The organism is Amycolatopsis sp. PSD-21 (assembly GCF_055561455.1).
The window spans coordinates 4,921,883-5,146,912 of record NZ_CM145712.1 but is presented as its reverse complement, the minus strand read 5'-3'; the positions used below and the strand labels follow the sequence as shown (position 1 = coordinate 5,146,912).

The 225,030-nt window shown below is 69.1% G+C and carries 208 protein-coding genes and 3 pseudogenes (2 of these 211 only partly in view); 115 read left to right on the top strand and 96 right to left on the bottom strand.

The features are described from left to right. Positions 1-1,049, top strand: partial view of a glyoxylate carboligase gene (gene gcl, locus ACZ1DY_RS24295; RefSeq protein ID WP_257486275.1) — the 3' portion only. The gene continues 646 nt to the left of window position 1, outside the view; 1,049 of the gene's 1,695 nt are visible here — the last part of the coding sequence; its start codon lies off the left edge, out of view; it ends in the stop codon at positions 1,047-1,049. Between the two features lie 44 nt (positions 1,050-1,093). Here the strand turns inward: gcl and ACZ1DY_RS24290 are convergent, their stop codons facing one another. Together ACZ1DY_RS24290 and ACZ1DY_RS24285 are read right to left on the bottom strand one after the other, a co-directional pair. After that, a complete protein-coding gene (locus ACZ1DY_RS24290) occupies positions 1,094-1,522 on the bottom strand; it encodes a pyridoxamine 5'-phosphate oxidase family protein (protein ID WP_126734573.1) in 429 nt (142 codons plus the stop codon). A 128-nt stretch (positions 1,523-1,650) separates the two neighbouring features. Further along, positions 1,651-2,844: a lytic transglycosylase domain-containing protein gene (locus ACZ1DY_RS24285; RefSeq protein ID WP_257486277.1), complete on the bottom strand. Its 1,194-nt coding sequence runs from the start codon at positions 2,842-2,844 to the stop codon at positions 1,651-1,653. Positions 2,845-3,094: 250 nt separating this feature from the next. Here ACZ1DY_RS24285 and ACZ1DY_RS24280 point away from each other — a divergent pair, with 250 nt between their 5' ends. From ACZ1DY_RS24280 to ACZ1DY_RS24270, 3 genes are all read left to right on the top strand, one after another. Beyond that, a complete protein-coding gene (locus ACZ1DY_RS24280; RefSeq protein WP_465480944.1) occupies positions 3,095-3,673 on the top strand; it encodes an ArsR/SmtB family transcription factor in 579 nt (192 codons plus the stop codon). A gap of 97 nt (positions 3,674-3,770) precedes the next feature. Beyond that, entirely contained in the window at positions 3,771-6,092 is a 2,322-nt protein-coding gene (locus ACZ1DY_RS24275) for a penicillin acylase family protein (protein ID WP_465480943.1), read from the top strand. Next, entirely contained in the window at positions 6,089-7,414 is a 1,326-nt protein-coding gene (locus ACZ1DY_RS24270; protein ID WP_257486279.1) for an alpha/beta hydrolase family protein, read from the top strand. The genes ACZ1DY_RS24275 and ACZ1DY_RS24270 overlap by 4 nt, the downstream gene beginning before the upstream one ends. A 106-nt stretch (positions 7,415-7,520) precedes the next feature. On the opposite strand, the gene ACZ1DY_RS24265 is transcribed toward ACZ1DY_RS24270, so the two are convergent. Further along, positions 7,521-8,321: a carbon-nitrogen hydrolase family protein gene (locus ACZ1DY_RS24265; protein ID WP_034307677.1), complete on the bottom strand. Its 801-nt coding sequence runs from the start codon at positions 8,319-8,321 to the stop codon at positions 7,521-7,523. 103 nt (positions 8,322-8,424) lie between these two features. Between ACZ1DY_RS24265 and ACZ1DY_RS24260 the strand changes: the two genes are divergently transcribed. Beyond that, positions 8,425-9,084, top strand: a complete 660-nt coding sequence (locus ACZ1DY_RS24260; protein ID WP_185927406.1) for a GntR family transcriptional regulator — start codon at positions 8,425-8,427, stop codon at positions 9,082-9,084. 5 nt (positions 9,085-9,089) lie between these two features. Further along, a complete protein-coding gene (locus ACZ1DY_RS24255; RefSeq protein ID WP_126737328.1) occupies positions 9,090-9,425 on the top strand; it encodes a sporulation protein in 336 nt (111 codons plus the stop codon). On the opposite strand, the gene ACZ1DY_RS24250 is transcribed toward ACZ1DY_RS24255, so the two are convergent. After that, positions 9,364-10,044, bottom strand: a complete 681-nt coding sequence (locus ACZ1DY_RS24250) for a TetR/AcrR family transcriptional regulator (RefSeq protein ID WP_465480942.1) — start codon at positions 10,042-10,044, stop codon at positions 9,364-9,366. The two genes, ACZ1DY_RS24255 and ACZ1DY_RS24250, sit on opposite strands and share 62 nt — an antisense overlap. 74 nt (positions 10,045-10,118) lie before the next feature. On the opposite strand from ACZ1DY_RS24250, the gene ligD reads away from it, so the two are divergent. Then, positions 10,119-11,057, top strand: coding sequence for a non-homologous end-joining DNA ligase (gene ligD / locus ACZ1DY_RS24245; protein ID WP_465480941.1), 939 nt, complete (start codon positions 10,119-10,121; stop codon positions 11,055-11,057). Between the two features lie 278 nt (positions 11,058-11,335). On the opposite strand, the gene ACZ1DY_RS24240 is transcribed toward ligD, so the two are convergent. After that, a complete protein-coding gene (locus ACZ1DY_RS24240) occupies positions 11,336-13,720 on the bottom strand; it encodes an excinuclease ABC subunit UvrA (protein WP_257486282.1) in 2,385 nt (794 codons plus the stop codon). A gap of 146 nt (positions 13,721-13,866) precedes the next feature. Next, positions 13,867-14,370: an Lrp/AsnC family transcriptional regulator gene (locus tag ACZ1DY_RS24235; protein WP_465480940.1), complete on the bottom strand. Its 504-nt coding sequence runs from the start codon at positions 14,368-14,370 to the stop codon at positions 13,867-13,869. A 93-nt stretch (positions 14,371-14,463) separates the two neighbouring features. Here ACZ1DY_RS24235 and ACZ1DY_RS24230 point away from each other — a divergent pair, with 93 nt between their 5' ends. The 7 genes from ACZ1DY_RS24230 (at position 14,464) to pspAB (ending at position 19,892) form a co-directional block, all read left to right on the top strand. Further along, a complete protein-coding gene (locus tag ACZ1DY_RS24230; protein ID WP_465480939.1) occupies positions 14,464-15,648 on the top strand; it encodes an MFS transporter in 1,185 nt (394 codons plus the stop codon). Between the two features lie 138 nt (positions 15,649-15,786). After that, positions 15,787-15,975 carry a hypothetical protein gene (locus tag ACZ1DY_RS24225; RefSeq protein WP_125683248.1) on the top strand — a complete coding sequence of 63 codons (189 nt, stop codon included), beginning with the start codon at positions 15,787-15,789 and terminating at the stop codon, positions 15,973-15,975. Positions 15,976-16,019: 44 nt separating this feature from the next. Next, entirely contained in the window at positions 16,020-17,162 is a 1,143-nt protein-coding gene (locus ACZ1DY_RS24220; protein ID WP_465480938.1) for a type III PLP-dependent enzyme, read from the top strand. After that, complete coding sequence (gene speD, locus ACZ1DY_RS24215) at positions 17,152-17,523, top strand: adenosylmethionine decarboxylase (RefSeq protein WP_465480937.1); 372 nt, start codon at positions 17,152-17,154, stop codon at positions 17,521-17,523. Before ACZ1DY_RS24220 ends, speD begins: the two co-directional genes overlap by 11 nt. Further along, entirely contained in the window at positions 17,523-18,383 is an 861-nt protein-coding gene (locus ACZ1DY_RS24210; protein ID WP_465480936.1) for a spermidine synthase, read from the top strand. The genes speD and ACZ1DY_RS24210 overlap by 1 nt, the downstream gene beginning before the upstream one ends. A 116-nt stretch (positions 18,384-18,499) precedes the next feature. After that, positions 18,500-19,186: a GAF and ANTAR domain-containing protein gene (locus ACZ1DY_RS24205; protein ID WP_465480935.1), complete on the top strand. Its 687-nt coding sequence runs from the start codon at positions 18,500-18,502 to the stop codon at positions 19,184-19,186. Positions 19,187-19,334: 148 nt separating this feature from the next. Then, positions 19,335-19,892: a PspA-associated protein PspAB gene (gene pspAB / locus ACZ1DY_RS24200; protein ID WP_465480934.1), complete on the top strand. Its 558-nt coding sequence runs from the start codon at positions 19,335-19,337 to the stop codon at positions 19,890-19,892. A gap of 14 nt (positions 19,893-19,906) precedes the next feature. Here the strand turns inward: pspAB and ACZ1DY_RS24195 are convergent, their stop codons facing one another. Further along, entirely contained in the window at positions 19,907-20,176 is a 270-nt protein-coding gene (locus ACZ1DY_RS24195) for a hypothetical protein (protein ID WP_465480933.1), read from the bottom strand. Between the two features lie 260 nt (positions 20,177-20,436). Between ACZ1DY_RS24195 and ACZ1DY_RS24190 the strand changes: the two genes are divergently transcribed. Genes ACZ1DY_RS24190 through ACZ1DY_RS24180 form a run of 3 tightly spaced genes read left to right on the top strand, consistent with a single transcriptional unit; the run spans position 20,437 to position 26,738 of the window. Beyond that, on the top strand, positions 20,437-21,111 hold the full coding sequence (locus tag ACZ1DY_RS24190; protein WP_257486291.1) for a response regulator: 675 nt from the start codon (positions 20,437-20,439) through the stop codon (positions 21,109-21,111). Positions 21,112-21,143: 32 nt separating this feature from the next. Continuing rightward, entirely contained in the window at positions 21,144-22,214 is a 1,071-nt protein-coding gene (locus ACZ1DY_RS24185; protein WP_371878845.1) for a PAS domain-containing sensor histidine kinase, read from the top strand. Between the two features lie 21 nt (positions 22,215-22,235). Next, positions 22,236-26,738: a HAMP domain-containing protein gene (locus tag ACZ1DY_RS24180; protein WP_465480932.1), complete on the top strand. Its 4,503-nt coding sequence runs from the start codon at positions 22,236-22,238 to the stop codon at positions 26,736-26,738. 8 nt (positions 26,739-26,746) lie between these two features. On the opposite strand, the gene ACZ1DY_RS24175 is transcribed toward ACZ1DY_RS24180, so the two are convergent. Both ACZ1DY_RS24175 and ACZ1DY_RS24170 read right to left on the bottom strand, forming a co-directional pair. Beyond that, a complete protein-coding gene (locus tag ACZ1DY_RS24175) occupies positions 26,747-27,151 on the bottom strand; it encodes a response regulator (RefSeq protein WP_257486294.1) in 405 nt (134 codons plus the stop codon). A gap of 71 nt (positions 27,152-27,222) precedes the next feature. Next, complete coding sequence (locus ACZ1DY_RS24170; protein WP_126737337.1) at positions 27,223-27,528, bottom strand: ANTAR domain-containing protein; 306 nt, start codon at positions 27,526-27,528, stop codon at positions 27,223-27,225. A gap of 189 nt (positions 27,529-27,717) precedes the next feature. On the opposite strand from ACZ1DY_RS24170, the gene ACZ1DY_RS24165 reads away from it, so the two are divergent. Further along, the gene (locus ACZ1DY_RS24165) at positions 27,718-28,350 is read left to right on the top strand and encodes a response regulator transcription factor (protein WP_185927409.1); all 633 of its coding nucleotides are present in this window, start codon (positions 27,718-27,720) and stop codon (positions 28,348-28,350) included. A 194-nt stretch (positions 28,351-28,544) separates the two neighbouring features. On the opposite strand, the gene ACZ1DY_RS24160 is transcribed toward ACZ1DY_RS24165, so the two are convergent. Beyond that, entirely contained in the window at positions 28,545-29,492 is a 948-nt protein-coding gene (locus ACZ1DY_RS24160) for an Acg family FMN-binding oxidoreductase (protein ID WP_465480931.1), read from the bottom strand. Positions 29,493-29,652: 160 nt separating this feature from the next. On the opposite strand from ACZ1DY_RS24160, the gene ACZ1DY_RS24155 reads away from it, so the two are divergent. Continuing rightward, positions 29,653-31,395, top strand: coding sequence for a sensor histidine kinase (locus ACZ1DY_RS24155; protein ID WP_465480930.1), 1,743 nt, complete (start codon positions 29,653-29,655; stop codon positions 31,393-31,395). A 6-nt stretch (positions 31,396-31,401) separates the two neighbouring features. Here ACZ1DY_RS24155 and ACZ1DY_RS24150 read toward each other — a convergent pair whose 3' ends face one another. Next, positions 31,402-31,698 (bottom strand): dsRBD fold-containing protein, encoded by a 297-nt coding sequence (locus ACZ1DY_RS24150; protein ID WP_192742150.1) that lies wholly within the window; start codon positions 31,696-31,698, stop codon positions 31,402-31,404. A 159-nt stretch (positions 31,699-31,857) separates the two neighbouring features. Here ACZ1DY_RS24150 and ACZ1DY_RS24145 point away from each other — a divergent pair, with 159 nt between their 5' ends. Continuing rightward, the gene (locus ACZ1DY_RS24145) at positions 31,858-32,814 is read left to right on the top strand and encodes an Acg family FMN-binding oxidoreductase (RefSeq protein WP_465480929.1); all 957 of its coding nucleotides are present in this window, start codon (positions 31,858-31,860) and stop codon (positions 32,812-32,814) included. A 78-nt stretch (positions 32,815-32,892) separates the two neighbouring features. After that, on the top strand, positions 32,893-33,852 hold the full coding sequence (locus tag ACZ1DY_RS24140) for a DUF6528 family protein (protein ID WP_465480928.1): 960 nt from the start codon (positions 32,893-32,895) through the stop codon (positions 33,850-33,852). 167 nt (positions 33,853-34,019) lie between these two features. Here ACZ1DY_RS24140 and ACZ1DY_RS24135 read toward each other — a convergent pair whose 3' ends face one another. Both ACZ1DY_RS24135 and ACZ1DY_RS24130 read right to left on the bottom strand, forming a co-directional pair. Beyond that, positions 34,020-35,009 (bottom strand): alpha/beta fold hydrolase, encoded by a 990-nt coding sequence (locus ACZ1DY_RS24135; protein ID WP_465480927.1) that lies wholly within the window; start codon positions 35,007-35,009, stop codon positions 34,020-34,022. A gap of 78 nt (positions 35,010-35,087) precedes the next feature. Then, positions 35,088-36,065 (bottom strand): GlxA family transcriptional regulator, encoded by a 978-nt coding sequence (locus tag ACZ1DY_RS24130; RefSeq protein WP_257486301.1) that lies wholly within the window; start codon positions 36,063-36,065, stop codon positions 35,088-35,090. Between the two features lie 150 nt (positions 36,066-36,215). Between ACZ1DY_RS24130 and ACZ1DY_RS24125 the strand changes: the two genes are divergently transcribed. Beyond that, positions 36,216-36,815, top strand: a complete 600-nt coding sequence (locus tag ACZ1DY_RS24125) for a hypothetical protein (RefSeq protein ID WP_465480926.1) — start codon at positions 36,216-36,218, stop codon at positions 36,813-36,815. Position 36,816: 1 nt separating this feature from the next. On the opposite strand, the gene ACZ1DY_RS24120 is transcribed toward ACZ1DY_RS24125, so the two are convergent. Beyond that, a complete protein-coding gene (locus ACZ1DY_RS24120) occupies positions 36,817-37,632 on the bottom strand; it encodes a helix-turn-helix transcriptional regulator (protein ID WP_465480925.1) in 816 nt (271 codons plus the stop codon). A 109-nt stretch (positions 37,633-37,741) separates the two neighbouring features. Between ACZ1DY_RS24120 and ACZ1DY_RS24115 the strand changes: the two genes are divergently transcribed. Next, positions 37,742-39,391, top strand: a complete 1,650-nt coding sequence (locus tag ACZ1DY_RS24115) for an AMP-binding protein (RefSeq protein WP_465480924.1) — start codon at positions 37,742-37,744, stop codon at positions 39,389-39,391. Here the strand turns inward: ACZ1DY_RS24115 and ACZ1DY_RS24110 are convergent. Then, positions 39,348-41,417, bottom strand: coding sequence for an AMP-binding protein (locus ACZ1DY_RS24110; RefSeq protein WP_257486305.1), 2,070 nt, complete (start codon positions 41,415-41,417; stop codon positions 39,348-39,350). The two genes, ACZ1DY_RS24115 and ACZ1DY_RS24110, sit on opposite strands and share 44 nt — an antisense overlap. A 255-nt stretch (positions 41,418-41,672) precedes the next feature. Here ACZ1DY_RS24110 and ACZ1DY_RS24105 point away from each other — a divergent pair, with 255 nt between their 5' ends. Continuing rightward, a complete protein-coding gene (locus ACZ1DY_RS24105) occupies positions 41,673-42,395 on the top strand; it encodes a flavin reductase family protein (RefSeq protein WP_465480923.1) in 723 nt (240 codons plus the stop codon). Here ACZ1DY_RS24105 and ACZ1DY_RS24100 read toward each other — a convergent pair. Continuing rightward, positions 42,326-44,881: a P-loop NTPase fold protein gene (locus tag ACZ1DY_RS24100; RefSeq protein ID WP_465480922.1), complete on the bottom strand. Its 2,556-nt coding sequence runs from the start codon at positions 44,879-44,881 to the stop codon at positions 42,326-42,328. The genes ACZ1DY_RS24105 and ACZ1DY_RS24100 overlap by 70 nt on opposite strands. Before the next feature lie 106 nt (positions 44,882-44,987). On the opposite strand from ACZ1DY_RS24100, the gene ACZ1DY_RS24095 reads away from it, so the two are divergent. Continuing rightward, entirely contained in the window at positions 44,988-46,226 is a 1,239-nt protein-coding gene (locus ACZ1DY_RS24095) for an MFS transporter (protein WP_465480921.1), read from the top strand. Here ACZ1DY_RS24095 and folE read toward each other — a convergent pair. Next, entirely contained in the window at positions 46,216-46,812 is a 597-nt protein-coding gene (folE, locus tag ACZ1DY_RS24090; RefSeq protein WP_257486309.1) for a GTP cyclohydrolase I FolE, read from the bottom strand. The two genes, ACZ1DY_RS24095 and folE, sit on opposite strands and share 11 nt — an antisense overlap. A 134-nt stretch (positions 46,813-46,946) precedes the next feature. On the opposite strand from folE, the gene ACZ1DY_RS24085 reads away from it, so the two are divergent. After that, positions 46,947-47,672 carry a helix-turn-helix transcriptional regulator gene (locus ACZ1DY_RS24085; protein ID WP_465485705.1) on the top strand — a complete coding sequence of 242 codons (726 nt, stop codon included), beginning with the start codon at positions 46,947-46,949 and terminating at the stop codon, positions 47,670-47,672. 5 nt (positions 47,673-47,677) lie between these two features. Here ACZ1DY_RS24085 and ACZ1DY_RS24080 read toward each other — a convergent pair whose 3' ends face one another. Further along, positions 47,678-48,130: a carboxymuconolactone decarboxylase family protein gene (locus ACZ1DY_RS24080; protein ID WP_465480920.1), complete on the bottom strand. Its 453-nt coding sequence runs from the start codon at positions 48,128-48,130 to the stop codon at positions 47,678-47,680. Between the two features lie 82 nt (positions 48,131-48,212). Next, positions 48,213-49,595, bottom strand: a complete 1,383-nt coding sequence (locus tag ACZ1DY_RS24075; protein ID WP_465480919.1) for a cytochrome P450 — start codon at positions 49,593-49,595, stop codon at positions 48,213-48,215. Positions 49,596-49,694: 99 nt separating this feature from the next. On the opposite strand from ACZ1DY_RS24075, the gene ACZ1DY_RS24070 reads away from it, so the two are divergent. Beyond that, positions 49,695-50,291, top strand: coding sequence for a TetR/AcrR family transcriptional regulator (locus ACZ1DY_RS24070; protein WP_465480918.1), 597 nt, complete (start codon positions 49,695-49,697; stop codon positions 50,289-50,291). Here the strand turns inward: ACZ1DY_RS24070 and ACZ1DY_RS24065 are convergent. Together ACZ1DY_RS24065 and ACZ1DY_RS24060 are read right to left on the bottom strand one after the other, a co-directional pair. Beyond that, entirely contained in the window at positions 50,209-51,003 is a 795-nt protein-coding gene (locus ACZ1DY_RS24065; RefSeq protein ID WP_465480917.1) for a glycosyltransferase family 2 protein, read from the bottom strand. The two genes, ACZ1DY_RS24070 and ACZ1DY_RS24065, sit on opposite strands and share 83 nt — an antisense overlap. 2 nt (positions 51,004-51,005) lie before the next feature. Next, entirely contained in the window at positions 51,006-51,635 is a 630-nt protein-coding gene (locus ACZ1DY_RS24060) for a class I SAM-dependent DNA methyltransferase (protein ID WP_126737357.1), read from the bottom strand. Positions 51,636-51,759: 124 nt separating this feature from the next. On the opposite strand from ACZ1DY_RS24060, the gene ACZ1DY_RS24055 reads away from it, so the two are divergent. Further along, positions 51,760-52,104 (top strand): MmcQ/YjbR family DNA-binding protein, encoded by a 345-nt coding sequence (locus ACZ1DY_RS24055; RefSeq protein WP_257486314.1) that lies wholly within the window; start codon positions 51,760-51,762, stop codon positions 52,102-52,104. Positions 52,105-53,314: 1,210 nt separating this feature from the next. Here the strand turns inward: ACZ1DY_RS24055 and ACZ1DY_RS24050 are convergent. The 6 genes from ACZ1DY_RS24050 to ACZ1DY_RS24025 all read right to left on the bottom strand — a co-directional run bounded on the left by ACZ1DY_RS24050 (position 53,315) and on the right by ACZ1DY_RS24025 (position 61,359). Then, on the bottom strand, positions 53,315-54,568 hold the full coding sequence (locus ACZ1DY_RS24050; RefSeq protein WP_465480916.1) for an HNH endonuclease signature motif containing protein: 1,254 nt from the start codon (positions 54,566-54,568) through the stop codon (positions 53,315-53,317). A 347-nt stretch (positions 54,569-54,915) separates the two neighbouring features. Beyond that, positions 54,916-56,535, bottom strand: a complete 1,620-nt coding sequence (gene abc-f, locus ACZ1DY_RS24045; RefSeq protein ID WP_465480915.1) for a ribosomal protection-like ABC-F family protein — start codon at positions 56,533-56,535, stop codon at positions 54,916-54,918. Between the two features lie 278 nt (positions 56,536-56,813). Beyond that, entirely contained in the window at positions 56,814-58,217 is a 1,404-nt protein-coding gene (locus ACZ1DY_RS24040) for a GH1 family beta-glucosidase (RefSeq protein WP_465485704.1), read from the bottom strand. A 2-nt stretch (positions 58,218-58,219) separates the two neighbouring features. Then, the gene (locus tag ACZ1DY_RS24035) at positions 58,220-59,077 is read right to left on the bottom strand and encodes a carbohydrate ABC transporter permease (protein ID WP_034323760.1); all 858 of its coding nucleotides are present in this window, start codon (positions 59,075-59,077) and stop codon (positions 58,220-58,222) included. Next, positions 59,074-60,054: a carbohydrate ABC transporter permease gene (locus ACZ1DY_RS24030; protein ID WP_465480914.1), complete on the bottom strand. Its 981-nt coding sequence runs from the start codon at positions 60,052-60,054 to the stop codon at positions 59,074-59,076. Before ACZ1DY_RS24030 ends, ACZ1DY_RS24035 begins: the two co-directional genes overlap by 4 nt. Before the next feature lie 3 nt (positions 60,055-60,057). Next, positions 60,058-61,359 carry an ABC transporter substrate-binding protein gene (locus ACZ1DY_RS24025; RefSeq protein WP_465480913.1) on the bottom strand — a complete coding sequence of 434 codons (1,302 nt, stop codon included), beginning with the start codon at positions 61,357-61,359 and terminating at the stop codon, positions 60,058-60,060. A gap of 226 nt (positions 61,360-61,585) precedes the next feature. Here ACZ1DY_RS24025 and ACZ1DY_RS24020 point away from each other — a divergent pair, with 226 nt between their 5' ends. The 16 genes from ACZ1DY_RS24020 to ACZ1DY_RS23945 all read left to right on the top strand — a co-directional run bounded on the left by ACZ1DY_RS24020 (position 61,586) and on the right by ACZ1DY_RS23945 (position 84,808). Further along, entirely contained in the window at positions 61,586-62,632 is a 1,047-nt protein-coding gene (locus tag ACZ1DY_RS24020; protein WP_192742171.1) for a LacI family DNA-binding transcriptional regulator, read from the top strand. Between the two features lie 233 nt (positions 62,633-62,865). After that, positions 62,866-63,879, top strand: coding sequence for a LacI family DNA-binding transcriptional regulator (locus tag ACZ1DY_RS24015; RefSeq protein ID WP_257486320.1), 1,014 nt, complete (start codon positions 62,866-62,868; stop codon positions 63,877-63,879). 78 nt (positions 63,880-63,957) lie between these two features. Beyond that, the gene (locus ACZ1DY_RS24010; protein ID WP_321183659.1) at positions 63,958-64,929 is read left to right on the top strand and encodes an ABC transporter substrate-binding protein; all 972 of its coding nucleotides are present in this window, start codon (positions 63,958-63,960) and stop codon (positions 64,927-64,929) included. A 36-nt stretch (positions 64,930-64,965) separates the two neighbouring features. Next, complete coding sequence (locus ACZ1DY_RS24005; protein WP_465480912.1) at positions 64,966-66,486, top strand: sugar ABC transporter ATP-binding protein; 1,521 nt, start codon at positions 64,966-64,968, stop codon at positions 66,484-66,486. Beyond that, on the top strand, positions 66,483-67,520 hold the full coding sequence (locus ACZ1DY_RS24000) for an ABC transporter permease (protein WP_257486322.1): 1,038 nt from the start codon (positions 66,483-66,485) through the stop codon (positions 67,518-67,520). Before ACZ1DY_RS24005 ends, ACZ1DY_RS24000 begins: the two co-directional genes overlap by 4 nt. Beyond that, positions 67,517-68,500 (top strand): galactofuranose ABC transporter, permease protein YjfF, encoded by a 984-nt coding sequence (gene yjfF / locus ACZ1DY_RS23995; protein WP_465480911.1) that lies wholly within the window; start codon positions 67,517-67,519, stop codon positions 68,498-68,500. The genes ACZ1DY_RS24000 and yjfF overlap by 4 nt, the downstream gene beginning before the upstream one ends. Positions 68,501-68,651: 151 nt before the next feature. Beyond that, positions 68,652-70,325, top strand: coding sequence for a ribulokinase (gene araB, locus ACZ1DY_RS23990; RefSeq protein ID WP_465480910.1), 1,674 nt, complete (start codon positions 68,652-68,654; stop codon positions 70,323-70,325). Next, positions 70,322-71,008, top strand: a complete 687-nt coding sequence (locus ACZ1DY_RS23985; protein WP_126735004.1) for an L-ribulose-5-phosphate 4-epimerase — start codon at positions 70,322-70,324, stop codon at positions 71,006-71,008. Before araB ends, ACZ1DY_RS23985 begins: the two co-directional genes overlap by 4 nt. Further along, positions 71,005-72,510: an L-arabinose isomerase gene (gene araA, locus ACZ1DY_RS23980; RefSeq protein WP_465480909.1), complete on the top strand. Its 1,506-nt coding sequence runs from the start codon at positions 71,005-71,007 to the stop codon at positions 72,508-72,510. The genes ACZ1DY_RS23985 and araA overlap by 4 nt, the downstream gene beginning before the upstream one ends. A 26-nt stretch (positions 72,511-72,536) precedes the next feature. Then, a complete protein-coding gene (chvE, locus tag ACZ1DY_RS23975) occupies positions 72,537-73,664 on the top strand; it encodes a multiple monosaccharide ABC transporter substrate-binding protein (protein ID WP_126735006.1) in 1,128 nt (375 codons plus the stop codon). A gap of 4 nt (positions 73,665-73,668) precedes the next feature. Continuing rightward, positions 73,669-75,192, top strand: coding sequence for a multiple monosaccharide ABC transporter ATP-binding protein (gene mmsA, locus ACZ1DY_RS23970; RefSeq protein WP_465480908.1), 1,524 nt, complete (start codon positions 73,669-73,671; stop codon positions 75,190-75,192). Positions 75,193-75,195: 3 nt separating this feature from the next. Continuing rightward, entirely contained in the window at positions 75,196-76,443 is a 1,248-nt protein-coding gene (mmsB, locus tag ACZ1DY_RS23965; protein ID WP_465480907.1) for a multiple monosaccharide ABC transporter permease, read from the top strand. A gap of 103 nt (positions 76,444-76,546) precedes the next feature. Next, complete coding sequence (locus ACZ1DY_RS23960; protein WP_465480906.1) at positions 76,547-79,081, top strand: alpha-L-arabinofuranosidase C-terminal domain-containing protein; 2,535 nt, start codon at positions 76,547-76,549, stop codon at positions 79,079-79,081. 2 nt (positions 79,082-79,083) lie between these two features. After that, complete coding sequence (locus tag ACZ1DY_RS23955; RefSeq protein ID WP_465480905.1) at positions 79,084-80,541, top strand: family 43 glycosylhydrolase; 1,458 nt, start codon at positions 79,084-79,086, stop codon at positions 80,539-80,541. A gap of 22 nt (positions 80,542-80,563) precedes the next feature. Further along, complete coding sequence (locus ACZ1DY_RS23950; protein WP_465480904.1) at positions 80,564-84,298, top strand: glycoside hydrolase family 2 TIM barrel-domain containing protein; 3,735 nt, start codon at positions 80,564-80,566, stop codon at positions 84,296-84,298. Positions 84,299-84,403: 105 nt separating this feature from the next. Then, entirely contained in the window at positions 84,404-84,808 is a 405-nt protein-coding gene (locus ACZ1DY_RS23945) for a hypothetical protein (protein ID WP_126735010.1), read from the top strand. Here the strand turns inward: ACZ1DY_RS23945 and ACZ1DY_RS23940 are convergent. Further along, positions 84,786-85,340: a hypothetical protein gene (locus tag ACZ1DY_RS23940; RefSeq protein WP_465480903.1), complete on the bottom strand. Its 555-nt coding sequence runs from the start codon at positions 85,338-85,340 to the stop codon at positions 84,786-84,788. The genes ACZ1DY_RS23945 and ACZ1DY_RS23940 overlap by 23 nt on opposite strands. Before the next feature lie 39 nt (positions 85,341-85,379). Between ACZ1DY_RS23940 and ACZ1DY_RS23935 the strand changes: the two genes are divergently transcribed. Together ACZ1DY_RS23935 and ACZ1DY_RS23930 are read left to right on the top strand one after the other, a co-directional pair. Further along, positions 85,380-86,726: an MFS transporter gene (locus ACZ1DY_RS23935; RefSeq protein ID WP_465480902.1), complete on the top strand. Its 1,347-nt coding sequence runs from the start codon at positions 85,380-85,382 to the stop codon at positions 86,724-86,726. 405 nt (positions 86,727-87,131) lie between these two features. Continuing rightward, positions 87,132-88,385, top strand: a complete 1,254-nt coding sequence (locus ACZ1DY_RS23930; protein ID WP_465480901.1) for an HNH endonuclease signature motif containing protein — start codon at positions 87,132-87,134, stop codon at positions 88,383-88,385. Positions 88,386-88,583: 198 nt separating this feature from the next. On the opposite strand, the gene ACZ1DY_RS23925 is transcribed toward ACZ1DY_RS23930, so the two are convergent. From ACZ1DY_RS23925 to ACZ1DY_RS23895, 7 genes are read right to left on the bottom strand one after another with little or no spacing between them, the layout of a single operon-like run. Beyond that, positions 88,584-89,522: a squalene cyclase gene (locus ACZ1DY_RS23925; protein WP_465480900.1), complete on the bottom strand. Its 939-nt coding sequence runs from the start codon at positions 89,520-89,522 to the stop codon at positions 88,584-88,586. 9 nt (positions 89,523-89,531) lie between these two features. Beyond that, complete coding sequence (locus tag ACZ1DY_RS23920; protein ID WP_465480899.1) at positions 89,532-90,299, bottom strand: HpcH/HpaI aldolase family protein; 768 nt, start codon at positions 90,297-90,299, stop codon at positions 89,532-89,534. Then, positions 90,284-91,069, bottom strand: coding sequence for a 2-oxo-hept-4-ene-1,7-dioate hydratase (gene hpaH / locus ACZ1DY_RS23915; protein WP_465480898.1), 786 nt, complete (start codon positions 91,067-91,069; stop codon positions 90,284-90,286). Before hpaH ends, ACZ1DY_RS23920 begins: the two co-directional genes overlap by 16 nt. 9 nt (positions 91,070-91,078) lie before the next feature. Beyond that, a complete protein-coding gene (hpaD, locus tag ACZ1DY_RS23910) occupies positions 91,079-92,173 on the bottom strand; it encodes a 3,4-dihydroxyphenylacetate 2,3-dioxygenase (RefSeq protein WP_465480897.1) in 1,095 nt (364 codons plus the stop codon). Positions 92,174-92,203: 30 nt separating this feature from the next. Further along, positions 92,204-93,709 carry a 5-carboxymethyl-2-hydroxymuconate semialdehyde dehydrogenase gene (hpaE, locus tag ACZ1DY_RS23905; RefSeq protein ID WP_465480896.1) on the bottom strand — a complete coding sequence of 502 codons (1,506 nt, stop codon included), beginning with the start codon at positions 93,707-93,709 and terminating at the stop codon, positions 92,204-92,206. 16 nt (positions 93,710-93,725) lie between these two features. Beyond that, the gene (locus ACZ1DY_RS23900) at positions 93,726-94,397 is read right to left on the bottom strand and encodes a GntR family transcriptional regulator (protein WP_257486337.1); all 672 of its coding nucleotides are present in this window, start codon (positions 94,395-94,397) and stop codon (positions 93,726-93,728) included. Then, positions 94,379-95,860 (bottom strand): fumarylacetoacetate hydrolase family protein, encoded by a 1,482-nt coding sequence (locus ACZ1DY_RS23895; RefSeq protein ID WP_465480895.1) that lies wholly within the window; start codon positions 95,858-95,860, stop codon positions 94,379-94,381. The genes ACZ1DY_RS23900 and ACZ1DY_RS23895 overlap by 19 nt, the downstream gene beginning before the upstream one ends. A gap of 148 nt (positions 95,861-96,008) precedes the next feature. On the opposite strand from ACZ1DY_RS23895, the gene ACZ1DY_RS23890 reads away from it, so the two are divergent. After that, the gene (locus tag ACZ1DY_RS23890; protein ID WP_257486339.1) at positions 96,009-97,382 is read left to right on the top strand and encodes an MFS transporter; all 1,374 of its coding nucleotides are present in this window, start codon (positions 96,009-96,011) and stop codon (positions 97,380-97,382) included. Between the two features lie 18 nt (positions 97,383-97,400). Here the strand turns inward: ACZ1DY_RS23890 and ACZ1DY_RS23885 are convergent, their stop codons facing one another. Further along, a complete protein-coding gene (locus ACZ1DY_RS23885; RefSeq protein WP_219151565.1) occupies positions 97,401-98,090 on the bottom strand; it encodes an IclR family transcriptional regulator in 690 nt (229 codons plus the stop codon). A 67-nt stretch (positions 98,091-98,157) separates the two neighbouring features. Between ACZ1DY_RS23885 and ACZ1DY_RS23880 the strand changes: the two genes are divergently transcribed. The 4 genes from ACZ1DY_RS23880 (at position 98,158) to katG (ending at position 103,118) form a co-directional block, all read left to right on the top strand. Beyond that, on the top strand, positions 98,158-98,691 hold the full coding sequence (locus tag ACZ1DY_RS23880) for a flavin reductase family protein (protein ID WP_465480894.1): 534 nt from the start codon (positions 98,158-98,160) through the stop codon (positions 98,689-98,691). A gap of 30 nt (positions 98,692-98,721) precedes the next feature. Next, complete coding sequence (hpaB, locus tag ACZ1DY_RS23875; RefSeq protein WP_465480893.1) at positions 98,722-100,179, top strand: 4-hydroxyphenylacetate 3-monooxygenase, oxygenase component; 1,458 nt, start codon at positions 98,722-98,724, stop codon at positions 100,177-100,179. Positions 100,180-100,419: 240 nt separating this feature from the next. Further along, positions 100,420-100,851, top strand: a complete 432-nt coding sequence (locus tag ACZ1DY_RS23870) for a Fur family transcriptional regulator (protein WP_185927239.1) — start codon at positions 100,420-100,422, stop codon at positions 100,849-100,851. A gap of 32 nt (positions 100,852-100,883) precedes the next feature. Continuing rightward, a complete protein-coding gene (gene katG, locus ACZ1DY_RS23865) occupies positions 100,884-103,118 on the top strand; it encodes a catalase/peroxidase HPI (protein WP_465480892.1) in 2,235 nt (744 codons plus the stop codon). Positions 103,119-103,169: 51 nt separating this feature from the next. Here the strand turns inward: katG and ACZ1DY_RS23860 are convergent, their stop codons facing one another. Genes ACZ1DY_RS23860 through ACZ1DY_RS23845 form a run of 4 tightly spaced genes read right to left on the bottom strand, consistent with a single transcriptional unit; the run spans position 103,170 to position 106,080 of the window. Continuing rightward, on the bottom strand, positions 103,170-103,658 hold the full coding sequence (locus ACZ1DY_RS23860) for a DUF4383 domain-containing protein (RefSeq protein WP_465480891.1): 489 nt from the start codon (positions 103,656-103,658) through the stop codon (positions 103,170-103,172). A gap of 50 nt (positions 103,659-103,708) precedes the next feature. Further along, positions 103,709-104,164 (bottom strand): ester cyclase, encoded by a 456-nt coding sequence (locus tag ACZ1DY_RS23855; protein WP_034318989.1) that lies wholly within the window; start codon positions 104,162-104,164, stop codon positions 103,709-103,711. Continuing rightward, positions 104,161-105,057 (bottom strand): hypothetical protein, encoded by an 897-nt coding sequence (locus ACZ1DY_RS23850; protein ID WP_465480890.1) that lies wholly within the window; start codon positions 105,055-105,057, stop codon positions 104,161-104,163. The genes ACZ1DY_RS23855 and ACZ1DY_RS23850 overlap by 4 nt, the downstream gene beginning before the upstream one ends. A 12-nt stretch (positions 105,058-105,069) precedes the next feature. After that, positions 105,070-106,080 (bottom strand): SdiA-regulated/phytase-like domain-containing protein, encoded by a 1,011-nt coding sequence (locus ACZ1DY_RS23845; RefSeq protein WP_465480889.1) that lies wholly within the window; start codon positions 106,078-106,080, stop codon positions 105,070-105,072. Positions 106,081-106,273: 193 nt separating this feature from the next. On the opposite strand from ACZ1DY_RS23845, the gene ACZ1DY_RS23840 reads away from it, so the two are divergent. The 5 genes from ACZ1DY_RS23840 to ACZ1DY_RS23820 all read left to right on the top strand — a co-directional run bounded on the left by ACZ1DY_RS23840 (position 106,274) and on the right by ACZ1DY_RS23820 (position 110,125). Beyond that, positions 106,274-107,674 (top strand): fatty acid desaturase, encoded by a 1,401-nt coding sequence (locus tag ACZ1DY_RS23840; RefSeq protein ID WP_465480888.1) that lies wholly within the window; start codon positions 106,274-106,276, stop codon positions 107,672-107,674. After that, on the top strand, positions 107,671-107,865 hold the full coding sequence (locus ACZ1DY_RS23835; protein WP_126735032.1) for a ferredoxin: 195 nt from the start codon (positions 107,671-107,673) through the stop codon (positions 107,863-107,865). Before ACZ1DY_RS23840 ends, ACZ1DY_RS23835 begins: the two co-directional genes overlap by 4 nt. Positions 107,866-107,867: 2 nt before the next feature. Continuing rightward, positions 107,868-109,076: an NAD(P)/FAD-dependent oxidoreductase gene (locus ACZ1DY_RS23830; protein ID WP_465480887.1), complete on the top strand. Its 1,209-nt coding sequence runs from the start codon at positions 107,868-107,870 to the stop codon at positions 109,074-109,076. A gap of 1 nt (position 109,077) precedes the next feature. Beyond that, positions 109,078-109,704: a TetR/AcrR family transcriptional regulator gene (locus ACZ1DY_RS23825; protein ID WP_126735034.1), complete on the top strand. Its 627-nt coding sequence runs from the start codon at positions 109,078-109,080 to the stop codon at positions 109,702-109,704. Between the two features lie 118 nt (positions 109,705-109,822). After that, a complete protein-coding gene (locus ACZ1DY_RS23820; protein ID WP_219151582.1) occupies positions 109,823-110,125 on the top strand; it encodes a DUF1905 domain-containing protein in 303 nt (100 codons plus the stop codon). 3 nt (positions 110,126-110,128) lie between these two features. Here the strand turns inward: ACZ1DY_RS23820 and ACZ1DY_RS23815 are convergent, their stop codons facing one another. Then, the gene (locus tag ACZ1DY_RS23815) at positions 110,129-111,109 is read right to left on the bottom strand and encodes an ArsR/SmtB family transcription factor (protein WP_257486349.1); all 981 of its coding nucleotides are present in this window, start codon (positions 111,107-111,109) and stop codon (positions 110,129-110,131) included. Positions 111,110-111,175: 66 nt separating this feature from the next. Between ACZ1DY_RS23815 and ACZ1DY_RS23810 the strand changes: the two genes are divergently transcribed. Continuing rightward, positions 111,176-112,366 carry an MFS transporter gene (locus ACZ1DY_RS23810; RefSeq protein WP_465480886.1) on the top strand — a complete coding sequence of 397 codons (1,191 nt, stop codon included), beginning with the start codon at positions 111,176-111,178 and terminating at the stop codon, positions 112,364-112,366. Here ACZ1DY_RS23810 and ACZ1DY_RS23805 read toward each other — a convergent pair. From ACZ1DY_RS23805 to ACZ1DY_RS23795, 3 genes and pseudogenes are all read right to left on the bottom strand, one after another. Continuing rightward, complete coding sequence (locus tag ACZ1DY_RS23805; RefSeq protein WP_465480885.1) at positions 112,353-112,574, bottom strand: hypothetical protein; 222 nt, start codon at positions 112,572-112,574, stop codon at positions 112,353-112,355. The genes ACZ1DY_RS23810 and ACZ1DY_RS23805 overlap by 14 nt on opposite strands. A 9-nt stretch (positions 112,575-112,583) precedes the next feature. Next, positions 112,584-113,652, bottom strand: a pseudogene (locus ACZ1DY_RS23800) (NAD(P)/FAD-dependent oxidoreductase). 47 nt (positions 113,653-113,699) lie between these two features. After that, complete coding sequence (locus ACZ1DY_RS23795; RefSeq protein WP_465480884.1) at positions 113,700-115,730, bottom strand: MMPL family transporter; 2,031 nt, start codon at positions 115,728-115,730, stop codon at positions 113,700-113,702. Between the two features lie 106 nt (positions 115,731-115,836). Between ACZ1DY_RS23795 and ACZ1DY_RS23790 the strand changes: the two genes are divergently transcribed. Beyond that, complete coding sequence (locus ACZ1DY_RS23790) at positions 115,837-116,310, top strand: MarR family winged helix-turn-helix transcriptional regulator (RefSeq protein WP_192742210.1); 474 nt, start codon at positions 115,837-115,839, stop codon at positions 116,308-116,310. A 12-nt stretch (positions 116,311-116,322) separates the two neighbouring features. Continuing rightward, on the top strand, positions 116,323-117,783 hold the full coding sequence (locus tag ACZ1DY_RS23785) for an SDR family oxidoreductase (RefSeq protein WP_465480883.1): 1,461 nt from the start codon (positions 116,323-116,325) through the stop codon (positions 117,781-117,783). Positions 117,784-117,831: 48 nt separating this feature from the next. Here the strand turns inward: ACZ1DY_RS23785 and ACZ1DY_RS23780 are convergent, their stop codons facing one another. Continuing rightward, positions 117,832-119,562, bottom strand: coding sequence for a glycoside hydrolase family 6 protein (locus tag ACZ1DY_RS23780; protein WP_465480882.1), 1,731 nt, complete (start codon positions 119,560-119,562; stop codon positions 117,832-117,834). 235 nt (positions 119,563-119,797) lie between these two features. On the opposite strand from ACZ1DY_RS23780, the gene ACZ1DY_RS23775 reads away from it, so the two are divergent. The 3 genes and pseudogenes from ACZ1DY_RS23775 to ACZ1DY_RS23765 all read left to right on the top strand — a co-directional run. Then, on the top strand, positions 119,798-120,475 hold the full coding sequence (locus ACZ1DY_RS23775) for a response regulator transcription factor (protein ID WP_465480881.1): 678 nt from the start codon (positions 119,798-119,800) through the stop codon (positions 120,473-120,475). Continuing rightward, positions 120,468-121,862: a sensor histidine kinase gene (locus tag ACZ1DY_RS23770; protein ID WP_465480880.1), complete on the top strand. Its 1,395-nt coding sequence runs from the start codon at positions 120,468-120,470 to the stop codon at positions 121,860-121,862. Before ACZ1DY_RS23775 ends, ACZ1DY_RS23770 begins: the two co-directional genes overlap by 8 nt. Before the next feature lie 57 nt (positions 121,863-121,919). Then, positions 121,920-122,885, top strand: a pseudogene (locus ACZ1DY_RS23765) (acyltransferase family protein); the annotation flags it as partial. Positions 122,886-123,050: 165 nt separating this feature from the next. Here the strand turns inward: ACZ1DY_RS23765 and ACZ1DY_RS23760 are convergent. Continuing rightward, entirely contained in the window at positions 123,051-124,499 is a 1,449-nt protein-coding gene (locus ACZ1DY_RS23760) for a DHA2 family efflux MFS transporter permease subunit (RefSeq protein ID WP_465480879.1), read from the bottom strand. A gap of 221 nt (positions 124,500-124,720) precedes the next feature. Between ACZ1DY_RS23760 and ACZ1DY_RS23755 the strand changes: the two genes are divergently transcribed. Further along, positions 124,721-125,572, top strand: a complete 852-nt coding sequence (locus ACZ1DY_RS23755) for a maleylpyruvate isomerase N-terminal domain-containing protein (protein ID WP_465480878.1) — start codon at positions 124,721-124,723, stop codon at positions 125,570-125,572. Positions 125,573-125,771: 199 nt separating this feature from the next. Here ACZ1DY_RS23755 and ACZ1DY_RS23750 read toward each other — a convergent pair whose 3' ends face one another. Then, entirely contained in the window at positions 125,772-126,161 is a 390-nt protein-coding gene (locus ACZ1DY_RS23750; RefSeq protein ID WP_126735044.1) for a winged helix-turn-helix transcriptional regulator, read from the bottom strand. Positions 126,162-126,255: 94 nt separating this feature from the next. On the opposite strand from ACZ1DY_RS23750, the gene ACZ1DY_RS23745 reads away from it, so the two are divergent. Continuing rightward, the gene (locus ACZ1DY_RS23745) at positions 126,256-126,663 is read left to right on the top strand and encodes a RidA family protein (protein WP_126735045.1); all 408 of its coding nucleotides are present in this window, start codon (positions 126,256-126,258) and stop codon (positions 126,661-126,663) included. A 4-nt stretch (positions 126,664-126,667) separates the two neighbouring features. Here the strand turns inward: ACZ1DY_RS23745 and ACZ1DY_RS23740 are convergent, their stop codons facing one another. Further along, positions 126,668-127,147: a cupin domain-containing protein gene (locus ACZ1DY_RS23740; RefSeq protein ID WP_465480877.1), complete on the bottom strand. Its 480-nt coding sequence runs from the start codon at positions 127,145-127,147 to the stop codon at positions 126,668-126,670. 308 nt (positions 127,148-127,455) lie between these two features. Continuing rightward, positions 127,456-127,887, bottom strand: coding sequence for a VOC family protein (locus ACZ1DY_RS23735; protein ID WP_465480876.1), 432 nt, complete (start codon positions 127,885-127,887; stop codon positions 127,456-127,458). A 101-nt stretch (positions 127,888-127,988) separates the two neighbouring features. Here ACZ1DY_RS23735 and ACZ1DY_RS23730 point away from each other — a divergent pair, with 101 nt between their 5' ends. From ACZ1DY_RS23730 to ACZ1DY_RS23675, 12 genes are all read left to right on the top strand, one after another. Beyond that, positions 127,989-128,645 carry a GntR family transcriptional regulator gene (locus ACZ1DY_RS23730; RefSeq protein ID WP_257486362.1) on the top strand — a complete coding sequence of 219 codons (657 nt, stop codon included), beginning with the start codon at positions 127,989-127,991 and terminating at the stop codon, positions 128,643-128,645. Between the two features lie 132 nt (positions 128,646-128,777). Continuing rightward, the gene (locus ACZ1DY_RS23725; protein ID WP_465480875.1) at positions 128,778-130,091 is read left to right on the top strand and encodes an ABC transporter substrate-binding protein; all 1,314 of its coding nucleotides are present in this window, start codon (positions 128,778-128,780) and stop codon (positions 130,089-130,091) included. Then, entirely contained in the window at positions 130,091-131,047 is a 957-nt protein-coding gene (locus tag ACZ1DY_RS23720) for a carbohydrate ABC transporter permease (RefSeq protein WP_465480874.1), read from the top strand. Before ACZ1DY_RS23725 ends, ACZ1DY_RS23720 begins: the two co-directional genes overlap by 1 nt. After that, the gene (locus tag ACZ1DY_RS23715; RefSeq protein ID WP_465480873.1) at positions 131,040-131,879 is read left to right on the top strand and encodes a carbohydrate ABC transporter permease; all 840 of its coding nucleotides are present in this window, start codon (positions 131,040-131,042) and stop codon (positions 131,877-131,879) included. Before ACZ1DY_RS23720 ends, ACZ1DY_RS23715 begins: the two co-directional genes overlap by 8 nt. A 32-nt stretch (positions 131,880-131,911) precedes the next feature. Continuing rightward, positions 131,912-133,243, top strand: a complete 1,332-nt coding sequence (locus ACZ1DY_RS23710; protein WP_465480872.1) for a GH1 family beta-glucosidase — start codon at positions 131,912-131,914, stop codon at positions 133,241-133,243. A 321-nt stretch (positions 133,244-133,564) separates the two neighbouring features. Further along, complete coding sequence (locus ACZ1DY_RS23705) at positions 133,565-135,040, top strand: amidohydrolase family protein (RefSeq protein WP_465480871.1); 1,476 nt, start codon at positions 133,565-133,567, stop codon at positions 135,038-135,040. Further along, positions 135,037-136,179: a M20 family metallopeptidase gene (locus ACZ1DY_RS23700; protein ID WP_465480870.1), complete on the top strand. Its 1,143-nt coding sequence runs from the start codon at positions 135,037-135,039 to the stop codon at positions 136,177-136,179. The genes ACZ1DY_RS23705 and ACZ1DY_RS23700 overlap by 4 nt, the downstream gene beginning before the upstream one ends. A gap of 31 nt (positions 136,180-136,210) precedes the next feature. Next, positions 136,211-137,095 carry a GNAT family N-acetyltransferase gene (locus ACZ1DY_RS23695; protein ID WP_465480869.1) on the top strand — a complete coding sequence of 295 codons (885 nt, stop codon included), beginning with the start codon at positions 136,211-136,213 and terminating at the stop codon, positions 137,093-137,095. Beyond that, on the top strand, positions 137,092-138,198 hold the full coding sequence (gene menC, locus ACZ1DY_RS23690) for an o-succinylbenzoate synthase (RefSeq protein ID WP_465480868.1): 1,107 nt from the start codon (positions 137,092-137,094) through the stop codon (positions 138,196-138,198). The genes ACZ1DY_RS23695 and menC overlap by 4 nt, the downstream gene beginning before the upstream one ends. 76 nt (positions 138,199-138,274) lie before the next feature. Further along, complete coding sequence (locus tag ACZ1DY_RS23685; protein WP_257486371.1) at positions 138,275-139,945, top strand: PucR family transcriptional regulator; 1,671 nt, start codon at positions 138,275-138,277, stop codon at positions 139,943-139,945. Positions 139,946-140,086: 141 nt separating this feature from the next. Next, complete coding sequence (locus tag ACZ1DY_RS23680; protein ID WP_257486372.1) at positions 140,087-141,355, top strand: MFS transporter; 1,269 nt, start codon at positions 140,087-140,089, stop codon at positions 141,353-141,355. A gap of 227 nt (positions 141,356-141,582) precedes the next feature. Beyond that, a complete protein-coding gene (locus tag ACZ1DY_RS23675) occupies positions 141,583-142,497 on the top strand; it encodes a serine hydrolase (protein WP_465480867.1) in 915 nt (304 codons plus the stop codon). Here the strand turns inward: ACZ1DY_RS23675 and ACZ1DY_RS23670 are convergent. Further along, positions 142,466-142,660: a hypothetical protein gene (locus ACZ1DY_RS23670; protein ID WP_126735059.1), complete on the bottom strand. Its 195-nt coding sequence runs from the start codon at positions 142,658-142,660 to the stop codon at positions 142,466-142,468. The genes ACZ1DY_RS23675 and ACZ1DY_RS23670 overlap by 32 nt on opposite strands. Positions 142,661-142,767: 107 nt before the next feature. Here ACZ1DY_RS23670 and ACZ1DY_RS23665 point away from each other — a divergent pair, with 107 nt between their 5' ends. After that, positions 142,768-143,214, top strand: coding sequence for a VOC family protein (locus tag ACZ1DY_RS23665; RefSeq protein ID WP_465480866.1), 447 nt, complete (start codon positions 142,768-142,770; stop codon positions 143,212-143,214). Between the two features lie 2 nt (positions 143,215-143,216). On the opposite strand, the gene ACZ1DY_RS23660 is transcribed toward ACZ1DY_RS23665, so the two are convergent. Both ACZ1DY_RS23660 and ACZ1DY_RS23655 read right to left on the bottom strand, forming a co-directional pair. Next, positions 143,217-143,864 (bottom strand): response regulator transcription factor, encoded by a 648-nt coding sequence (locus tag ACZ1DY_RS23660; protein WP_257486375.1) that lies wholly within the window; start codon positions 143,862-143,864, stop codon positions 143,217-143,219. Continuing rightward, positions 143,852-145,051: a sensor histidine kinase gene (locus tag ACZ1DY_RS23655; protein WP_465480865.1), complete on the bottom strand. Its 1,200-nt coding sequence runs from the start codon at positions 145,049-145,051 to the stop codon at positions 143,852-143,854. Before ACZ1DY_RS23655 ends, ACZ1DY_RS23660 begins: the two co-directional genes overlap by 13 nt. A 65-nt stretch (positions 145,052-145,116) precedes the next feature. Between ACZ1DY_RS23655 and ACZ1DY_RS23650 the strand changes: the two genes are divergently transcribed. After that, positions 145,117-145,443 carry a putative quinol monooxygenase gene (locus tag ACZ1DY_RS23650; RefSeq protein ID WP_126735062.1) on the top strand — a complete coding sequence of 109 codons (327 nt, stop codon included), beginning with the start codon at positions 145,117-145,119 and terminating at the stop codon, positions 145,441-145,443. On the opposite strand, the gene ACZ1DY_RS23645 is transcribed toward ACZ1DY_RS23650, so the two are convergent. Further along, complete coding sequence (locus ACZ1DY_RS23645) at positions 145,427-146,290, bottom strand: alpha/beta fold hydrolase (RefSeq protein WP_465480864.1); 864 nt, start codon at positions 146,288-146,290, stop codon at positions 145,427-145,429. The genes ACZ1DY_RS23650 and ACZ1DY_RS23645 overlap by 17 nt on opposite strands. A gap of 110 nt (positions 146,291-146,400) precedes the next feature. Between ACZ1DY_RS23645 and ACZ1DY_RS23640 the strand changes: the two genes are divergently transcribed. Both ACZ1DY_RS23640 and ACZ1DY_RS23635 read left to right on the top strand, forming a co-directional pair. Beyond that, the gene (locus ACZ1DY_RS23640) at positions 146,401-147,318 is read left to right on the top strand and encodes an AurF N-oxygenase family protein (protein WP_257486379.1); all 918 of its coding nucleotides are present in this window, start codon (positions 146,401-146,403) and stop codon (positions 147,316-147,318) included. A 1-nt stretch (position 147,319) separates the two neighbouring features. Beyond that, complete coding sequence (locus ACZ1DY_RS23635) at positions 147,320-148,825, top strand: FAD-dependent oxidoreductase (RefSeq protein ID WP_465480863.1); 1,506 nt, start codon at positions 147,320-147,322, stop codon at positions 148,823-148,825. Positions 148,826-148,919: 94 nt separating this feature from the next. On the opposite strand, the gene ACZ1DY_RS23630 is transcribed toward ACZ1DY_RS23635, so the two are convergent. The 7 genes from ACZ1DY_RS23630 to ACZ1DY_RS23600 all read right to left on the bottom strand — a co-directional run bounded on the left by ACZ1DY_RS23630 (position 148,920) and on the right by ACZ1DY_RS23600 (position 155,287). Next, a complete protein-coding gene (locus tag ACZ1DY_RS23630; RefSeq protein WP_465480862.1) occupies positions 148,920-150,143 on the bottom strand; it encodes a cytochrome P450 family protein in 1,224 nt (407 codons plus the stop codon). Positions 150,144-150,235: 92 nt separating this feature from the next. Then, complete coding sequence (locus tag ACZ1DY_RS23625) at positions 150,236-151,189, bottom strand: PDR/VanB family oxidoreductase (RefSeq protein ID WP_465480861.1); 954 nt, start codon at positions 151,187-151,189, stop codon at positions 150,236-150,238. Positions 151,190-151,204: 15 nt separating this feature from the next. Next, positions 151,205-151,954 (bottom strand): SDR family NAD(P)-dependent oxidoreductase, encoded by a 750-nt coding sequence (locus tag ACZ1DY_RS23620; protein WP_257486383.1) that lies wholly within the window; start codon positions 151,952-151,954, stop codon positions 151,205-151,207. Next, entirely contained in the window at positions 151,951-152,445 is a 495-nt protein-coding gene (locus ACZ1DY_RS23615) for an aromatic-ring-hydroxylating dioxygenase subunit beta (RefSeq protein WP_257486384.1), read from the bottom strand. The genes ACZ1DY_RS23620 and ACZ1DY_RS23615 overlap by 4 nt, the downstream gene beginning before the upstream one ends. Continuing rightward, positions 152,438-153,736 carry an aromatic ring-hydroxylating oxygenase subunit alpha gene (locus ACZ1DY_RS23610; protein ID WP_465480860.1) on the bottom strand — a complete coding sequence of 433 codons (1,299 nt, stop codon included), beginning with the start codon at positions 153,734-153,736 and terminating at the stop codon, positions 152,438-152,440. The genes ACZ1DY_RS23615 and ACZ1DY_RS23610 overlap by 8 nt, the downstream gene beginning before the upstream one ends. Before the next feature lie 5 nt (positions 153,737-153,741). Further along, the gene (locus ACZ1DY_RS23605) at positions 153,742-154,113 is read right to left on the bottom strand and encodes a hypothetical protein (RefSeq protein ID WP_219151620.1); all 372 of its coding nucleotides are present in this window, start codon (positions 154,111-154,113) and stop codon (positions 153,742-153,744) included. Between the two features lie 34 nt (positions 154,114-154,147). Further along, on the bottom strand, positions 154,148-155,287 hold the full coding sequence (locus ACZ1DY_RS23600) for an acyl-CoA dehydrogenase family protein (RefSeq protein ID WP_465480859.1): 1,140 nt from the start codon (positions 155,285-155,287) through the stop codon (positions 154,148-154,150). Between the two features lie 159 nt (positions 155,288-155,446). Between ACZ1DY_RS23600 and ACZ1DY_RS23595 the strand changes: the two genes are divergently transcribed. From ACZ1DY_RS23595 to ACZ1DY_RS23575, 5 genes are all read left to right on the top strand, one after another. Next, positions 155,447-156,934, top strand: a complete 1,488-nt coding sequence (locus ACZ1DY_RS23595; RefSeq protein WP_465480858.1) for a PAS domain-containing sensor histidine kinase — start codon at positions 155,447-155,449, stop codon at positions 156,932-156,934. A gap of 70 nt (positions 156,935-157,004) precedes the next feature. Then, positions 157,005-157,505, top strand: coding sequence for a flavin reductase (locus tag ACZ1DY_RS23590; protein WP_465480857.1), 501 nt, complete (start codon positions 157,005-157,007; stop codon positions 157,503-157,505). Continuing rightward, complete coding sequence (locus ACZ1DY_RS23585; RefSeq protein ID WP_257486389.1) at positions 157,502-157,762, top strand: hypothetical protein; 261 nt, start codon at positions 157,502-157,504, stop codon at positions 157,760-157,762. The genes ACZ1DY_RS23590 and ACZ1DY_RS23585 overlap by 4 nt, the downstream gene beginning before the upstream one ends. Beyond that, positions 157,759-158,997 (top strand): amidase, encoded by a 1,239-nt coding sequence (locus ACZ1DY_RS23580; protein ID WP_465480856.1) that lies wholly within the window; start codon positions 157,759-157,761, stop codon positions 158,995-158,997. The genes ACZ1DY_RS23585 and ACZ1DY_RS23580 overlap by 4 nt, the downstream gene beginning before the upstream one ends. 139 nt (positions 158,998-159,136) lie before the next feature. Continuing rightward, complete coding sequence (locus tag ACZ1DY_RS23575) at positions 159,137-159,778, top strand: response regulator transcription factor (protein WP_465480855.1); 642 nt, start codon at positions 159,137-159,139, stop codon at positions 159,776-159,778. 324 nt (positions 159,779-160,102) lie between these two features. On the opposite strand, the gene ACZ1DY_RS23570 is transcribed toward ACZ1DY_RS23575, so the two are convergent. Both ACZ1DY_RS23570 and ACZ1DY_RS23565 read right to left on the bottom strand, forming a co-directional pair. Then, on the bottom strand, positions 160,103-160,666 hold the full coding sequence (locus ACZ1DY_RS23570) for a nuclear transport factor 2 family protein (RefSeq protein WP_257486391.1): 564 nt from the start codon (positions 160,664-160,666) through the stop codon (positions 160,103-160,105). Then, the gene (locus ACZ1DY_RS23565) at positions 160,663-161,985 is read right to left on the bottom strand and encodes an MFS transporter (protein ID WP_465480854.1); all 1,323 of its coding nucleotides are present in this window, start codon (positions 161,983-161,985) and stop codon (positions 160,663-160,665) included. The genes ACZ1DY_RS23570 and ACZ1DY_RS23565 overlap by 4 nt, the downstream gene beginning before the upstream one ends. Positions 161,986-162,144: 159 nt before the next feature. Here ACZ1DY_RS23565 and ACZ1DY_RS23560 point away from each other — a divergent pair, with 159 nt between their 5' ends. The 3 genes from ACZ1DY_RS23560 to ACZ1DY_RS23550 all read left to right on the top strand — a co-directional run bounded on the left by ACZ1DY_RS23560 (position 162,145) and on the right by ACZ1DY_RS23550 (position 166,982). Further along, positions 162,145-163,551, top strand: coding sequence for an amidase (locus tag ACZ1DY_RS23560; RefSeq protein ID WP_257486392.1), 1,407 nt, complete (start codon positions 162,145-162,147; stop codon positions 163,549-163,551). 115 nt (positions 163,552-163,666) lie between these two features. After that, the gene (locus ACZ1DY_RS23555; protein WP_465480853.1) at positions 163,667-164,407 is read left to right on the top strand and encodes an ABC transporter ATP-binding protein; all 741 of its coding nucleotides are present in this window, start codon (positions 163,667-163,669) and stop codon (positions 164,405-164,407) included. Positions 164,408-164,411: 4 nt separating this feature from the next. After that, on the top strand, positions 164,412-166,982 hold the full coding sequence (locus ACZ1DY_RS23550; protein WP_465480852.1) for an FtsX-like permease family protein: 2,571 nt from the start codon (positions 164,412-164,414) through the stop codon (positions 166,980-166,982). Positions 166,983-167,000: 18 nt separating this feature from the next. Here ACZ1DY_RS23550 and ACZ1DY_RS23545 read toward each other — a convergent pair whose 3' ends face one another. The 4 genes from ACZ1DY_RS23545 to ACZ1DY_RS23530 all read right to left on the bottom strand — a co-directional run bounded on the left by ACZ1DY_RS23545 (position 167,001) and on the right by ACZ1DY_RS23530 (position 171,566). Then, positions 167,001-168,350 (bottom strand): DUF2252 domain-containing protein, encoded by a 1,350-nt coding sequence (locus tag ACZ1DY_RS23545; RefSeq protein ID WP_257486395.1) that lies wholly within the window; start codon positions 168,348-168,350, stop codon positions 167,001-167,003. Between the two features lie 51 nt (positions 168,351-168,401). Further along, positions 168,402-169,169, bottom strand: a complete 768-nt coding sequence (locus ACZ1DY_RS23540; RefSeq protein ID WP_465480851.1) for a DUF1206 domain-containing protein — start codon at positions 169,167-169,169, stop codon at positions 168,402-168,404. Positions 169,170-169,230: 61 nt separating this feature from the next. After that, a complete protein-coding gene (locus tag ACZ1DY_RS23535; RefSeq protein ID WP_465480850.1) occupies positions 169,231-170,808 on the bottom strand; it encodes a hypothetical protein in 1,578 nt (525 codons plus the stop codon). Next, positions 170,793-171,566 carry an ABC transporter ATP-binding protein gene (locus ACZ1DY_RS23530; RefSeq protein WP_257486398.1) on the bottom strand — a complete coding sequence of 258 codons (774 nt, stop codon included), beginning with the start codon at positions 171,564-171,566 and terminating at the stop codon, positions 170,793-170,795. The genes ACZ1DY_RS23535 and ACZ1DY_RS23530 overlap by 16 nt, the downstream gene beginning before the upstream one ends. Positions 171,567-171,686: 120 nt before the next feature. On the opposite strand from ACZ1DY_RS23530, the gene ACZ1DY_RS23525 reads away from it, so the two are divergent. From ACZ1DY_RS23525 to ACZ1DY_RS23515, 3 genes are read left to right on the top strand one after another with little or no spacing between them, the layout of a single operon-like run. Continuing rightward, a complete protein-coding gene (locus ACZ1DY_RS23525) occupies positions 171,687-172,937 on the top strand; it encodes a sensor histidine kinase (RefSeq protein ID WP_465480849.1) in 1,251 nt (416 codons plus the stop codon). Beyond that, the gene (locus tag ACZ1DY_RS23520; protein ID WP_465480848.1) at positions 172,934-173,584 is read left to right on the top strand and encodes a response regulator; all 651 of its coding nucleotides are present in this window, start codon (positions 172,934-172,936) and stop codon (positions 173,582-173,584) included. The genes ACZ1DY_RS23525 and ACZ1DY_RS23520 overlap by 4 nt, the downstream gene beginning before the upstream one ends. A gap of 58 nt (positions 173,585-173,642) precedes the next feature. Then, a complete protein-coding gene (locus ACZ1DY_RS23515) occupies positions 173,643-174,002 on the top strand; it encodes an antibiotic biosynthesis monooxygenase family protein (protein ID WP_126735085.1) in 360 nt (119 codons plus the stop codon). Here the strand turns inward: ACZ1DY_RS23515 and ACZ1DY_RS23510 are convergent. The 5 genes from ACZ1DY_RS23510 to ACZ1DY_RS23490 all read right to left on the bottom strand — a co-directional run bounded on the left by ACZ1DY_RS23510 (position 173,938) and on the right by ACZ1DY_RS23490 (position 178,806). Next, positions 173,938-175,305: a DJ-1/PfpI family protein gene (locus tag ACZ1DY_RS23510; protein WP_465480847.1), complete on the bottom strand. Its 1,368-nt coding sequence runs from the start codon at positions 175,303-175,305 to the stop codon at positions 173,938-173,940. The genes ACZ1DY_RS23515 and ACZ1DY_RS23510 overlap by 65 nt on opposite strands. Before the next feature lie 2 nt (positions 175,306-175,307). After that, positions 175,308-175,706 (bottom strand): hypothetical protein, encoded by a 399-nt coding sequence (locus tag ACZ1DY_RS23505; RefSeq protein ID WP_257486402.1) that lies wholly within the window; start codon positions 175,704-175,706, stop codon positions 175,308-175,310. 165 nt (positions 175,707-175,871) lie between these two features. Continuing rightward, complete coding sequence (locus tag ACZ1DY_RS23500; RefSeq protein WP_457954112.1) at positions 175,872-176,513, bottom strand: response regulator; 642 nt, start codon at positions 176,511-176,513, stop codon at positions 175,872-175,874. After that, positions 176,510-177,613: a sensor histidine kinase gene (locus ACZ1DY_RS23495; protein ID WP_465480846.1), complete on the bottom strand. Its 1,104-nt coding sequence runs from the start codon at positions 177,611-177,613 to the stop codon at positions 176,510-176,512. The genes ACZ1DY_RS23500 and ACZ1DY_RS23495 overlap by 4 nt, the downstream gene beginning before the upstream one ends. 194 nt (positions 177,614-177,807) lie before the next feature. Then, on the bottom strand, positions 177,808-178,806 hold the full coding sequence (locus ACZ1DY_RS23490; RefSeq protein ID WP_034318806.1) for a LacI family DNA-binding transcriptional regulator: 999 nt from the start codon (positions 178,804-178,806) through the stop codon (positions 177,808-177,810). Between the two features lie 161 nt (positions 178,807-178,967). On the opposite strand from ACZ1DY_RS23490, the gene ACZ1DY_RS23485 reads away from it, so the two are divergent. The 6 genes from ACZ1DY_RS23485 to ACZ1DY_RS23460 all read left to right on the top strand — a co-directional run bounded on the left by ACZ1DY_RS23485 (position 178,968) and on the right by ACZ1DY_RS23460 (position 187,234). Further along, positions 178,968-180,035, top strand: a complete 1,068-nt coding sequence (locus ACZ1DY_RS23485) for an ABC transporter substrate-binding protein (protein WP_126735091.1) — start codon at positions 178,968-178,970, stop codon at positions 180,033-180,035. Positions 180,036-180,037: 2 nt separating this feature from the next. Beyond that, the gene (locus tag ACZ1DY_RS23480; protein WP_257486405.1) at positions 180,038-181,513 is read left to right on the top strand and encodes a sugar ABC transporter ATP-binding protein; all 1,476 of its coding nucleotides are present in this window, start codon (positions 180,038-180,040) and stop codon (positions 181,511-181,513) included. 200 nt (positions 181,514-181,713) lie between these two features. Further along, complete coding sequence (locus tag ACZ1DY_RS23475; RefSeq protein ID WP_465480845.1) at positions 181,714-182,670, top strand: ABC transporter permease; 957 nt, start codon at positions 181,714-181,716, stop codon at positions 182,668-182,670. After that, entirely contained in the window at positions 182,667-183,659 is a 993-nt protein-coding gene (locus ACZ1DY_RS23470; RefSeq protein WP_191252469.1) for an ABC transporter permease, read from the top strand. The genes ACZ1DY_RS23475 and ACZ1DY_RS23470 overlap by 4 nt, the downstream gene beginning before the upstream one ends. A 9-nt stretch (positions 183,660-183,668) precedes the next feature. After that, the gene (locus tag ACZ1DY_RS23465) at positions 183,669-186,392 is read left to right on the top strand and encodes an AbfB domain-containing protein (protein WP_465480844.1); all 2,724 of its coding nucleotides are present in this window, start codon (positions 183,669-183,671) and stop codon (positions 186,390-186,392) included. An 89-nt stretch (positions 186,393-186,481) separates the two neighbouring features. After that, entirely contained in the window at positions 186,482-187,234 is a 753-nt protein-coding gene (locus ACZ1DY_RS23460; protein WP_257486407.1) for a LysR family transcriptional regulator substrate-binding protein, read from the top strand. A 115-nt stretch (positions 187,235-187,349) separates the two neighbouring features. On the opposite strand, the gene ACZ1DY_RS23455 is transcribed toward ACZ1DY_RS23460, so the two are convergent. From ACZ1DY_RS23455 to ACZ1DY_RS23440, 4 genes are all read right to left on the bottom strand, one after another. Next, positions 187,350-187,700 (bottom strand): DUF5997 family protein, encoded by a 351-nt coding sequence (locus tag ACZ1DY_RS23455; protein WP_257489969.1) that lies wholly within the window; start codon positions 187,698-187,700, stop codon positions 187,350-187,352. Between the two features lie 75 nt (positions 187,701-187,775). Then, a complete protein-coding gene (locus tag ACZ1DY_RS23450) occupies positions 187,776-188,045 on the bottom strand; it encodes a PASTA domain-containing protein (RefSeq protein ID WP_257486408.1) in 270 nt (89 codons plus the stop codon). Positions 188,046-188,072: 27 nt separating this feature from the next. Further along, positions 188,073-189,098 (bottom strand): DUF1648 domain-containing protein, encoded by a 1,026-nt coding sequence (locus tag ACZ1DY_RS23445; RefSeq protein ID WP_465480843.1) that lies wholly within the window; start codon positions 189,096-189,098, stop codon positions 188,073-188,075. After that, positions 189,095-189,490, bottom strand: coding sequence for a GntR family transcriptional regulator (locus ACZ1DY_RS23440; protein ID WP_126735097.1), 396 nt, complete (start codon positions 189,488-189,490; stop codon positions 189,095-189,097). The genes ACZ1DY_RS23445 and ACZ1DY_RS23440 overlap by 4 nt, the downstream gene beginning before the upstream one ends. A gap of 70 nt (positions 189,491-189,560) precedes the next feature. On the opposite strand from ACZ1DY_RS23440, the gene ACZ1DY_RS23435 reads away from it, so the two are divergent. Further along, positions 189,561-189,923 carry a hypothetical protein gene (locus ACZ1DY_RS23435; protein WP_465485703.1) on the top strand — a complete coding sequence of 121 codons (363 nt, stop codon included), beginning with the start codon at positions 189,561-189,563 and terminating at the stop codon, positions 189,921-189,923. On the opposite strand, the gene ACZ1DY_RS23430 is transcribed toward ACZ1DY_RS23435, so the two are convergent. Then, a complete protein-coding gene (locus ACZ1DY_RS23430) occupies positions 189,920-190,414 on the bottom strand; it encodes a hypothetical protein (protein WP_465480842.1) in 495 nt (164 codons plus the stop codon). The two genes, ACZ1DY_RS23435 and ACZ1DY_RS23430, sit on opposite strands and share 4 nt — an antisense overlap. A 213-nt stretch (positions 190,415-190,627) precedes the next feature. On the opposite strand from ACZ1DY_RS23430, the pseudogene ACZ1DY_RS23425 reads away from it, so the two are divergent. Then, positions 190,628-191,763, top strand: a pseudogene (locus ACZ1DY_RS23425) (serine hydrolase domain-containing protein). A gap of 74 nt (positions 191,764-191,837) precedes the next feature. Here ACZ1DY_RS23425 and ACZ1DY_RS23420 read toward each other — a convergent pair. Genes ACZ1DY_RS23420 through ACZ1DY_RS23410 form a run of 3 tightly spaced genes read right to left on the bottom strand, consistent with a single transcriptional unit; the run spans position 191,838 to position 193,920 of the window. Then, on the bottom strand, positions 191,838-192,581 hold the full coding sequence (locus ACZ1DY_RS23420) for an isocitrate lyase/PEP mutase family protein (protein ID WP_465480841.1): 744 nt from the start codon (positions 192,579-192,581) through the stop codon (positions 191,838-191,840). Further along, the gene (locus tag ACZ1DY_RS23415) at positions 192,578-192,886 is read right to left on the bottom strand and encodes a hypothetical protein (RefSeq protein WP_257486413.1); all 309 of its coding nucleotides are present in this window, start codon (positions 192,884-192,886) and stop codon (positions 192,578-192,580) included. Before ACZ1DY_RS23415 ends, ACZ1DY_RS23420 begins: the two co-directional genes overlap by 4 nt. A gap of 14 nt (positions 192,887-192,900) precedes the next feature. After that, entirely contained in the window at positions 192,901-193,920 is a 1,020-nt protein-coding gene (locus ACZ1DY_RS23410) for a sigma-70 family RNA polymerase sigma factor (protein ID WP_465480840.1), read from the bottom strand. A gap of 392 nt (positions 193,921-194,312) precedes the next feature. Between ACZ1DY_RS23410 and fusA the strand changes: the two genes are divergently transcribed. Continuing rightward, the gene (fusA, locus tag ACZ1DY_RS23405; RefSeq protein ID WP_465480839.1) at positions 194,313-196,349 is read left to right on the top strand and encodes an elongation factor G; all 2,037 of its coding nucleotides are present in this window, start codon (positions 194,313-194,315) and stop codon (positions 196,347-196,349) included. A 96-nt stretch (positions 196,350-196,445) separates the two neighbouring features. On the opposite strand, the gene ACZ1DY_RS23400 is transcribed toward fusA, so the two are convergent. From ACZ1DY_RS23400 to pdhA, 6 genes are all read right to left on the bottom strand, one after another. Beyond that, positions 196,446-197,213, bottom strand: coding sequence for a PE-PPE domain-containing protein (locus ACZ1DY_RS23400; protein WP_465480838.1), 768 nt, complete (start codon positions 197,211-197,213; stop codon positions 196,446-196,448). Between the two features lie 74 nt (positions 197,214-197,287). Then, complete coding sequence (locus tag ACZ1DY_RS23395) at positions 197,288-197,638, bottom strand: VOC family protein (protein ID WP_185927244.1); 351 nt, start codon at positions 197,636-197,638, stop codon at positions 197,288-197,290. Further along, the gene (locus ACZ1DY_RS23390; RefSeq protein WP_465480837.1) at positions 197,592-198,860 is read right to left on the bottom strand and encodes an MFS transporter; all 1,269 of its coding nucleotides are present in this window, start codon (positions 198,858-198,860) and stop codon (positions 197,592-197,594) included. The genes ACZ1DY_RS23395 and ACZ1DY_RS23390 overlap by 47 nt, the downstream gene beginning before the upstream one ends. Before the next feature lie 81 nt (positions 198,861-198,941). Further along, positions 198,942-200,135: a dihydrolipoamide acetyltransferase family protein gene (locus ACZ1DY_RS23385; RefSeq protein ID WP_465480836.1), complete on the bottom strand. Its 1,194-nt coding sequence runs from the start codon at positions 200,133-200,135 to the stop codon at positions 198,942-198,944. Further along, positions 200,128-201,126, bottom strand: a complete 999-nt coding sequence (locus ACZ1DY_RS23380; RefSeq protein WP_126735107.1) for an alpha-ketoacid dehydrogenase subunit beta — start codon at positions 201,124-201,126, stop codon at positions 200,128-200,130. Before ACZ1DY_RS23380 ends, ACZ1DY_RS23385 begins: the two co-directional genes overlap by 8 nt. After that, a complete protein-coding gene (gene pdhA, locus ACZ1DY_RS23375; protein ID WP_465480835.1) occupies positions 201,126-202,214 on the bottom strand; it encodes a pyruvate dehydrogenase (acetyl-transferring) E1 component subunit alpha in 1,089 nt (362 codons plus the stop codon). The genes ACZ1DY_RS23380 and pdhA overlap by 1 nt, the downstream gene beginning before the upstream one ends. A 135-nt stretch (positions 202,215-202,349) precedes the next feature. Between pdhA and ACZ1DY_RS23370 the strand changes: the two genes are divergently transcribed. Further along, positions 202,350-202,832 (top strand): Lrp/AsnC family transcriptional regulator, encoded by a 483-nt coding sequence (locus tag ACZ1DY_RS23370; protein ID WP_257486421.1) that lies wholly within the window; start codon positions 202,350-202,352, stop codon positions 202,830-202,832. Positions 202,833-202,857: 25 nt separating this feature from the next. Here the strand turns inward: ACZ1DY_RS23370 and ACZ1DY_RS23365 are convergent, their stop codons facing one another. Next, the gene (locus ACZ1DY_RS23365; RefSeq protein WP_465480834.1) at positions 202,858-203,316 is read right to left on the bottom strand and encodes an Lrp/AsnC family transcriptional regulator; all 459 of its coding nucleotides are present in this window, start codon (positions 203,314-203,316) and stop codon (positions 202,858-202,860) included. 81 nt (positions 203,317-203,397) lie between these two features. On the opposite strand from ACZ1DY_RS23365, the gene ACZ1DY_RS23360 reads away from it, so the two are divergent. From ACZ1DY_RS23360 to ACZ1DY_RS23350, 3 genes are all read left to right on the top strand, one after another. Then, positions 203,398-204,009, top strand: a complete 612-nt coding sequence (locus ACZ1DY_RS23360) for a LysE family translocator (RefSeq protein WP_465480833.1) — start codon at positions 203,398-203,400, stop codon at positions 204,007-204,009. A 115-nt stretch (positions 204,010-204,124) separates the two neighbouring features. Next, positions 204,125-204,454 carry a hypothetical protein gene (locus ACZ1DY_RS23355; protein WP_465480832.1) on the top strand — a complete coding sequence of 110 codons (330 nt, stop codon included), beginning with the start codon at positions 204,125-204,127 and terminating at the stop codon, positions 204,452-204,454. A 103-nt stretch (positions 204,455-204,557) separates the two neighbouring features. After that, entirely contained in the window at positions 204,558-205,019 is a 462-nt protein-coding gene (locus tag ACZ1DY_RS23350; RefSeq protein ID WP_257486425.1) for a hypothetical protein, read from the top strand. Here the strand turns inward: ACZ1DY_RS23350 and ACZ1DY_RS23345 are convergent. Then, the gene (locus tag ACZ1DY_RS23345; RefSeq protein WP_465480831.1) at positions 204,976-206,151 is read right to left on the bottom strand and encodes an ROK family transcriptional regulator; all 1,176 of its coding nucleotides are present in this window, start codon (positions 206,149-206,151) and stop codon (positions 204,976-204,978) included. The two genes, ACZ1DY_RS23350 and ACZ1DY_RS23345, sit on opposite strands and share 44 nt — an antisense overlap. A 93-nt stretch (positions 206,152-206,244) precedes the next feature. Between ACZ1DY_RS23345 and xylA the strand changes: the two genes are divergently transcribed. Further along, positions 206,245-207,414, top strand: coding sequence for a xylose isomerase (gene xylA, locus ACZ1DY_RS23340; RefSeq protein WP_192742287.1), 1,170 nt, complete (start codon positions 206,245-206,247; stop codon positions 207,412-207,414). Here the strand turns inward: xylA and ACZ1DY_RS23335 are convergent. Continuing rightward, positions 207,411-208,427 carry an alpha/beta fold hydrolase gene (locus ACZ1DY_RS23335; RefSeq protein ID WP_465480830.1) on the bottom strand — a complete coding sequence of 339 codons (1,017 nt, stop codon included), beginning with the start codon at positions 208,425-208,427 and terminating at the stop codon, positions 207,411-207,413. The two genes, xylA and ACZ1DY_RS23335, sit on opposite strands and share 4 nt — an antisense overlap. A 94-nt stretch (positions 208,428-208,521) precedes the next feature. After that, positions 208,522-209,277: a thioesterase II family protein gene (locus ACZ1DY_RS23330; RefSeq protein WP_126735116.1), complete on the bottom strand. Its 756-nt coding sequence runs from the start codon at positions 209,275-209,277 to the stop codon at positions 208,522-208,524. A gap of 162 nt (positions 209,278-209,439) precedes the next feature. Between ACZ1DY_RS23330 and ACZ1DY_RS23325 the strand changes: the two genes are divergently transcribed. Continuing rightward, entirely contained in the window at positions 209,440-209,817 is a 378-nt protein-coding gene (locus ACZ1DY_RS23325; protein WP_465480829.1) for a hypothetical protein, read from the top strand. Here ACZ1DY_RS23325 and ACZ1DY_RS23320 read toward each other — a convergent pair. After that, positions 209,814-210,677: an alpha/beta fold hydrolase gene (locus ACZ1DY_RS23320; RefSeq protein WP_465480828.1), complete on the bottom strand. Its 864-nt coding sequence runs from the start codon at positions 210,675-210,677 to the stop codon at positions 209,814-209,816. The two genes, ACZ1DY_RS23325 and ACZ1DY_RS23320, sit on opposite strands and share 4 nt — an antisense overlap. Before the next feature lie 57 nt (positions 210,678-210,734). On the opposite strand from ACZ1DY_RS23320, the gene ACZ1DY_RS23315 reads away from it, so the two are divergent. Together ACZ1DY_RS23315 and ACZ1DY_RS23310 are read left to right on the top strand one after the other, a co-directional pair. Continuing rightward, the gene (locus tag ACZ1DY_RS23315; protein ID WP_465480827.1) at positions 210,735-211,553 is read left to right on the top strand and encodes a helix-turn-helix domain-containing protein; all 819 of its coding nucleotides are present in this window, start codon (positions 210,735-210,737) and stop codon (positions 211,551-211,553) included. 88 nt (positions 211,554-211,641) lie between these two features. Next, entirely contained in the window at positions 211,642-212,490 is an 849-nt protein-coding gene (locus tag ACZ1DY_RS23310; RefSeq protein WP_126735120.1) for a fructosamine kinase family protein, read from the top strand. A 1-nt stretch (position 212,491) separates the two neighbouring features. Here ACZ1DY_RS23310 and ACZ1DY_RS23305 read toward each other — a convergent pair whose 3' ends face one another. Further along, positions 212,492-213,184, bottom strand: a complete 693-nt coding sequence (locus ACZ1DY_RS23305; RefSeq protein WP_465480826.1) for a TetR/AcrR family transcriptional regulator — start codon at positions 213,182-213,184, stop codon at positions 212,492-212,494. 93 nt (positions 213,185-213,277) lie between these two features. Here ACZ1DY_RS23305 and ACZ1DY_RS23300 point away from each other — a divergent pair, with 93 nt between their 5' ends. Continuing rightward, positions 213,278-214,003: an SDR family oxidoreductase gene (locus tag ACZ1DY_RS23300; protein ID WP_465480825.1), complete on the top strand. Its 726-nt coding sequence runs from the start codon at positions 213,278-213,280 to the stop codon at positions 214,001-214,003. A 143-nt stretch (positions 214,004-214,146) separates the two neighbouring features. Here ACZ1DY_RS23300 and ACZ1DY_RS23295 read toward each other — a convergent pair whose 3' ends face one another. The 3 genes from ACZ1DY_RS23295 to ACZ1DY_RS23285 form a co-directional block, all read right to left on the bottom strand. After that, entirely contained in the window at positions 214,147-214,410 is a 264-nt protein-coding gene (locus ACZ1DY_RS23295) for an amphi-Trp domain-containing protein (RefSeq protein WP_125677397.1), read from the bottom strand. A gap of 81 nt (positions 214,411-214,491) precedes the next feature. Then, entirely contained in the window at positions 214,492-215,088 is a 597-nt protein-coding gene (locus ACZ1DY_RS23290) for a formylglycine-generating enzyme family protein (RefSeq protein WP_465480824.1), read from the bottom strand. Between the two features lie 61 nt (positions 215,089-215,149). Then, on the bottom strand, positions 215,150-216,286 hold the full coding sequence (locus ACZ1DY_RS23285) for a Cmx/CmrA family chloramphenicol efflux MFS transporter (protein WP_465480823.1): 1,137 nt from the start codon (positions 216,284-216,286) through the stop codon (positions 215,150-215,152). Between the two features lie 353 nt (positions 216,287-216,639). Between ACZ1DY_RS23285 and ACZ1DY_RS23280 the strand changes: the two genes are divergently transcribed. Both ACZ1DY_RS23280 and ACZ1DY_RS23275 read left to right on the top strand, forming a co-directional pair. Beyond that, positions 216,640-217,719, top strand: coding sequence for an NAD(P)H-dependent amine dehydrogenase family protein (locus tag ACZ1DY_RS23280; protein ID WP_465480822.1), 1,080 nt, complete (start codon positions 216,640-216,642; stop codon positions 217,717-217,719). After that, positions 217,716-218,195 carry a carboxymuconolactone decarboxylase family protein gene (locus ACZ1DY_RS23275; RefSeq protein WP_257486436.1) on the top strand — a complete coding sequence of 160 codons (480 nt, stop codon included), beginning with the start codon at positions 217,716-217,718 and terminating at the stop codon, positions 218,193-218,195. Before ACZ1DY_RS23280 ends, ACZ1DY_RS23275 begins: the two co-directional genes overlap by 4 nt. Before the next feature lie 42 nt (positions 218,196-218,237). On the opposite strand, the gene ACZ1DY_RS23270 is transcribed toward ACZ1DY_RS23275, so the two are convergent. Further along, on the bottom strand, positions 218,238-219,779 hold the full coding sequence (locus ACZ1DY_RS23270) for a GMC oxidoreductase (RefSeq protein ID WP_465480821.1): 1,542 nt from the start codon (positions 219,777-219,779) through the stop codon (positions 218,238-218,240). A 173-nt stretch (positions 219,780-219,952) separates the two neighbouring features. Here ACZ1DY_RS23270 and ACZ1DY_RS23265 point away from each other — a divergent pair, with 173 nt between their 5' ends. After that, the gene (locus ACZ1DY_RS23265; protein WP_034318646.1) at positions 219,953-220,318 is read left to right on the top strand and encodes an RNA-binding S4 domain-containing protein; all 366 of its coding nucleotides are present in this window, start codon (positions 219,953-219,955) and stop codon (positions 220,316-220,318) included. On the opposite strand, the gene ACZ1DY_RS23260 is transcribed toward ACZ1DY_RS23265, so the two are convergent. After that, positions 220,304-221,293: an ArsR/SmtB family transcription factor gene (locus tag ACZ1DY_RS23260; RefSeq protein WP_465480820.1), complete on the bottom strand. Its 990-nt coding sequence runs from the start codon at positions 221,291-221,293 to the stop codon at positions 220,304-220,306. The genes ACZ1DY_RS23265 and ACZ1DY_RS23260 overlap by 15 nt on opposite strands. Before the next feature lie 48 nt (positions 221,294-221,341). On the opposite strand from ACZ1DY_RS23260, the gene ACZ1DY_RS23255 reads away from it, so the two are divergent. The 3 genes from ACZ1DY_RS23255 to ACZ1DY_RS23245 form a co-directional block, all read left to right on the top strand. Further along, on the top strand, positions 221,342-222,529 hold the full coding sequence (locus tag ACZ1DY_RS23255; RefSeq protein WP_465480819.1) for an MFS transporter: 1,188 nt from the start codon (positions 221,342-221,344) through the stop codon (positions 222,527-222,529). Positions 222,530-222,628: 99 nt separating this feature from the next. After that, the gene (locus ACZ1DY_RS23250; protein ID WP_465480818.1) at positions 222,629-224,938 is read left to right on the top strand and encodes a cellulose binding domain-containing protein; all 2,310 of its coding nucleotides are present in this window, start codon (positions 222,629-222,631) and stop codon (positions 224,936-224,938) included. Next, positions 224,935-225,030 carry the 5' portion of a cellulose binding domain-containing protein gene (locus tag ACZ1DY_RS23245; protein ID WP_465480817.1) on the top strand. 1,350 nt of this gene lie beyond the right edge of the window, so the window shows 96 of its 1,446 coding nt (coding positions 1-96); the start codon lies at positions 224,935-224,937; its stop codon lies beyond the right edge, outside the window. The genes ACZ1DY_RS23250 and ACZ1DY_RS23245 overlap by 4 nt, the downstream gene beginning before the upstream one ends.

The window sequence follows — 225,030 nt, the reverse complement described above, 5'->3', positions numbered from 1 at the left end:
ACGCGAGCGACCGGCTGCGCACCGCTGCCGAACTGCTCGGTGTCCCGGTCGGCGTGACGTTGATGGGCAAGGGGACCTTCCCCGAGGACCACGAACTGTTCGCCGGCATGGCGGGGATCCAGACCTCGCAGCGCTGGGCGAACGCGGCGTTCCTCGAAGCGGATCTGGTGCTGGCGCTGGGCGCGCGGTTCGGCGACCGGCACACCGGTGACCTCGACGTCTACCGCGGGAACCGGAAGTTCATCCACGTCGACATCGAGCCGACGCAACTGGGCAAGGTGTTCGGGCCGGATCTCGGCATCGTCTCGGACACGGGCGCCTTCCTGGACGCGCTGATCGAGGCGGCGTCGAAGCGTTCCCCGGCGCGGGATCGGGCGTGGCCGCGGCGGATCGGCGAGCTCAAGGAGAGCCTGCCGCGACGTGAGGACTTCGAGGACACGCCGATCAAGGCGCCCCGGGTCTTCAAGGAGATCAACGAGTTCTACGGCGAGGACGCCTACTTCGTCACCGCGATCGGGCTGTATCAGATCTGGTCCGGGCAGTTCCAGCGCGCGCACAAGCCGCGGCACTATCAGGTGTGCGGCCAGGCCGGACCGCTCGGCTGGGAGATCCCGGCGGCGATCGGGGTCAAGAAGGCGAAACCGGAGGCCGAGGTCGTCGGCGTCGTCGGGGACTACTCGTTCCAGTTCCTGGTCGAGGAGCTGGCGGTCGCCGCGCAGTACGACGTCGGGTTCGTGCTGATCATGCTGAACAACGAGTACCTCGGGCTCATCCGGCAGGCCGAGACCGGCTACGAGATGAACTTCGAGGTCGACATCCACTACGACAAGATCGGCACGGACAACGTGAAGGTCATGGAGGCCTACGGCTGCTCCGGCACCCGCGTCACCGAACCGGGCGAGATCCGGACGTCACTGGAGTGGGCGCGCAAGGAGGCCGAGCGGACGTCGCGGCCGGTGCTGGTGGAGATCATGATCGAACGCGAAGGGAACGCCGCGATGGGCAAGGCGCTCGACAGCGTCGTCGAGTTCGAACCGATCGCGGGCTGATGACGGTGTCCCGGCGGGCCGCCCGCCGGGACACCGTCATGCGGTCAGGCCTTGCTCTGGTCGTTGCTCAGCCATTTCTCCGGCCGGACGCGGACCAGCACGGAGTTGTCGCTGAGCGCGCCGTCGACGTACTTCGTGCCCTCTTCGCCGGGCAGGTAGCGGTGCGCGATCTTCAGCGCCTGCTCCCTGGTCGGCGGCGCGTCGTTGGCGACGACCGGACCCTCGGCCGTCACATATTTGTAGGGGAAGGTCTCCGTCTGCGCGACCAGGCTGAGCCTGCCCGCCTTCTTGATCGCCTTGTCCTTGACCGAACCGCCGTCCATCCAGATCAGGAGTTCGCCGCCGGGCTCGTAGTCGTACCAGACCGGCACGGCCAGCGGGGCCCGGCCTTCTCGCTCCACGGCCAAGACCCCGATGTGGACCTCGCTCAGGAAGGCTTCCCGTTCTTCGGCGGTCATGACGAAAGACGACATCCGTGTCTCGCTTCTCTCGGTTGGTGAGCTACGAGAAGCGATAACGCGGCCGGTCCTCGGGGCATTCCGGGCGCTCGGCCTCGTGAGTGGTAAGGACGGTTCTAACCGTCCTTACCACTCACGAGGCGTTACGGGGTCGGGGAAGCGGTCGTGCTGGTCGGGCTCGTCTCACCGGTGTTCTCGGCCGGGGTCGAGGCCGGCGGCGCGGAAGACGTGCTGGACGGAGGAGGCGTGGTCGAGGGCGGAGGCGTGCTCGAAGGCGGTGTCGACGAGGGAGGCGTCGACGAAGGCGGGGTGCTGGTCGGCTTCGAGGGCGATGTGCTGCTCGGCGGTGTGGTGCTGCTCGGCGGGAGCGACGTGCCGGGCTGGGAGGTCGGCGGCGGCGTGGTCGTGCCGGGCGGGGGAGCGCCGGGCAGGGTCGGCACCGGGACCTCGCCGCCGGGCGTGCCGGCGGCGACGTCCGGCGAGTCGGGAGCGCCGACGGGCACCTGGCTGTCCGGCGTGGTCGCGACGCCGCCGCGGTAGGCGACCGCCCATCGGATCACGGTGTCCACATAGGACAGTGAGTGGTTGTAGCGGTACACGGCGACGCGCTGCGTCTGCTCGGACGTCAGGTCGACGCCGCCGGAGCAGAGGTACCGGCCCGAGGCGAGCGTCGCGTCGTAGATGTTGTTCGGGTTGGACTCGCCGTCGCCGTTGCCGTCGGAGGCGTAGCCCTTCCACGTCGACGGGATGAACTGCGTCGGGCCGACGGCGCGGTCCCACACCGTGTCGCCGTCGTACTTGCCGCCGTCGGTGTCGGAGATGGCGGCGAACGGCCCGGCGCCGTTGAGCTGCGGGCCGAGGATCGGTTCGAGGGTGTCGCCCTTCGCGTCGACGTAACCGCCGCGTGCGTGATTGGACTCGATGCGGCCGATGCTCGCGATCAAAGCCCAGTCGATGTGGCAGCCGGGCAGTTCCTTCGCGAGGATGTCTGCCGCGTTCTTGTACGCCTTCATCATGCTGGCGGGGATGCCGAGCGCGCCCGACGGCGCGAACGCGCCGCCGACGTTGCCGCTGTGGCCGGGGACGGTCAGCGGGTCCGGCGTGGGCGGCTGGGGGAGGCTGCCGTCGACGGCGATCTCCGGGACCGTGCCCGCGGGCGGCTGCCAGGCCGCGGCCTGGTTCTGCGGTGCGGCCGGTTTCGGCGCGGCGACCGGGGCGTCCGGGCCCGCCGACGCGGTGACCGCGGGCAGGACGGCGAGCGCGCCACCGGCGAGCGCGAAGGCCGTCCGGTGCCGGGCGGACAACTTGTCCGTCTGTCGAGGGCGGTGCTTCGGCATGTTCTCTCCCGCTAGGTCGACTCCGGGCAAAACTATCCGATACAACCGAATTTCGGGGACGACGCAACGAAAAACCCGCGAACCTGTCGAGTTTTCGTCCGCCCGGCACAAGACCTTCGTAGTGAAGTTGTCAATTTCACGCTGAGTTCACCGAAACGTCAGCAGAATCCTCGACCGCTCCGCGGGGGTGGTCTGAACCGTGTGCAAAGAGACCTTTGCACAATCTCCTTTGCACGGCTACCTTGGTGCCATGACCGGTCCGCCGCCGCCCGAAGAGATCGCCGACGCCGCCGTGCTCAAGGCGGTGATGCACCCGTTGCGCCGCCGGATCATGGAGGCGCTGGGCCGCGGGCCCGCGACGGCGACGAAGCTGGCCAAAGAACTGGGGGAGAGTTCGGGCGCGACCAGCTACCACCTGCGGGAACTGGCGAAGTACGACTTCGTCGACGAGGCACCGGAGCTCGCGCACGGCAAGGAGCGCTGGTGGCGCGCCCGGCCACGCGACATCCGCTGGCCCCGGCACAGCGAGCAGAACGACGAGATGCGCGCCGTGTTCGACGAGGCGCAGCGCGCCGCGTTCACCGAAGACCTCGAACAGCTGGCGCGTTTCCTCGAGCGGCGCGGTGAGCTGGGCGAATGGGGTGACGCGCTGGTGTTCTCCCGCGGCTCGGTCTATCTGAACCTCGAAGAGCTGAAGGAGTTCTTCGACGAGTACCTGGACCTGTTGCGCCGCTACTGGCGGCCGGAACCCGGGCCGGACGCGCGGAAGGTGCTCGTGCGCTGGACGGCGTTCCCGGACGCCGACGGGGAGGTGAGGGAACGGAAGTGAGAAACCGGTGGGAGAGCGGCCACTCGACCACCGGTAACGCGTCACCACGCCGGACGGCGTGTCTTCACGAACGACTCCACAGACAAGGGGGAGCAGCATGCTGCTCTGGAAGAGGATCGCGGCCGTCTGCGCCGCGGCGGGCCTGCTCGCGGCGGGGACCGCGACGGCCGCGCAACCGCCGGACGGGGTATCCCGGCCGGACGCCACCATCCGCTACACCGAATTCGGCATCCCGCATATCGTCGCGAACGACTGGGCGGACCTGGGCTTCGGGCAGGGGTTCGCCGCGGCCAAGGACAACATCTGCGCGATCGCGGACGTCGCGGTCACGACGCGGGCCGAGCGTTCCCGCTGGCTGGGGCCCGACGCGCCGCCGACGAGCGGGGTGAGCCAGGCGAGCACGAACCTCGCGAGCGACCTGTATTTCCAAGGCCTGAACGACAGCGGGGTGATCGAGCGGCTCCTTTCGGCGCCCGCGCCGCGCGGGCCGTACCGGGAGGTCCGCGAACTGATCCGCGGGTACGTCGAGGGGGTCAACAAGTACCTGCGCACCGGTGAGATCACCGATCCGGCCTGCCGGGGCGCCGGCTGGCTGAAGCCGATCACCGAACTCGACGTCCACCGGCACGCCCACGCGGTCGGCATGATCTTCGGACAGGGCGGTGTCGCGGACTCGATCACCGCGTCACTGCCGGGTGCCCCGCCGTCGGGCGGCGGTACCGAACAGATGCTCGGGGAGACCGGGATCGGCAGCAACGCGATCGCGATCGGTTCGGCCGCGTCGGCGAACGGACGTGGTGTCTCGCTGGCCAACCCGCACCTGCCGTGGCAGCTGAGCGGGACCAGGCTGTGGCAGTCGCAGATGACGCTGCCCGGCAAGCTGAACGTCAGTGGCGCCGGTATCCCCGGTATTCCGCTCATGTGGCTGGGACACAACGAAACCGCCGCCTGGAGCGGGACCGCGACCGACACCACGCGTACGTACACGCTGTTCGAGCTGAAGCTCGTGCCCGGTTCGCCGACGACGTATCTGGTCGACGGGAAGCCCGAGCGGATGCGCCGCCACGACGTGAGTGTCCTGTCGCGCAAGGCGGACGGCACTCTGGAACGGATCGTGCGTCCACAGTGGACTACTCGGTACGGGCCGGTGACGACCAGGCTCGGGCAGCGGGAACTGCCGTGGACGGCGTCGGCCGCGTACGCCATCGCGGACGCCAACGCCACGAACCTCGGGATGACGAACTCGATGTTCGCGATCGCCCGCGGCCGGACGGCGGGGGAGATGATCGGCGCGGTCCGCGAGACACAGGGGCTGCCGTGGATGAACATCCTCGCCACCGACGACCGCGGCCGGGTGGAGTTCAGCCAGATCCACGGGGTCCCGCACGTCACCGACGAGAAGGCGGCGCGCTGCAACACCCCGCTGGGTAAGGAACTGTTCGATGCCGACGGGGTCGCGGTGCTCGACGGCTCGAAGACGGCCTGCGCGTGGGGCCGGGATCGCGATGCGCTGCGGCCGGGCGTCTTCGGCCCGTCCAGCCTGCCGAGCCTGAGCCGCACCGACTACGTGGCGAACTCGAACGACAGCTACTGGCTGCCGAATCCCGCGGCGCCGAAGGCCGGTTTCCCCCGGATCGTGGGACCGGTCCGCTACGAACAGAACATGCGGACGCGGGGCGGCTTCGTCGAGATCGCCGATCAGCTGAAGAAGGGCGGCTTCACCGGGCAAGCGGTGCGGGACCTGATGTTCTCGCACCGGGACCACGCCGCCGAACTCGTCCGGGCCGACGTCGTCGCGATGTGCCGCACGATGCCGGGAACGGAGGCCGCGTGCGCCGCGCTGGCGGCTTGGGACGGCCGTTCGGACGCGGACAGCCGGGGCGCGCTGCTGTTCGACCGGTTCTGGGCCGCTGCTGATCGGATGGGGCCGTCGATCTGGAAGATCCCGTTCGACGCCAAGGATCCGGTCCACACGCCGAACACCCTCGACACGGGGAACGCGGCGATCCGCAAGGCGCTTTCCGATGCCGTCGCGGAGCTGCGAGCGGCGAAGATCCCGCTCGACGCGCCGTACGGCGACAACCACTACGTCGTCCGTGACGGCCGGAAGATCCCGCTGGGCGGCGGAACCGCCGGGCGTGGTGTCTACGACTCCCTGGGCGGCCTTTGGGATCCGGCCCATGGCTACACCGAGTTCACGCACGGCGGGACGTATCTGCACGTCGTGGCGTTCAACGGGACCGGCTGCCCGGACACGACGACGCTGATGACCTACTCGCAGTCCGCGAACCCGGAGTCCGCGCACCACAGCGACCAGACGGAGCTGTACTCGCGGAAGCGATGGGTCACCGAACGGTACTGCGAGAAGGACATCCTCTCGTCGCCGTCGCTGGAGGTCGTCCGGGTGAGCAGGCGATGATCGCCGCCTTGCTCGCGGCCGTCGTGGCGGTCTCGTCACCGCTGCCCGCCGCGGCTCCGGACGGCGAAGTCTCGTTCACCAGTCACGGGGTCACCTTGCGGGGAACTGTGGTCGCGCCGGCGGGCGGCGGTCCGGCTCCAGGCATCGTCATGGTGCACGGATCCGGCGAACACGACCGGGACGACTATCGCGCCGAGGCGGAATCCTTCGCCAAGGCGGGGATCGCGACCCTGATCTACGACAAGCGGACCGAGGGCTATTCGCTGTTCGAACGGGACTACTCGGTCTTGGCCGACGACGCTCTCGCCGCCGTCCAGGCGCTGCGTTCACATCCCGGAGTGGATCCGGCCCGGGTCGGCGTGTGGGGTTTGAGCGAGGGAGGCTGGGTCGCGCCGCTGGCGGCGTCGAAGTCGAAGGACGTCGGATTCGTGGTCACGGTCGGCGCCAACGGCGTTTCACCCGATCGTCAGCAGTCGTGGGCCTTCGAGACCTATCTGCGCCGCGGCGGGGTCACCGGTTCGATGGTGGACATGGTGTCGTCGACGAACATGCGCACCCTCGCGGGCGCGGGCGTGTTCCCCGAGGCCGGATACGACCCGGTCCCGGTGCTGGAGAAGGTGCGTCAGCCGGTGCTCGGCCTCTGGGGTGAACTGGATCGGCTCACCCCGCCCGGCGAGGCCGTCCGGATCTTCCGGGAGACGCTGGACCGGGCCGGAAACCGGCAGTACACGCTGAAGGTGTTCCCACAGGCCCAGCACGGGCTCCGGCGGACGACCGATGGTTTCGACAAGCTCGACGGGTTCGCTCCCGGCTACCTCGATCTCGTCGCGAACTGGGTGAACGGGGCGAAAGAAGGGCCGTCGGCCGACCCGCCGCCGGTCCAGGCGAGCCAGAGCTCCGCGCTGGCACCGCTCGCCTGGTACGAGGCGCCGTGGCTGCAGATCGGGGTCTGGGCGCTGGCGTTGCTGGCGTTCGCGGCCTACCCGGTGACAGCGCTGTTCCGCCGTCGTAAGGAGGTTCCGCTCGCCAGGCCCGCACGCTGGCTGGCGTCGGCCGGCCTGCTCGGGACGGTGGGATTCCTCGTCTACTACGTCGTGCTGACGACGGGGGCGGCGATGGCGCCGGGTCCGGTCCTTTTGGGACGGACGTTGCCGTGGCTCGCGCTGCAGCTGGTCGCGGCCGGAGTCGTCGCCGCCGCGGCGGCGACCGCGGTTTCGTGGTGGCGGAAGAAGGAACGCGGGGGAGTCCGGGTCGGCCTGCTGCTGGCAGGGACCGTGCTGTTCGTCCCGTGGGCCGTCCACTGGGGACTGCTGGTGCCGTGAAACGAGCCTGGGTGCCGGGCGGCCACCCGGCACCCAGGCGAACGGAAGCCGCGTCACCACGCCCGAGGGCGTGTCTTCACGAACGGACCTCCGGGTCAGAAGATACTCAGGACTTCGGGGTGACGGCGAACCGGCGCAGCTGCAGCGCCGGGTTCTTGGCGCGTACCTCGGAGATCCGCTCGGCGGAGACCTCGCCGGTCGCGGTGCCCGTCCGCTCGCCGAGCGAGGCGACGACGACGCCCATCGGGTCGACGATCATGCTGTGCCCCGAACCCGCCGGCGCGGCCTGCCCCGCCGCGACGAGGTAGATCGTGTTCTCGATCGCCCTGGCCCGGACCAGGGTGGTCCAGTGGTCCTCCTTGAGCGGGCCGGGCATCCACTCCGCGGGCAGCAGCACCGCGTCCGCGCCCGCGTCGACCAGGCGGCGGGTGACCTCCGGGAACCTCAGGTCGTAGCAGGTCTGGAGACCGAAGGTGATCCCGTCGACCTCGAACGTCTCCGGCGCTTCGATGTCGCCGGGCCGGACCAGTTCCGATTCGCGGAAACCGAAGGCGTCGTACAGGTGCAGCTTGCGGTACAGCGCGGCGATCGCGCCGTCGGGGCCGGCCGCGACCAGCGTGTTCGAGATCCGCTCGCCGCCGGGGAGCGCTTCGTTGATGCCCGCGACGACGGTGATCTGCCGGTCCTTCGCGAGGCCGCGCAACTCCGTGACGAACGGCCCGTCGAGTTCTTCGGCCGAGGTCACGAATTCCCGGCTCATCGTCGGTACGGTGAACAGCGAGTACTCGGGCAGGGCGACCACCCGCGCACCGCGGTCGGCCGCTTCGCCGACGAGGGAGGCGACTCGGGCGAGGTTGGCCTCTTTGTCGTTGCCGGGCGCGAACTGCGCCACCGCGACGTGCACCATGGGACCCCTTCCAATCAGTGGAACTCTTGTATACATGATGGATACTTGACTGGTCCAGGTGTAGGCTCTGTCGCGGAAAGTGACGGAATAGAGGGGGAACGAGATGACTGTGACCGCCGAAGGGGGCGGCCCGGCGCGCGAGCGGGTCTACACGTGGCTGCGCGACGGAATCATCTCGGGCGAGCTGGAAGGCGGCCGCTTCCTCGACGAGATGTGGGTTTCCGGTGTCGTCGGGGTGTCCAGGACACCGGTGCGCGAGGCGTTCCACCGCCTGGCCGCCGAGCGGTTCATCAGCCTCCTGCCCCGCAAGGGCGCCCAGGTGCGCACGGTGACCTCCAGGGAACTGGAAGAGGTCTACCAGAGCAGGCGGCTGATCGAAGGGCACGCCATCGCCACGCTCTGCGCGAACCGGGCGGGCGCTCCCGCCGAACTGCCGGAACTCATCGACGCGATGGTGAGCTCCGGCGCCGAACGCGACTGGTTCGCGGTCTCGGGGTTCGACCGCCGGTTCCACCGCGCCATCGTGAACGCCGCGGGCAACACCGTCTTGACCGAGCTGTACGACACGCTCCGGTCACGGCAGCAGCGGGTCACTGTCCGCGCGCTGGAAGCGCGCCCGGAGCGGCTGACGGTGATCAACGAGGAACACCGGGCGCTGGTCGCCGCCCTGGACGCCCATGACGTCAAAGAGGCGTCGCGGCTGCTGGAGGAGCATCTGCGCCCGGTGTCCGAAGTGATGTCGGCGCTGCCTCAGGAAGGCTGACCTCGATGGGACTCGAAAAGGTCGTCGGCGTCATGCGTGACAACCTCACCGTCCGGCGCGTCTACGGCGAGCCCGTCGAGAAGGACGGCGTCGTGGTCATCCCGGCCGCGAGCGTGATCGGCGGCGGAGGTGGCGGCCACGGCGCCGAGCAGGACAAGGAAGGCGAGGGTGGCGGTTTCATCCTCGCCGCGCGGCCTGTCGGCGCGTACGTCCTCAAAGGCGGCGAGGTGCGCTGGGTCCCGGCCGTGGACTTGACCTTCCTCGGCGCGGTGTTCGCGGTCATGGTCGCCGCGATCCACCGGCGCCGGTCATCCCGGCGAGGATCAGCTCGATCCCGGTGAGGAACTGCGCCCGGTCGTCGTGCTCGCGGGCCTCGGCGGCGACGGCCCGGAGGAAGGGGAACTCGCCGGGATCGAGCTCTTCCCAGGCGTTCGCCGCCGCGTCGAGGAATTCGGCGCGGTCCACCCCGGACCCGGCCACCTGGGAGTTCGCCGCGTTCTGGCCTGCGGCGCCGAAGATGTAGTGCACCAGTGCCGAGGTCGCCGTGAACCAGGTGGTTTCGGGGATGCCCAGCGCGCTGACCCGCTGTCCGATGCCTTCGAAGATGCGCGGGGTCACCGAGCCACGAGGGCTACGGGAAAGCTGGAGGGCGAGCTGCGGGGAAAGCCACGGGTGCCGCTCGATCGCTTCGAACAGACCGAGCCCGATGGCCCGGATCTCGTCCTCCGGTGAGCCGCCTGCCCCGACGCTCAGCGCGGTGGCGATGACGGACCCGGTCGCGGCGTCCAGCAGCGCGCCCTTGTTCGGCACGTGCCAGTAGATCGCGCCGGGGCCGGTGGCGAGGCGTTCGGTCAGCGTCTTGAAGGTCAGCCCGCGCTCGCCCGCCGCGTCGAGTATTTCGACGGCGGCCTCGACGATGCGCTCGCGGGACAGTGCCTCCGCGCGTGTCCGTGGTGCCATGCCGGTCATCCTGGCAGAGCGAGGATCGCCGTCGAGCGGACGCGGACCGGCGGCTTTCGGGCTAGTTTCCCTGTATGGCGAAAAGCTCGGCGGTGGAGATCGAGGTCGGCGACCGGACGGTGCGCGTCTCGAACCCGGATCGCGTCTACTTCCCGGCACGGGGCGAGACCAAGCTCGACCTCGTGCGGTACTACCTCGCCGTCGGCGACGGGATCGTGCGGGCGCTGCGGGAACGGCCGTGCATGCTGCACCGGTTCCCGTCCGGGGTTTCGGGGGAGAAGGTCCATCAGAAGCGGGTGCCGAACGGCGCTCCCGACTGGTTGCAGACCGTCCGCGTCGACTTCCCCTCCGGTAGGCACGCCTACGAACTGTGCGTCACCCATCCCGCGGACGTGATCTGGGCGGTGCAGATGTCGACCGTCGAGTTCCACCCGTGGAACTCCCGCCGCGCCGACACCGAACGCCCCGACGAATGGCGGATCGACCTCGACCCGATGCCCGACTGCCCGTTCTCCACCGTGCGGAAGGTCGCCCACACGGTCCACGAGATCCTCGACGAGCTCGGGATCACCGGCTGGCCGAAGACCTCCGGCGGGCATGGCCTGCACGTCTACGTCCGGATCGAGCCACGCTGGGGTTTCCAGGAGGTCCGCCGGGCGGCGCTGGCCTTCGCGCACGAGGTCGAGCGCCGGATGCCCGACGAGGTCACCACCACCTGGTGGCGCAAGGACCGCGACCCATCGAAGCTGTTCGTGGACTACAACCAGAACGCCCGCGACCACACCATCGCGAGCGCGTACTCGGTTCGGGGCGTGCCCGAAGCCGTCGTTTCGACGCCGATCCGGTGGGACGAGATCGACGACGTCGAACCGCGTGAGTTCACCATCGCCACCGTGCCCGCACGCTTCGCCGAACTCGGGGACCTGCACGCGGGCATCGACGACACCGCTTACTCGCTCGACACCCTGCTCGAGTGGGCGGACCGCGAAGGCCTCGACACCGACGGCGAGTGACCTCCCCGGAGGCGGCACCGCGAAGGGCGAACGAGTAAGCGACCCGCATTCAGAGGACTAAAATGCGGTTCGGGTGGGGCCAGTGAGGGGTTGCGAAAGCCACTTTCGCAACGTGCCCTGCCGCCGCCTCCCGTGGAGCCCGCCCCCTCCTCGGCGCCGGCTTCGGCTGTCGCGAAAGCCACTTTCGGGACACCAGATGTCCCGAAAGTGGCTTTCGCGACGCGTGCGAACCCGCGCCCTCTCCGCATTCAGAGGACTAAAGGCGGAGAGGGGGAGGGTCACTTGCCGACGTAGGCCGCCAGGTGTTCGCCGGTGAGCGTCGAAGCGCTCGCGACGAGGTCGGACGGCGTGCCCTCGAAGACGATCTTGCCGCCGTCGTGGCCGGCGCCGGGGCCGAGGTCGATGATCCAGTCGGCGTGCGCCATGACCGCCTGGTGGTGCTCGATCACGATCACGGACTTGCCCGCGTCGACGAGCCGGTCCAGCAGGCCCAGCAGGTTCTCGACGTCGGCGAGGTGCAGACCGGTGGTCGGCTCGTCGAGGACGTAGACGCCGCCCTTGTCACCCATATGCGTCGCGAGCTTCAGCCGCTGCCGTTCACCACCGGAAAGCGTGGTGAGCGGCTGGCCGAGGCTGAGGTAGCCGAGCCCGACGTCGTCGAGCCTGCTGAGGATGGCGTGCGCGGCCGGGATACGCCCGTCGCCCTCGCCGAAGAACTTCACGGCCTCCGACACCGGCATTTCGAGCGCTTCGCTGATGTTCTTGCCGCCGAAGGTGTACTCCAGCACCGACGCCTGGAACCGCTTGCCGTCGCATTCCTCGCAGGTCGTCGCGGTACCCGCCATGATGCCGAGGTCGGTGTAGATGACGCCCGCGCCGTTGCAGTTCGGGCAGGCGCCCTCCGAGTTGGCGCTGAACAGCGCAGGCTTCACCCCGTTGGCCTTGGCGAAGGCCTTGCGGATCGGTTCGAGCAGCCCGGTGTAGGTCGCCGGGTTGCTCCGCCGCGAGCCGCGGATGGGGGTCTGGTCGACCGAGACCACGCCCTCGGAGGCGGGGATCGAACCGTGGATCAGCGAACTCTTGCCGGAACCGGCGACACCGGTGACCACGCAGAGGACGCCGAGCGGAACGTCGACGTCCACGTTCCGGAGGTTGTGACGGTCCGCGCCGCGGATCTCCAGTTTGCCGGTCGGCGTGCGGACGCTGTCCTTGAGCGACGCCCGGTCGTCGAGGTGCCTGCCGGTGATGGTGTCGCTGGCACGCAGACCTTCGACGGTGCCCTCGAAGCAGATCGTCCCGCCCGCGGTACCCGCGCCGGGCCCGAGGTCGACGACGTGGTCGGCGATGGCGATGGTCTCCGGCTTGTGCTCGACGACCAGCACCGTGTTGCCCTTGTCCCGCAACTGCTGGAGCAGGTTGTTCATCCGCTGGATGTCGTGCGGGTGCAGCCCGATGGTGGGCTCGTCGAAGACGTAGGTGACGTCGGTGAGCGAAGAGCCCAGGTGCCGGATCATCTTCGTGCGCTGCGCCTCGCCGCCCGAAAGCGTGCCGGACGGCCGGTCGAGGGAGAGGTAGCCGAGACCGATGTCGACGAAGGAGTCGAGCGTGTGCTGGAGCTTCTCGAGCAGCGGCGCGACCGACGGCTCCTTGAGCCCGCGGACCCAGTCGGCGAGGTCGCTGATCTGCATCTTGCAGGCATCGGCGATGTTGATCCGCTTGATCTTCGACGAACGCGCGAGCTCGCTGAGCCTGCTCCCGTCGCATTCGGGGCAGGTGGCGAAGGTGACCGCCCGGTCGACGAACGCGCGGATATGCGGCTGCATCGCCTCGCGGTCCTTGGACAGGAACGACTTCTGGATCGTGGGGATCAATCCCGAGTAGGTCAGGTTGATGCCCTCGATCTTGAGCTTGACCGGCTCCTTGTAGAGCAGGTCGTTCAGCTGCCGCTTGGTGTACTTCTTGATCGGCTTGTCGGGGTCGAAGAAGCCGCAGCCGCGCAGGATGCGGCCGTACCAGCCGTCCATGGAGAAGCCGGGGATCGTCAGCGCGTGCTCGTTGAGGGACTTGGTGTCGTCGTACAGCGCGGTGAGGTCGATGTCGTTGACCTGCCCCCGGCCTTCGCAACGGGCGCACATACCGCCGGTGATGCTGAACTCGCGCCGTTCCTTCGTGGTCCGCCCGCCCTTCTCGACGGTCACCGCGCCCGCGCCGGAGATCGACGCGACGTTGAAGGAAAAGGCCTGCGGCGAGCCGATATGGGGCTTGCCGAGCCGGCTGAAGAGGATGCGCAGCATGGCGTGGGCGTCGGTGGCGGTGCCGACCGTGGAGCGCGGGTCGGAGCCCATCCGCTGCTGGTCGACGATGATCGCCGTGGTCAGGCCGTCGAGCACGTCGACCTCCGGCCGGGCCAGCGTCGGCATGAAGCCCTGGACGAAGGTGCTGTACGTCTCGTTGATCAGCCGCTGCGACTCGGCCGCGATCGTGTCGAAGACCAGGGAGCTCTTGCCCGAACCGGAAACCCCGGTGAACACTGTCAGCCGTCGCTTCGGCAGCTCGACGGCGACGTTCTTGAGGTTGTTCTCGCTCGCGCCCAGCACGCGGATCAGGTCGTGGCTGTCGGCGGGGTGCTGCTCGGGCGGCTGCGGCCGGGTGGTCTTGCGCATCTTCTCTCCATCCTCAGGGGGCCGCGTGCACTGTCCGTCAGCCTCACCGGGCTCGATCTAACCAGGTTCGAGCCGTTCGTCCTCGTCGATGGTCACGCTAGGTGAGTTCGGGGGCCGCCCGCTTCTCGATTCCTGATCGGTGACGTTCAGACGCTCCAGCCCTCGCTCTTCGTCGCCTTCAGGTAGTCCTCGACCGGCGGGCCGACCGGCCTGCCCTCGTACTGCGTCGACAGCACCACCGACGACCGGATCTCGCCGTGTTTGCCCAGCCGTTCGAAGAGCCCTTCGAGGTGTTCGAGCGACACGGCCCGCACCTTCAGCATGGTGCAGCGGTCGCCGCTGAGCCGGTGCAGCTCGACGACCTCGGGATAGTCCTCGGACTTGCTGGTGCGCAGCAGGCAGCTGCCGAGCGAGCAGCGCATCTCGACGAACGCCTGCAGGCCGTACCCGGCGCGGTTGGCGTCGACCTGGGCGCGATACCCGGTGATGACCCCCGCCTCCTCCAGCCGCCGGACCCGTTCGGCGACGGCGGGGGCGGAGAGGTTCACGCGGCGGCCGAGTTCCTTGAACGAGAGCCGCCCGTCGCCCTGGAGCGTTTCGAGGAGCCGCCAGTCGAGGTCGTCCAGCGCCCTTTCCGATCGTAAGGTCATACCGCCCGGATTCCTTCCATCATGCGCCTCGCACCCCCGCGAGGCCTTCGACAGCCTATTCGCCGCGGCGCCCGGAATCCTTAGGTTTGAAGCATGAAACCGATGTTGGCGCTCTTCATGGGCGTCGCCTGTCTCAGCACCGCGGTCGTCGGCCTGTCCACCACGGCGGCGCTGATCGTGGTCGAACACGCCGGCGCGGCGTGGAGCGGGCTGCCGAACGCCGTGCTGGTACTCGGTTCCGCGGCGGGTTCGCTGTGGTCGGGGGCACTGGCCGCCCGCTACGGCAGGCGGCTCGTCCTGGTGCTGATGTACGGCGCCGCGGTGCTGGGCGCGCTGATCTCGTTCGCCGGCGTACTCGGCGGATCCATGCTCGCGCTGGTGGCGGGGATGCCCTTGATCGGCTTCGGCAACAGCGGCGCGCAGCTGTCCCGGTACACCGCCGCCGACCTGTCGCCCGAGCACCGCAAGGGATTCGCACTGTCCACAATGGTCTGGGCGGGGACCGTCGGCGCGATCGCGGGGCCCGCACTGATCGCGCCTGCCGCGGCGAAGGCGGAAGCCGCGGATCTGCCCGCCCTGTCCGGCCCGATCGTGGCGGGCGCGATCGTCGTGGCCATCGCCGTGGTCGCCGTCGCCACCCTTCCGCGAGGGCTCGCCGCCCCGGCGGAGGGGGTGCCGAGGCGGGAGCGGATGTCCGTGCGGAACCCGGCGATCCTCGGGCCGCTCGTGGCGATGGTCGGCGCGCAGCTGGCCATGGTGGCGGTGATGACGATGACGCCGGTCCAGTTGCACCAGCACGGTCAGGGGCTCGACGTCGTCGGCTGGGTGCTGAGCGCCCATCTGGCCGGGATGTTCGCGCTGGCGCCGTTGTCCGGCTGGATCGCCGACCGCTGGGGCGGCCGCGCGACCATCTTCGGCGGGATCGGCACGCTCGCCGTCGCGGCGGTGACCGTCATCGCCGCTCCCGCTTCGCATCACGTGGGAATCCCGGTCGCGCTGTTCCTGCTGGGCTACGGCTGGAACCTGGTGTTCGTCGGCGGCAGCAGCCTGCTCAGCCGCGATCTCCCGCCCGCTCAGCGGACGAGGGCGCAGGGCACCGTCGACGCCTTCGTCTGGGGGACTTCGGCCGCCGCGAGCCTGCTCGCCGGGCAGCTCTTCGGCCTGGGCGGATACGTTCTGGTCGCGGTCGCGGGCGGGCTGTGCGCCCTCGCCCCGCTCGCGGTGATCGGCCGCCGGGCGCCCGCGCCGGAACCCGCCGAAAAAGCCGGGCTCCGCTGATCTGCGAAACCCGGGGCCTGCCGTCATACTGCTTCACTCCGACACGAACGAACCCGTGATGACGCAGATCACGTGGGTGACCGATTCGGAGGGTCCTAGGGTGAAAGCAGACAAGGTGCGGGAGATCGGGGGTGCACGATGAGCGAGTTCGCGGTGAATCTGCGGGACCGGGTACGGCAGGCGAGGGAAGACGTCCAGATCGCCAAACAGGCCTCGGACGAGGACAGGGCTTCGGCCGTCGGCGCCGATCTGGCCAACCTGGAGCGACTGGCCGCCGAACACGGTGTGGAACTGCCGGAGCAATCCTCTGGTGACGTCCGGGCGTGACCCCGGGTTTCGAGCCGGTGATCGGCCTTTGACACCCTGGGCTGGTGACCGCAAGCCTGAACCGGATCCGCGCCTTCCTGGCGGACCGTGAGCCGCCGACACCGTGCCTGGTCGTCGACACCGACCTGGTCGCGGAGCGTGCGGCCGCGGTCTCGGCGGCGTTCCCGGACGCGCTGATCCGTTACGCGGTCAAGGCCAATCCGGCTCCCGAGGTCCTCGACGCGGTCGCGTCGACCGGCGCCGGCTTCGACGTGGCGGGCACGGCGGAGATCGAGCTGTGCCTGTCCCGTGGCGCGCGGGCGGCGGACCTGGCCTACGGCAACACGATCAAGAAACCGGCGGACATCGCCTTCGCCTACGCACGCGGGGTCCGTGAATTCACCACGGATTCCGCTGGTGATCTGGCGAACCTGGCCCGGCAGGCGCCCGGTTCGCTGGTCTCGATCCGTCTCCTGACCGGCGGCCCGGACTCGGTCACGCCGTTCGGTCACAAGTTCGGCTGCGAGCCCGCGGTTGCCGCCGACCTGCTCCGCCAGGTCGTGGAAGCCGGCCTGCGGCCGGGAATCGCGTTCCACGTCGGCTCGCAGCAGCCGGATCCGGCCGCCTGGGAGATCGGGATCGCGACCGCGGCCAAGGTCGCCGCCGACGCCGGAGTCGCGCTGGAGCGGCTCAACATCGGCGGCGGGTTCGCCACCGAACACCGGGAGCCCGTGCCGTCGCTGACGGACTACGCCGCGGTGATCCACGAAGCCCGCCGCGAGCATCTGCCGGGGCCGGAGTTGCTGCTGGAGCCCGGTCGCGTGATCGCCGGCGACGCCGGGCTCATCAGGACCGAGGTCGTCCTGGTCACGACCCGCGCCGCCGCCGACGAACGCCGCTGGGTCTATCTCGACGTCGGCAGGTACAACGGAATGGCGGAGTGCGAGAACGAAGCCGTCGCGTATCGGCTGGAGGCCGTCGGCGTCAAGGGACCGCAAGGACCTGTGGTCCTCGCCGGGCCGACCTGCGATGGTGACGACGTGCTCTACCAGCGGACGCCGTGCGCCCTGCCGCTGTCGTTGAAGGCGGGTGACCGGCTGGACATCCCGGGCACCGGTGCGTACACCGCCAGCTATTCGTCCGTCGCGTTCAACGGAATCGAGCCGTTGCGTACTTATTGTGTGGGGAGGTTCGCCGATGCCGGGTGAAGTACCACTCGTCGGCCGGTTCGCCGGCCGCCACGTACTCGCGGAGTTCGAGGGGATCGAGCCGTCGTTGCTCGACGACGCCCTGCTCCTCAAGAAGACACTCGCCGAAGCGGTGACCGAGGCGGGGGCGACGGTCTGCGAGGTCGTGTCGCATTCCTTCGCCCCGCAAGGGGTCACCGTGCTCGCGCTGCTGGCGGAATCGCACGCGTCGGTGCACACCTATCCGGAGATCGGCTCGGTGTTCGTGGACGTGTTCACCTGCGGGGACCGGGCGGATCCGGAACGCGCGGTCGCACTGCTGGCGAAGCTGCTCGGCGCCGGGACCGTCCGGATGTCCACCGTGGAACGAGGAGAGAAGTGATGGCGCAGCGAGTGATCGTCGAGCCGATGGGCGCGGGGCTCACCCGGAACTGGGACGTCGAGGAGGTCCTGTTCGAGGGCCGCACCGCGTTCCAGAACGTCCTCATCGGACGGACCGCGCAGGGGATCTCCCTGTTCTGCGACGACGAACGGCAGAGCACCGAGCTGAGCCAGCTCGTCTACCACGAGGCGCTGATGGTCCCGTCGCTGCTGCTCGCCGAGCGCGTCGAGCGAGTGCTGATCATCGGCTCCAGCGAAGGGGTCGCTTCCGAGCTCGCGGTCGCCGCGGGCGCCGAGGTGGTCGACCACGTCGACATCGACGCCGAAGCGGTGCGGGCGTGCGCCGAGCACCTTCCCTACGGCTACACGCTCGACGATCTGGCCCGGGCCGAGCGCGGAGACGGGAAGATCCGGATCCATTACCGCGACGGCTGGGAATTCCTCGCCGAGGCGCGTGAACGCGGGGGCTCCTACGACGTGGTCGTGATCGACCTGCCGGACGAGAACGACGATCCGGAGGCGCAGCACAACCGGTTGTACGGTACCGATTTCCTGGCCCGGTGCACGGAACTGCTCACCGACGGTGGAGTGGTCGGGTGTCAGGCAGGCTGCCCGACGCTTTGGCGCAACCAGACGCTGATCTCGTCGTGGCGCCGGTTCACCGAGTCGTTCGGGACCGTTCTCTACTACGGTTCGGACGAGCACGAGTGGGCGTTCCTGACCGGCAGGGTGGACGCTCTCGAAGATCCCGGCTCGTTCGTCGCAAAAAGGATCGGCAAGGCGGGAATCGGGGAGTCCACAATGGACGAGGACGCGTTGAGGGCGAACACCGTCCCGCCGTTTTCGTTGCGGCGGAACTGAGAACCTTCGCCGTTATCCCGCCGAGATCAACGGCCGTCGCCGTGCGTGACACCGTCGGTACAGGATCCTCCATCTGGTCGTTGCCGCTGGTCGCGGTGGGGGCCAGAATCGCTCGGGTGAGCAGCTGGCGAGCGGACCGGGAACCCGCGGTCTGTGCCGCCTTCGCGAGTTTGACCGCGAGTGTCGCGGAAGACCTCGGGCCGGATCGGGTGGTGGACACCTTGTCCAGCGAATGTGTCCGGCTGCTTCCGATCGCTTCCACGGAGATCTTCCTGCCGGGCCTGGAGCTCGGACGTCATCCCGCGGTGGTGGAGGAAGGGCCCGCGCGCGAGTCGTTCGAAACCGGGAACGACATCGCCGTCCACGACCTCTCCGCGGAGGTTTCGCGCTGGCCGGGTTATGCCGCCAAAATGGCGAGAAAGGGTTATGCCGCGGTTTCCGCGCTGCCGTTGCGCACGGTGGACGAAACCGTCGGTGCGATCGCCTTCTTCAGTGCCGAAACCGTGGTGCTGAGCGTCGAAGACCGCCGTCTTGGCCGGGCACTCGCCGACGTCGCGACGTCGTGTCTCCTGCAGCAGCGGGAACTGCGGCACTATCGGAAGCTGTCGGAGCAGTTGCAGACCGCGCTCCACAGCCGGGTCGTCATCGAACAGGCGAAAGGCATGCTCGCCGAACGCGGCGGTGTCGACGTCGGCACCGCCTTCCAACGCTTGCGTTCCGTCGCCCGCGGCACGAACAGGAAGCTGTCGGAGCTCGCGCGCGGCGTCGTCGACGGCACGCTGGACGCCGGGGAACTTGGGTGAGGACTGCCGGGAACGGCGGCCGAAACGCTGGTAGGGCCGTTGGTCACCGGAACCGGGGACTTGTCCCGGGCGACGCGCGACCCTGCGGCCCTAGGGGGCGAGGCCGGCATCGGAGAGGCTTCACGCATCGGAAGGGTGCGGTGAGGTCATGGCGTTGCTGGGAAGTCTGCGCGGGCGGGGCCGGTCGGTGCGGCCGAGCCTGCTTCCGTTGCTGGAGCTGAGGTCCGCGGCGTTGGCGCTGCGGTCCGGGTACGGGCTGGCGCCCACCGGATCGGGGACGGTCTGCTTCGTCGCGGAAGGCCGTCCGGGCCGGGGGACGGATGCGGAGATCGTCGCCGGGCTCGCCGGGGATTCCGTCCGCCGCAACGTGGTCGATCACGACGCGCTCGGGCGGACGATCGTGCGCTGCTGGCGGGAGAACGGGGATCTCGGCTGGCTGCTCGACGATCTCGCCGACGTCAACGAGCGGTTGGCGCAGGCCGGGTTCGCGTCCTGGTTGCTGCACACGACGGTGGACTTCGCCGAGCTGGGGGACATGCGTCATCCGAAGCTGACCATGGTCTATCGCCGGGAGCGCGGCACCTTCTACCCGTACGCGCGCCGCGGACCCCGTGGCCGGGACAGGGCGCTGGAACTGAAGATCCGCTCGTCGCTGACGCGGATCGTGCCGATGGAGTCCGACATCGGCCGGTGGCGCCCGGTGTGACCGTCGCCCGCCGGTCAGCCAGGGGCGCCGCTGAGCCAGCCGCGCAGTCGCTGGACACGGCGGTCTCGCGGGCTCCATCCCGGCAGACGTCGCCGCGACCGCGTGGCCAGTGCCGCGCCGTCGAAATGCCGGATGGCGGTGAGGACGTCGTCGAGCAGCGAAGCGTGCGTCTCGGGTTTCGCCACGACCCTCGGCGGCCGCCCGGGTTCGGCGGCGACCCGCGCTAGGCGTCTGGCGGCGTGGGTGCCGGAACGGCGGTGGGTCTCGCAGATTCTCGTGGTCACGTCACCGCCGCCCTTCCCCGCGCTCTCGTCACGTACGACGATGGGCCACGGAGGGCCGTTCCGGTCAGCGCCGAAGGTTGTGCCATCGAGGGCACAAAGACCCCACTCGGTCGCCAGGCGGGTACGGCGGGTCACGGGTTGGCCTCGAAACCGCGGCAGGGCCGGAGCCGGTGGGACAATGCGCCGGTCGCCGGCGGGATCGATTTCCGGGAATCCGCCGGACAATGGTCCGGCGAGACGACGATCGACGGAGAAGGTGCATGCCGAACCCGAACTCCCCGCGGCCCGTGCCCCCGGCCCCGATCCGGGTGCTGCTCGTCGAGGACCACAAGATGGTGGCCGAAGCGCTGGGCGCGGCCTTCGAGGAATTCCCGGAGATCGACCTGGTGGCGTCGGTGGAGTCCTTGGCGCACGGGATGTCCGCGGCCGCGGAGCAGCTGCCCGACATCGTGCTGCTCGACCGGCGGCTGCCGGACGGCGACGGGATCGAGGCGATCGCCGGGTTCCGCGCGATCTCGCCGTCGAGCAGGGTGCTGGTGCTGACCGGCGACGCGAACAGCGCCATCGCCGCCAGGATCCTGGAGGTCGGCGGGGCCGGGCTGCTGCTGAAATCCGGTCTCCTCGACGAACTGGTCACGGCGATCCGGACCATCGCGGCTGGCGACGTGGTCATCGACCCCGAACTGCTCAGCGGTGCGCTGGCCATGCTGGCAGGCAGCCCTGGCAGGCTCGGGCCGGTACTGACCCTGAGGGAACGGCAGGTGCTCGGCCTGATCGCCGAAGGCGCGGGAACCGACCGGATAGCCGAAGAGCTGCGGCTGGCGCGGAATACCGTGCGGAATCATGTGCAGCGGATCCTGGTGAAGACCGGGACCCATTCGAAACTCGAAGCCGTGGCGCACGCGCGCAAGAATGGCCTCCTCGAACGGCCGTAGCGGGGAGCCGTATCCGAGTGCCAAGCTGCACTATGGCCATGCTGCCATCGGAACAGCCGTCCGATCACCGCAGCGCTGTGCTCTTCGAGTTGTTCATGCACAGCGTCGTCGACTACGCCATTTACCTGCTGGACGTCGAGGGCCGGGTGATCAGCTGGAATCCGGGGGCGGAGCGGATCAAGGGCTATTCCGAGGAGGAGATCCTCGGCCGTCATTTTTCCGTCTTCTACACCGAGAACGACGTCGCCGCCGGCAAACCCGCCGCGGAACTGCTGGTCGCGGCCGAGATGGGAAGTCACGAGGACGAGGGCTGGCGCGTCCGGCGCGGCGGCGAACGGTTCTGGGCCAACACCGTGATCACCGCCTTGCGGGACGAACAAGGCGACCTCGTCGGTTTCGGCAAAGTCACCCGTGATCTCACCGAACGCCGGAGAACACTGGAGGAAAGGACCGAACGCCGCCAGGCGTTCGCGCATTTGGTCCGGGCGCAGGAAACCGAACGTCGCCGTATCGCGTGGGATGTTCACGACGATTCCATTCAGTCGATGATCGCGGTGAGCATGCGGTTGCAGATGCTCGCCGCGCAACGTCGGGATCCCGCGCTGAAGCAACTCGACGAAGCGATTCAAGGGGCGATCCGGCGATTGCGGATCCTCGTCGCCCAATTGCGGCCGCCCGCGTTGAACGACGAGGATCTGATCGCTTCCGTCCGCGACTATCTCGACGAGGTCGTCGCGGGCTGGGGCCTCGAATGCACGCTGCGGCACGACCTCGCGGTCCGGCCGCCGCCCGATCTCGTCGTCACCGCCTTCCGGATCCTGCAGGAGGCGTTGGTGAACGTGCGCAAACACGCGAACGCCACCTCCGTCGTGGTCTCGCTGACCGGGCAGGACGGCGGCCTGCTGGTGACGGTCGCCGACGACGGCGACGGGATGAAACCGGACGGCGAGAGCGGGCACGAAACGTTGTCGGGCGAGCACATCGGCATGGCGTCGATGCGTGAACGTGCCGAAGCGGCGCAAGGCTGGTTCCGGATCTCCAGCAGACCCGGCGAAGGTACGTCGGTGACCTTCTGGATTCCGCTGGGCCCTCCCCGCGAGTAGCAGAACGAAGGAGGCATCCCGATGCCGGAACCGGGAAGCAAGCGTGGATCGAGAGAGACGGCCCGGGTCGGCGGGGCGATCGACGACCAGGGCCTGCAGCGCCTGCTGGAGGGGCTGAAAGCCGTCCGCGACGGTGACTTCAGCACCCGGCTGCCCCAGGTGGACGACGTCCTGATGGACGAGATGGCGCTCGTCTTCAACGGGATGGTCGATCAGCTGGCGCTGTTCACGTCCGAGGTCACGCGGGTCGCGCGCGAGGTGGGGACCGACGGGAAGCTCGGCGGCCAGGCGGCGGTGCCCTCGGTTTCGGGGACCTGGAAGGACCTCACCGATTCGGTGAACGCGATGGCGGGCAACCTCACCGGCCAGGTCCGCGACATCGCCGAGGTCGCGACGGCGGTGGCACAGGGTGATCTGTCCCAGAAGATCACCGTCGACGTCAAGGGCGAGATGCTCGAGTTGAAGAACACGATCAACACGATGGTGGATCAGTTGTCGTCGTTCGCGGACGAGGTCACGCGGGTGGCGCGTGAGGTCGGCAGCGAAGGGCGGCTCGGCGGGCAGGCCGAAGTCCCCGGGGTGGCGGGGACCTGGCGGGATCTGACGACGTCGGTGAATTTCATGGCGGGCAACCTGACCGATCAGGTGCGGTCGATCGCCGAGGTCACGACGGCGGTGGCGAAAGGCGATCTGTCGCAGAAGATCACCGTGGACGCCCGCGGCGAGATCCTGGAGTTGAAGAACACGATCAACACGATGGTGGATCAGTTGTCGTCGTTCGCGGACGAGGTCACGCGGGTGGCGCGTGAGGTCGGCACCGAGGGAGCGCTCGGCGGGCAGGCCCAGGTTCCCGGCGTCGCCGGCACTTGGCGGGATCTGACGACGTCGGTGAACTTCATGGCGGGCAACCTCACCGCGCAGGTCCGCTCCATCGCCCAGGTGGCCACGGCGGTGGCGAAGGGTGACCTGTCGCAGAAGATCACCGTGGACGCCCGCGGCGAGATCCTGGAGTTGAAGAACACGATCAACACGATGGTGGATCAGTTGTCGTCGTTCGCGGACGAGGTCACGCGGGTGGCGCGTGAGGTCGGTACCGAGGGGCGGCTGGGTGGTCAGGCGGACGTCAAGGGTGTGTCGGGGACGTGGAAGGGCCTGACCGAGTCGGTGAACGTCATGGCCGACAACCTGACCGATCAGGTGCGGTCGATCGCCGAGGTCACCACGGCGGTCGCGAAAGGCGACCTGTCGCAGAAGATCCGCGTCGACGCCCGCGGCGAGATCCTGGAACTCAAGGACACCATCAACACGATGGTCGGTCAGTTGTCGTCGTTCGCCGACGAGGTCACGCGGGTCGCCCGCGAAGTCGGCACGGAAGGCCGGCTGGGTGGTCAGGCGGACGTCAAGGGTGTGTCGGGGACATGGAAGGGCCTGACCGAGTCGGTCAATGTCATGGCCGACAACCTGACCGATCAGGTGCGGTCCATCGCCCAGGTCGCGACCGCGGTCGCCAGGGGCGATCTGTCGCAGAAGATCACCGTCGAGGCCAAGGGCGAGGTCGCCGCCCTCGCGCAGACGATCAACACCATGGTCGACACGCTGTCGGCATTCGCGGACGAGGTCACGCGGGTGGCGCGCGAGGTCGGCACCGAGGGCATCCTCGGCGGGCAGGCCAGGGTGCCGAACGTCGCCGGGACCTGGAAGGACCTCACCGACAACGTCAACTCGATGGCGAACAACCTCACCGGCCAGGTCCGCAACATCGCGCAGGTGACCACCGCGGTCGCGCAGGGCGACCTGTCCCGCAAGATCGACGTCGACGCGAGGGGCGAGATCCTGGAACTCAAGACCACCATCAACACGATGGTCGACCAGCTTTCGGCGTTCGCCGCGGAGGTCACCCGCGTCGCGCGAGAGGTCGGCAGTGAGGGGCGGCTGGGCGGCCAGGCCGAGGTCGAAGGCGTTTCTGGCACCTGGAAACGGCTGACGGAGAACGTCAACGAGCTGGCCGGGAACCTGACCCGGCAGGTCCGGGCGATCGCCGAGGTCACCAGCGCGGTGGCCACCGGCGACCTCACCCGGTCGATCTCCGTCGAGGCGCAGGGCGAGGTCGCGGAGCTGAAGGACAACATCAACGCGATGGTCCAGTCGCTGCGCGAGACCACGCGGGCGAACGAGGAACAGGACTGGCTCAACACCAACCTGGCGCGGATCTCCGGCCTGATGCAGGGGCACCGGGACCTGCGGGTGGTGGCCACGCTCATCATGAACGAGCTGACCCCGCTCGTCGGCGCCCAGCACGGGACGCTGTTCCTCACCGAATCCGGTGAACACGGCACCCGGCTGCGGCTGATCACCAGCTACGGGCACAGCGAGGATCCGGACACGCCCGCGGATTTCGCGATGGGGCAGTCGCTGATCGGCCAGGCCGCGCAGACCAAGAAACCGATCGTGGTCGACCGGACGCCGCCGGGTTTCGTGAAGATCTCGTCGAGCCTCGGCTCCGCCCCGCCGGTCACCCTGATCGTGTTGCCGATCGTCTTCGAGGACCAGGTGCTCGGCGTCATCGAACTGGCCTCGTTCGGCGAATTCACCGCCGTCCGCAAGGATTTCCTCGAACAACTGATGGAGACCATCGGGGTCAACGTCAACACGATCATCGCCAACGCGCGGACCGACTCCCTGCTGGAGGAGTCCCAGCGGCTCGCCGAGGAACTGCAGGCCCGCTCCGAGGAGCTTCAGGCGCAGCAGGCGAAGCTCCAGGTGTCCAACGCGGAACTGGAGGAGAAGGCCGAACTCCTCGCGCGGCAGAACCGCGACATCGAGGTGAAGAACTTCGAAATCGAGCAGGCACGTCAGGAAATCGAAGAACGCGCGCAGCAGCTCGCGCTGGCCTCGAAGTACAAGTCGGAGTTCCTGGCGAACATGTCGCACGAACTCCGCACCCCGTTGACCAGCCTGCTGATCCTCGCCGGGGTCCTCTCGCAGAACTCGACCCAGAACCTGACGCCCAAACAGGTCGAATTCGCCAAGGTGATCCAGTCCGCGGGCACCGACCTGCTGCAGCTGATCAACGACATCCTCGACCTGTCGAAGGTCGAGGCGGGCAAGATGGACATCCACCACGAGCCGTTCCCGCTGCGGCAGCTGCTCGACTACGTCGGCACGACGTTCCGGCCGCTGACCGCGGAGAAGGGGCTCGACTTCCAGGTCACCGTCGAACCCAACGTGCCGGAACTGCTCTTCACCGACGAACAGCGGCTCCGGCAGGTCCTGCGGAACCTGCTGTCGAACGCGGTCAAGTTCACCGAACGCGGCAGCGTCGAACTGCGGGTCAAACTGGTCGACACCGTCGTTTCGCCGTCGGGCGCGCTCCCGCACGAAGCGCTGGTGGCGTTCAGCGTCATCGACACCGGGATCGGGATCGCCGAGGAGAACCTCGAATCGATCTTCGGGGCCTTCCAGCAGGCCGACGGCACAACCAGCCGCAAATACGGCGGCACCGGGCTCGGCCTGTCGATCAGCCGAGAGGTCGCGTACCTGCTCGGCGGGGAGATCCGCGCGGACAGCGTGCTGGGGACGGGCAGCACGTTCACCCTCTACCTGCCGGTGGCCAGGTTCGCCACGCCCGCGAGCCTCGACGAGTCCACTGTGGACAACGCTGGCGCGGAACGGCGGGTGCTGGTCGTGGAGGGCGAGCAGAACAGCCTGCTGACCTTGCTCGCCCGCGGTGTCGCGGCCGACGTCGCGGACAGCCACGGCTCGGTCCAGGTCCGGGCGGTGGCCGATCCGGCGGAAGCGTTCGAGGAAGTGAAGCGGGAGAGCTACCGCTGCGTCGTCCTCGACACCAGCATCCCCGGGACGAGCGCGTTGAGCTTCCTCAAACGGCTCGCCGAGGGGCCGGACCCCGTCGAGGTCCCGGTGCTGGCGCACGCGACCCGCAAACTCAGCGCGGCGCAGGAGCGATTGCTGCACGGACACGCGAAAGTGCATCCGGTCGAGCTGCTGCCGTCGCTGGACATGCTGCGGGAACGCATCATGCTGCACATCTCGGCCAGCGAGCTCGAAGGCATCCTTCCGTTGATGCAGCAGCCCGAGGAGACGGTGCCGTCGTCGGACCGGCCGTCCGGCCTGCCCGCCGGACGGCCGCGGCTGCAGGGCCGCAAGGTGCTGCTCGTCGACGACGATCCCCGCAACGTGTACGCGATCTCGGGGATGCTCGAACTGCACGGACTGTCGGTCGTGCACGCGCCCAACGGCCGTAAGGGCATCGAGGAACTGCTGGCCGACGACGGCATCGACCTGATCCTGATGGACGTGATGATGCCCGAGATGGACGGCCACGCGACGACCGCCGCGATCCGCGCGATGCCGAAATTCGCCGGCCTGCCGATCATCACGGTGACCGCGAAGGCGATGGAGGGGGACCGGGAGAAGAGTCTCGCCGCCGGGGCGAGCGACTACGTCACCAAACCCGTGAACGCGGAGGAACTGCTGGCGTGCATGGAACGCTGGCTCGCGGATTGAGCGGCGGGCTACTCGGTCCCGTTGGCGCCGCTCGCGCAGACGCGGCGGATGGCCGCGACGATCTCCGTGTTGGGGCTGCCCTTCACGAGGTACTCGGTGACACCCGCGGACGCCATCTGGGCGATGGACCGGGTGTCGCTGTGCGCGGAGAACGCCATCAGCCGCGTATGGGGCACCCGCCGCCGGATCTCCCGCGCCATCCACGCGCCGCCTCCGCCGGGGATCCGCACGTCCAGCAGCGCGACCTCCGGGACCAGCAGCTCCGCGAGCGCGACCGCTTCACCGGCGTCGACCGCGACGGCGACCACCTCGATGTCCGGTTCGGAATCCAGGAGGGCCCGCAGGGCGTCCCCGATGACCGGGTTGTCGTCCGCGACGAGCACCCGGAGTCTGGGGGGCGGCGTTCGGTTCATCACCCGGTCCGAGCCCGCGCGGTCTGCGGCGCCGGTGGTGGTCGCGGGCCCCCCGCCGAACTTGGCGTGACTCAGCAGGAGATCCGGCGGTCGCCCTCGCTGGGCTGCTCGATGAGCGTCCTGGCGACGTCGTGGATCTTCATGTTGTTGTTGCGGCAGAACGAGCGCAGCAGTTCGAACGCCGCGTCGACGTCGATCTGGTACCGCTCGGCGAGGATCCCCTTCGCCTGTTCGATGGGAAGCCGGTGGTCGAGCGCGTACTGGAGCTGCTCGGCGCGGGCCCGGTAGAAGCGGATGCGGTCGCGCATGGCCACGAGGTCGTCGGCCGGGTCGGGAGATCCGGCCGATGGGGCCGTCGAAAGCGTGGTCTCGGACATGAGGTCGATCGTCGCAGCGGCCGGACTGCTCCGGAAGAAGAGAACGTCCTGACTCGAATGATGCAAATGGACCTGGTCCGGCCGGTGGCGGCCACTCGAACGGGCGCCGAACAGGGCCCTTTGGCCTGTCGCAGTGACCGGCCGTGCGCCGTACGCTCATATCCGAGGAGGGAAACCGTGGAGGTCGGAATGCTCCGGGTGTTTCTGGTCGACGATCACGAGGTGGTCCGTCGCGGGGTCGCGGACATGCTCGAGGAGGACGGCGACCTGTGCGTCGTCGGCCAGGCCGCCACGTTTTCCCAAGCGCTGGCGAGGATTCCGGCGTTGCGGCCGGATGTCGCCGTACTCGACGTGCGGCTGCCGGACGGCAACGGCGTCGAGCTCGCCCGCGAACTGCGCTCCAAGATGCCCGAGCTGAAATGCCTGATGCTCACGTCCTACACCGACGAGCAGGCGATGCTGGACGCGATCATGGCGGGCGCGAGCGGGTACGTCATCAAGGACATCCGGGGGATGGACCTGGTGGCGGCGGTCAAGGAGGTCGGCCTCGGCCGGTCGTTGCTGGACACGCGGGCCGCCGCGACGCTGATGGCGAAGTTCCGCGACGACGCGGTCAAGAAGGGGCCGCTCGCCGGGCTTTCCGACCAGGAACGCACCCTGCTGGAACTGATCGGCGAGGGACTGACCAACCGGCAGATCGCCGAGCGGATGTTCCTCGCGGAGAAGACCGTGAAGAACTACGTGTCCCGGCTGCTGACGAAACTGGGAATGCAGCGGCGGACCCAGGCGGCCGTGCTGGCCACGGAACTTCGGCGGCAGTAAGCCCACGTGCTCGGATGGACGACACGCGTGATTGAACGGACGACACGCGTGCTTGGCCGGACGACACAGCGCCCGGCCGGAGCCGGCCTCGTGCCGTCCGGCTGGACACACGTGTCGTCCGTCTGATCACGCGTGTCGTCCGTTCAAGCACGCGAGATCGCCGTTCGCGCGAGGTTGATGGCCGTGACCCTGACTCACGCGGAGATGAGCGTGTCGAGCAGCATGTCCTCCAGCGGGCGCCGCGGCGTCCACGGCAGCGGCGACCCGTAGCCGACCCGCAGCAGCACCTGCGGCCACACCCCGCAGCCGAGGAGCCGCCGGAGTTCGGCGCGTGCCCCGCGGACCATGATCGGCGGCGAGATGAACGACGCGTCCAGCCCCGCTGAGGTCGCGGTCAGCAGAACCCGTTGCAGCGCCTGGCCGGCTTGCAGCCGGTCGAGCCGTTCGTCGGTCAGCGATCCGATCACCACCACGAGCGGAAGTGGCGGCGTGCCGCTGTGGTCTTCGCCGAATTCGTCGAGGAGCCAGCTTTCGTCGACGGGGGAGCCCTCGGTGGCGTAAGACGGCACTCCGTCGCGAGTGCTCGCGGCCAGCCCGGTCCAGCGGCCGAGTTCGGCGAGGAACGCCGGGTCGGAGAGCTGCTCGCGCCGGGCGCGGGAGGTGAGGTCGTGCAGCAGACGGCACTGGTCCGCGTCGAGGCTCGACATCCACGCGTGTTCGAGCTCGGTCGCGTGGCGGAGCGCGGTGAGCGTGGGTTCCGGGACGGCGTTGGACAGGAAGGGCCGCCGGTTGGTCCGCCGTCGGGGGATCGCACGCGCGAGCCGGACGACCTTCGGATCCGGCGTGCGCTCGGCGAGCGGGCGGACGACGGCCAGCAGATCGGGATCGGCGCGGCTCGGCATCAGCGTCGTCGCCGGATGGAAGCCCAGTGCGTGAATCGCCGTCCGGAGGGTGAAGAGGGCCGCGCCGCACGAGAGAACGATTTCCCGGCCGTCGGGATCGGTGGCGGGCAGGAGCCGGCGCGGATCCGCGTGGACTTCGATTCCGGTGCCGGTGCACCGGAAGAGCCATGGCTGGGTGTTGTGCGTCGACGGGGCCAGCGTGGCCGACCGGAGCACGGAATTCACCTGTTCGGAGTTCAAGCGTCCGACCCTGGTGACTTGTATGGTCATGGTTTCCCCCGCCGCCGCGCCACGGGCAATAAGGTTGTCTCGTGAAACGGTCCCCGCCCGCGGTGCGGGGCCGAAAGAGGAGAAAGTCACCACGGCAGCGAGTCGTCCCGATCTTCGGAGGCGCGGCAGGATGTCGGCTCATGACCGGCTGGGCGGAAACGACGACCGGATCACCGGTGCCCTTTCCCAGCTGCGGATTCGTGAGGTGCTGCGGGATCTCCATGACCGCATCGAGCGGCTCGTCGGCACCCGCGACAAGATGGACGGCCTGCTCGAAGCGGTGCTCGCGGTCGCCTCGGGGCTGGAGCTGGACGCGACGCTGCGCCGGATCGTGCAGGCGGCCATCGATCTCGGCGAAGCCACTTATGGCGCGCTGGGAGTGATAGCGGACGACGGTTCCCTCGCCGAATTCGTCTATCTCGGTATCGACGGCGAGACGAAGGAACAGATCGGGCATCTCCCGAAGGGGCACGGCCTGCTGGGTTTCGTCATCGACGAGGCGAAACCGGTGCGGCTGGCCGACATCTCGCGGCATCCCGCGTCGGCCGGGTTCCCGCCGTGCCATCCGCCGATGCGCTCGTTCCTCGGCGTACCGGTCCGGGTGCGCGACGAAGTGTTCGGGAATCTCTACCTCACCGAGAAACGCGGGGAGAATTTCACCGAGGACGACGAGCTGGTCGTCCAGGCTCTCGCCGCCGCGGCCGGGATCGCCATCGAGAACGCCCATCTCTACGAGCGGGCGCGGATCCGCCAGCAGTGGCAGGCCGCCACCAGCGAGGTGACCACGGAACTGCTGGGCGGCACCGATCCGGTGGACGCGCTCAACCTGATCGCGGGCCGGGCACTGGAACTGACCGGTTCCGACCTCACTTTGCTGGCACTGCCCGGTTCCGGCAGGCTCGACGTCAGCCCGGACGGGGAGGACGAGGCCGACGAACTCACGATCGCCGTCTGCGCGGGCGCGCGGGCGGCGGAGCTGACCGGGACACGGATCGAGGTCGCCACCTCGTTGCCGGGGGCGGTCTACCGCGACCGGACGCCGCGCAGCGTGCCCGAACTCGTGCTCGGCGCCGAGGAGGAGTTGCGCCTCGGGCCGACGCTCGTGGTGCCGCTCCGGGCGCGGGAGCGGACGTCCGGCGTGCTGATGGCGGTCCGGAATCCGGGCGCCGTTCCCTTCGAACTCTCCCAGTTGCCGGTGGTGGCCTCGTTCGCCGACCAGGCCGCGCTGGCGCTGCAACTGGCGGCGCGGCAGCGCACCGCCAGGGAACTCGACGTGCTCGCCGACCGCGACCGGATCGCCAGGGAACTGCACGACCACGTGATCCAGCGGCTGTTCGCGGTCGGGCTCGCCATGCAGAGCACCCACCGCCGGGCGGAGTCGCCGGAACTGCGGCGGCGGATCGGCGAGAGCATCGACCAGATGCACGAGATCGTGCACGAGATCCGCACGGCGATCTTCGATCTCCACGGCGGCGAGGCCGGCCAGCAGGGAGTGCGGCTGCGGCACCGGCTCTACGACTCGATCACCGAACTCACCGACGACACGCCCATCCACCCGACGGTCAGCCTGTCCGGGCCGCTCGACTCCATGCCGCTCGCCTTCGCCGAACACGCCGAAGCGGTGGTGCGGGAAACGGTCGGCAACGTGGTCCGGCACGCGCGGGCGAGCGGGGTTTCGGTGAGCGTGGCGGTGAAGGACGACGTTCTGCGGATCGTCGTCACCGACGACGGCACCGGTATCGGCGGTGAACCCGTCGAGCCCGGCGGGCTGCGGAACCTGCGCGATCGCGCGGAGAAGGCGGGCGGAGCTTTCCAGGCGGAGACGCGGAAAGAGGGCGGAACCAGGATCGAGTGGTCCGCCCCCTTGCGCTGACCGCGGTCAGTTCGTCGACTGCGTGGTGAGGACCCCGTCGACTTCGACCGAGCGGGCGACGTCGGAAGCCACGGTCTCCAGCAGTTCCGCGGTGAGGTCCGAAAGCGCCCGCGTCACCGCGAGGTACGAGCCGATCTGGGAGGCGGAACCGTTTCTCAGCCCGGCCTCCGCGATTCCGACACCGACGAATTCGCCGCCGTCTTCCAGCCGGAGCAACGCTTCCGCGCGCACCCGGTACGGCTCGTGCTGCAGGGACACGTCGATCGTCCACTTGTCCGTCATCGTCGGCTCCGTTCCGGTCATCGAGACTCCCATCACCGCCGTTCGTGGCACAGGGTCCTAAGTCCTCGCTCCCGCGAATCGGGGGCGAAAGTCCTCGGAAGTCGTGACCGGCGGCCGCTGCGGTCGCCGGGTACCCCGGCCGAAGGTGGACCAACCCTTGTCTTCCGGAGAGAGACCACGATGAAGATCCCGTTGCCGACCCATGTCGACCAGGCGGTGGCGGCCGCCGTCCGCGCGCCGTCCCCGCTCAACACCCAGCCATGGCGGTTCGTCGCCGACCGGGACCGGATCGAGGTGTGGCTCGACCGCGCGAGGGTGCTCCGGATCGCCGACCCGGACGCCCGCGAGGCGCGGCTGTCGTGCGGTGCGGCGATGTTCAACCTGATGATTTCGTTGCGATCCAACGGCAAGACCCTTTCGCTGCGGGCGATGCCGAAGCCGGACGAGCCCGATCTGCTCGCCGAACTCGAGATCGACGGCGACCGGTTCTCCTCGCCGGAGGAGCGGCGACTGGCCGAAGTCGTCTTCCGCCGTCACACGAACCGCCGTCCGTTCCTGGACCGGCCGGTGCCCGTGTGGGCGCGGACGACGGTGCGGGCGGCCGCGCTCGTGGAAGGCGGGCTGCTGGAGCTGTTCGGGCGTGGCGACCGGGCGAACGCGGTCGCGCGCGTCCTGCACCGGGCCGAGGCCGCGCAGGCACGCAACGGAGCGTTCCAGGCGGAAGTCGCGTTGTGGACCAGGCGGACGCCGCACGCGCCGGACGGCGTCCCGGCGGCGACCAGGCCTCCGTCACCCCATCCCGTTCCGGCGCAGGAGCCCTTCTTCGCCGCCGAACCCGAGGGTGGTGAGCCGGTGCTCGGCGCGGTGCTGACCGCGGACGGCGGACCTGCCGCGGATCTTCGGGCGGGAATGGTGCTGCAGCGGGTACTGCTGACGGCGACGGCCGCCGGGCTCGCGACGTCGTTCGTCGGCAGGCCGTTCGAAACCCCCGAGACACGGGCCGCGATGGACCGGATCTTCGCCGACCTCGGCCGGCCGCACGCCGTGGTGCGCTTCGGGTACGGCCGCCCGGTGCCGATGACGGCCCGCCGCGAGGTCGGTGAAGTCCTGCTCCGGCGGTCCGGGGTGAGCCTCTGATCCGGGGTCATCTGGCCGACATCCATGTTTCGGGCCGCCGCCACCCACCCGTCACCCGGGGCGGGTTCGGTCTCCCTTATGAAGATCATGCGGAAATCCTGGGTGGCGCTGGTGATCGCGGGCCTCTCGGTCGCGGCGTCCGCGCCGGCGGTGGCGGACGCCGGCGCACGCGATCGCGGTTCGATCGTCATCACCGAGCAGGCGTCCAAGCGGATCCTGGTCCTGCCCGCCGACCGGGCCTCCTGGCAGAACCGGAAGGTGAGCTGGGCGTGGGCCCCGAACGCCGCCAACGGGCTGGCGGACCTCGCGGGTTCGTGGAGCAACCCGAGCGACGCGAAGCTCGCCGAGCGAGGCGGCGAGAAGTACCTGCTGACGTCGGCGTCGGGCGGTTTCGCCGCCGTCGTACCGTATCCGGCGGGTGACCGGGCGTACTGGGCGGCGAACGTCGGCGGGCCCGCCAACCCGCACAGCATCGAGCTGCTGCCGGACGGGAACGTCGCCGTGGCGGCCAGCACCGGTGGCTGGGTGCGGGTCTACACCGCTTCACAGGGGCAGCGTTCGACGACCTACACCGAGTACCGGCTGGTGGGGGCGCACGGCGTGGTGTGGGACGCCGGCCGGAACGTGCTGTGGGCGCTGGGCACGGACGCGCTCGTCGCGTTGACCGTCGGCGGCACGCCCGCCGCGCCGGTGCTGGCCGAGCAGCGCTCCGTGCCGGTGCCGACGAAGGGCGGGCACGATCTCCAGCCGGTCCCGGACAGGCCGGATCTGCTGTGGGTGACCACGGAAGCGGGGGTGTACCAGTTCTCGAAGACGAGCGGCGGGTTCACCCAGCGCTACGCGGGCGCGCGGGAGATCGACCGGCCGCATGTGAAGAGTGTGTCGACGAACCCCCGGACCGGGCAGGTCGTGACCGCCTCGGTGCAGGACGGGCACCTGTGCACGTGGTGCACGGACACCGTCCGGCTGGCCTTTCCACGCGCCGAGCTGGCGCTGCACGGCGCGTGGATCTACAAGGCCCGCTGGTGGATCGGTTGAGCTGAACTTCCATGTCGGTACCGGCCGTTCGGGGGGCTGTCCGGCCGGTACCGACACACCAGAGAAGAGGGAACCCCGTCGCGAGAATGACGCGTGGCCGCGTCTTTCACCTGACCGAGTGAATCGGTCCGTTCGGCGGGCGACATTGACCCATTCGGGGTATGGGCTCACCCGAGGAAGGTGCGCAGCTCGTCGGCGACCGCTCGCGGCTGTTCCTCGGCGACGAAATGCCCGGAACCGGAGATCTTCCGCACCCGGACGTCGGCCGCCTTCGACGGCAGGACCGCGGCGAGGTAGTCGTAGTTGAACTCCGAACCCAGCCCCAGCATCGGGGCGGTGATCTTCGCGTAGGCCTTCTGGTCCTCGATGTCCGCTCCGAACGCCTGGTACCAGCCGTTCCCCGCGCGGATCGCGTCCGGGCGGTCGTACGCGGCGGCGTAGATCGCCCGGTCCCGGGCACCGATCGAGGCCGGATCGGCCGCGAGATGGTCGAACATCCAGTCGACGAGGAAACGTGACCGGCCGGCCAGCAGCTGTTCGGGCAGGGTCGCGACCTGATTGAAGGCGAACCACCAGACGTTCACCGGTTGCCCGGGCGGAGCCAGCATGGGGAGCTGGTACAGGCTTTCGTCGGGATGCGAGACGTCCATGAGCGTGACGGTCTTCGTCGCCTCGGGGTGGTTGGCGGCGAAGGCGAACGCGACCATGGCGCCGATGTCGTGCCCGGCGATATGCGCCTGCCGGAGGCCCAGCGAGCGCAAGAGTTCGAAGATGTCGCGGGCCATCGTCTTCTTGTCGTACCCGCCTTGCGGTTTGCCCGAGCCGCCCATGCCCCGCAGGTCGACGGCGATGACGCGGTATCGCTTCGCCAGCTCCGGCATGACCTTGCGGTACTGCCACCACGTCTCCGGCCAGCCAGGCAGCAGGATCAGCGGCTCGCCGCGGCCGCCGGCGACGTAGTGCAGCCGCGTCCCGTCGACGTGGGCGTACTCGCTGCGGAAACCGCCGGGGAGGGACCGGGCGAGTTCCGCGTCGCCAGGGACGCCGGACTGGCCGGCCTCGGCGATGCCACCCGAGGCCACCAGCGCGGCCGCGGCACCCGCGCCGAGGGTGAGCATGGACCGGCGGTTGAGGAAGGAACGGCTGTTCTCGGTCATGCCTCGATCGTGGCCGGGCCCAGGCTCCGACCGTGAGCGGTGTTTTCGCCAACCGGGGTCTGTTTTGAGACAGCCCGGTCAGGACAGCATGGGTTCGAGCACGCTGAGCCTGGTCCCGAACGTCTCGCGGTAGGACACCGGCGTGACCCCGACCTGCCGCCGGAAATGCGGGCGGAGCGCGGCGGACGAGGAGAACCCGCAGTACCTGGCGATCTCGTCCACCGGGAGGTCGGTGGATTCGAGCAGTTGCTGCGCGCGGATGACACGCTGGTGGGTGAGCCACGTGCCGGGCGCGGCACCGGTGATCTCGCGGAACCGGCGGTCGTAGTTGCGCCTGCTCATATGCGCCCGCCTGGCGAGTTCGTCGACCGGGAGCGCCGTGTCCAGCCGGGTCAGCGCCCAGGCCATCGTCTCCGACACCGGGTCGCCCTCGTCGAGTTCCGGCATCGGCGACTCGATGTACTGCGCCTGCCCGCCGGGCCGGTGCGGCGGGACGACCATGCCCTTCGCCAGCCGGTTCGCCACCTCCGCGCCGCACCACGAGCGGATCAGGTGCAGGCCGAGATCCATCCCCGCCGCGCCGCCGCCCGCGGTCAGGATGTCGCCGTCGTCGATGTAGAGCACCGATTCGTCGAGGAGGACGGCCGGGAACCGGGCGGCGAGCAGCGGGGCCATCGCCCAGTGCGTGGTGGCGGGGCGTCCGTCGAGCAGGCCGGCGGCGGCCAGGACGAAGGCGCCGCTGCACAGCCCGGCCACCCTGGCTCCCCGGTCGTGTGCCGCGCGGAGCGCCTCCAGGGCGGCTTCCGGCGGATCCTCCATCGGCGACCGCCAGTTCGGGACCAGCACCAGATCGGCGTCCCGGACCGCGGCGAGGTCTTCGGGGACCGGCACGGTCAGCCCGCCGCCACGCAACGCGGTCCCGGGTTCGCCGCCGACTACCTTGAGTTCGAGGTCGGGCAACTCCCCGAAGGCCGAAGCCATCTCGAACACGCCGAACGCGAAGGACATCGCACCGAGCGACGCCCCGTTGAAGACCACCACGGCCAGCCGTCTCATGGGGCGATTCTAGAGACTCGTGAGTGGTGAGGACGGTTCTAACCGTCATTACCGCTCACGAGACCTGAACTGCGGCGGAGCCGGTGATCGACTGTCCGAAGGGGACGGTAGATTCCTCGCGCACAGGTTGCCAGGGGGAAGGAAGCGTCGATGTCGTACCCGCAGGGACCGCAAGGGCCGCAGTGGCAGCAGGGCTATCCCCAGCAACAACATCCCCAGCAGCAGTATCCCCAGCAGGGCTACCCGCCGCCGGGCTACGGCGGGCCACAGTACCCGGGTCAGCAGCCGCCGAAGAAGGGCAACGGCCTGCTGATCGGGCTGATCGCCGGCGGCGGCGCGCTCGTGGTGGTCGTCTTCGTGATCCTCGCGTTCGTCGCGCCCGGATTCCTGCTGAGCGACGGCAAATCCTCGAGCTCGGCGAGCGCGACGCAGGCCCCGCTGCACCTCGATTGGGGCCCGGTGCTGGCGGGCAAGTTCATGCTCGCGGTGTTCGGCGACGAGCCGGCCAAGGCCGCCGAGTCGGCCTGCGCGGACGCCAAGGACGAGGTCCGCAAGGCGGCGAAGGAGTACGGCGACCGCAACGCGTCGCTCACCGCGCAAGAACCGCGCGCGGCGGGCCCGGACCTGATCGTGGTGACCATGACCGGCACCCTGAACTACAGCGAGAACTTCACCGGGACGATGGAGGTCCGGCGAGAGGCGAGCGACAAGTACTGCATCGCTTCGGTCTCGCCCGTGCCCGCGGGCTGAGTCAGGGGAGCAGGCCGATCCGCCGCGCGTGCGTGACGGCTTGCAGCCGGGAGGTCGCGTCGAGCTTGCGCATCGCGTCCCGCAGGTAACTCTTGACCGTCTCCGCGGTCAGCCCCAGCCGGTGCGCGATCTCGGCGTTCGTCAGGCCGAGCGCGACGAGCGCGACGGTGTCCAGTTCCCTCGGCGCCAGGCGCACCACGGGGGAAGTGGCGCCGGTGAGGTTGGCGCACACCTCGTCGAGGCGGTCACGGAGAACGCCGTCGGCGATCTGACCGGAGAGCGCTCGAAGCTCGCCGTAGACCTCACGCAGCCGTTCTCGCGGCGCGGCCTCCTCGCGATGCTCCGCCAGCGGCCGTGCTTCGGCCAGCCGCCGCTCGATCTCGTCCTCGACGGCCAGGGTCTGTTCGAGATCGCGCGCCGCGTGCAGGGCGGCGGTTATCGTCCGGTCGGAGAGGGTTGCCTCGTCGCGCAGGCCGCCGTAGAGCACGGCGCGGACACGGCGGCGCACGACGACGGGGATCGCGACCACCGAGTGGATGCCCTCGTCACGGACCGGCTCGTCGTAGTCGTGACTGATCGTGGTCGCGCTGTGGTAGTCGTTGGCGACCACCGGCCGGGTCAGCGCGAGCGCCTTGCCGCCGAGGCCGCGGCCCGCGCGGACGGACAGGCCGTTCAACGCGGTGCCGCGATTGCCGAGGAACGCGGTCAGCCGCATCCGCGGTGACGTGCCGGCGACCCCGGCGAAGCCGACCGGCAGGCCGGTGTCGCGGCGCAGGTCCGAGACCGCGCCGAGGAGCTGGGCGTCGTCGACCGGCATCGGCTCACCCTCCTTGGTGATCCCCCCTCGATCGGGGGTGGTGGACGGATCGGGCCCGCCCGCACGATTCCCGGAACTGTACGCCTTCGCCAACGTCCCGGGAGAAACGATGACCGAAGCTCACGTCCGGCGGTTGCTCGAGGTCTACGACGACGAGCGGGCCAGTGCGGCGACGCTGCTGTGCGACCGGCATCCGGCGGAGGCGGTGGCGTTCACCGTGGTCGAAGCGGATCTGACCAGCCACGATCGCACCTACGGCGAGCTGCGCGAGCAGTCGGAGCGCTTCGCCGGGGCACTGCTCGGCCTCGGGGTCGGGCCGGGGGACCGCGTCGCGACGCTGATGGGCAAGTCGGCGGAGCTGGTCGTGGCGCTGCTGGCGATCTGGCGGCTGGGCGCGGTGCACGTCCCGCTGTTCACGGCGTTCGCGCCGCCCGCCATCGCGTTGCGCGTCACCGGCAACGACACGAAGGTCGTCATCGCCGACGCCGGCCAGCGCTCGAAGCTGACGCCGTCCGCTGACCTGCCGGACGACCCCTCGCGGCGGATCGTGGTCGTCGGTGACGGCGAGCCGGGCGATCTGTCGTTCCGGGAGATGCTGGCCGACGCCGCGCCGCTGCGGGGAGCCGCGGTGACCGGAGGGGCCGGGGTACTGGTCGAGCTGTTCACCTCCGGGACCACGGGAACGCCCAAAGCCGTCCCGATTCCGCTCCGCGCGCTCGCGGGTTTCCAGGCGTACCAGGACTTCGCGCTAGACGTCCGCGCCGACGACGTCTTCTGGAACGCCGCCGACCCCGGCTGGGCCTACGGTCTGTACTACGCGATCATGACGCCGATGGCGACCGGCAGGCGGAGTCTGTTGCTGCACGCGGGTTTCTCGGCCGAACTGACGTGGGCGGTACTGGAGCGGTTCGGTGTCACCAACTTCGCCGCGGCTCCGACGGTGTATCGAGCGCTCCGGAACTCGGCCGCCCCGGTGCCGGACGGTCTCCGCCTGCGGCACTGTTCTTCGGCGGGGGAACCGTTGACCCCGGATGTCCTGGAGTGGGCGTCGTCGAAGCTCGGCGTCGGCGTTTACGACCACTATGGACAGACGGAACTCGGCATGGTGGTGGGCAACGCGTGGCATCCGGACCTCCGCTCGGAGGTCAAACCCGGCTCGATGGGGCGGGTCCTGCCGGGCTTCGCGGTCGAGGTCCTCCGCGAAGACGCCGACGTGGTGGCCGAGCCGGGAGAACGGGGACGCGTCGCCGTGGATCTCCCGGCGAGCCCGCTGGTGTGGTTCCGGGGCTATCGCGACGCGCCCGAGCGCACCGCCGCGCGCTTCAGCCCCGACGGCCGCTGGTACTACACCGGCGACGTCGCCGCCAAGGACGCCGACGGCTACTTGACCTTCGCTTCGCGGGACGACGACGTCATCCTGATGGCGGGCTACCGGATCGGCCCGTTCGACGTGGAAAGCGTTCTGCAGCAGCATTCCGCGGTGGCCGAATGCGCCGTGGTCGGTGTCCCGGACGAGTTGCGCGGCGAGGTGATCGTGGCGTACGTGGTCGCGCGGGACGGTGCCTCCGCCGACACCGCGTTGGTGGCCGAGTTGCAGCAGCTGGTGAAGACCCGCTTCGCCGCGCACGCCTACCCGCGTGAGGTGCACTTCGTGACGGAGCTGCCCAAGACACCCAGCGGGAAGATCCAGCGCTTTCTCCTGCGGGAGCGGCATGCTACTGATCGATCGGCCACGTTTCGTCCCTCAGCAACCGCTTGAGTACCTTGCCGGTCGCGTTGCGGGGCAGTTCCTCGACGAAGTACACGTCCCGAGGGACCGCGAAGCGCGCCAGCCGGTGGTGGATGTAGGCGCGGACGTCGTCCGCGCTCATGCGGGCACCGCGTTTCGGCACGATGTACGCCGCGAACCGTTGCCCGAACTCGCGATCCGGCACGCCGATCACCGCGGCCTCATGGACGCCGGGCAGGGCGGCGATGGCCTCCTCGACAGGGCGAGGGGACACGTTCTCCCCACCGGACACGATCATCTCGTCCGCCCGGCCGGTGACGAAGAGGCGTCCGGCGGCGTCCTGGTAGCCGACGTCGCCGGTCGCCATCAGGTTCTCGGCGCGGGGCACGCTGGCGCCGTCGGTGTAGCCGTCGAAAAGCATGTCGTTGCCGACGAAGATCTGTCCCTCCCAGCCCGGCGGAACCCGATTGTGGTCGTCGTCGAGGATGGCGACGCGGGTGCCTGGCGGGCACCGGCCTGCCGTCGTCGGCGCGGCGCGCAGGTCCTCGGGCGTGGCGATGCTGGCCCACGAAACCTCGGTGGAGCCGTAGAAGTTGTAGAGCACGTCGCCGAAGGTGTCCATGAACTCGGTGACGATCGGGCCCGGCAGCGCGGATCCGCTGCTGGCCACGATCCGCAGCGACGAGAGGTCGTAGCGGGCGCGGATCCGTTCCGGCAGGTCGAGGATGCGCTGCAACATGATGGGCACGGCGAACAGCACACCGCAGCGGTGTTCGGCGATGGTCCGCAGGATCTCCTCGGCGTCGAACCGGCGGATCAGCGACAAGGACGCGCGCACGGCCATCCCGATCTGCATCCCGGCGAGCCCCCAGCTGTGGAACAGCGGCGCGGCCACCACGAACCGGTCTCCGGAGTGGAGCGGGATGCGGTCGAGCATGGCGGCCGACGTCGACAAGCCCTTCGGGGTCGGGCGGCGCGCGCCCTTGGGGGTTCCCGAAGTGCCCGACGTGAGGACGACGAGCCTGCCGATCCGGTCCACCGGTTTGAGTTTGGTGGCGGGCACCCCGGCGATCAGCTGATCGATGGTCGGGTAGCCGTTCTCGGTCTCCGGCCAGGTGGACAGCCGCAGGAAATCGCCGGGGATGCCGGCGATGATCTGCGAGAACTCGTCGTCGGCGAGCACCGCGACCGGTTTGTGCTGCCCGATCACGTCCGCGACCGCGCCGGCGGAAAGCCCGGTGTTGAGCAGGATCGCGTCCACGCCGAGTTTGCTGCACGCGATCAGTGACTCGACCATCGCGGCGTGGTTGCGGCACAGCAAGGCGATCCGGTCACGGGCGCGCACGCCGCGGGCCGCGAGCGCGTTCGCGAGCTGGTTGCTGCGATCGGCCGTCTGCTTGAACGTCCGGACGTTGCGTTCGTCGCGCAACGCGACGTCGTCCGGCACGCGGGCGGCGTTGGCCGTGTAGCCGCCGGCGACGGTGGCGCCCCATTGCGACAACGATGTGAGCTGCCGGGCGATCTTGTCCGGTCGCGCGGCCGCGAGCACCCCGGCCTTGATGAGCGTGCTCGCCGTGTGCAGCGTGGTGGCCTTGGTGTGCGCCGGTTCCTCCTGGGGCGACGCCGCCCGGCCCGAAAGGTGCAGATCGATCCGGCGGGCCGTCGCGCGAACGGTGCGTTTGAAGGACGCGGCGGACACCAGACTGGCGTGCGGCGCCGGAAGCATCAGCTGGGCGGTGAGTTCCGTGCCGCCGTCGGGAGCCGGCCTCAGCTCGACCGAGACCCAGTTCCCGTCGTCCTCGACGCCGCACCAGACGACGTGTTCGCCCGGCCGCCAGACGCGGGCTTCGATATCGCCGACGACGAGTGTGCCCGGCCGCGGCTCCAGCCGGACGAGGCATTTCGGACCGCGCCCGCGTTCGGCGGGGCGCTGGATCTCGCACCAGCTGATCTCCGCGACGAACCTCGAGTAGGACTCGGGATCGCCGATCACTTCCCAAACCTGGCCGGGGGAATGCCCGAGAATCGAGCTCGCCTGGACCACATCGTCTCGCATGCGATTCGCCTCACCACGCGCGTTCGGGTGTTGACCGGGCCGCTGCCGGCGCCTCCTTCGTCGTTCAAGTCCGGCGAACCTACCAGCAATCGGCCGAACGCAATACTCCGAACGACCGCGGGTTCGCGTTCGTTCAAGGGGAACCACCACGGAAAGGGTAGATGTTCGCGTGGCGCGACGCCGTCCGCCGACGGTTCGATCGCGACGTCCGATTTACGCCGGTCTCCCACGCACGGGGCGGCGAAGCTGGCGAACGTGACAGTTTCCACGACGGCCGAGGCCGCGCACACCCGTATCGAGCCCGGAATCCTGTACTTCGGCACCCCGGTGGTGCTCATTTCCACGGTCGACCAGGCCGGCGCGCCGAACCTGGCGCCGATGTCGTCGGCGTTCTGGCTCGGGTGGCGGGGGATGCTCGGCTTGGGCGCGAAATCCAAGACGGCGCAGAATCTCATGCGTAACCGTGAATGTGTTCTGAATCTCCCTTCCGACGCGCTGGCCGCCGCAGTCGACAGGCTGGCGCTGACCACCGGATCGGATCCCGTCCCCGCCCGCAAGTACGAACGCGGCTACCGGCACGAACCGGACAAGTTCGCCCGCGCGGGCCTCACGCCGGTGGATTCGGAGACGGTCCGGCCGCCGCGGGTCGCGGAATGCCCCGTGACGATGGAGGCCGTCGTCGAGGCCTTCCACCCGCTCGCGGAGGACGACCCGAAACAGCGTGGCGGCGTCCTCGTGTTCGAGGTGCGCGTGCAGCGCGTCCACGTCCACGACGACGTGCGGATGCCGGGTACCGAAGACCGGATCGACCCGGACCGGTGGCGGCCGCTGATCATGAGTTTCCAGAAGCTCTACGGCCTCGGCCCGCAGGTCCATCCGTCGACACTGGCGCGGATCCCGGAACGGCTCTATCGCGGGCCGGACATCGAGCGGTCGCGGGCGAACGAGAACCGGTTCACCAGCGGCAGCCAGCGCTGATAGGACGCGGCCAGCTGTGGCCACATTTCGCCGGAAAGGCCGCGTTCCAGCTTCGGCCGCAGCTCGTGGTCGTTCATCGACGACACGATCTCGACGGCCTTGTCTTCGGGGTCCGTCCCGTCGAGGCTCGAGAACCACCGGACGGCGTCCGGATGCCCGACGTGGACCGCGAGCAGCACCAGCACCGCGCGGAACGGTGCCTCGCGGTCGCCGTCGGCGAGGAACTCGGCCAGTTCCTCACCGGCGAAACGCGCCCGCAGCAGGCGATACAGGTTCAGCAGCCGCTTCGCGGCCCGTGGGGAGCGGATGAGCGGGGCGAGCGTCGGCAGGAAGTCCAGTTCCGCCCGTGAGATCACCAGTCGAGGAGGTCGTACGTCTATTGTGGACTGTTCGGACGACGGTTTCGGTGCTTCCGCGCGAGGAGCCGGAGCGGCCGCGGCCAGGAGAGGACGCTCGCCGCTGGCCTGATCCGTTCCGGCGGGAGCGGGCGCCGGGCCCGCCTCCGGGACCTCGGTATCGGCGAGCCCGCGCACGAGCCCCGCGAACCCTGGATCGTCCATGGGGGACAACGTGAACGGCACCTGGAAGATCTTCTCGAGGTAGCTCTCGGCGAAGGATTCGGGGTCGTCGCCGAGCATCTCCTCGTAATGCTGCTCGACGGCCTTCTTGAGCCAGCGGGAGTCGACGCCGACCACGACGACGAACACCGGCAGCGCCAGCAGGAGATGGATGGCTTCGAGAACCTGGACGACGACCTTGGGCGGGCAGCGATCGAGGTCGTCGACGTACAACACGGTCCGTTCGATCTTCCCCGAACCGTGCGGCACCTCGGCGAGCATGGTCGCGAACGTCTCGAGATCCTTGCGCAGCAAGGAGACCACGCCTAGATGTTCGACGTAGTCCGAAACCCGGGACTCGGCGAACGACACGAGATCGAGCCCGGGCGCGAGTTCGGCGACCGCCTTTTCGAGCCGGTCGGATTCGGCGTCCAGTTCGGCGAGCCGCCGCTCGGTCTGTTCGTCCTCTTCGGACGGTCCGCCGAGTTTGTCGAGCGCCTGGCGGATCCGGCCCGCGCTGGCGCGCATCCGCAGGACGACGGTCAGCACGGAGCTCACCGCGGTCAGCCCGCCGAGCACGCCGGACACCTGCGACCGGCCGACGAGCAACGTGACCACCAGGACCGTCACCAGCCCACCGATCAGGACCAGCAGGGGAACCGGATCCTGCCGCAGGCGTCGCCAGAATTCGGCGACGTCCGACCGCAGCCCGCCGGTTTCCTGGGCCAGCCGTTCGAGGTCTTCGGCGGTCGGCCGGTCGACGCCGATCCTGGACGCGATCCACGCCTTGTCCGCCTCGGTGAGACTGTCGAACACCGCGCGGACGTACTCGCGCGGCTTCCGGCGCCGCCGCTTCGCTTGTTTCTGTTGAGCTGTCAAGGTTCTGCGTTCGAGACGGACCGCGCTGAGCCTGCCGAGCAGGGTCTTCTCTGCCTTGCGGCGTTCGGCGAGCAGGTCGGCCTGGCGCTGAAGGTCGTTCTCGGCGCCGCTCGCGGCGAGGTTGTCGAAGATGTGCGTGGCGAGACTGGCCAGGAGGTTCGCTTCGCTGTAGTGCCACGCGTTGAAGCTGATCTGGCGAACGCTCGAACAGTAGGAGGACACGGACTTCCCGTGCGCGCCTGCCTCGGTTTCGGCCACTCGCGCGGAATCGGCGAGCTCGCGGACGCGCAGTTGCATCTGGCGCATGAAAAAGCTCTTGCCCGAACCCCAGCTGCCGAACAGGCCGATCGACAGGGGAGGGGTGATCATCCGGGAGACGACGAGGTCGGCGAGCATACGCACGTCGGGACCGATGCCGAGGCGGTCGACGCCGTCGTCGGTGTCGGGCCGGTAATCGGCGACGTGGGCGGCGAACGGATCGGGGACCGGGGTGCGGACCGGCCCCGATGGCCGCAGACCGGCGAGCTGTCCCGCCTGGCGAAGGGGTGCCGCCGCGGGGAACATCTGGTCTCCGACGAGACGCTCACCGCCGGAAAGATCGGCGGCGAGCCGTACGACCGTGGGACGAAGAGGATCAAGCGCCCCTCGCAACTTCGGGTTCTCGTACCGGTCTTCGCGGATGACGCCCAGTGCGCGGCGGGAGCTGTACCTGTCGAGCCAGGCCGCCAAGGGGCGATTCAAATCGGTGAAGTTCTCGTCCAGCTCTCCGTCCAGCCAGACGACGGCCATGGCCGCACCCTGCTGCCGGGCGAGGTCGACGCTCCGCGGCTTGACGATCAGCTCGTGGTCGGGGCACGACGCCAGCAAGGCCTCGTAGGCGGTCCGCCGGGCACCCGAATTGTGCTCGTAGACGATCACGGTGAACGACGCGGCCGACAGCGCGGCCCGGAGATCCCGGTCGATGTCCCGCGGCAGATACGGACCGGGGTCGCCGCCGATGGGCGAGTTCTTCAGCAGGCTCACCGGATCGACGTCGCGCACCAGCACCATCCGTGCTCCCCTCCCAAGGCCGAACGGAAGGGCAGTCTAGGGGGCGGTCGCTCAGCTGTGGGTGAAACTCCGCATCCGCTCGGTCACCGGTCGCTACGTTGGTCCCATGACGGGGGAGAGGCTCGACGGAAGGTACGCGAAGCTCTGGGCGGCGAGTACGACGTCCGCGCTCGGCAGCGGTCTCGCGACGGTGGCGGCGCCGTTGCTGATCGCTTCCCGCACCGACGAGCCGCTCGTGGTCTCGGGCGGGTTCGCCGTGGCGTGGCTGCCTTGGCTGCTCTTCTCGCTGCCCGGCGGAGTGCTGGCCGACCGGGTGGACCGGCGCAAGCTGATGATCACCCTCGACTGGATCCGCGTGCCCGCCGTCGCGCTGCTGGCCGTCGCGATCTCGATGGGCGACGTCAGTATCGCTTTGCTGTACGCCGTCCTCTTCGTGATCAACGCGTGCGAGGTCGTGTTCCGGACGTCGAGCGGGGCGATGCTGCCCGCGATCGTGCCGAAGGCGTTGCTGGAGCGGGCGAACGGGCGGCTGTACGCCGGGACGACGCTCGCCCACGGCATGCTTTCCGGTCCGCTGAGCGGATTGCTGTTCGGCGTCGCGGCGAGCATCCCGTTCTACGTCAACGCCGGCACGTACGCGGTCAGCGCCCTGCTGCTCTGCTTGATCGCCGGCGCGTACCGGTCACGGCCCGTCGAGCCGGTCGAGCGCCGGTCGATGCGATCGGAGGTGGCCGAGGGGTTCCGCTGGCTCGCCGGCCAGCGTCTGCTGCGGACCATGATCGGCTTGATCGGGATGCTGAACCTGACGCTCGTCGCGGCCACCTCGGTCCTGGTGCTGCTCGCGAAGGAACGGCTCGGGCTGGGTTCCGTCGGGTACGGCCTGCTCTTCACCTGCATGGCGGTGGGCGGGCTGCTCGGCTCGGTCATGGGCGCCCGGCTGATCGCCTGGTGCACGCCGACCTGGACATTGCGGATCGGGCTGCTGATCGAGGCCGGGACCCATCTGGTGCTCGCGACGAGCACGAGCGCGCCGGTCGTCGGGGTGACGTTGTTCCTCTTCGGGGTGCACGGCGCCCTGTGGGGAATCGTCGGCAGTTCCCTGCGCCAGCGGCTCACCCCGCCCGGCATGCTGGGCCGGGTCGGCAGCACCAGCCTGTTCGTCATCGCGGGCGGCAACTGCGTCGGCGCGCTGCTCGGCGGGGCGGTGGCGTCGAAGTTCGGGCTGACGACACCGTACTGGGCCGGTTTCGTGGTGGCGGTGATCGTTTCCGCGCTCACCTGGCGGGTTTTCGACCGCGAGGTCGTCTCCGCGGCCTACGCGCAAGAGCCCGCTGTCAGCCGTTGATCCCGGTGAGCGCGAAGAACTCCTGGCGCGAACGAGCGTCTTCGCGCAGCGTGCCGAGCAGGGTCGAGGTGACGGTGCTCGACCCGACGGCCTGGACCCCGCGCAACGTCATGCACGAGTGCTCCGCTTCGATCACCACGCCGACGCCGCGCGGTTCGAGCTGCTCTTCGAGCCAGTCGGCGACCTGTTTCGTGAGCCGTTCCTGAACCTGCGGACGGCAGGCGAAATGCTCGACGATCCTGGCCAGCTTCGACAGGCCGAGGATCCGGTCTCCCGGCAGGTAGCCCACGTGCGCGACCCCGACGAACGGCAGCAGGTGGTGCTCACAGACCGACCGGACCGGGATCCCCCTGGCCAGGACGAGCTCGTCGTAGCCCTCGTCGTTGGGGAAGGTCGTGAGATCGAACGGCCGAGGGGTGAACAGCTCGGCGTACGCGCGCGCCATCCGGCCGGGCGTGCCGCGGAGGCTCTCGGAGTCCAGCGAGATGCCCAGTGCGGTGAGGAGATCGGCGGCCGCGGTCTCGGCAGCCGCCAGGTCCGGCCCCGGCCCGGATTCGTGCACGACGCGCAAGGCAGGAGTGGACATTGGGCCTCCTAGGCTGAACCGATCCCCCGGTGGATTAAACCAAGACTTTTGGGTGTTTTGGCACCCGGCGGCTTATCTTACATGGTAGATCGACACTCCAGAATGTTCCGCCGGTTGAGATAGGCGATATCGTGGTGAACGTGACAGTGCCCGACCCGCCAGACCCGGACGGCCTCGACGCCCCCGCCATCGCCGCGGTGGCGGCGCTCGACGACGACCTCCGTCGCGGCATGTACGCCTACGCCCGGCGCGCGAGGCGGCCTGTCACGCGCGACGAAGCCGCGGCGGCGGTCGGGATCTCCCGCAAGCTCGCCGCCTTCCATCTCGACAAGCTCGTGGCGGCTGGGTTGCTCAGATTCGGCTTCGCGGCAGGCCCGGTGGTGAAGGTGGGGCGCAGGCCGAAGGTCTACGAACCCGTCGACGAGACCATCCAGGTGCAGCTTCCCGCCCGGCGGCACGAGATCCTGGCGGGCATCCTCGCCGAGGCCGTGCTCGCCGAAGGGAGCGGTGAGACAGCGCGGGAAGCGGTGCTGCGGGTCGCGGGGGAGCGCGGTTTCGCGGCGGGTGAAGAGGAACGCGCACGAACGCGTCCGGGCAGGCTCGGCGCGGAACGCGCGCTCACCGTCGCCGAAGGGGTGCTCCGCCGCTACGGCTTCGAGCCGAGCCGGGACAGCAGGACCTGTGTCCGGCTGCGGAACTGCCCGTTCCATCCGCTGGCCGCCGAGGCCCCGGAGCTGGTCTGCGGGATCAATCAGGCCTTCCTGGCCGGTTTCCTGAACGGCGTGCGCGCCGGGAACGTGGAGGCGGCCCTCGTTCCCGGCGCGGCGGAGTGCTGTGTGGAGCTACGGCAGGCCGAGTAGGCCGATCAGGCGGCGCCGGCGATCTGCCGCGTGGCGACGTTGAGCCGGTTCCAGGTGTTGATGGCGGCGATGGAGAGGACCAGGCTCGACAGCTGCGCTTCGTCGTAGTGCCGGGCCGCCTCGTTCCAGACCTCGTCGTCGACCGGGTCGGCCCGGTCCGCGATCCGGGTGATGGCCTCGGCCAGCGCGAGCGCGGCCCGTTCGGCGTCGGTGAAGTAGGCCGTGTCGCGCCATGCCGCCACGGTGAAGATCCGCTCGTCGGACTCGCCCGCCTTGCGCAGCTCCTTGGTGTGCATCTCCAGGCAGCCGCTGCATCCGTTGATCTGGCTCGCGCGGACGTGCATGAGGTAGTGCGTGGTCTTCGGGACACCGGTCTCGCCGGTCGACTCCGCCAGCGCGATCAAGGCCTTCAAGGTGGCGGGGTTCGCGAGGGCGGGATTCGGGATGCGGGTTTCCATATTCGTTCTCCTCCGGGGTTTCCGTCTTGCTTTCACCGCACTGACGGATCCCGTCACGGAGATGTGACCGGCTTCTGAAGTCTTAGGTGGTCGCGGCCACCGACGCCCGGTCGCGGAGCGAAACCTCCAGCTTGAAGCCCTCTGGCTTGAGGGTCAGCAGCTCCTGCACCTTCAGCCGATAAGACGGGTCGCCACGGAGCTCGTACCGGCTCAGCAGCATCCCGAGCACCAGCGTCGCCTCGTGCAGGGCGAACTGCCGCCCGATGCAGGCCCGCTCGCCGGTGCCGAAGGGTTTGTAGACGTGCGCCGGACGGGCACGGTTGCGTTCCCGCGAGAAGCGGTCCGGATCGAACGACTCGGGATCTTCTCCCCACACGGGATCACGGTGCAACGCCGGGATGAGGACCAGCGCCCACTGTCCCTTCCGCATCGGGTACTCGCCGCCGACGACGGTGTCCACCTGAGCCTGGCGCGCGAAGGCCGGCGCCGTCGGCCAGAGCCGGAGCGCTTCGTCGAGCACTCGCCGGACGTAACGGAGCTTCGCCACTTCCTCGTAGGACGGGTCCGGATTCGCACCCCAGACCTTGTCCACTTCGGACTGTGCGCGGGCCAGGACGTCCGGGTTCCTGGCGAGGTAGTACAGGGCGAACGACAGCGCGCCCGACGTGGTCTCGTGCCCGGCCACGAGGAAGGTGATGATCTGGTGCCGGATGTTGTCCTCGTCCAGCGCCTCACCGGTGCTCGGCTGCGTGGTGTTCAGCATCAGCCCGAGCAGGTCTTCGGTGCTCGTGTCGTCCCGGCGCGCTTCGATGACGTCGGCGACGACGGAGTGGAGGAACGCCAGGTCGGCTTCGTTGCGCCGGTTCGCCTTGCGACTGAGGAGCGGGCCGATGACCGGCGGCTGGATGGCCATCCGCTGCGCGTGACGCAGCGTGCGGACCATCGCGGCGACGAACGGATGCGGCTGGGCGCGTTCGAACGAAGAGAAGCTGTAACCGAATCCGGTCCGGCCGATGGTCTCCAGCGTCAGCTTGGTCATGTCGTCCGCGACGTCGACCTCGCCACCCTTGTCCCACGTGTCCAGCAGCTCGCGGGTGATCGCCAGCATCGTCGGGTGGTAGCGCTGCATGGCGTTGCGGCTGAACGCCGGCGCGAGGATCTCGTGTGCGCGCCGCCAGTTCGGCTCTTCGTTGTGGGCGGTGAACAGACCGTCGCCGCCGAGCGGGCGCAGGTTCGAGATCGCGGGCGTGACGTGCTTCGCGAAGCGCTTCTCGTCGGAGAGGTCGGCGACCATCTCGGCACCGTTGACGAACACGATGCTCCGGCCGAACACCTTGCGCTCGAAGACCGGCCCCAGCTCGGCCGCGTGCCGCATCGAGTCCTGGACCGGCGTCTTCGGCGACACGCCGAGCACGTCGCCGATCAGCGGGATCCGTCGCGGGGGATGGGGGAGAGCGGTGGCCATCGAGCCCCTCCTGATGAGCACTGTGTGCACTGTTGAACCGGCATCCAATAGCGAGCGTGGCCTGTTACTGAACTCATGTCAAGTAAGTACGATGCCCAGATGGCGCCGAGTACCTCCGGGAAACCCCGCAGCAGGCTGAGCACCGCCGAGCGACGGGAACAGCTGCTGCGGATCGGCGCCCGCCTGTTCGCGGAGCGGCCGTACGACGACGTGTGGATCGAGCAGGTCGCGGATATCGCCGAGGTGTCGCGCGGGCTGCTGTACCACTATTTCCCGACGAAGCGGGACTTCGTCACCGAGGTCATCAGGGCCGAGGGCGAGCGGCTCCTCAAGATGACCGAGTCCGATCGCACCCTCCCGGTCGCGGAGCAGTTGACCGCGGGCCTCGACGCGTACCTGCGCTACGTCGAAGCCAACGAGGACGGCTACCGGGCGCTGCACTCGGGTACGTCGATCGCCGTCGACGGCGTGCGCGAAGTCCTGGACAACAACTTCGCCGAGCAGGGACGCCGGATCCTGGAGGTGCTGTGCCCGGACGGCGAGCCGCCGGAGGCCCTGCGGGTGCTCGTGCGGGGCTGGCTGGCCTTCGTCGTCGCGGTCTGCCTCGACTGGCTCAAGTACCGGAAGCTGACCCGGGAAGAGATCCGGGATCTGTGCGCGAAGGCGTTGCTCGACCTCGTCGACGTGCCAGCATGACCTCGGCGCGCTCCTCGATCAGCTTCATTCGCGCGAGCCGCTCGCCGTCGTCGTTGTGCGCCGCGGACCGGGTGACCTGCCCGGCCCATTTCCGGTAGAACATGCCGCACGTGGAGACGAAGTAGCCGTCGGAGCAGGCGTTCGCGGCGAGGATCAGCCCGGTGTCCTCCGACGCGGGCAACGCCATCCAGCCGCCGAGCTCCAGCAACAGCTCACGGCGGATGCACAGCGTCCCGGCAACCACCGACGACACGTAGCCGTTTCGCTGCCAGTGGCGCAGGATCGCGCCGCGTTCGATCCTTCCCTCTTCCGGGTCGCTGTCGACGCCGGCCGTGGTCCCGTCGGGAAAGAGGTCGAGCACCCGGCAGGTCGTCCAGCCGACGTCGGGATCCTCCAGCGCCGCGATGTCCCGCGCGAGCGCGCCGGGTGCCAAGAGGTCGTCCGCGTCGAGTGCCTTGATCAGCTCACCGGTGGAGCGCGACAGGGCCAGCATCCGCGCGACCCCGGGGCCGCCCCGGCGCCCCGAGCCGGGCAGTACGCGGTCGTCCGCGGGGAGGACGCCGTCGAGCAGACCGGTCTCGCCGTCCTCCTGCACCAGCCATTCCCAGGCCCAGCCCGGCGGGAGTTCCTGCGCGGCGAGGGATTCGTACGCCTCGGCCAGGTACGGAAGGCTCGGCGGGTGGACCGGGGTGATCACGCTGACGACACGCACGATCAGACCGGGCGTCGAGCCGTGATTAGGAGGTGTTCCTCTGGCGGTGTCCCCGGTTCGTCCGCCGTGAAGACCTCCGAATGGGTGCCGGTGACCTCCATCCCGGCCGCCTCGACCCGCCGGACGAGGTCGTCCGGGGCGAAACTGGTCACGCGGAAGGTGCGGCCGAAGAACTCCGCGGGCGCGTCCTCGGCGTCACGCGGAACGGTGACGAGCGCGAAGAGCCCACCCGGTACCAGCCAGCGCGCGATGTCGGCGAGCACAGCTTCGGTGTCCCTGCGCGGCATCTGGAGGAACGGGAAGAAGGCGCAGACGGCCTCCCACGACCCGGGCGGCGAGGTCCAGTCACGCACGTCGGCGTGGACGAAGGTGGCGGCGGGAACCTGCTCACGCGCGAGATCGATCATCACCGGGGACACGTCGAGCCCGGTCACCCGATGGCCCGCGGCGGAGAGGTCCTCGGCCACCGGCCTGCCGGTGCCGCTGCCGAGGTCGAGCACCCGCGATGACGGCGGCAGGCCGTCCAGCAGCTGCCGCACCGCCCTGTCGACCACCGGTGCCCGGCCGAAGACGTCTTCGTAGGCGGAACCGATGGCGTCGAACAACTCTGCCGCCGTGGCCGGTCGGTCCATCGCACAGCTCCCCGGGTCGAGTGGATCTTCCTCCGCCGAATCTACCGATCGACGTCCTCGAATGCCGGGACCACCCGGGCACCTAGACTGAGGCCGACGGAGTTACTGGGGTTTGGGGTTCACGATGAGCGTGTCGAGTGACGAGTTCCACCGGATGCTGAAGACGCTCGCCGAGGTCGAGCGATCCGACGCGAAGGAGTGGGAGTCGTTCAGTGTGCGCGGGAAGCGGTTCGGCTACTTCTGGCCGCGGACCCAGACCGTCGGCCTGAAGCAGACGCTCTCGGAACAGGAAGCCCTCGTGGCCGAGCGGCCGGACGTCTTCGAGGTGCAGTTCACGGCCGGGGGATTCGGCTGGGTGGTGGTGTACCTCGACGGCATCGAATCCGACGAGCTGAACGAATTGGTCTACGAGGCATGGCGGCTGTCCGCTCCCGAAGAACTGGTCGATCAGGTTCCGCCGCCCTGTTGAGCGTTACCGCATTCGTGTGTTGACGCGCATCACTTCTTTCGTGGGGAACGTTTTCCGGGCCGTGGCGTTGTAGAGGGTGTCGGTACGGATGGTGCCCCCGGGCCTCACCCTTAGCCTTCATGGAATACCGGTTCGGCCGGAGCCATGTCGTGCCTTTCGCCGAGAGGCGGCCCACCGTATCGGCCTTCGCTCCCGCTTCCGCTCGCAGGTGACCCCCAGACCTTCGCTGAGCGGGAGCGGGTCTTTTTCGTCCGGCGGTTTTCGGCTTGACCCAGGTCACTCGCTCGATGGGAACATTTCGGCGTGTCGCCGCGTTAGGACAATTGTCCGCTTCCGCTCGCAGGTAACCCCCAGGCCTTCGCTGAGCGGAGGCGGACGTTTTTTGAGCATTCGAGTCGTGCATTCGGGTGTAGACACGGGTCACACCTATTCGGGATCGGCGCCGGGGAACATTTCGAACGGTGGTGCGTTGTAGAGAGTGTCGGTACGGATGGTGCCCCCGGGCCTCACCCTTCGCCTTCACGGAATACCGGTTCGGCCGGAGCCGTGTCGTGCCTTTCGCCGAGAGGCGGCCCCCGTACCGGCCACAAACTCCCGCTTCCTGCTCGCAGGAACCCCCAGCCTTCGCTGAGCGGAAGCGGGACCTTTTCTTTCCTCGCCCGTCGCCGGTCCGGCGGCGGGCTTTTCGTGGTCGGTGCTTTCGAAGCGGTGGTCCTTGGGCCGTTGTCTGACCTTGGATGTCGGGCGGGAGTCTCTCTTTGCTCGAGTGGTTGTATGTCGCGGCAGGCGAACTCGCGTCGTCCGGCTGTGGGCGCGGCTTCGGAGGGATTAAACGGCACGTCACGCTTTAGCCGGCACCGCTGCCTCAGGATCGGGTGTGATCGCGTCGTGGCGGGTAGTGAGGGACTTGTTCACTGCCCTTGGTGTCCGGGCTACGGTGTCCTGGCCAGGGCAAGGTCAGCGGGTGGTGTAGCCGCCGTTGGGGAACATCGTCTGGCCGGTGAACTAGGCGCCGTCGGTGGCCATGAACCGGATGTTCGGCACGATCGCACGACTGTGTGGATTTCGGGACATCTGACGTCCCGAAATCCACACAGTCGTGCGTGATCGGTCCGATCAGCAAGGGGCCCGTGAACGGCGTGACCTGGGTGGCGGCCGGTGGGCATGCCGAAGGGCCCGTCGCCGGTGTGGCCGACGGGCTCCTCGACATTTAGTGGTGATGCAGGGTGTTGCGCCGGGGTTTTCGGAGTGGGTCTCGGTATTGGGGTGGGATGAACTCGGGTAACCCGTCGGCGGCCATCCGGACTTGCCAGTCACCGTGATGAATCAGGCGGTGATGGAAACTACATAGCAGCACGAGATTCCGGAGGTCGGTGGGTCCGCCGTCTGCCCAGTGATGAATGTGGTGGGCGTGACAGTTCTTGGGTTTCCGGTGACAGCCCGGGAACGCGCAGCCACCGTCGCGGATGTTCAGCGCGCGTCTCTGCCCTGGGGTGACGAAGCGTCGTAGCCGTCCCACATCGAGGGGTTCTCCGGCACCGCTCATCACGACCGGCAACATCAGACAGTCGCAAGCGGCGAGCCGCGCTTCCCGGGCGGTCATCGTCCCGACGAAATCCAGGCACGCGGTGCCGAGACCGGACTTCAGTTCGTCGAGTCCGATGGTGACGTGCACGAGGGTGCGGTAGCCGCTGGTTCCGGGTTGGTCGGGGCAGGCGATCGCGAGGTCGAGGAGTTCGGCCCAGGCGTCTCCCAGGCGTTCGCACTTCATCCGCAGGTCGGCTTGTCCGAATTCGTCGACCGGCCGTGGTTGGGCGTAGGCCTCGAGTGCGGCGGCGGTGCGGGCACCGGTCTCGTCGTCCAGGAGGCCGGTGAGTTTCCAGAACCCGTCCCTGCGGCGTTCCAGTGTGATCTCGCGGCGTGGTTCTTTGGGTTCGGGGTCTTGGGGTTCGTTGCCGTCGGGGTCCAGCCAGCCCAGCAGGTTCGCCTCAGCCTTGGCGAGCTGCTGCGGACCGGCATTCGGGGCCAGGTCAGCGAGGATCTTCTCCGCGACCGCCCGATCCTCAACCGAGGTGTCGGCAGGCAGCCTCTTCAAGATCTCCAGAATCTGATCGATCCGCTCATCCCCGACCAACCCCTCGGCGGCGACCGCGGCGGTCGCGGGTGCCACGGCCGGGGCTTCGGTGCCATCCAGGTTCCGCGTCGGGTTCAAAGCGACCGCCCGCTTCACCACCGCACCCGCCTCAGCGCGCGACAACCCCGCCATCTCCGCGAACCAACTCGCCGTACTGCCATGCCCGAACAAATCCTTGGCGCCCCGAGACTCGACCTCCGCCAGAAACCGCCCCAAACCCGCGGTGGCCATCCGAATCACCTGCAACGACTGCTGCACACCGTGGGCAAGCTCCAGCTTGCCGGCACGCCACAGTTCCTGCGGCAACTCGGGAAGGAAGGTCTCGGACACGCCTCCATAATACCCGACAAAATCGAACAGGTGTTCGTAATTTTAAGCGACAAGCGAAACGTGCAAATAACACTGACGAGTGATTTAGTGGCGAAGCAACGATTACCCTAAAGCAATTAGCCGACTAATTGCGCGTCTTCCAGGAAGCCGCGGTGTCCCGGGAGAAGTCCTTGCAGAGCAAGGAGAGTCTCGCCGCGATCTTCGCGTTCGAGTGACCGGCCGGGTGCCATGCCGGATCCGAAGGCAGGAAAGGGCCCGATCTGCAGGCCGGAACACCGGACCTGCTCGCGCAGCCAAGGAAACGCCTCAAGACACGAGCAGATCCGGTGTGAGCGGGAACGCGAGCCTCAGGACTCCACGAGCGCTCCATCGGTCAACCGCACCCGCCGGTCCACCTTGATCTCCCGGAGGAACCGCTCGTCGTGGCTCACGACCACGAAAGCCCCTTGATACGCACCCAGCGCGCTCTCCAACTGCCCGACGCTGACGAGGTCGAGGTTGTTGGTCGGCTCGTCGAGCAGCAGGAGTTGTGGCGCGGGTTCGGCGAACAGGACGCAGGCCAGGGTGGCTCGCAGGCGTTCGCCCCCGGAGAGCACGCCGACGGGAAGCTGGCTTCGCGCGCCTCGGAACAGGAAGCGGGCGAGCAGGGTCATCCGTTGCGATTCGGGGAGGCTTGGGGCGAACGCGGCGAAGTTCTCGGCGATCGTCCGGTCGAGGTCCAGCAGGTCGAGCCGCTGGGAAAGGTACGCGATACGGCCTTCGGCGCGTTTCACCACGCCGCTGTCCGGCGTGAGATCTCCCTTGAGCACCCGCAGGAGGGTCGACTTGCCGGTGCCGTTCCCGCCGGTCAGCGCGATCCGTTCGGGGCCGCGGATCGTCAGGTCGACGCCGTCGCCCGCGAAGACGTTCCGGTCGCCGTAGCGGACTTGGATGTGCTCGCCCTGGAACATCGTGCGCCCGGCGGGGACGTTGGTGCCCGGCAGGATCAGCGCGATCTTGTGGTCGTCGCGGAGTGAGCGTTCGGCCTCGTCGAGGCGGCTCTTCGCCTCGCTCACCCGGGCGGCGTGCGTCTCGTTCGCCTTGCCCGCGGACTCCTGGGCGTTGCGTTTCATGGTGCCGGCGAAGATCTTCGGCAGGCCGGCGTTGCCGAGGTTCCTGGCGGCGTTGCCCGCTCGGCGCGCCGCCCGCTCGCGCGCCTGCTGCATCTCCCGCTTCTCCCGCTTGACCTCTTGTTCGGCGCTGCGGACGTTGCGTTCGGCGACCTCTTGCTCGGCCTTGACCGCCGCTTCGTACTGGGTGAAGTTCCCGCCGTGGTACCGGAGATCGCCGCGGTCGAGTTCGGCGATCCGGTCCATCCGGTCGAGCAGTTCCCGGTCGTGACTCACCAGCAGCAGGCAGCCGGACCAGTCTTCGAGCACCCCGTAGAGCTTGCGGCGGGCGTCGAGGTCGAGGTTGTTGGTCGGCTCGTCCAGCAGCAGGATGTCCGGCCGCTTCAGCAATTGCGCGGCCAGGCCGAGGGAGATGATCTGTCCGCCGCTCAACGTGCGCAGGCTCCGGTCCAGCGAGATGCCGTCGAGGCCGAGCCGGTCGAGCTGGGCGCGGGTGCGTTCCTCGATGTCCCAGTCGGTCCCGATGGTGGTGAAGTGCTCTTCGCTCGCGTCGCCGGACTCGATCGCGCTCAGCGCCGCGAGCTGCGGCGCGATGCCCAGCACCTCGGCCACGGTCAGGTCGGCGGTGAGCGGCAGCGACTGCGGCAGGTAGCCGAGCACCCCCTGGGCGGAGACGGACCCGGACGTCGGACGCAGTTCGCCGGCGATCAGTTTGAGGAGCGTGCTCTTGCCCGCCCCGTTCGGCGCGACCAGTCCGGTGCGGCCACCGGGCACGGTGAAGGACAGGTCGTCGAAGACCGGGGTGTCGTCCGGCCAGGAGAAGGAGAGGGCGGACACGACGACGAAGGCGTCTGACATGGAAATGACCTCGTGGAAGACAGCGGGCGCCTTGAGGCTGCACCGCGGTGGACGTGGCTTGAGGGGACGACAAAGAGGCCACCTCGGCGTCGCCGCCGGTGGCCTGCCAACTCCGGCTCACCCGGAGATGTCGTCTTCACCTGCCACGTCTGGTCTCCACTGCTCGTTGATCAGGTCCGTATCCACGATAACAAGACCTGCCGGAGCGCGGCCACCGCAATCCCCCCCCCCAGCGAAGTGTCGTTCAGGACGAAGAACGTCCTGAACGACACTCGGCCTCAGCTCAGCCCGTTGAGACTGATCGCCCGGGCGTACCAGAGCGCGCTCTGTTTCGGCGTCCGCCGCTGCGTCGCGTAATCGACGTGGACGAGCCCGAACCGCTTGCCGTACCCCTCGGCCCACTCGAAGTTGTCGAGCAGCGACCAGTAGAAGTAGCCGCGCAGGTCGACGCCCGCCTCGATCGCCTCGTACGCGGCGCGCAGATGCGAGTCGAGGAAGGCGATCCGGTCGGTGTCCGCGATGTCCCCGCCGATCAGCGCGTCCGGGTAGGACGCGCCGTTTTCGGTGATGTACAACGGGATCGGCCGATAGTCGCGATGGACCTGGAGGAGGCACTCGGTGAGCCGCGAGGGCTGGACCTCCCAGCCGGAGTCGGTGCGAGGCGCCGCTTCGTCGGGCACGAAATGGACGTCGGGGGAGCCGAGCCAGTCGGCGCCCGCCGGTTCGCTGCCGGGCATCGGGGTGCCCGCGACCTGGTAGCCGCGGTAGTAGTTGATGCCCAGCCAGTCGATCGGAGCGGCGATGGTCGCGAGGTCGCCGTCCCGCACCAGCTCACCGATGCCGAGGTGCGCCAGGTCGGTCAGCAGATCCTCGGGGTAGGTGCCGCGAAGCACCGGATCCAGGAACAGCCGGTTCTGCAGGCCGTCGATCCGGCGCGCCGCTTCGGAATCCACAGTGGACGACGGATCGACCGCGGACACCGGGTACAGGTTCAGCGTGATCCCCGACGACGCGGCCGGCGCGTACCGCCGCAGGACGTCCATCGCCAGCCCGTGTCCGAGCAGCAGGTGGTGCGCGGCCGCGACGGCGGCGCGGGGTTCCTGCCTGCCGGGCGCGTGGATCCCGCGCGCGTAACCCAGCATCGCGGCGCACCACGGCTCGTTCAGGGTGGACCAGCGCGGCACCCGGTCACCCAGGCGCGCCACGACCGTTTCCGCGTATTCGGCGAACCGGAAGGCGGTCTCGCGCGCCGCCCAGCCGCCGTCGTCTTCCAGCGACTGGGGGAGGTCCCAGTGATACAGCGTCGCCCACGGCTCCACTCCGGCTTCGAGCAGCTTGTCGACGAGCCGGTCGTAGAACGCGAGACCCCGGGGATTCGGAGCGCCGCCGTCGGGCCGGATCCGCGGCCACGACAGGGAGAAGCGGTACGCGCCGAGCCCGAGCCGTCGCATGAGGTCGACGTCTTCGGCGTAGCGCCGGTAGTGATCGGCGCCCGGCTCCCCGGTGTCGCCGCCGACCACGGCGCCCGGGCGGCGGGCGAAGACGTCCCAGATGGAGTCGGTCCGGCCGTCGGCGGTCGTCGCCCCTTCGACCTGGAAGGCGGCGGTGGCGGCGCCCCACACGAATCCGGGCGGGAACAGCAGCGCGGTCTTCGCCCGGACACTGTCGGGATGAGCGGACATGGTCACCCTTTCACGGCACCTTGCATGATCCCGGCCACGATCTGACGGCCGAGGAGGAGGAAGACGATGAGGATCGGGATGGTGGCCAGGGTCGTTCCGGCCAGCACCAGCGAATAGTCGACGTAGTAGCCGCTCTGCAGCTTCTCCAGAGCCAGCTGGACGGTGGGGTTGCCGGCGTCCAGCACCACGAGCGGCCACAGGAAGTCGTTCCACGAAGTCATGAACGTGAACATCGCCAGGATCGCCGCCGCCGGGCGCACCGCGGGCAGGCAGACGTTCCAGAAGATCCGGATCATGCTGCAGCCGTCGACCCGTGCCGCCTCGATCAGTTCGTACGGGACGGCGTCCACTGTGTACTGACGCATCCAGAAGACACCGAACGCGGTCACCAGGTTTGGCACGATCACCGACTGCAACCCGCCCGCCCAGCCGAACTCCGACATCGCCATGAACAGCGGGATGATGCCGAGCTGGGTCGGTACGGCGAGGGTGATCACGATGAACACGAACAAGCCGTTCCGTCCGCGGAACCGCAGTTTGGCGAAGGCGAACCCGGCCAGCGACGAGAACAGCACCGTGGTGAGGGTGACCGTGCCGGACACGATCAGGCTGTTCGCGAGCGCCTTCCAGAACGGCACCGTGTCGAACACCCTCGCCGCGTTGGCGAAGAAGTTCCCGCCGGGCAGGAAGGGCGGGACCCGTTCGGTGAGCATCCCGCTGTCCCGGCTGGCGACCAGGAACGACCAGTAGAACGGGAAGAGCGAGCCCAGCACGAAGATCGTGAGCACGACATACGTCGCCCTGCGTGGCTTGCCCAGCGCCGAAACGCCTCGCTTGAGTCCACTGTGGATGACCGTCATCTCTTCTTCACCGCCGTGAGCCTGCCGGTGAGGAAGAAGTTCACCAGCGCGATCAGCACGATGATCACGAACAGCACCCACGCGATCGCCGAGGCATAACCGAGTTCGTAGTTCTCGAAGGCCGTTTGGTACAGGTACAGCGTCACGGTCTGGAACTGGTTGGACGAGCCACCGTTGTTCGACCCCGGCATGGCGTCGAACAGCTTGGGTTCGGTGAAGATCTGCAGGCCGCCGATCGTCGAGGTGATCGTGACGAAGATCAGCGTCGGCTTCAGCAAGGGGAGCGTGATGCTGAAGAACCGGCGTGCGGCGCCCGCGCCGTCGATCAGCGCGGCCTCGTGCAGTTCCTTCGGGATGGCCTGCATCGCCGCGAGCACGATCAGCGCGTTGTACCCGGTCCAGCGCCAGTTCACCATGATCGCGATCGCGGCGTGGCTGCTGAACCGGCCGGCCTGCCAGTCGACCGGATCCAGCCCGATCGTCTGCAGCAGGCCGTTGACCAGCCCGTACTTCGGCCCGAACAGGTTCGCGAAGATGATCCCGAGCGCCACCAGGCTGGCGGCGTAGGGCAGCAGGACGCCGACGCGCCAGCCGGTCGCCCCGCGGAGCCTGGCGCTGAGCAGCGCCGCCAGTAGCACCGCGATGATCAGCTGCGGAACGCTGGAAAGCAGGAAGATGCTGACGGTGTTCTCGAGCGCGTTCCAGAACTGGGTGTCGGCGAACAGCTCCTTGAAGTTGTCCAGCCCGATGAAAACGGGGTTGTCGTCACCCGCCTCCCAGCTGAACAGGGAGACGTACGCCGTGTAGAGCAGCGGGAACAGCCCGACGATCCCGAACACGACGAAGAAAGGGGCGATGTAGAGGTACGGCGAGACCTTGACGTCCCACCGGCTCAGCCGATGGCGGAGGGTGGGCCGGGGCGACGTGCGCACCCCGGCCTTCTCCTCGTCCGGCGCGATCTTGTCGACGACGGTCATCGGTCAGCGCGTGATCTTCTTCGCGGCGTCGATCAGTTGCGCCCAGCCCTCGTCCGCGGACTTGCCCTGTTCGACGGCCTGCAGCGCCGGGCTCGACGCGTTCTCCTGGATCTGGCCGTCGCCGGGGCCCTTGTACTGCGGCTTCGCGACCTTCTTCGCCTGCTCGGCGAACAGCTGGCCGATCTTGGCGCCGCCGAAGTAGGCGTCGGTCTCGCTCAGCAGCGCCTGGTCCTCCAGCGCCTTGACCTGGCTGGGGAAGGTGCCCTTCGCCTTGAACGCCTTGATCTGCTGCTCGGGCGCGGTCAGCCAGGCGGCGAGTTCGGCCGCTTCCTTCGGGTGCTTCGACTGCGTGGGCACGGTCAGGTACGAGCCGCCCCAGTTCCCGCCGCCACCGGGGAAGGCCGCGGTGACCGCCCACTTGCCGGCGTTCTCGGGGCCGGAGTGCTCCTCGATCACGCCGAGCATCCACGCGGGGCACACCTTCGTGGCGAACGCGCCCTGCTTGAAACCGGAGTTCCACTCGTTGCTGAACGCGGTCAGCTTGGCCGACTGTCCTTTCGCGACGGCGCCGGTCACCTTGGTCCAGGCGTCCCTGATGCCCTGGTTCGATTCCAGCGTCGGCTTGTCGTCGTTGCCGATGTAGCCGGTGGGGAGCTGGTTGACCATGGCGTTGAAGTTCTGCGCGGCCGAGTCGAACCACGCCTTCCCGCCGGTCTTGGCGACGTACTGGTCACCGGCGGCGAAGTAGCTGTCCCAGGTCGCGAACAGCGGCTTGACCGCTTCGGGATCGGACGGCAGCCCCGCCGCTTCGAGCATGTCCTTGCGGTAGCACATCGCCAGCGGGCCGATGTCCGTCCCGTATCCGATGACCTTGCCGTCCTTGGTCTTCGCCGCTTCGTACTTCCAGCCGAGCCAGCGGTCGGGCGACGCCTCCGCCGGGCCGATCTTGGTCAGGTCGTTGAACTTCGAGCCCTTGTCGAGAACGTTCGACAGGTGCCCTTCCTCGACGGCGGTGACGTCGGCGAGGCCGGACCCCGCGGCCAGCTTCGTGATCAGGTCCTGGTGGTACGGCCCGCCCTGACCGGTCTTGCGGTGGGTGATCTTGATGTTCGGATGCAGCCGTTCGTACTCGGGGATCAGCTCCTCGTAGCCGAATTCGGTGAACGTCGCCAGCGACAGCTCGACCTTCGCGTTCGGGTCCGACGCGGCGGGGGCGCCGCCGTCGTCACCGCCGCACGCCGCCAGGCCGAACGTCGTCATCGTGATACCCAGTGCCAGCACCAGGCCGTTCCGGATGCTTCTCACGGTTCTTAACCCCTTGCGCCGATGGGTTGGTGGACTCTTTTCACGCTCTTGCGTCCCTTGCTGATGGGGTGAGGAGAAAATGGGAGCGCTCCCAGGATGCGCAGAGTCTGTCGCCAAGGTATGGCGGTGTCAAGGGCTTGTAATGAGAGTGTTTCCATCAGGGGAGCGCTCTCAGTGTCGCCGCCCGCCGAGCATTAAGCTGTCGGTGTCCGGATGGAGCTGAAGAGTGAAGGTGGCGCGGGTGGGGCCTCGACCAGAGGAAGACGGCAGGCCGACGCTGGAGGACGTCGCCGCGTCCGCCGGGGTCAGCCGGTCGACGGCGTCCCGTGCGCTGAACGACGACGGCTACGTCAGCGCGCGCTCCCGAGAGAAGGTCCAGGCCGCGGCCCGCGAACTCGGTTACTCGCCGAACCAGGCGGCCAGATCGCTGGTGACGAGGCGGACCGGCGCGGTCGCGGTCGTGCTGTCGGAGCCGGAGGCGCGGTTGCTCGACGACCCGTACCGCACCGCGGTCATGCGCGCGGGCTACCGCGAACTCGCCGACGTCGGCTGCCAGATGGTCTTGATCTTCAGCGACACCCGCGAGGATCTCGACCGCACGGTCCGGTTCCTCGACGGCGGGCACGTCGACGGCGTGCTGGTCTTCGCGCCGCACCGGACCGATCCGCTGCCCAAGGCGCTGCGGCAGCTGAGGATCCCGGTGGTGTACGGCGGGCAGGCGGCCGGGCTGAAACGCGGTGTCCACGTCGTCGACTTCGACAACGAGGGCGGCGCGAAGCTCGCGGTCGCGCATCTGGTCGAGGCCGGCCACCGCCGGATCGCCACGATCGCGGGCCCGCAGGACCAGAGCGCGGCGATCGACCGGCTCTCCGGCTGGCGCAAGACCCTCCTCGACGCCGGACTCGACCCGGCGGACCTGATGGAGGAAGGCGACTTCACCCTGACCGGCGGGGCGAAGGCGATGTCGAACCTGCTCGCCCGGCGCCCCGACCTCGACGCCGTCTTCGTGGCCAGCGACATGATGGCCCTCGGCGCGCTCCGCACCCTGCATTCCGCCGGACGGCGGATCCCGTCGGACGTCGCCGTCGTCAGCTTCGACGACAACGCGACCCTCGCGCCGGAGATGGACCCGCCGCTGACCTCTGTCCATCAGGACCCGCGCGAACAGGTGCGCGTGATGGTCGAAACCCTGCTCGCGGTGATGGACGACCGTGAGCTCAAGCCCCGCCAGCGGATCTTGCCGGTCTCGCTCACGCATCGCGCCTCCAGCTGACTCGGCCGCTTCCGCGCTGGACGCGCCCCCTAGCGATCGGTGCCGCGAAAGCCACTTTCGGGACATCAGATGTCCCGAAAGTGGCTTTCGCGGCACACCGCGTTCGATTCACCTCTCCTCGCACGGAGGCGGCTCCGTGACCCGACTGTGACTCGAAGAGCGCTTGACCCGGCTCGTGTTATCGCTAACACTTGCGGCACTCGTCACACGGTACCGGGATTGGGAGACAGGCGATGGCGCGCGACACCACCGAGAGCAAGCAGGCCAGTCTCACCGACGTGGCCGCGCTCGCGGGTGTTTCGCATATGACGGTCTCGCGGGTCATCAACGGCACCGGGCCGGTCCGCGCCGAGACGCGTGTCCGGGTCAACGCCGCCATCGAGCAGTTGGACTACCGGCCGAACTCGGTGGCCCGCGCCCTGGTCACCGGCCGTTCGGGCACGCTCGGCGTGGTCGCACTGGAGGCGAACCTCTACGGTCCGGCCAGCACCTTGAGCGGGATCGAGCACGCGGCCCGCGAAGCCGGCTACGCGACGACCATAACCAGCATCAGCCGTCCTGGCCGGTCGTCCATCGCGGACGCGGTGGAGCGCCTGCGCCGCCAGGCCGTCGAGGGCATCGTGGTGATCGCGCCGCATGTCACCGCCGCACGCGCGCTGGAGGCGGCGCCCAGCGACGTGCCGCTCGTCGCGGTCGGCGGCGGGCAGAAGGCGCCGGTCCCGGTGATCTCGGTGGACCAGTACGACGGCGCTCGGCGCGCCACCGAGCACCTGCTCGGCCTCGGCCACGAGACGGTCTGGCATGTGGCCGGGCCCGAAGACTGGCTGGAGGCGCTCGACCGCGAACGTGGCTGGCGCGAGACCCTGCAGCGGCACGGCGCGCGGATCCCGCCCGTCATCCGCGGCGACTGGAGTGCGCGTTCCGGGTACGCGGCGGGGCGATCCCTGGTCGGTGAAAAGGGCCTGGACGCGGTGTTCGTGGCCAACGACCAGATGGCCCTCGGTTTCCTTCGCGCCTGCACCGAAGCCGGGGTGAACGTGCCGGGGGAGATGCGGATCGTCGGCTTCGACGACGTTCCCGAGGCGGCCTACTACACGCCGCCGCTGACGACGGTGCGCCAGGACTTCGTCGAAGTCGGGAGGCGCACGTTCGACCTGCTCCGCCGCCGGATGAACGGCGGTGAGAACCGTGACCGCGACCTGGTGGTCCCCGAACTGATCGTGCGGGAGAGCACCGGTCTTTCGTAGCGCCGGGAGCCGTTTTCAGGGCTCGAGGCGCGAGTGTTAACGCTAACTCAAATGATCAGTGCGGATCTAGGAGTCGATGTGGCAAGAAAACCGTGGACGGCGATCGTGGCCGGAGTGGCCGGGCTGCTCCTGCTCTCCGCGTGCGGCGGTGGCGGCGGAGCGGGTGGCGGCGGCGCCCTCACCCTCGGCTTCGCACAGGTGGGCGCGGAGAGCGGCTGGCGCACGGCGAACACGAAGTCGATCCAGGAGTCCGCGAAGGCGGCCGGGATCGAGCTGAAGTTCTCCGACGCGCAGCAGAAGCAGGAGAACCAGATCGCCGCGATCCGGTCCTACATCCAGCAGAAGGTCAAGGTGATCGCCTTCTCGCCGGTCGTGGAATCCGGCTGGGACACCGTGCTGAAGGAGGCGAAGACGGCGAACATCCCGGTGATCCTGACCGACCGGGCCGTCGACTCGCCGGACAAGTCGCTGTACAAGACCTTCCTCGGCTCGGACTTCGTCGCCGAGGGCAGGAAGGCGGGCGAGTGGCTGGCCAAGGAGTTCGGCTCCGCGGCGGGCGACGTCAGCATCGTGGAACTGCAGGGCACCACCGGTTCGGCGCCGGCGAACGACCGCAAGAAGGGTTTCGCGGACGTCATCGCCTCGAACCCGAAGTTCAAGGTCGTCGCTTCGCAGACCGGTGAGTTCACCCGCGCCAAGGGCAAGGAGGTCATGGAGGCCTTCCTGAAGTCCCAGCCCAAGATCGACGTGCTGTACGCGCACAACGACGACATGGCGCTCGGCGCCATCGAAGCGATCGAGGCGGCAGGGAAGGTACCCGGCAAGGACATCAAGATCGTCTCGGTCGACGGTGTCCGCGACGCCCTGCAGGCACTGGCCGACGGCAAGATCAACCACGTCGTCGAATGCAACCCGCTGCTCGGCCCGCAGCTGATGGAGCTGGTGAAGAAGGTCGCCGCCGGTGAGCAGGTGCCCCCGCGCATCGAGACCACCGAGACCGAATTCGACCAGGCCGCCGCGAAGGCCGCCCTGCCGCAACGCCAGTACTGATCCCGGACCCGCGTCCCCCCGAGAACAAGGTCAGCGATGACAGAACCCCCTGCGATTCTGCGGATGAGCCATATCCGGAAGGAATTCCCCGGCGTGGTCGCCCTCGACGACGTCTCCTTCCGGATGTTCCCCGGCGAAGTGCACGCACTGATGGGTGAGAACGGCGCCGGCAAGTCCACCCTGATCAAGGTGCTCACCGGCGTGTACGGGGTGGACGCGGGCACGATCGAACTCGACGGCTCCGCGGTCGCGTTCAGCGGCCCGGGAGAAGCACAGCGCTCCGGCGTGAGCACCGTCTACCAGGAAGTGAACCTCTGCCCGAACCTGTCGGTGGCGGAGAACATCTGCCTCGGCAAGGAGCCGCGACGGCGCGGCCGCATCGACTGGCGTGAGACGCGCCGCCGGGCGGCCGCGCTGCTGGCCAGGCTGGACGTCGAAGTGGACGTTTCGGCCGAGCTGAGCAGCTGCTCGATCGCGGTGCAGCAACTGGTCGCGATCGCCAGGGCACTCGACGTCGACGCGCGGGTGCTCGTGCTCGACGAACCGACGTCCAGTTTGGACGCCGGGGAGGTCGAGCAACTGCTGAACGTGGTGCGTTCACTGCGGGAGCAGGGGATGGCGATCCTTTTCGTCTCCCACTTCATCGAGCAGGTCTTCGCCGTCGCGGACCGGATGACGGTGCTGCGCAACGGGAAGCTGATCGGCGAGTACCGCACCGAGGAGATCACCCCGGTCGACCTGGTCACCAGGATGATCGGCAAGGAACTCGAAGCACTCGAAGACATCGAGGACGCGGGCCACAGCCGGCACGACCTCGCCGGAGCGCCGGTGTTCCTCGAAGCGGGCGACGTCGGCCGCAAGGGCGGTGTCGCGCCGTTCTCGCTCGACATCCGGGCGGGCGAGGTCGTCGGCCTCGCCGGGTTGCTCGGTTCGGGCCGCACCGAACTGGCGCGGCTGCTGTTCGGCGCCGATCACGCGGACAGCGGTTCCGTGCGGATCGACGGTGAGCCGGTGTCGCTGAAGACGCCGCGGACCGGGCTCGACCACCGCATCGCGTTCTGCTCGGAGAACCGCAAGACCGAGGGGCTCGTCGAAGAGCTCACGGTGCGGGAGAACATCGTGCTCGCGCTGCAGGCCTCACGGGGCTGGGCGCGGCCGATCCCGCGGAAGCGGCAGGAAGAGATCGCCGAGCGCTACATCGAAATGCTCGACATCCGGCCCGCGAACGCGGAAGCGAAGGTCGGCGACCTGAGCGGCGGCAACCAGCAGAAGGTGCTGCTGGCGAGGTGGCTCATCACCGAGCCCCGGCTGCTGATCCTCGACGAGCCGACGCGCGGTATCGACATCGGGGCCAAGACCGAGATCCAGCGGCTGGTCGCCCGGCTTTCGAGTGAGGGGATGGCCGTCGTGTTCATCTCCGCCGAACTCGAGGAGGTGCTGCGGTTGAGCCACCGGGTCGTCGTGCTGCGCGACCGCGCGGTGGTCGCCGTACTGGACAACGAATCGCTGACCGCTGACCGCGTCATGGCGACGATGGCCGAAGGAGTCGCACGATGACCAAGCATCGTCTGTTCTGGCCCGTCGTCGCGCTGCTGGCGCTGTTGCTCGGCGACCTCATCGTCCATCCGGCGTTCTTCGCGATCGAATTCCGCGACGGGCACCTCTACGGGAACCTGATCGACATCCTCAAGAACGGCGCCCCGCTGATCCTCATCGCGATCGGCATGACGCTGGTGGTGGCGACGCGGGGGATCGACCTCTCCGTCGGCGCGGTCGTGGCGATCAGCGGCGCGCTCGCCTGCCTGCACATCAGCGGACTCGGTGATCAGAACAGCCTCGGCGGGACGCTCGCCGCGGTCGGGATGGCGTTGGGGCTGGCGCTCGCGCTCGGGGTGTGGAACGGCTGGCTCGTCGCGGTTCTGGGCATTCAGCCGATCATCGCGACGCTGATCCTCATGGTCGCGGGTCGCGGTATCGCCCAGTTGATCACCGGCGGTCAGATCATCACCGTCAATTCCCATCCATACGAGTGGATCGGCAGCGGCTTCACCTTCGGCCTGCCCAGCGCGATCCTCATCGCGCTGGCGGTGTTCGCCATCGCCGCGGTGCTGGTCCGCCGGTCGGCGCTGGGACTGCTGGTCGAATCGGTGGGCGGGAACCCGGAGGCGGGCAGGCTCGCCGGGCTCCGCTCGGCCCGGCTGATCTGGCTCACCTACGTCTTCTGCGCGCTCTGCGCCGGCATCGCCGGACTGATGATCAGTGCGAACGTGCACAGCGCCGACGGCAACAACGCCGGGCAGTTCATCGAACTGGACGCGATCCTCGCCGTCGTGATCGGCGGGACCCTGCTGACCGGTGGCCGGTTCTCGCTCACCGGCTCGGTGATCGGCGCGCTGCTCATCCAGACGTTGACGACGACCGTGTACGCGCTCGGGATCGCACCGCAGGCGATCATGCTGTTCAAGGCCGTGGTCGTGCTGGCGGTCTGCCTGCTGCAGTCGCCGGTGTTCCGCAAGAAGCTCGCGAGGCGGCGAAAGACGGCCCCGCCGTCTGCCGCCGTCGTGCCGGAGAAGGTGGAGGCCGGGGTATGACCACACTCGACCGCATCAAGGGCTATCGGCCGCGGCAGCGGCATCTGCCGATCCTGGCGACGATGGCGATGCTCATCGGCGCTTATCTCTACGGAGCGTCGAGCTACACGGCGTTCGGCTCCGGACAGGTCGTGCTCGACCTGTTCATCAACAACGCGTTCCTGCTGGTCGTCGCCGTGGGGATGACGTTCGTGATCCTCACCGGCGGGATCGACCTGTCGGTGGGTTCGGTCGTGGCGCTGTCCACTGTGGTCTCCGCCGACCTGCTGGAGAACCAGGGCTGGCCGGTCTTCGCGGTCATTCCCGCGGTACTGGCGATCGGCGCGGCGCTGGGCTTCGGGATGGGCGTGCTGATCCAGGTCTTCGAGATCCAGCCGTTCATCGCCACCCTGATCGGGATGTTCTTCGCCAGGGGGCTCTGCTACACGATCAGCACCCAGGCGTACTCGATCGACGACCCGACGGTCGCGAGCCTCGCGCAGACGCAGATCCCGCTCGGTGCGGATCTGCACATCTCGATCGGCGTGGTCGTCGCGCTGGTCGTGGTCGCCGTCGCCGCGTATGTCCTTTACGGAACGCGGTTCGGCCGGACGGTGTACGCGATCGGCGGGAATCCGAAGTCGGCGCTGCTCATGGGCCTGAGCGTCGGCCGCACGCGGATCTCGGTCTACACGCTCAGCGGGTTCTGCTCGGCACTCGGCGGTCTGCTCCTGGTGCTGTACAAGTCCTCCGGCGATCCGCTCAACGGCGTCGGGCTGGAACTGACCGCGATCGCGGCCGTCGTCATCGGCGGCACGCTGCTCACCGGCGGCTCCGGCTACGTCCTCGGGACGGTGCTCGGGATCATGGTGCTGGGCATCATCCAGACCCTGATCACCTTCGACGGCACGCTGAACTCGTGGTGGACCTCGATCATCACCGGTGCGCTGCTGTTCGCCTTCATCGTCCTGCAGCGCCTCGTCGGCAGGCGGACCACGTGACTCGCGTGATCGGAGCCGTAACTCGCGTGATCGGAGCCGGATCGCCCCCAATCACGTGAGTTACGCCTTCAATCACGTGAGTTACGGCTTCAAACACGCGTGATCGTGGTTTCCGACCAGAAATGTGAACGTTAACAATGCGGGAGAAGAAGTGAGTACAGGGGAGCCGCTGGTCGTCGGCGTCGACTTCGGGACGCTGTCCGGCCGGGCCGTCGTGGTCCGCGTCCGTGACGGCGCGGAACTGGGCAGCGCGGTTTCGGAGTACCGGCACGGCGTGATCGACCGGATCCTGCCCGAGACCGGGCACGGTCTGCCGCCGGACTGGGCGCTGCAGGTGCCGTCGGATTACGTCGACGTCCTCCGCACCGCCGTGCCGGAAGCCGTCCGGGCCGCCGGCGCCGATCCCGCCGACGTGATCGGCATCGGCACCGACTTCACCGCGTGCACGATGGTGCCGGCCACGGCCGAGGGCACGCCACTGTGCGAACTGCCCGAGTTCGCCGGGAATCCGCACGCCTACGTGAAGCTGTGGCGGCACCATTCCGCGCAGCCGCAGGCGGACCGGATCAACGCGCTGGCGCGCAAGCGCGGCGAGTCCTGGCTCCCGCGCTATGGCGGGCTGATCTCCTCGGAGTGGGAGTTCGCCAAGGCGCTTGAGGTCTTCGAAGAGGCGCCCGAGGTCTACGGCCGGATGCGGCACTGGGTCGAACTCGCCGACTGGATCGTCTGGCAGCTCACCGGGACCTACGTCCGCAACGCGTGCACCGCCGGCTACAAGGGCATTCTCCAGGACGGCCACTACCCGAGCGCCGAGTTCCTGGAAGAGCTCGCGCCCGGCTTCGGGTCCTTTGTGGACGACAAACTCGTCCATCCCCTGGGCGCTCTCGGCGCCAAGGCGGGAAGCCTCAGCGCCCAGGCGGCGGAATGGACCGGGCTCCCGGAAGGGATCGCGGTCGCCGTTGGCAACGTCGACGCGCATGTCACCGCGCCCGCCGTCCAAGCCGTGGAGCCTGGCCAGATGGTCGCGATCATGGGCACGTCCACCTGTCACGTGATGAACGGTGCCGAACTGCGCGAAGTGCCGGGCATGTGCGGCGTCGTCGACGGCGGGATCGTGTCCGGGAAGTGGGGATACGAGGCCGGGCAGAGCGGGGTCGGGGACATCTTCGCGTGGTTCGTCGAACACGGCGTCCCGCCGTCCTATGTGGACGACGCCAGGGAGGCGGGGATCTCCGTCCACGAACTGCTCACCCGGCTCGCCGCGACGCAGGAGATCGGCGAACACGGTCTCGTCGCGCTCGACTGGCACAGCGGGAACCGGTCGGTGCTGGTCGACCACGAACTGTCCGGCGTCGTCGTCGGGCAGACGCTCGCGACCCGCGCCGAGGACACCTACCGCGCACTGCTGGAAGCGACCGCGTTCGGCACCAGGACGATCATCGAGACCTTCGACCGCGCCGGGGTGCCGGTCACCGAACTGATCGTCGCCGGCGGCCTGGTCAAGAACCCGCTGCTGATGCAGATCTACGCCGACGTCACGAACCTGCCGCTTTCCGTGGCGGGCTCGGCGCAGAGTCCCGCGCTGGGCTCGGCGATCCACGCCGCCGTCGCCGCCGGAGCGCACGCCGACGTCCCGGCCGCCGCGCTCGCGATGGGCTCGGTCCGCCGGGCGGTTCACCGGCCGATCCCCGAGAACGTCAAGGCCTACAACGACCTTTACGCCGAGTACGCCGCGCTGCACGACTACTTCGGCCGCGGGGCGAACGACGTCATGCACCGGCTCGCCGCCCGCCGCCGCGCCGTCAGGAAAGGACAGCACCGATGAGCCTCGCCGTGGAGATCACGGACACCTTCGAAGAACTGCGGGAGACCGTCGCGCGGCTGCACAGCGAGCTGACCCGCTACGAACTGGTCATCTGGACCGCGGGCAACGTCTCGGCGCGCGTCCCCGGACACGACCTGATGGTGATCAAACCGTCCGGGGTGTCCTACGGCGACCTGACCGCCGACACGATGGTCGTCACCGACCTGTACGGCGAAGTCGTCCACGGTGACCTGGCGCCGTCCTCGGACACCGCCGCGCACGCCTACGTCTACCGGCACATGCCCGAGGTCGGCGGAGTCGTCCACACGCATTCGACGTATGCCACCGCGTGGGCGGCGCGCGGGGAGCCCATCCCGTGCGTGCTCACGATGATCGCGGACGAGTTCGGCGGCGAGATCCCGGTCGGACCGTTCGCGCTGATCGGCGACGACTCGATCGGCCGGGGCATCGTCGAGACGCTGCGGTCCAGCCGCTCGCCCGCGGTGCTGATGCGCAACCACGGCCCGTTCACCGTCGGCCGCACCGCACGGGACGCGGTCAAGGCCGCGGTGATGGTCGAGGACGTCGCGAAGACCGTCCACATCGCTTCCGCGCTGGGAACCCCGGAACCACTGTCCGAACAGGACGTGGACCGGCTCTACGCGCGCTACCAGAACGTCTACGGCCAGCAGGGAGAGAAGTGAGCACACAGCGGAAGACCGAGGTCTGGTTCCTCACCGGGAGCCAGGCGCTGTACGGCGAGGAAACCCTCGAACAGGTCGCGGGCCAGTCGTTGCAGATCCAGCGGATGCTGGCCGACACCGGCCGCATCTCGGCCGGGATCGTCGCGAAGCCGGTGCTGACCGAGCTGTCGGCGATCCGGCGCGTGATGCTCGAGGCGAACGCAGACGACGCCTGTGTCGGCGTGATCGCGTGGATGCACACGTTCTCGCCGGCGAAGATGTGGATCACGGGGCTCGACGCGCTGCGGAAACCCCTGCTGCATCTGCACACCCAGCTCAACGAGGCGTTGCCGTGGCAGTCCATCGACATGGACTTCATGAACCTGAACCAGGCCGCGCACGGCGACCGCGAGTTCGGCTACATCCAGACCCGGCTCGGGGTGCCGCGCAAGACCATCGCCGGGCACGCGGCGGATCCGTCGGTCGCCGACCGGATCGACGCGTGGGTCCGTGCGGCGGTCGGCCGCCAGACGATCGGCTCGCTCAAGCTCGCGCGGTTCGGTGACAACATGCGCGACGTCGCGGTCACCGACGGGGACAAGGTCGAGGCGGAGCTGAAGTTCGGCGTCTCGGTGAACACCTACGGCGTCAACGAACTGGTCGCGCTGGTCGACGCGGTGCCCGACACCGAGGTCGACACGCTCGTCGAGGAATACGCCGACACGTACGTGCTCGCGCCGGAGCTCGCCAAGGCGGGGGAGCGGCACGAGTCGCTGCGCTACGCCGCCCGGATCGAGAAGGGGCTCCGCACGTTCCTGACCGACGGCGGGTTCGGCGCGTTCACCACGAACTTCGAGGACCTCGGCGGCCTGCGGCAACTCCCGGGTCTCGCGGTGCAGCGGCTGATGGCCGATGGCTACGGCTTCGGCGGCGAGGGGGACTGGAAGACGTCCGCGCTGCTGACCGCGGTGAAGGCGATGGGCCGCGACTCCGAGCGGGGAACGTCCTTCATGGAGGACTACACCTACCACTTCGGGCCCGGCGAACCGAAGATCCTCGGCGCGCACATGCTCGAGGTCTGTCCGAGCATCGCCGCCGCCAAACCTTCGTGCGAGATCCACCCCCTCGGGATCGGTGGCCGCGAGGATCCCGTCCGGCTGGTGTTCGACGCCGCCGCGGGTGACGCCGTCGTGATCGGCCTCGCCGACCTCGGCGACCGATTCCGCTTGGTGGCCAACGAAGTCGAGGTCGTCGCTCCGGACGAGCCGCTGCCGAATCTGCCGGTCGCGCGCGCGGTGTGGAAGCCGGCGCCTTCGCTGGCGACGTCCGCCGAAGCGTGGATCACCGCGGGCGGGCCGCACCACACGGTGCTCACGCAGGCCGTCGGCGCCGAAACGATCCGGGATTTCGCCACCATGCTCGACGTCGAACTGCTGGTGATCGACCAGACCACGACCCCTGCCTCGATCGCCGACCGGATGCGCTGGAACCAGGCCTACTACCGGCTCGCACAAGGATTCTGATCGGTCCCCACCGGAGAGAAGGAACAATGAAGTTCACGAAACTGGCCACACTGGCCGTGGCGGTCGGCCTCGGTGCCGCGCTCACGGCCTGCGGTTCGAGTGAGAAGACCGTCGATCAGCAGGCGGCCACGAGCGGTGCCGCGGGCGGCCTGGTCGGCGTCACCATGCCGACCAAATCGTCGGAGCGCTGGATCCACGACGGCGACAACATCAAGGCGGCGCTGGAGAAGCTGGGCTACCAGGTCGACCTGCAGTACGCCGAGGACGACATCCCCACCCAGGTGAACCAGATCGAGAACCAGATCACCAAGGGCGCGAAGCTGCTCGTGATCGCCTCGATCGACGGCACCGCGATCACCACCCAGCTGCAGGAGGCCGCGGACAAGAAGATCCCGGTCATCGCCTACGACCGGCTGATCCGCAACACCCCGAACGTCGACTACTACGCGACCTTCGACAACTTCAAGGTCGGCGTGCAGCAGGCGACATCGCTACTCACGGGGCTCAAGGTGCTCAAGGAGGACGGTTCGCCCGGTGAGGGCAAGGGACCGTTCAACGTCGAACTCTTCGCCGGTTCGCCGGACGACAACAACGCGACGTTCTTCTTCAACGGCGCCATGTCGGTGCTGAAGCCGTACCTCGACAACGGGACGCTGGTCGTCAAGAGCGGCCAGACCGCGTTCAACGTGGCGGCGATCCTGCGCTGGCAGGCGGCGACCGCGCAGCGGCGGATGGAAGACCTGCTGACCAAGACCTACAGCTCCGGCGACAAGGTGCAGGGCGTGCTCTCGCCGTACGACGGGCTCTCGATCGGCATCCTCTCGGCGCTGAAGAGCAACGGCTACGGCACCCCGGGCCAGCCGTACCCCGTGGTCACCGGCCAGGACGCCGAGGTCGCGTCGGTGAAGTCGATCATCGCGAACGAGCAGTACTCGACGATCTTCAAGGACACCCGCAAACTCGCCGAGACCACGGTCAAGATGGCCGACGCGGTGCTCAAGGGCGGCAAGGCCGAGACCAACAACACCACCGACTACAACAACGGCCAGAAGGTCGTCCCGGCGTTCCTGCTGGAATCGGTGATCCTCAACAAGGGCAACTACCAGAAGGAACTCATCGACTCGGGCTACTACAAAGCGGAACAGCTGAGGTAGCGACGTGACCGACGAAATCCTTCGGATGCGGGGGATCACCAAGACCTTCCCCGGCGTCAAGGCGCTGCAGGACGTCAACCTGTCGGTGCGCCGGGGAGAGATCCACGCGATCTGCGGCGAGAACGGCGCGGGCAAGTCCACGCTGATGAAGGTGCTCTCGGGCGTCTACGCGCACGGCTCGTACGACGGCGAGATCGTCTTCGACGGCGAGCCGTGCGCGTTCTCCGCGATCCGCGACAGCGAACGCCGCGGGATCGTGATCATCCACCAGGAACTCGCGCTGTGTCAGCAGCTGTCCATCGCGGAGAACATCTTCCTCGGCAACGAGAAGGCGCGCGGCGGGCTGATCGACTGGAACCGGACCAACTCCGAGGCCGGCGAGCTGCTGCGGCGCGTCGGCCTGCGGGAGAACCCGGTGACGCCGGTACTCGACATCGGTGTGGGCAAACAGCAGCTGGTGGAGATCGCCAAGGCACTGTCCAAAGAGGTCAAACTGCTGATCCTGGACGAGCCGACGGCGGCGCTGAACGACGACGATTCGGCGCATCTGCTCGAACTGCTGCGCGGTCTCCGCGACGACGGCGTCACCTGCGTCCTGATCTCGCACAAGCTCAACGAGATCGCCGCGATCGCCGACTCGATCACCATCCTGCGGGACGGCAGGACGATCGAGACGCTCGACGCGGCAGCGGTCACCGAGGACCGGATCATCGCCGGGATGGTCGGCCGGAAGCTGGAGAACCGGTTCCCGCCGAGGGAACCGCGGATCGGTGACGAGGTCCTCCGGATCGAGGACTGGACCGTGCACAGCCCCACACAACACGGCCGGGTCGTCGTCGACGGCGCGAACCTGACGTTGCGGCGCGGCGAGATCGTCGGGCTGGCGGGACTGATGGGTGCCGGGCGGACCGAGCTCGCGATGAGCGTGTTCGGCCGCTCGTACGGCAAGGACATCTCCGGTCGTCTGGTCAAGGACGGCAAGGAGATCGAAGTGCGAACGGTCGGCGACGCCGTCGCCAACGGGATCGCGTACGCCACCGAGGACCGTAAACGCTACGGGCTCAACCTCATCGAGGACATCCAGCGCAACATCTCCGGCGCGGCGCTGGGCAAACTCGCCCGGCGCGGCTGGGTGGACGAGAACGAAGAACATCGTGTCGCGGAGGAATTCCGCAAGAGCATGAACATCAAGGCACCGGACGTGCGCAGCGTGACCGGCACGCTCTCCGGCGGCAACCAGCAGAAGGTCGTGCTGTCCAAATGGATCCTCACCGATCCGGACGTGCTGATCCTCGACGAGCCCACCCGCGGCATCGACGTCGGCGCGAAGTACGAGATCTACACGATCGTCAACCGGCTCGCCGACGAGGGGAAGGCCGTCCTGGTCATCTCCTCCGAGCTGCCGGAGCTGCTCGGTCTGTGCGACCGGATCTACACGCTGTCGGCGGGCCGGATCACCGGTGAGGTCGGCCGGGCCGAGGCCACCCAAGAGGTCCTCATGCGGGCGATGACCAGGGAACAGGAGTAAGACATGAGCACCGCCTCCGCCGACACCGTCACCGGTGTCGGTGACCAGCAGGGAGCCGCGCCGACCAGGGCGCCGCGCCGGATCTCGTTCAACCCGCGCGAGAGCGGCATCTACGTCGCGTTCGCGCTGATCGTCGTGTTGTTCTCGATCCTCACCGGCGGCGCGCTGCTGGAACCGCAGAACATCTCGAACCTGATCGTGCAGAACTCGTACGTGCTGATCCTCGCGATCGGCATGATCCTGATCATCATCGCCGGGCACATCGACCTGTCGGTGGGTTCCGTGGTGGCGCTGACCGGCGCGATCTCGGCCGTGCTGATGGTGAACATGGGTATGGCGTGGCCGCTCGCGCTGCTCATCACGCTCGCCGTCGGCGCGGTGATCGGGGCATGGCAAGGGTATTGGGTCGCCTACTTCGGCATTCCGGCGTTCATCGTGACGCTGGCTGGGATGCTGATCTTCCGCGCGCTGACGCTCACCGTGCTCGGGAACCAGGGCATCGGCCCGTTCCCGGACGAGGTGCGGACGCTGGCGAACGGGTTCACCGGCGGCTACCTCGGCAACATCGGGCTCGGTCCGCTCGGCGGCGCCGACGTGGTCAGCCTGCTGGTGGGCGCCCTGGCCATCGCGGGCGCGGTCGTGTCGCGGTGGCGCAAGCGGACGGCGCGGCTGAACTACCTGCAGGAGGTGGACCCGCTGCCGATGTTCCTGCTGAAGATCGTCGCGGCGGCCGCCGTCGTGCTGTTCGTGGTGGTGCAGCTGGCGCGGTACAAGAACCTGCCGTGGGTGCTGATCCTGCTGTCCGTGCTGGTGATCGGCTACTCGCTGGTGACGACGCGGGCGGTGTTCGGCCGCCACATCTACGCCATCGGCGGGAACCTCCAGGCCGCGACGTTGTCCGGCGTGAAGGTCAAGTCCGTGACGTTCTGGATCTTCGTCAACATGGGCGTGCTGTCGGCCCTGGCGGGGATCATCGTGGCCGGACGGCTCAACCAGGCCGGGCCGACCGCGGGCAACATGTTCGAACTCGACGCGATCGCCGCGGCGTTCATCGGCGGCGCCGCGGTGCAGGGCGGGGTCGGCAAGGTGGTCGGCGCGATCACCGGCGGCCTGATCATGGGCGTGATCAACAACGGTATGTCCCTCATCGGCGCGCCGACCGAGAGCGTGAACCTGGTCAAGGGTTTCGTGCTGCTCGCCGCCGTCGCCTACGACATCTGGACGAAACGGCGGGCCCGGACCGCCGCCTGACGTCGTGAGTGGCGATTCGGGTTCTAACCCGAATCGCCACTCACGACCAACTTGACCGACGCCTCACCCCCGGTTTCCTCGCAACGTCGCGAAAGGAAGTGCTGTGCGCAGCAGGTCAACCCGGATCAGTGTGCTGTCCCTGACCATTGCCGCCGGTGTCCTCGTGCCCGTCCAGACCGCTTCGGGCCAGACACCGACGACCGACTACAGCCTCGCCGTGGACGCGGCGGGACGTGGTGCCACGATCGACCGTTCGATGTACGGCGTCTTCTTCGAGGACATCAACCGCGCGGCGGACGGCGGGCTGTACGCCGAACTCGTGCAGAACCGGTCCTTCGAGTACGACAAGGCCGACAACGCGTCGTACACGCCGCTGGCTTCGTGGACGCCCACGTCGCTCAACGGCGGAACCGGCACGGCGACGGTGGCCGACGACGACCGGCGGCTCAACGAGCGGAACCGCCGCTACCTCAAACTCGACCTCGCCGGCGGTGAGTACGGCGTCGCGAACTCCGGTTACAACTCGGGCATCCGGGTCGAGAAGGGCAAGCAGTACGACTTCTCGGTGTTCGCACGGACAGATCGCGCGGCGGGCACCCCGCTCACGGCCGCCGTCACCGATCCGGCGGGCAAGGCGCTCGCCGATCCCTTGCGGGTGCAGGTCCGCGGCGACGGCTGGGTGAAGTACACCGGCGCCTTCCGCGCGCGGGAGTCGAGCGCGCTGGGCAGGCTCGCGCTGACCGCGTCCGGCGGTGGCACGCTGCGGCTGGACATGGTGTCGCTGTTCCCGCGCGACACCTACAAGAACCGGCCCAACGGCATGCGGACCGACCTCGCGGAGAAGATCGCCGCGCTCAAGCCCGGATTCGTCCGCTTCCCCGGCGGCTGCCTGGTCAACACCGGCAGCCACCAGGGCTACGAGGCGCCGAACTGGGAGCGGAAGCGTTCATACCAGTGGAAGGACACGATCGGCCCGGTCGAGCAGCGGGCCACGAACGCGAATTTCTGGGGCTACAACCAGTCCTATGGCATCGGTTACTACGAATACTTCCAGTTCTCCGAGGACATCGGCGCGATGCCGCTGCCCGTGGTGCCGGCGCTGGTCACCGGCTGCGGGCAGAACAAGGCGACCGACGACCCGGCGCTGCTGAGGCGGCACATCCAGGACACCCTCGACCTGATCGAGTTCGCGAACGGCCCGGTCACCTCGCCCTGGGGCAAGAAGCGGGCCGAGATGGGGCATCCGGCGCCGTTCAACCTGACGCATGTCGGCGTCGGCAACGAAGAGAACCTGCCGGACGAGTTCATCGCCCGCTTCACCGAATTCCGCAAGGCGATCGCGGCGAAGTACCCGGGGATCACGGTGATCAGCAACTCGGGACCGGACGACACCGGCACGACGTTCGACCGGCTGTGGGACCTGAACCGGAACGCGAAGGTCTCGATGGTCGACGAGCATTACTACAACAGCCCGCAGTGGTTCCTGCAGAACAACCAGCGCTACGACACCTACGACCGCAACGGCCCGAAGGTGTTCCTCGGCGAGTACGCGTCGCTGGACAACAAGTTCGGCAACGCGCTGGCCGAAGCCGCGTACATGACCGGGCTGGAGCGGAACGCCGACGTCGTCAAGCTCGCGTCGTACGCGCCGCTACTGGCGAACACCGATTACGTGCAATGGAAACCGGACATGATCTGGTTCGACAACCAGCACTCGTGGGGTTCGGCCAGCTACGAGACGCAGAAGCTGTTCATGACCAACGTGGGTGACCACGTCGTCCCGAGCAAGGCGTCGGCCACGCCCGCCACCGTCGCGCCGATCTCGGGCGCGATCGGACTGTCCACCTGGGCGACGAGCGCGGCCTACGACGACGTCAAGGTCACGTCGGCCGACGGGGCGCAGCTGTTCTCGGACGACTTCTCCGGTAACGACTCACGCTGGTCGAAGGTGGCCGGACGAGGCTCCTGGGCGGTGTCGAACGGGGCCTACGTCCAGTCGGATCAGGCCGCCGAGAACACCTTGGTGACCGCGGGTGATCCCTCGTGGAGCAACTACGACTTCTCGGTGAAGGCGACCAAGACCGGCGGCAGGGAAGGCTTCCTGGTCGCGTTCGGGGTCAAGGACACCGGCAACAACTACTGGTGGAACCTCGGCGGCTGGAACAACACCGTCTCCGCCGTCGAGAAGACCGAAGGCGGGGGCAAAACGACCCTGCTCCAGAACGACACCAAGATCGAGACCGGCAAGCAGTACGACCTTCGGGTCGAGGTGCGGGGCCGTCAGGTGACGCTGTTCCTCGACGGGCAGAAATGGGGCTCGTTCACCGACGACAAGGTCGCCGAACCCTTCCGCCAGGTCGTCACCCGCGACGTCAAGACCGGTGAACTCGTGGTCAAGGTGGTCAACGCCCAGACGTCGGCCGCCCGGACCCGAGTCGATCTCGGCACCCGTGTCCAGCCGGGTTCCACCGCCCGCGTGACGACGCTCCAGGGCTCGCCGGACGACGTCAACACCGCTTTCGCCACGCCGATCGCACCGCGGGAGTCGCGGTTCTCCGGGGTGTCGAACGGCTTCACCTACACGTTCCCGCCGAACTCCGTGACCTTCCTGCGGTTCCCGGCCCGAGTGAGGGGATGACCATGACCATCGACCGTCGTGACCTGTTCAAAGCCGGAGGCGGGCTCTTGGCCGTCACCGCCGTCGGCAGCCTGGTGCCGGGTACGGCCCAAGCCGCCGAGGCCGCTCCCGCGTCGCTGACCACCCGGAACCCGCTGGTCGAACAGCGGGCCGACCCGTTCATCACCCGGCCGGTGAACGGGATGTACTACCTGACCGGTTCGGTGCCCGAGTACGACCGCATCGTCGTGCGCGGCGCCGCCACGATCGATGGCCTGGCCACCGCCAGGGAGACGACGATCTGGCGTCGTCCGTCGTCCGGGAAGATGGGCGGCCACATCTGGGCGCCGGAACTGCACCGGATCGACGGGCGCTGGTACGTCTACTTCGCCGCCGGTGACTCCGACGACGTATTCCGCATCCGGACCTACGTGCTGGAGTCCACTTCGGACGATCCGCGGGCGGACACGTGGGTGCTGCGCGGGCAGATGGTGACCAAATGGGACACCTTCACCCTCGATTCGACGACGTTCGAGCATCGAGGCAAACGCTACTTCGCCTGGGCGCAGAGCGAACCCGGGATCGCGACGAACAGCAACCTGTACCTCGCCGAGATGGCCTCGCCGCTGGCCCTCAAGGGTGATCCCGTCCGGCTCGCGGTGCCGACCCTGCCCTGGGAGATCCAGGGCTTCAAGGTCAACGAGGGGCCGGCGGTGCTCATCCGCAACGGGCGGGTGTTCATGACCTACTCGGCGAGTGCCACGGACGCCCGGTACTGCATGGGCCTGCTGACCGCGGACGAACGTTCGGACCTGCTCGACCCGCGGTCGTGGACGAAGTCACCGCAGCCGGTGTTCACCACGAACGAGGCCACCCGGCAGTACGGGCCGGGGCACAACTCGTTCACCGTCGCCGAGGACGGCTCGGACGTGCTCGTGTACCACGCCCGCGACTACCGCGACATCACCGGCGACCCGTTGTACGACCCTAACCGGCACACCCGGGTGCAGCGGTTGTACTGGAACGACGACGGGACACCGAGTTTCGGTGTGCCGGTGGGCAAGGGTGGCCCCTGCGTCCGTCTGTCCCCGTTGGACGATCCGGCGTTGTACGTGCGGCACTACGAGTACCGGCTGACCGCCGACGGCAACGTTCGCGAGCTCGCCGATTCGCAGTTCCGCATCGTCGCGGGGTTCCGAGGAGCGGGCACCGTCGCGCTGCAGTCGGTGAACTTCCCGGACCGGTACGTCCGGGTCGTGGACGCGACGACCGTGCGGATCGACCCGTACGACGAGAGCGACGCGTACGGCCGGGCGGCGAGTTTCACCCAGGTGCCGGGCCTTTCCGACCGGCTGGCGGTGTCGTTCCGCCTCCTGGGGGAACCTGCCACCTATTTGGCCCACGACAAGGGAAGGATCTTGGTCTTCCGTCCCGGTACCGCGGTGCGGGATCGTCAACGGGTCAGCTTCCGGCTCAGCTGAACTCTCTGGGAGGTTGAACGCAGTGCTGCGAACACGCCCCATCGTACTGGTCCTGGCGATGCTCGCCGGGACCCTCGTAGCGACCGTCACCCCGGCGGCCGCCGACGTCCAGTCCTATCTCGACGATCCACGCAAAGTCGCCGAAGGCCAGGAGCCACCGCACGCCTTCCTTCGCCCCTACGCCGACGTCTCCGCCGCGGCCCGCCGCGATGAACGCAGTCCGTACACCCAGTCGCTCGACGGCAAGTGGCGGATCGCGATGGCGGACAACCCGTCGCAGGTCCCGAAGGGATTCCACGAGGACGGCTACGACGCGTCGCGCTGGCGCGAGGTGTCCGTCCCGCACACCTGGCAGACGGACGGTCTGGACCACCCGATCTTCCGCAACATCGCCACCGAGATCCAGCCCGACGACCCGCCGCGCGTCCCGCGTGACGTCAACCCGACCGGCGCCTACGTCCGCGACTTCACCCTGCCTGCGGACTGGTCGGATCGCGAGACGTTCCTGCGCTTCGAGGGTGTCACGTCGGCGTACTTCGTCTGGGTCAACGGGAAGTACATCGGCTACGACCAGGGCGGCTACACGCCGGCGGAGTTCGACATCTCCTCCGCGCTGCGCCCTGGCCCGAACCGGATCGCCGTGCAGGTGCACCGCTGGAGCGCGGGTGCGTACCTGGAGGACGTCGACCAGTGGCGGTACTCGGGCATTTTCCGCTCGGTGACCCTGCATTCGGCGCCGCGGACGTTCATCCAGGACGTCGGACTGACGACGGACCTCGACTCGACGTACACCGACGCCACCCTCAAGGCCGTGGTCGAGGTCGCCACCAAGCCCGGCGGGACCACGGGCAAGCATCGTGCCGGACTGAGCCTGCGTGACGCGGCGGGCAAGGAAGTCGGGACCACGAGCGGGGAGGTCGACGCGGGTGGCAAGACCGCGTTGAGCCTGCCCGTCCGGAATCCGGCGAAGTGGACCGACGAGACGCCGAACCTGTATACGGCGGTGCTCACGTTGACCGCGCCCGACGGCCGCGTCACGCACATCACCAGCGAGACGGTCGGGTTCCGTGAGATCGAGATCCGCGACAAACAGTTGCTGGTCAACGGGAAACGGGTGCTGTTCAAGGGTGTCAACCGGGCGGAGACCGACCCCGACCACGGGAGGCACGTGCCCCGGCGCGCGCAGGAACGGGACGTCGCGCTGATGAAGCAGCTCAACGTCAACGCGGTCCGCACCTCGCACTATCCGTCTGATCCCTATTTCTACGAGCTGGCCGACCGGCACGGTCTCTGGATCGATGACGAGATCGACATCGAGACCCACAACCACGAGAACTGCGCGCGGTACTGCCAGGCGAACGACCCGGCCTGGCGGGACGCGTTCTTCGACCGCATGATCGGCATGGTCGAGCGGGACAAGAACCACCCGAGCGTCTTCCTGTGGGACACCGGCAACGAGGCAGGCCTCGGCGCGCACCACTTCGCGCTGGCGGAATGGCTGGACGCGAACGAACCGACGCGGCCGATCTACCACCAGTCGAACAGCCCGGACGGGGACGCGCCGTTCGCGGACGTGTGGGGGCCGCGGTATCCGTCTCCGGAGAAGTTCGAGGAGCAGGCGAAGAACACCACCAAGCCGCTGATCTTCGGCGAGTACGCCCACGCCATGGGCAACAGCCTCGGCAACTTCCGGGAGTTCTGGGACACGATCCGGGCGAATCCGCAGACCCAGGGCGGGTTCATCTGGGACTGGGCGGAGCAGAACATCCGGCAGCGCATCCGGATCACGCCCGATTCGTCGGGTAACGACATTTCGGCGCATCTCAGCGGGAAGCCGGAGCTGGTCGACGGTCATCGTGGCAAGGCGCTGGCGCTGTCCGGGCTGGACGATTTCGTCGAGGTCTACCGCGACCGGAAGCTCGACATCACCGGGAAGGCGCTGACCCTGGACGCCTGGGTGAAGCCGGGGAAGTGGACCGGCGATTTCCGCATCCTCGGCAAGGGCGACCACCAGTACGCGCTCAAGATGAAGACGCAGGACACGCTGGAGTTCTTCATCCACAGTGGAACGTGGCAGGCGGTGCAGGCGAAGGTGCCCGCCGATTTCTACGGCAACTGGCACCGGGTGAGCGGTACCTACGACGGAACCGCCCTGCGGCTCTTCCTCGACGGCAAGGAGATCGGGAGCAAACCGTTCACCGGCGCGATCGATTCGTCCTCGGCGGAGGTCAACATCGGCCGTGACTTCGAGACGTCGTGGAACGATCCGTCGAGTATCGGCTGGATGGGCCGCGGCGCCGTCGACGACGTCCGGATCTACGACAAGCCGCTGTCCGCCGCGGAGCTGTCCGGCTCCACTCCGGCCGGCGGTGCCGTCCTGGCGCTGGACTTCGACAGCGTCGCGGACCGGGGGAGCCACCTGTCCTACGGCTCCAGTCTGTCCGGTGTGGACGGTCTGATCGACTCGGATCGTTCGGCGCAGCCGGAGACCGCGCAGATGGCGTGGGCGCATCAGCCGCTCCGGTTCGCCTACTCGGGTGGTTCGTTGTCGGTGACCAACGAACGGCAGTTCAAGGGAACCGACGAGCTGAACCTGCGGTGGCGGATCCAGGAAGGCTCCCGGATCGTCGCCCGTGGCGAGCAGCCGTTGCGGGTCGGCGCCGGGACGACCGGACGGATCGCCGTACCCGTGCCGCCGAATCCCGCGGACCGGGAGCGGTTCCTCACCGTCGAGGCGGTGACGACCCAGGGCGAGCCGATGCTCGCGCGGGGACACGTCCTGGCACACGACCAGTTCTCTCTCGGCGGGATGCGGGTTCCGGGCCTGGACCGGTCGCCGCTCGACGGGAAGTCCGTCGGCGTCGTCGAGGACGCGGGTTCGGTGACGGCGTCGGCGGCCGGCGTCACGTACCGGGTGGACAAGGCCACCGGTGCGCTGGCGTCGATCCGGCACCAGGGCAAGGAACTGCTGACCGCCGGGCCGAAGCTCGACGCGTGGCGGGCCCCCATCAGCAATGAGACCTTCGCCTGGGGCAGGGCCGAGGGCGAGGACTGGCGCAAGGCGGGCCTGGACCGGTTGAAGACCACGGTCACCGGAGTGCGGGTCGAGAAGGACGGCTCGCAAAGCGTGCGGGTGATCGTCGACAGCCGGGTCGCGGCGCCGGACGTCGCGGGGGCGTGGTTCGACCAGACGATGACCTACACCGTCGACCGGACCGGGACCTTGAGCCTCGGCAACCGGGTGGTGCCGCAAGGGAGCGTGCGCACACTGCCGTATCTGCCCCGGATCGGTGTCTCGCTCGCGGTGCCGGACCGATACGACCGGTTCGCCTGGTATGGGCGAAAAGCCGAGAGTTACGTCGACCGGAAGGACGGGACGCCGATCGGCGTGCAGTCGAGCACGGTGGACCAGCAGTACGTCGAATACCACCGGCCGCAGGACCACGGTAACCACACCGACAGCCGGTGGGCGCTGCTCACCGACGGCCGGACCGGTGGCCTGCTGATCGGCGGCGCGAAGGACGTCAGCGTGACACCGTTCGACGATCTCGACCGGGCGGCGTATCCCTTCCAGTTGCAGCGCAACAAGGGCTGGTTCACCCTGCACGCGAGTCACGCGGTGACCGGCGTCGGTGACACGCCGAACCCGGTGCGGGAACGCAGCCAGGTCCAACCGGACAGCACGTACGAGTACACGCTGTCGCTCCGGCCGTTGACGCAGCAGGAAGCGCGGGCGGGGGTGCCGACTGGCGGCTGACCTTTTGCGCCTCGTGAGTGGTAAGGACGGTTCTAACCGTCCTTACCACTCACGAGTTGCGGCAGTCGCTAGTCTTGATCTTCGACTGCGAGGGAGACTGAATTCATGGCGGAATGGGCCGATCTGGTCGCGTTCGTACGGCACGAATATCGGGTGGTGAAGGACGAACCGGACGAAATCCGCATCCGGTTGTCCTACGGTGACGACGACTACGAGGAGCGGGCCCAGACCGTGGTCATCGCGCGGGAGGTCTTCGACCGCCGCGAGGACTGGGTGCAGATCGCGACGCCGTTCGCGCGCGTCGACCAGGTCGACCTCACGACCGTGCTGACCGAGATCGGCAACACGATCGTCGTCGGGGGACTGGTGGTCATGGGCGAGCACCTGGTGCTGCGCCATTCCCTGCCGTTGGTGAACCTCGACATCAACGAGTTCACCGACCCGCTCGAACTCGTCGCGGGCTCGGCGGAGCTGCTGGAACAGCAGTTCACCGGACGCGACGACTACTGAGCCGCGTGACCTCGTCGAACGAGGTCACGAGTTCGCATTCCTCTTCCGTGAGCCTGTTGATCGCTGCCCGGTAAGCCTGCGCTTGAGGCGTACCGGGCAGTTCGCCGTCGAGGAGAAGCGGAAGACCGAGTTCGAAACCGCAGCGCGCCCGCGCGCCGTAGCGGTGCCGGGTGCGGGTGACCGCGGTGGCGACGCGGAGACCGTGCTCGGTGCCCGGCGGTGTGGCGGGCCGGTCGGTTTCGATGGCCGCGAAACGGAACCCGTCGGCCTGGTCGCATTTCCCGCAGCCGACGGGCCCCGAGCCGAGCCCGTTGCCGCAGTCGGAGCAGGTCAGCCTGTCGAAGGCGGCGTCGACGACCCGCCATTCGAACACGGAAGTGTCGGCGACGACCGATTCGGCGAGGTCGACCTCGTCACTGGTCCCGGCTACCACCCCGTATTCCGCGAGGAACAACCGCCATCGGTCTTCGATACTCGTTTCGACGGCGGCCAGGGCCTCGGCGGGGCGTCCGCCGCGCGGAAGAGCGCTCATGGCGAAGACTCGCTGTTTCGCGTGGATAAGGTGTGTGACATGGGTTCCTCGAGGTGGGGCGGGCTCGCGGCCCTGCTCGCGGGATTCTTCGTGCTTCTGCTGGACACGACCATTGTCGCGGTGGCGAGCCCGAGCATCCAAGCCGATCTCGGTGGGGACGTCGCCGCGTTGTTCTGGGTGACGGCGGGTTACCTGCTCGCGTTTTCGGTTCCGCTGCTGGTCGCCGGTCGTCTCGGCGATCTCTTCGACCCCAAACGTGTCTACCTGTTCGGCATGGCAGGCTTCGGCGTCGCCTCGGCGCTGTGCGGGATCGCGCCGTCGATCGGCTGGCTCATCGCGTTCCGGATCCTGCAAGGCCTGGCCGCGGCCGCGATGTCACCGCAACCACTCACGTTGATCCGGCGGCTCTTCGCCGAAGACGAGCGGGGTCGCGCGTTCGGCATCTGGGGCTCGGTGGCGGCGGCCGCGACCTTGCTGGGTCCCATTCTGGGCGGGCTGCTGACAGCGAGCCTGGATTGGCGCTGGATCTTCTGGGTCAACGTGCCGCTCTGCGTCATCGCCGTGGTCGTGGGCATCCGCCTGATTCCGGGAAGCCAAGGAAGTGCGACACGCTTCGATCTGACCGGAGCCGTGTCGAGTACGGCGGGTTTGAGTCTTCTGGTGTGGGCATTGCTGTCATGGAGCCCGCTTTCGCTGCCTGCGACCGCCCTCGCCGTCGCGCTGCTCGTCTGTTTCTGGTTCCGAGAGCGCGGGCAAGGCGAGGACGCCCTCGCGCCGTTGCGGCTCTATCGCTCGCCCGGGTATCTGTCCGCGAGCCTCGCGATGGCGTCGCTCGGTGCGACGGTTCTCGCGATGGCACTGCCCACGATGCTCTACATCCAGGACAACCGCGGTTTCGGCCCGATGGAAGCCGCGATCGTCCTCGCGCCGGACGCCGTCGTCGCGATCCTGCTGTCGCCACCGGCCGGCCGCTGGGTCGACCGGGTGGGCGGGCGCCGGCCGGCGATACTCGGCATGAGCCTTCTCGCGACGAGCCTTCTGCTCATCGGGCTGGTAGTGGTCCTGAACCTGAATCCCTGGTGGATCTCGGTGGGCGCCGCGCTGCTGGGCGCTGCCAACGCGATGGCGTGGTCACCGCTGTCCGCCATCGCGATGGCGTCCGTCGACCCCGCTGTCGCTGGCGGTGCCTCTGGTCTGTTCAACACGGTCAGGCAGGTGGGTGCGGTGGCCGGGGTGGCGGCGACCGGCGCGATCCTGGCGGGCCTCGAATCGCGACCGGGCTTGGCTTTCGGTGTCGTGTTCGGGTTCGTCGGTCTTGTCGCCGTCGGCGGTGTCGCGGCCGCGCTCCGGCTGCCTGGGCGCTCTCGGGTGATCGCGGTGGCTTGAGGTCGCCCTTTCGCAATTAGTCGGCTAATTGCGGTGGTTCGGGTGCTTTGCTTGGGTCGCGTTAATGCCCTGTGGATCGGAGGGTGTCGCCTCCGGCGGTCCTCGCGGTGGGGTTGCGAAAGCCACTTTCGCAACGTTGAGGGTTGCGAAAGTGGCTTTCGCAACGCTTGTGGGAGACTGGGCGAGTGGTCGCGGCCCCGGCTTTCGGTTGGCCTCTGGCCAGGGCACGTTTCGCGAGCGGACTTGAGATGCTCGGCTTACTTCGCAATTAGTCGACTAATTGCGAGACTTGCTCAGAGTGAACCGCTCTTGGTGACGGATTCACCCTTCAGTGTTGCGCGCGCGTTTCGCTTGTTGCTTAAAATTACGAACATCTGTTCGATGTGTTTGCGGTATTATGGAGGTGTGTCCGAGACCTTCCTCCCTGAGTTGCCGCAGGAGTTGTGGCGTGCCGGCAAGCTGGAGCTTGCGCATGGTGTGCTGCAGTCTTTGCGGGTGATTCGGATGGCTACCGCGGGTTTGGGGCGGTTTTTGGCGGAGGTCGAGTCTCGGGGTGCCAAGGATTTGTTCGGGCATGGGACTACGGCGAGTTGGTTTGCGGAGATGGCGGGGTTGTCGCGGGCTGAGGCGGGTGCGGTGGTGAAGCGGGCGGTCGCTTTGAATCCGACGCGGAACCTGGATGGCACCGAAGCCCCGGCCGTGGCACCCGAGACGGCCGCGGTCGCTGCCGAGGGGCTGGTCGGGGATGAGCGGATCGATCAGATTCTGGAGATCTTGAAGAGACTCCCCGCCGACACCTCCGCCGAAGATAAGGCGTTCGCGGAGAAGATCCTCGCCGAGTTGGCCCCGACCGCCGGTCCGCAGCAGCTCGCCAAGGCCGAAGCGAACCTGCTGGGCTGGCTGGACCCCGACGGCAACGAACCCCAAGACCCCGAACCCAAAGAACCACGCCGCGAAATCACCCTGGAACGCCGCAAAGACGGCTTCTGGAAACTCACCGGCCTCCTCGATGACGAGACCGGCGCCCGCACCGCCGCCGCCCTGGAGGCCTACGCCCAACCACGGCCAGTCGACGAATTCGGCCAAGCCGATCTGCGGATGAAATGCGAACGCCTGGGAGACGCCTGGGCCGAACTCCTCGACCTCGCGATCGCCTGCCCGGACCAACCCGGCACCAGCGGCTACCGCACCCTCGTGAACGTCACCATCGGACTCGACGAACTCAAATCCGGTCTCGGCACCGCGTGCCTGGACTTCGTCGGCACGATGACCGCGAGGGAAGCGCGGCTGGCGGCCTGCGACTGCCTGATGTTGCCGGTCGTGATGAGCGCCGCCGGAGAACCCCTGGATGTGGGACGGCTACGACGCTTCGTCACCCCAGGGCAAAGGCGCGCGTTGAACATCCGCGACGGTGGCTGCGCATTCCCCGGCTGCCATCGGAAACCCAAGAACTGTCACGCCCACCATATTCAGCACTGGGTGGACGGCGGTCCGACAGATCTTCGGAACTTGGTGCTGTTGTGCGGGTTCCATCACCGCCTGATTCATCACGGTGACTGGGAAGTCCGGATGGCCGCCGACGGGTTACCCGAGTTCATCCCACCCCAATACCGAGATCCGCTCCGACAACCCCGGCGCAACACCCTGCACCGCGTCTGAGCACCGAGGAGCCCGTCGGCCACACCGGCGACGGGCCCTTCGGCATGCCCACGGGTAGAACGGAGCCTCGGACCACCTGAATCGCGGTGGACGCTGATGCTTGGCCATCATCCCGTCTGTGTAGCTCCCGCCAGGTCGGAACGGCGGCCGACCGCAGCCACAACCAGAAGACCCGGCACCAAACCCACGAACCCCGGCCTAAGCCGCGGAATCCCACCAGTTCAGCACCCGGCTGCCATACAACGTCAGCCACTTCGAGGGCTCACCCGCCGCGACGTCGACCTCGAACCACACCCTCCCGGCGTGCCGATGGGCCTGTAGCCAGGTCCCGTCCGGCTGCCGTGCGGCACGGATGCGTTCGACGGCTTCGGCCATTCGCGGATCCGGAGCCGTACCATCGTGCAGCGACGCCTCACGGAAGTAGTCGGCCGCGTTCAGCACGTCGTAGAACCAGCGGAACGGATACGCGAAGACCGTGATCCACGGCGCGATCTCCGAACCCGTCGACAGCCGCCGGAACAGGCCTCGCTCCAGCAGGTACTCCTCACCCGCGCGCCGCGCGGCCCGCGAAGCCGGAGTGCCACCGGTCGCGGTTTCGGAGGCGAGCAGGCCTTTGAGCGAGTTCAGCGTCGAGTGCACGGACGAGCGCTGGGAACCTGAGACCCATTCGCAGTTCCAGCCACCATCGGGTTGCTGATGCTCCGAGAACCACGTGACGAGCGGGGCGACGTCGGCACCGAGCCACAGGCCGTTCGCGAGGGTCCACGCGTTGATGCAGCAGTCGACCTCGCCACCCCAGTACGGGAGATCGTCGTACTCCCAACGGCTGTTCCGAGCGAGAAGTTCGGCCGTCCCGGAAAGGGCCGCGGCGTCCATGCCCCACTCACGCAGGGTGTTGAGCGACCACGTCGTCGCGGTCCACGGCTGCCCGCCTTCCGCGCCGGTGAACCCGGCGGGGAAGAACGCGCCGCCCGCCCACTGGCCGTCCGGATCCTGGTGGGCGAGCAGCCGCGCGCCGAAACCTTCGGTCGCGATCCGCGCCCGCGTCGCCTCCCAGACCTCGGGCGGCTCGTGCGCGAGGTCGCGTTCCACCTGCCAGCGCAGGGCGGGGTCGGAGTCGAGCAGCCACGGGAGCATGCCAAGACCTTAAGCCTGATGCCGCCTCGCGAGCGCCTCCGAACCTTGAGCGAGCAGGGTGACATCGGCGCCGACCAGCACGAACGAAGCGCCGGCGTCGAGGTAACGCTGGGCCTGCGCCGGGTCGAAAGCGTTGACGCCGACCGGTTTTCCCCGCGCGCGAACGGCCTCGAAGGTGCCCAAGACGGCCGCGGTGACGTCGGGGTGCGTCTGCTTTCCGAGCAGGCCCATCGAGGCGGCCAGGTCGGACGGCCCGACGAACACCCCGTCGACGCCATCGACAGCGGCGATCTCGGAGGCCGCCGCGACCCCCGCCGTCGACTCGATCTGCACGAACAGCGACGTGAACTGCTCGGCCTTCGCGAGATAGTCCTCGACTCGGTTCCAGCGCGCCGACCGCGACAGAGCGCTGCCGACACCGCGCACGCCACGAGGCGGATAGCGGACGGCCCGCACGACGGCCTCCGCCTCCTCCGCGCTGTCGACCATGGGCACCAGCAGGTTCTGCGCGCCCAGGTCGAGCAGCTGCTTCAGCGCGACCGCGTCACCGGACGGGGCGCGCACCATCGGCGTGATGGGATACGCGGCGATCGTCTGCAGCAACGACTGCACCGTCTCGAGCCCGGAGGGGGAGTGCTCGGTGTCGACGAGCAGCCAGTCGAGCCCGGAGCCCGCGCAGATCTCCGCGACGACCGGGCTGCCCGACGTGACCCACATGCCGACCAGCGGCCGCTCGCCCAGCCGATCCCGGAACGGCGGATCTAGACGAAGCGGCATGTGATCGCCCCCAGATCCCGGTAGTCGGCGGTCACGGTGTCGCCCGGGTGCACCCACATCGGCCGCGTGAACGACCCGGCCAGCACGATGTCGCCCGGATCGAGCTTGTCACCGTGCTGGGCGAGTTTGTTCGCCAGCCAGGCGACGCCGTTCGCGGGATGGTTCAGCACCGCGGCGGCGACTCCGGATTCCTCGATGGTCTCGTTGCGGTACAGCAGCGCCGAAACCCACCGCAGGTCGACGGCGTCCACGGCGACCGGGTTGCCGCCGTAGACCATCCCACCCATGGCGGCGTTGTCGCTGATCGTGTCGACGATGGTCCGGCCCGCCATCTCGATCCGCGACGACAGGATCTCCAGCGCGGGCACGACGTACTCGGTCGCCCGCAGCACGTCGAACACCGTGGCGTCCGGCCCCGCGAGGGAGTCACGGAGGACGAAGGCCAGCTCGACCTCGATGCGCACGTTCGAGAACCGGCCGTGCTCGATCACGGAGCCGTTCTCGAACACCATGTCCGCGAAGATGGCGCCGTAGTCGGGTTCGGTGATCCCGGTGGCGGCCTGCATGACCTTCGACGTGAGCCCGATCTTGCGCCCGACCGGACGGCGTCCCGCCGCGATACCCCGGCGCCGCCATTCGTTCTGCACGGCGTACGAGTCCTCGACGGTCATGTCCGGATAGCGCGCCGTCAGCAGCGGGATCGTCTCCCGGGCCTCCTCCGCGGCCGCCAGTTCGTCGGCGATCGCGGCGATCGTTTCCTGTTCGAGCATGTCCCCGCCTCAGAGCTGGTTGCCGAGTTTGTACTCGCCCTGTTTCCACGCCGGCAGTTCGCCTTCGTCGTCACCCTTGCGGGTGTAGGAGAAGCCGTCGGCGCCGATGGTGACCTCCAGTTCGCTTTCCTCGGTCCGCGCGACCACGGGCTGCGGCTTGCCGTCGAGGTCGAGGACGAGCGAGGCGTCGGTGTACCAGGACGGGACCACCGGCGTGCCCCACCAGTCGCGGCGCTGGTTGTCGTGCACGTCCCAGGTCACCACCGGGTTGTCGGGATCGCCGGTGTAGTAGTCCTGCGTGTAGATCTCGACGCGATGCCCGTCCGGGTCGCGCAGGTACAGGTAGAACGCGTTCGAGACGCCGTGCCTGCCGGGGCCGCGTTCGATGTGGTCCGACATCCGCAGCGAGCCGAGTTTGTCGCAAATGGACAGGATGTTGTGCTTCTCGTGCGTGGCGAAGGCGACGTGGTGCATCCGAGGCCCGTCGCCGCCGGTCATCGCGGTGTCGTGCACGGTCGGCTTGCGGCGCATCCAGGCCGCGTACGTGACGCCCTGGTCGTCCTGGATGTCTTCGGTGACGCGGAAGTTGAGGTCTTCCATGTGCTTCACCGCGCGCGGGACGTCCGGCGTGACCTGGTTGAAGTGGTCGAGCCGGACCAGCGCGCCCGGGACGTGCAGGTCGTAGCGCCAGCTGAGCCTGTCGACGTGCTGGACGTCGTGGAAGAACTCGAGCGGGAAGCCGAGGGGGTCCTGCACGCGCACCGAGTCGCCGATGCCTTTGGTGAACCCGTTCTCATTGCGTTCGACCCGGCAGCCCAGCTCCGTGTAGAACGCGACGGCCTTGTCGAGGTCCTCCGGCGACCGCACCCGGTACGAGAAGGCCGCCACCGCGGCGACCGGACCCTGGCGCAGCACGAGGTTGTGGTGGATGAACTCGTCGATCGTACGGACGCTGACCGTGGTCTCGTCCTCCTCGGTCACCGTCAGGCCGAGGACGTCGGCGTAGAACGCGCGCGACCGCGCCAGATCGGTGACGACGAGTTCCATGTACGCGCAGCGGAGGACGTCCGGCGGCGGTGATTTAGGGGTGGGGATCGGCTTCATTGCGTCATCCTTTGTGGACGGGGAACGGGGTCAGCCCTTGCCGAAGGCGGGGTTGTGCACCTCGCCGAGGTTGATGTGCACCGCCTGCTGGTCGGTGTAGAAGTCGATCGAGCGGTAGCCGCCCTCGTGTCCCAGCCCGGACGCCTTCACCCCGCCGAAGGGCGTGCGCAGATCGCGGACGTTGTTCGAGTTGAGCCACACCATGCCCGCCTCGACGGACTGCGCGAAGTTGTGCGCCCGCTTGAGATCGTTGGTCCAGACGTAGGCCGCGAGCCCGTACTTCGTGTTGTTCGCGAGCTCCAGCGCCTCTTCTTCGCTGTCGAACGGCGTGATCGCGACGACCGGGCCGAAGATCTCCTCCTGGAAGATCCGGGCGTCCGGTTTGACGTCGGCGAACACCGTCGGCGCCACATAGTTCCCGGCAGGGAAGCCGTCCGGGCGGCCGCCGCCGGCGACGAGCCTGCCCTCGGTCTTGCCGATCTCGATGTACTTCATGACCTTGTCGTAGTGCTCGGGGTGCACCAGCGCGCCGACTTCGGTCTCGGGGTCGCTCGGGTCGCCCACCTTGACCCGTTTGGCCTGCGCGGCGTAGCGCTCGACGAACTCGTCGTAGATCGCGCGCTCGACCAGGATCCGGCTGCCCGCTGTGCAGCGCTCGCCGTTGAGGGAGAAGACGCCGAAGATCGTCGCGTCGATCGCGGTCTCCAGATCGGCGTCGGCGAAGACGATGGCGGGCGACTTGCCGCCCAGCTCCATCGACAGTCCTTTGAGGAACGGTGCCGCGTTGCCGAAGATCAGGCTGCCGGTGCCGCTCTCGCCGGTGAACGAGATGAGCGGGACGTCCGGATGCTTCACCAGCGCGTCGCCGGCGTCCTCACCGAAGCCGTTGACGAGGTTGAACACGCCGGGCGGCAGCCCGGCCTCCTCGAAGATCTCCGCCCACAGCGACGCGGAAAGCGGGGTGAACTCCGCCGGTTTGAGCACGACGGTGTTGCCGGTCGCGAGCGCGGGCGCGAGTTTCCACGACTCCAGCATGAACGGCGTGTTCCACGGCGTGATCAGGCCGGCGACGCCGATCGGCTTGCGGTTGACGTAGTTGATCTGACGGCCGGGCACCTTGTAGGTGTCGTCGGCCTGCGCGACGATCAGGTCGGCGAAGAACCGGAAGTTCTCCGCCGCCCGGCGCGCCTGGCCCAGCGCCTGCGAGATCGGCAGACCCGAGTCGAAACTCTCCAGCGCGGCCAGCCGCTTGTCCCGCGACTCGACGAGATCGGCGATGCGGTTGAGCACGCGCGACCGCTCACGCGGCAGCAGCTTCGGCCAAGGCCCCTCGGTGAACGCCTTCCGCGCGGCGGCGACGGCGCGATCGATGTCGGCCTTCTTCCCCGCGGCGGCCTGGACGTAGACCTCGTTGGTGACCGGGTCGAGCACGTCGAAGACGGCGCCGTCGGCCGAATCGGCGAGTTCGCCGCCGATGTAGTGCCGGATCCGCTCCGGGACACCGTCCGGGATCGGCCGGGGAGTGGTGGTGGTCAAGACTAGCCCTCCTCAGTCAGCGGTTCGCGCGCTCTCGAGCGTCCAAAAAGGCCTGCATGGTGGCCCAGCGGTGATTGCGCGCGGCGAATTCGATGTCGAGCGGATCGGCCTTCTCGATGATCAGCCGGAGGATCTCTTCGTGTTCCTCGACCGACCGGTGCGCGCGGTCGGGCACGAACGCGAACGTGGAGTCGCGCAGCCCGGACAGCCGGGTCCAGCCCTGGTGCACGAGGTCGAGGATCTGCGGGTTGGGGCAGCATTCGAAGAGCAGCGAGTGGAACTGCTGGTTCAGCGCGGTGAACTCGTGCGCGTCGAAGTGGTCCAGCAGCGCGATCATGCGCTCGTTCACCCGCCGCGCCCGCGCGATGTTCTCTTCGGACAGTTGCGGCGCGGACAGCGCGGTGGCGACACCTTCGACGACACCGAGGGTCTGCATCGCGTGGACGTACTCGTTCTGGTCCACCATCGCCACGCGCGCGCCGACGTTGCGCTCGAAGGTCACCAGCCGTTCGGCCTCCAGCCGCCGGATCGCCTCGCGCACCGGGACGACGCTCATGTCGAGCGCGCCGGCGATCTCGGCGAGGACGAGCCGGTAGCCGGGTCCGTACTCGTGCCGGGCGATCCGCTCACGCAGCCACTCGTAGGCGAGTTCGGATTTGCTGGTCGTCTTCACTGCTTCTTCTGCCATGCCTCATACCTTTCCCGCCACAACGGGTTCAGCGGGAAGAGCCCCTCGATCGGGCGGCCCTGTCCGACCTGCTCGGCGATCCAAGCGTCTTCGTCCTCCTGGACGAGCGCCGCGTCGGCGATCTCTTCGGCCAGCGACGGCGGGATGACGACCACGCCGTCGTCGTCGCCGACGATGATGTCGCCGGGCAGCACGGTGGCCCCGCCGCAGGCGACCGCGACGTCGGTGTCCCACGGCACGTGTTTGCGGCCGAGGACCGCCGGATGCGGGCCCTGCGAGAACACCGGCAGGCCGGTCGCGGCGACGGCCTCGAAGTCGCGGACCCCGCCGTCGGTGATCACCCCGGCGGCGCCGAGGTAGCGCGCCCGCAGCGCCAGGATGTCCCCGAGCGTCCCGGAACCCTTGTCACCGCGGGCTTCGATGACGATCACTTCGCCGGCGCCGACAGAGTCGAAGAGGCGTTTCTGCGCGTTGTAACCGCCGCCATGGGACTTGAAGAGGTCTTCGCGGTTCGGGACGAAACGCAGTGTCCTCGCCGTGCCGACGACCTTCGAGCCGGGCAGATTCGGGCGCACGCCGTCGATCGCGACGTTGTTCAGCCCGCGTTTGCGCAGCTGCGCCGACAAACCCGCGACGGGTGCGCGAAGAAGCTTGGCGCGCAGTTCCTCGCTGAGTGTGGGCGAGTTCTCTTCGGCCGCTTCGGCAGGAGTTCCCCAGGCTTCGGCGCGCTGCTTGTCGTCGACCTCGGGCAGGCTGCCGATGTCCGAAAAGGACCGGATGCCCTGGGTGACGGTGGTGTGGAGCCGCCCGCTGCTGAGGGATGTGCCGGGAACGTCCACTTCGACCACGACGACGTCGCCGGGGGAGACCACCGTCGAGCCGGCGGGGGTCCCGGTGAGGATGACGTCGCCAGGTTCGAGCGTGAAGTGCTGGGAAAGGTCGGAAACGAACTGCCGCAACGGGAACAGCAGCCCGGCCGTGCTGTCCTCCTGCACCAGGTCGCCGTTCACCCAGGTGCGGATGCGCAGCGACGAGGGATCGATGTCGCGCGCGTCGATGAGGCCGGGGCCGAGCGGGGTGTAGCCGTCGCCGCCCTTGGAACGGACGTTGGAGCCCTTGTCCGCGGCGCGCAGGTCGTAGAGGCCGAAGTCGTTCGCGGCGGTGACCGCGGCTACGTGCTCCCATGCCTTGTCCGGTTTCACCCAGCGGGCCGTGGTGCCGATGACCAGCGCGATCTCGCCTTCGAAGGCCAGCAGTTCGGTGCCTGCCGGACGTTCGACCGTGCCACCGGAAGTGCCGATCGAGCTCGACGGCTTGAAGAAGTACGACGGGTTCGCCGGCCGCCGCCCGCGCTGCTCGGCGCGGGACGCGTAACTGAGATGGACGGCGATGATCTTGCCCGGCCGGGTGTCCAGCGGACCGGACGCGCGGCCGGAAGGCGATGCTGCCTCGTAAGTGCCCATGTTCCCCTGAATCCTCGACCCTTGCTTCGTATCTAATAACGTATATGATTCCGTGCCACAGTGGCAAGGCGGTCACCGAGTGGCCTTCGCTCGCCCGGGGATCCCTGCGGGCCGCCACTCGCGTCAGGCCTATGTCAAAGGAGTCAAGGTGTCGAATCCAGCGCAGGATGAACGCACGCCCGGCCGGACCGCTCCACCGTCTTCCGATCGGCGCCGGGTCGCGTTCGCGACCGTCGTCGGCACCACGGTCGAGTGGTACGACTTCTTCGTTTACGCGTCCGCCGCCGGTCTCGTCTTCGGCAAGCTGTTCTTCTCCGGCCTCGGTGCCAACAGCACGCTCGTCTCCTTCGCCACGGTGGGCGTGAGCTTCCTGTTCCGTCCGCTCGGCGCGTTCCTCGCCGGGCACTTCGGCGACAAGTACGGCCGCCGGGTGGTCCTGGTGCTCACCCTGATCCTGATGGGCGTCGCGACCACGCTGATCGGCGTGCTCCCGACGTTCGATCAGATCGGTGTCCTCGCGCCGGTTCTGCTGATCCTGCTGCGGATCCTGCAGGGCGTTTCGGCGGGTGGTGAATGGGGTGGCGCCGTCCTGATGGCCGTCGAGCACGCGCCGTCGAAGCGCAGGGGACTCTTCGGCGCCTCGCCGCAGATCGGTGTCCCGCTCGGGCTGTTGCTGGCCTCCGGTGTCCTGGCGCTGACCAGCCTGCTCGTGCCGGGGCAGGCGTTCCTCGACTGGGGTTGGCGGATCCCGTTCCTGCTCAGTGTCGGGCTGATCCTGGTCGGCCACTACGTGCGGCGCCGCGTCGAGGAAAGCCCGGTCTTCCGGGAGATCGCCGAACGCCGCGAGCAGACCCGGACCCCGATCATCCAGCTGTTCCGCAAACACGCCGTGCTCGTTCTGGTGGCCGCGCTGGTGTTCGCGGGCAACAACGCCGTCGGCTACATGACCACCGGGGGCTACATCCAGAACTACGCGACCAACCCGAAGGGCCCGATCGGGCTCGACCGCGGCCCGGTGCTGTGGGCGGTGACCGCGTCGGCGGCGACCTGGCTGCTCTCGACGTGGGCGGCGGGCGCGGTGTCCGACCGGATCGGCAGGCGGCGCACCTACGTGGTCGGCTGGATCGCGCAGCTCGCCGGCGTCGCGCTGCTCTTTCCCTTGGTGGACACCGGGAACATCGTGTTGCTGGCGCTGGGCCTGATCATCCTCAGCGTCGGGCTCGGGTTCACCTACGGCCAGCAGGCGGCGTTCTACGCGGAGCTGTTCCCCGCGTCGATCCGGTTCTCCGGTGTTTCGATCTCGTACGCGCTCGGCGCGATCCTCGGTGGCGCGTTCGCGCCGACGATCGCCACCGCGCTGGTCGGCGCGACCGGCACGTCGGTGTCCGTGGCCGTCTATCTGGGCGGGATGACCGTCATCGGCCTCATCGCCACCTTGCTGCTGCGTGACCGGTCGGGAATCCCGCTCGGGCCGGATCACGAAGCCGAGCAGGCGGTCAGCCCGCTGCGCTTCTCGAAGTGATCCCGCCGTCCGTGACGCTCACCCGCCGAGAGCGTCACGGACGGCCTTCGCCGCCGCCTTGAGCCGCTCCGCGAGCTCGGCGGGGGTTCGCGTGCTGGACAGGTAGACGACCGCGAGCGCCGCGGGAGCGTGTCCGCGCAGGGGGAGTGGCACGGCCACCGAGCTGAGGTTCTCGATCACCTCGCCGTGGCTGTCCGCGTAGCCGCGGTCGGTGACTTCCTTGATCCCCTCCGGCCAGTCCTCTTCCGGTAGCTGGGAAAGAATCGCGCGGCCGGGAGCGCCGGCGGTGAACGGATGCCTGGACCCCGGGCGCTGCGCGACGGACGCGACGGCGTGCCGGGGTTCCACGCTGACCAGGGTCACGCATTCCTCGCGGTCCATCACCGCCACGAAACACGTCATGCCGAGTTCGTTCGCGACCGCCGTCAGTTCTGGCAAGGCCGCGGCCTGCAGATCGTGTTTGATGCCTGCCGCGAGCGCGGCCAATCGCGCGCCCAGTTCGTATTTCCCGGCGGGTTCCCGCGTGAGGAGCCCGTGCTCTTCGAGGGTGCGGATGAGCCGGTACGCGATCGAGCGGTGCACCCCGAGCCGTTCGGCGATCCGGTCGACACTGAGCGGTTCTTGGGCGTCGGCAAGGACTTCGAGGACACGGATGCCGCGGCTGAGCGTCTGGGACGTGCTCGCGGTCTTGCGGGACTCCGAAATCATCGTATACGATCCGTTTCGATAGTTGAACTGGCTGTTCGATTATAGAACAGGAACAGGCGGGATGGTCATGATGTCACGCGAAACCAGTTTCCCGCCGGGATCGAGCCTGTACCGGCCGCCCGCGCAGTTCTTCCGCGGCTGCCTCGGCCGGTTCGCGACGGGTGTCGCGGTGGTGACCTTCGATGCCGCCACGAAACGGCACGGCCTGACGGTGAACTCCTTCACCGCGGTCTCGATGGATCCGCCGCTCGTGCTCGTCTCCATCCAGCGCACCGTGAAAAGCCACGACCTGCTCGCCGGGCGCCCGTTCGCGGTCAACGTCCTCGGAGCCGAACAGGAGGCGCTGGCGATGAACTTCGCCGGCCGCCCGACTCCGGAAGGCGCGCCGACGTGGGTCGAAGGCGGGCGCGCGCCGCGGCTCGGCGGCGTCCTCAGCTGGTTCGACTGCACGCCGTGGGCCGCCTACGACGGTGGCGACCACACCCTGTTCCTCGGCGAGGTGCAGGAGTTCGACTACCGCTCCGGCGACGCGCTCGGCTTCGTCAACGGGCAGTTCTCGACCATCCACGAATCCGCGCAAGGCCACGAATCCCTGTTCTGACAACGACGTCCACCCGAGAAGGAGCACGACATGGGAGCCCGTACCGGACAGCAGTACCTCGACAAGCTCAACGCGATGACGCCGGAGCTGTACGTCGACGGCGAGAAGGTGACCTCGAAGGTCGCCGAGCACCCGGCGTTCCGCAACAACGCGCTGACCTACGCGAAGCTGTTCGACCTCCAGCACGATCCGGCGCACCGTGACGTCCTGACCTACGAATCGCCGACCACGGGGGAGCGGGTCGGCACGTCGTTCCTGGTGCCGCGCAGCGAGGAAGACCTCAAGCGCCGTCGCGCCGCCTTCTCCGTGTGGGCCCAATACTCCAACGGCTTCCTCGGCCGCACCGGCGACTACATGAACTCGTCGCTCACCGCACTCTCGACCGCGAAGAAGTTCTTCTCCCAGGCCGATCCCGTCTACGGCGAACGCATCCAGAAGTACTACGAGATGGCGCGCGAGAACGATCTCCTCGCGACGCACACCCTGATCCCGCCGCAGGTCAACCGTTCGGTGTCGGGCAGCCAGCAGGGCGGCGGCAACCTGTCGGCGAAGGTGGTCGAGGAACGGGAAGACGGCATCGTCGTCCGCGGCGCCCGGATGCTCGCCACCATCGCGCCGATCGCCGACGAACTCCTGGTCTTCCCGTCGACGGTCCTGCGCGGTACTCCTGAGGATGCGCCGTACTCGTACGCTTTCGCCGTCCCGAACGACGCGCCCGGCCTCAAGTACTTCTGCCGGGCCGGGCTCGACCACGGCCGATCGCATTTCGACGAGCCGCTCGCCTCCCGCTTCGAGGAGATGGACGCGGTCGTGGTGTTCGACGACGTCTTCGTCCCGAACGAGCGGGTCTTCCTCTTGGGGCACCCGGAACTGTGCAACGCCTGGTACTCCGAGACCGGCGCCGGCGCTCTCATGACCCACCAGGTCGTCACGCGCACGCTGGCCAAGACGGAGTTCTACCTCGGCCTCGCCAGTGAGATCGCCGCCGCGATCGGCATCGGCGGCTTCCAGCACATCCAGCAGGACCTGTCGGAGCTGATCTCCTACGTCGAGATCGAGAAGGCCGTGCTGCGCGCGGCCGAGGCCGACGGGAAACTCAGCGAGGACGGCGTCTTCCTGCCCAAGTGGGAAGTCCTCAACGCCGCCCGGAACTGGTACCCCACGAAGGTCTCGCCGCGGCTGACCGAGATCATCCGCAAGTTCTCCGCCTCCGGCCTCATGGCCCTGCCGGGTGAAGCGGACTTCGAGGCCGAAGGCCGTCCCGACATCGACACGTACCTCCAGTCGGCCACGCTGCCTGCCAAGGACCGCGCGCGGCTGTTCAAGCTGGCGTTCGACGCGTCGGTCTCGAGCTTCGCCGGACGGGAGTCGCTGTACGAGTACTTCTTCTTCGGCGACCCGGTGCGGATGGCGGGCGCCCAGGTGAACGCGTACCCGAGGGAGGTGCTGCAGGAACGGGTCCGGGACCTGCTGGCGCGCGACGAGTGACGGGATCTCCTCGTGTCCACTGGCTCCCGGCCGCTGTTGATCCTGCGCCAGGGGTCTGGAGGCGGCGTCGCGAAAGCCACTTTCGGGACACCAGACGTCTCGAAAGTGGCTTTCGCAACCCCGGTCAAGCCCAGTCCGCGCCACCGAGCCGTCCTAGTCACTCACGAGGCCGGCGTGGGCGGGGACACGCCCGGGACGCAAGAACTTGATTCATTCCAGAAAATGGGCCAGACTGCGGCCGTGCCCACGACCCCGGACTTCGAGCGGATGCTGCGCGGGGCCTCCCTGCGCGTGACGCGTCCCAGGGTGGCCGTGCTGACAGCGGTACGCGACCACCCGCACGCCGACACCGACTCGATCATCGGGGCCGTGCGCACGGAACTCGGCGAGGTCTCTCACCAGGCCATCTACGACGTGTTGCGGGCACTGACCGCCGCGGGTCTCGTACGGCGGATCCAGCCGTCGGGATCCGTGGCACGGTACGAGTCCCGGGTAGGGGACAACCACCACCACGTCGTGTGCCGGACCTGTGGTGCCATCGCCGACGTCGACTGCGCCGTCGGTCCCGCACCCTGTTTGACCGCGTCGAACGACCAAGGCTTCGTGATCGAAGAGGCCGAGGTCATCTACTGGGGCCTGTGTCCCGACTGTGCCATCGAACCCCGTTCCTGAGCCCTGCAGTTCTGATTCCCGGAAGGATTCCCGTGTCTGACAGCCCGGACGCCGTCATCGGCGAAATGAACGAAGAGAGCGCGGGCGGCTGCCCCGTCTCGTCGGGCCGCCGCAACCACCCCACCGAAGGCGCGGGCAACCGCGACTGGTGGCCGAACCAGCTCAACCTGAAGATCCTCCGGAAGCACTCGGCCGCGTCCGACCCGATGGACGCCGGATTCGACTACGCCGCCGAGTTCAAGACCCTCGACCTCACCGAGCTCGCGAAGGACGTCGACGCCGTCCTCACGACTTCGCAGGACTGGTGGCCCGCGGACTTCGGCCACTACGGCGGCTTCATGATCCGCATGGCGTGGCACAGCGCGGGCACCTACCGCATCGAGGACGGCCGCGGTGGCGCGGGCGCTGGCATGCAGCGGTTCGCCCCGCTCAACAGCTGGCCGGACAACGGCAACCTGGACAAGGCCCGCCGCCTGCTCTGGCCGGTCAAGAAGAAGTACGGCCGCAAGATCTCGTGGGCCGACCTGATGATCTTCACCGGCAACCGCGCCCTGGAGACCATGGGCTTCAAGACCTTCGGCTTCGCCGGTGGCCGCGCCGACGTCTGGGAGCCGGACGAGGACGTGTACTGGGGCCCCGAGCGCACGTGGCTCGGCGACGAGCGCTACACCGGCGACCGTGAGCTGGAGAACCCGCTGGCCGCCGTGCAGATGGGTCTCATCTACGTGAACCCGGAAGGCCCGAACGGGAACCCGGACCCGCTGGCCGCGGCCCGCGACATCCGCGAGACGTTCGGCCGGATGGCGATGAACGACGAGGAGACCGTCGCGCTGATCGCCGGCGGCCACAGCTTCGGCAAGACGCACGGCGCGGCCGACCCGGACAAGTACGTCGGCCCCGAGCCCGAAGGCGCCTCGATCGAGGAGCAGGGCCTGGGCTGGAAGAACACCTTCGGCAGCGGCAAGGGCCGCGACGCGATCACCAGTGGTCTCGAGGTCACCTGGACGCCGACCCCGACCCAGTGGAGCAACTGGTTCTTCCACAACCTCTTCGAGTACGAGTGGGAGCTGACCAAGAGCCCGGCGGGCGCCCACCAGTGGGTCCCGAAGGACGGCAAGGCGAAGAACACCGTGCCGGACCCCGAGGACGGCAAGCTCAACCGCGCGCCCGGCATGCTCACCACCGACCTGGCGCTGCGTTTCGACCCGGTCTACGAGCAGATCTCGCGCCGGTTCTACGAGAACCCGGACCAGTTCGCGGACGCCTTCGCCCGCGCCTGGTTCAAGCTGACCCACCGTGACATGGGCCCGATCCAGCGCTACCTCGGCCCGCTGGTGCCGCAGGAGACGCTGATCTGGCAGGACCCGGTGCCCGCCGTCGACCACGAGCTGATCGACGAGGCGGACATCGCCTCCCTGAAGGAGAAGCTGCTCGCTTCGGGCCTTTCGGTCTCGCAGCTGGTCTCCACCGCTTGGGCGTCGGCCTCGACCTTCCGCGGCAGCGACAAGCGCGGTGGCGCGAACGGTGCCCGCATCCGCCTCGAGCCGCAGCGCGACTGGGAGGTCAACGACCCGCAGACGCTGTCGCAGGTGCTGCGGACCCTGGAGGGTGTCCAGGAGGCGTTCAACAGCGCCCAGACCGGCGGCAAGAAGGTCTCGCTCGCCGACCTGATCGTGCTGGGCGGCGTCGCCGCCGTCGAGCAGGCCGCGAAGGAGGGCGGCTTCGAGGTCACCGTGCCGTTCACCCCGGGCCGCACCGACGCGACGGAGGAGCAGACCGACGCCGAGTCGTTCGCGCCGCTGGAGCCGACCGTCGACGGGTTCCGCAACTACCGCGGCAAGGGGCACCGTCTCCCGACAGAGTACCTGCTCATCGACCGCGCGAACCTGCTGAACCTGAGCGCGCCCGAGATGACCGTCCTCGTCGGCGGCCTGCGGGTCCTCGGCGCGAACGCCCAGCAGTCCAAGCACGGCGTGTTCACCGAGAAGCCGGGGTCGCTGACCAACGACTTCTTCGTGAACCTGCTCGACATGGGCGTCCGGTGGACCGCCACGTCGGAGGACGCGGAGACCTTCGAGGGCCGCGATTCCGCGACCGGCGAGGTGAAGTGGACCGGTACCCGCGCCGACCTCGTGTTCGGGTCCAACTCCGAGCTTCGCGCGGTGGCGGAGGTCTACGCCAGCGACGACGCGAAGGAGAAGTTCGTCCGTGACTTCGTCTCCGCGTGGGACAAGGTCATGAACCTCGACCGGTACGACCTGGTCTGAGATTGATCCGAACGTCCGGGCCCGTCGCTTCCGCGGCGGGCCCGGACGTTTTCATTGGTGCTGCAGGCCAGGTTCCGGGTAGTCGCCCGCCTTGCGTTCGAGCGCGGTGGTGAAGACACCCAGCGCGATCATGCCGACGCCGAGGCCGAGATGCAGCCAGTTGTCGGCGACGTTGAACGGCAGGAAGTTCCCCGGACTGCTCTGCGGGATCGCCAGGCCGATGATCCACAGAAGCAGATAGCTCCCGCCGCCGATCATCAGGAAGATCCGGGAAGCGGCGCGTTTGCGCGCGGCGAACACGCCCACCACGCCGAACAGCAGATGCACGAGGTTGTGCAGGATCGACACGGCGAAGACGCCGAACAACCGGGCTCCGGAATGGTGCCCGGCGAATTCGAGCCCGTCGTAGCCGGTGGTGATGCCCGGGATGAAGCCGAGGACGCCGACCACGAGGAAGACCGCGCCGACGACCAGCGCGGCCACTTGCGGAGGACGCCGTCCGGTGCGCTGTGCGCCGTCGGCTCGTTCTGCTTCTGCCATACCGGCCGGGTACCCCGGGTGCTCCGGGGTAATCCTCGGCCGGCGTCGGCTCAGACGTCGCCGGACGCCAGGAGGGTCAGCAGTTCGGCGTGCCCGGCCTGGGTGATCAGGCTGGCGGCGTCGAAGTAGATGCGCTCGTTGGTGATCCGGTCCTCGTCGAAGAAGAACACCGCGATGATCGGCACCCGGAACGCCTTGCCGGTGGGCGGGCGGCCGTAGAACTCGCCGAGGTTGGTGCCGAGCAGGTCGAATTCGACGATCACCGACTCGTCGGCGAAGTGATACCGGACGTTGTCGTGCCGCTGGTCCGGGAACGCCGTCCGGGTCATGCGGTAGTACGCCATGACCTCTTCGTCACCGTCGAAGATCTGCCCGGTGGCCATGATCTCGTAGTGCGGATGCCCGTTGAAGGTGCCCAGCGTGCGGTCGAACTCGTGGGCCACCTCGGTGTCCATGTGCTCTTCGATGATCTTGAGGCGGCGCTCGCGCAGGTCTTCGCTGATCACTGGTCCTCCGGGCCGGTCCTGGTCGCGATCCGGAGCCTACCGCCCGCGGCCTCGTCGTCGGTGCCGTAGAGCAGGCTGCCGCACGAGCGGGACAGACATGTCATGGCCTCGATCTTGTGGCCGGGGAAGTCGCCGATCTTCACCGGGACAGGGGAGAGGGCGATCGAACCGTCGGAACGGAGGACACCGGCCTCGTACACGGCCGAATCGAAGGGGCCTTCGTCGCCGGGATCCGAGGCGGCCGAGATCAGGACTCGGTCGTCCGCGGTGATCTCCACGTCCGAGGTGTGCCGGACGTGGGTGGCCGGGTACGTGACGCGGAACGGGATCGACTTCGGCTTCTTGAAGGACAGCTTCGAGACCGAGAACTCCGCCGAGTAGAGCGTGGCCGGGCGGGCGTCCTGGCCGCGGTCCGCCCAGACCGCGAACAACCGGTCATTCACCTTTTTCAGTGCGAAGCCCTCGTAATTGTCCTCCGGGTCGCCCTTCGGCACCTGGAAGGTGCCGAGTACTTTCAGGCGCCTGTCCTTCAAGGCGAAGTGAAAGCCTTTGCCGTCGCTGGCCAGCGCGAGGAATTCGCCGTTCTTCCCCGGTACGGGTTCGGCCGCTTCGAGATCGACCGGGAGCTCGCCGGGCCAGTCGATGGTGTCCACCTTGGACACCTTGCCGTGGTCGAGACGAACCCGGACGGCGCGATTCTCGCCGGGTTTCTTGTTGTCCCGGAGGACAAGTGCGTCGATCCGGTCGTCGTCCCGGTCGAGGACGGCGATACCGCTGGCGCCGGACGTCATGCCGGTGCCGATGGATTCCCAGCCGTCGTCCGCCAGTGCGGCGGACGGCAGGAACAGGGGAATGGTCAAGGCCGGGAGAATCGCGAGGGAGGCGAATTTCATGTCGCGCCCCGTTCAGCCGCAGGACAGGGTGCCGGCGCGCAGCGCGTGGCCGCCCTCGTTGCCGTCGTCGGCCCAGACGACCTGCTTGCTCCCGGAGGCGCACGTGGCCGAAATCGCGAACCCTTCGTTGTTGTAGTCCGGCATCCCGGCCGGACGGTCGTAGGTGGCCGTGACGGCGAACTTGCCCTGCGCGTCGACGGCCAGCGTCGTCGAGTCACCGCCACAGGTGTCGTCGCAGACCGCCCACAGCTTGCCGGTCGAAGTCTCGTACTCGAGTTCCATGATCGAGCCGAGCCCGCTCGCGAAACTCGCGACGCGGGTGTACTTCCCGCCCGCCTGGTCGAGCGCGTAGGCGTAGATCATCCCGTTGCTTTCGAGGCCGACGAGGTAGAGGCCGGTGCCGTGGCCGGGATAGGTGCTCGGGTTGTACGGCGCCTTCGTGCGCTGATCCACGAATCCCTTGGCGGTGAGGGCGCTGTCCGGGACCCACGAGACGGCTTCGAGGCCGTCGTTGGCCGAAACCTTCGGCAGGTCCGCCGTCAGGTTCCATTCGGCCTTGGCACTGAGCGTCTTGGCCGAACCGGACACGTCGTACCGCAGCACCTTGAGGGCGCTCGTCTTGCTGTTGTCGCCGTCGCGTTCGGTGGCCGCGACCACGCCGTCCGGGGTGGCGACGACGGCTTCGGCGTCGGGGTCGCCCTTGCCGTCGCGGTAGCGCAGCGCCTTGCCCGACGACCAGCCGTTGGCGGTGTCCGGCCGCCACTTGGCGCCGTCGCGCACGAGGCGGTACAGCGTCCCGGGACCGTTCTTGACCGCCCACAGGACGTCGGGACTGCCGAACGACAGGCCGCTCATGTTGCCGCCGAGGACGTTCGAACCGTCGGCGTTCGCGACGGCTGAAGCGCCAGGCCAGGGGCTGTTCGCCAAAGTGCTCGCGGCGGCGGGCATGGCGGGCAGGACCAGCAGGGCGGCGGCTACGGCGGCCACGGCAGCGGGCCGGATCCGGCGGGTTGATCGGGGCATTCGCGCTCCTTCGGGGGCGGACGAAGTGGGTCGCGGCGTGTCTTCACAAGTTAAGTAAGTTTCCTTACGAATACAAGATATCGCCAGGTTCCCACGAAACGAAGCAACGCCGGATTTACAAATGGCGTCCACTTGTCAAACCTGGTGTACATCACCTACAGTTTTGTAAACCCAGCCAATGGAGGAGGGTGCGATGAGCGAGATGACGGGCACGATCCCGGCGGGCTCGACCGAACGGTGGACGGACCGCAAGCGGTACCTCTGGCTGATCGGATTGGTGGTCCCCTCGCTCGCCTTCCTGGCCATCGGGCTGCACGCGGCCACCGGCTGGGGCGTGTGGTTCTGGATCGGGCCGATCGTGATCCTGGTGATCGTGCCGCTGATCGACCTGCTCGCCGGGCTGGACCGCAGTAATCCGCCCGACGACGTGATCGAACGGCTGGAGAAGGATCGCTACTACCGGTGGATCACCTTCGCCTTCCTGCCCATCCAGTACGCGGGTTTCGTGCTCGCGTTCTGGCTGATCGCTCGCGGCGACCTGTCCGTCGCGGACAAGATCGGGCTGGCGATCTCGATCGGCTGCATCGGCGGTATCGGCATCAACACCGCGCACGAACTGGGGCACAAGAAGGAGAGCCACGAACGCTGGCTGTCGAAGATCGCGCTGGCACAGAGCTTCTACGGCCACTTCTACATCGAGCACAATCGCGGCCACCACGTCCGGGTGGCGACCCCGGAGGATCCGGCCAGCAGCCGGGTGGGGGAGAGCTTCTACCGGTTCTGGCCGCGCACGGTGTTCGGCTCGCTGAAATCCGCGTGGGGCCTGGAGCGCAAGCGGTACGCCCGGCGCGACCGGCATCCGTTCCGCATCGGCAACGACGTGCTCAACGCCTGGCTGATGTCGGCGGTGCTGTGGGCGGCGATGACCGTGTGGCTGGGGCCGGGGATCCTGCCGTATCTGGTGATCCAGGCCGTGATCGGCTTCTCGCTGCTGGAGGTCGTGAACTACATGGAGCACTACGGGATGCGGCGGCAGAAGGTCGGTCCGCCGAACCGGCGCCGCTACGAACGGGTGGATCCCAGCCACAGCTGGAACTCCAACAACATCGCCACCAACGTGCTGCTCTACCACCTGCAACGGCACAGCGATCACCACGCCAACCCGACCCGCCGCTACCAGACGCTGCGTGATTTCGCGGAATCGCCGGTGCTGCCGACGGGCTACGCCGGGATGATCGTGCTGGCGCTGTTCCCGCCGGTGTGGCGGCGCGTGATGGACCCGCGCGTCCTCGCGCACTTCGACGGCGACATGTCCCGCGCCAACATCCAGCCCTCGAAACGGGCCAAGATCCTGGCGCGCTACGGAACACGCGTCACCGCGCCCTCCCGGGTCGTCGCCGACACGCACGGCGACGCGACCGAAGGCGGGATGTGCCCGGGCTGCGGCTACGTCTACGACGAGAAACTCGGCGACCCGCGTGAGGGTTTCCCCGCCGGAACGCCGTGGTCGGCGATCCCGGACTCGTGGTGCTGCCCGGACTGCGGGGTGCGGGAAAAGGTCGATTTCGTGGCACCGGGAAGGGTCGGAGCATGATGAGGATCGAGGCGGACCGCGCGAAATGCGACGGGCTGGGCATGTGCGAGGCGATGGCGCCTGACTTCTTCGAGGTGGGCGACGACGGGACGGTCGTCGTGCTCGACGAGCGGCCCGGTGAGGAACACCGCCAGGACCTGTCCGCCGCCGTCGACGCCTGCCCGGTCCTCGCCCTGAAGCTGCGGGACTGACCGTGGCACTGGTCGTCGTGGGAGCGTCGCTGGCCGGACTGCGCGCGGTCGAGGCCGCGCGCCGGGACGGGTACCGGGGGCGGATCGTGCTGATCGGCGCGGAGGACCACCCGCCCTACGACCGGCTCCCGCTGTCGAAGTCCTTCCTGGCCACGGAAGGCCCAGGGCGGGTCGACCCCTTCCACACCGGAGCCGTACTGCGCGACGAGTTCGGCGTCGAGCTGATGCTCGGCGCGCCGGCGGACGGGCTCGACCCGGCCGCTCGTGAGGTGTCGGTCGCCGGGAGGACGGTTCCCTACGACGCGCTGGTGATCGCGACCGGCGCCACCGCGCGGCGACTCCCCGGAAGCGACGGGATCGCGGGGGTCCACACGCTGCGGACCGCCGAGGACGCGCTCGCCGTCCGTGCCGCCCTCGACGACGGCGCGCGCACGGTCGTGATCGGGGCGGGTTTCATCGGCTCGGAGGTCGCCGCCACGGCCCGGAAACGCGGGCTGGCGACGACGATCGTGGAGGCGCTCGACGTCCCGCTGACCAGGTCCGTCGGGGCCGAGGCCGGCGCGGTGTGCGCTTCGCTGCATCGCGAAGCGGGCACCGAACTGCGGTTGTCCACGACGGTCACCGGCCTGGAATCCGACGGCGGTGCGGTGACCGGTGTCCGGCTATCGACCGGCGAGGTGCTGCCCGCGGACCTGGTGGTCGCCGGTATCGGCGTCGTCCCGGCCACCGGCTGGCTGGCGGGGAGCGGGGTCCCGCTGCACGAGCGCGACGGTGGCGTGGTGTGCGACGCGACGCTCTGGACAGGAATCCCCGGCGTGTATGCCGCCGGGGACGTCGCGCACGCCCCGAACCCGTTGTTCGACGGCGAGCTGATGCGGCTGGAACACTGGACGAACGCCGCGGAGCAGGGTGCCGCGGCCGCTCGGCACGCGCTCGCCCCGGAGTCGGCCCGCGAGCTGGCGCCGGTGCCGTACTTCTGGTCGGACTGGTACGACCACCGGATCCAATTCGTCGGCACCCCGCGGGCGGACGAGGTGGTGGCCGCCGTCCCGGAGGCCGGCGGCTTCACGGCGCTGTACCGGCGCGGGGACCGGGTCGTCGGGGCGCTGACGATCGACCGGCCGCGCGAGATCATGAAGTACCGCCGCCATATCGCGGGGCGGACGCCGTGGCCGGACGCGCTGGCGTTCGCGGCGGGAACGGCCGCCTAGAATGACGATCATGAGTGAGGCACCGGTCGCGGGAGGTCCGTACCGTCAACCGATCGTCTCGGCGGCGATCGAGTTGACCGTGCGTTCCGGCTGGTCCTCGGTGACGATGAGCAAACTCGCGGAGATCGTCGGCGTCAGCCGTCAGACCGTCTACAACGAACTCGGTTCGAAGAGCCGGCTGGCCGAAGCGATGATCTCTCACGAACTCGCCCGGTTCCTCTCCGTGGTCCGGGACGCGTTCGAGCGGCACCCCGAAGACCTCGTCGAGGCCATTCACGACGCCGTCCGCGGCGTCCTCGAACTCGCCGACGACAACCTCCTGCTGCGCGCCATCGTCTCGGCGACGCACGGTGCCGACACCGAATTGCTGCCGCTGCTGACGTCGCGGGCCGGGAGCCTGCTGAGCGAAGCGACGGTCATGCTGCGCGGTCGTGTCCGCGCCTACGGCCCGCCGCTGGACGCTTCGCAGCTGGATGTGGCGATCGACGTCGTGGTGCGGACCGTGCTGAGCCACATCATGCAGCCGTCGGACACCCCGGCGCGCACGGCCGACGCGCTGGCGTGGATGGCTTCGCGAGTGCTCGGCGCGACGACGGCTCGGTCACTGCGGCATCCTTCGCAGGATTAGGGCGCTGCCGCTTTCCGCTGGGCCCGTGCCGCCCGATGCCCAGCGTCCAAATCCCTCCGTCCTTGCCCGCATGCGACACGACGCGGAAACTGTCGGACCCGTGTGCGAGGCTCCACCGATGATCGTCGTGTTCGATGCCGAGCTCTGGGTCTGGGACGCCCGCCGCGGGGAGACCTGGACCTTCGTCAGCCTGCCCCAGGACGTCTCCGAGGAGATCCGCGAGATCACCGACGGCCCGCGCCGGGGGTTCGGCGCGGTCCGGGTCCAGGCCGGTATCGGTGGCAGCGAATGGAAGACGTCGATCTTCCCGGACGCCAAACGAGGCGCGTACGTGCTGCCGGTGAAGAAAGCCGTTCGTAAAGCCGAGGGGATCGAGGAGGGTGATGTGGCGGAGGTGACCGTCGAGCTGATCGACCTCTGACCGTCAGAGCAGGCGTTCGCCGAGCGGTGTCGTGAGATAGAGAACGCTGCGGCCGGAGCGTTCCCGTGCGACCAGGCCACTGTCCCGCAGGACCTTGAGGTGCTGGGAAACGGCGCTCGGCGTCACGCCGAGAGCGCGGGCCAGATCGGTCGTGGTCGCGGGGGAGGACAGCGCCGAGAGGAGGTCCGCCCGCGTCCGCCCCAGCAGCCGGACCGTGGCGGACCGGGGCGGCCGGGTTCCGGCGGTCCACAGGGCGCCGGTTCCCCTCGCCGGATAGCGGATCGTGGTCTGGGTCGAGGTGTTCCCCTTGACCAGGACATACGGCGACCCGAGGACGACCGGCATCAGCACGAGACCGCCCGGCCCGCGCGCGACGACACGATGCTGATCGCGCCACCGCTCGCCGGCCAGGATCACCCGGTCGTTGTGCCAGCGCAGATCCGGATGCAGGTCCGCGAACAACCGCTCGGCACCGCCCGCGGTCAGCGCACGGGCGTGGTAACCGACGTCGGCGTCGAGTACCGCTCGGATCCGCGGCCAATGCGGCGCGACAAGGCGGTCGTGGGCGGCGCGCAGTTCTTCGGCGACCTCTCGCAGCACGGACGCGGGGTCGTCGGCGAGGGCCGCGACGGCACCCGGAAGGTTCGCACCGAAGACCCGGCCGAGGCTTGCCCTCACCCGGTCTGCCGGGGTTCGCCGCAGCGCGTCGAGGTCGTTGTCGAGGGAATCCCCCGAGTCTCGCGGGGCGGGGGCGAGGAACTCCGGCCAGACGAGCCTGCCGGTCACGAGCAACGGCCAGGTCCGCGAAAGGTCGAGTGGCTCGCGATCGAGTTCTTCGCGCGCCCACCGAAGCCAGGGCAGGTTGACCGCGTTGCGGTCGATCCCGGCGAGCTGCTGCACACCGGCCACGGTCTCGGACAGCGGCGAGATCGCGAACCGGGTCGCGGCCAGTTCGGCGACACCGACTTCGATGGTCATCGGCATCGCCCGAGTATGTAGGCAGGAGCTAAATGGTGTCTCCGGAACACCGGACCCGGCCACGATCCGATCATGCGCAACCTGCCCCGCGCCTACCGACGACTGTGGTGGGCCACCGGAATCGACAGTCTCGGGAACGGCGTCTTCACGGCGGCACTGCCGTTGCTGGCGGTGACGGTGAGCCGCGACGCGCGGGATGTCGCCCTGGTCTCCGCCGCGACGTACCTGCCGTGGCTTCTGCTGTCCCTCACCGCCGGTTCCGTCGTCGACAGGGTCGACCGGACCACCCTCATGTGGCGAACGCAGACGCTCCAAGCCCTGATCGTCGGCGTGCTCACCGCGCTCGTCGCGGCCGAGGCCGTCACCGTGCCGGTGCTCGTCGTACTCGCGTTCGCGCTGGGGTCTTGCGACGTCTTCTACGACAACGCGGCGCAGACGGCGCTCCCGGACCTCGTCCCGGAAAACCTGCTGCACCAGGCGAACGGCGGCCAGCAGGTGGCGCTGGTCGTCGGCAGGCAGTTCGTGGGGCCGCCCCTGGGGAGCCTGCTCTTCGCGCTCGCTTGGACGGTCCCGTTCGCCGTCGACGCGGTGTCCTTCGTCCTCGCCGCCTTGCTTCTGGCAGGGCTGCCCAAGCGACGCCCCGCGCCCTCGGAACGAGTGAAGGTCCTCGACGGACTTCGCTGGCTGAGCAAACACCGCGTGCTCCGCACTCTTGCTCTGCTCCTGGGCGTCAACACGTTCTGCGGTCAGTTCGGGAACGCGACTCTCGTCCTGTTCGTGACCGACGTGCTGCATCTAGGCGCGGGAGTGTTCGGTCTGCTGCTCGCCGGTGCGGCGTTCGGCGGCATCGTGGGCGGACTGGTGGTCGCGCGCCTGGCCGCCCGGCTCGGCGACCTCCGAGCGCTCCTTGTCTCGCTCGCCGTGAACGCCGCCATCTTCGTCGGAATGGGGTTCAGCCCGAACGTCGTCGTGCTCGGCGGGCTCCTGGCGGTGAGCGGTTTCGTGACGACGATCTGGAACGTCGTCACGGTCAGCGTCCGGCAGCGAGACGTCCCCGCGTCGCTGCTCGGCCGCGTCAACAGCGTCTACCGGCTGCTCGGCTGGGGGCTGATGCCGCTCGGTGCGTTGACCGGGGGACTGCTCGCACACAGGTTCGGGCTTCGCATCCCGTATCCGGTCGCGGGTGTCGCGCGGGGCCTCGCGCTCTTGGCCGCGCTCCCCGTGCTGATCCCGGCGATGCGGGACCGGCCTACTCGTCGGTGAGTTCGGCCAGTTGCTCCGCGGCGTCCCGGTTGCCGCTTTCCGCCAGTCGACGCAGTTCGTCCAGCGCGCCGAGTTCGGTCGCCGTTTCGATCAGCTGGTCCGCCGCGTCGCTGCTGCCGGCGTCGGCCAGCCGCCGCAGTTCGTCCAGGTCGCCGCGTTCCCCGGCGTCCTGGATCCGCTCGTCGATGGCGTCCTGATCAGCGCTCATGGCACCAGGTTACGGGCATGGTGCACGCCGAAGCCGAAGGCCACGCAGGCGGGCTTTTTTGGGCATGTTCCAGCCGAGGACACCGGTCACCACGCCGTTCCGCCGATATTCGGCGACGAACCGGCGTTCGGGCACCGAGCCCTCCACAATGGACACTTCGGCATCCGCGAACAGGGTGCCGTGGACGTAGATCTTGGTGTCGAAACTGGTCGGTCCAGAAGTAGGGGACCGGGGTGTAGGGCCGGTCGTCGCCGAGGATGACGGCGGCGACGTGCCCCGCCTGCTCGGTCGCGTTGGTCCGGTTCTCCAGGCGCAAGGCCACATCGAGGGTTTCGTGCTGCCAGCGGGCCACGTCGCCGACGGCGTGGACACCCTGCGCCGCACGGCACCGGGAGTCGCAGACGACGCCGTTCGCCAGCGCGAGCCCGCTGCCTTCGAGCCATTCCGTCGCCGGTGCCGCGCCGAACGCCACCACGACGACGTCCGCGGGGAGCACCTCGCCGGTCTCCAGGCGTACCCCGGTGACGCGCCCGTCGCGCGAGTCCAGTCCGGTGACCGCCGCGCCGAGCCGCAGGCCGACACCGTGTGAGGCGTGCAGTTCCGCCAGGAGATCCGAGACGAGCGGGCCGAACTGGGAAGCCAGCGGTGCCGGTTGCGGACCGGTCAGCGTGACCGGGACACCCATCCCGGCGGCGCTCGCGGCGATCTCGGTGCCGAGGACGCCGTCGCCGACGACGACCGCCCGCGAGCAGGACAGCAGGTTCGCCCGCAAGGCCAGCGCGTCGTCGAGGGTGCGGAGAACGTGAACGCCGCGGAGTTCGCTCTGGCCGGGAAAAGTGCGCGGTCGCAGCCCGGTGGCGAGCACGATTTCGTCGGCGGTCAGCGCGCGCCCCGAGGTGGTGTGGACGGTCCGCTCGCGGACGTCGAGCGCGACAGCCGCGTCGCCGAGCAGGAACTCGACGTCCAATGTGGACAAGCCTTCGGCGGGGCGGAGCTGGGTTCTGCCCGGTTCCCACTGTCCGGAAAGGACCTGTTTGGACAGTGGGGGCCGGTCGAAGGGCGGTTTCCGGCTGATCATGGGACTCGGTTCGGCGACCGCGCTCCTCGCGCTGGCGATCGCCGTGTTCATTCCCGGCCGGACTTCGCCAGTTTCGACGGCCACCAGATCTTCCGTCCGACGTCCACCGCCAGAGCCGGTACCAGCAGCGAGCGCACCAGGAGCGTATCGAGAAGGACGCCGAACGCGACGATGAACGCCAGCTGGGCCAGGAAGAGGATCGGCAGGACGGCCAGCGCGGCGAAGGTCGCGGCGAGCACGACTCCCGCGGACGTGATCACGCCGCCGGTGACGCGGAGGCCGCGCAGCGTCCCGTCCCGCGTGCCGATCCTGCCCGCCTCCTCGCGGACCCTGGTCATCAGGAAGATGTTGTAGTCGATCCCCAGTGCGACAAGGAAGACGAAGCCGAACAGCGGGACGACCGGATCGGCGCCCGGGAAGTCGAAGACGTGGTTGAACACCAGCGCCGAGACGCCCATCGTCGCGGCGAAGGACAGCACCACCGTGCCGATCAGCAGCAGCGGCGCGAGCAGTGACCGCAGCAGGAGGGCGAGGACGAGGAAGATCACGACCAGGACGATCGGGATGATGAGCAACCGGTCGTGCTCGGAGGTCTCCCTCGTGTCGAGCAGCGTGGCGGTGGGGCCGCCGACCTTGGTGCCGTCGACGGTGTGCACCGCTTCGCGGATCCGCTGAACGGTCGCGACGGCCGCGTCGGAGTCCGGGGGATCCGCCAGAACGGCGTCGATCTTCGCGAGCCCGCCCGCTTCGCCGGTTTGGCGGACGTCCGAAACGCCGGGGACACGGGCCAGCGCGGTGACCGCCGGGGCCTGGTCGGCGGGGGTGATGATCACCGTGGGCGAACCGGAGCCGCCGGGGAAGTAGCGCGAGAGGACCTCCTGCCCCGCGACGGAATCGACGGGCGTGAGGAAGACGTCGGACTGCGCGGTGCCGGAGGCCTTGAGCTGGGGGAGGAACGCGCCGCCCGCGAGCAGGACGACCGTGGTGACGATCCAGATCGTGCGCGGTGCGCGGGCGACCCAGCCCGACACGCGGCTCCAGAGTCCACCGTTCTCCTCGCGAGGCGGAGACACCACGGGGCGGAAAGGCCAGAAAGCGTTGCGGCCGCACAAGGCCAGGACCGCGGGAAGGAACGTGATGGTCGTGAGGAAGGCGGCGCCGATGCCGATGGCGGCGACCGGGCCGAGTCCCTTGTTCGAGTTCAGATCGCTGAACAGCAGGCAGAGCACGCCGAGGACCACGGTTCCGGCCGACGCCGCGATCGGCTCGATGGTCGAGCGCCATGCTGTGCGGAGCGCGGAGCGAGCGTCGTCGGTCGCCCGGAGTTCTTCGCGGTACCGCGAGACCATCAGGAGCGCGTAGTCGGTGGCGGCGCCGAAGACGAGGATGAACAGGATGCCCTGGCTTTGCCCGTTCAGCGCCAGCACGTCGTGATCCGCGAGCAGGTACACCGCGAGACTCGCCGTTCCCAGCGCGAACACCGCCGACAGCAGCACGAGCAGGGGGAGCAGCGGGCTCCGGTAGACGACGACCAGGATGACCGCGACCACCGCGCCCGCGACCAGGAGCAGCAGGCCGTCGATCCCGCCGAACGCCTCCTTCAGGTCGGCGACCTGTGCGGCCGGACCGGTCACGAGCACTTTCAACCCGTCCGGGGTGTCACGGGCGAGCGCTTCCCGCAGCGCCTCGACGCCGTCCCCGGGGTCACCCGTGGCGGCGAGGGGCACGACGACCTGCGCCCCCGCGTTGCTCTGCGGGGCCGGGAAGAGCCGGGCGTTCGACGTCCGGTCGGCGAGGAATCGCTTGTCGCCCTCGGTCAGGCCGGAGGGCCGTTCGGCGACGACGATCGCCGGGATGACGGCGGCGCTGGAGAACTGCTTCTGGAGTTCGCCCACCGCGGTCGCCTCGGCGGACGCCGGCAGGAAGCTGCTGCTGTCGTTCTCGGTGACCTGGCTCAGCTTGCCCGCGTACGGGCCGCTGAATCCGCCGAAGATCAGCCACGCGACCGCGATCAGGGCAGGGAGCAGCCATCGCAGACGTGACCGCGTGCGGGCGGGGCGTTCGACTTCCGAGATCATGGACGGATGGCTCCCGTGGCAGTGCTACTTCGACGAGTGAATAGTTCGACCATCGAAATAGTAGAGTGGTGGCCCGGACGGGGCAGCGTGAGGGGAGGTTTCGGACATGCCTGAGGACACGGAGCCCGTCACGGACGACCTGCTCGTTCTCCTCCTGCGGCAGCTGACGGTCGAGTCGGACCGGTTCGCGGAGATGTTCGGCGAGGCACACGGCCTGCACCGGACCGACCTCAATGCGCTCGCCGTGATCATGGACGCCGCCCGGATGGGGGACCCGATGAGCCCGAGCAGGCTCGCGAGCGCCCTGCACCTGAGCGCGTCGGCGACGACGGCGGTGCTGGACCGGTTGGAGCGGGCCGGGCACCTGTTCCGGGACCGGAGCGCGACCGACCGGCGCAAGGTCGAACTGCGGATGCACGAGAAGGCGAGGGAGATCGGCTCCGAGTTCTTCCAGCCGCTCGGACGGCGCTACGCCGAAGCGTGGCGGGACATGGGAGAGGACGAGCGGCGGACGGTCGCCCGGTTCCTCCGGAGCAGTATCGCCGCGACCGTCGAAGTGCGCGGTCGCCTGGCACCGTGAACACTCGGGGACATGCGATGTGTGGTGCTGGGAGCGACGGGTTATGTCGGCGGACGGCTGGTACCGCAACTGCTGGACGCGGGTCACGAGGTGCGCGTGGTGGCGCGCTCGCCGGAGAAGGTCGCCGAGGAGCCATGGCGTGACAGTGTCGAGGTCGAACGCGGCGACGTCACCGATCCGGCCTCCATCGAGACGGCACTGAGCGACTGCGAGGTCGTCTACTACCTCGTGCATTCGCTGGCGCGCAAGGACTTCGTCGAAGTCGACCGGGAAGGGGCGCGCACGGTCGCCGAGGCGGCCAAGGCGGCGGGCGCGCGGCGGCTGGTGTACCTGGGCGGCATCGTGCCGGACGACGAGGAGTTGTCGCCGCACCTGGCGTCGCGCGCCGAAGTGGGCCGGGTCCTGCTGGATTCCGGAGTGCCCGCCGTCGTCCTGCAGGCCGCGGTGATCATCGGTTCCGGTTCGGCGAGCTTCGAGATGCTGCGTTACCTGACCGAGCGGCTCCCGGCGATGGTGACCCCGCGCTGGGTGCGCAACCGCATCCAGCCGATCGCGATCCGGGACGTGCTGCACTATCTCGTGCACGCGGCCGATCTCCCGGCCGAGGTGAACGGCGCCTTCGACATCGGCGGGCCGGACGTGCTGACCTATCTGGACATGATGCGCCGGTACGCCGTCGTCGCCGGTCTGCCGAGGCGAGCCGTCGTACCGGTGCCGGTGCTCACTCCGTGGCTGTCCGCGCAATGGGTCAACCTGGTCACTCCCGTGCCGAAGTCGATCGCCGTACCGCTGATCGAATCGCTGGTGCACGAGGTGGTCTGTCACGATCATTCGATCGCCGAGCACATCCCCGACCCCGAGGACGGGCTGACGCACTACGAGCACGCCGTCGAACTGGCGCTGACCCGGATCCGCAACGCCGACGTGCCGACCCGCTGGTCGGACGCGTCGAGCGCCGCGGCGCCTTCGGACCCGCTGCCGAGTGATCCGGAGTGGGCGGGCGGGACGGTGTACGAGGACGATCGGGCGCAGCGGACGGACGCCTCCCCGGAGGCGCTGTGGGACGTCATCGAGTCGATCGGCGGGGAACACGGGTGGTACTCGTTCCCGCTGGCCTGGTCGGTCCGCGGCTGGGCCGACCGGCTCGTCGGCGGCGTCGGGTTGCGGCGCGGGCGGCGGGATCCGCGACGGCTGCACCTCGGCGAGGCACTGGACTGGTGGCGCGTCGAATACCTCGACCGGCCGCGCCTGCTGCGGCTGCGGGCGGAGATGAAGCTGCCGGGCCGCGCCTGGCTCGAACTCGGCGTCGAGTCCGATGAGGACGGTCGGACCGTGTACCGGCAGAGGGCGGTGTTCGAGCCGCACGGGCTGGCGGGGCACGCGTACTGGAAGGGGATCGCGCCGTTCCACGGTGTCGTCTTCGGTGGCATGGTCCGCAACATAACCGGTGCGGCGCAAGGAGAAGCCTCGTGAGTGGCAGGGACGGTTAGAACCGTCCCTGCCACTCACGAGACCCACGGCCTACAGAGCCGGGTAGGCGTTCCTCAGCAACTCCTGGAACTGGGCGGAGAACCAGTGCCCGGAGAGCGGCGCGTCGGGCAGCGCGCCGGACAGGTTGTACTGGTTCCGCGGGTTGCCGGTGTACGTCGGGTCGCACATCCGGTCGAAACCCTTGCCCTCGGTGTTCGGGATCTCCTTGCTGGCACCGTCGGATTCACCCGGCGGCTTGATCCAGACGTAGGCGTCGATCCCGGGTTCCGGCGCGGCCTTGGGGCGCTCGCCGAGTCCCGCGCCCACCTGGTTGCACCAGTTCCCGAGGTGGATGCGGCGATCCGTCTTGCTCCCGTTCACGTAGGCGTCGACCGTGGTGGACGGCCCGGGTCCGGTCGGCCGTGCGGCGCCGCCCCAGCCGTTGCGGGAGGTGTCGATGAGCATGCCGACGTCCGCCGGGAAGCCCGCCCGGATCGCCTCCTGCCGGAACGCCTGCGCGTAGGACAGTTCGTCGACGTAGCGGTTCCAGTCCACCCACTTCGACGTCCGCACCGAAGTGCCGCCGACACTGTCGTTCACGGTGAAGTACGGCTCCTTGAGCGCCCCGTAGTTCGCGGTGTTCGCGATGAAGCCGTGCACATTGGCGAGTGTGCTGCCGGAACTCTTCGCGGCCTGCGCGAACAGCGCGGCGGACGGGCCGAGGTTGTCGTCCCAGCCGAGCCAGCCGTGGTGCCCGGCGTCGATGTAGTTGTACACGTTGGGGATCGCGCCGAACTTCGCCAGCGCGTAGCCGACGCCGGCGACGTAGTTCCCGTTGGCCTTCATGACGTCGCATTGGGGCGTGGCCGTCGGCCGCGGTGTCACGTTGGTGACGAGGTTCGGCAGGGAGTCGATCTCGATCACGGTCACCACCCGCAAAGCCGCGTACTTCGGATCGGCGAGGATCGTGGCGATCGGGTCGATGTACTCGGCCTGGTAGCGCGGGAGTTCGTCCGCCTTGAGTTCGCCGTTCGACGCGAGCGCGGAGCAGTCACGGCCGGGCAGGTTGTAGATCACCAGCTGGACGACCAGCGGTTTCCCGGCGGCCTGCTGGAGCGCCTCGTCGAGATGGCCGCGCAGCCCGCGGCTCGTGGCCGTGCCCTCGATGGCGGCGATCCGGTCGAGCCAGACGCCGGTCGGCTGGTTCGCGATCCGGGCGCCACCCGGTTCGGCCGCGGCCTTCGCCGACCAGTCAGGGTTCACGTACACCCCGGCGCCGGCGTAGGGGTTGTCCGCCTTGGGGCCGCCGGGACCGGGGGTCGTCGTGGTCGTGGTCGGGGTGGTGGTGGTCGTGGGGACGGTGGAACCGGTGCAGGTGGTGCCGTTCAGGGTGAAGACGGCGGGTTTGGCGTTGGTGCCGGAGTAGGTGCCGTTGAAGCCGGGGGAGACGGTGGCGCCGGTGCCGAGCGAGCCGTTCCACCCCGCGTCCCGGACGGTGACCCGTGCGCCCTGCTGACCGAAGTTGCCGTTCCAGCCCTGCTGCACCTGCTGGTTTCCGGGGAAATCCCAGCTCAGCGTCCAGCCGCCGCTGATCGGGTCGCCGAGGTTGGTGACGGTGACGGTGGCCCCGAAACCGGTGTCCCATTGGTTGGTGATCGTGTAGTCGACCTTGCAGCCCGGCGCCGCTTCGGCGTTCGAGCCCAGCACCACCGGCACCGCCACCATCGCGAGTACCGCGCAGACGGCCGATGGTGCCGAAACACCCTTTCTGCGGAATCTCATACGTCGCCTCCTTGCGACCGGAATCCGATTTGTGGGAGCGCTCCCATCGAGGACCGTAAAGGGGCGGCCGGGCCGTGACAAGGCCGAGCGGTCCGAAATGTGGGATCGCTCCCGGAATACGACCAAAGGACTGAGCCGGCCGGTGGCGGACTCGTCCTGACGGCGGCGAAGCCTTCACCCGGACAGCGGGCGGGCGGTGACCGAATGTGGCCGGGCCGTATGGGATCGTGAGCGGATGAGGATCTTGCTCGTGGAGGACGAGCGACGGCTGGCCGAGTCGCTGCGCGCGGGGCTGAGCGCCGAGGGCTATGCCGTGGACGTCGCGCACAACGGCCGCGACGCGCTCTGGTACGCCGCCGAACATCCGTATTCCGCGATGATCCTCGACATCATGCTGCCGGGGCTGAACGGCTACCGCGTTTGCCGGAGGCTGCGCGAACGGGGCGACACCACGCCGATCCTCATGCTGACCGCGAAGGACGGCGAGGACGACGAGATCGAGGCGCTGGACACCGGCGCCGACGACTTCCTCCCGAAGCCGTTCTCCTACGGCGTCCTGCTCTCCCGGCTCCGGGCGCTGATCCGGCGCGGGGGAGCGACCCGCCCGGGCACGCTGCGGCTCGGCGACCTCGAACTCGACCAGGCGAGCCGTGTCTGCCGTCGCGGTACGGCCGAGATCCCGTTGACCACCAAGGAATTCGCCCTGCTGGCGTATCTGATGCAACGGCAGGGCGAGGTGGTCACCAAGGCCGAGCTGCTGGAGAACCTCTGGGATTTCGCCGCGTCGGCGACCGCGAATCTCGTCGAGGTCCACGTGAGCGCGCTGCGGCGCAAGATCGATCTGCCGTTCGGGGTGGAGACGATCCGCACGGTGCGCGGCGCCGGCTATCACGTGGTGGGCTCCGGTGCGTGAGTTCCTGCGGACGACCCGCTTCCGGGTCGCGCTGACCTCGTTCGTGACGTCGCTCGTCGCGCTCGGCGTCGTTTCGGCCTGGCTCGTGCTCGACGCCGAGAACCGGCTGGGGGCGGGTGCCGCGCAGGTGGCGAGGGCGCGCGCGGCGGCGATCGTGCAGCTGCTGAACACCGGCGCCGCGCCGGCCGATCTGCTCCTGCTCGTCCGGGATTCGGCCTACGAGGTGGTCGACCAGTCCGGCAGGCGCGTCGTCGGATGCCCGGGTCTGCGGCACGGTCTGCTGGTCCAGGCGGACGACTACCAGCGCGGTGATTCCGTGTCGGTTCTCGAGGCGGGCGCGGTCGACGAGTCGATGGCGGGCTCGGTCGGCTGCCGGGGAGTGCTCGGACGTGACGTCGAGACCACCGAGACTCGCGTGCACGTCGCGGCCGAGACGAGCGGCGACAGCAAGTACCGGATCTACGGCGCTGCCGTGGTCGACGAGTCCGGGCAGGCGGCGCTCGACGCGGTACGCGTGACGCTGCTGGTGGGTGTCCCGGTGATCGCGTTGCTGATCGGGGCGGTCGCGTGGCTCGCCGTACGCCGTTCGCTGCGGCCGGTTGAGGCGATCCGCTCGGAGGTCGCGGAGATCGGCGCGCACGACCTCTCCCGCCGGGTCCCGGCGCCGGACAGCGCCGACGAGATCGCGAAGCTCGCCGAAACGATGAACACGATGCTCGCCCGCCTGGACACGGCGGTCACCCGGCAGAGCCGCTTCACCTCGGACGCGTCGCACGAACTGCGCACTCCACTGGCCTCCTTGCGGACTCAGCTGGAGGTGTTGCTCGCGCATCCGGACCGGCTGGACTGGCGTGACGCCTGCCGCAACGCGCTCCTCGACGTCACCCGGCTGCAGGACCTCGTCGGGGATCTCGTACTGCTCGGCAAGCTGGACAACGCGGAACCGGAACGGACCACCCCGGTGCGACTGTCCGAAGTGGTCGAATCCTGCCTCTCCGGCCGGCGGGGTGTCCGGGCCGGGATCGACGGGGATCCGATGGTCCTCGGCGACCGCGGCAGGCTGGAGCGGTTGCTGCGCAACCTGGTGGACAACGCGCAACGCCATACCCGCACCGGTGTCGAAGTGCGGGTGTCCACTGTGGACGAGTTCGCCGTGGTCGAGGTGACCGACGACGGGCCGGGCATTCCCGCCGCGGATCGTGAGCGGGTGTTCGATCGCTTCGTGCGTCTCGACGACGGACGTGCGCGTGACGACGGTGGCGCGGGTCTGGGGCTGGCGATCGTCGCCGAGATCGCCCATGCGCACGGCGGCACCGTCGAGGTCGCCGATCACGACGGCGGTGCCCGGCTCGTCGTTCGCCTGCCGTTGGCGAAAGCGCGAAGCTGAAGACGTCTTCAGCTTCCTTAAGCTTCGGTTCAGCGTCCGCACACGAACCTTCGGGGCATGTTCGCTCCCGCACGCCGCTCGTGGTGGCGCCCCCTCGACCACGCCGACTACCTGGCATCGTCGTGGTTCCCCGGCCTGACCGGCGTACGCGCGCTCGCCGCCGTGGCCGTCGTGTTCTTCCACTACGGAGGCCCGGTCGTCGACCGCCTCCAAGGCTGGATCGCCGTGCAGTTGTTCTTCGTGCTGTCCGGCTTCCTCATCACGACGCTGGCCCTGCGCGAGGAAGACCGTGACGGCCGGATCTCACTGCGCGGGTTCTACCTTCGCCGGGTCTTCCGGATCATGCCGGTGTACTTCCTGCTCCTGGCGCTGACCACGGTCGCGGTCCTGCTCGGCGGGACGTACCAGAGCAGCAGGCTCGCCGACGCCATGCCGTACTACCTCGTCTTCGGCAACGAACTCGTCGACTTCAACACGCCTTATCCGACGTCGTGGTCGTTGGGCGTGGAGGAGAAGTTCTACCTGGTCTGGCCCGCCCTACTGGTGCTGACTTCGTTCGCGCGAAGCGGGAAGACGGCGCTGCGCCTGCTGCTGGGCGCCTCGGCCGTCCTCGGGGTCGTGGCGTTCGCGCTGCCGCTGGCGCCCTCGCACACGTGGGCGAGCCTTTCGGTGCATTACTGCTCGCTGATCCTCGGCTGCCTGCTGGCGATGACGCTCCACCATCCGCGCGGGTTCGCCCTCGTCCGGCCGCTGACCAGCCCCGCCGTCGCCACGGCGATCGGCTGTGGGTTCGTCGTGCTGCAATTCTCCGTCGGCCCGCTGGCGAAGGTGCTCGGCGGGCACTGGCAGTCCGTGGTGCCGGTCTACGCGGCGGGCTCGGCACTGCTGCTCGTCGCCGTCGTGTCGCCGGGCCCGGTCCGGACGCTGCTCTCGAGCAGGCCGCTGACTTTCGTCGGGGACCGTTCGTACGCGCTCTACCTCGCCCAGACCGGCGCGGCCGGGGTCACGGGCTGGCTGCTGCCCAGCGGGCTCGCCAAGGCCGCCGCGACCACCGGTGTCGCGTTGGTGTTCGCCTGCGCGCTGCGCCGCTGGGTCGAACAGCCCGCCATCGCTTACGGCCGGAAGGTGATCGGACGACGCGCGCCCGCCGTTCCTCCGGCGGAGGCGACGGCGGGCGCGAGGCGAACGTCAGTGATGCGCGGCCGCCGCACCGGTGCCGGCGCTCTTCTTGACGAAGAGCGATCCGACGAACGCGGCGAGACCGACACAGCCGGCGACCATGAACGTCGTGCGGATGCCGCCCGCGTCGGGGCTGACCGCCCCGGCCGTGGTGGTGCTGGCCGTGGCCACCGCGATGAACATGGCGGTGCCGAGGGCGCCGGCGAGCTGCTGAAGGGTGGCGAGGATCGCGCTGCCGTGTGAATAGAGGTGTTCGGGCAGCGAACCGAGGGATTCGGTCATCAGCGGCGTCATCATGAGGCCGAGCCCGCCCATCAGCAGGACGTGGATGGCGATGACCGCGATCAGCGGTGATCCCGCGCCGAGCAGGGCGAACAGCCACAGCGAGATCGCCATCGCGGCCGCACCGGGGATGACCAAGGGCCGCGGGCCGAAGCGGTCGTACAACGCGCCTACCGGGCGGCCGAGCAGGCCGAGGGCCAGGCCGCCGGGAAGCACCGCGAGCCCGCTGACGAACGTCGTGGTGTGCAGGACGGTCTGCAGGTACAGCGGGAGCAGGATCGCCGCGGCGCCGAGCAGGCACATGAACAGCAGGGCCGTCAGCACCAGGGAGACGACGAAACTGCGGTGGGTGAACGGACGCAGGTCCAGCAGCGCGCGGTCTTCCTTCTGGAGGCGCAGCTGGCGCCAGGTGAACACCACGAGCGCCACGACACCGACGGCGATCGGCGTCCACGGCGGCACGGGCTGATGCCCGCCCGCGGATTCGCCGGACACCGACAGGCCGTACAGCACGCCGCCGAAACCGAGCGCGGAGAGGACCACCGACAGCACGTCGAGCGGCACCTTGCGGGTGTCGCTGTCCAGCCGCAGCTGCATCATGCCGACCACCAGGGCGGCGAGCGAGAGCGGCAGCACGATCCAGAACATCCAGCGCCAGCCGAGCGAGGAGAGCACGGCGCCGCCGATGGTCGGGCCGATCGCCGGGGCGACCGCGATGACGATGGTGATCGTGCCCATCGTGGCGCCGCGCTTCTCGACCGGGACCAGGCGCATCACCGTGGTCATCAGCAGCGGCAGCATCACCGCCGTCCCGCAGGCCTGGATGACCCGGCCGGTCAGCAGCAGGGCGAAGCCCGGGGCGAGCGCGCTGACCAGGGTGCCGGTGCTGAACAGGGTGAGCGAGGCGAGGAACACCTGGCGCGGGGTGAACCGCTCGAGCAGGAACCCGGTGGTCGGGATGACGACCGCCATGGTGAGCAGGAAGCCGCTGGTCAACCACTGGACGGTGGTGGTCGGGACCTGGAGGTCGACGGTCAGGTCACGCAGCGCGACGCTCAGGATGGTCTCGTTGAGGATCATCACGAACGCGGAAAGGACCAGGACCCCGATCAGGAGGCCGGCTTTCGCCGGTGCCCTTTGCTGGTCGTGGGCGGTTTCGGGCAGGGTCTCGGTCATCAGTGAAGGGCTCCTGGAAGGGCGCGGGTCCGCGTTGGCCGCCTTCGGCGCCGGCAGCGGTGACAGCGAAGGCGAGGCTGAGTCTTTCGTTCAGTCTGCCTGTGCCGGTCGGTGTGTGTCACGTGAATTTCCGTAGTGAGTACGGTCACTGCGCTTTCGGGCAGCGGCGGACCGCACGCGAGCGGAACGGATTTCCGGTGGCAGCACGATAAAATCGGGAGGTGACCAGAGCGATCGCCGCGGATCGGTGGCATTCGGTGCGGCGAGCCTATCGGGTGACGGGCGCGCGATTCGCGGAACTGGTCGCCCGCGTTCCGGATCCGGACGCGATGGTCACCGCGGACTGGACGGTGGCCGAAACCGTCGCCCACGTCGCGATGATCGCGAAGATGTACACCTCCCTGGTGCGCCCGGAAAGCGCGTCGATTTTGGGCGCGCGGGGGCAGGACCAGGTCGAGAAGACCACTGTGGACACCGTTTCCGTGCTGAACACCTTGGTGTTGCGCGATTTTCGCGAACGCGACACCGAGGTGCTCGTCGCCGGATTGCTCGCGGACATCGAGGAAGTACTGCGGGTGACCGAGGACGCGGACCCCGGCACGCCGCTGGACTGGCTCGGCGGCTCGAAGGTGCCGCTGGCCGGCGTCCTCGCGCACCTCGTCGACGAACTGCAGATCCACGGCTGGGACATCGCCAAGGCGCAGAAGCTGCCGTGGACGATCGACCCGGCTGACGCGGCGTTGTTCTTCGATCTGTTCCTGGTGGGTGTGCTGAGCCACGACGTCGGGCACCTTCTCGACACCGACGAACCACCGCGGGATCGGCGGATCGCCGTGGCGTTCCGGTCGGCGTACACGTCCCCGGTCGTGCTGGTGCTGCAGCGGGGACGGGTGACGGTGGAGGAGCCCGGCGGGCCGGTCGACGTGCGGATCTCCTTCGACCCGCCGACGCTGAACCTGATGCTGTTCCACCGGGTCGGCAAGGTGCGTTCCGCGCTGACGCGCAAGATCGTCGTCAGCGGTCCGCGACCGTGGCTGTTGCCCACCTTCCTGCGGGTCGTGCGTTTGCCGTAGGGCTTCGTGTGTTCGGGGACCCGCTGCGGTGCGCGGGTGGCGGTTTCGTGTGACTGGCCGGACGACACGCGAGCAGACGGACGACTCGCGGTGGAACCCGGCTGGTCATGCTCGTGTCGTCCGGCCAGTCACGCGTGTCGTCCATCGGATCACGCGTGTCGTCCATCCAGTCACGTGACATCGCCGGTGCTGGACCTCGTCAACTGTCGACGGGCGCGTCGAAACGTCGTCGCGAGTCTTCGATGTGGCCGAGGAACCGATGGGTCCAGTCGCACATCCCGTCGACCGTCGCGCGCAGGCCGTGCCCCGCCTCGGTGAGGGTGTAGTCGACGCGCGGTGGCACCGTCGGGTGCACCGTCCGCTCGATCAGGCCGTTGCGCTCCAGCATGCGCAGGTTCTGGGTGAGCATCTTGTGGCTGATGCCCTCGATGTCGTTCCGCAGCTCGGTGAACCGCCGGGTGTGGTCACCGATCGTCTCGATGATCAGGAGCGCCCACTTGTTGGCGACGTCGGAGAAGATCTCCCGCGCCAGCGAGTCCGCCCGCATCACATCGGCGTCGTCCGAACCGTTGAGCTGCTTGGTCACCATGAGGTTCCCCAGTCACGAAAAAGTGCGTTCTTCCAGGTCGCCGCACACTCTCCTACAGTTCCTGGGTAACCACAAGTGACTAAGAGGAGTACGGATGAGCATCACCCTGGTGAACCCCGCGGGCCTGCCGGAGATCCCCGCCTACCGGCAGGTTTCGATCGCGACTGGGTCGAAGCTGGTCTTCGTCGCGGGGCAGGTCTCCTGGGACGCCGACGGCGCCCTTGTCGGCGAGGGCGACCTCGCCGCGCAGGTCGAACAGTGCTACCTCAACATCGGCACCGCGCTCGCCGAGGCCGGCGCCACCTTCGACGACGTCGCGAAGATGACCGTCTACGTCGTCGACTGGACGCCGGACAAACTCGCGCTGTTCCTCGAAGGGGTGGACCGGGCGGCAGCCAAGCTGGGCGGTACCCCGGTCCCGCCGGGAACGCTGATCGGGGTCGCGGCCCTCGACGTACCCGAACACCTCGTCGAGGTCGAGGCGACGGCGGTCGTCGATTGAGCGCTCACTGACCGCGGGCGGCGCGCCAGACCGGGCTGTCGACGTAGTGGTTGTCGTACTGCTTCGACGACGCCGCGATCTCCGCCGGGGCGGCTTCGCCACGCGCGACCCGGTCGAGGAGCCGGTAGTAGTCGAAACGGGCCATGCCGGGCGTGAAGGTGACCAGGACGTCGGCGTCCGATCCGGCGGCGGGGCCGAACGCGTGCGGTACCTTGGGCGGCACCGCGAGGAAGTCGCCCTTCTCCAGCGTGTGCAGGGTTTCCTCGACCAGGACCTGGAGTTTCCCTTCGAGCACGAAGAAGAATTCGGTCGCCCGGGTGTGGAAATGCGCCGGGGTACCGAAGACGCCGTCCTTCAGGGTCGCGCGGTTCGCGGTGAAGCCCCCGCCGGTGGTGTCCGAGTCGGCCAGCAGCGTGATTTCGCTGCCCGGCGCGTCGCTGACGATCTCGGCGTCGGCGGCTCGGTGCAGGATGGGGTCGAACATGGCGGCGTCTCCTTGGTCCTTCGTGATCTGACAGGACCAGCTTCTCGCCGCGCCTGCCGCTGATCAACGCGGAAGGTCGACCCGATCGATAATGCGGAGGTTATCGATTGCGTGCCCGCCTTCATGTGCTGGGAAGGTGTGAAGGTCGAGTTTCCTCGGCTGAGCCGAGGGAAGGGGCCCTTCACGCGCGGCCGCCGCTGTGGCTGTGTGGTCGCTGGTGTATCTGGGCCGAGAGTGGCGACCCTGACGGTAGTGAAGGCCTCCTTCACTACCGTCAGGGTAGGCAAGGAGGCCTTCACGGACCGCGGTCAGGCGGCGAAAACCTGCGAGTCGTCGGCGAAAGCCTTGAACTCCAGGGCGTTGCCCGCGGGGTCCAGAAGGAACATCGTCCACTGCTCCCCGGTCTGACCCTCGAAGCGGACGTAAGGCTCGATGACGAACGAGGTGTCCGCCGCGCGCAGCCGGTCCGCGAGCTTCCGGAACTCCGGCACGGTGAGGATCAACCCGAAGTGGGGCACGGGAACGTCGTGCCCGTCCACGGGGTTGTGGATCCTCTGCGGCCGCTCCGGCGCGAGGTGCGTGACGAACTGGTGGCCGTGGAGGTTCCAGTCGATCCACGTGTCGGAGCTGCGGCCCTGTTCGAGGCCGAGGACCTCACCGTAGAAGGTGCGCGCGGCGGCGAGGTCGTCGACCGGCATGGCGAGGTGGAAGCGGGGGAGGGGGGAGTCGAGGACGGTCATGTCCGGGGCATCCTTTCCGGCGGGACGGCGGTTGTCGCAATGTTAACATTAGGACAAGAGCAGGGTCGCTAGTATCGGGCGTTCCGGTCGGAAGGATGAGGATGAGCGAACCCGGCAGGGTGGTGCCGGCACGTCGTCGCGGGCTGGCGGACGAGGTCGCCGACAGGGTCAGGGACGCCATCTTCGGCGGCGCGTATCCGCCCGGCGCGCAGTTGCGCGAGGTCGAGCTTTCGGAGGCGCTCGGCGTCAGCCGCGGTCCGGTGCGCGAAGCGCTGCTGAAACTGGAGCGCGAGGGCCTGGTCCGCAGCGAATGGCACCGCGGCGCGATCGTCACGACCCTGTCCGATGTGGACGTCGCGGAACTCGACAGCCTGCGGTCGGCGCTGGAACAGCTGGCCGTCCGGCTCGTGGTCGCGAACGCGCCGGACGCGGACCTGGCCGCGATCGACGAGGTCGTCGACCGGATGGACCGGGCACGCGACGAGCACGAGATGGTCCGCTGTGACATCGACTTCCACGACGCGGTCTACGCGGCGTCCGGTCATCGGCGGCTCGTCGAGGCGTGGCAGGCGATCCGGTCGCAGGTGCACCTGTTCCTGCTGACCCGGATCGGCGTGAGCTCCGACGGCTACCTCGCGAGCATCCCGGCCGAACATCGCCGGCTGGCGGCCGCACTTCGTGCTCGCGACGGCGAGAAGGCGCTCGAACTCTTCGCCGTCCATCGCGGCGAGGCCTTCGCCGTGCTGACGAGGGAGTGAACGAGCCGGACGAATTGGCGTTCAAGGTCTTGACGGCAAGGTTGGCCAAGGCTTAACTCAAGCCCTGAAATAAGACGTGTCTCGGGTCACAGGTTCCGGGCGCGGCTTGGCCACTCACCCCGAGGACCATCGATGCGAATCGGAAAGATCGCTCCCGCGCTCGTCCTGGCGCTGGCGGCTGCCGCCACGACGGCGTGCGGCGGCGGCGACACGTCGTCCAGTGCCCCCAAGGAGCTCGTGTACTGGGCGTCCAACCAGGGCACCAGTCTCGACAACGACAAGGCCGTCCTGCAGCCCGAACTCGACAAGTTCGAGAAGGCCTCCGGGATCAAGGTCAAGCTCGAGGTCGTCCCGTGGACGGATCTGCTCAACCGGATCCTCGCGGCCACCACCTCCGGCAAGGGCCCGGACGTGCTCAACATCGGCAACACGTGGTCGGCCTCGTTGCAGGCGACCGGGGCGTTCCAGCCGTTCGACGACGCCGCGCTGGAGAAGGTCGGCGGCAAACCGCGCTTCCTCGGCCCGTCGCTGGCGGCCACCGGGGCGAGCGGGCAGCCGCCGGTCGGCGTACCGCTCTACGGCCAGGCGTACGGCCTGTACTACAACAAGAAACTCTTCGCGGAGGCCGGCATCGCCAAGCCTCCCGCCACCTGGGAGGAGCTCGTCGAGGACGGCAAGAAGCTCACCAAGCCCGACAAGGGCCAGTGGGGGCTGTCGCTCCAGGCCGGTCAGGTCACCGAGAACAGCCACCACGCGGCGATCCTCGGCGCCCAGCACGGTGCTCAGTTCTTCACGCCCGAGGGTAAACCGCAGCTGGCCTCGGATCCGTCGGTCGCGGCCGTGCAGCAGTTCGTCGACCTGATGCAGAAGGACAAGATCGTCGATCCGGCCAACGCCGAGTACGCCGACACCGCCAAATCCCTCAAGGACCTGTCGGACGGCAAGGCCGCGATGTTCATGAACCAGGCCTCCGCGGGGTCGTTCAAGAACATCGGGATGGACATGGCGAACCTCGGCGTCGCGCCGATCCCGCTGCCCGCCGCCGCGCCGCCGAACGGCCGGAAGGTGACCAGCTTCGTCGCGGGTATCAACATGGCGGTCTTCAAGAACACCAAGAACCCCGACGCCGCACTGGACTTCGTGAAGTTCATGGTCTCGGCGCCGGAGCAGGCGCTGCTCAACAAGACCTACGGCTCGCTGCCGACCGTCCAGGACGCCTACGGCGACGCCGCGTTCCAGACCGAAGACGTCAAGGTCTTCCAGAACGTGCTCGCGAATTCGGCGGAGCCGATGCCGCAGGTCCCGCAGGAGTCGCAGTTCGAGACCCTGATCGGCACCGCGATGAAGGCGATGTTCGCCGACGTCGCCGCGGGCAAGCCGGTCGACGGAGCCAAGATCCGGGACCAGCTGAACCAGGCGGACCAGCAGATCGCGGCCGGTAGTTGATGCCGACCGCTCTCGACGACGCCCCGGCCGTGAAGGCGGCCGGGGCGCCCCGGCCGCGGCGTGTCCGGCGCAAACGGCGGATGGTCGCGCTGCCGTATCTGCTCCTGCTGCCCGCGATCCTGCTCGAACTGCTCGTCCACCTGATCCCGATGATCGCCGGGCTCGTGATGAGCTTCTTCAAGCTGACGCAGTTCTACATCCGGGACTTCTCGTCCGCCCCGGCCGCGGGGCTGGACAACTACAGGTTCGTCCTGGACTTCGACTCGGCGGCGGGCAAGTCGCTGCTCGGCTCGTTCTGGATCACCGTCCTCTACACCGTGCTCTCGGTCGGGTTCTGCTGGCTCTTCGGCACCTCGGCCGCCGTGCTGATGCAGAAGAACTTCCGGGGGCGTGGCCTGCTCAGGACGCTGTTCCTGGTGCCGTACGCGCTGCCGATGTACGCCGCGGTGATCACCTGGTCGTTCATGTTCCAGAAGGACACCGGCCTGGTGAACGATCTGCTGGGCACCGACTCCTTCTGGCTCATCGGGGACAACAGCTTCTGGTCGCTGGTGGTGGTCTCGGTCTGGCGGAACTGGCCGTTCGCGTTCCTGATCGTGATGGCCGGGCTGCAGAACATCCCCGGCGAACTGTACGAAGCGGCGGCCATCGACGGCGCGGGCTGGTGGCGCCAGTTCCAGGCGATCACCCAGCCGATGCTGCGGCCGGTCAACCAGGTGCTGCTGCTGGTGCTGTTCCTGTGGACCTTCAACGATTTCAACACGCCGTATGTCCTTTTCGGAGCGTCCGCGCCGAAGGAGGCGTCGCTGATCTCGATCCACATCTACCAGAGTTCCTTCGTGACCTGGAACTTCGGCCTCGGCTCGGCGATGTCGGTGCTGTTGCTGCTGTTCCTGCTCATCGTCAGCACCGTCTACTTGGGACTGACCGCGCGGAGGAGGAACGCCGTTGTCTGAGCCCCGCTGGGTCCCGTGGGCCCGCCGATTCGTCCTCGGCTTCCTCGCCCTGTTCACGCTGGTGCCGTTGTACGCGATGGTTTCCTCGTCACTGAAGCCGCTCGGGGACGTGCAGGGCGCCTGGGAATGGGTGCCGACGACGCTGACGATCCAGCCGTTCTTCGACATCTGGGAGACCATCCCGCTCGCCGAATACTTCGTGAACAGCCTGGTCATCTCCGGCTCGGCCGCGATCCTCTCGGTGGTGATCGCGATCTTCGCGGCCTACGCCTTGAGCCGCTTCCGGTTCCGGGGCAAGAACTTCTTCAAGATGACCGTGCTGTCCACGCAGATGTTCCCCGGCATCCTGTTCCTGCTGCCGCTGTTCCTCATCTTCGTCAACATCGGCAACACCACCGGCATCGTCCTGTACGGCTCGCGGCTCGGGCTGATCATCACCTACCTGACCTTCTCGCTGCCGTTCGCGATCTGGATGCTGGCCGGCTACATCGACTCGATCCCCAAGGAACTCGACGAGGCCGCGATGGTCGACGGCACGGGGCCACTCGGCGCGCTGATCAGGGTGGTCATCCCCGCGGCCATGCCGGGCATCGTCGCGGTCGGGATCTACTCGTTCATGACGGCCTGGGGCGAGGTGCTGTTCGCGTCGGTGATGACCGATTCGGGCACGCGGACCCTCGCGGTCGGTCTCCAGGAGTACTCCACCCAGGTCCAGGTGTACTGGAACCAGGTCATGGCCGCGTCCCTGATCGTCTCCGTCCCGGTCGTCGCCGGATTCCTGCTGCTCCAGCGTTATCTCGTCGCCGGGCTCACCGCCGGTGCCGTGAAATGACCCGCCCGCCGCTCCGTACAGAGAGGTCCGCCTTGAATCTGCACCTGCCCGCCGATTTCCTGTGGGGTGCGGCCACCGCCGCGTACCAGGTCGAAGGTGCCGTCGACGCCGACGGCCGCCTCCCGTCCATCTGGGACGACTTCGTCCGGGTCCCGGGTGCCGTCCTGAACGGCGACACCGCCGACGTCGCGTGTGATCACTACCGGCGCTGGCCGGAGGATCTCGCCATCATGAAGAAGCTGGGCCTCGACGCCTACCGTTTCTCGGTCGCGTGGCCGCGGGTGATCCCGACCGGTCGCGGCGCCGTCAACGCGGCTGGTCTCGACTTCTACGACCGGCTGGTCGACGCGCTGCTCGAAGCCGGGATCCGGCCGTTCGCCACGCTGTTCCACTGGGACCTGCCTTCCGCGCTGGAGGGCGGCTGGCCCGAGCGTGACACGGCATATGCCTACGCGGACTACGCGGCGGTCGTGGCGGCTCGGCTGGGCGACCGCGTGAAGGATTGGAACACGGTCAACGAACCGCTGTGCTCGGCCTGGCTCGGCTACCTCGAAGGCCGTTTCGCCCCCGGCGTCGAGGATCTCGAGCAGGCCGTCCACGCGTCGCACCATCTCCTGCTCGCGCACGGCCTCGGGGTACAGGCGATCACCGCGAACGCCGTCCAGCCTGCGAACATCGGTCTCGTGGTCAATCTCAGCGGGATCGAGCCCGCGTCGGACTCCACCGCGGACGTCGAGGCGGCGGCGCGGATGGACGGGCACGTCAACCGCTGGTGGCTCGACCCGTCGAACGGCCGCGGCTATCCCGCGGACATGATCGAGGTCTACGGCGTCGAACCACCCGTGGTCGGTGACGACCTGGAGGTGATCTCGGCGCCGGTCGGTTTCCACGGGCTGAACTACTACTTCCGGCAGATCGTCGAGGACGACCCGGAGGGGCCGGCCCCGCGTGCCCGGCAGGTGCCGGTCGAGGGCGCGGCAACCACCGCGATGGGCTGGGAGATCCACGGACAGGGGCTGGCGGACCTGATCCACCGGCTGGCCAACGAGTACGGGGCCCGCGCGATCTACGTCACCGAGAGCGGGGCAGCCTTCGACGACAAGGTCGCCGAGGACGGATCGATCCACGACGCGGACCGCATCGCCTACCTGGAGGAACATCTGGGCGCGGTGGCGGGTGCCGCCGAAGCGGGGGCCCCGGTGAAGGGCTACTTCGCGTGGTCGCTGCTCGACAACTTCGAATGGGACAGCGGGCTGAGCAAACGGTTCGGGCTGGTGCGGGTCGACTACGACACGCAGGTCCGCACGGTCAAGGCGAGCGGGCACCGGTACGCGGAGATCATCGCCGAGCACCGCGGCCGCTGACCGGCTTCCTTCGCGCCGAAGGCCCGCGTCGCGAAAGCCACTTTCGGGACACCAGACGTCCCGAAAGTGGCTTTCGCGACACTCAAGCTCGCGGCCGCCGCTGCGAGCGAGACTTCGCGACGTGGCTCCGCGGGCCCGGACCGGCTGGGAACCGCCAGCGGGCTCGTGAGTGGCAAGGGCGGTTGGAACCGTCCTTGCCACTCACGAGCGGTTGGTACGGACGGATGGATCGAGGGGGCCGGATTCGTCGCGCGGTACGAACGGACGCCCGCCGAAACCTCCTAGGGTCGCCATGAACGAGGCGATCCTAGGAGGCGAAGCATGCGGACACTCTTGCGTGGCGGTCGTGTCATCGATCCGGCGACGGGGTTCGACGGCACGGCCGACGTGCTGGTATCCGACGGGGTGGTCACCGCCGTCGGCGAGGGGCTGGCCACGGAGCCGGGTGACGTGGAGATCGACGTCTCCGGGCTCGTCGTCGGGCCGGGTTTCATCGACCTGCACAGCCACGTGCACACCATCGCGGGCCAGCGGCTCCAGGCGATGGACGGGGTGACCACCGCGCTCGACCTCGAAGCCGGGCTGATGCCGATCGAGCGGGCCTACGCCGAGGCGGCCGCCGCGGGTCGCCCGCTGCACTACGGTTTTTCCGCGTCCTGGGGTGCCGCGCGGGCGCAGGTGCTCGCCGGGATCGAGCCGGACGCGAATATCGACAGCGGGCTCGCGGTGCTCGGAAACCCCGCCTGGCAACGGACTTCGTCACCGAAGGAACTGGCGGCTTGGCTGTCCCTTGTGGACGGTGAACTGGCCGCGGGCGCGCTCGGCGTCGGCGTGCTGCTCGGCTACGCGCCCGACACCGACCCCGGCGAGTTCCTCGCGCTGGCCAGGCTGGCGAAGGAGGCCGGGGCACCGACGTACACCCATGTCCGTGAACTGGTCGAGGTGAACCCGGAGACACCGATCGACGGTTCGGCCGAGATCGCGATCGTCGCGGCCGAGACCGGTGCCGCGATGCACCACTGTCACGTGAACAGCACGTCCGGCCACCAGATCGAGCGGGTGCTCGCGGCGCTCGAAACGGGACGGGCGGCCGGGTCGAGGGTGACCGTCGAGGCCTATCCATACGGGGCGGGCAGCACGGGTATCGGCGCCGCCTTCCTTTCGCCCGAGCGGTTGAAGATGAAGGGGCTGTCCCCGTCCAGCGTGATCATGCTGGAGTCGGGGGAGCGCATCGCCGACGAAGGCCGCTTGCTCCAGGTGCGCGCCGAGGATCCCGGCGCGCCGTGCATCCTCGAGTTCCTCGACGAGAGCAGCCCGCACGACCTCGGCCTGCTGCACCAGGCGCTCGCGTTCCCGGACGCTATCGTCGCCAGCGACGCGCTGCCCGTGTACTGGAAGAACGGCACCAGCGAGAGCACCGAATGGCCGCTTCCGCCCGGCGGCGCGACGCATCCGCGCACCTCCGGCACCTACGCCAAGACGTTGCGCCTCATGGTGCGTGAAAGCAAGGCCTGGACCTGGCTGGAGGCGTTCCGGCGATGCTCCTACCTGCCGGCGCGCGTGCTCGACGAGGTCGCCCCCGGGGCGCTGGCCAAGGGGCGGCTCAACGTCGGTGCCGACGCGGACATCGTCGTGATCGACCCGCACGCGATCACCGACGCGGCCACCTACTTCGACCCGACCAGGCCTTCCGTCGGTGTCCGGCACCTGTTCGTCTCGGGTGTCCCGGTCGTCACCGACGGGAATCTGCGCACGGACGCGTTCCCCGGCAAGCCGCTGCGGGGTGAGCCGCGATGAGCGACCTGCTCGCGGACATCGAGACGCTCGTCCGCTGCGAATCGCCGTCTTCGGACCACGAAGCGGTGGCCCGCAGCGCCGAAGTGGTGGCCGGACTCGGCCGGAGACTGCTCGGCGTGGATCCGGAGAGGATCGTCGTCGACGGCGTCACCCATCTGCGCTGGAGCTTCGGCGCCGGACCGCCGCGTGTCCTGCTGCTCGGTCACCACGACACGGTGTGGCCGCACGGTTCTCTGGAGACCCATCCGTTCTCCGTGCGGGACGGAGTGTTGCGCGGACCCGGTTGCTTCGATATGAAGGCGGGAGTCGTGATGGCTCTGCACGCCGCCGCGACCGTGCCCGATCGCGGCGGACTGTCCATCCTGGTCACCGGCGACGAGGAGATCGGCTCGCCGTCCTCCCGCGCGCTGATCGAGGAGAGCGCCGCGGGATGCGACGCGGCCTTCGTGCTGGAGGCCTCTGCCGACGGCGGCGCGCTGAAGTGCCGCCGTAAGGGCGTTTCCCACTACCGGGTCGAGGTGGCCGGCCGCGCCGCGCACGCCGGACTCGAACCGGAGAAGGGCGTCAACGCGGGAATCGAGATCTCCCACCAGATCCTCGCGGTGGCCGCGCTCGCCGATCCCGATGCCGGGACCAGCGTGACCCCCACCGTCGTCTCGGCGGGTACGACGGTCAACACCGTTCCCGCCGCGGCGAGGGTGGCCGTGGACGTCCGTGTCTGGAACGAGGCGGAACAACTCCGTGTCGACCGGGCCATCCGGGAACTTCGCCCGGTCTTGGCGGACGCCGAGGTCCGGGTGACCGGCGGGATCAACCGTCCGCCGCTCGAAGAGGGCTCGTCGGCGGCATTGTTCGCCCTGGCGCAGGATCTGGCGGAGGAGCTCGGCCTCGGAGAACTGGTTTCCGCGTCGGTCGGCGGTGCTTCGGACGGCAACTACACCGCCGGGATGGGAGTCCCGACCCTGGACGGCCTGGGCGCCGTCGGTGGCGGCGCGCACGCGGATCACGAACACGTCGTCGTGGCGGAACTGCCGCGCCGGACCGCTTTGCTGGCCGCGCTCGTGGAGAACGTCCTCGCGAAGCGGGGTCCGTCCGGCGCGACGAATCCCGCGGGCGAATCTGGTAGGGCACGACGGTGACTCGGCCGACGCGCCGGGAAAGGATTGCCCCGTGACGAATCTTGCTACGAACGCGGACAGCCCGGCGCCGGCGGTGGTGCGTGACGAGGCCGTCGCCGCCGCGCGGGCCGCGGCCGTGGCTTCGGGCGTCGAAATCCGCGAACTGACCGAAATCGCCGATCTGGCCGCGGTGGTCGGCCTGTTCGAGTCGATCTGGCGGTCCGGGCCGGGCGGCAGACCGGTGAGCACGGAACTGCTCCGCGCGATGTCCACGGCCGGGAACTACGTCGCGGGCGCGTTCGCGGACGGTGAACTGGTGGGTGCCTGTTTCGGGTTCTTCGGGAGCCCCGGAAAGGCGAGCCTGCACAGCCATATCGCCGGTGTCGCCAAGGCGGGCGCGGGCCGCGGGATCGGGCACGCGCTCAAACTGCACCAGCGCGGGTGGGCACTGCTGCAGGGCGTTTCGGTGATCACCTGGACGTTCGACCCGCTGGTGCGGCGCAACGCCTACTTCAACCTCGGCAAACTCGGCGCGCGCCCGATCGGTTACCTGCGCGACTTCTACGGTCCGATGGAGGACGACATCAACGGTTCGGGCGACACCGACCGGCTGATGGTCGGCTGGGACCTCCGGAGCCCGGAGGTCCGCGCCGCCGCCTTCGGCGAGCCGGTACTGATCGACGCGGAAGCGCTGGGCGCGGCGAAGGCGCTCACGGTCGGCTCCGACGGCGGCCCGAGCGTCGGATCCACCGCCGGGCCGGCCGTCCTCGTCGCCGTCCCGTCCGACATCGAACGGTTACGCCGCACCGATCCCGGTCGCGGCAACGCGTGGCGCGTCGCCCTACGCGAAGTCCTCGGCGGACTGATGGCGGACAACGCCCACGTCGCCGGTTTCGATCGTGCCGGCTGGTACGTGATCTCCAAGGAGCAGTCGTGAAACTCAGCGGTGTGGAACTGCGCCGGGTCCGGATGCCGCTCGTGGCCCCGTTCCGGACGTCGTTCGGGATCCAGGCCGAACGGGAACTGCTGCTCGTCCGCGCGGTGACCCCGGCGGGCGAGGGCTGGGGCGAATGCGTGGCGATGGAGGCGCCGCTCTATTCGTCGGAGTACAACGACGCCGCCGAGCACGTGCTGCGGAACCATCTGATCCCGGCTCTGCTGGCCGCCGAGGACGTGACCGCGCACAAGGTGACGCCGTTGCTGGCGAAGTTCAAGGGCCACCGGATGGCGAAGGGCGCGTTGGAGATGGCGGTCCTCGACGCCGAACTCCGCGCGCACGAACGGTCCTTCGCGGCCGAGCTGGGGTCCACCCGGGACTCCGTGGCGTGTGGGGTCTCGGTCGGCATCATGGACTCGATCCCGCATCTGCTCGACGTCGTCGGCGGCTACCTCGACGAGGGCTACGTCCGGATCAAGCTCAAGATCGAACCCGGCTGGGACGTCGAACCGGTCCGCCGGGTGCGTGAGCGCTTCGGCGACGACGTGCTGCTGCAGGTCGACGCCAACACCGCGTACACCCTGGGCGACGCGCCTCTGCTGTCCAGGCTCGACCCGTTCGACCTCCTGCTGATCGAGCAGCCGCTCGAAGAGGAGGACGTGCTCGGCCACGCCGAACTGGCGAAACGCATCCGGACACCGATCTGCCTCGACGAGTCGATCGTCTCGGCCAAGGCCGCCGCGGACGCGATCAAGCTCGGCGCCTGCCAGATCGTCAACATCAAACCGGGCCGGGTCGGCGGGTACCTCGAAGCCCGCCGGGTGCACGACGTCTGCGCGGCGCACGGGATCGCGGTGTGGTGCGGCGGGATGATCGAGACCGGGCTCGGCCGGGCGGCCAACGTCGCGCTGGCCTCCCTGCCCGGATTCACGCTGCCGGGCGACACCTCGGCGTCCGGCCGGTTCTACCGCACCGACATCACCGAACCGTTCGTGCTCGACGCCGGGCACCTGCCGGTACCGACCGGGCCGGGACTCGGCGTGACTCCGATTCCCGATCTTCTGGACGAGGTCACCACGGAGAAAGCGTGGATCGGTTCGTAGCGGGCTACGAAATCCGAGGCTAGATTTGGTCGGATCGGACCAGTCGGTTCGGTGAGGCCGGGTTTAACTTCGGGGGGTGCTGACACCGGTGCCCAGCAAGCCGCACACGAGCTTGGGACGCGTCCTCGAAGACCTCGGGGACGTGCTCCTGGAGCCGGTCGTGGTCGGCCGGACCACCCGCAAGCAGCTCGGCGGGGTGGTCATCCACGATCCGCACGACGAATCCGAAATCCCTGGCGGGGCCGTCGTGCTCGGCGTCGGGGTGCGGGACCGGGACGAGGTCGTCCGCCTCTTGCACGACGTGGGTGCGCGAGGAGCGGCGGCGCTCGTCGTCCGGTCTCCCGTCACCCCGGCGCCGGAACTCCGGCGAGCCGCGGAGTCGTCCGGCGTCGCCCTGCTGGGGCTCGCGCGCGGCGCCTCCTGGGCGCAGCTCGCCGCCATGCTGAGGACGCTGCTCGCCGAAGAGGACGTCGGCGAGGTCTCGCCGCAGACCCTCGGCGGAATGCCTTCGGGTGATCTGTTCGCGCTGGCCAACGCGATCGCCGCGCTCATCGACGCGCCGGTGACCATCGAGGATCGCAACAACCGGATTCTCGCGTTCTCCGGGCGCCAGGACGAAGCGGATCCGTCCCGGGTGGAAACCATCCTCGGCAGGCAGGTGCCGGAGCGGTTCGCCCGCGGCCTCGAACAGGACGGCGTCTTCGAGAAGCTGTACCGGGACCACGCGCCCGTGTACGTCGATCCCCAGCGGTACGACGACAACGCCATCGCGCTTCCCCGCGTGGCGCTCGCCGTCCGCGCCGGCGACGAGGTGCTCGGCTCGATCTGGGCGGCGGTACGGGAACCGCTCAGCGCGGAGCGCACCCAGGCGTTGATCGACGCCGCCAAACTCGTCGCGTTGCACCTGCTCCGGCTGCGCGCGGGCGCCGACGTCGAACGGCGGCTGCGTGCGGATCTCGTGAGCACGGCACTCGAAGGAGGCTCCGGTGCGCCGGAGGCCATCGCCCGGCTCGGATTGCTCGGCCAGCCGTCGATCGTGCTCGCGATGGGCCTGCTCGGCGCACCCGACCCCGAGGACGATCTCCGGCTGGTCGCGGATCGCCAGCGGGTCGCCGACGCGCTGGCCATGCACCTGAGCGCCGTCCAGCCGCGTTCGGCCGTCGCGCTGGTCGGCGACGTCGCCTACGGCATCCTCCCGATGCCCGGCGGTCAGACCGACTGCCAGGAACGTTCGGTGCGGGTTGCGTCGACCTTCCTGGAGCGCACGGGCCGCCGGGCGGCGGCCGCGATCGGCATCGGACCGCTGGCGCTCGACGCGTCCGGACTCCACGCCTCCCGCGACGGCGCGGACCGGGCGTTGCGCGTGCTGCTCACCAACGGTGGCGCCAAACGCGTCGCGACCGCCGAAGACGCCCACGTCGACGCGCTCATGCTGGAGCTGGCCGATCTCGCCGCGGCCAGAGGGGACGTCGCGACCGGACCGGTCGCGCGGTTGCTCGCCTACGACGCCCAGCACCAGTCACAACTGGTGCACACCCTTCGGTGCTGGCTCGACGCCTTCGGTGACATCGGGGCCGCGTCCGCGTCGGCCTACGTCCATCCGAACACCTTCCGCTACCGGCTGCGGCGCCTCGCCGAAGTCGGCGAGATCGACCTCGACGACGCGGGGGAGCGGTTCGCCGCGATGCTCCAATTGCGGCTGCTGCCCCGCGACGCGCGGACCGGGCCGCCGGGCGCCGAAGACTGACCTTGGTCTCCCGTCCCGAAAGGACGGCCGATGTTCGTGTGATCGCACGAACTCCGTCCGGCGACCGCGTTTCAGAATGAGTGATCGGCGCCACGCTCGCGCCGTTCTCCCTTCCTCTCCCGAAGATCCCGCGGAGGCGCCATGACGGCAGTGGTCAACGAGGACACCTGGACAGCACGGCGGATCAACCGGACGGCGCTCATCACGATGGTGGTGATGGTGTGCGCGTGGGCGGTCGACTACATCGACCGGTTCTCGATCGGGATGGCGCTGCCGATGATCGGCGCCGAATTCGAGCTCAGCAAGACCGAACAAGGCTGGCTCGTCACCGTGTTCGCGCTGGTGTACATGGTCTGCCAGATCCCGGCGGGTTTCCTCGCCGACCGGTACGGCTCGCGCGGGCCGATGCTGGTCACGCTGCTGCTCTGGTCGGCGTTCACCGCGATGACCGGGATGGCGGGCACCTTCGGCATGCTGCTCGTCGTCCGTGGCCTTTTCGGTGTGTGCCAAGGACTTTTCCCGGCGGCGTCGTTCAAGGCGATCGCCGAGCGGACCACCCCGGGCAATCGCGCGACGGTGACCGGCGTGATGCTGTCCGCGGGCGGTATCGGCGCCGGCCTGGCGCCGCTGATCGTCGGCCCGCTGCTGATGGCGGTCGGCTGGCGGCACACGTTCTTCTGGATGGCGGGCGTAGGCGCGCTCATCGGCGTGGCCGTGTGGACGATCCTGCCGAAGGCACTGCCCGAAAGGCTGAGCAGCCTCCCGCGCGACGAGGTCAAAACCCCCGAGGTGTCCCGGAAACAGGTCCTGAAGTCGCCGGTGATCTGGAAGTTCACCCTGCTCTTCTGCGTCACCAACATGCTCAACTACGGGATGATCACCTGGGTGCCCAGCTACCTGCTGGAGTCGAGGGGGCTGTCGTTGAGCCAGACCGGGATCCTGGCCGCGATCCCGATGCTCGTCAGCATCGGCACGACCATTCTCGGCGGCTGGCTGTTCGACCGGTACTTCCACGATCACGGCCGCTGGTACCTCGGCTCGATCTCGCTGGTGACCGTGGTACTGCTGACGTTGATGGTGAACGCGGACAGCACCGCGGAGTTCACCCTCTACGAGACGCTCGCCCTCGCGGTGTTCGGCATGGCGACGATGGCCGTTTTCGGCCTGCCGCTGCGGGTTCTTCCCACCGCGGTCACCGGGATCGGCATGGGAGTGATGAACTTCGGTGGCCAGGTGGCGGGCGCGGTCGCCCCGGTCGCGATGGGGTGGCTCGCCGACACCTTCTCCTACACCGCCGCGTTCGGATTCCTCATCGGTACCACGTTCCTCACCGCCGTGATGGCGTTCTGGGTGCCGCAGAACCCGGGGCAGTTCTCTTTCGCTCCAGCGAAATCCAGCTCGGCCTCGTGAGTGTTCGGTAGTTCGGCGCGTGTCGCGAAAGCCACTTTCGGGACGCCTGATGTCCCGAAAGTGGCTTTCGCGACACGGCGTGCTCACGACCACCTGGGCCCCATGACCACCTGCCACGTGAGCCACCGGAAGACGTTGCGAAAGCCACTTTCGCAACCTTCAACGTTGCGAAAGTGGCTTTCGCATCACCGCCCCAGCCCGCCTCGCCTCGATCAGACAGGAGTCCCATGCCCACCGAGTCCGAAGTCATCGAAACGATCACCGAACGAGCTAAGCAGGCCGGCGTCCGCGTCCGGTTGCACGCGGCCGAAATCGACGGCACCCGGCGGATCGGCGTCGCCGAGCACGCCCCCGTCGTCACGGCGTCGGTCTTCAAGGTCCCGATCGCGCTGGAACTGGCGAAGCAGGGCGCCGAGGGCGGGCTCGACCTCGGCGAGCGGGTCACCGTCCCACCCGGACACCCCACGCCGAGCCCGTACGGCCTCGCCACCTTCCGGCACGAGATCTCGATGTCCTGGTACGACCTCGCGATCCTGATGATCGGGATCAGCGACAACGTCGCCACCGACCTGATCCTCGACCGCGTCGGCAAGGAAGCGACGGAGAAAACGTTGCGCGGCCTCGGTTTCGAGTACACCACCGTGTCACAGGACTGCGGGGAGGTGCTCCGCGGTATCGGCGACGACCTCGGGATCTCCTACGAGGACGACGAAAAGGTGCTGACCGAACTCCCGATGGAGCGCATCGCGGCGTTGCGTGCGCTCCAGCCGGAGCACACCTGTGCAACGACGGCCGAAGAGATCACCCGGTTGCTCGGGATGATCTGGCGTGACGAGGCCGCGTCGCCATCCGCGTGCGCGGACGTCCGGCGCTGGATGGAACTCCAGGTGTGGCCGCACAGGCTCCGCTCCGGATTCCCGGACGACGGGATCCGCGTCAGCGGCAAGACCGGGACGCTTCCGTCCGTGCGCAACGAGGTCGGCGTGGTCGAGTATCCCGATGGCGGCCGTTACGCGGTCGGGGTTTTCACCGACGCCGTCGACGCACGGTCCCGGGTGCCGGAGCGGGACGCGTTCATCGGGTTCGCCGCGGCGCGGGCCGTCGAATGGCTCAGGCTTTCCGGCGAGCCAGATGGCGAATGATCAGCAGCACGATGCACACGATCGCGATGGCACCGGCGATCATGCGGAAGGTGTAGTCCATCCCGGCGAACTGGCCGATCGCGTTGGTGGCCGCGCTGACGAGGAGGACGAGCCAGAGGGAAGCGGTGACCAGTGCGCCGCCGGACTTTTCGGTGTCGTTCATGAGAAAGACGCTACGGTCGGGCAGCGCGGGCGAACAGGGGAGTGGCCCCCGTCGCGAGGTGGTGCTGGCGCTACCTTCGCGACCGCGCCGAGCGAAGGAGATCCAACGTGGCGATCCAGCGGATGGACAACGTGCTCATCGTCGTCGAAGACCTTGACGCGGTCATCGCGTTCTTCGTCGAACTGGGAATGGAACTGGAGGGCAAGGGGCCACTCGATTGGCCGGGGGCGGAACGGGTGGTCGGGCTCGAAGACGTCCGCCAGGACGTCGCGATGCTGCGGGTCCCGGACGGTCCCGGCCGGATCGAGCTGGCGAAGTTCCACCGGCCGAAGGCCATCACGCCCGCACCGAAGGACGCTCCGGCGAACACGCTGGGGATCCGCCGTGTCATGTTCGCGGTGGACGACATCGACGACGTCGTCGCCCGCCTGCGTGGCCATGGCGCGGAACTCGTGGGTGCGGTGGAACGGTACGAGGACATCTATCGGCTCTGCTACGTCCGGGGTCCCGAGGGCATCGTCGTCGGGCTCGCGGAAGAACTCGGAGGCTCGTGAGTTCAGCCCTTGCCGCCCAGGTAGGCCAGCACCGCCAGGACCCGACGGTGCCCGCTGTCCTCCGGCAGCCCGAGTTTCGCGAAGATGTTCCGGATGTGCTTGTGCACCGCGCCGTCGCTCACCACGAGCAGTTCGGCGATGGTCGTGTTGTTGTAGCCCTCCGCCATCAGCCCGAGCACCTCGCGCTCCCGCGCGGTCAGCCCTTCGAGCGGGTCGGTCGCCCGGCGGTGCGCCATCAGCTGCGTGATGACCTCGGGGTCCATGGCCGTCCCGCCCTTGACGACGCGGTCCAGCGCGTCGAGGAACTTCTCCACCTTCCCGACCCGCTCCTTGAGCAGGTACCCGACGGCGCCCTTGCCGTCGGCGAGGAGTTCCGCCGCATAGCTGGTTTCGACGTGCGCGGACAGCACGAGCACGGGCAGCCCTGGATACATCTTCCGTGCTTTGACGGCGGCCCGGAGGCCTTCGTCGGTGTGGGTGGGCGGCAGCCGGACGTCGGTGATCACCGCGTCGGGCCGGTCCTCGGCGACCAGTTCGAGGAACTGGTCCACGTCGTCCACGGCAGCGGCGACGTCGATGCCCGAGGTGTTCAGCAGCATCACCAGGCCTTCGCGCAGCAGCGCGTCGTCCTCGACGATCACGACCCGCATGGCAGCTCCACTTTCAGTACGGTCGGCCCACCGGAGGGGCTGGACAGTTTCAAGGTCCCGTCGAACGCCTCGGCCCGTTTGCGGATCCCGGACAGGCCACTGCCCGCGGCTTCGTCCGCGCCGCCGTGGCCGTCGTCGCGGATCTCGATGAGCAGGGTGTCGGCGGTGCCGTCGAGGGTGATCCAGGCGTGTCCGGCGCCGGAATGTTTGGTGATGTTGGCCAGCATCTCGGCGACCACGAAGTAGGCGGCCGCTTCGACGGCGGCGGGACGGCGGCCGCGGCTGCGTACGTCCACGGTGCACGGGACCGGGCAGCGATCGGCCAGTGCGGTGACGGCGCCGTCGAGGCCGCGGTCGGTCAGCAGTGGCGGGTGGATGCTGCGCACGACGGTCCGGAGTTCGGCCAGCGCGCCGGTCGCGGTGTCCTGTGCCTTGCCGAGCAACGCCCGGGCCCGCTGAGGGTCCTTGTCGAACAGCGAATCGGCGATCCCCAGCTGCAGCACCACCGCGGCGATCCTCGCCTGCGTCCCGTCGTGGAGGTCCCGTTCGAGGCGGCGGAGTTCGGCGCCGTGCGCCTCCAGCGCGGCGGCACGCGACGCGGCCAGTTCGACGACGCGGTCGGTCAGCACGACACCCGGCGCGGGCGCGAGCAGCCTGCGCGCGACGGAGGCCTGCCATCGGGCCACGCGGGGATACAGGAAGATCAGCGCGACCATGCCGACACCGGTGATCGCGCTGAGCGCGGCCAGGGGCCACGACGTCACCATGAAGCCGAGCGAGCTTTCCACCCCGCCGGGCACCATCGGCCAGATGAACGCCGTGACGATCTGCCGGAGCCCGCCGAGCGGCAGGGCGATGGCGAAGATGCCGACGACGAAACCGGTGGCGCCGTGGAAGAGGAGCCAGCCCAGGTCCCGGCGCGACGCCGGGTCGGTCACCGGGTTGCCGGACCGGTACGGCTCGGGGATCGGCTCACCCAGCAGGCGGGCGGCCCGGCGGCGTTCGAAGCCGACCGGACGGCGGATCAGCTGGAGCGCGATCGGCAACGCCGGGATCCCGACGCCGAACGGGCACATCAGCAGCACGAAGAGCATGCCGACGAGGACGAACCAGGCGACCATGGAGGAGGCCGCGCCGACCGCCAGGTACCGGATCGCGGACCAACAGGACTGGAGCCGCGTGATCACGGGGACAGTCTTTCATCCGGCCTCGGAGCGGAGCGCGTGAAGGCCCGCTTTGCGATACTCGGGCCATGATCCTGATCGTCCTCAAAGCACAGATCCGCCCCGAGAAGCGCACCGAATGGCTCGCGGGTATCGAGCGCTACACGCAACAGGTGCGCAGCGAACCCGGGAACATTTCGTTCGACTACTACCAGAACGCCGGCGACGAGAACGAATTCGTCCTCGTCGAGGTGTTCGCCGACAGCGCCGCCGGTGACGCGCACGTCGCCACGCGGCACGCCCAGGAGTTCTTCCCGTTCATGGCGACCGTCGTCGCGGAGAAACCGCGGATCAACTACCAGAACCTCGACGGCGACGCGTGGTCGGAGATGGCCGAGGTCACGCCGGTCGACTAGCCGCCTCCGTGGCGGTGCGGTCGATGATCGCGGCGAGTGTCGTGGCCGCTTCCTCGGGGACCCAGTGGCTGACGCCGGTCAGGATTTCGAGCCGGTAACCGGCGTCGACGTACTGGCCGGCGAGTTCGGCACTTCGCCGGGACAGCGCGGTGTCGCCGTCGCTCCAGACGTGCGCGGTCGGCACGGTGACCCGGGCGCGGAGGGCGCCCGGTCGCTGGAAGGGCATCGCGCGGTACCAGTTCAGTCCGCCGGTGAGGGCTCCACCGTGGACGATTTCCCGGCGGACCTGCTCGATCTGGGCCGGCGTCATCCCGGTTCCCGCCAGCGTGCGTTCCAGTACGCGTGGCAGGCGCCGGAGGGCGAGTTCCGGCAGCCAGGGCAGCTGGAACAGGAACATGTAGTACGACCGGACGAGCTGGTCGCTGGTGAGGGTCGCGCGGAGGAACGCCGCGGGATGCGGGACCGACACGGTGGTCAGCGACGTGACCAGGTCCGGTCGGCGCGCCGCGGTCGACCAGGCGGCGACGGCACCCCAGTCGTGTCCGACGAGGTGGACCGGTCCGGAGCCGAGGGTCTCGATCAGGGCGACGGTGTCGGCCACGAGGCGGCCGGATCGGTAGGCGAAGCGGCCTCGCGGGCGGGCACGGGGTGAGTAGCCGCGCTGGTCCGGCACGATCGTGCGATATCCCCGCTGGTGGAGCAGGGTGGCGGTCTCTGCCCAGGAGGCGCCGGTCTGCGGGAAACCGTGCAGCAGGACGACGACGGCGCCGTCGAGCGGGCCGGTGTCCCGGACGTCGAAGATGAGTCCGTCGTGGTCGAAGGTGGCGATGCGGCGGGGTGCGGTCATGGGCGGATCTCCCCTTCTTTCGTGGACTGCTCCTATATGTTACCTTGAGTAACAGTGAATCGCGGTAACAGGTAGCCGCGCACTCTGTCGACGTCGTCAGGGAGGTCCGTATGACCAGCACCGATGTGCCACGCACCGCGGCAACGGCCGGGGCAGGCCGCCACGAGACCGCGCGGCGGCTTCTCGATTCGTCCGCGATGCTGTCCTACGACCCCGCCACCGAGGTGGACTGGGAGACGCCGCTGGACAAGAACTTCCACGGCGCCAGCCCGGAGTGGAGCACGCTCTACGGCACGAGTTACTGGGCCGAGATGAGCACGGAGCAGCAGAAGGAGCTCACGCGGCAGGAGGCCGCTTCGGTCGCGAGCACCGGCATCTGGTTCGAGATGATCCTGCAGCAGATGGTGCTCCGGGATTTCTACGCCAAGGACCCGACCGACCCGGCGTTCCAGTGGGCGCTCACCGAGATCGCCGACGAATGCCGCCACTCGATCATGTTCGCGCGCGGCGCCGAGAAGCTCGGCGCGCCCCCGTACCGCCCGCGCCGGCTCGCCGTCGAACTCGGCCGGGTCTTCAAGGCGACGGCCAGCGGCGAAGCGGCGTACGCGGCCATCCTCGTGGCCGAAGAGGTCCTCGACGTGATGCAGCGCGACTGGATGCGAGACGAGCGCGTGGTCCCGTTCGTGCGCACCATCAACAACATCCACGTGGTCGAAGAGTCGCGGCACATGAAGTTCGCCCGTGAGGAGACGCGGGAACAGCTGGAGGGCGCGGGTTTCGTGCGCCGCCGGATCAACGCGCTGGTCATCGCGATCGCGTCGTACTTCATCGTCAGCAGCATGATCAACCGTGACGTCTACAAGAACGCGGGGCTCGACACCAAGCGCGCCTTGCGCGAGGCGAAGGCCAACGAGCACCACAAGGCGATGATGCGGTCGAGCTGTGCCGGTCTGATGGAGTTCCTCGGTTCGTGCGGTCTGCTCACCCGCCCCGCGCTGGTGTTCTACAAGCGGGCGAACCTGATCTGACATGGCCTTCGCGATCACCCAGACCTGCTGCAACGACGCCACCTGCGTGTCGGTCTGCCCGGTCAACTGCATCCACCCGACGCCGGACGAGCCCGACTTCGGCACCACCGAGATGCTCTACGTCGATCCGGCCTCGTGCATCGACTGCGGAGCCTGCGCGGACGCCTGCCCGGTGGACGCGATCTTCCCGGCGGACCTGCTGACCGGACCGCTGGAGGTCTACGCGGGGATCAACGCGGCCTTCTACGCCGACCGTGAGCCCGTCCCGTCGGCGGATCCCGCGCCGAACTTCCATCGGTGGGCGCCACCGACGTTCGACCGGGCCATCCCGAGCGATTTCGCGCCGCCGGACATCGCCGTCGTCGGCACCGGCCCGGCCGGGATGTACGCCGTGGAGGACCTGCTCCTCCACACGAACGCGCGGGTCACCCTGATCGACCGGTTGCCGGTCGCGGGCGGGCTCGTCCGCTACGGCGTCGCCCCGGACCACCCCGCCACGAAGCGGATCGGCGAGACTTTCTCGCGCCTTCACGAGCATCCGCGGCTGCGGATGCGCCTGGGCACCGAGGTCGGCCGCGACGTGTCCGTGGACGAACTGGCCGAGCGTCACGACGCGGTCGTCTACGCGGTCGGTGCCTCTTCCGCGCGAGGTCTCGGCATCGAGGGCGAGGAACTGCCCGGCAGCATCGCCGCGACCACCGTCGTCGCCTGGTACAACGGTCATCCGGACGTGCCCGCGAACGCGGTGGACCTGTCCGCGGAACGGGTCGTTCTGGTCGGCACGGGGAACGTCGCGCTCGACGTCGCCCGGATCCTGACCGCCGACCCCGACGACCTCGCCGGGACCACGATCGCCCCGCACGCGCTGGAATGCTTGCGTACCAGCAAGATCCGGGAAGTCGTGCTGCTCGCCCGGCGGGGGCCGGAGGACGCCGCGTACACCTCTCCGGAGCTGCTCGCGCTGGCGGGGCGCGACGGTGTGCCGCTCGTCGTCGACGACGCGGACCCGCGCACGACGGCCGCGATCGACGCGGGCACCGGCAAAGCGGCTCTGCTGCGCGAACTCGGCCGCGAGACCGTCGACTGGACCGTGCCGCCGGCCTCGGACGCGCGCCGGATCGTCCTGCGCTTCCACTCCGCGCCCACCGCGATCATCGGCGACACCCAGGTGCGGGGCCTGCGGGTCACGGGCCGGGACGAGCCGGTCGAGATCGCGGCGGGTCAGGTCGTCCGCGCGGTCGGCTATCGGGGTGTTCCGGTGCCGGATCTTCCGTTCGACGACGACCGCGGCACGATCCCGAACACCGCCGGTCGTGTCGACGGGCGCAGCGGCGCTTACGTGGTCGGCTGGATCAAACGTGGTCCCTCGGGCGGTATCGGCGCGAACCGCACTTGCGCGCGGGAGACCGTGGCGACGCTGCTGGAGGACATCACGTCCGGCAGGCTGCCGGTGCGGGAGCCGCGGTCGCCGATGGCCGCGCTGGCCGCACGGTTCCGGCGGCGCTGACACCCTGGCGGCTCCGGGAGCACGTCGCGAAAGCCACTTTGGGGACATCAGACGTCCCGAAAGTGGCTTTCGCGACGCGAGCGCCAGGACTGAGCTACGACGCGGCCACCCGGCGGTTCAGCATCACCGGCAGGGCACGATGCCCGTTGGAGATGAACGAGTCGAGGTGCCGCATCGCGTCGGGAGAGATCGCGAGGCTCAGGTCCGGGAACCGTGCGAACAAGGCCGGGAGGGCAATCGCCGCTTCCAACCGCGCCAGCGGAGCGCCGATGCAGTAATGCGCGCCGTAGCCGAACGCGACGTGCGCCTTGTCGGCGCGCGTGACGTCGAAGGCGTCGGCGTCGTGCCCATGCACCGCCGGGTCGCGTCCCGCGGCGGCGTATCCGGCCAGAATCGCGTCGCCCTGCCGGATGACGACGTCGGCGACGGCGATGTCCTCGACGGCATAACGCAGGGGCAGATTCGCCACGGGTGCCTGCCAGCGCAGCGTTTCCTCGATCGCGTCGGCCCACGAGACGCGGCCGTCGCGGATCATGGCGAGCTGGCCGGGATGGGTCAGCAGGGCGGTGATGGCCTGGTCGAGCAGGTTCACGGTGGTCTCGTGGCCCGCCGAGATGAACAGGATCAGGGTGTCGATGAGTTCGGTTTCGTCCAGCCGGGCGCCGTCGTCCCGCGCGGCGATGAGCGCGGTGGTGAGGTCCTCGCCGGGATTCGCCCGCTTTTCGGCGACGAGTTCGGTGAACACCGAGTGGATGTCCTGGTAGGCGACCAGCATCGCCTCCTGGCTCGCCGAGGTCCGGAAGAAGGCGTCGACGGAGTGGCGCAGTCTGCCGCGCGCGGAGTCCGGTACGCCGAACAGGTGGCAGATCACTTCGATCGGCACGGGGTAGGCGAAATTCTCCCGCAGGTCAACGGGTTCGCCGGCGGGCAGGGCTTCGAGCCCGGTCAGCAGATCGTCGACGACCTTGGTGATCCAGGGTTCCAGCGTGGCGATCCGGCGTGCCGTGAAGGCCTGTGTCACGAGCGAGCGCAACCTTTTGTGGTCGGCGCCGTATGCGGTGAACATGTTCCGCACCGAGACCCACACCAGCAACGGCCAGTCCGCGCTGACGTCGGCCAGCGCAGGCCAGTGCTGACGCGCGTCTTTGGACACGCGCGGGTCGCTGAGCAGGTCTCGCAGGAGTTCGTAACCCGTGACCGACCACGCCACCACACCGCCCGGCAACTCCACCCGGGTGATCGGGCCGAGCTCGCGTAATCGCTCGTTCTCGGCGTGGATGTCGTGGCCGTTCGGGTCCAGCACCAGGGGACGCGTCACCGGGGATCACCCTTTCTCGGCGGAGCGGACCGAATCCACCCTGCCAGCGGCGCGATCGCCCGGCTATTCGCCATTCGGTGGCGAGTTTTCGCTCAGTACAGCTCGATGACGAGCCTGTCGGTGAGCGCGCGTGAGACACAGAGCGCCATCTGGCTCTCACGATCGGCGGCGGTCAGGCAGTTGTCCCGATGGTCCGGGGTGCCCTCCAGCACGCCGGACACGCAGGAGCCGCAAATGCCTTCCTCGCAGGACTTGAAGACCTCGATGCCGTTGTCCTCGAGGACCGACAGGATGGATTTCCCCGCCGGTACCTCGAATTCCTCACCGGTGTCGAGTTCGACGGTGAGCGGCCGGTCGGCCGACGTGTCCGCCTCGGCGGCTTCGAAATGCTCGACATGCACGTGGTCCGCGCCGACGACCGGGGCGAGCACGTCACCGACCTGCCGCATGAAACCGTCCGGGCCACAGGTGTAGACGTGCGCCGACGGTGTCAGGTCTTCGGCGATCGCCCGCAGGACGGCGGGATGTTCGCCGCGGGGCACGCCGAAATGCGGCCGGATCCGGTCGGCGAACTCCACCCGTTCTTCCAGCAGTTCCACGAACGCCGCGGTTTCCCGCGAGCGCGCGAAATAGTGGAGCTCGAATTCGCTGCCCCAGGTGTAGAGCTCGTAGGCCATCGACAGCAGCGGGGTGATACCGATACCGCCGGCGACGAGGACATGCCGGTCGGCGTCTTCGGCGACGGTCAGCAGATTGCGCGGCTCGCTGATCTTCAGGTGATCACCGACCGAAACCTGATGCATCGCCGCGGATCCGCCCCGCGAATCCGGTTCCCGTTTGACCGCGATCAGGATCGAACGCGGATCGTCGGGGGCGCCGCACAACGAATACTGCCGCAACACCCCCGTCGGACCGACCACGTCGACGTGCGCCCCCGCCCGGTACCGGACGCGCAGCGGCTCGTCGTCCTGCCGGACCAGCCGCAGGGTACGGATTTCCGGCGTCTCTTCGGTGATTTCGACGACGCGGAAGAGGACGTTCGTCATCCAGGTGCCTCCAGATCAGCGCATGAACAGGCCGCCGTTGGCGTCCCAGCAGGCGCCGGTGACGGAGGCGGCTTCGGGGGAGGCGAGCAACGCCACCATTTCGGCGATGAACGTCATACTGCCCAGCCGCCCCACCGGGATCCCGGCTGTCAGCCGGTCGAGGTTCTCCTCGCCGACGAGCCGGTGGACCATGGGGCTGTCCTGCGGGCCGGGGGAGACCGCGTTCACGGTGACGCCCCTGGCGGCGAGCTCGCGGGCGAACACCTTGGTCGCCGTCAGGACCGCGCCTTTGGACGACGCGTAGTGCCCGCCGGTCGTGGTGCCGCCGTTCTGTCCCGCCAGGGAGGCCATGTTGACGATCCGGCCGTACCCGGCCTCGGCCATATGCGCGCCGAAAAGCTGGCAGGCGTGGAAGGTGCCGTTGAAGTTCACCGCCATCACCTCGTCGAGCTCCTGCGGCGTGATCTCCAGCAACGGCCGCGCCTGGGTGCGGGCGGCGTTGTTGACCAGAACTTCGACGCTGCCGAAGTCACCGAGCACCGACGCGAGCAGCTGGTCGATGTCCGGACGGCTGGCGACGTCGACGCGGTAGCTCTGGGCGTGTGCCCCGGTCCGGTCCAGTTCGGTCGCGAGGCGTTTCGCGGCCGCCTCGTCGAGGTCGGCGATCGCCACCCGATGGCCACCGCTGTGCAGGCGCCGCGCGATCCGCTCGCCCAGCCCGGTCGCCCCGCCGGTGACCACGGCGACCGGCGCGGTGGCGCTCACAGCAGGAATCCCGCGGCGGGAACGGCTTCGTCGGCGTTGACCAACCGGACGACCTTGCGGGCGAAGCGATCCTCGTCGCCACCTGCGCCGAGGCGGACGACGTAGTCGACGTCCGCGGCCCACAAGTCGTGGCGGCCCCGTTTGTACGCGACGATGATCTGGGCGGCCTTGAGCGTGACCGACCGGTCGTCGACGTCGGCGGGGATGAAACGCGAGACGGTCCGCACGGTGATCGCCGAGTCGACCGCGGCGAGCGCGTAACCCTCGGTCATCCGCCGCACCCGCAGCCCGCGCATCCGGGCGTCGTCGTGGACCATGTTGAGGACGTCGTCGAAGTCCTCGGCGTCACGGTCGATCGGGATGATGTACATCCCGTCGTCGGCGTAAAGCCGTTGCCAGGCCTCGTAATCCTTGGCGTCCAGCAACGCGGCCTCGCGCCACGCCAGCTCGATCGCGCGGACCACCCGCGGATCGGTGAGGGTCTCAGTCATCGCTCATCATCCGCTTCCATTGGGCGTACGCCGCCCGCATCCCGGTCTCGTCGGTGACATGGCTGGTCGGCCAGCCCTCGGGGGAGGGCTTTTCGCGGCCGAGACCGCGGTTAACCATGATCGGCATCTCGGGCGCGCCCTGGGCGCCGCGCTGGACCCGGTCCCAGCCTTCGGAGTCGTCCGGCGTGCCGAAACCGAACGGACCCTGGAAATGTTCGTGGGCGCGCAACCGCTCCCGGTTGACCGGGCCGACGATCTCGGGCGGGCCGTCACTGCCGAGCGCGACGTGCTCGATGACGGTCTCGTCGACACTGATCGGCCGCAGTACCCGGAAGAACGAGATCGACATCGACACGTTGGGGAACAGGTTGAGGTTGAACCCGGTGCCGTGCACGGCACGGACGAGCCTCCGGACTTCGGTTTCGTCCGCTCCGGCGGCTTCCAGCCGGGCGACCAGTCCGTCGAACCGAGGCTGGAGCGGCTCGCTGCCGTCGTCCGCCTCCAGATCGGAGTGCTCGGGGACCATCTGCATCACCGAGTGGCCGTTCCCCAGGTCGTGGGTGACCGCCGTCGGATCGGTCATGAACGACATCATCTCGGCGGTTTCGGCGTCGACCGAGGCCATCCAGGAGCGGTGCACGATGGGGAAGTGGTACCCGTCGGTGGTGTTCTCCAGCTGGATCTTCCAGTTGCCGCGGTAGGTGAACCGGTGCGTGCCGAGCACCTTCACCGGATAGCCGCCGCCCTGCGCCATGAAGCGGTCGATCCACAGTTTGACGTCGCCGAGGAAATCGGCCAGCGGTTCGGCGTCGGCGTTCAAGGTCGCGAAGATCATCCCGCCGTAGGACTCGGTGCGCAGGGTCTTCAGGCCGAGATCGGCCTTGTCCATGACGCCCTCGTACCCGTCGGGATACGGGATGCCGCGCAGTTTGCCGTCCAGGCCGTAGGACCAGGCGTGGTACGGACAGGTGAACCCGTTGGCGTGACCGGATTTCTTCTCGCAGAGTGACGCGCCCCGGTGGCGGCAGCGGTTCACGAGCGTGCGGATCTCGCCCTTGCGGTCCTTGGTCACGATGACCGGATGCCGTCCGACGTGGGTCGATTTGAAGCTGCCCGCCTTGGGCAGCTCCGATTCGTGCGCGACCCAGATCCAGGACCGCTCGAAGATCTTCGTCATCTCCTGGTCGAAGATCGCCGGGTCGGTGTACATCCGCCCGGCGACCCGGTCGCCGAGGACGAGGTCCGCGGGCGGGAGGTCGTGCACGGTCGCTGCAGTGAATTCTGTCGTCATCGCGATCAGCCCCGGTATTCGCGCGGAGTGAGGGCGCGGCCGATACGCGCTTCGATCTTGGCGTACTTCCACAGCTTCCACGGGCTGTCGCCGACCGGCGTGGAGCGCAGGAAGTCGCACGCCTGCTTGACGGTTTCCTGCGTGTCGACGTCGCAGAGCAGGTAACACGTCCACGGCCAGCCGTCGGACGGGCCGACCATATGCGAGTCGTCGTCGATGTCGCCGATGAAGTCCACGCCGGGAAGACCCTTGATGCCGTCCATCAGCGCGACGAAGGCGGTCCAGACGTCGCCGGCGGCGACGCCGCCTTCGGGAAGGTCGAAGAAGTTCTGGTTGATACCGATGCAGAACAGCACGCGCAGCGGGGTATCGCTCATGGTGGTGGTCCAACTCCTCGTCGGTCGGTAGTGGTCACTGGAAGCCGGGAACGGTGGGCGGATGCCCCATCAGCACGGCACCCGCGGCGTCGTACATGGCCGGACCCAGGAAGGCGTGCTGCTGGGGGACCAGGGCGTCGCCGAGCAGCCACTGCAGCGGGTGGTCGTTGGCGATGGCGCCGGTCCCGGACAGGCCGATGATCCGGTTGACGGTCTCCGCGGCGGTCTTGGCGAGGTGGGTCGAGGCGAGGCGGAGATGCGCGTTCTGCTCCGGCGTCACGGGGTCGCCATGCAGCACGGTCCGCCATGCCTCGTCGGTGACCTCGTAGAAGTACGCGCGCGCCGAACGCATCGTCGCTTCGGCTTCGGCAAGGCCCGTCCGGTAATAGGCGCGGTCGGCGAGTTTCGGCGCGCCCGTGACACCCGAACGGCCGCTGCCGACCTCGGTCGCGAAGTCGAGCGCCGCGCGGGCGACCCCCGCGCCGACGACCGCCAGCACCTGGGAGGCGTAGGCGAGGGTGGGATAGCGGTACAGCGGCTCGTCGATGGTGGGTTCACCGCCGCGGATGAACGTCCATTCGCGTGGAACCTCGACCTTGTCGACGACCAGGTCGAAGGAACCGGTGCCCTTCATCCCGACGACGTCCCACTCCTGGATGATCTTGACCTGCTCGGGCCGCAGCAGCGCGGTGCGCGGCTTTCCGGCGGTCGTGTCGTCGCCGGGGATCCCCACGCCGAGGATGTCCGCCCCCATGCAGCCGCTCGCGAACTTCCAGCGGCCGTCGACCAGGAAGCCGGAGGCGGTGGGTTCGGCCCGCTGCACGGGGAAGAGACCGCCGGCGAAGCACACGTCCGGACCGTCGGCGTACAGCTCCGCCTGCGTCTCGACGGGCAGCGCCGCCAGATAGACCAACGCGGAGCCGAAACTGGCCACCCAGCCGGTGGATCCGTCGACGACGGAGATCCGCTCCACGATCCGGAGGAAGTCGGCAGGGGGAAGGGGCTCGCCGCCGAACCGTTCGGGTGTCGCGGAGCGGTAGACGCCCGCTTCCTTGAGCCGGGTGACGAAGTCGCGGGGCACGTACCGCTGGTCGCGGAACTCCTGACGGCGCTCGAGGAGTTCGGCCAGGACATCCTCGAGCGTCGTGGCCGGGCTCTCCTGGATCTGGGCCATCGGGCGCTCCTCGCGTCGTAGGGAAGATGTCTCCGACGCTAGGGATCACCGGCGCGCGTGGCCATTGGTCATTGCCTGCCGACGGCGGGGGATTCCCACGCAGGGCGGTAGGGGAAATCCTTACCGGAGGGCCCGGCGGCGAACTCCTATGCTGAGGCCGTGGACGTCGATCCGATCGCGCCCGAGCTGGCCACCGGCGACTTCGTGGCGATGATGAACGCCTCGAAGGTGTGCGTGCTCGTCCACGACGCGGCGACCAAGAACATCCTGTGGGCCAATCCCGCCGCGTGCGAGATGCTCGAATTCAGCCTTTCGGAGCTGCGCCCGCTCAAGGCCAACCACATGAGCAGTTCCGCGCAGCAGTACGACCGGGTCATCGGGCGAGCCTGGCTCCAGGCCGCGGTGGAACACGGTTCGAGCCGCATCGTGTGGCACTACCGGAGCAAATCCGGCCGCGTGATCCCCACCGACGCGGTGGCCATCCGGGTCGAACTGGAGCGGGGACCCGCGGTGATGGTCCAGTTCCGCGACATCCAGCGCGCGGAGGAGGTCGAGCGGGAGCTGAAGCTGACGACGTCGTACGTCGACGCGCTGGCGCGGCACACCTCGACCGTGGCGTTCATGCTCGACGCCGCCGGAGCGGTGCGGTTCGCCACGGACAGCGCGCTGGCCTTCCTCGGCCTGACCGGCGACGACGATCGGCTGGCCGGGGAGCCGCTGACCGCGTACGCGCGGCTGCATCTGGGCGGCAGGCCGGTGCGCTGGACCGAGGTGGTGGCCGGCGCGGATCCGGTCGGGCCGGTGCAGCTGGAGTTGCCGGGGGAGAACGCGACCTGGCTGGAAGGGAGCCTGGAGCGGCTGTCGGAGTCCGAGGTCGACGCGTATCTGATGATCCTGCACGACGTCTCCGAGCGGGTGCGTGGCGAGGCGCGGCGAGAGCTGGAACTGCGGCACGAGAACTATCTGGCCCGCTACAACGCCATGGGGGACATGGCGATGGCGATCGCGCACGAACTCGGCCAGCCGCTGGCCGCCGCCGCGAACTTCATCGCGGGCATCCGCGCGCGTGCCGCCACGATCGCGACCGGTGGTGACGTCCGTGAGCAGATGGGCTACGGCCTGGACAGCGTCGCCCGCCAGATCGACCGGGCGAAGGACATCGTCGGATCACTGCGGTCCTTCGTCGGGCATCTGGAGCAGGTCGAGCAGATGGTCGATCTGAACGAGATCGTCCGGGAATGCCTGTACTTCATCGAGCTGAGCGCCGCGCCGCACGCCGTGGAGGTCCTCGTCCGGCTCGATCCGGCGCCGGTGCTGGTGCGGTGCGAACGCGTCCTCACCGGTCAGGTGGTGATGAACCTGTGCCTCAACGCGATCGACGAGACCGCGGAATGCGAACCGGCGCAACGGCGGATCACGGTGGGCACCCGCGCCAAGGAGGGCGTCGGCGTCCTCACCGTCGACGATCACGGCCGTGGCGTCGCCAGGGATCCCTTCGCCGAGTCTTTCACCAGCAAACCCGGAGGCAGCGGTATCGGGCTGGCGCTGAGCCACCGCATCATCACGCGGCAGCACGGAAGCATCTGGGCCGAGCGGCGCGACGGCGGCGGCTCCCGGTTCGGGTTCGCGCTGCCGCTGGCCACGTAAGGGAAATCCTCAGGCGGCGCGGTGGAACTCGGGATATCGCCGGTTTCGGCCACGGCTCTAGCGTCGAGGTATGCCCGATGAGCTGACCACGACCCAGCGACGGTTTCGCGCGGCGATGGCGAACCTTTCGACGGCTGTCAACATCGTCACCACCGACGGCGTCAGCGGCCGCGCCGGCATCACGGTGAGCGCGGTCTGCTCGGTCACCGACTCACCCCCGACCCTGCTGGTCTGCGTCAACCAGTCCAGCTACACGCACGACATCTTCCGCACCAACGGGCGGATGGCCATCAACGTCCTGGCGCCCCAGCACAAGGACCTCGCCCTGCAGTTCGCCGGTGCGACGGACGTGCCGATGCTCGACCGGTTCCGGTCCGAGGTCTGGGAGCACGACCGGTTCCGCATCCCCGTCGTCCGAGACGCGGCCGCCGTCCTGATCGGAGGTGTCGGTGCCGAGTTCACCCAGGGCACGCACACCGTGCTCTTCGTGGAGGTCGAGGACGTCTTCGTCGACGAGGGCGCCGGCGGCCTCGCCTACTTCCGCCGCGAATTCCACCGGATCGCGCCATGAGCGAGCGCACCACGTTGATGTGTTACAACGACAACCACGGGTACGGCTGGCGTCATGTGGACCTGTTCGTGCACGACGCCGAGGGCCGCGAACTGGAGTGGGTCCACTGGCAGGTCCCGGCCGACGGCCCCGACGCCGCCGACGAGGTGACCGCGCGGGTCGAACCCCTGCTGAGGCGCACCTCGGAGTGGCGGCACGGGGTGAGCGCCGGCGGCGTGGACTTCTGGGAAGCGGACGCCGCCTGGGTGGAGCGATGAAGCTCTCGCGCCCGTGGTCGCTGCGGGAACTCGTCCGGGATCTGCGGGAGGGGCGGACCACTCCGGAGGATGCTCACAAGCGCGCGCTGGCCCGGATCGCCGAGACGGAAGCGGATCTGCACGCCTGGGTCGACCGGACGGCCTTCCTGCCGGGTGCGGGCGTGCCACTCGGGGTCAAGGACATCATCGATCTGGCGGGCGTGCCCACCCGGTGCGGTTCGGCGCTGCGCGCGGAAGCCGCTCCGGCGGCCTCGGACGCGGCGATCGTGACCGCCTGGCGCGCGGCCGGCGCCGTGCCGCTCGGGAAGACGGTCACCACCGAGTTCGCGTTCTTCGCCCCCGGCCCGACCCATAATCCCGCGGCTCCCGGCCATACCCCGGGCGGTTCGTCGAGCGGATCGGCCGCCGCCGTCGCGTCCGGGCAGGTCCCGCTGGCGCTGGGCTCGCAGACCGCCGGATCGGTCACCAGACCGGCGTCGTACTGCGGGGTCGCGTCGCTGGTCATGAGCCGTGGCCGGTATCCGGTCACCGGGGTGACGGGGCTGAGCCCCAGCCTGGACAGTCACGGCGTCTTCGCAGCGACTGCCTCCGACCTCGCGATCGCCTGGTCGGCGCTGACCGCCGATCCCGATCCGGAACCGCGGCCGCCGCGGATCCTGGTGTGGTCCGCCGACGCGCTCGACGTCGTCGAAGCGCCGATGCGGCACGCCGTGACACAAGCGGCGAAGCGGCTGCGGGAGGCAGGGGCGACCGTCTCGGCCTTCCTCGACGAACGGCTGATGGCCGAGCTCACGGCCGCCCATCCCGTGGTGATGGCCTACGAAGCGGCCCGCGAAAGGGCTGCGGAGCTCGCCTCGGCCGACCGGTTGAGCGCTCCCTTGGCGCAGTTGCTGCGGACCGGCGCCGCGACCTCGACCGACGAGTACGAAAGCGCCCGCGCGACCATCGCCGACGGCGCGATCCGGCTCGCGGAGGTGTTCGGCTCGTACGACGTCGTGCTCGGCCCGGCCGCGCCCGGCGCGGCGCCACGAGGACTGGACGCGACCGGGAATCCCGTGCTGAGCCGGGGCTGGCAGGCGCTCGGCCTGCCCGCGGTCGCGCTGCCCGGGTTCACCGACCCGGCGGGGCTGCCGCTCGGGCTTCAACTCGTCGGACGCCATGGCGGGGATGCCGAACTGCTCGGGCACGCCTGCTGGGTGGAACGGGTGCTCGCCGGGCCGTCATCTGGGGAGTGAGGGCCCTCTTGGAGTGCCCGCGGGGTGTTGCGAAAGCCACTTTTGCAACCTTGAACGTTGCGAAAGTGGCTTTCGCGCCATGGCCTCCGACCGTGCGCGTCCGCCCCTTGGCTTACCCTTCGACCAGGAGGAGCTCCGCATGACCACCACTGAGTCCGCGCCCGGCGGCGAGACGTCGCCGGTGGTCTACATCGTCGACGACGACGAGGCCATCCGCCAATCCCTGGTGTTCCTGCTGGAGAGCGTCGGCATCCAGGCGCTCGTCTACCCGGACGGGCCGACGTTCCTGGAGGAGTTCGACCCCGACGAGCCGAGCGTGCTGATCATCGACGTCCGGATGCCCGGGCTCAGCGGGCTGCAACTGCAGGAGAAGCTCGTCGCGCGCGAATTCCCGGCCCCGGTGATCTTCTGCTCCGCGCACGGCGACATCCCGATGTCGGTGCGTGCGCTGCGGCTGGGCGCCGTGGACTTCCTCGAGAAGCCGTACGAGCCGCAGCGGATGCTGGAAGTCGTCCAGGCGCAGCTGGTGGTCGCGTCGGAACGGTTCTCGGCGGCGGCTTGCCGCAAAGCCGTCGCCGAGCGGATCGCGACCCTGACCCCGCGGGAGCGGGAGGTGCTCCGGCTGGTGATCGACGGCCTGCCCAGCCAGCTGATCGCGCGGCAGCTGGGCACGAGCGTGAAGACCGTCGACGTGCACCGGGCCCGGATCAAGGCCAAGACCGGGTCGGACAGCCTCGGCACCCTGGTGCGCGACGTCCTCCAGCACCAGGTCACCGTCTAGGGCGCAGGGGTCTTCTTGCCCGCCGAAGTACATGAAGGCCCCCTTCCTGTACCTAGACGCAAGAAAGGGGGCCTTCATGTACTCGGGAAGGTGTGAAGGTCGAGTTTCCTCGGCTGAGCCGAGGGAAGGGGGCCTTCACGCGCAGCCGCTGTGACTGCTGATGCACAGGGGGCGAACGGGGCGATTGCGGAGTCCGTGAAGGTCTCCTTGAGGGACTTTGGGTTCCTCAAGGGGGCTTCACGGACTTGGCCTGGCATCAGCACCGGCGATGTCGTGTGACCGGATGGACGCCACACGTGTGGCGTCCGTCCAGTCACACCGTCCTCACTCACGAGCCCCCGGCGCCATCAGCACCGACGACGCCGGGAAGTCAGAGGCGAAACCCCCGGGCAGCGGAGCGATGAAGACGTTCTCGGTCCGCGTGCGGCTGATGAGCCAGCGGCCGTCCTGGCGCCGGAACGCGTTGTTGAGCCTGCTGGAGCGCAGCAGGCCGGTGCCGTCGGCGTACAGCCACGGCTGGACGTGGATCCATTGCCCCTCGGCCCGGTCGCCGTCGACGTGGATCTGCTCGGACGTCAGGTAGTGGGCGTTGAGGACCAGCGCCGGATCCCGCTTCTCGCCCCAGAACCGTTCGAAATGCGCCCGGATCCGGTCCTTGCCGACCGCGCGGCCGAACTGCCCGTCGTAGTACTCGCCGACGCCCTCCCACACGGCGTCCTCCGTGTACAGCCCGAGGATCAGCTCGATGCGGTGGTCGTCGCCGGTGACGCCGTACTCCGGGCAGGGGGTGTCGCAGAGGAACATGTAGCGGGCCTGGATCCGGCGGATCTCGGCCTCGGCCTCCAGCACCTCGACGCGGTGACGCAGTTCGGCGAGCTCGTCCTTCATCGGCGGGTCCTCACTGGTGCGGTTTCGGGGAGGGCCAGCAGGCAGACGACGGTCAGCGCCATCCCGCCGGCGAGGTAGTAGCCGACCGACGTCGAGGAGCCGGTCCATTCGATGAGCCGGTTCGCCATCGACGGCGCGAGGCCACCGCCGAGCACCGCGCCGAGCTGGTAGGCCAGCCCGGCGCCGGACTGCCGTTGTTCGGGCGTGAACAGCTCCGTCAGGTAGGTGATCAGCGGGCCGAACAGGAAGCCGGTGAGGGCGAAACCGACGGCGATGGCGAGCGCCCACGCGGTCAGCGTGCCGATCTCCGCGATCGGGAACAGCAGGAACATGTAGGCCAGTACCGCGACGGCCGACGCGAGCATCACGGGTTTGCGGCCCAGTTTGTCGGAGAGCCGGGCGCCGATCACGACCGTGACCGCGTGGAGCGCGAGGCCGGGCAGGGTGCCCCACAGCACGTCCTGGATGTCGAGGCCGAGGCCCTTCGGCGCCGGACCGGCGGCGTAGGAGAGCATGAACCCGGCCAGGACGAACATGACACCGTTGAGCCCGGTGTTCGCGCCCGCGGCGAGCAGCAGTTTGCCCCAGTTGTCCCGGATGACGTTCCAGATCGGCAGCTTGACGATCTTCTTGTCCAGTTTGCTGGCCGCGAGCTCGTGGAACACGGGCGATTCCTCGAGGGCACGCCGCGCCCAGACACCGATGGCCAGGACGACCGCGCCCGCGATGAACGGGATCCGCCAGCCCCAGCTGGTGATCACCCCCTGCGGCAAGTAGAAGATCAGCACGAAGGCCAGGTTCGCCAGCAGCGCCCCCACCGGCGACCCCAAGGCGACGAACGCGCCGAACGCCGCCCGCCGTGACGGTGGCGCGTGCTCCACGGCGAGCACCGAAGCGCCGCCCAGTTCCCCGCCTCGGGAGAACCCGTGCACCAGGCGCAACAGGACGAGCAGCAACGGCGCGGCGACCCCCATCGTGGCGTAGCCGGGCAGGAGTCCCATCAGGACGGTGGCCGCGCCCATGAGGTAGAAGGTGATGAGCATGGCGCGGCGGCGGCCGTAGCGGTCGCCCACCCAGCCCATCACGATCGCGCCCAGCGGCGCGACGACGTAGCCGATCGTGTAGGTCGCCAGGCTCATGAACGAGGCGAACCAGGGATCGGTGTCGCCGGAGAAGAACACCTTCGGGAAGACCAGCGCGGAGGCGACCGTGTAGATCGAGAAGTCGAAGAACTCCAGCGAGGTTCCGGCGCCCGCGCCGATCGCGAGCCTGCGGGTCTGGGCGGAGGTGGTCTTGGATGGAGCGGTGGATGCTGTCATGCGCTCTTCCTTGAACGTGACGGGACGGTCGACGTTGCGCCCCTCCCCGGCAACGTTCGTCCCAACGTAGGAAGCTCCGCGTGCCCCGCCTATTGGAGGAACCCGCTGCCGGACTGAAGGATTTCCCTACCGAGTCCCCGACCCCGAGGAGGTCCGCGCGTGAGCGCGATCAACGATCTGCCCGCCACCACCCAGGCCCGGATGCTCGCCTCCGGCGAGTTGTCGGCGAGGGAACTGCTCGACGCCACGCTCGACCGCGTGGCGAAGCTGAACCCGAAGCTGAACGCCGTGGTCAGCATCGACGAGGAGAGCGCGCGGGCCGCCGCCGCGGCCGCCGACGAAGCGCACGCGGCCGGGCGGTCGCTCGGGCCCCTGCACGGGCTCCCGCTCGCCGTGAAGGATCTCCACGCGACCGCCGGCATGCGCACCACCTACGGCTCGCCCGCGTTCGAGGACAACGTGCCCGACGCGGACGAGCTCGTCGTCGCCCGGATGCGGGCGGCGGGGGCGATCGTCTTCGGCAAGACGAACGTTCCCGAGTTCGGCGCGGGTTCGCACACCTTCAACCCGGTGTTCGGCCTGACCCGCAATCCTTACGCGCCGGACCGCTCCGCGGGCGGTTCGAGCGGAGGCGCCGCCGCCGCGCTCGCGGCGGGGCTGACGTCGCTGGCCGACGGCAGCGACATGGGCGGATCGCTGCGGAATCCGGCCTCGTTCTGCAACGTCGTCGGCCACCGGCCGAGTCCGGGACGAGTCCCCGCGTGGCCGGCGAAAGACGCCTGGTTCACCCTCGGTGTTCAAGGTCCGATGGGGCGCACGGTCGCCGACACGGCCCTGCTGCTGTCCGTCCAGGCGGGACCGGACGAGCGCGCGCCGCTGTCGCTGCCCGAATCCGGTGCCGTGTTCGCCGCCGGGTTGCCGACGCGGCTGGACGGCTTCCGCATCGCGGTCTCACCCGATCTGGACGGCCGGGTACCTGTCGACGCGGAGGTCGCGGCGATCGTGGAAGCCCAGGTGGACGTGTTGCGCGGCCTCGGTGCCGAAGTCGTCTCCGGCTGTCCCGACCTGACCGGAGCCGAGGAGGTCTTCCAGACCTTCCGGGCCCTGTACTACGCGCAGGGGGTCGGTGACCTCATCGACGCCGAACCGGACAAGGTCAAGCAGGCCATCCGCTGGAACGTCGCGAAAGGACGCGCGCTCACCGGCGCCGACGTCGCGACGGCCATCCGGCTGCGCACCGAACTCTTCCACCGTGTCCGCGCCTATTTCTCCACTGTGGACGCCGTCGTTCTTCCCGCCAGCCAGGCACTTCCGTTCGACGCGGAACTGGAGTACCCGAAAACGGTGGGCGGGTCCGAGGTGGAGGACTACCTGCACTGGATGCGGGCGGCCTACCTGATCTCCGCCACGGAATGCCCGGCGACCGCCGTCCCGGCCGGCTTCACCGCCGAAGGACTGCCGGTCGGTGTCCAGGTGGTCACGGCACACCACGCCGACCTGCGCGCTCTCGGAATCGCGCACGCGCTGGAGAAAGCCGGTGGTCACACCGCCCGCAGGCCGGGGTGACCGGCGTCATGGTGGTGCCAGCGCTACCACGAGTCTTCCCTCACGCGGGATCGATCCGGACCCTCGCCGGCCGTAGGTTTCCTCGAGAGAGATCACCACCGGTTAAGGGGAAACAATGAATTCAGGGGGCACACGCGCCTTGACGCTGGAATCCGTGAGCAAGGTCTACGGATCCGGCGACGGCGCGGTCACGGCCTTGAACGGGGTGACCGTCGAGGTGCGCAAGGGCTCGTTCACCGCGGTGATGGGACCGTCGGGATCGGGCAAGAGCACCTTCCTGCACTGCGCGGCGGGGCTGGACAAGCCGAGTTCCGGCCGGGTGCTGCTGGGGGACACGGAACTGAACAGGCTGCGCGAGAAAGCGCTCACCGAGCTGCGGCGGACCCGGATCGGGTTCATCTTCCAGGCCTACAACCTGTTGCCGTCGTTGAACGTGCTGCAGAACATCACGCTGCCGATGCGGCTGGCCGGGAAGAAGCCGGATCCGCGGTGGCTGCGCGAGATCGTCGAGGGAGTCGGGATCGCGAAGCGGCTCGAACACCGCCCGTCGGAGCTCTCCGGCGGTCAGCAGCAGCGGGTCGCGATCGCCCGCGCGCTGATCACCCGGCCCGAGGTCGTCCTCGCCGACGAGCCGACCGGGGCACTGGACACGCGCACCGCGCGCCAGGTCCTCGACCTGCTTCGCTCCATTGTGGACGGTATGGGGCAGACCGTGCTGATGGTCACCCACGATCCGGTCGCGGCTTCGGCCGCGCACGGCGTGCTGTTCCTCGCCGACGGCAAGCTGGCGGGCCATCTCCCGGAGCCGACTCCGGAACGGGTCGCCGAGCGCATGACCCACCTCGGGGAGTGGTGACGTCATGTGGGATTTGGCTTGGCAGACGACGAAGACCCGCTTGAGCGGTTTCGTCGGCGCGTTCGTCGCGATCCTCTGCGGGACGGCGCTGGTCGCCGGTTGCGGCATCCTGATGGAGTCCGGTCTGCGCGCGGGTGTCCCGACACAGCGGTACGCGGACGCGGCGGTCGTCGTCGGCGGTCAGCAGAAGGTCGACCCGCCGGGCGCCGGTCCGCTCGAGACCCAGCAGGTCGCCGAGCAGGCTCCGGTGCCGGTGAGCCTCGCCGGGGTGATCTCCGCGGTGCCGGGGGTCCGCGGCGTGGTGGCGGAGCAGAGCTTCCCGGCGACCGTGGTGACGACCGACGGCCGGACGCTGAGCGGTCCGAAAGGCGGGCAGTCGCTGGGGCACAACTGGGACGCCGCGGCGCTGGCGCCGTTCTCGCTGCGTGAAGGCCGGGCACCCGCGGGTGCCGACGAGGTCGTCCTGGACGCGGACCTGGCGTCGCGCAGCGGAGTGTCGGCCGGCCAGCGGGTGAAGATCGCCGTCCGCTCGACGCCGGTGGAGTTCCGCGTCTCCGGTATCGCCGCGCCGAAGTCGGGTGACGGCCTCGCCCGGCAATCCGCGGTGTTCTTCTCTCCGGAGAGGGCCGCCGAACTCGCCGGGACACCCGGACAGGCGCACGCGATCGGTGTGCTGGCGGACCCTGGAGTCACGTCGGGGGACCTCGCCGACCGGATCCGGGCAGCGGTCGGCACCGACAAGGTGACGGTGACGACCGGGGTCGAGCGCAGCACGGTCGAGTTCCTCGACGTCAGTCAGACCCGGATGCTGCTGATGGCGCTCGCGGGTTCGTTCGGCGGTTTCGCGCTCCTCATCGCGGTGTTCGTCGTGGCCAGCACGCTGGCGCTGGTCATCAACCAGCGACGCCGGGAGTTCGCGCTGCTGCGGGCGATCGCGGCGACCCCGCAGCAGATCCGCAAGCTCATCGGCGCCGAGACGATGATCGTCGCGGTGGTCGCCGGAGTACTGGGCAGCGGACTCGGTGTGGCCGTGGGATTCGGGCTGAGGAACGCGTTCGGGGCCATCGGCGTGATCCCGCCGGACTTCGAACTGGCGATCAGCCCGATCCCGCTCGTCGCCGCGCTGGCGCTCGGCCTCGGCACGGCGCGCCTGGCCGCCTGGTCGGCTTCGCGGCGCCCGTCGTCGATCCGCCCGGTGGAGGCGCTCGGCGAGGCCGCGGTGGAGCGTCGTGAACTCGGGCGCGTGCGCGTCCTCATCGGCTGCGCGCTGGTGGTGGCCGGTCTCGGCGGATCGATGGTCCCGATCTTCCTCAGCGGTGACGCGGGGCTCGCGGCTTCGGGAAGTTCGTCGCTGATCATCGTGATCGGGCTCGCCGTGGTCGGCCCGAAGGTGGTCGCGGTGATGACGCGGCTGATCGCGCCGGTGCTCAACCGGACGTCGCGGATCAGCGGCTACCTGGCCGCGGCGAACAACCAGGCCAATTCGCGCCGTCTCGCCGCCGCGGTGACGCCGGTGATGCTGGCGGTCTCGTTCGCGCTGACGATGTTCTACAGCCAGACCTCCGCGGCCGCCGCGCGCCAGGAAGAGACCGTCGAGTCGACGACCGCGGACCACGTGCTCGCCAGTGCCACGGGCGGGCTCTCGCCGGAGGTCGCCGAGGCGGCGCGGCGGATCCCCGGCGTCGCGGCCGCGACCCCGGTCGTCCACACCGAGGTGATCAACACGGTGCGGGAACAGGACAGCCTGCGCGTCGAGCGGTACGCGGCGCAGGGACTGGACGGCGCGCAGATCCGCGGGAACCTCGAACTGGGCGTCGTGTCGGGCAAGATCACCGACCTGACCGGGAACACCGTCGCGATGAGCGAATCGGAGGCAGGCTGGTACGAGAAGAAGATCGGCGACGAGGTCGAGTTCTTCTTCGGTGACGGCGCCCCGGCCAAACTGCGGCTGGTCGCCACCTACACCCGCGACCAGGCGTTCGGCCGCTACGTGCTGCCCGCGGACCTCGCCAGGGCGCACACCGGGGACCGGATGGACGACGCGGTGCTGGTGCGGCAGCAGCCCGACGCGGACGCCGCCACCGTCACCGCCGCGCTGAAAGATCTCGCGACCCGCTACCCGGGACTGGCCGTGACACCGGGATCGGCGGTGGCCGCTCCCGCCGGCGGGCAGCAGCAGGCCCAGTTCTACGTGAACCTGGTCGCGGTCGGCGTGATCCTCGGCTACGTCGTCATCTCCGTGGCGAACACGCTGGTGATGAGCACGGCGCAGCGCTCCCGGGAGTTCGCGCTCCTGCGCCTGGTCGGCACGTCGAAACGCCAGGTGGTGCGGATGATGCGCTTCGAAGCGCTGACGACCGTCGGTGTCGCGGCGCTGCTGGGGACCGTGGTCGCCGGGGTTCCGCTGGTACTGCTCAACCTCGGTCTGCGCGGCACGCCGCTCCCGTCCGGCACGATCACCGTCTTCGGCGGTGTCATCGCCGGGGCGATCCTGCTCGGTGTCCTGTCGCTCGGCCTCGCCACCCGCGTGGCCTTGCGGTCGAAGCCGATCGAGGCGATCGGTCTCCGCGAGTAGCGCGTCCCCGTCGTCCGGTCAGCCCTCCGCGGCGGGCCGGACGGCGGGGATCTTCCCGCCGCGGAAGGCGTCCACGAACAACCGGTGGTCGTTCCGTGACTGCTCGGCGTAGGCCATCCCGAACTCGGTCAGCGTGCGGACGAACTCCTCTTCCCGGTCGCCGATCACCGCGGCGATGGCCGCTTCGCTCTGGAAATCGACGAGGGTCTGCTCGGAGTCCGAATCGGACACACAGTGCATCTTCGCGGTGGCCCGGCCGAGGTAGTCGAGGACCGGCCCCATCTCCGACGGTTCGGTCAGATCCGACCAGTCCAGGTCGTCGACGTAGGGCGAGAGCTCCGAGACGACGAACCCGGTCCCGTCGATCTCCGTGTATCCCAGCCAGGGATCCGCGTGCGCCTGCAACGCGCGCTGGGAGACGGCGGTGCGGTGCCCCTCGTTGGTGAAGTAGCCGCGGATGCTCTCCTCGGACACGATCCGGCTCGGCGCCGCGACGTTGCCTTGTTTCATCGAGAGGACGACGTCGTTCTCCAACGCCTGGGTGCGGCCTTCGACGAGGATGTTGTACGCGGGCAGCCCGGCCGAACCGATGCCGAATCCCGTCCGGCCGACGATGTCCTTGACCCGGTAGGTGATGCTGCCGAACCGCTTGTTCTCCGGAATGGTGTCCAAATAGGACTCGAAGGCCTTGGCCGCGATCTCGTGCTCGGCCTTGTCCAGTACCCGGACGCCCGGCCCGTGCCGGAACCGGCGGTCGTAATCCTCCACGGTGGTCAGCTCGTCGAGCAGGTCGATCCGCGTCTTGAGCCGGGCCCTTAGCAGGACCTGGTGGAGCGCGCCCTCGGTGCTGTCCAGCTGGAGACGGACGAGTTCGTCGCCGGGACGCTCGGCGTATTCGCGGACCTGCTTGACGTAGGCGCGCAGGTAGGTGCCGATCAGCGTCTCGATGTCGTCGTCGGAGATCGCCTTGCTCCACGCCAGCAACGCGACACTGGCGGCGAGTCGTTTGAGATCCCAGGTGAAGCAGCCGAGATACGCCTCGTCGAAGTCGTTGACGTCGAACACCAGCGTCCCCGAAGAATCCATGTAACTGCCGAAGTTCTCGGCGTGCAGGTCGCCCTGGATCCACACGCGACTGGTCTCCGCGTTCGCCCACGGGTCGTCCTCGTGCGCCATGTCCGCGTAGAACAGGCACGCCGAACCGCGGTAGAAGGCGAACGGCGCGGCGGCCATCTTGCGGAACTTGCGGCGGAACGCGTCGGCGTCCGCGCGCATGAGGTCCTCGAAGGCGTCCACCAGCACTTCGACGATCCGCGCTTGACGGTCGTCCTCGCCGCCCTCGCGAATCAGTTCGATCACACCTGCCATCACGACCTCCAGACGTCGTTCACGGTGCCACAGGTCGGGCGGGCGGGCAGATCAGATCTTGCGGAAGCGCGCGTCCAGCAGCGCGAAGGCGCCGAACGCGGCGATCCCCGCCGCGAGCGCGAGGAGCATCGGGCCGCCGTACGGCTGCGCCGACAGCGTCTTCAGCGCGGCGTCGAGGCCGCTCGCCTTGGCCGGATCGAAGGTGACCGCGGCGACGACCGTCAGCACGCCGATGGTGCCGTACGCGGCGGAGAGCGCGATCCAGCCGATCTGCCCGAGCCGGATCGTCGTGGTCCGGGTCTGGCTGGAGGCGCCGCCGAAGTCGAGCTCCCGCACGAACGTCTTCCGGAATCCGCGCTGGGCGAGGAACACCGCCACCGCGACCACGGCGATCCCGGCGGCGGTGACCAGGACCTGCCCGTACGACTCCGCGAGGATCCCGGCGACGAGGGAACCTTGCCCGTCGTCGGCGCCCGCGGTGGCGAGTTTCACCGCGCTGTAGGACACGAGGCCGTACAGCACGACCTCGATGGCGCTGACGATCCGGCGCACGGTCCGCCGCCGCGCCTTGACGTGCCGGTGCCCGGTGATCGCCTCGCTGAGCTGCCACAACGCCAGGACGGCGAGACCGCCCGCGATCAGCCACAGCAACCACGCGCCGCCCTCGGCGACGACCATCTGCAGTGCGCCCGCCTTGTCCGCCTTCGCCTTGTCGCCGAGCGCGACCTGCGCCGCGAGCCAGGCGACGAGCAGGTGCACGATCGCGTAGCAGACGAGCCCGCCTCGGGCGATCAGGCCGAACGTCTTGCTCTCGCGCATCGGCCGATCCTTGTCGAGTGGACGCCCGCCCGCCAGACCCGGCCGGAGCAACGTGCCCGGTTCACCGCAGTTTCGCGAAGGTCTCGGGGAGCCGTGCCGCCAGCCTGCGGGTCGCGAGGGCGCCGCCGATCCAGGCGCCCGCCACCGCGTTGACCGAGGCGACCGCGAGCGTCGCCGCCCCGAACCAGGCCGGGAGCGCATCACCGGCGAAGGTCAGCGCCGCGGCCATCGCGGACGTCGGCGCGGTCGCCCACAGCTGGATCTGGAACGCCGCGAAGATCCCGGCCGTGTTCTCGCCGGCATCGGTGGCGTTGACGCGCCGGTGCGGGTCGACGCCGGGTGTCGCGCCGAGCACCGACATCACCACCGCGGTACCGCAGCCGACCCCGAGCAGCGCGATCAGCACCGCGAGGATCGGCACGGCGTAGGTGAAGATCCCCGTCACGGCCATCATCGCCGCGGACAGGACGAGGGCGGGCAGTCCGAAGAGGACGGTGATGCCGATCTGGCGGCCGCGGACGTCGGCACGCACCGTCGCCGGGCTCTCGGCCACCACGAGCTGCCACAGCGCGGTGCCGTCCTGGCCGTAGAGGTTCGCGCCGCTGAGCGCCACCGTGAGCGCGACGGCGGCACCGGCGAGCCCGGCGATCTCGGGTACTCCGGCGATCGCGCCGTAGACCGCGATGAACACCCCGAACCAGATGGCCGAACGGACCTCCAGGCTCCGCCAGGGATCTCGCCACCAGGTACGGAGTTCCTTGCCCACGACGGCGCCGAGCGGGCTCGCGGGGAGCAGCCGGGCGCGGGTGAGCACGCGGCTGCCGAGGGGGCGGCGACGGCGTCGCGCGGTGCGGGCGCCGACATGCGGGGTCAGCAGCACGATCGCGGCCGTCGTCACGGCGGCCGTCGCACCGGCGAGCAACGCGAGCGAGCCCAGCGCGGGTATCGGCCGTCCCGCGGCCATCTCGCCGACGGCGCGCAGCGGCAGCCCGAACGGCGTCCACTCCAGCGCCGCACGGGCGGGGACGGTACCGAAACCGTCACGCAGGAACGCCGGGATCGACTCCAGTACCGGCCGGACGATGGCCCAGCCCGCCGTCATCGACGACAACAGCAGGCCGTACTGGACCGCGGCGAGCTCCACGCCGAGGTGGGTGCGCATCGCGGCGCCCAGCAACGCGTAAACGGTCCGGGAGAGCGCCACCAGGAAGACGACCAGGAGCACCGCGCCCACGAGGGCCACGGCGACCGAGGCGATCGCGGTGCCGCCGGTCGCCGTGGCGAGGGCGTACGGGATCAACGCCAGCGCCGCGATCGTCGTCACGGCACCGCCGACTCCGGCGAACGCGGACGCCAGCAGCCCGGCGCCGAGCCCGCGCCGCGCGAGCGGCAGCAGGGTGAAGTACTCCGGGCGCAGCATCGCGGCGCCGGAGGTGAGGACGGGGCCGACCAGCCAGCCCGCCGTCCAGAAGGCCAGGACGAGCAGCAGCACGTCGGTGCGGGAGGCCGGTTCCGCGAAGAACACGGCCGCCCAGGTCGCCGTGGCCGCCAGCACTCCGGCGAGCAGGCCGAGCACTCGTTTCCAGCTCGGCGTATGCCGCTGGATCGCGAGTTTCAGCCGGATCAGGTCGCCAACCACGCCAGGTCCTCCGCTCCGACCGAACGCTCGCCGACGAGCCGCACGAACACGTCTTCGAGGGTCGAATCACCCCGGACCTCGGCCAGCGTGCCGCTCGCCACGACACTCCCGTCCGCGATGATCGCCACCCGATCGCACAGGTCCTCGACCAGCGACATCACGTGCGACGAGAGGACGACCGAGCCGCCCGCCGCGACGAACCGCAGCAGCATCGCGCGCAGCACCCGCGCCGAAACCGGGTCGACGGCCTCGAACGGTTCGTCGAGCACGAGCACCCTCGGCGCGTGCAACAGAGCCGTCGCCAGCCCGATCTTCTTCCGCATCCCGGTCGAGTACTCGATGACGAGCACCCCGCGTTCCTCGGCCTCTTCGAGTTCGAGGATCCGCAGCAGTTCGGCCGCCCGCGACCGGACGACGGCGGCGTCCATGCCCCGGAGGAGCCCCCAGTAGGTCAGCAGTTCGGCGCCGGTCAGGCGTTCGGGCAGGGCGAGGCCGTCGGGCAGGACACCGAGCATGGCCTTCGCCCTGGCCGGTTCGGCCCAGACGTCGACGCCGTGGACCAGCGCGCTCCCCGAGTCGGGGCGCAGCAACCCGACTGCCATCGCCAGCGAGGTGGTCTTGCCCGCGCCGTTCGGGCCGACCAGCCCGGTCAGCGACCCGGGCGGCACCGTGAGCCCCACATGGTCGGCGGCGGTCTTCCCGGAAAACGCCTTGGTGAGCCCGTCGAGTCGCAGGGCGGGCGCCGGTTCGCTCAGCATGGGCTCAACCCTGACCGCCGCGGTACGCGCGCCGCTTCGGTCTACGGGACCGATTCGATGGCCGAGTGGCCAGGAAGATCGTGGCCACTTGTCCGGTCTGTCGGTATCTACACTGCGAGGATGGCCGTGACGGTGGACCGCTGGATGCTGCCCGGTGAGCTCGCCCGTGCCGACGAACCGGGGGAGTGGTCCGGGACGCGCACGCCGCGCGACTGGGCGGTGGACGTGACGATGTTCGCGGTCGCGGCCCTCGTCTGGTTCCTCGAGTTCCGGTATTTCGTCCTTCCCGGCGTGCTCGGGCTGCCGAGCTGGACGCAGGTGGCCGACGCGGTCCTTGGCGGGATCGTCTGCCTGGCGCTCTGGTGGCGACGGCGGTTCCCGGTGACGGGCGGTGTCCTGGCCGCGACGGCCGGGGCGCTCGCGAACACCGCGGCGGCGGCGATGATCCTGCTGCTGTTCTCCCTCGCCCTGCACCGGGGCTGGAAGCCGGCGGTCCCGATCACGTCGGTGGCGGTGCTGATCAGCGTCCCGTACATCCACGCGTACTTCCCCGGCGCGGCAGCGCAACCCCTGCCCTGGCTGATCAGCCTGGTGCTCGGCGCCGCGCTCGTGGTGACGGCCGGGATCGGCGTGCGCGCCCGCCGTCAGGTCGTGCTGGCGTTGCGGATGCGCGCGGACGCTGAGCGACGGGCGCATAGCCGTGAACTGGAGGAGAGCCGCCTGGCCGAACGCCAGCGGATCGCGCGCGAGATGCACGACGTCCTCGCACACCGGATCTCGCTGCTCGCGGTGCACGCCGGGGCGCTGGAATACCGCACGGCGCAGGCGGAACGCGGTGCCGCGCCGGAACCCACGGCGGCCGAAGTCCGAGACGTCGTCGCGGTCGTGCGGTCCAACGCCAATCAGGCGCTGGACGAACTGCGCGAGGTGCTCGACCTGCTGCGTCAGCGGCCCGACGGCGAGGACGGCCGAGAGGCGCCGCAGCCGACGGTGGCCCGGCTGCCCGCTCTGGTCGACGAAGCCCGCCAGAGCGGACAGCAGGTGCGGGCCGCTTTCGCCGAGGGACTCGGGGAGTTGCGGCCGCAGATACAGCGCACGATCTACCGCATCGTCCAAGAAGGACTGACGAACGCGCGGAAACACGCCCCCGGCGCGGCCGTCGACGTGCTGGTGAGCGGCTCCGCGACGGGGGAGGTGCTGGTGCAGGTGGCCAACGCCGCGCCGATCGGGGTCACCACCAGCGAGATCCCCGGCGCCGGCGCGGGACTGATCGGGCTCGCCGAGCGGATCGCGCTGCACGGCGGGGAGCTGAGCAGGGAGATCAGCGACGGCAAGTTCCGCGTACGGGCCCGGATACCGTGTGTGCCGTGATCAAGGTACTGGTGGTCGACGACGATCCGCTCGTGCGCGGCGGGCTCGGGCTCATGCTGGGCGGAGCGGTCGACGTCGAGGTCGTGGGTGAGGCGGCCGACGGCGCCGACGTCGCTGGCGCCGTGACCCGGCTACGGCCGGACGTCGTGCTGATGGACGTCCGCATGCCGGTGCTCGACGGGATCGCCGCCACCGCCGCGCTCGCCGGGCGGACGGGCGAGCACGCACCCGCCGTGGTCATCCTGACGACCTTCGACGCCGACGAGACCGTGCTCGCGGCCTTACGGGCGGGCGCGGCGGGGTTCCTGCTGAAGCACACTCCGCCGGAGCAGATCGTCGAGGCGGTCCGGCGCGCGGCGGCCGGGGAACCGGTGCTGTCGCCGGAGGTGACCCGGACCGTGATCGCGATGGCGGCGCGGCGGGGCCCGGATCGCGGAACCGCGAGGAACCGGATGGAGCTGCTGACCGAGCGGGAACGTGACGTCGCGCACGCCGTCGCGGAGGGGCTGAGCAACGCGGAGATCGCCGAACGCCTGCATCTTTCCCGGTCGAGCATCAAGGCGACCGTTTCCAGCGCGCTGACCCGGCTCGACCTGACCAACCGGATCCAGCTCGCGATCGTCGCCCACGAGGCGGGCCGGACTTGATCTCCAGTTAGGTGGAGGGTGAAGCCTGGTGTTCACCGAATCGCGTCAAGGAGTGAACATGGGCGAAGACAAGGGTTTCTACTCGATCATCGAGTACGCGGTCGACGGACCGGAGACCCAGGCGGCGTTGGTCGAGGCCTTCGCGGAGATCCAGGACCGCTGGGTCCGGTTCTACCCGGGTTACGTTTCGGCCCGTTTCCACGCGAGCGTGGACGGGACGAGGGTCGTGAACGTCGTCAGCTGGGCGAGTGAAGCGGACTACCGGCATTTCGAGGAGACGTCGGATACCGAGGGACGGCTCGCGGCCATCCAAGCCGCGCTCGACGGCCTGCCCGGCGAGGTCGAGTCGCTGGTCAGTGCGAATCCCCGCTACCGCGTCGTGCGGGAGACGGGCCCCGGCCCGCGGATCGCCGGCTGACGGCGCGGATCCCGAAGGCCGCGAGCAAGCCGAGGGCGGCCAGCCCGAACGGCCGGAGCGTGACCGTCCACGGCCACGCTTCGCCGTCGAGCGCGAGGTGGGCGGGCCGGTACTCCAGCGTCCTCGACGTCCATCGCGTGGTCGCGGCGTCCGTCGTACGGGCCAGGTCTTCGAGGACGGCGTCGAACGGGAACCCCGGTTCGGTGTGCAGATACACCGGTGAGAAGCCGGAGTATTGGTCGGCGGCGTGACTCGCGGCCGCGTCGGTGCCGGGCACGATCAGCCGGTCGAGCTCGGTGGTGGGGGTCCCGCGCGGCGCGAAGGTCAGGCCGTGCCGGGACCGGATCGGCGTGCCGTCGAGACCGACCGCTCGCGTTTCGACCGCGAGGGACTGGCCGTAGGTGTCGAACACCGCGGCCAGTTCCAGCTCACGGATCCCGGTGGTCAGCAGGACTTCCAGCCTGGGCTTGTCCCATCGGAAGGCGGTGTTGAACCCGACCACGGTGTCCGCCGCTTCGAAGCTGTTCTGCTCCATCGGCGGGCTGGAGCCGGGGGAGTAGTGGGCCCAGCCGACGGCTTCCGCCGCCCTCCGCGCGGCCTCGGTGCCGGCGAAGCGCTCGGTGAGCCGGAGCGCCCCGTCGATCCCGGAGAGGATCCCCGCCGTGGTGAGGATGTTCCCGTCGTCGACGTAGCGCGTGCCGCGAATCCAGTCCACGGAGGGGAATTCGTCGTCGAAGCCGTCGATGCGGATCCAGTGCGCGGTGGCCTTCCGCCCGTCGAGGAGCCCGGCCGTGGCGAGCACGCCCGAACCGTTGCAGACGCTCATGAGCAGCGAGCCCCGCGCCGACTGCCGGATCAGCCACTCGGTCACCGGCCGGGTGGTCGGCTCGCCGAGATCCGGCAACGCGGGCACCACCACGACGTCCGGCGCGGCGGACGCGAGCAGCCTGTCGAGATCGGCGAAACCCAGGTCCGGGATGAGGTCGAGTCCGCCGGTCAGCGTGACCGGCCGGACCTCCGGCGCGACGGTGTAGACGTTGAACGCGCCGGACGCGGCCAGGACCTCGTAGGGCGCGAGCGCGTCGGAGACGACGGCGCCCTCGTTGCCCACCACGACCACCGCGGTCGGTTTCGCGGGATCGTGCGGCCGGTGGGCGGGACGCGGCACGATGCCGTCGTTTCTCGGCGTGTAGCGGTCTTCGAAGCTGGCGTTGAGGGTGACCGCGCCGAAGGTGACCGGCAGGGCCAGGGCGGCGACGGTGAACGCCAGCACGGTCAGCGTGACGCGCAGGAAGGATCGCATGGTCAGAGCCCGTACTCGGCGCGGCGGCGGAGCATGGCGGCGAGCATCGCGGGCACCATCAGTACGTGGCCGGCGGTCATCAGCGTCGATCCCGAGATCAGGCCGGTCCAGAAGAACGGCATGAACAGCAGATAGGGTACGTACATCGCGGCCGACATCTCGGCGATCGAAGCCCAGCCGTGGCGCCGGATCCGCATCCACAGCGCCATGCCGAGCGACATGTTCGTCGCCATGACCAGCGCGTTCGCGGTCACGTTCCCGGCAAGACCCGGCCACAGGAACGACCAGACCGGTTCGAGCACGATCATCCCGGCCACCATCGCGATCAGCATCTCCACGGCGTGGCGGACGAAGTGCAGAACGGCCTGCTTGCGGGTCTTCGGTTCGGTCGTGTGCTTCATTTCCAGCTCCCTCGGTCGGTGCGACGGGAGCAATGTTCGGCCGGGGCGGGTCACGCGGGCAGGTGCCGGAAGTCATGCGCGAGGTCATGTGACCGTGTCGTCCGTCCAGTCACGCGTGTCGTCCGCCTGATCACGCGTGTCGTCCATCCGGTCACGACCCGCCGCTCAGAACAGGCCGAGTTCCTTCGCGCGCAGCGCCGCCTGGGTGCGATCCCGCACCTGAAGCTTGGACAGGACACTCGTCACGAGGTTCTTCACGGTGCCCTCGGCGAGGAACAACGTCTTGGCGATCTCGCGGTTGCTGCGGCCGTCCGCCAGGAGCCGGACGACCTCCAGTTCACGCTCCGAAAGCGGCGTCGTCGACGGCCGGGGTGCCTCGGCGGGCAGCCGCGCCACGTGCGCGACGAGTTTCGCCGCGACCGACGGCTGCAGCACCGATTCGCCCCGCTGGGCCGCGACCAGCGCTTCGACCAGCCGCGTCGACGAGACGTCCTTGAGCAGGTAGCCGACCGCGCCCGCGCGCAACGCGGCGAAGACGTCCTCGTCGTCGTCGAACGTCGTCAACGCCAGGACGCGCACGTCCGGTTGCTCGGCCCGAAGCCGGGCTGTGGCGGCGATTCCGTCCAGCACCGGCATCCGCAGATCCATCAGCGCGACGTCGGGACGGAGCTCGGCGCAGAGCCGGACGGCCTCCTCGCCGTCGCCCGCCTCACCGACGACGTCGATCTCAGGCTGGACCTCCAGCAGGGTCGCCAACGCTTCGCGGAACAACGCCTGGTCGTCGACGATCAGCACCCGGACGCTCATCCCGGCACCTCCACGGTGAGCGTCGAGCCGTGGCCTTCCGCGGAGTCGACCGAGACACTGCCGCCGAGCCCGGCGACCCGCTCGCGCAGTCCCACGAGACCGAAACCCTTGTCCGGCTCGGAATCTCCGGTGAACCCGATACCGTCGTCGCGGACCTCGAGCCGGACTCGATCGGCGACGGCGTAGTCGAGTACCACGGTCGCGGCGGTGGCCCGCGCGTGCTTGCGCACGTTGGTCAGTCCCTCCTGAGCCGCCCGGAACAGCGACTCCTCCACGTCGGCGCGGGTGTCCCTCGGAGTTCCCTTGACCGCGAACCCGGTCGGCACGCCCGCCGCGGAAGTCTCTTCGGTCAGTGTCCGCACGGCGTCCGTGAGCGGTTCGGAACGCGGCTCCCGCAACGCCGACACCGACCGGCGGACCTCCGCCAGCGCCTCCCGCGACTGGTCCTGTGCCTTGGCGAGCATCCCGTCGGCCCGTTCCGTGTCGCCGGTGCCGATCACCGCGCGGGCGGCCTGCAACATCATCTGGACGACGGTGAGATGGTGACCGAGCCCGTCGTGGATGTCGCGCGCGACGCGGTTGCGCTCCTGGATCGTGGCGAGTTGTTCGGCCTGCGCGGCCTGGTCGCGCAGACGTTCGTGCGCCTCGGCCAGTTCCTCCCGGGCCCGCTTCTCACGGACGACCAGCTCGGTAACCACGGCGGCGAAGACCATGACCGCCAGCGTCCCGAGCCCCTCGCGGAGCCCGTCCAGCGGCGCCATCGGCAGGTGGATCAACGGGATCACCACCGCGACCCCGAAGGCCACCGGCAGCGGCAGCAGCAACACGGTGTGGCAGACGAGGACCACGAGAAGCAGGACGGCGCCGACAGCGGCGCCCGAAAGCGAGAACAGGGTGAAGCCGAGCGGTAACTGAACGCAGACGTACGCGATCGCCCACGCGCGCCCCTGCTTCTGCACCCAGGGGAAGCCGGTGATCGCGATCGCCGCGTAGACCAGCCCGGCGAGGAGCGTCGGCAGCACGAGCGTCTCGTATCGGGCCGAGCCGAGCGGCAACGTCACGTACGCGACGAGGGTCAGCACGGCCAGGGCCCGGTTCACGGACACACCATGCCACGAGTCCCGCGTTTCGTCCTCTGAATGCGGGCTCCGCGGGGCTCGCGACAGTCGAAACCGGCGCCGAAGTGAGGCTGCTGGCTTCCGGCTAGGCGGCGGAAGGGCCCGTTGCGAAAGCCACTTTCACAACCTTCAACGTTGCGAAAGTGGCTTTCGCAACCTCACTCGCCCCCCGGGGGTCAAGCGATGGTGCTGTTCCGGATCTCCAGCGAGAACGGCGTCTGGACGTCCTCCGGTTCCAGGTCGCTCCCGCCGGCGATACGCCGCCGCAGCAGATCGACCGCGGCCCGCGCGATCGCCGCCTTGTCCGGCGCGATCGTCGTGAGCGAAGGCAGGCTGTACGCGCTCTCTTCGTTGTTGTCGAAGCCGACGATCGCCATGTCCGACGGCACCTGGACGCCCCGTTCGGCCGCGGCACGAAGAGCGCCGATGGCGAGAAGGTCGTTGAAACAGAAGACCGCGTCGGGCGGCTCCGGCAACGCGAGCAGATGCGCCATCGCCTCGGCGCCGTTGGCGCGGTGGTAGCGCAGGGCGGGCAGGACCAGCTCGGGAATGGGCGTGAGACCCGCTTCTTCGAGCGCGGAGTGGTAACCCTCCAGCCGTTGCGCGGCGGTGTGGCGTTGCGGATGCGCGCCGATCGCGGCGATCCGGCGGCGGCCGAGCGAGATCAGGTGCCGCACCGCGATCCGGGCGGCCTGGACGTTGTCGATGCCGACGTGGTCGATCGGGACGTCGACGACGTGCTCGCCGAGCATCACCAGCGGCACGCCTGGCGCCAGATCCTCGAAGTCGTTGGTGTGCAACGCTTCCGGGCTGATGATCGCGCCGTCGATCAGGTGCGGGCCCAGCGCGGACAGGGCATTGCGCTCCCGTTCCCTGGTGCCGAGGGTCTGTTCGATCAGGACGTTCCACTCGTGTTCCTGCGCCGCTTGCAGGACGAGACCCGCCAGCTCGCCGAAGTACGGGATACTCAGCTCGGGCAGCATCAGCCCGAGGAACCCGGTGCGGCCGCGGCGGAGGTTCCGGGCACCGAGGTTGGGCCGGTATCCGGTCGACGCCAGTGCCTCCTCGACGCGCTTGCGGTTCTCCGGCTTGACGAAGTCGTAGCCGTTGACCACGTTCGACACGGTCTTGACCGAGACGCCCGCAAGCTTGGCGACGTCCTTGAGCGTGGCCACCCTCGCTCCCCTCTGCAGTGCTCCGGCACAGATCCGGCACAGCCTAGCCGCGCGAACGGCGGATTTACAACGTTGTACCAACGATGTAAATCTGGCATCGTCCCTATGAGTGACATGGGTCACCGCAGATCCGTGTGCTCGACTTCCCCGAGGAGCGATCGATGTCCCTGCCCATCCGCCGCACCCTGCTCCTGGTGACCGGCCTCGCGCTCGCGCTGACGGCCTGCACCAGCCGCGAGAACCAGCAATCCGCCCCGTCGGGGGCGGGCCCGGCCGCCTCGGCGGCGCCGAGCCAGGCCGCGGGGCCGGGATGCGCCCGCGAGAAGACCGGCTACCCGCAGGTGGACGTGAAGAACGCGGTCATCGGCTTCTCCCAGTCGGAGAAGGAGGCGAACCCGTTCCGTATCGCCGAGACGCAGTCCATCAAGGACGAAGCGACGAAACTCGGCGTCCCGGCGGACAAACTCCTGATCACCAACGCGCAGAGCGACCTCAACAAGCAGGTCAGCGACATCAAGTCGTTGCTGGACCGTGGCGCGCAGCTGCTCATCGTCGCCCCGCTGAACTCCGACGGCCTCCAGCCCGCCCTCGACGCGGCGAAGGCCAAGAAGGTCCCGGTCGTCACGATCGACCGCAAGGTGACCTCCCAGCCGTGCACCGACTACCTGACCTTCATCGGCTCCAACTTCGTCGAGCAGGGCAAGCGCGCCGCGCAGGAGATGGTGAAGGCCACCGGCGGCACCGGGAAGGTCGCGATCCTGCTCGGCGCGTCCGGCAACAACGTGACCACCGACCGCACCAAGGGCTTCAAGGACGAGATCGCCGCCACCACGGGGATCCAGATCGTCGCCGAGCAGACCGGCGAGTTCGACCGGTCGAAGGGCCAGGCGGTCATGGAGCAGCTCATCCAGAGCAACCCCGAGATCACCGCCGTCTACGCCGAGAACGACGAGATGGGCATCGGCGCGGTCACCGCGCTCAAGGCCGCGGGCAAGACGCCGGGCAAGGACGTCAAGATCGTCTCGATCGACGGCACCCGCAACGCCGTCCAGCTCATCGCCGACGGCAGCTACAACGCGGTGATCGAGTCCAACCCGCGCTTCGGCCCGCTCGCCTTCTCCACGCTGCAGGACTTCGCCGCCGGTAAGGAGATCCCGCCGACCGTGGTGATCTCCGACGACCAGTACGACTCGGCGAACGCGGCCCAGAAGCTCGGGAACGCGTACTGACGATGGAACCGGTTCTCGAGGTCGAAGGCGTGACGAAGACGTTCGCCGGGGTGCGCGCGCTCGACGACGTGTCGTTCGCGCTGCGGCCGGGCGAGGTGCACGCGCTGGTGGGCGAGAACGGCGCCGGGAAGTCGACGCTGATCAAGGTGCTCACCGGCGTGCACAGGCCGGACTCCGGCACGATCCACGCACGGGGCGCGATCTCCACGATCTACCAGGAGGTCAATCTCATCCCGCTGATGAGCGTGGCGAGCAACGTGTACCTCGGCCGCGAGCCGCGGAAGCGGTTCGGGCTGGTGGACTGGGCGCGGATGAACGCCGACGCGGCGGCGCTGCTGAAGGACTACGGCATCGACGCCGACGTCCGCCGTCCACTCGGGACACTCGGGGTCGGCGCGCAGCAGATGGTGGCGCTGGCCCGCGCGGTGTCGGTCGACGCCGACGTCGTGATCATGGACGAACCGACGTCCTCGCTGGAGCCACGTGAGGTCGAGACGCTGTTCGAGGTCATCGGCAGGCTGCACGAACGCGGGATCGCGATCGTGTACGTCAGCCATCGGATGGACGAGCTGTACCGGATCTGCGAACGGGTGACGGTGCTGCGGGACGGCAAGCGGGTCCACACCGGGCCGCTCGCCGACCTGCCGCGGCTGGAACTGGTGTCGATGATGCTCGGCCGCAGTGTGGGCGACATCCGCTCCCACGGCGCGACGGCGTTCGAGGGCGACCACGAGGCCGGCCGGGAGCCGGTGCTGCGCGCGGAGGACCTCACCAGCGGCAACCGGCTCAGCGGCGTCTCGGTGGAGATCAGGCCCGGCGAGATCGTCGGCCTCGCGGGCCTGCTCGGCTCCGGCCGGACCGAGACCGCGCGGGCGATCGTCGGCGATCTGCCGTTGTCCGGTGGCACCGTCCTCGTCGGCGGAAGGCAAGTCCCGCAAGGGAACGTGGCGGCCGCGATGCGCGCGGGCGTCAGCATGCTCGCCGAAGACCGCAAGACCGAGGGCATCATCCCGCATCTGTCGGTACGGGAGAACATCGTGCTCGCCGCGTTGCCGAAGCTGTCGCGGTTCGGCCTGGTCAGCCGGGCGAAGCAGGACAGGATCGTCGACACGTTCGTGAAACGCCTGCGGATCAAGGTGTCCAGCCCGGACCAGAAGGTCGCGGAGCTCTCCGGCGGGAATCAGCAGAAGGTGCTGCTCGCCCGGTGGCTCTGCACCGAACCGAAGGTGCTGCTGCTCGACGAGCCGACCCGGGGGATCGACGTCGGCGCGAAGGCGGAGGTGCAGGCGCTCATCGACGAACTCGCGAAGGACGGGCTCGCCGTCCTGCTGATCTCGTCGGAGATGGACGAACTCCTCGACGGCGCCGACCGGCTGATCGTGCTCAAGGACGGCGCGGTGGTCGGGGAACTGGCGGGGGAGCAGCTGACCCAGGACCACGTGCTGGCCGCGATCGCTTCGGGAGGCGCGGATGACTAGTGGTCACCATCGGAAGTCCTCCGGAGGTCTCGACGGCCCAGCTTCCCGCTGGACGCACGGCCGCGAGACCCGAGTACAACCCGGTACGAGGCCCTCGCGGCCGCACGCCCAGCGGAAACCTGGATCCGCCGAATACCCCCGAAGGACTTCCGATGGCAACCACTAGCACCCGGCAACGAACAGAGGATCCGGGAAGCACCATGACCGATACAGCGAAAACGGTGGACCGGACCCGGGCGGCGCGGTGGCTCCAGGAGTACGGCGTGTACGTCGCCGTCGTCGCGCTCGTGCTGTTCAACATCGCGTTCACGGCGAACTTCCTGACCGTCGGCAACTTCCGCACCCAGCTCATCCAGGCCGCGCCGGTACTGGTGGTCGCGCTCGGGATGGCGCTGGTGATCGGCACCGAGGGCGTCGACCTGTCGGTGGGCGCGGTGATGGCGCTGTCGGCCGCGCTCGTCCCGCTCTACCTCGGCTACGGAACGCTGCCCGCGGTCGCCATCGCGCTGGCCGCGGGGCTGGCGGCGGGGGCGTTCAACGGGGTTCTCGTGGCCAGAGTCGGGATTCAACCCATCGTGGCGACGCTCGCGTTGCTCGTCGGCGGGCGCGGCCTCGCGCTGGTGCTCGCCGACGGTCAGCTGATCCAGCTGCACGATCCGGGTTTCCTCGCGCTCGGCACCGGTGAGGTGCTCGGGATCCCGGTGAGCGTGCTCATCGCGGCCGTCCTCGCCGTGCTGATGACCGCGCTGGTCGGGAAGACGGCGTTCGGCAGGCGGCTGGTCGCGATCGGTGGCAACCGGCGGGCCAGTGTGCTCGCCGGGCTGCCGGTCACCCGCGTCCTCATCGGCGTCTACGCGATCTGCGGGCTGCTCGCGGCGCTGGCCGGAGTGCTCTCCACGGCCCGGCTCGGCGCGGGCGACCCGGCGGACGCCGGCCTCCTGATGGAACTGTCCGCGATCACCGCGGTCGTGGTCGGCGGCACCCCGCTGACCGGCGGGCGCGTCCGCATCCTCGGCACGGTGATGGGGGTCCTGCTCATGCAGCTCGTCCGCGCCACGCTGATCAAGCACAACCTGCCGGATTCGACCGCGCAGATGATCCAGGCCGCGATCATCGTCGGCGCGGTGTACGTCGCACGGGAACGGAGCAGCCGATGACCGCGGCGCCCACGATGGCCGCCCAGGACTCCACGCGGCGCGAGCTGATGACCGGGGTCCTGCAGAAACAGGGCGCGGCGATCGCGCTGGTGCTCATGGTCGCCGTCGCGTGGCTGCTCTTCCCGCGCTTCGGCAGCCTGGACAACCTGCGCGACATCGCGCTGCAGAGCTCGTTCCTCGCCATCATCGCGCTCGGGATGACGTTCGTGATCATCACCGGCGGGATCGACCTGTCGGTGGGGTCGGTCTACGCGCTCGGCGGGGTCCTCGCCGCCTACGGGTCACAATGGGGATTCCTCGTCGCGCTGCTGCTGCCGCTGGCGGTGTGCGGGCTGATCGGCCTGATCAACGGGTTGCTCGTCGCGAAGACCGGGATGGCACCGTTCATCGTCACGCTGGCGTCCCTGCTGTTCGCCCGCGGGCTGCTGCTCGCGATCACGAGCGAGGGTGCGACGACGTACAAGATCCCGGAAGGCGAGGCGTTCGTCGAACTCGGGCGCGGCACGCTGTTCGGGTTCGGCTATCCGGTGTTCATCGCGGCGGCGCTCTGCCTGATCGGCGGGCTGCTGTTGCGGCGGACCCGGTTCGGGCAGTCGGTGTTCGCGACCGGCGGGTCGGAGCAGTCCGCGAAACTGATGGGGCTGCCGGTGGCGCGCACCAAGGTCACCGTCTACGTGATGAGCGGCGTCCTGTCCGGGCTGGCGGGCGCGCTCACCGCCGCGTACCTGCAATCCGGTGTCACGGTGATCGGGGTGGGCCTCGAACTGGACGCCATCTCCGTGGTCGTCATCGGCGGCACCCTGCTGACCGGCGGAATGGGCACGATTCTCGGCACGGTCATCGGAGTGGGCATCCGGACGGTGATCCAGAACGTCATCAACCAGATCGGAACTCTCGACAGCAACTACCAGTCGGTGGTCAGCGGTGCGTTCCTCTTGGTGGTCGTTGTGCTGCAACGGTCATTGGCCCGTACGACCGCCCGGAGATAGGGAGATCGCATGCACCGAAGAACCGCGCGCGCCCTGAGCGTCGTGGCCGGTCTGCTGGCCGCCGCGACGACACTCGTCCCCGTCGCCCAAGCCGCCCCCGTCCCCCTCCCGACGCCGTGGACGGACCAGGTCTCCCCGTCGAACGCGCTGCCCGAGTACCCGCGCCCGCAACTGGTGCGCTCGGAATGGCTCAACCTCAACGGCACCTGGGGTTTCACCGGCGCTCCGAACCTGAACTCGCCGCCGATCGGCAGGCCGCTGAGCGAAAACGTCCTCGTGCCCTACCCGATCGAGTCGATGCTTTCGGGGATCAAACGGCATGAGGACAACATGTTCTACCGCCGGACGTTCACTGTACCGTCCACTTGGGACGGTCGCAGGGTGAAGCTCAATTTCGGTGCCGTCACCTGGGAGACGCGGGTCTGGGTCAACGGGACGTCGATCGGGAGCCACACCGGCGGTTTCGACGCCTTCTCGTTCGACATCACGCCGGCGCTCAAGGCCGGGGAGAACGAGATCGTCGTCGGCGTCGCGTCGCCGGTCGACGGAAGCCGGTACCCGGTGGGGAAGCAGCGCAAGACGCCCGACGGAATCTTCTACACGGCGGCGTCGGGAATCTGGCAGACCGTCTGGCTGGAACCCGTGCGCGCCGAGCACATCACGCGGCTCGACACCACTCCCGACGTTCCTGGTGGCGCGCTCGACCTCGTCGTGCAGGGGACACCCGGGCAGCAGGCGACCGCCGAGGTGCTTTCGGGCGGTCAGGTGGTCGGGACCGCCACCGGCGCCGTCGGTTCCCACCTGCGGATTCCGGTGCCGAACGCGCGGCTGTGGTCACCGGACGATCCGTTCCTCTACGACCTGCGCGTCCGGCTGCCGGGAGGCGACGCCGTCACCGGGTACTTCGGCATGCGGTCGCTGGGCAAGGCGATGGTCGGCGGCGTGATGCGCCCGCTGCTCAACGGGAAGTTCGTCTTCCAGCTGGGCACGCTGGACCAGGGATACTGGCCGGACGGCATCTACACCGCGCCGACCGACGAGGCGCTGCGGTTCGATCTCGAACGGCAGAAGGCGCTGGGCTTCAACATGGTCCGCAAGCACATCAAGGTCGAGCCGGCGAGGTGGTTCTACCACGCGGACCGGCTCGGGCTGATGGTCTGGCAGGACATGCCGTCGCTCGACTCGATCGACGAGGTCCCGAACGGGCACGCGAACTTCGAGGCCGAACTGCGGCGGATGATCGAGCAGCACAAGGGCATCACGTCGATCGTGCAGTGGGTGCCGTTCAACGAAGGCTGGGGCGAGTACGAGGCCGGGCGCATCGTGGATCTGGTCCGCTCGATCGACGACACCAGGCTGATCAACCACAACTCCGGATCGAACTGTTGTGTGTCCGATCCGGACCCGGGCAACGGCGACGTGATCGACGATCACGCGTATCAGGTCTCCACCGGTACCAGGCAACCCGACGCACGCCGGATCGCCGTCCTGGGCGAGTACGGCGGCCTCGGGCGACGCGTCACCGGGCACGAATGGGAGCCGGGCAAGGGTTTCGCGTACGGCGCGCTGTACCCGGACGAGACGTCGCTGACGAACCGGTACGTGGAGATCACGAAGCAGGTCGGGCGGTTCGTGCACGGCCGCGGGCTTTCCGCGTCGGTCTACACCGAGCCGTACGACGTCGAGAACGAGGTCAACGGCTTCTACACCTACGACCGCCGCGTGCTGAAGATGACCGAGGCGCGGGTGCGCGAGATCAACCAGAAGGTGCTCGCCATCGCCAAGGGCACCGAGGTCGGCCGGGGCGAACTCGTGTCGTTGCGGGTCACGACGGCGGGGTACACGGATCGCTACCTTCGGCACCAGGACGATTTCGTGAGGACCGACGTCCTTGGTGAGGGCAGCGCGGACCTCGCCAAGAAGGACGCGACGTTCTGGGCCCGCCAGGGGTTGGCCGACGCGTCGTGCCTGTCGTTCGAGTCGCGGAACTACCCCGGGCATTTCCTGCGGCACGCGTCGTCGCGGATCCGCAAGGACGCGAACGACGGCTCGGCGCTGTTCGCCGGGGACGCGACCTTCTGCGCGAGGGAGGGGGCCGGCGGAACGGCTTTGGAGTCCTTCAACCAGCGTGGCGCGTATCTGCGGCACTACGCCGCGACGGTCTATCTGGCGCGCAGCGGCGGGCCGAACCCGTGGGACACGCCGTCGAGCTTCGCGGCGGACACGACGTGGGCGGCTTCGGTCCCGCTTTGGCGCAGCGGCGCGGATCTGCCGCTGGACCAGGCGCGGTCGTTCAAGGTGACGACTCCCGGCTTCACCGACCGGTTCTTGCGGCACCGTGACGGTCTCGCGCGGACGGACGTGGTGAACGCGTCGAGTGCGGCATTGCTGAAGGCGGACGCGACGTTCGTCGTGCGGCGCGGTCTCGCGGATCCGTCGTGCTACTCGCTGGAGGCGCGCAACTATCCGGGCCGGTTCCTGCGGCACGCGGACTTCCGGGTGCGGCTGGGCGGGAACGACAACACCGACCTGTTCCGGAAGGACGCGACGTTCTGTGCGCAGCCCGGGGCCGGTGGAGTGCGGCTGGCGTCGCTGAACGAACTGGGCACGAACATGCGGCATTACGCCGAGGAGGTCTACGTCGCCGCCAGCGGCGGTGGCCACCCGTTCGACAATCCGGTCTCGTACGACCAGGACGTCACGTGGGCGGTGTCCTCGGCCTGGGCTCCGTAGTCGGTCCGGTGGGTCGTGAGTGGCGATTCGGGTTCTAACCCGAATCGCCACTCACGACCCGGCCGACCACGCCCGGTAACCTTGTGCTCATGACCGGCCCGGACACACCCGCCTCCTTCAAGCTCGCGTACGTCCCCGGCGTGACACCCTCGAAGTGGGTCCGGATCTGGAACGAGCGGTCGCCCGACGTGCCGCTCGAACTCGTCCAGACGACCGCGGCCGAGGCCGCCGGGCTGGTCCGGGAGCGCGAGGTGGACGCCGTCCTGCTGAGGCTTCCCATCGATCGCGAAGGGCTGCACGCGATCCCGCTCTACACCGAGACGACCGTCGTGGTCGTCCCCAAGGACCACCTGGTCGCCGCCGCGGACGAGGTCTCCGTCGACGACATCGCCGACGAAATCGTGCTGCACCCGCTCGACGACACGCTGGACTGGGAACAGCCGCCGGGGAAACCCGCGCTGGAGCGCCCCGCCACCACGGCGGACGCCATCGAGCTGGTCGCCGCCGGTGTCGGGCTCCTCGTCGTCCCGCAGTCGCTCGCACGGCTGCACCACCGGCGTGACCTGACCTACCGCCCGATCTCCGGCACGCCCGAATCCGGTGTCGCGTTGTCCTGGCCGGACGAAGAGACCTCCGACCTGATGGAGCAGTTCATCGGGATCGTGCGCGGCCGCACGGTCAACAGCACGCGCGGGCGGCAGCAGGCTCAGGAAAAGCCGGCGCCGGAGAAGAAGACCCCCGCGAAGGCGAAACGCCCTCAGCCCGCCGGCCGGAAGCCGCAGGCCGGGAATCGCCGCGCTCCCCAGGGCGGGAAGCGCGGCAAGCCCCGTCGTCGCGGTTAGCACCGGTGGCCGGGGCCGCTCTTGGTCGCGGAGGACGTCGCGAAAGCCACTTTCGGGACATCAGGCGTCGCGAAAGTGGCTTTCGCGACGTCCTCCGGCGCGGCCTGAACTGAGGTCAGCTCTCGCTGCGGGCGGCCTTGAGGCGCGCCTCCTCCTTGCGGACCTCGGCCTGCGTCTCGCGCTCCCGCTTCAGCCAATCGGGGTTCTCGTTCTTGATCGCGTCGATCTGCTCGGTGGTGAGGGCGCCGGTGATCCCGCCCCGCGCCAGACCGCTGATGGAGACGCCCAGCTTCGCCGCGATGACAGGACGCGGATGCGGCCCGTTGCGGCGCAGTTCCCGCAGCCACTCGGGCGGCTCGGCCTGCAGCGCGTTCAGCTCGTCGCGGGAGACGACACCCTCCTGGAACTCCGCCGGGGTCGCCTCGAGGTACACACCCAGCTTCTTCGCCGCTGTCGCGGGCTTCATGGTTTGAGGGGTTTTCTGCGACGTCATTCCCTCAGGGTAACGAGCGGCCCGGGCACCGCCGATCACACCCGGTGATCAGCCCTCGGCCTGGTCTTCGAGCAGGTTCGGCAGCGGCCGACGCGGCTCACGGACGCCGGCGGGGTCGCCGCCGCCGGTGATCCAGACGGTCACCACGCTCCATCGCGGCAGCCGCGTCCCGGCCGCGGGCACCTGCGCGACGACCTGGCCGTTCAGCAGAGGATGGGGGCTGTCCGGATCGGGGCCTTGCAGCGACAGACCCGCGTCGTGCCCGGCCAGCCAGGCGTCGAGAGCCTGCTTTCCCACGAAGTCCGGCACCACGGCCACGATTCCTCACCCACGGCCAGGGTACCGTCAGCCGCTCTTCGCCGGGAGGGTCACGACGCCGAGCCCGGCGAGCAGCCCGGTCACGGCGACCGCGGCGAGCACGACCCAGGCGATCGGATGCCCGAGATTGAGCGTCCAGTAGGTCCCCACCCGCCGGTGCACCAGGAGCGCGGGATCGTTCCGGTTCAGGTAGACCATTCCGGCGGCGTGCCAGTAGCGGTCGTCGTCGCGTTGTTCGTACCGGGTCTCCGGTTCGTCGCCGGTGGGCGACAACCGGTGCCCGGCGTCGCCTGCCCGGACGGAGAAGACGGTCCACGCGATGAAGGCGGCGACGAGGGGCAGGTAGGCCACGATCGTGGTCGGCACCGTCGTCTCCACGACCTGCCAGAGCTGGAGCGAAACGACGAGCATGGTCGCGTTGACACAGCCCGCGGAGATCAGCAGCAGGCTGAGCACCCCGTGCAGGTACTCCCGGTAGCGCGAAGCCGACGCGGACGGCTGTGCGGCGTCGATCTCGGGCCGGGCCCGTGAGATGGCGATGGTCAGGATCGGGACGAGCACCAGGACCAGGAGCTGTGTGAGGACCGTCGAGAAGTTCGCCGTGTCCGCGAACAGGCCGATGACCGCCGTGACGACGGTGAGCAGTACTGCCGGCGCCAGCAGGATCCACTGTGGACGGACCGGATCCGAGCGCAGCGACGTGTCGGCGGTGACCGCCTGCGGTGTCCCGGTGTACCAGCCCTCCTCGCGTTTCGCGGCGGCGATCGAACGACCGGCCAGGCCGCCGAGGAGCGAATAGGCCGCGACGAGACCGACCAGGACGATCTCGGGGCCGATCCCGCCGACAAGGACGACGCCGCAGGCGACGACCGCACCCACCGCGATTCCCCGGTTGTAGCGACGGCGCGCGAGGAGGATGACGGCCTCGCCGGTGCGCCGGGCCGGGACCCGGACGCCGAAGGGAAGGGTCGGCCGTGCCAGCGCGGGTGCGGACGCGAAAGTGGCCGCCGTGAACGCGATCAGGGCCAGGTTCAGCCAGAGCGGTCCGGTCATCGCCGGGCGCTCACGGCGAAGGAGTCCAGCACGGACTCGCACCGGCTGGTCACCTCGCGCGGGCCGAGACCGAGAGCGACGGCTTCGGCGAGCAAGGTACGCAGGCGCTCCTGCCATTCGTCCGCGTAGCCGTCTTCCGCCGGACCGGAGGACGCGTCCCGCCGGACGACCGCGCCGGTCTTGCGGTTGATCCGGATGAAGCCCTGCGTCCGCAGCAGGTCGTAGGCCTTGTTGACGGTGTGGAAGTTGATCCCGAGATCGGCGCCGAGCTGCCGGGTGGAGGGCAGGGCGCTGCCCTCGGCCAGCACGCCGTCGGCGACGGCTTCGACGATCCGGTCGCGGATCTGCTGGTAGATCGGAACCTCGCTGTCGAGGTCGAGAGTCAGCAACACCCCACTAGGATATCTGCTATACACTTGCTATAACAACTACATCAGCTGGCTATGGAGGGAAGTGGTCACGATGGCGATGATGGACATCACCGATGGCGGAGTGCGGGTGCGGTTCTCGGCCTGGGAGCGGCTGGCGGTGTGGCGTGACGAAGTGGTCGTGCCGCGAGCGGTGATCAAGGCCGTCGAGTACGTCGACGCGCCCCTGCGGCGGACGCGTGGGGGACGGGCAGGCGCGCTGATCAGCGGGGTGCTGAAGGTCGGCTACTGGGGGCTGGGCGCAGGGGTCCGTCAGTTGGTGTCCGTCCGCAGGGGTATGCCGGGGTTGTGGATCGCGGTCGATCGCGAGGCCGCCGGGCTCCCGTTCGACGAGGTGCTCGTCAGCGTGCCGAACGCGGCGGAACTCGCCGGCGCGCTCGCGCCGAGCAACGCCTAGAGGTAGTCGAAGAACCGGTTCCACCACGACGGCGGCCGGTCCCGGGGGTAGAGGGTGTCGAACCCGCTGATCCCGGTGTACTTGGTCCACAACGGGTGTTCGGAGACGGGCAGGTAGCCGAGTGCTTCCAGTTCGTCTTCGACCTGTCTTCGGACCGGTGCAGGGAAGAACTGTTGTTCCTCGTCTTCGTCGTAGCTGCCCGGATTCCCCAGTGTCACCGCGACGAGCCCACCGAAATTGCTGACCGTGACGGTCACCAGATCTCCGGCGGAGGTCGCGCTCGCCGGAATCGTGATCCTGCCGAGGTGGCTGGCGTCCTGGACGTTGCGGTCGACTTCGCAGGTGCAGCCGAATCGGTGGCCCAGCCGTTCGGCGAGTCGCTCGAAGCGGGCCCGTTCGGCCGGTCCGTCGAAGTCGTGCGGCACCTCCCAGTGGCCGGGTTGGTCCAGCTCGCGCAGCAGCGCCCAGGTCTGCTGTTCGTCGAGGGGCATCGTCGCCTCCCGGCCTCGGGTGGTCTAGTCCACTTACCGAACTGACCTTAGTCAGCCGCATCCCGCGCCGACAATGGTGGGACGAATTCTGGTCCGAAAATTTTCGGCGGGGTAGCGCCAGCGCTACCCGGGATTCGGCAGTCAGCACTCCTGATCTTCGCGCCCGGTTCGGCCAAGGTCGTAGACGTCGATCCGATCGAACGAGGAGTGCGAATGACAGTACGCAAGGGTGTCGTCGTCCTGACGGTGGCTGGCCTGATGGGCGCCGCGTGGACCACGGCGGCGGACGCGGCCCCGGCCAAGGGGACGGAGCTGCAGAAGAGCCTGGACTCGTTGGTGCGTCAGGAGAAGTTCCCGGCCGCGCTCGCCTACGTGGCGGAGGGAAGGCGGACGGTGTCGCTGGTCGCGGGGTCTTCGCGGATCGATCGCCAGGTCCCGGTTCCCGGGACGGCACGGTCCGGGCGGGCAGCAACACCAAGACCTTCACGGCGGTCGCGGTCCTGCAACTGGTGGCCGAGGGCAAGGTGGAGCTGGACGCGCCGATCGAGAAGTACCTGCCCGGAATCGTGCGCGGCGAGGGCATCGACGCCACCAAGATCACCGTCCGGCAGCTGCTTCAGCACACGAGCGGGCTGCCGAACTACACCGAGTACCTCGGCCTGGAGAACTTCGAGCAGGTGCAGCACCGGTACATCCCGAACCACGAGCTGCTCGCCGCGGCCCTGAGCCACCCGGCGAAGTTCGCGCCCGGCACCGGATGGGAGTACAGCAACACCGGCTACCTGCTGGCGGGCATGCTGATCGAGAAGGTGACCGGACGTCCGATCCAGGAACAGATCACCGAACGCGTGATCAAGAAGGCGGGCCTGAAGCACACCTACTGGCCGCAGGTCGGCGACCAGACCATCCAGGGGCGGCATCCGCAGGGCTACGCCATCGGCAACGCCGCCACCGGAAAGGTGATCGACGCGACCGAGCTCGACCCGTCCTGGGGCGGCGCCGCCGGGCAGCTGATCTCGACGCCCAGTGACCTCGGCAAGTTCTTCAAGGTGCTGCTCGATGGCAGGCTGCTGCCCGCCGCGCAGCTGGCCGAAATGCGGAAGACGGTCGACGCGCCGCTGTTCCCCGGCACCAAGTACGGGCTCGGCCTGATAAGCAATCCGCTCAGCTGCGGTGGCGTGTACTGGGGCCACGGCGGGGACATCCACGGCTTCGAAACCCGTGGTGGGGCAACGGAAGACGGCCGGATCGTCGGGCTCGCCGTGACCGCGATGCCGGGCACCTTCGGTGACGGTGAGAAGGGGTCCAAGGCGGTCATGGCCACTGTGGACGCCGCGTTCTGCAAGTGACGGGTGCAGGTGGTCGTGAGTGGCGATTCGGGTTCTAACCCGAATCGCCACTCACGACCACCCCGACCCACGGGCTACAGGTTCTCGATGGCCGCCCGGAATCCCTCCAGGGCCGCGAAATAGAAGCGCGGGCCGTACGACACCCGGGCCACGCCGATCTCGCGGAGCGCGGCCAGATCCAGCTCCTCACCGACGTTGCCGTTCACCGGGCACGCGAGTTCGGTGACCAGCGCGGCCATGTCGGCGCGACGTCGCACGCCGATCGGGTACACGCAGTCTGCACCTGCCTCCCGGTAGAGCCTGCCCCGCCGGATGGCCTCGGCGAGCCTTTCCGGCTCCGGGACCCCGCGATCACCCAGGAACGCGTCGACGCGGGCGTTGACGACGATCGGGACACCCGCCTCGGTCGCGGCCGAGCGGATCTCCGCGAGGCGCTGAGCGTGGTGGCCGGCGTCGATCAGCTCGCCGGTCCGGTGATCGGTGTCCTCCAGGTTGCAGCCGACGGCGCCGGTCTCCAGCAGCCGGTCCACGAATTCCCGCGGCGCCAGGCCGTAGCCCGCTTCCGCGTCCACGGTGACCGGCAAGGAGACCGCGCGGGCGACCCGGCCCGCGGCCGCGAACATCTCCTGCCACGGCGCGCCTTCACCGTCGGGATAGCCGAGCATCGCCGACACGGCGGCGCTGGCGGTGGCGATCGCGGGGAACCCAGCCTCCGCCACGATTTCGGCGCTCGCGGCGTCCCAGACGTTCGGCAGGACCAGCATTTCCCCGCTGTGCAGGGCACGGAGCGTCTCGGCTCCAGCGTTCAGGTCGGTCATCGGTCTCCTCCTCGATCGGTACCGGACAGGGCGGATGCCCGTGGTGTTCCGGCCGGTCGCCTGCCCGGCATCCCCAAGGCGACCAGCAGTCCCGTGAAGGCGAACGCGACGACGGTGCCCATCGCCGCGGTGAAATCGCCGCCGAATTCCTCCGGCGACCCGTGACTTCCGGAGCCGGCGAAGACGGCGACCGCCACCGCGACGCCGAACACCCCGCCGAAGATCCGCAACGTCATGAACACGCCCGACGACTGCCCGATCTCGGGCGCCCCGACGACCGAACGCTGCCCGGCGGGCGTGGCCACGGAAGAGCGGGTGATCAGTCGCGCAGCGAGCGCGGAAGGCCGAAGGCGGCGAGCAGCGAGTTGTCGAGGAACCGGGTCACCGCGGTGATCCGGTCACCGGCCAGTTCCAGCACGAGAACCCCGTGCGCGTGGCCGATCGGCGTCCCCGGATCACGGAGGTAGCAACCGAAGGCGGGCTGGCCGTTCGCCCGGGTCGGGACCAGCGAGTACCGGCGGCCGTCGCAGTACGCGACGGTCGCCAGGAAGTGCCCGACGGCGTCCGGACCCTGGTACTCCAGTGGAAGCGGGGGCATGGTCAGCCACGCGTCGTCGGTCAGCAGCGCCACGATGGCGTCGACGTCGCCGGCCTCGAAGGCGCGGGTGAACTCGTCGACGACGCGGCGTTCCCGCGGCGAATCCGGCAGAGGAGCGGTCTCGCGTCCGCCACCGGGCATCTCCTTGGCCAGCGCCGAACGAGCCCGGTTCAGCGCGCTGGTCACGGCGTTCTCCGTGGTGTCGAGGATCCCGGCCACCTCGGCGGCGCGGAAGCCGAGGACGTCCCGCAGCACCAGCACGGCCCGCTGCTTCGGGGGAAGTTGCTGGAGCGCCGCCAGGAAGGCGAGCGAGATCGACTCCCTGGTCTCGTAGCGCGCCTCCGGCCCAGGCAGCTGATCGGCGATGCCGTCGAGCAGGACGTCGGGGTAGGGCTCCAGCCAGCTGGGTTCGGGGCGGCGGCGCGACGGCTCGGGCAACTCGACCTCCGGTCGGTAGGCCGCGTGGTCGTGCGGGCGGCGGTCGCCCGCACGCAGCGCGTTGAGGCAGCGGTTGGTCGCGATCCGGTACAGCCAGGTCCGCACGGAGGCGCGTTCCTCGTACGCGCCGATCCCGCGCCACGCGGCCAGCAACGTCTCCTGCAGCAGATCCTCGGCGTCCTGCACGGAGCCCAGGATGCGGTAGCAGTGCACCTGCAGCTCACGGCGGTACGGCGCGACGAGGTCACGGAACGCCTCGCCGTCACCGGTCTTCGCCAAGGTCAGCAGCTCGTCCGCCCCCATGCCGGTTCCTTCCTCCTGTGGTGTCCCTCGAAAGGATGGACACCGGCGTCGCCGGAAACTGGTCGGTCGTCGCTCCAGTTTCCTCCGAATCCGCGGAAAACCGGTTCCCGGCCCGCCACCTGGTGGCTACACTCCTCGCGAATCATCCCGGCGAGGAAGGACAGGACAGTGCGTCAACACCACGCCGTCGTCGTCCCCTCGGCCCGCTACGAGGTGATCCTCGTGTCTCCGCGCGTCCGGTGCCTGCCGCGCGGCTAGCACCGGCCCACTGACGAACGCCTGGCTTTTTCGCGCCCTCTTTCCCGTCGTTCCCCGGCGGCGAGGGCGCGTGCCCGCGTTCGCCCGAATCGCGCGTTCCGAGCTTTGGAGATCACTTCCGAAAGGCCCGCGCCATGCGCACCGTCCCGCTGTCCGCCGTCCGCAATCTGGGCATCCTCGCCCATGTCGACGCCGGCAAGACCACCCTCACCGAACGGATCCTGTACGTCACCGGCACCACCTACAAACGTGGTGAGGTCCATGACGGCACGACCGTGACCGACTTCGATTCCCAGGAGCGAGACCGTGGCATCACCATCTTCGCCGCCGCCGTCAGCTGTACGTGGGACGGTCATCTCGTCAACCTGATCGACACCCCCGGCCACGTCGACTTCTCCGACGAGGTCGAACGGTCGCTGCGGGTCCTCGACGGGGCGATCGCGGTGTTCGACGGCGTCGCCGGGGTCGAGCCGCAGAGCGAATCGGTGTGGCGCCAGGCCGACCGGCACGGCGTACCGCGGATCGCGTTCGTCAACAAACTCGACCGCGCGGGCGCCGATCTGGACGCGGCCGTGGAGTCCATCCGGGAGCGGCTGCATCCGCGCCCGCTGGTGGTCCAGCTGCCGATCGGGGCCGAAGACGGTTTCGTGGGCGTCGTCGACCTGCTGCGGATGCGGTCGCTCGTCTGGGCCGACGGCGCCGGGGCGGCCGAGGAAGGACCGGTTCCGGAGTCCCTTGTGGACGAAGCGAACCGGCGTCGGCGGCTGCTCGAAGAGACCGTGGCGGAACTCCATCCGGCCGCGCTGGAGGAGTTCTGCGAGTCTTCGGCGGTGTCGACCGGCACGCTGGTCTCGGCACTGCGCGAGCTGACTCGCACAGGGGACGGCGTCGTGGTGCTGTGCGGCTCGGCCTACCGGAACCGCGGTGTGGAGCCGTTGCTGGAAGCCGTGGTGGCGTACCTGCCCTCGCCGTCGGATGTGCCGCCGGTGCGGGGCGAGTACGAAGGCACGACCCTGGAACGGCCCGCCGATCCGGCGGCGCCGTTCGCGGCACTGGTGTTCAAGGTGACTTCGACCGCCACCGGGCGGTTGACGTACCTGCGGGTGTATTCGGGGACGATCCGGACTTCGGAGGCGGTGATGGACGTGGGCGCCGGTCGTGTCGAGCGCGTCGGCCGCATCCTGCGGGTCCAGGCGGACCGGCACACCAGGGTGGACAGTGCCGTCGCGGGTGACATCGTCGCGGTGGTCGGGCTGAAGACGGCGCGGGCAGGCACGACGCTGTGCACGCCGTCGGAGCCGCTCCTGCTCGAGCCGCCCGTCGTGGCCGATCCGGTCGTGTCGGTCGCCGTCGAGGCACGGACGGGAACCGAGACGGAACGGCTGATGACGGCGCTGGCGCGGCTGGTCGAGGAAGACCCGTCGCTGGGCATCCGGACCGATCGCGAGACCGGCCAGACCCTGCTTTCGGGAATGGGTGAACTGCATCTGGAGGTGGCGGTGGAGAAGGTCCGGCGCGACCACGGGCTCGACGTCGGCGTCGGGCGGCCTCGCGTCGCCTACCGGGAGACGGTGGCACGCGGCGTGTCCGGTTTCGTCTACCGCCACGTCAAGCAGGACGGCGGCGCCGGGCAGTTCGCCCACGTCGTCATCGACACGGAACCCTTGGCGGAAGGGAAATTCGAGTTCGAGTCCACTGTGGTCGGTGGCCGGGTGCCGAGGGAATACGTCCGTGCCGTCGAAGCGGGCTGCCGTGACGCGCTGGCGGAAGGCCCGCTCGGTGGTCATCCGGTGACCGGTGTCCGGGTCACGCTGACGGACGGGGCCACCCACTCGAAGGACTCGTCGGAGATGGCGTTCCGTACGGCCGGGCGGTTCGCGCTCCGGGAGGCGTTGCGTGCCGGAGCGATGACACTGCTGGAGCCGGTCGCCGAAGTGACCGTCACCGTGCCCGAAAGCGCCGTCGGCGTGGTGCTCGGTGACCTCGCCGCCCGGCGTGGCCGGGTGCTGGGTTCGGTGGTGCGCGCGGGCACGACCGTGGTCACCGCGACCGTGCCGCTGGCCGAGCTGTTCGGCTACGCGACGCGGCTGCGCAGCCGGACCCAGGGCCGGGGGACGTTCACCGCCCGGCCGACCGGGCACGCCCCGGCACCGGTGGAACCGGTCCGGTAGCTCGACGATGGCCCGCCCACGGCACTGTGGGCGGGCCATCGCCCGAATCGCTGTCACCCGGCGATCGGGCGCCGGGTGACAGCCGTTTTCAGCCGGTCAGGCCGCCGGCCACGGCGGACGGCAGTTCTGCCGGGGCAGCGCGTGCGATCCGTTGGTGTACACGCCGTCCGCGATCGTGTCCTCCATGATCGAGCGCCGATCGGCAGGCCGGGCCCACTGGTAGCACAGGTGCTGGGCGAAGTACCCGCCCGGCGCTTCGATGGTGTCGAAGTGGCAGACACCGTCGGTTTCGATGCAGTAGCGGATGTACGGGATACCGCCGAAATCGGTGCGGCCGGGCCCGAACGACACGTAGCCGCCGAACGGCGACGGCGCCCCGGTACCCGGGGGGAGCACCGCGCTGATCCCGCGTCCCGGCGGACCGACGGGCTGCATCGGGTCGGCGAAGATCTTCGCCCTGAACCGCGACTTGTCCACCGCCAGCTTCCCGTCGGCGATGTCGTTCAGCACCAGGTTCGCGACCAGCGCGCCCTGCGAGTAGCCGACGACGGTGAATTCGGCGCCGGGGTTCTCGTCGAAGGAGCTCTGGGCGACACGGCGGGCTTCTTCGTGCCCGCGCGCGACACTCTGGTCCATCGGCGTCTGGTCGCAGTTGGGTGCTCCGGCGGCCCCTGCCGGGTAGTGGACCACCTTCTTGATCCCGCCCCGCAACCAGGCGTCGTTGTAGACGGTCGCGGCCCCGTCGCAGGTGCCGCCGATGAGGATGTAGTAGCGCGACTGGTCGGCCTGTGCCGTCGGCGCGACGGCGCCGAGCAGACCGGCGGCCAGTGCGGTGGCGGCCAGGACCCCCCTGAGTTTCTTCATCCATCGTCCTTTCGTTCGATTACGGTGCGTGTCCGAACGCTAGGGACGAGTCATGAAATTTTGATGAAACCTCCTCAGCGGTGCGCGAGCACGTTGACCACGTGACCACCGGGGTCGCGGACGAAGAAGCGCCGGACGCCCCAAGGTTCGTCGGTCAGTTCGTGCACGATTTCGGCACCGGACGCCTTCGCTTCCTCGTACGCCGCGTCGACGTCGTCCACCTGGATCGAGACGGCCGGGACGACGGGCGCCGTCTCGTCGTGGGTCATGAGACTCAGCTGCACTTCCGGCCGCTCCGGATCGGCCAGGGTCACGATCCAGCCGTGATCCATCACCACTTCGAAGCCGAGCACACGCTCGTAGAAGGCCCTCGCCTGCTCAAGTGACTTGGTCTCGAGGTCGGCTACCACTCTCTTGATCGGCATGTGCGGATACTCGCACAGGGGTCCGACGGTTTCGGGGGAGCAGGAGCGGGGTCGCGAGCATGAGCGCACCGGCGATGCCGACCGCCGCGCGCGGTCCGGTGAACGCCGCCAGCAAGCCCCACAGCGCGGTCAGCGAGGCGGTGGTGAGCTTTCCGGCGATCGACCAGGCCGACAGCGTGCGCGCGGCGCGGTCGAGGGGAACCTGCTCGAGCCTGCTGGTGGCGAGCACCGGGTTGAACACGCCGATGCAGGTGATCAGGCCGAATTCGACGACGATCACCAGGATCAGACCGGGAACACCGGGCTGGATGAAGACCAGCCCCACGGGCCAGCAGACCCGCAGCCAACCGGCGACGAACAGGACCCTGTCCCGGCCGTACCGGGCGACCACGGTCCGCGAGAGCCTCGCCCCGAGCAGCCCGCCGAGACACGGCACGGCGAAGGCCACCGCGTACTCCCACGGCGCGAACCCCAGTTGCCCGAGCATCAGGACGGCCATCAGCGGCGCGGTCGCCATGATCAGGCCGTTGACCACGATCGTGTTGACGAACAGCGGCCGCAGCACCGGGTGGGTGAGGATGAACCGCCAGCCTTCCCGCAGGTCGCGGCCGGTCAGCCGGGGGCTTTCCGGTTTCACGGGTGGCGGCTCCGAACCACCGACCGCCCGGATCCCGAGCGCCGAAAGCAGATAGCTGACCGCGTCGGCGGCGATCGTGACCACCGGACCGAACAGGCCGACGGCGAAACCGCCCAGCGGCGGGCCGAGGACGGTCGCCGTCCAGGTCGTCGATTCGAACCGGGCGTTCGCGACCAGCAAGTCCTCCCGTGGCAGCAGGGTTTTCAGGAACGCCCCGCTGGCGGCGAGGAACGTGATGTCGGCCGCGGCGACGACGACGGACACGGCGAGAAGCTGGCCGAATCCGAGTAGCCCGAACGCGTACGCCACGGGGACGGTCAGCAACGCCGCACACCGGATCAGATCCATCGCGATCATCACCGGCCGTTTGCGGCGGAACTCGACCCAGGGGCCGAGCGGCAGCGCGACCACCGCGCCGGCGACGAGCCCGGCCGACGCCAGAAGCGACACCTCCGTGGTGCCCGCGCCCAGCGCCACGATGGCGATCAGGCTGAACGCGTCGAACGCGAACCTCGTTCCGAACGCGCTCGCCGCGTACGCCGCCCACAGCCAGCCGAACCGTCGCCCCAGCGATCTCCCACCCACTCGCGAGATCCAAGCAAGCCGGGTCGCGCAAGTCGAACAACGGGTCGTTGGCGGGTCACAACCGCGGGTTGTGCGACCCGCTCAGAGGTCCCCGAGCGCGGTGACCGGGGACTCGACACAGTCGGCGACGAACCGCAGGAATCCGCCTGCGACCCCGCCGTCGCACACCCGGTGGTCGAACGCCAGGGTCAGTTCGCAGATCTTGCGCGCCACGAGCGCGCCGTCGACCACCCAGGCGCGGTCGATGATCCGGCCGATGCCGAGGATCGCCGCTTCCGGGTGATTGATGATCGCGGCCGAGCCGTCGACCCCGAACACTCCGTAGTTGTTGACCGTGAAGGTCCCGCCGGTGAGGCCCGCCGGGCCGAGTTTCCCTTCCCTGGCCTGCGTGGTCCGCTCTCCGATCGCGGCCGAGAGCTCCCTTGTGGACAGTGAGCCCGCGTCGCGGACCACCGGAACGACGAGACCGCGGTCGGTCTGCGCGGCGAAACCGAGGTTGATGTCCCGCAGCTGCACGATCTCATCGCCCTCGACGCGCGAGTTCAGCTCCGGGTACTTCCGCAGGCCCGCCACGGCGAATCGGGCGACGAGACCCAAAAGGCTCACCGGGCGATCCGGTGCCGAGGCGTTGAGCGACTTGCGCGCCGCGACGAGTCCGGTCGCGTCGACGTCGACCCAGACCGTCGCTTCGGGGATCTGACGGCGCGAAGTCGTCAGCTTGTCGGCGACCGCCTTGCGAACGCCGGTCAGCGGGATCCGAGTTTCGCCGTCCCTCTGTTCGGGCACGGTGAGCGCGGCTTCGACGTCGGCGCGCCGGATGATGCCGCCCGGGCCGCTGCCGGTCAGCTTTGTCAGGTCGATCTTGTTGTCCGCGGCCATCTTGCGGACGAACGGCGAGATCACGCCCGGCGCTTTCGACGGCTTGTCCGGAGCGGTCACGACGGTACGCGTCCGGCGGCGTCTCGTCGTTGTGGTCGTGCCGTAGCCGATGAGGACGTTGCCGCTGCCTTCGCTCGCGGTCGTCACGCCGGGTTCGGCGAAACCGGGGCCGATGGTGAGCAGGGGAGCGCCGACCGGCAGCGACTGACCGGGTTCGCCGTGGAGGCGGGTGACGACGCCGGCGAACGGCACCGGCACCTCGACCGCGGCCTTCGCGGTCTCCACTTCGACGACGGGCTGGTCGACGCCGACGGTGTCGCCCTCCGCGACCAGCCAGGTGACGATGGTGCCTTCGGTGAGCCCCTCACCGAGGTCCGGGAGCAGGAAGTCAGGCACCGGCCACCACCGGTTCGTCGTTCCACTGCAGCCGGGCGACGGTGTCCAGGATCCGGTCGACGTCCGGGAGCTGGTGGCGCTCCAATTTCGGCGGCGGGTAAGGGATGTCGAGGCCGGTGACCCGCAGGACCGGCGCGTGCAGCTGGTGGAAGCACTGCTCGGTGACCCGGGCGACGACCTCGGCGCCGTAGCCGCCGAACCCGGCCGCCTCGTGGACGACGACCGCGCGCCCGGTGCGGCGCACCGAAGCGGTCACGGTCTCGTCGTCGAACGGGCTGAGCGACCGGAGATCGACGACCTCGACGTCCCAGCCCTCGGCCGTCGCGGCCTCCGCGGTCTCCAGCGCGGTGGCGACCATCGGGCCGTACGCGATCAGCGTGACGTCCTTGCCCTCGCGGCGCACGACCGCTCGGTCCATGGCCGCGCCCTCCCGGGTGAAGGACACGGGTTCCTTCGACCAGTAGCGGCATTTGGGTTCGAGGAAGATCACCGGGTCCGGTGAGTCGATCGCGTCGCGCAGGAGGTCGTAGGCGTCCTGCGGAGTGCCGGGCGTTACGACGCGCAGGCCGGGCGTGTGGGTGTAGTAGGCCTCGCTCGAATCGCAGTGGTGCTCTACGCCGCCGATCCCGCCCGCGTAGGGGATGCGGATGACCATCGGCAGCGACAACGCGCCGCGAGTGCGGTTCCGCAGCTTCGCGACGTGCGAGGTGATCTGCTCGAAGGCGGGGTAGGCGAAGGCGTCGAACTGCATTTCGACCACCGGCCGGAACCCGCCCATCGCCATCCCGACCGCGAAGCCGACGATGCCGGACTCGGCAAGCGGTGTGTCGAAACAGCGCTCCTCACCGAAGTCGGCGGTGATGCCGTCGGTCACCCGGAACACACCGCCGAGCGGGCCGACGTCCTCGCCGAAGATCAGCACGCGGTCGTCGTCCTTGACCGCGTCGCGCAGGGCGGCGTTGAGCGCCTGGGCCATCGAAATCTCGGTCATCACGCCTCCAGTTCGGCTGCGACCAGCGCCCGCTGGGCGGCCAGTTGGCGGGTCGGGACGGCGTACACGTGCTCGAACAGCGACATCGGATCCGGCTCGACGTCGGCGTTGAGGGTGTCGCGCACCCCGGCGGCGAACGTCTCAGCCTCGGCTCGGAATCGCTCGATATCGTTGTCGGACAACAGGTTCTTGGTGGTGAGATAGGTTTCGAGACGGCGAACCGGGTCGGCCGCGCGCCACTTCTCGACCTCGGCCTGGTCGCGATAGCGGGTCGCGTCGTCGGCGTTGGTGTGCGCGTCGATCCGGTAGGTGTGCGCCTCCACCAGGACGGGCCCGCGACCGGACCGCGCGTGCGCGACGGCGTCGTCCAGCACGGAAAGGACCGCGACCGCGTCGTTGCCGTCGACCTGCTCGGAGCGGACGCCGTAGCCGACGCCCTTGTACGCCAGCGCGGGGGCGGCGCTCTGCTTCTCGAACGGCACGGAGATCGCGAAACCGTTGTTCTGCACGAAGAACACCACCGGCGCCTTGAACACGGCTGCGAAGTTGAGCGCCTCGTGGAAGTCGCCTTCGCTGGTGGCGCCGTCACCGATGAGCGCGAACGCGACGCTGTCTTCGCCGCGGCGCTGCATCGCGTGGGCGAGCCCGGCCGCGTGGAGGGTCTGGGTGGCCAGCGGCGTGCACTGCGGGGCGACACGGGTCTCGGCGGGGTCGTAGCCACAGTGCGCGTCGCCGCGAAGCAGCGTCAGGATCTCGCCCGGTTCGAGCCCGCGGGCGACGAGCGCGACGGAGTCACGGTAGGTGGGGAAGAGCCAGTCGGCGTCGGTGAGGGCCAGCGCGCTCGCGACCTGGCAAGCCTCTTGGCCGGCACTCGAGGGGTAGACCGCGAGGCGGCCCTGCTTGGTCAATGCGGTCGCCTGGGCGTCGAACCGGCGGCCGAGCACCATCAGCCGGTAGGCCTCGACGAGCCGCTCGGACGGCGGCTCGGAGTAGTGACCGTGCTCGTCGACGCGTGTGCCGTCCTCGGCGAGGAACCGCACCGGGACTTCGGACGGCAGCAACGCGGCGGCAGGGGTCTCCCGCGACATGGCGCAGCACCACCTTTCACAGACATATGATGCTGAGATGGTGGTTTCCGGAGTCCCAGTGTTCAAGAGGCACGCGAAATGAGCGACAAACTGTCCGCCGGATCGGTTCAGTCGAGCCAACCGTCCAGTAGTGGCGTGGCTCACGGGGCGGATCCGGGACGAACGGTCCTTGCCCTCGACGACATCGATCGCGCGATCCTCGCCGAACTGACCGCCGACGGCAGGCTCGCCGTCCGCGCCCTGGCGGAACGGCTGCACATCTCGCGCACCAACGCCTACGCGAGACTGGACCGGCTGATGGCCGAAGGCGTCATCACCGGCTTCGGCGCGAGGATCGATCCGCGGCGCGCCGGACTCGGGACGAGCGCGTACATCCTGATCACCGTCGAGCAGACGTCATGGCGGACGATGTCGGCCGAACTGCGGCAGATCCCGTTCGTCGAGCACGTTTCGCTCGTCGGCGGCGACTTCGACATCCTGCTGCTGGTACGGACGCCGGACAACGCTTCGCTGCGGGACGTCGTGCTGGAACGGCTGCAGGCGCTGGACGGCGTGCGGTCGACGCGGACCTGGCTGATCTTCGAGGAGCAGCCGGGCGCCGCCCCTCGTGAGTGGTAAGGACGGTTCTAACCGTCCTTACCACTCACGAGTCCGTGGGCAGCGGGCGGTCATTGACCACCTGCTTCATCACGAGCGTCGAGTTCAGCCGCTGCACCCCCGGCAACGCGGACAGCACGTCGTCCTCGAGCCGCTGATACGCGGCGAGGTCGGCGGTGACGATGCGCAGCAGATAGTCGGGGTCGCCGAACAGACGCTGCGCGAGCAGGACGTTCGGGATCCGCGCGACGGCGTCTTCGAAGCCCAGCAGTGTTTCGCGGTCCTCCTGCCGCATGGTGACGAACACGAGCGCCTCGAAGTTCAGCCCCAGCGCGGCCGGGTCGACCACCGCCCGGTACCCGCTGATCGTGCCGTCCTGTTCGAGCGCACGCAGCCGGCGGTGGCACGGTGACGCGCTCAACCGGACCCGCTGCGCCAGTTCGGTGAGCGTCAGGCGGCCCTCTTCCTGCAGGATGGCAAGAATCTTCCGGTCGACAGCGTCCATGGAGAAGATCCTTCCACGCTGTGCGCGATCCGGGGCGGAACTTGAAAGCACCTTCGGGCAGGGCGCGAATAGCTTTCGAAGATGCCTCTCGGATCCGTTCTCGCCTTCTGGGGCGTCGCCGCCCTCCTCATCGCGGTGCCCGGCGCGGACTGGGCGTTCACCATCAGTGCCGGGCTGCGTCGCCACGTCCTGCCCGCCGCCGGCGGCATCGTGCTCGGCTACCTGGCCATGACGATGGTGGTCGCGGCGGGGCTCGGCGTCGTCATCGCTTCGACGCCCGCCGCGTTGCTCTCGATCACCGTCGCGGGCGGGATCTACCTCGTCCGGCTCGGGTTCAAAACGGTGCGCGATCCCGCGGAGCCCTCCGGCGCTCCCGCCGACATCGGAAGTCGCTGTGGCACCTTGCTGGCGGGAATGGCGGTCAGCGGGCTGAATCCCAAGGGACTGCTGATCTTCGTCGCGATGCTGCCGCAATTCACCGACCCGGGGGCGCGCTGGCCGGTACCGGTCCAGATGGGGGTGCTCGGCCTGACGTTCGTCGGCACCTGTGCGGTGGTCTATCCGTGCGTCGGGGCGGGGGCACAAGCCCTGCTGCGCGCCCGCCCCGCCGTGACACGGACCGTTTCCCGGATTTCGGGGGTTTCGATGATCCTAGTGGGAACGGTCCTGGTCGCCGAGCGACTAGTGGCCTGAGCTTCGGCAATCCGGTCACGCCGCCACCGGCCGACCTTCGCCTCGCGTCGGCGCTGTAACGGTCTTCGCCTTCCCGCCGAGTACAGGCGGGTTCGATGGCGGATGCGGAGGAATCATGGCGCGGGTCCTGCTCCTGCTGTCGGTAGCCGTGTCGTGCTTCGTGGCGGTCGCCTGCGCGAGGCCCGCTCCGCCGGCGCGACCACCCGTCACGGCCACGCCGGCCACGAGCAAGGTCCCGCCCAAGACGAAGGGGCGGGTGGCCTGCCGCAAGGACGAGAATCACTGCTCCGAACCGGGGACCGACACCAAATGCCAGACCGGCGGCTGCGTCGACGCCGGACGCGGGATGACACAATGTGACGTCGAGAAACAGCGCGACGAGTGGCTCCGTCGGCATCCGGGTTGGTGCGCCGCGGGCGAGACCGGAGCGGTGGCCCCCTGTTGAACGACACACGCCATTCGGGTGATAACGGTTCGGCATTCGATGTATCTGACCTACTCCCCATTGACACCTTCCTACGATCGCGGCGACTGGGTGGAGGAATGCGGTGACGGTGGAGGGCGCGGGTCAGGACTACCTGACGCGGCAGATCGGGGCTCTGCTCGAAGCGATTCGGGAGGAGGGGCCGGTCGGCGAGGGCAGGCGCAGCTTCCGCCTCGCGGGGCATCTCGCGGCGGAGGGCGGATTCCACCTCGGCGACATCCTCGCCGCGACGGCGCAGCTGCTGGCGGTCCACGCGTGGAACAACGGCTACCTCGCCGCGGCGGAGCTGCTGACGCGTCGCATGCGGGATTTCGGTGCCGAATCGGTGGAGCTGGTGCGGTACCTCGTGCGCTTGGAGACCGGCTGTGAGCAGGGCTGGCTCCCGCACGCGGATCGCGACGAACTGATCGCCTACGCCCGGCGCGTCCAGCGTGCCGACATCGAGGAGCGCGCGCAGTCCATCGAGCCCTCGTTGCCCGGGGTCACCGATCCCGAGCGTCCTGATCGGATGGCCAGTGAGTCGTGAGATGGTGCTCGGGGTCCGCGAGGATGCCGCGGATCACCGAGCCTGCGGCCCCGCGAACGGCGGCTCCGGTGCCGAGCGCCGAGCGGACGACCCGCACCGGCGACCACGCCGTGCTGGGCACGCGGCGTTCCAGCTCGGCGAGGAGTGGCTCACGCAGCCACGGCTCCAGTCGCGCGTAGGTTCCGCCTAGCACCACCGCCGGAACGTCCATCAGATTGACCACAGTGGACAGTCCGACGCCGAGGTGCCCGGCGGCGGTGGTCACCGCGGAAACCGCCGCGTCGTCGCCGGATTCCAGCGCGGAGACGAGATCGTCCACCGTGTCCGCGCCCGCGAGCCGGAGGATCTCCTCCTGGCCCGCCATCCGTTCCAGGCAGCCGTTCGCGCCGCACGAACACGGCGGTCCGTCGGGCGCCACGGGCAGGTGGCCGATCTCGCCGCCCGCGCCGCGGACGCCTTCGAACAGGGCGCGGTCCAGCACGATGCCCGCGCCGATCCCGATCTCCCCGGACACGTGGACGAAATCCGGCAACGCCGAGCCGTGCCAGAGCTCCGCGAGGGCCGCGAAGTTCGCTTCGTTGGCGACGGTGAACGTTTCGCCGAGCCGGTCGGCGAGGTCGACGTCGCGCCAGCCCAGGTTGGGGGCGAGCCGCACGAGCCCGGATTCGACCAGGCCCGGAACCGCGATACCGACGCCGCCGACGGGGACACCGAGCGCGTCCGCCTGCTTCCGTGCTTTGCGCAGGAACGCCGAGACGCGCTGGAAGACGCGCGGGGTCCGGTTGTCCGCGTACCGGACCTCCTGCGCCCGGACGGTGCCGGTCAGGTCGACGAGGCAGGACGCCAGGTAGTCGACGCCGATTTCGATGCCGAGCCCATGCGGGCCGGTGGGGGAGAGCGACACCACGGTGCCGCGCCGTCCGGGGCCGGCGCGCTGTTCCGGCTCGCCTTCGGCCACGAGATCCGCCGCGATGAGGCGGTCGACCACGGCGGACACGGTGGCCTTCGTGAGTCCGGTGGCGGCGGCGAGGCCTGCCCGCGAAGTACCCGGCCCGTCCGCGATCGCGCCGAGGACGAGGGCGGCGTTGTGCTGCCGCACGGTGTGCTGTCCCGCCGGGCGCGTGCCGATCATCGCGCGATTGTATTCGTTCGATGCCTGAACGAAAGCCTTGACCCGCCCGAGTGCCGTCGATAAGTTCAGGCATCAAACTAATTGGGAGGCGAGATGGCTCAGGCACCGACGCGTGAGGACAAGTTCAGCTTCGGGCTGTGGACCGTGGGCTGGCAGGCGAACGACATGTTCGGCCCGGCGAGCCGTCCGCCGCTCGATCCGGTCGAAGCCGTGCACCGCCTTTCGGATCTCGGCGCCTGGGGGATCACCTTCCACGACGACGACCTCGTCCCGTTCGGCTCGGCCGACGCGGACCGCGCACGGCACCTCAAGCGCTTCCAGGGCGCGCTCGACGAGACCGGCCTCGTCGTCCCGATGGTCACCACGAACCTGTTCAGCCACCCCGTTTTCAAGGACGGCGGCCTCACCAGCAACGACCGAGACGTCCGCCGGTACGCGCTGCGGAAGGTACTGCGGAACCTCGACCTCGCCGCCGAACTCGGCGCGTCGACGTTCGTGCTCTGGGGCGGCCGCGAAGGCAGTGAAACCGATGCCGCGAAGGACGTCCGCGCGGCGATGGACCGCTACCGCGAGGGTATCGATTTCCTCGCCCAGTACGTCCTCGACCAGGGCTACGGCCTCCGGCTCGCGCTCGAACCGAAGCCGAACGAACCACGCGGCGACATCCTGCTGCCGACCATCGGGCACGCGCTGGCGTTCATCTCCACGCTGGACAACCACGAGATCGTCGGCGTGAACCCGGAGGTCGGGCACGAGCAGATGGCCGGGCTCAACATCGTCCACGGCATCGGGCAGGCCCTGTGGCAGGGCAAGCTGTTCCACATCGACCTCAACGGCCAGCGCGGACCGAGGTTCGACCAGGACCTCGTGTTCGGGCACGGCGACGTCCTGTCGTCGTTCTTCCTGGTCGATCTGCTGGAGCACGGCGGCTACGACGGGCCGCGGCATTTCGACTACAAGCCGCTGCGCACGGAGAACATGGACGGCGTCTGGGCCAGTGCCGAGGCCAACATGGCGAGCTACCTCCTGTTCGCCGAACGCGCCCGCGCGTTCCGCGCCGATCCCGAGGTGCGTGCCGCGCTGGAAACCGCGCTCGTCCCGGAACTGGCGACGCCGACCCTCGGCGAGGGCGAGACGGCGGCGGATCTGCTGGCCGACCGATCGGCGTTCGAGGACTTCGATCCGGACAAGGCCGCGGAACGCGGTTACGGCTTCATCCGCCTGTCCCAGCTGGCCCTCGAACACCTCACCGGGGCCCGCTAGAACCGGTCGACGTCCAGGACGGCCTTGGCGAACTCCGCCGGGGCCTCCTGCGGGACGTTGTGGCCGATCCCGTTCAGCACGCGGTGCTCGTACTTGCCGGAGAACTTCGACCGGTACGCCTTCCCGTCGGTGTTCGGGCCGTCGAAATCGCTGCCGATGGTGATGGTGGGCACCGAAACCGCCGGCCCCTGCGCGAGTTTCGCTTCCAGCGCGTCGAGTTTCGGGTCGCCGTCGGCGAGGCTCAGCCGCCACCGGTAGTTGTGGATCACGATGGCGACGTGGTCCGGATTGTCGAAGCAGGCCGCGGAACGGTCGTAGGTCGCGTCGTCGAAGGCCCACTTCGGCGACGCGATCTTCCAGATCAGCTTGTTGAAGTCGTGGCGGTTCTTCGTGTAGCCGAGGATGCCGCGCTCGGTGGCGAAGTAGTACTGATACCACCAGCTGAGCTCGGCGGCCGGGGAGAGCGGCTGCTTGTTCGTCTCCCGGTTGGTGACCAGGTAGCCGCTCACCGAGACGAGCGCTTTGCACCGTTCGGGCCACAGCGCGGCGATGATGACGGCCGTGCGGGCGCCCCAGTCGAAGCCGCCGAAGACGGCCTTCTCGATCTTGAGGGCGTCCAGCAGCGCGACGATGTCGGCGGCGATCGCGGACTGCTGGCCGTTGCGGAACGTGTCCTTCGACAGGAACCGGGTCGGCCCGTAGCCGCGCAGGAACGGCACGATCACCCGGTACCCGGCCGCGACCAGGCGCGGGGTGACGTCGACGTAGCTGTGGATGTCGTAGGGCCAGCCGTGCAGGAGGACCACCACCGGACCGCCGGCGGGGCCCGCTTCGGCGTAACCGATGCTCAGTTCCCCGGCGTCGATCTGCTTGATCGGGCCGAACGACGTGTTACCGCCGGTCGTGGCGGGCGCGGCCGCCGGTGCCGCCGCGGGTTGGGCCGAGCAGCCCGCCACGGTGGCTCCCGCCGTGACGGCGACGACGGCCTGCGCGAACCTTCTCCTGCTGAGCATTCTGATTCCTCCCGCGAAACGCCTGGTACAGGACGAAACTAGGAGGACGGCTCCTGGCGCGGCGACCGTCGGACGACGTCACCGGTGTAAGTCACTAGGCCACTTCCGGCTCGACGTCCACGAAGGCCGCTTCCAGCCGGCGGATCCGGGCCCAGAACTCGACCTCCCTGCCGGCCTCGAGTACGCCCAGATATCCGCCGGGTACGACGCGCCCCACGAACGGACCGGACGTCCAGACCCGCCAGCCGCCCGTGGCGTCGTCGCCCGAGGCGGACGCGGGATCGTCGGTGCCGCGGATCGCCGCGATCGGGCACGGGAGCCGTGTCCTGGCGGGCCCGCGGTAGGCGTTCAGCAACTGGAGGTCGCCGAGAAGCAGGTCCAGCGCGTACTCCCAGCTTTCGGGCGAGTCGCGGTAGCCCGCGACGGGGGTGAGCCCGGTGCGGCCGAACACCCGTCCCATCGCCGACGCGCCCGCCTTGGCGTCCTTGTCCGGTGAGCGCCGCTGCGGGGCACACGCGTCGACGACGATCAGCGCGCCGGGGGCGACGCCGAGCCGTTGAGCGGTCTCCAACGCAACGAAGGCGCCCATTCCGAATCCGATCGCCACGGAACGGGAGAACCAGGCCCTCGGTGTCTCGGCGGCAAGGTGTGTGGCGAGTTCTTCGAGAGACGACGCCGGGGATTCCGCGAGCCGTTCTCCATGTCCGGGGTATTCGAAGGCTCGGAGATCCGCGTCGACCGCGCCCGCGAGCGCGTCGAACGCCCGGCTGATGCCGCCCGCGGGAGGAAACAGCAGGTAGCCGGGTCCGCGACTGTCTGATGTGGACAGTGAAACCAGTGCGGCCGTCATGATCCGAAAGATACGCGCGATTAACCCGAACGGGGTAACGGTTCGGATTCGACCAAGATCAATTCACCCGGCTGAGGGAGGTTTCGGTGAGAAGGTTGCCCGGCCGTGTCGTATCTGGCGCTTCCCGTTCGACGTCCTGATAAGAGCCGGAAGGAGAAAGCGATGAACACCACGACACTGGCCTCGACCACGCGGCTGAACCCGGTGAGCCGCACCCTGCCGGTTCTGCTGGCGATGGAGGACGACGCCGAAGACGTCGGCCGCCTGTCCCCGGACGACCGCCTGACCTGCCACGTGCACGGCCGCTGGATCCACCAGTGCGTGGCTTCCCCGCTGCACGTCAACCCGATCACGCGGCACCGCTGGTGCCGTTCGTGCGCGACCGCGCTGACCGTCTCCGTCGACGAACTGTCCGGCGACGTCACGATATCCTGTCCTCGGTGTGGCCACGGCGAAAGCGCCGCCTCGGCCCGTCTGATCGCCGCCTGTCGCGCGAGTTTGGCCGCGGCACGCCGAGGCGCCGGCGCGCGGGCGGCCTAAGCAGTCGTGCCGAGGATCCGCTCGATGATCAGGTCGCGATCCCGCGGGCGGAGATAGAGATAGTGACCGGCGTCCGGCAGGATTTCGACGTCGGCATGGGGGAGCAGGCTTTCCAGCCGTGCGGCGGCCACGGCGGAATCGTGCACGACGCTGTGCCCGCCGAACAACGCGAGCGTGGGAACTTCGATGGACCGCAACGCCTCCTCGGCCGGGCAGGCCTGGAACGGCACCCGGGCGCGATAGCACCGGATCCCGGCGAGCACGAGCCGGGCGGCGGGCTGATCGAAGACGTCCTCGCCGGCGGACCACGTCAAGAACCGGCGCCACAGCCGGTCGCTGTCGAGTACGGCGGCGACCAGGCCGTACAGGAGCACCTTCCGCGTGAACGGCGCCGTGACGGTGGTCGCGTCCAGCAACGCGATGGAGCCGAGTCTGCCGGGCGCGTGGATCGCCTGGTGGACCGCGTGCCAGCCACCGGTCGAACCGCCGACGAGACGCACGCCGGTCAGCCCCAGGTCCTCGAAGACGTCGTCGAGGGCGCTCGCGCGGTCGCGGACGTCTTTGAACGGCACCTTCTGCACGCTGCGACCCGCTTCGCCGAGGGTGTCGATCGCGTAGACGGCGTGCCGTGACGCCAAGGCGGGAATCAGCGCCGCGAAGCAGGCCGAGGTCGCCAGGAGTCCGGGCAGCAGGACGATCGGAGTGCCACCGTCGCCGTAGCGGTAGACCCGCGTGGTGCCGTGACGGGTTTCGACGTCGAAGATCGCGTCCGGTTCCGGGCATTCGGCCATGGCACGGTCATAGGCGGCGAAGTAGCGTTTTTCGGCCGCAGGATTCCTGAAGCCCCCGATTTCGTTCATGAACGGAACGCTACGAAAGGCCGTCGTCCGGGTCTTGAACGAAAGTAAGATGACGGCATGGGCGGGTGGGGTCTCGTGGTGCCGCGGCGGGACATCGTCCGCGCGCCCGGCGAGCGGGTTCTCCGCTGGCCGCATCCCGCCCTCGCCGCCCATGTGTCGAGTTATGTCGCGCACGATTTTCCCGACGCGGGAACGCACTCCTGGCAGGTCACCCCGTTGTCCGTGCTCACCTGGGTGATCGACTTCGACCCTCCGGCCAGGGGGCCGGAGATCCCCGTTTCGCCGGTGCTGGGCTTGCGAGACCGGCCGTTGCGGGTCGATCAGGCCGGCGCTTCGCGTGGGATCGTCGTCACCCTCACACCGCTCGGTTCGTACGCTTTGTTCGGAATCCCGTTGCGGGAGCTGGCGAATTCGGTCGTCGCGGCGTCGGATCTGCTGCCGTCGGCGTCGTTGACCGAACAACTGGCCGAGGCGGCGGACTGGCCGGAGAGATTCCGGCTGCTGGACGACTACCTCGCGGCGAGGCTCGCTCGCGGCCCCGCGCTCGCACGACCTGTCCGATACGCGTGGGACAGGCTTTGCGCGGGCCCTGTCCGCGTCGACGCCCTCGCGGACGAGATCGGCTGGAGCAGACAGCATCTCAACGTCCGGTTCCGGGAACAGATCGGCCTGAACCTCCGCACGGTCGGACGGATCGCCCGGCTGAATCGCGTGCTGGGGCTGCTGGACCGTTTGCCGTCGCTGTCCTGGGCGGAGGTCGCGCATTCGAGCGGCTACAGCGACCAGGCGCACCTCGTCCGGGAGTTCCGGGCGCTGACCGGATGTAGCCCGACCGAGGTCGGGAAACCGGCGGGGCTGTTCGTTCCGCCCCGGTGAAAAGCCGTTCGTCTCTCGAAAACACACGCACGCGGATTTCGCGCCGCACAACGAGCGTTCACTCGATCGGCGGAGGTAGGTTGCGACCATGACCCAGGTTTCGACGCCTGCCGAGGCTGCCACGAAGATCACCGGACGCGCCGTCGCCGGGCAGCGGAGCCTGTCGAGTGGGGTGACCGAAGTGGTACTCGACAGCGGCGACACCGTGGTCGTCAAACGGGGTCACGCCCGGAACGCGATACCGGCCGAGGCCGCGGGTCTGCGGTGGCTGGGGGAGCCCGGTGCGGTGCGGGTGCCCGAGGTTCGCGGGCACGACGGCGAATGGCTGGTCACGGAACTGGTCGGTGGCGGACGGCCGACGCATCACGCGGCGGAGCGACTGGGGAGAGGGCTCGCGGAGTTGCACGCGGCGGGCGCGCCGTCGTTCGGCGCGGCGCCGCCGGACGGGCCCGCCGACGCGTGGATCGGCCTGGCCCCGATGGAGAACAAGCGAGGCGACGACTGGCCGGCGTGGTACGCCGAACACCGGGTGCTGCCCTACGTCCGTCGCGCGGTCGACGAGGGCACGCTGACCGGTGACGAAGCCGCTGTCATCGAGCAGGCCTGCGCCCGGCTCCCCGAAGTATCCGAACCTCCCGCTCGCCTGCATGGCGATCTGTGGAACGGCAACGTGCTGTGGGGTGCCGTCGAGGCGTCGCTCATCGACCCGGCCGCCCACGGTGGGCATCGCGAAACCGATCTGGCGATGCTGCAGTTGTTCGGCTGTCCGCTGCTCGACCGGGTGCTCGCCGCCTACCAGGAGGTCGCCCCGCTCGCCGACGGCTGGACCGACCGGATCGGCGCGCACCAGCTGTTCCCGCTCCTGGTGCACACCGTCCTTTTCGGACGGTCCTACGCCGGGCAGGCGGTCGCGGCGGCCAAGGCCGTCGGCCGGTAGCTCAGCGCGCGAGCCGGTCGAGCCATTCGCCGAGCATCGCCTGTTCGGCGGGAGTCAGGGCGTCAACGGGTTCCTTGTCCAGCGCGGCTTTGAGCGCGATCGCGCGGCAGGGGATGTCCGAAGCCTTGTCAGCCTTGTCCGCCTTGTCGTCGCTGTCGGTGGTGATCGCCGCGATCACGTGTTCGCGCGCGGCGATGAGCAGGTCCGGATCGCGTTGCTCCGGCGGGCTCGCGAGGAACGAGAGGATCACCCCCATCCCCGTCGCGTGCACCAGCTGCGCGGCCTGTTCGACCGGGACGCGCAGCCTGCCCGCCTCGGCGATGCGTTCGATGATCCGGCGGAGCATCGCGTCGGCCTCCCGGCGCGCTTCGCGGACCCGGGGCTCGCCGTACATGAGCATGTAGAAGGCGGGCTGGTGCAGACCGAACTCGACGTGCAGGTCCCAGCCTCGCCGGAGGTCGCGCACCGGGTCGCCGGTCTGTCCGAGAGCGTGCTTTCCCTCCAGGTAGCTCTTGAAGCCGTACGAGGCGACGGCGTCGAGAAGACCGTTCTTGTCGCCGAAGGTCCGGTAGAGCGTCGGCGCCTGCACTCCGGCGGCGGCGCTGACCGCACGCGTCGACAGCGCCTCGCGCCCGCCCTCCTCCAGGAGCTCCGCCGCCGCGCGGATCAGCCGGTCCTTCGTCGTCGAACTCATGTATCGATGATAACACCAGTCAGGTAGCGATGGTTCGATATCACTGATACAGTGATCTCGTTATCAATGGAAACCCCTGATGGGAGCATTGGCATGGCACGCGTAGCGATCGTCACCGGAGGTTCGCGGGGCATCGGCAGGCAGTCGGCCGAGCGGCTGGCGTCCGACGGGTTCGCGGTCGTCGTCGTGTACGGCGGCAACAAGGACGAGGCGCAGGCCGCGGTCGACGCGATCACCGCCGGCGGAGGTCAGGCGATCGCGGCGCAGGCCGACGTCGCCGACGAGCAGGCCGTCGCGGCCGTGTTCGACACCGCGGAGAAGACCTTCGGCGGAGTCGACGTCGTGGTCCATGCTGCGGGCACCCTGCACCTCGCGCCGGTGGCCGAACTGGATCTCGACCAGCTGGACCGGTTGCACCGCACCAACGTCCGCGGCACCTTCGTGGTCGATCAGCAGGCCGCCCGCCGCGTCCGCGACGGTGGCGCGATCATCAACTTCTCCACGTCGGTGCTCGGCCTCGCGCTGCCGGGATACGCCGCCTATGCCGCCTCGAAGGGCGCGGTCGAGGCGATCACCCTGGTCCTCGCCCGCGAACTGCGCGGTCGCGACATCACCGTGAACGCGGTCGCTCCCGGTCCGACCGCCACGGCGTTGTTCCTCGACGGCAAGGACGAAGCGACCATCGCGAGCATGGCGGCGCAGCCTCCACTCGAACGCCTCGGCACGCCGTCCGACATCGCCGAGGTCGTCTCGTTCCTCGCCGGGCCGGCGCGGTGGGTCAACGGCCAGGTCCTTCGTGCCAACGGCGGCATCGTCTGAGCGGCGACCCGGATCCCGGGCCCCGGGTGCGTCGCGAAAGCCACTTTCGCGACGTCTGATGTCCTGAAAGTGGCTTTCGCGGCATGAAAAGCGGGCGGGCCCAACGCCGAAGCACGAGCCCGCCCAAGTCCTTTATGGACAGATCAGACGACGGTGCCCTCGGAGTCGTCGTCCGAGTCGGTCTCTTCGATCTTCCACTTCAGCTGGAACTCGACCTCTTCCTCGCCGTCACCGCGCTCGTGCTCGATCGAGAACTGCGCGCGGGCGGGGACGCGGAACCGTTCCCCGGCGATCTGGATGCGGAAAGAGGTCTCGGATTCGAGCGCGTCGGCGAGCCGGCGCAGTTTCGCGACGACGTCGGCGGTGGAGTAGACGCGTTCGACGTCTCGGGGAGCGGTTCCGGTCACGGTTTCCTCCAGGGTCCGACACCCTGGCCGGGTGTCCGTGCCGTCATTCAATCGCGTGATCATCAGGTCGAGGCGGCGGGGTCACAGTGACCGGGCGAGGCGGAAGCCGACGTCGTCGACACGGAAGGTCGGGTGGCTGCGGCGCCGGACCGAAGCCCGGCAGCTCCAGTGCTCGTCGAACCAGCCGCCGCCCTTCAGGACACGGTACTCGCCGTACACCTCGGCGTCGTACACGTCCCAGCACCATTCCCAGACGTTGCCGAGCATGTCGTGCAGGCCCCAGGCGTTGGGCGCCTTGCCGCCGACTTCGTGCACGGACTCCGCGGAGTTCTCGCGGTACCAGGCGATCTCGTCGAGCGGCCCGTAGCGGGGGCCGGTCGTGCCGGCGCGGCAGGCGTGCTCCCATTCCGCCTCGGAGGGCAGCCGATAGCCGTTCGCGGTCCGATCCCAGGCCAGGGAATCCAGCTGGTAGACGGGAGCCAGGCCTTCGCGTTCGGACAGGGTGTTGCAGAACGCGAGGGCGTCCTGCCAGGAGACGTCGACGAGGGGGAGCCGGCCGGTCTCACGGGTGACCGGAACCGGGGCGAGCAGAAAGGATGCGACCTCGACGGTCCAGTTCCGCTGTGTCCGCCGGTCCGTCAGCGTCACCTCGCCCGCGGGCACAGTGATCATCTCCATGATGCGGCCGATGCTACCCAGCGCGCGGGCGGGTGGTTCGACGTCCACCCGCCCGCGCGGTTCACGTGCGCTTCTCTCGCAGGACGAGCGGCAGCGCGAGGAGAGTGATCGCCGCGCTGATCCAGATGGCGTAGCGGTAGTCACCGGTCGACTCCGTGACGAAACCGGCGAGCACCGGGCCCAGGAACGCGCCCGCGTTCAGCGCGACCGTCGCGAACGAGCCACCGAGCGTCGGAGCTCCCGGAGCCACGTGCATGACCCGGGCGACGAGTGCGGAACCACAGCCGAACGAAAGTCCACCTTGGACGGCCGTCACGACGAACAGGGCGATCGGGTGCGTGCCGGCGATCGCCAGCACCGCCCAGCCCACCGGCAGGGCGCACAACCCGAGCACCAGGCCGCGGCGGAGTTCGCCGTCTCCCTTGCGGCCCGCCACGGTGACACCGAGGAACGCGCCGACGCCGAATGCCGCCAGCAGGCCGGAAACCGCCCCGGCGGGGAGGTGGGCGACATCCGTCGCGATGACCGCGAGGAAGGCGAACGTCGCGAAGGTGGCGCCGTTCACCAACGCGCCGAGGAGCATCGCCTGCCGCACGGGAGGTGCTTTCAGTTCACGTGCTTCGCGCCTGATCGAGACTTCGTGCGGCTCCGCCGCGCCGGCTGGCGCGGAACGGAACACCAGCACCAGCGCCGGAACACACAACGCGGCGACGGCCCAGAACGCGGAACGCCAGCCCGCGAGATCACCCAGCACGGCCCCCGCCGGCACTCCGGCGACACACGACAGCGTGATACCCGCGAGCAGGACCGCGGTCGCCCGCGCCTGCTTTCCCGGTGGAGCCAGAGCGACCGCCACGGGCATGGCGACGGCGAGGAAGCCGGCGTTGACGATGGCCGCGACGATCCGGGTGCCGAACAGCAGCGGGAAACTCGTCGTCACGGCGCCGATGACGTGCACCACGACGAAGGCGGTCAGGAATCCGGCCAAGGCCCGGCGGCGAGGCCAGCGCGCGCTGAGCACGGCCATGGCTGGTGCGCCGACGATCATTCCGACGGCGTAGGCCGACGTCAGCGCGGCGGCCGCGCCCACCGGGACGGACAGGTCACCGGCGATCCCCGGCACGAGACCGGAAGCCATGAATTCGGAGGTGCCTTGCGCGAAGACGGCAAGGCCGAGGACATAGACGAACAGGGGCAACGGACGACTCCCAAGGGAAAGTGAGCAGGAGGAGCCGTGCGCGAGGCAGGAGGAAACCCGGCCGGGCGCACGGAAACAGCGCTCCGGTCACCGGGAAGCGAGAGGGCCGACGCCTAACGGCCGGATACGACGACTCGCCGCCGGATGACCGGCGGCGGGGTTCTGTCCGACTCGGGGCTCGTCACGGGACGCACACTACACACCTCCGCCGTCGCGTCTCAACCCGATTGAAACCGCGGCCGTTCCGCGTACCGGAACGCTTTCGTTGCTCGCCGGAATGAACCCGAGTAATGCGTTCTGACCTGCGGTTTTCCTAATTGTTTCGGTACTTGGATTCGGTTAACCTCGACCTCATGATTCCCACTGTTGTCTGGGGTACAGGCAACATCGGCCGTGCCTCCATCCGGGCCGTCGACGCGCATCCGGCGCTGGAACTCACCGGGGTGCTCGTGCACGATTCCGCGAAGGTCGGCCGTGACGCGGCCGCGCTCGCGGGAATCGACGGCGAACTGGGTGTGGCGGCGACCGATGATGTCGGAGCGGTTCTGGCGGCGGGTCCCCGGGCGGTGGTGTACGCGGCGTCCGGCGACATCCGGCCCGCCGACGCGCTGGCCGACATCGTCCGCGCGATCCGGGCCGGGGCGGTGGTGGTGACGCCCGCGCTCTACGCGTTGTACGACCAGCGGAACGCGCCCGCGGAACTGCGCGAGCCGGTGCTGGCGGCGATCGCGGAGGGCGGCGGCTCGCTGTTCGTCTCCGGCGTGGATCCGGGGTGGGGCAACGACATCCTGCCGTTGCTGATCAGCGGTCTCGGCACCACCGTGGACGTCGTCCGCTGCCAGGAGATCTTCGACTACTCCACCTACGATCAGCCGGATTCCGTCCGCTACCTGGTCGGGATGGGTCAGCCGATGGACTACGAGCCGCCGATGCTGGCCCCGTCGGTGCCCACGATGGTGTGGGGCGGGCAGGTGCGGCTGATCGCCCGCGGTCTCGGTGTCGACCTGGACGAGATCCGCGAGACGCTCGACCGCCGTCCGCTGGAGAAGACCGTGACCACGCGGGCGATGGGCGATTTCGAAGAGGGCACTCAGGGCGCGGTCCGCTTCGAAGTGCAGGGGATCGTGGACGGTGAGCCCCGGATCGTCATCGAGCACGTCACCCGGATCCACTCGTCGTGCGCGCCGGACTGGCCGATGCCGCCCAGCGGCGACGGGGCGCACAAGGTGATCATCGAGGGGCGTCCCAGGATCGAAGTCTCGGTCGAGGCCGTCGACGAGGGCGAGAACCGGTCCGCCGGCGGCAACGCGACCGCGGTCGGCAGGCTGGTCGGCGCCATCGACTGGCTCGTGGACGCGAAACCGGGCCTCTACGACGCACTCGACGTCCCCCTGCGACCGGCGACCGGCAAGCTCGGAAGGAGCGCGCGATGAACATCGACATTCCCGAGGGCAAGGACCCGATCGGCTACGTGTGGGGCGAGATGGTGCCCGGGATCGGCGTCGCGGCCTCGCAACTCTCGCTCGCGGTGTACTCGCACACCACATTGGGGCTCCGCGAGTTCGAGGCGGCCCGGTTGCGGATCGCGCAGATCAACGGCTGCGTCTTCTGCCTGGACTGGCGGACCGAACGCGACGGGGTGAAGGTCGAGGAGGAGTTCGCCGACGCGGTGACCGAGTGGCGCACCACCGACGCGTTCGACGAGCGGACCAGGCTGGCCGCCGAGTACGCCGAACGCTACGCGCTCGACCACCACGGCATCGACGACGACTTCTGGAAGCGGATGGCCGAACACTACAGCCAGAAGGAAATCGTCGAACTGAGCATGAGCATCGGCTCCTGGCTCGCCTTCGGGCGGCTGAACCACGTTTTGGGGATCGACACCGTCTGCGTTCTTCCGAAAATGTGAGAATAGGCCGGGGTGGCGGCCCCGGCCTATTGTGGATCGTCGTCACAGATCGGTGGCGACGATCTTTTCGATATTCCTTTCCGCCAGCGCGGTAATGGTGACGAACGGATTGACCGAGGTGTTCCCCGGAATCAGCGCGCCGTCGATCACGTAAAGCCCCGGATAGCCGTGCAGCCTGCCGTAATTGTCGGTCGCCTTGCCGAGCACCGCGCCGCCGAGCGGGTGATACGTGAGGTGGTCGCCCCAGATCTTGTAGGTGCCGAAGAGGTCGGTCCGGTAGATCGTGCCTTCCTTGGAATTGATCTTGTCGAAGATCGTCTTCGCCATGTCGATCGACGGCTGCTTCCACGCGGTTTGCCAGTCGAGGTCGACCCTGTTCGCGCTCGGGTTCCAGGAGAACGTCGCGCGGTGCGGGTTCTTGGTGATCGACAGGTAGAACGAGGCGTAGGTCTCGATACCGGTCGGCAACGGCGCGACCTCGGCGAACGCGCCGCCCGCCGTCCAGTTGTCGATACCCGCGGTCGGGATGGACGACTGGAGCGCCCCGGTGGCGTCCCACATGTGGTTCGCCCGGCCGCACATGACGTTCCCGTTGTCGCCCCAGCCCTTTCCGACCTCGTTGCTGAGGTTCGGCAGCGCGCCGGTCGCCTTGAGCTTGACCAGCAGTTTGCTCGTGCCGACGCTGCCGGCGGCGAAGAACACCTTGTCCGCGGTGACGGACTTCGTCGCCGTCACGGTGCCGCCGGTGTCGAGCTGCTCCATCACCACGGTGTACCCGCCGCCGGACGCGGGCGTCACCGACGTGACGCGGTGCAGCGGCGAGATCGTCACCCGGTCCGTCGCCTTGATCCGCGGGAGATAGGTCTGCTGCAACGATTTCTTGCCGGCGTTGTTGCCGTAGAGGATCTCCCCGGCCAGCGCGGACCTCGGCACCGTGCCCGCCTGCTCCTTCTTCATGTAGTCCCAGTCGTACACGTCCGGGACGAACAGGAACGGGAAGCCGGACCGCTGCGCGTGCTTCCGGCCGACCCGCGCGTACTGGTAGCACTCGGCGGTCTCGAACCAGTTCGGGTCGATGGTGGCGACGCCGAGCCCCGCGTTCGCGCGCGGGTAGTAGACGCCGTACATCTCGTCGGCGTTCACCGTCGGAAGGACGGAACCGAAGTTCTCGCGCTTCGGCGTGACGGCCATGCCGCCGTTCACCAGCGAGCCGCCGCCGACGCCGCGGCCCTGGTAGACGGTGATGCCACCGAACTCCTCGGCGTCGAGGATCCCGGTGTGGCGCGGGACGTCCTTGTCCAGCGGGAAGCCGAGGAAGTTGCTCAACGGCTGCTTGGTCCGCGTTCTCAGCCAGAACGAGCGGTAGTCGGGCTTGGTGGTGTTGGCGAAGATCTTGCCGTCCGTGCCCGGGGTGTCCCAGGCCATGCCGAGTTCGACGAGATGGACGTCGACGCCGGCCTCGGCGAGCCGGAGCGCGGCGACGCAGCCGCCGTATCCGGAACCGACGACGAGTGCCGGGATTCGGGCGGCATCGGCGATCGAACTTTTCGCGGAAGCGGTCCCGCCGAGGGCGGCCGCGCCCAAGATAGAACCAGTTCCTGCAATAAAGAGGCGGCGGGATAACTGTCCGGAAGCGCTTCTCCGCATGGTTTCGTCGCTCACGTGATCTTCCTCACCGTTGAGGGATTTAGAACAAGTTATACCTGCGGCTATGCCGGGTGGCAATAAAGCGGACGGATGGGCCACTATGTACGGTTGTGGAGTCCACTCGAGTTGATCGCTGGCTGTGGGCCGTCCGGCTGACCAAGACGCGCCCGGACGCCGCGGCGGCGTGCCGTGGCGGCCATGTCCGCGTGAACGGCAAACCGGCCAAACCCGCGACCACGGTCGTGGCCGGTGACGAGGTGCGTGCGCGGGTGCACGACACGACGCGGATCCTGGAAGTGACGCGCGTGATCCAGAAACGGGTCGGCGCCGCCGACGCCGCGACCTGCTTCATCGACCGGACGCCCGCGCCGCCGCCCGAGGCCGCCATTCCGGTCGCGCGGCGGGAGCGTGGCGCTGGGCGTCCGACGAAACGGGAGCGCCGCGTGCTCGACCGGTTCCGCTCAGGTGAGCACTGACCCGTTGGCGCACAAGGTGTCGCCGAGCGCCGAGCGCGCGTAGAACACCTCGCGCCCGGTCCGGCGCCGGGTGATCAAGCCGGTGTCGTGCAGCACCTTCAGATGCTGACTGACCGCGCCGGGCGCCATCGAGAGCCGCCGGGCCAGCGCGGTCGTCGTCACGCTCTCGGTGAGGGCCACGAGTACGCGGGCGCGGGTCCGCCCGATCAGGGCGTCCAGCGCGCCGGTGGTCGGGACGACGTCCCGCGCCCACACGGTGGCGACGCCGGGCGCGGGATAGACCAGGATCGGTTGATACGGCTCGGCCATCACCGCGGTGTCGGGCCAGTGGAAGACACTCGGGATAAGGATGAGCCCGTCGCCGCCCAGCGGCCCGCTGCGGTTCCACGCGCGGGTGCGCACCCGCAGCCGCCCGTCGTCCCAGGAGATGTTCGGGTGCAGGTCGTTGAACAGCGCCCCCGCCCCGTCGCGGGCCAGCTGGCGGGATCGGCGGAGGATCTCCGCTTCGAACAGTCCCCGGATCTGCGGCCAGAACCGGGCCAGCGCCACGTCCCAGTAGAGCCGGAGCTCTTCGGTGGCGCGCGCGACCCCCGCGGCGGGGTCCGCCAGGAACCGCTGCACGACGTCGCTCCCGGCTGCGGGGACTCGGGAAGCCTCCGCGACGGCCTCGCCGAGATCGGCGCGGGCGATCCGGTCGAGTTCGGCGTCGATGTCGGGGACGGGACTGGCCGGCGGTGGAGTCAGGAAGTCCGCGAAGTAGGCGCCGAGCGGGACCAGCGCGAAAAGCAGGCGCAGGTCGAGGTCGCGGAGGAGCGGGCGGACGGCGCGGATCCACGGCAGGTGCACGGCGTGTCGTCCCGGGTCCTGGAGCAGCCGCAGGCTGGCGATCGCCTCGGAAGCGGGGGAGAACGCGAAGCGCAACCGGGCCAGGTCGCTGGACGTGAAGTCGAACTCCGCCCACGAGGATTCAGCCACAACTGAAACTTTTATCGGCTCCGGTACCTCCGGTCAACGATGGACCGCATGATCACCCACACCTCCCCGCTCGCCGGGCCGCGGTCGCTCCCGCGTCCGTTCTGGATGCTGTGGCTGGGGATTGTCGTCAACCGGGCCGGCGCGATGGTGCAACCGTTCCTGTCCGTCTACCTGACCCGCGTGCAGGGCTTCGGGATCGGCGAGACCGGCGCGGTGATGGCCGCGTTCGGGATCGGCTCGGTGCTTTCGCATGTGGTCGCGGGCAGGCTCGCCGACCGGTTCGGCCGCCGGGCGACCCTGACCGGCGGCATGCTCGCGACGTCGGTGTCGATGGTCCTCATGGGTGCCGCGAGCGGATTCGCGTTCGTGGCGGTGACGGCGTTCCTGCTCGGGCTCACCATCGAGTCCTACCGTCCCGCGTCGCAGGCGATGGTGGCCGATCTGGTCCCGCCTGAGGTCCGGCCCCGGGCATATGGCCTGCTGTTCTGGGGCGTGAACCTCGGTTACGCCGTCGCGATGGTGGCGGGTGGCTGGTTCGCCGATCGCGGCGCGACGGCGATGTTCGGCGTCAACGCCGCCGTCGCGGTCGCCTTCGCGGTGCTCGTGTGGCGGGCGGTGCCGGAGTCCAGGCAGGCAGCACCGACGGGCGGCGCCTGGCGGTCGGTGCTCCGGGACCCCGTGATGCTCGCCTTCAGTGTCGTGACGACGGCCTACGGCGCGATGTACGCGCAGGCGTTCACCACCTTGCCGCTCGCCATGGCGGGCCAGGGGATCAGCGGAGTCCACTTCGGACTGGTCATGGCGCTCAACGGTGTCCTGATCGTCGCCGTGCAGCCCTTGGCCGGGAAGCGGCTCTCGCGGCTCGACCCCAACCGGGTGCTGGCGGCGGGGACGGCCATCGTGGCCACCGGGTTCGCCCTGACGGCCTTCGTGCACGACGCGGGAGGGCTCGCGGTCACGGTGGTGGTCTGGACGGCGGGGGAGATCGCGGTCGCGGGCTCGATCCCGACCATCGTGTCCCTCCTGTCGCCGCCCGCGCTGCAAGGCACGTACGCGGGGGTGTCCGGGATGAGCTGGTCGGTGGGCGCGGTTCTCGCGCCGGTGCTCGGCTCCCTGCTGCTGCCGTTGGGGCCGGGCCCGCTTTGGGGCGGTGTCGCTGCGGTGGGGATGGCCGCGGCCTTGGGGGCGATCGCTCTGGGCGGGCCGGTGCGGCTCCGTTCACATACATGGACATGATTCACATCCGTTGACGAGCGACAGGGACGTGAACTATAAAGACGAGGTCCGGGTGTACACGCCGCAACACCTTCCGTCAGTCCGTCACGGAGGTTTCGGGTGTCCCGAAAAAGTCCTCTTCGTCGTGCCGCCCTCCCGGCGGTCGCCGCCGTGGTCGCCACCGCCGCACTCCTGCAGGTACCGCCCCAGGCGGCGGACGCGGCACCGGGACCCGGCGCGCTGCCCGGCCTAGACCTCGGAGCGGCCAACCGCCGCGCGCCGGTCCCTGGCCTCTACGACTGGTCCAAGGCCGGATATCGCGGCGGTGCCGCGCTGCCCGGCTCCGGTGAGGTGAATCCGAACGCCACCTGCCAGGTCACCGCGGCCGAGCTGGCGAGCCAGTACAACGTCAAACCCGACGACGGCGCCGACGACACGAACGGGATCCAGGCGGCGATCGACGGGATCAAGAGCGCGTGCTCGCCGTCCGGGAGCTACACGAAGCTCAGCACGATCACCTTCCCGGCCGGCCGGTTCGACGTCACGCACGAGATCCACGTCGACGCCGACTACCTGATCCTGCGTGGTGCGGGCAAGGACGCCACGAAGTTCGTCTACAAACCCGACGCGAACACCCTCTACGACACCCTCACCCCGGACGGTTCCGACTGGGACGAGGACGGGATGACCTCGGGTGCGGGCAAGGGCGGCTGGCTGTGGCCCGGTCGCGGGCTGTTCCGCGTCCAGTCCAGAGGAGTGCACACGTCCTATACGAGCGATCACGCCTCGGCGCCCGCGAACCGCAGGGACATCTTCGAGGGCACGATCAACGTCCATTGGAAGGCCGGGGTGAAGCTGCGCGGCAAACCGGGCGACACCGCGTTCGCCGCGCGGACGGGAGACAAGGTCGTCCACCTGGCGAGCAGTGGGGCACTGACGTCGCTCGCGGCAGGGAACCTGGTCAACATCAGGGCGGCCAACTCCCGGAAGTTCTACGAGCAGCAACAGGCGACGCCGACCACGTTCCCGTTGCTGAACATGCACATGCGCCAGCAGATCTTCACGATCGCGGCGCTCGACACGTCCGCGCGCACGATCACCCTGGACAAACCGCTCGAGTACGACGTCCCGGTGAACTCCACTTCGGACGGTTCGGCCCCGATCGACGGTGCCACCTACGACTCGAAGGCGGCGCCGCTGGTCGACCCGGTGCTCGGTGTCGGGTTCGAGAACCTCGGCTTCACCCAGGACATGCCGGGCCTGAACCCCGCGGAGGCGAACCACAACTACGGGAACATGGCACCGGCCGCGGAAATGCACGGGATCGTCTTCAAATGGGCGGCGAACTCCTGGGTCCGCGGCATCCGCGCGGACATGACCGGGTCGCATCCGATCGTCACCGAGGAGGCCAAGAACCTCCAGATCGTCGACAACGAACTCAACGGCTCGTGGAACAAGGGCAAGGGCGGCAACGGCTACTTCCGCGGCTCCCGGGTCTGGGATTCGCTCTACGCCGGCAACACCTCCACCCTGCTGCGGCATTTCACCTTCCAGTGGTCCGCCGCGGGCAACGTGGTGATCGGCAACTCGTTCGACTCCGACCTGAACCTGCACGGAGGCTGGGAACGCAACAACCTGTTCGAACTCAACACGGTCAAGGTCCCGTACGCGCACCGCTCCGGGAACTGCCGGGCCAACTGCGGTGAGGAGGGCGGCGGCGGTCCCGACGACTCGAACTGGTTCCCGATCTGGTGGGGCGCGGGCAAGAAGGCGGTCAAGTGGTCGGGTGCTTCCGGGTACCGCAACGTGTTCTTCAACAACGCCATGACCAAACAGCTCGCGGACAACGGCCCGTATAACGACTTCTACGCCGACCGGCACCGCGTCTACTCCTTCGGCTGGGACGGCACGGCGTACAAACACCTCGACATCGGCGGCGCACCGATCGCCGACTGGGCGAAGAACGAGCAACGGGACTACACCGGAGGACACGGCGTCGACGCGAGTAAGACCGATGCCGCGTCGTCGCTGTTCCTGAAGTCCGTCGACGGCACCCCGCCGTCTTCGCCGTCTTCTCCGACCTCGTCGTCTTCGCCGACGAGTCAGACCCCGAGCGCGTGCCTGAACGCGACGTTCACCCGTAAGTCGGTCTGGGACAGCGGCTACGGAGGCGCCTTCACGATCAGCAACACGTGTTCGGCCGCCGTCGGGTCGTGGGCGGTCGAGTTCGACCTGCCCGCCGGTACGACGATCACCGGTTCGTGGAGTTCGGTGCCGACCAGGACCGGGCAGCACTACCGGTTCGGGAACGCGGCCCACAACGGCAGCGTCAAACCCGGCGGCACGGCGACGTTCGGTTTCAACGCCGCCGGCCAGGGACTGCCGGTCGCGTGCTCGATCGCCGGAACGAAATGCGGAGGCACGGAATGACGAGGAAACGACTGCTCGCCGCGATCGCGGCCACGGCGTCGGCGGCGGGCCTGTTCGGCGCCGTCGTCACCGCCGAGGCCGCCGCGCCCAGC

Excerpts from the sequence above, each read along its gene's own strand:
- ACZ1DY_RS23735 (WP_465480876.1), bottom strand. The coding sequence starts at position 127,887 with ATGACCGTCCTCGACTCCCCCCTCCCCCGCTTCCACCTCGCCATGCCG.
- ACZ1DY_RS23795 (WP_465480884.1), bottom strand. The coding sequence starts at position 115,730 with ATGATCTCGGAAGTCGAACGCCCCGCCCGCACGCGGTCACGTCTGCGA.
- ACZ1DY_RS23880 (WP_465480894.1), top strand. The coding sequence starts at position 98,158 with ATGATGTCACGCGAAACCAGTTTCCCGCCGGGATCGAGCCTGTACCGG.
- ACZ1DY_RS23810 (WP_465480886.1), top strand. The coding sequence starts at position 111,176 with ATGCGCAACCTGCCCCGCGCCTACCGACGACTGTGGTGGGCCACCGGA.
- ACZ1DY_RS23395 (WP_185927244.1), bottom strand. The coding sequence starts at position 197,638 with ATGCCGATCAAGAGAGTGGTAGCCGACCTCGAGACCAAGTCACTTGAG.
- pdhA (WP_465480835.1), bottom strand. The coding sequence starts at position 202,214 with ATGTCGCGGGAGACCCCTGCCGCCGCGTTGCTGCCGTCCGAAGTCCCG.
- ACZ1DY_RS24000 (WP_257486322.1), top strand. The coding sequence starts at position 66,483 with ATGACCAAGCATCGTCTGTTCTGGCCCGTCGTCGCGCTGCTGGCGCTG.
- ACZ1DY_RS24230 (WP_465480939.1), top strand. The coding sequence starts at position 14,464 with ATGAAACCGATGTTGGCGCTCTTCATGGGCGTCGCCTGTCTCAGCACC.
- ACZ1DY_RS23435 (WP_465485703.1), top strand. The coding sequence starts at position 189,561 with ATGGCGATGATGGACATCACCGATGGCGGAGTGCGGGTGCGGTTCTCG.
- ACZ1DY_RS23540 (WP_465480851.1), bottom strand. The coding sequence starts at position 169,169 with ATGCGCGAGAGCAAGACGTTCGGCCTGATCGCCCGAGGCGGGCTCGTC.
- ACZ1DY_RS23335 (WP_465480830.1), bottom strand. The coding sequence starts at position 208,427 with ATGCTCAGCAGGAGAAGGTTCGCGCAGGCCGTCGTCGCCGTCACGGCG.
- ACZ1DY_RS24235 (WP_465480940.1), bottom strand. The coding sequence starts at position 14,370 with ATGACCTTACGATCGGAAAGGGCGCTGGACGACCTCGACTGGCGGCTC.
- ACZ1DY_RS23750 (WP_126735044.1), bottom strand. The coding sequence starts at position 126,161 with ATGGTGACCAAGCAGCTCAACGGTTCGGACGACGCCGATGTGATGCGG.
- ACZ1DY_RS24180 (WP_465480932.1), top strand. The coding sequence starts at position 22,236 with ATGCCGGAACCGGGAAGCAAGCGTGGATCGAGAGAGACGGCCCGGGTC.
- ACZ1DY_RS24100 (WP_465480922.1), bottom strand. The coding sequence starts at position 44,881 with ATGGTGCTGGTGCGCGACGTCGATCCGGTGAGCCTGCTGAAGAACTCG.
- ACZ1DY_RS24285 (WP_257486277.1), bottom strand. The coding sequence starts at position 2,844 with ATGCCGAAGCACCGCCCTCGACAGACGGACAAGTTGTCCGCCCGGCAC.
- ACZ1DY_RS24040 (WP_465485704.1), bottom strand. The coding sequence starts at position 58,217 with ATGTCCGCTCATCCCGACAGTGTCCGGGCGAAGACCGCGCTGCTGTTC.
- ACZ1DY_RS23640 (WP_257486379.1), top strand. The coding sequence starts at position 146,401 with ATGACCAGCACCGATGTGCCACGCACCGCGGCAACGGCCGGGGCAGGC.
- ACZ1DY_RS23290 (WP_465480824.1), bottom strand. The coding sequence starts at position 215,088 with ATGGAGATGATCACTGTGCCCGCGGGCGAGGTGACGCTGACGGACCGG.
- folE (WP_257486309.1), bottom strand. The coding sequence starts at position 46,812 with ATGTCCACTCCTGCCTTGCGCGTCGTGCACGAATCCGGGCCGGGGCCG.
- ACZ1DY_RS23510 (WP_465480847.1), bottom strand. The coding sequence starts at position 175,305 with ATGCGATCCTTCCTGCGCGTCACGCTGACCGTGCTGGCGTTCACCGTC.
- ACZ1DY_RS23315 (WP_465480827.1), top strand. The coding sequence starts at position 210,735 with ATGGGCGGGTGGGGTCTCGTGGTGCCGCGGCGGGACATCGTCCGCGCG.
- ACZ1DY_RS23720 (WP_465480874.1), top strand. The coding sequence starts at position 130,091 with ATGCCGACCGCTCTCGACGACGCCCCGGCCGTGAAGGCGGCCGGGGCG.
- ACZ1DY_RS24240 (WP_257486282.1), bottom strand. The coding sequence starts at position 13,720 with ATGCGCAAGACCACCCGGCCGCAGCCGCCCGAGCAGCACCCCGCCGAC.
- ACZ1DY_RS23885 (WP_219151565.1), bottom strand. The coding sequence starts at position 98,090 with ATGATTTCGGAGTCCCGCAAGACCGCGAGCACGTCCCAGACGCTCAGC.
- ACZ1DY_RS23600 (WP_465480859.1), bottom strand. The coding sequence starts at position 155,287 with ATGGCCCAGATCCAGGAGAGCCCGGCCACGACGCTCGAGGATGTCCTG.
- ACZ1DY_RS23840 (WP_465480888.1), top strand. The coding sequence starts at position 106,274 with ATGAGCGAGATGACGGGCACGATCCCGGCGGGCTCGACCGAACGGTGG.
- ACZ1DY_RS24070 (WP_465480918.1), top strand. The coding sequence starts at position 49,695 with ATGGCGCCGAGTACCTCCGGGAAACCCCGCAGCAGGCTGAGCACCGCC.
- ACZ1DY_RS23515 (WP_126735085.1), top strand. The coding sequence starts at position 173,643 with ATGGGCGAAGACAAGGGTTTCTACTCGATCATCGAGTACGCGGTCGAC.
- ACZ1DY_RS23615 (WP_257486384.1), bottom strand. The coding sequence starts at position 152,445 with ATGACTGAGACCCTCACCGATCCGCGGGTGGTCCGCGCGATCGAGCTG.
- ACZ1DY_RS24035 (WP_034323760.1), bottom strand. The coding sequence starts at position 59,077 with ATGACGGTCATCCACAGTGGACTCAAGCGAGGCGTTTCGGCGCTGGGC.
- xylA (WP_192742287.1), top strand. The coding sequence starts at position 206,245 with ATGGCTCAGGCACCGACGCGTGAGGACAAGTTCAGCTTCGGGCTGTGG.
- ACZ1DY_RS24170 (WP_126737337.1), bottom strand. The coding sequence starts at position 27,528 with ATGTCCGAGACCACGCTTTCGACGGCCCCATCGGCCGGATCTCCCGAC.
- ACZ1DY_RS23465 (WP_465480844.1), top strand. The coding sequence starts at position 183,669 with ATGCACCGAAGAACCGCGCGCGCCCTGAGCGTCGTGGCCGGTCTGCTG.
- ACZ1DY_RS23580 (WP_465480856.1), top strand. The coding sequence starts at position 157,759 with ATGAAGCTCTCGCGCCCGTGGTCGCTGCGGGAACTCGTCCGGGATCTG.
- ACZ1DY_RS24120 (WP_465480925.1), bottom strand. The coding sequence starts at position 37,632 with ATGCCGGTCGACGACGCCCAGCTCCTCGGCGCGGTCTCGGACCTGCGC.
- ACZ1DY_RS23550 (WP_465480852.1), top strand. The coding sequence starts at position 164,412 with ATGTGGGATTTGGCTTGGCAGACGACGAAGACCCGCTTGAGCGGTTTC.
- yjfF (WP_465480911.1), top strand. The coding sequence starts at position 67,517 with ATGACCACACTCGACCGCATCAAGGGCTATCGGCCGCGGCAGCGGCAT.
- ACZ1DY_RS24185 (WP_371878845.1), top strand. The coding sequence starts at position 21,144 with ATGGCCATGCTGCCATCGGAACAGCCGTCCGATCACCGCAGCGCTGTG.
- ACZ1DY_RS23940 (WP_465480903.1), bottom strand. The coding sequence starts at position 85,340 with ATGAGCGCTCTTCCGCGCGGCGGACGCCCCGCCGAGGCCCTGGCCGCC.
- ACZ1DY_RS23740 (WP_465480877.1), bottom strand. The coding sequence starts at position 127,147 with ATGTTCGACCCCATCCTGCACCGAGCCGCCGACGCCGAGATCGTCAGC.
- ACZ1DY_RS23460 (WP_257486407.1), top strand. The coding sequence starts at position 186,482 with ATGACCGGCCCGGACACACCCGCCTCCTTCAAGCTCGCGTACGTCCCC.
- ACZ1DY_RS23355 (WP_465480832.1), top strand. The coding sequence starts at position 204,125 with ATGGCGCGGGTCCTGCTCCTGCTGTCGGTAGCCGTGTCGTGCTTCGTG.
- ACZ1DY_RS23570 (WP_257486391.1), bottom strand. The coding sequence starts at position 160,666 with ATGAAGGACGAGCTCGCCGAACTGCGTCACCGCGTCGAGGTGCTGGAG.
- ACZ1DY_RS23760 (WP_465480879.1), bottom strand. The coding sequence starts at position 124,499 with ATGACCGAGACCCTGCCCGAAACCGCCCACGACCAGCAAAGGGCACCG.
- ACZ1DY_RS23945 (WP_126735010.1), top strand. The coding sequence starts at position 84,404 with ATGGCGGAATGGGCCGATCTGGTCGCGTTCGTACGGCACGAATATCGG.
- ACZ1DY_RS23380 (WP_126735107.1), bottom strand. The coding sequence starts at position 201,126 with ATGACCGAGATTTCGATGGCCCAGGCGCTCAACGCCGCCCTGCGCGAC.
- ACZ1DY_RS23445 (WP_465480843.1), bottom strand. The coding sequence starts at position 189,098 with ATGACCGGACCGCTCTGGCTGAACCTGGCCCTGATCGCGTTCACGGCG.
- ACZ1DY_RS23775 (WP_465480881.1), top strand. The coding sequence starts at position 119,798 with ATGAGGATCTTGCTCGTGGAGGACGAGCGACGGCTGGCCGAGTCGCTG.
- ACZ1DY_RS23455 (WP_257489969.1), bottom strand. The coding sequence starts at position 187,700 with ATGAAGCCCGCGACAGCGGCGAAGAAGCTGGGTGTGTACCTCGAGGCG.
- ACZ1DY_RS23365 (WP_465480834.1), bottom strand. The coding sequence starts at position 203,316 with ATGGACGCTGTCGACCGGAAGATTCTTGCCATCCTGCAGGAAGAGGGC.
- ACZ1DY_RS23825 (WP_126735034.1), top strand. The coding sequence starts at position 109,078 with ATGACGATCATGAGTGAGGCACCGGTCGCGGGAGGTCCGTACCGTCAA.
- ACZ1DY_RS24225 (WP_125683248.1), top strand. The coding sequence starts at position 15,787 with ATGAGCGAGTTCGCGGTGAATCTGCGGGACCGGGTACGGCAGGCGAGG.
- ACZ1DY_RS24265 (WP_034307677.1), bottom strand. The coding sequence starts at position 8,321 with ATGGTGCACGTCGCGGTGGCGCAGTTCGCGCCCGGCAACGACAAAGAG.
- ACZ1DY_RS23605 (WP_219151620.1), bottom strand. The coding sequence starts at position 154,113 with ATGAGCGATACCCCGCTGCGCGTGCTGTTCTGCATCGGTATCAACCAG.
- hpaH (WP_465480898.1), bottom strand. The coding sequence starts at position 91,069 with ATGCTCGAACAGGAAACGATCGCCGCGATCGCCGACGAACTGGCGGCC.
- ACZ1DY_RS23325 (WP_465480829.1), top strand. The coding sequence starts at position 209,440 with ATGAACACCACGACACTGGCCTCGACCACGCGGCTGAACCCGGTGAGC.
- ACZ1DY_RS24270 (WP_257486279.1), top strand. The coding sequence starts at position 6,089 with ATGATCGCCGCCTTGCTCGCGGCCGTCGTGGCGGTCTCGTCACCGCTG.
- ACZ1DY_RS23310 (WP_126735120.1), top strand. The coding sequence starts at position 211,642 with ATGACCCAGGTTTCGACGCCTGCCGAGGCTGCCACGAAGATCACCGGA.
- fusA (WP_465480839.1), top strand. The coding sequence starts at position 194,313 with ATGCGCACCGTCCCGCTGTCCGCCGTCCGCAATCTGGGCATCCTCGCC.
- ACZ1DY_RS23545 (WP_257486395.1), bottom strand. The coding sequence starts at position 168,350 with ATGGCAGGTGTGATCGAACTGATTCGCGAGGGCGGCGAGGACGACCGT.
- ACZ1DY_RS23925 (WP_465480900.1), bottom strand. The coding sequence starts at position 89,522 with ATGCTCCCGTGGCTGCTCGACTCCGACCCCGCCCTGCGCTGGCAGGTG.
- ACZ1DY_RS23790 (WP_192742210.1), top strand. The coding sequence starts at position 115,837 with ATGCCTGAGGACACGGAGCCCGTCACGGACGACCTGCTCGTTCTCCTC.
- ACZ1DY_RS24095 (WP_465480921.1), top strand. The coding sequence starts at position 44,988 with ATGACGGGGGAGAGGCTCGACGGAAGGTACGCGAAGCTCTGGGCGGCG.
- ACZ1DY_RS24080 (WP_465480920.1), bottom strand. The coding sequence starts at position 48,130 with ATGGAAACCCGCATCCCGAATCCCGCCCTCGCGAACCCCGCCACCTTG.
- ACZ1DY_RS23525 (WP_465480849.1), top strand. The coding sequence starts at position 171,687 with ATGGCCGTGACGGTGGACCGCTGGATGCTGCCCGGTGAGCTCGCCCGT.
- ACZ1DY_RS23565 (WP_465480854.1), bottom strand. The coding sequence starts at position 161,985 with ATGACAGCATCCACCGCTCCATCCAAGACCACCTCCGCCCAGACCCGC.
- abc-f (WP_465480915.1), bottom strand. The coding sequence starts at position 56,535 with ATGTCAGACGCCTTCGTCGTCGTGTCCGCCCTCTCCTTCTCCTGGCCG.
- ACZ1DY_RS23860 (WP_465480891.1), bottom strand. The coding sequence starts at position 103,658 with ATGGCAGAAGCAGAACGAGCCGACGGCGCACAGCGCACCGGACGGCGT.
- ACZ1DY_RS23815 (WP_257486349.1), bottom strand. The coding sequence starts at position 111,109 with ATGCCGATGACCATCGAAGTCGGTGTCGCCGAACTGGCCGCGACCCGG.
- ACZ1DY_RS23900 (WP_257486337.1), bottom strand. The coding sequence starts at position 94,397 with ATGGCAGAAGAAGCAGTGAAGACGACCAGCAAATCCGAACTCGCCTAC.
- ACZ1DY_RS24165 (WP_185927409.1), top strand. The coding sequence starts at position 27,718 with ATGCTCCGGGTGTTTCTGGTCGACGATCACGAGGTGGTCCGTCGCGGG.
- ACZ1DY_RS24250 (WP_465480942.1), bottom strand. The coding sequence starts at position 10,044 with ATGGCACCACGGACACGCGCGGAGGCACTGTCCCGCGAGCGCATCGTC.
- ACZ1DY_RS23530 (WP_257486398.1), bottom strand. The coding sequence starts at position 171,566 with ATGCTGAGCGAACCGGCGCCCGCCCTGCGACTCGACGGGCTCACCAAG.
- ACZ1DY_RS23400 (WP_465480838.1), bottom strand. The coding sequence starts at position 197,213 with ATGAAGAAACTCAGGGGGGTCCTGGCCGCCACCGCACTGGCCGCCGGT.
- ACZ1DY_RS23705 (WP_465480871.1), top strand. The coding sequence starts at position 133,565 with ATGCGGACACTCTTGCGTGGCGGTCGTGTCATCGATCCGGCGACGGGG.
- ACZ1DY_RS24135 (WP_465480927.1), bottom strand. The coding sequence starts at position 35,009 with ATGACCGAGAACAGCCGTTCCTTCCTCAACCGCCGGTCCATGCTCACC.
- ACZ1DY_RS24210 (WP_465480936.1), top strand. The coding sequence starts at position 17,523 with ATGGCGCAGCGAGTGATCGTCGAGCCGATGGGCGCGGGGCTCACCCGG.
- ACZ1DY_RS23680 (WP_257486372.1), top strand. The coding sequence starts at position 140,087 with ATGACGGCAGTGGTCAACGAGGACACCTGGACAGCACGGCGGATCAAC.
- ACZ1DY_RS24055 (WP_257486314.1), top strand. The coding sequence starts at position 51,760 with ATGAGCGTGTCGAGTGACGAGTTCCACCGGATGCTGAAGACGCTCGCC.
- ACZ1DY_RS23330 (WP_126735116.1), bottom strand. The coding sequence starts at position 209,277 with ATGACGGCCGCACTGGTTTCACTGTCCACATCAGACAGTCGCGGACCC.
- ACZ1DY_RS23850 (WP_465480890.1), bottom strand. The coding sequence starts at position 105,057 with ATGAAATTCGCCTCCCTCGCGATTCTCCCGGCCTTGACCATTCCCCTG.
- ACZ1DY_RS23700 (WP_465480870.1), top strand. The coding sequence starts at position 135,037 with ATGAGCGACCTGCTCGCGGACATCGAGACGCTCGTCCGCTGCGAATCG.
- ACZ1DY_RS23805 (WP_465480885.1), bottom strand. The coding sequence starts at position 112,574 with ATGAGCGCTGATCAGGACGCCATCGACGAGCGGATCCAGGACGCCGGG.
- ACZ1DY_RS24110 (WP_257486305.1), bottom strand. The coding sequence starts at position 41,417 with ATGCGAGACGATGTGGTCCAGGCGAGCTCGATTCTCGGGCATTCCCCC.
- ACZ1DY_RS23590 (WP_465480857.1), top strand. The coding sequence starts at position 157,005 with ATGCCCGATGAGCTGACCACGACCCAGCGACGGTTTCGCGCGGCGATG.
- ACZ1DY_RS23555 (WP_465480853.1), top strand. The coding sequence starts at position 163,667 with ATGAATTCAGGGGGCACACGCGCCTTGACGCTGGAATCCGTGAGCAAG.
- ACZ1DY_RS24115 (WP_465480924.1), top strand. The coding sequence starts at position 37,742 with ATGACCGAAGCTCACGTCCGGCGGTTGCTCGAGGTCTACGACGACGAG.
- ACZ1DY_RS23275 (WP_257486436.1), top strand. The coding sequence starts at position 217,716 with ATGAACATCGACATTCCCGAGGGCAAGGACCCGATCGGCTACGTGTGG.
- ACZ1DY_RS23660 (WP_257486375.1), bottom strand. The coding sequence starts at position 143,864 with ATGCGGGTCGTGATCGTCGAGGACGACGCGCTGCTGCGCGAAGGCCTG.
- ACZ1DY_RS23480 (WP_257486405.1), top strand. The coding sequence starts at position 180,038 with ATGGAACCGGTTCTCGAGGTCGAAGGCGTGACGAAGACGTTCGCCGGG.
- hpaB (WP_465480893.1), top strand. The coding sequence starts at position 98,722 with ATGGGAGCCCGTACCGGACAGCAGTACCTCGACAAGCTCAACGCGATG.
- ACZ1DY_RS23625 (WP_465480861.1), bottom strand. The coding sequence starts at position 151,189 with ATGACGAACGTCCTCTTCCGCGTCGTCGAAATCACCGAAGAGACGCCG.
- ACZ1DY_RS24140 (WP_465480928.1), top strand. The coding sequence starts at position 32,893 with ATGAAGATCATGCGGAAATCCTGGGTGGCGCTGGTGATCGCGGGCCTC.
- ACZ1DY_RS23585 (WP_257486389.1), top strand. The coding sequence starts at position 157,502 with ATGAGCGAGCGCACCACGTTGATGTGTTACAACGACAACCACGGGTAC.
- ACZ1DY_RS23475 (WP_465480845.1), top strand. The coding sequence starts at position 181,714 with ATGACCGATACAGCGAAAACGGTGGACCGGACCCGGGCGGCGCGGTGG.
- pspAB (WP_465480934.1), top strand. The coding sequence starts at position 19,335 with ATGGCGTTGCTGGGAAGTCTGCGCGGGCGGGGCCGGTCGGTGCGGCCG.
- ACZ1DY_RS23485 (WP_126735091.1), top strand. The coding sequence starts at position 178,968 with ATGTCCCTGCCCATCCGCCGCACCCTGCTCCTGGTGACCGGCCTCGCG.
- ACZ1DY_RS24005 (WP_465480912.1), top strand. The coding sequence starts at position 64,966 with ATGACAGAACCCCCTGCGATTCTGCGGATGAGCCATATCCGGAAGGAA.
- ACZ1DY_RS23505 (WP_257486402.1), bottom strand. The coding sequence starts at position 175,706 with ATGAAGCACACGACCGAACCGAAGACCCGCAAGCAGGCCGTTCTGCAC.
- ACZ1DY_RS24280 (WP_465480944.1), top strand. The coding sequence starts at position 3,095 with ATGACCGGTCCGCCGCCGCCCGAAGAGATCGCCGACGCCGCCGTGCTC.
- ACZ1DY_RS23635 (WP_465480863.1), top strand. The coding sequence starts at position 147,320 with ATGGCCTTCGCGATCACCCAGACCTGCTGCAACGACGCCACCTGCGTG.
- ACZ1DY_RS23360 (WP_465480833.1), top strand. The coding sequence starts at position 203,398 with ATGCCTCTCGGATCCGTTCTCGCCTTCTGGGGCGTCGCCGCCCTCCTC.
- ACZ1DY_RS24145 (WP_465480929.1), top strand. The coding sequence starts at position 31,858 with ATGAAGATCCCGTTGCCGACCCATGTCGACCAGGCGGTGGCGGCCGCC.
- mmsB (WP_465480907.1), top strand. The coding sequence starts at position 75,196 with ATGAGCACCGCCTCCGCCGACACCGTCACCGGTGTCGGTGACCAGCAG.
- ACZ1DY_RS23430 (WP_465480842.1), bottom strand. The coding sequence starts at position 190,414 with ATGCCCCTCGACGAACAGCAGACCTGGGCGCTGCTGCGCGAGCTGGAC.
- ACZ1DY_RS23645 (WP_465480864.1), bottom strand. The coding sequence starts at position 146,290 with ATGACCGCACCCCGCCGCATCGCCACCTTCGACCACGACGGACTCATC.
- ACZ1DY_RS23985 (WP_126735004.1), top strand. The coding sequence starts at position 70,322 with ATGAGCCTCGCCGTGGAGATCACGGACACCTTCGAAGAACTGCGGGAG.
- ACZ1DY_RS23345 (WP_465480831.1), bottom strand. The coding sequence starts at position 206,151 with ATGATCGGCACGCGCCCGGCGGGACAGCACACCGTGCGGCAGCACAAC.
- ACZ1DY_RS24175 (WP_257486294.1), bottom strand. The coding sequence starts at position 27,151 with ATGAACCGAACGCCGCCCCCCAGACTCCGGGTGCTCGTCGCGGACGAC.
- ACZ1DY_RS23575 (WP_465480855.1), top strand. The coding sequence starts at position 159,137 with ATGACCACCACTGAGTCCGCGCCCGGCGGCGAGACGTCGCCGGTGGTC.
- ACZ1DY_RS24150 (WP_192742150.1), bottom strand. The coding sequence starts at position 31,698 with ATGACCGGAACGGAGCCGACGATGACGGACAAGTGGACGATCGACGTG.
- ACZ1DY_RS23675 (WP_465480867.1), top strand. The coding sequence starts at position 141,583 with ATGCCCACCGAGTCCGAAGTCATCGAAACGATCACCGAACGAGCTAAG.
- chvE (WP_126735006.1), top strand. The coding sequence starts at position 72,537 with ATGAAGTTCACGAAACTGGCCACACTGGCCGTGGCGGTCGGCCTCGGT.
- ACZ1DY_RS23920 (WP_465480899.1), bottom strand. The coding sequence starts at position 90,299 with ATGCCGCTTCGTCTAGATCCGCCGTTCCGGGATCGGCTGGGCGAGCGG.
- hpaD (WP_465480897.1), bottom strand. The coding sequence starts at position 92,173 with ATGAAGCCGATCCCCACCCCTAAATCACCGCCGCCGGACGTCCTCCGC.
- ACZ1DY_RS23835 (WP_126735032.1), top strand. The coding sequence starts at position 107,671 with ATGATGAGGATCGAGGCGGACCGCGCGAAATGCGACGGGCTGGGCATG.
- ACZ1DY_RS23730 (WP_257486362.1), top strand. The coding sequence starts at position 127,989 with ATGAGCGAACCCGGCAGGGTGGTGCCGGCACGTCGTCGCGGGCTGGCG.
- ACZ1DY_RS24030 (WP_465480914.1), bottom strand. The coding sequence starts at position 60,054 with ATGACCGTCGTCGACAAGATCGCGCCGGACGAGGAGAAGGCCGGGGTG.
- ACZ1DY_RS23935 (WP_465480902.1), top strand. The coding sequence starts at position 85,380 with ATGGGTTCCTCGAGGTGGGGCGGGCTCGCGGCCCTGCTCGCGGGATTC.
- ACZ1DY_RS24255 (WP_126737328.1), top strand. The coding sequence starts at position 9,090 with ATGGGACTCGAAAAGGTCGTCGGCGTCATGCGTGACAACCTCACCGTC.
- ACZ1DY_RS23895 (WP_465480895.1), bottom strand. The coding sequence starts at position 95,860 with ATGGGCACTTACGAGGCAGCATCGCCTTCCGGCCGCGCGTCCGGTCCG.
- ACZ1DY_RS23305 (WP_465480826.1), bottom strand. The coding sequence starts at position 213,184 with ATGAGTTCGACGACGAAGGACCGGCTGATCCGCGCGGCGGCGGAGCTC.
- ACZ1DY_RS23610 (WP_465480860.1), bottom strand. The coding sequence starts at position 153,736 with ATGACGACAGAATTCACTGCAGCGACCGTGCACGACCTCCCGCCCGCG.
- ACZ1DY_RS23410 (WP_465480840.1), bottom strand. The coding sequence starts at position 193,920 with ATGGGGGCGGACGAGCTGCTGACCTTGGCGAAGACCGGTGACGGCGAG.
- ACZ1DY_RS23500 (WP_457954112.1), bottom strand. The coding sequence starts at position 176,513 with ATGAGCGTCCGGGTGCTGATCGTCGACGACCAGGCGTTGTTCCGCGAA.
- ACZ1DY_RS23670 (WP_126735059.1), bottom strand. The coding sequence starts at position 142,660 with ATGAACGACACCGAAAAGTCCGGCGGCGCACTGGTCACCGCTTCCCTC.
- ACZ1DY_RS23780 (WP_465480882.1), bottom strand. The coding sequence starts at position 119,562 with ATGAGATTCCGCAGAAAGGGTGTTTCGGCACCATCGGCCGTCTGCGCG.
- ACZ1DY_RS24015 (WP_257486320.1), top strand. The coding sequence starts at position 62,866 with ATGGCGCGCGACACCACCGAGAGCAAGCAGGCCAGTCTCACCGACGTG.
- ACZ1DY_RS23650 (WP_126735062.1), top strand. The coding sequence starts at position 145,117 with ATGATCCTGATCGTCCTCAAAGCACAGATCCGCCCCGAGAAGCGCACC.
- ACZ1DY_RS23320 (WP_465480828.1), bottom strand. The coding sequence starts at position 210,677 with ATGAACGAAATCGGGGGCTTCAGGAATCCTGCGGCCGAAAAACGCTAC.
- ACZ1DY_RS23745 (WP_126735045.1), top strand. The coding sequence starts at position 126,256 with ATGAGCATCACCCTGGTGAACCCCGCGGGCCTGCCGGAGATCCCCGCC.
- ligD (WP_465480941.1), top strand. The coding sequence starts at position 10,119 with ATGGCGAAAAGCTCGGCGGTGGAGATCGAGGTCGGCGACCGGACGGTG.
- ACZ1DY_RS23300 (WP_465480825.1), top strand. The coding sequence starts at position 213,278 with ATGGCACGCGTAGCGATCGTCACCGGAGGTTCGCGGGGCATCGGCAGG.
- ACZ1DY_RS23785 (WP_465480883.1), top strand. The coding sequence starts at position 116,323 with ATGCGATGTGTGGTGCTGGGAGCGACGGGTTATGTCGGCGGACGGCTG.
- speD (WP_465480937.1), top strand. The coding sequence starts at position 17,152 with ATGCCGGGTGAAGTACCACTCGTCGGCCGGTTCGCCGGCCGCCACGTA.
- ACZ1DY_RS24130 (WP_257486301.1), bottom strand. The coding sequence starts at position 36,065 with ATGAGACGGCTGGCCGTGGTGGTCTTCAACGGGGCGTCGCTCGGTGCG.
- ACZ1DY_RS23280 (WP_465480822.1), top strand. The coding sequence starts at position 216,640 with ATGATTCCCACTGTTGTCTGGGGTACAGGCAACATCGGCCGTGCCTCC.
- ACZ1DY_RS23955 (WP_465480905.1), top strand. The coding sequence starts at position 79,084 with ATGACCATCGACCGTCGTGACCTGTTCAAAGCCGGAGGCGGGCTCTTG.
- ACZ1DY_RS23255 (WP_465480819.1), top strand. The coding sequence starts at position 221,342 with ATGATCACCCACACCTCCCCGCTCGCCGGGCCGCGGTCGCTCCCGCGT.
- ACZ1DY_RS24190 (WP_257486291.1), top strand. The coding sequence starts at position 20,437 with ATGCCGAACCCGAACTCCCCGCGGCCCGTGCCCCCGGCCCCGATCCGG.
- ACZ1DY_RS23420 (WP_465480841.1), bottom strand. The coding sequence starts at position 192,581 with ATGACCGACCTGAACGCTGGAGCCGAGACGCTCCGTGCCCTGCACAGC.
- ACZ1DY_RS23470 (WP_191252469.1), top strand. The coding sequence starts at position 182,667 with ATGACCGCGGCGCCCACGATGGCCGCCCAGGACTCCACGCGGCGCGAG.
- ACZ1DY_RS24275 (WP_465480943.1), top strand. The coding sequence starts at position 3,771 with ATGCTGCTCTGGAAGAGGATCGCGGCCGTCTGCGCCGCGGCGGGCCTG.
- ACZ1DY_RS24260 (WP_185927406.1), top strand. The coding sequence starts at position 8,425 with ATGACTGTGACCGCCGAAGGGGGCGGCCCGGCGCGCGAGCGGGTCTAC.
- ACZ1DY_RS24060 (WP_126737357.1), bottom strand. The coding sequence starts at position 51,635 with ATGGACCGACCGGCCACGGCGGCAGAGTTGTTCGACGCCATCGGTTCC.
- ACZ1DY_RS23820 (WP_219151582.1), top strand. The coding sequence starts at position 109,823 with ATGATCGTCGTGTTCGATGCCGAGCTCTGGGTCTGGGACGCCCGCCGC.
- ACZ1DY_RS24290 (WP_126734573.1), bottom strand. The coding sequence starts at position 1,522 with ATGTCGTCTTTCGTCATGACCGCCGAAGAACGGGAAGCCTTCCTGAGC.
- ACZ1DY_RS23725 (WP_465480875.1), top strand. The coding sequence starts at position 128,778 with ATGCGAATCGGAAAGATCGCTCCCGCGCTCGTCCTGGCGCTGGCGGCT.
- ACZ1DY_RS24155 (WP_465480930.1), top strand. The coding sequence starts at position 29,653 with ATGTCGGCTCATGACCGGCTGGGCGGAAACGACGACCGGATCACCGGT.
- ACZ1DY_RS24125 (WP_465480926.1), top strand. The coding sequence starts at position 36,216 with ATGTCGTACCCGCAGGGACCGCAAGGGCCGCAGTGGCAGCAGGGCTAT.
- ACZ1DY_RS23845 (WP_465480889.1), bottom strand. The coding sequence starts at position 106,080 with ATGCCCCGATCAACCCGCCGGATCCGGCCCGCTGCCGTGGCCGCCGTA.
- ACZ1DY_RS24075 (WP_465480919.1), bottom strand. The coding sequence starts at position 49,595 with ATGGCCACCGCTCTCCCCCATCCCCCGCGACGGATCCCGCTGATCGGC.